Origin of the sequence: Listeria goaensis, assembly GCF_900186125.1 — a bacterium.
GTDB classification, from domain to species: domain Bacteria; phylum Bacillota; class Bacilli; order Lactobacillales; family Listeriaceae; genus Listeria; species Listeria goaensis.
Genome location: NZ_FYBQ01000002.1, coordinates 230,687 through 399,383, shown reverse-complemented (window position 1 = coordinate 399,383; position 168,697 = coordinate 230,687). Strand labels below are relative to the sequence as shown.

196 protein-coding genes, 1 tRNA gene and 1 other annotated feature (1 of these 198 only partly in view) are annotated in these 168,697 nt (G+C 38.8%); of the genes, 144 read left to right on the top strand and 53 right to left on the bottom strand.

The window, feature by feature from the left end:
• The 6 genes from CFT42_RS04620 to CFT42_RS04595 form a co-directional block, all read left to right on the top strand.
• Positions 1-505, top strand: a 505-nt coding sequence (locus tag CFT42_RS04620; RefSeq protein ID WP_244169926.1) for an HNH/ENDO VII family nuclease, incomplete at its 5' end; no start/stop codon positions are given.
• Between the two features lie 15 nt (positions 506-520).
• Entirely contained in the window at positions 521-1,087 is a 567-nt protein-coding gene (locus CFT42_RS04615) for a suppressor of fused domain protein (RefSeq protein ID WP_088809396.1), read from the top strand.
• 752 nt (positions 1,088-1,839) lie between these two features.
• Complete coding sequence (locus CFT42_RS04610) at positions 1,840-2,391, top strand: hypothetical protein (protein WP_088809395.1); 552 nt, start codon at positions 1,840-1,842, stop codon at positions 2,389-2,391.
• Positions 2,392-2,479: 88 nt separating this feature from the next.
• A complete protein-coding gene (locus CFT42_RS04605; RefSeq protein WP_088809394.1) occupies positions 2,480-2,779 on the top strand; it encodes a hypothetical protein in 300 nt (99 codons plus the stop codon).
• 275 nt (positions 2,780-3,054) lie between these two features.
• The gene (locus CFT42_RS04600; protein ID WP_088815502.1) at positions 3,055-3,414 is read left to right on the top strand and encodes a hypothetical protein; all 360 of its coding nucleotides are present in this window, start codon (positions 3,055-3,057) and stop codon (positions 3,412-3,414) included.
• A complete protein-coding gene (locus CFT42_RS04595; protein ID WP_088815501.1) occupies positions 3,411-3,758 on the top strand; it encodes a hypothetical protein in 348 nt (115 codons plus the stop codon). The genes CFT42_RS04600 and CFT42_RS04595 overlap by 4 nt, the downstream gene beginning before the upstream one ends.
• Before the next feature lie 330 nt (positions 3,759-4,088).
• Here CFT42_RS04595 and CFT42_RS04590 read toward each other — a convergent pair whose 3' ends face one another.
• The 3 genes from CFT42_RS04590 to CFT42_RS04580 form a co-directional block, all read right to left on the bottom strand.
• Complete coding sequence (locus tag CFT42_RS04590; RefSeq protein WP_088809391.1) at positions 4,089-4,487, bottom strand: hypothetical protein; 399 nt, start codon at positions 4,485-4,487, stop codon at positions 4,089-4,091.
• A 117-nt stretch (positions 4,488-4,604) separates the two neighbouring features.
• Positions 4,605-4,949: a magnetosome magnetite crystal formation protein family gene (locus CFT42_RS04585; RefSeq protein WP_088809390.1), complete on the bottom strand. Its 345-nt coding sequence runs from the start codon at positions 4,947-4,949 to the stop codon at positions 4,605-4,607.
• 107 nt (positions 4,950-5,056) lie between these two features.
• Positions 5,057-6,397, bottom strand: coding sequence for an MATE family efflux transporter (locus CFT42_RS04580; RefSeq protein WP_088809389.1), 1,341 nt, complete (start codon positions 6,395-6,397; stop codon positions 5,057-5,059).
• Between the two features lie 193 nt (positions 6,398-6,590).
• On the opposite strand from CFT42_RS04580, the gene CFT42_RS04575 reads away from it, so the two are divergent.
• The 5 genes from CFT42_RS04575 to CFT42_RS04555 all read left to right on the top strand — a co-directional run bounded on the left by CFT42_RS04575 (position 6,591) and on the right by CFT42_RS04555 (position 11,682).
• Entirely contained in the window at positions 6,591-7,082 is a 492-nt protein-coding gene (locus tag CFT42_RS04575) for a MarR family winged helix-turn-helix transcriptional regulator (RefSeq protein ID WP_088809388.1), read from the top strand.
• On the top strand, positions 7,066-8,790 hold the full coding sequence (locus CFT42_RS04570) for an ABC transporter ATP-binding protein (RefSeq protein ID WP_088809387.1): 1,725 nt from the start codon (positions 7,066-7,068) through the stop codon (positions 8,788-8,790). Before CFT42_RS04575 ends, CFT42_RS04570 begins: the two co-directional genes overlap by 17 nt.
• Complete coding sequence (locus CFT42_RS04565; protein WP_088809386.1) at positions 8,787-10,616, top strand: ABC transporter ATP-binding protein; 1,830 nt, start codon at positions 8,787-8,789, stop codon at positions 10,614-10,616. Before CFT42_RS04570 ends, CFT42_RS04565 begins: the two co-directional genes overlap by 4 nt.
• 178 nt (positions 10,617-10,794) lie before the next feature.
• The gene (locus CFT42_RS04560; RefSeq protein WP_088815500.1) at positions 10,795-11,076 is read left to right on the top strand and encodes a rhodanese-like domain-containing protein; all 282 of its coding nucleotides are present in this window, start codon (positions 10,795-10,797) and stop codon (positions 11,074-11,076) included.
• Positions 11,077-11,283: 207 nt separating this feature from the next.
• Positions 11,284-11,682: a peptidoglycan-binding domain-containing protein gene (locus tag CFT42_RS04555; RefSeq protein WP_088809384.1), complete on the top strand. Its 399-nt coding sequence runs from the start codon at positions 11,284-11,286 to the stop codon at positions 11,680-11,682.
• A 169-nt stretch (positions 11,683-11,851) separates the two neighbouring features.
• On the opposite strand, the gene CFT42_RS04550 is transcribed toward CFT42_RS04555, so the two are convergent.
• A complete protein-coding gene (locus tag CFT42_RS04550; RefSeq protein ID WP_088809383.1) occupies positions 11,852-12,478 on the bottom strand; it encodes an FMN-dependent NADH-azoreductase in 627 nt (208 codons plus the stop codon).
• Between the two features lie 153 nt (positions 12,479-12,631).
• Here CFT42_RS04550 and CFT42_RS04545 point away from each other — a divergent pair, with 153 nt between their 5' ends.
• Positions 12,632-13,789 (top strand): GNAT family N-acetyltransferase, encoded by a 1,158-nt coding sequence (locus CFT42_RS04545; RefSeq protein WP_088815499.1) that lies wholly within the window; start codon positions 12,632-12,634, stop codon positions 13,787-13,789.
• Positions 13,790-13,858: 69 nt separating this feature from the next.
• Here the strand turns inward: CFT42_RS04545 and CFT42_RS04540 are convergent, their stop codons facing one another.
• Complete coding sequence (locus CFT42_RS04540; protein WP_088809381.1) at positions 13,859-14,584, bottom strand: cyclic nucleotide-binding domain-containing protein; 726 nt, start codon at positions 14,582-14,584, stop codon at positions 13,859-13,861.
• Positions 14,585-14,905: 321 nt separating this feature from the next.
• Here CFT42_RS04540 and CFT42_RS04535 point away from each other — a divergent pair, with 321 nt between their 5' ends.
• The 7 genes from CFT42_RS04535 to CFT42_RS04505 all read left to right on the top strand — a co-directional run bounded on the left by CFT42_RS04535 (position 14,906) and on the right by CFT42_RS04505 (position 21,589).
• A complete protein-coding gene (locus CFT42_RS04535; protein ID WP_088815498.1) occupies positions 14,906-15,280 on the top strand; it encodes a pectate lyase-like adhesive domain-containing protein in 375 nt (124 codons plus the stop codon).
• The gene (locus tag CFT42_RS04530; RefSeq protein WP_088815497.1) at positions 15,281-17,866 is read left to right on the top strand and encodes a WxL domain-containing protein; all 2,586 of its coding nucleotides are present in this window, start codon (positions 15,281-15,283) and stop codon (positions 17,864-17,866) included.
• 15 nt (positions 17,867-17,881) lie between these two features.
• Positions 17,882-18,262, top strand: a complete 381-nt coding sequence (locus tag CFT42_RS04525; protein WP_088815496.1) for an LPXTG cell wall anchor domain-containing protein — start codon at positions 17,882-17,884, stop codon at positions 18,260-18,262.
• The gene (locus CFT42_RS04520) at positions 18,255-18,986 is read left to right on the top strand and encodes a WxL domain-containing protein (RefSeq protein ID WP_088809378.1); all 732 of its coding nucleotides are present in this window, start codon (positions 18,255-18,257) and stop codon (positions 18,984-18,986) included. Before CFT42_RS04525 ends, CFT42_RS04520 begins: the two co-directional genes overlap by 8 nt.
• A gap of 30 nt (positions 18,987-19,016) precedes the next feature.
• Entirely contained in the window at positions 19,017-19,718 is a 702-nt protein-coding gene (locus CFT42_RS04515) for a WxL domain-containing protein (RefSeq protein ID WP_088815495.1), read from the top strand.
• A gap of 69 nt (positions 19,719-19,787) precedes the next feature.
• Positions 19,788-20,507 carry a WxL domain-containing protein gene (locus CFT42_RS04510; protein WP_088815494.1) on the top strand — a complete coding sequence of 240 codons (720 nt, stop codon included), beginning with the start codon at positions 19,788-19,790 and terminating at the stop codon, positions 20,505-20,507.
• Between the two features lie 62 nt (positions 20,508-20,569).
• Complete coding sequence (locus CFT42_RS04505) at positions 20,570-21,589, top strand: WxLIP family cell surface protein (protein ID WP_088815493.1); 1,020 nt, start codon at positions 20,570-20,572, stop codon at positions 21,587-21,589.
• A 21-nt stretch (positions 21,590-21,610) separates the two neighbouring features.
• Here CFT42_RS04505 and CFT42_RS04500 read toward each other — a convergent pair whose 3' ends face one another.
• Together CFT42_RS04500 and CFT42_RS04495 are read right to left on the bottom strand one after the other, a co-directional pair.
• Positions 21,611-22,258: a FusB/FusC family EF-G-binding protein gene (locus CFT42_RS04500; protein ID WP_088809374.1), complete on the bottom strand. Its 648-nt coding sequence runs from the start codon at positions 22,256-22,258 to the stop codon at positions 21,611-21,613.
• Between the two features lie 89 nt (positions 22,259-22,347).
• Positions 22,348-22,605, bottom strand: coding sequence for a CD3324 family protein (locus CFT42_RS04495; RefSeq protein ID WP_088815492.1), 258 nt, complete (start codon positions 22,603-22,605; stop codon positions 22,348-22,350).
• Positions 22,606-22,837: 232 nt separating this feature from the next.
• On the opposite strand from CFT42_RS04495, the gene CFT42_RS04490 reads away from it, so the two are divergent.
• Positions 22,838-23,185: a helix-turn-helix domain-containing protein gene (locus tag CFT42_RS04490; protein WP_088809372.1), complete on the top strand. Its 348-nt coding sequence runs from the start codon at positions 22,838-22,840 to the stop codon at positions 23,183-23,185.
• Positions 23,186-23,292: 107 nt separating this feature from the next.
• Here CFT42_RS04490 and CFT42_RS04485 read toward each other — a convergent pair whose 3' ends face one another.
• The 5 genes from CFT42_RS04485 to CFT42_RS04465 all read right to left on the bottom strand — a co-directional run bounded on the left by CFT42_RS04485 (position 23,293) and on the right by CFT42_RS04465 (position 26,673).
• On the bottom strand, positions 23,293-23,733 hold the full coding sequence (locus CFT42_RS04485) for a competence protein ComK (protein ID WP_088815491.1): 441 nt from the start codon (positions 23,731-23,733) through the stop codon (positions 23,293-23,295).
• Positions 23,734-25,092 (bottom strand): recombinase family protein, encoded by a 1,359-nt coding sequence (locus CFT42_RS04480; RefSeq protein WP_088815490.1) that lies wholly within the window; start codon positions 25,090-25,092, stop codon positions 23,734-23,736.
• A gap of 66 nt (positions 25,093-25,158) precedes the next feature.
• Positions 25,159-25,875, bottom strand: coding sequence for a DUF4352 domain-containing protein (locus tag CFT42_RS04475; protein ID WP_208611150.1), 717 nt, complete (start codon positions 25,873-25,875; stop codon positions 25,159-25,161).
• A 74-nt stretch (positions 25,876-25,949) separates the two neighbouring features.
• Complete coding sequence (locus CFT42_RS04470) at positions 25,950-26,354, bottom strand: ImmA/IrrE family metallo-endopeptidase (RefSeq protein WP_088815489.1); 405 nt, start codon at positions 26,352-26,354, stop codon at positions 25,950-25,952.
• Between the two features lie 19 nt (positions 26,355-26,373).
• On the bottom strand, positions 26,374-26,673 hold the full coding sequence (locus CFT42_RS04465; protein ID WP_088815488.1) for a helix-turn-helix domain-containing protein: 300 nt from the start codon (positions 26,671-26,673) through the stop codon (positions 26,374-26,376).
• 464 nt (positions 26,674-27,137) lie between these two features.
• Here CFT42_RS04465 and CFT42_RS04460 point away from each other — a divergent pair, with 464 nt between their 5' ends.
• The gene (locus CFT42_RS04460) at positions 27,138-27,710 is read left to right on the top strand and encodes a sce7726 family protein (RefSeq protein WP_088815487.1); all 573 of its coding nucleotides are present in this window, start codon (positions 27,138-27,140) and stop codon (positions 27,708-27,710) included.
• Here CFT42_RS04460 and CFT42_RS04455 read toward each other — a convergent pair.
• On the bottom strand, positions 27,679-28,680 hold the full coding sequence (locus CFT42_RS04455; RefSeq protein ID WP_088815486.1) for a beta family protein: 1,002 nt from the start codon (positions 28,678-28,680) through the stop codon (positions 27,679-27,681). The two genes, CFT42_RS04460 and CFT42_RS04455, sit on opposite strands and share 32 nt — an antisense overlap.
• 210 nt (positions 28,681-28,890) lie before the next feature.
• Here CFT42_RS04455 and CFT42_RS15100 point away from each other — a divergent pair, with 210 nt between their 5' ends.
• Positions 28,891-28,986, top strand: coding sequence for a type I toxin-antitoxin system Fst family toxin (locus CFT42_RS15100; protein WP_117590147.1), 96 nt, complete (start codon positions 28,891-28,893; stop codon positions 28,984-28,986).
• 160 nt (positions 28,987-29,146) lie between these two features.
• Here the strand turns inward: CFT42_RS15100 and CFT42_RS04450 are convergent, their stop codons facing one another.
• Positions 29,147-29,470 carry a helix-turn-helix domain-containing protein gene (locus CFT42_RS04450; RefSeq protein ID WP_088815485.1) on the bottom strand — a complete coding sequence of 108 codons (324 nt, stop codon included), beginning with the start codon at positions 29,468-29,470 and terminating at the stop codon, positions 29,147-29,149.
• Positions 29,471-29,659: 189 nt separating this feature from the next.
• Between CFT42_RS04450 and CFT42_RS04445 the strand changes: the two genes are divergently transcribed.
• On the top strand, positions 29,660-29,902 hold the full coding sequence (locus tag CFT42_RS04445) for a helix-turn-helix transcriptional regulator (protein WP_088815484.1): 243 nt from the start codon (positions 29,660-29,662) through the stop codon (positions 29,900-29,902).
• Between the two features lie 242 nt (positions 29,903-30,144).
• Here the strand turns inward: CFT42_RS04445 and CFT42_RS04440 are convergent, their stop codons facing one another.
• From CFT42_RS04440 to CFT42_RS04430, 3 genes are read right to left on the bottom strand one after another with little or no spacing between them, the layout of a single operon-like run.
• Complete coding sequence (locus tag CFT42_RS04440) at positions 30,145-30,669, bottom strand: hypothetical protein (protein WP_088815483.1); 525 nt, start codon at positions 30,667-30,669, stop codon at positions 30,145-30,147.
• Entirely contained in the window at positions 30,666-30,899 is a 234-nt protein-coding gene (locus tag CFT42_RS15095; protein WP_088815482.1) for a helix-turn-helix domain-containing protein, read from the bottom strand. The genes CFT42_RS04440 and CFT42_RS15095 overlap by 4 nt, the downstream gene beginning before the upstream one ends.
• On the bottom strand, positions 30,896-31,129 hold the full coding sequence (locus tag CFT42_RS04430) for a helix-turn-helix domain-containing protein (RefSeq protein WP_088815481.1): 234 nt from the start codon (positions 31,127-31,129) through the stop codon (positions 30,896-30,898). The genes CFT42_RS15095 and CFT42_RS04430 overlap by 4 nt, the downstream gene beginning before the upstream one ends.
• Positions 31,130-31,267: 138 nt before the next feature.
• Between CFT42_RS04430 and CFT42_RS04425 the strand changes: the two genes are divergently transcribed.
• The 48 genes from CFT42_RS04425 (at position 31,268) to CFT42_RS04190 (ending at position 63,456) form a co-directional block, all read left to right on the top strand.
• Positions 31,268-31,483: a helix-turn-helix domain-containing protein gene (locus tag CFT42_RS04425; protein WP_244169925.1), complete on the top strand. Its 216-nt coding sequence runs from the start codon at positions 31,268-31,270 to the stop codon at positions 31,481-31,483.
• Between the two features lie 37 nt (positions 31,484-31,520).
• Positions 31,521-32,294, top strand: coding sequence for a Rha family transcriptional regulator (locus CFT42_RS04420; RefSeq protein ID WP_088815479.1), 774 nt, complete (start codon positions 31,521-31,523; stop codon positions 32,292-32,294).
• A 72-nt stretch (positions 32,295-32,366) separates the two neighbouring features.
• Entirely contained in the window at positions 32,367-32,897 is a 531-nt protein-coding gene (locus CFT42_RS04415) for a hypothetical protein (RefSeq protein WP_088815478.1), read from the top strand.
• Positions 32,898-32,911: 14 nt separating this feature from the next.
• Positions 32,912-33,181 (top strand): hypothetical protein, encoded by a 270-nt coding sequence (locus CFT42_RS04410; protein WP_088815477.1) that lies wholly within the window; start codon positions 32,912-32,914, stop codon positions 33,179-33,181.
• 181 nt (positions 33,182-33,362) lie between these two features.
• The gene (locus tag CFT42_RS14735) at positions 33,363-33,515 is read left to right on the top strand and encodes a hypothetical protein (RefSeq protein ID WP_159458145.1); all 153 of its coding nucleotides are present in this window, start codon (positions 33,363-33,365) and stop codon (positions 33,513-33,515) included.
• A gap of 102 nt (positions 33,516-33,617) precedes the next feature.
• Positions 33,618-33,848: a hypothetical protein gene (locus CFT42_RS04400; RefSeq protein WP_088815475.1), complete on the top strand. Its 231-nt coding sequence runs from the start codon at positions 33,618-33,620 to the stop codon at positions 33,846-33,848.
• 12 nt (positions 33,849-33,860) lie between these two features.
• Positions 33,861-34,538 (top strand): ERF family protein, encoded by a 678-nt coding sequence (locus tag CFT42_RS04395; RefSeq protein WP_088815474.1) that lies wholly within the window; start codon positions 33,861-33,863, stop codon positions 34,536-34,538.
• Positions 34,538-35,185 (top strand): putative HNHc nuclease, encoded by a 648-nt coding sequence (locus tag CFT42_RS04390; RefSeq protein ID WP_088815473.1) that lies wholly within the window; start codon positions 34,538-34,540, stop codon positions 35,183-35,185. Before CFT42_RS04395 ends, CFT42_RS04390 begins: the two co-directional genes overlap by 1 nt.
• Before the next feature lie 4 nt (positions 35,186-35,189).
• Positions 35,190-36,101 (top strand): DUF4373 domain-containing protein, encoded by a 912-nt coding sequence (locus CFT42_RS04385; RefSeq protein ID WP_088815472.1) that lies wholly within the window; start codon positions 35,190-35,192, stop codon positions 36,099-36,101.
• Positions 36,088-36,309, top strand: coding sequence for a hypothetical protein (locus CFT42_RS04380; protein WP_088815471.1), 222 nt, complete (start codon positions 36,088-36,090; stop codon positions 36,307-36,309). Before CFT42_RS04385 ends, CFT42_RS04380 begins: the two co-directional genes overlap by 14 nt.
• A 180-nt stretch (positions 36,310-36,489) precedes the next feature.
• Positions 36,490-36,681: a hypothetical protein gene (locus tag CFT42_RS04375; RefSeq protein WP_088815470.1), complete on the top strand. Its 192-nt coding sequence runs from the start codon at positions 36,490-36,492 to the stop codon at positions 36,679-36,681.
• Between the two features lie 20 nt (positions 36,682-36,701).
• Positions 36,702-36,998: a DUF1642 domain-containing protein gene (locus tag CFT42_RS15090; protein ID WP_088815469.1), complete on the top strand. Its 297-nt coding sequence runs from the start codon at positions 36,702-36,704 to the stop codon at positions 36,996-36,998.
• Between the two features lie 194 nt (positions 36,999-37,192).
• Positions 37,193-37,414 (top strand): hypothetical protein, encoded by a 222-nt coding sequence (locus CFT42_RS04360; protein ID WP_088815467.1) that lies wholly within the window; start codon positions 37,193-37,195, stop codon positions 37,412-37,414.
• Positions 37,415-37,619: 205 nt separating this feature from the next.
• Complete coding sequence (locus tag CFT42_RS04355; protein WP_088815466.1) at positions 37,620-37,874, top strand: hypothetical protein; 255 nt, start codon at positions 37,620-37,622, stop codon at positions 37,872-37,874.
• Positions 37,861-38,244, top strand: a complete 384-nt coding sequence (locus CFT42_RS04350; RefSeq protein WP_088815465.1) for a YopX family protein — start codon at positions 37,861-37,863, stop codon at positions 38,242-38,244. Before CFT42_RS04355 ends, CFT42_RS04350 begins: the two co-directional genes overlap by 14 nt.
• Positions 38,241-38,588, top strand: a complete 348-nt coding sequence (locus tag CFT42_RS04345; RefSeq protein ID WP_088815464.1) for a hypothetical protein — start codon at positions 38,241-38,243, stop codon at positions 38,586-38,588. Before CFT42_RS04350 ends, CFT42_RS04345 begins: the two co-directional genes overlap by 4 nt.
• Entirely contained in the window at positions 38,589-38,975 is a 387-nt protein-coding gene (locus tag CFT42_RS04340) for a DUF7448 domain-containing protein (RefSeq protein ID WP_088815463.1), read from the top strand. It begins immediately after the preceding gene.
• 2 nt (positions 38,976-38,977) lie between these two features.
• Positions 38,978-39,439: a WDGH domain-containing protein gene (locus tag CFT42_RS14935; RefSeq protein ID WP_244169924.1), complete on the top strand. Its 462-nt coding sequence runs from the start codon at positions 38,978-38,980 to the stop codon at positions 39,437-39,439.
• On the top strand, positions 39,436-39,591 hold the full coding sequence (locus CFT42_RS14820; RefSeq protein ID WP_167373839.1) for a DUF6906 family protein: 156 nt from the start codon (positions 39,436-39,438) through the stop codon (positions 39,589-39,591). Before CFT42_RS14935 ends, CFT42_RS14820 begins: the two co-directional genes overlap by 4 nt.
• Entirely contained in the window at positions 39,588-40,043 is a 456-nt protein-coding gene (gene ssb / locus CFT42_RS04330) for a single-stranded DNA-binding protein (RefSeq protein WP_088815462.1), read from the top strand. Before CFT42_RS14820 ends, ssb begins: the two co-directional genes overlap by 4 nt.
• 37 nt (positions 40,044-40,080) lie before the next feature.
• The gene (locus tag CFT42_RS04325; protein WP_088815461.1) at positions 40,081-40,308 is read left to right on the top strand and encodes a hypothetical protein; all 228 of its coding nucleotides are present in this window, start codon (positions 40,081-40,083) and stop codon (positions 40,306-40,308) included.
• Positions 40,309-40,411: 103 nt separating this feature from the next.
• A complete protein-coding gene (locus tag CFT42_RS04320; protein WP_088815460.1) occupies positions 40,412-40,570 on the top strand; it encodes a DUF3954 domain-containing protein in 159 nt (52 codons plus the stop codon).
• Between the two features lie 91 nt (positions 40,571-40,661).
• A complete protein-coding gene (locus tag CFT42_RS04315; protein WP_088815459.1) occupies positions 40,662-41,237 on the top strand; it encodes a sigma-70 family RNA polymerase sigma factor in 576 nt (191 codons plus the stop codon).
• Positions 41,238-41,357: 120 nt separating this feature from the next.
• A complete protein-coding gene (locus CFT42_RS15045) occupies positions 41,358-41,483 on the top strand; it encodes a hypothetical protein (protein WP_255378413.1) in 126 nt (41 codons plus the stop codon).
• Between the two features lie 230 nt (positions 41,484-41,713).
• On the top strand, positions 41,714-42,310 hold the full coding sequence (locus CFT42_RS04310) for a hypothetical protein (protein WP_088815458.1): 597 nt from the start codon (positions 41,714-41,716) through the stop codon (positions 42,308-42,310).
• A gap of 593 nt (positions 42,311-42,903) precedes the next feature.
• A complete protein-coding gene (locus tag CFT42_RS04300) occupies positions 42,904-43,677 on the top strand; it encodes a terminase small subunit (protein ID WP_088815456.1) in 774 nt (257 codons plus the stop codon).
• A complete protein-coding gene (locus CFT42_RS04295) occupies positions 43,670-44,938 on the top strand; it encodes a PBSX family phage terminase large subunit (protein ID WP_088815455.1) in 1,269 nt (422 codons plus the stop codon). Before CFT42_RS04300 ends, CFT42_RS04295 begins: the two co-directional genes overlap by 8 nt.
• 95 nt (positions 44,939-45,033) lie before the next feature.
• Positions 45,034-46,350: a phage portal protein gene (locus CFT42_RS04290; protein WP_208611149.1), complete on the top strand. Its 1,317-nt coding sequence runs from the start codon at positions 45,034-45,036 to the stop codon at positions 46,348-46,350.
• Positions 46,337-47,233: a minor capsid protein gene (locus CFT42_RS04285; RefSeq protein WP_088815453.1), complete on the top strand. Its 897-nt coding sequence runs from the start codon at positions 46,337-46,339 to the stop codon at positions 47,231-47,233. The genes CFT42_RS04290 and CFT42_RS04285 overlap by 14 nt, the downstream gene beginning before the upstream one ends.
• Before the next feature lie 96 nt (positions 47,234-47,329).
• Positions 47,330-47,947 (top strand): capsid assembly scaffolding protein Gp46 family protein, encoded by a 618-nt coding sequence (locus tag CFT42_RS04280; protein WP_088815452.1) that lies wholly within the window; start codon positions 47,330-47,332, stop codon positions 47,945-47,947.
• Between the two features lie 27 nt (positions 47,948-47,974).
• A complete protein-coding gene (locus tag CFT42_RS04275; protein WP_088815451.1) occupies positions 47,975-48,880 on the top strand; it encodes a hypothetical protein in 906 nt (301 codons plus the stop codon).
• A 32-nt stretch (positions 48,881-48,912) separates the two neighbouring features.
• The gene (locus CFT42_RS04270) at positions 48,913-49,098 is read left to right on the top strand and encodes a hypothetical protein (protein ID WP_088815450.1); all 186 of its coding nucleotides are present in this window, start codon (positions 48,913-48,915) and stop codon (positions 49,096-49,098) included.
• Positions 49,091-49,411 carry a phage head-tail connector protein gene (locus tag CFT42_RS04265; protein ID WP_088815449.1) on the top strand — a complete coding sequence of 107 codons (321 nt, stop codon included), beginning with the start codon at positions 49,091-49,093 and terminating at the stop codon, positions 49,409-49,411. The genes CFT42_RS04270 and CFT42_RS04265 overlap by 8 nt, the downstream gene beginning before the upstream one ends.
• Positions 49,412-49,414: 3 nt before the next feature.
• Positions 49,415-49,711: a hypothetical protein gene (locus CFT42_RS04260; RefSeq protein ID WP_088815448.1), complete on the top strand. Its 297-nt coding sequence runs from the start codon at positions 49,415-49,417 to the stop codon at positions 49,709-49,711.
• Position 49,712: 1 nt separating this feature from the next.
• Positions 49,713-50,039: an HK97-gp10 family putative phage morphogenesis protein gene (locus tag CFT42_RS04255; RefSeq protein ID WP_088815447.1), complete on the top strand. Its 327-nt coding sequence runs from the start codon at positions 49,713-49,715 to the stop codon at positions 50,037-50,039.
• A gap of 4 nt (positions 50,040-50,043) precedes the next feature.
• A complete protein-coding gene (locus tag CFT42_RS04250; protein ID WP_088815446.1) occupies positions 50,044-50,445 on the top strand; it encodes a hypothetical protein in 402 nt (133 codons plus the stop codon).
• Between the two features lie 17 nt (positions 50,446-50,462).
• On the top strand, positions 50,463-50,972 hold the full coding sequence (locus CFT42_RS04245) for a phage major tail protein, TP901-1 family (RefSeq protein ID WP_088815445.1): 510 nt from the start codon (positions 50,463-50,465) through the stop codon (positions 50,970-50,972).
• A gap of 30 nt (positions 50,973-51,002) precedes the next feature.
• The gene (locus tag CFT42_RS04240) at positions 51,003-51,374 is read left to right on the top strand and encodes a tail assembly chaperone (protein WP_088815444.1); all 372 of its coding nucleotides are present in this window, start codon (positions 51,003-51,005) and stop codon (positions 51,372-51,374) included.
• 38 nt (positions 51,375-51,412) lie between these two features.
• Positions 51,413-51,790: a hypothetical protein gene (locus tag CFT42_RS04235; RefSeq protein ID WP_088815443.1), complete on the top strand. Its 378-nt coding sequence runs from the start codon at positions 51,413-51,415 to the stop codon at positions 51,788-51,790.
• Entirely contained in the window at positions 51,791-54,952 is a 3,162-nt protein-coding gene (locus CFT42_RS04230) for a phage tail tape measure protein (protein WP_088815442.1), read from the top strand.
• The gene (locus CFT42_RS04225) at positions 54,952-55,788 is read left to right on the top strand and encodes a phage tail family protein (protein ID WP_088815441.1); all 837 of its coding nucleotides are present in this window, start codon (positions 54,952-54,954) and stop codon (positions 55,786-55,788) included. The genes CFT42_RS04230 and CFT42_RS04225 overlap by 1 nt, the downstream gene beginning before the upstream one ends.
• Before the next feature lie 15 nt (positions 55,789-55,803).
• On the top strand, positions 55,804-57,852 hold the full coding sequence (locus CFT42_RS04220) for a phage tail protein (protein ID WP_088815440.1): 2,049 nt from the start codon (positions 55,804-55,806) through the stop codon (positions 57,850-57,852).
• Positions 57,818-59,446 (top strand): BppU family phage baseplate upper protein, encoded by a 1,629-nt coding sequence (locus CFT42_RS04215; RefSeq protein ID WP_159458144.1) that lies wholly within the window; start codon positions 57,818-57,820, stop codon positions 59,444-59,446. The genes CFT42_RS04220 and CFT42_RS04215 overlap by 35 nt, the downstream gene beginning before the upstream one ends.
• A gap of 31 nt (positions 59,447-59,477) precedes the next feature.
• On the top strand, positions 59,478-59,855 hold the full coding sequence (locus CFT42_RS04210; protein ID WP_088815438.1) for a hypothetical protein: 378 nt from the start codon (positions 59,478-59,480) through the stop codon (positions 59,853-59,855).
• A gap of 22 nt (positions 59,856-59,877) precedes the next feature.
• Positions 59,878-60,171 carry a phage holin gene (locus CFT42_RS04205; RefSeq protein ID WP_088815437.1) on the top strand — a complete coding sequence of 98 codons (294 nt, stop codon included), beginning with the start codon at positions 59,878-59,880 and terminating at the stop codon, positions 60,169-60,171.
• Position 60,172: 1 nt separating this feature from the next.
• Positions 60,173-61,192 (top strand): GH25 family lysozyme, encoded by a 1,020-nt coding sequence (locus tag CFT42_RS04200; protein ID WP_088815436.1) that lies wholly within the window; start codon positions 60,173-60,175, stop codon positions 61,190-61,192.
• Positions 61,193-61,312: 120 nt separating this feature from the next.
• Positions 61,313-63,124 carry a TNT domain-containing protein gene (locus tag CFT42_RS14930; protein ID WP_244169923.1) on the top strand — a complete coding sequence of 604 codons (1,812 nt, stop codon included), beginning with the start codon at positions 61,313-61,315 and terminating at the stop codon, positions 63,122-63,124.
• 2 nt (positions 63,125-63,126) lie between these two features.
• Positions 63,127-63,456 carry an Imm59 family immunity protein gene (locus tag CFT42_RS04190; RefSeq protein WP_088815435.1) on the top strand — a complete coding sequence of 110 codons (330 nt, stop codon included), beginning with the start codon at positions 63,127-63,129 and terminating at the stop codon, positions 63,454-63,456.
• 81 nt (positions 63,457-63,537) lie between these two features.
• Here the strand turns inward: CFT42_RS04190 and CFT42_RS04185 are convergent, their stop codons facing one another.
• Entirely contained in the window at positions 63,538-63,756 is a 219-nt protein-coding gene (locus tag CFT42_RS04185; protein ID WP_088815511.1) for a competence protein ComK, read from the bottom strand.
• Positions 63,757-63,988: 232 nt separating this feature from the next.
• Between CFT42_RS04185 and CFT42_RS04180 the strand changes: the two genes are divergently transcribed.
• The 4 genes from CFT42_RS04180 to CFT42_RS04165 all read left to right on the top strand — a co-directional run bounded on the left by CFT42_RS04180 (position 63,989) and on the right by CFT42_RS04165 (position 71,950).
• A complete protein-coding gene (locus CFT42_RS04180; protein ID WP_088809370.1) occupies positions 63,989-64,225 on the top strand; it encodes an IDEAL domain-containing protein in 237 nt (78 codons plus the stop codon).
• Positions 64,226-64,373: 148 nt separating this feature from the next.
• Complete coding sequence (addB, locus tag CFT42_RS04175) at positions 64,374-67,853, top strand: helicase-exonuclease AddAB subunit AddB (protein ID WP_088815434.1); 3,480 nt, start codon at positions 64,374-64,376, stop codon at positions 67,851-67,853.
• Entirely contained in the window at positions 67,850-71,530 is a 3,681-nt protein-coding gene (gene addA, locus CFT42_RS04170) for a helicase-exonuclease AddAB subunit AddA (protein ID WP_088815433.1), read from the top strand. Before addB ends, addA begins: the two co-directional genes overlap by 4 nt.
• Before the next feature lie 57 nt (positions 71,531-71,587).
• A complete protein-coding gene (locus CFT42_RS04165; protein WP_088809367.1) occupies positions 71,588-71,950 on the top strand; it encodes a YisL family protein in 363 nt (120 codons plus the stop codon).
• Positions 71,951-71,998: 48 nt separating this feature from the next.
• Here CFT42_RS04165 and CFT42_RS04160 read toward each other — a convergent pair whose 3' ends face one another.
• A complete protein-coding gene (locus tag CFT42_RS04160; RefSeq protein ID WP_088809366.1) occupies positions 71,999-72,805 on the bottom strand; it encodes a Cof-type HAD-IIB family hydrolase in 807 nt (268 codons plus the stop codon).
• A gap of 135 nt (positions 72,806-72,940) precedes the next feature.
• Here CFT42_RS04160 and yjfP point away from each other — a divergent pair, with 135 nt between their 5' ends.
• Both yjfP and CFT42_RS04150 read left to right on the top strand, forming a co-directional pair.
• The gene (gene yjfP, locus CFT42_RS04155) at positions 72,941-73,693 is read left to right on the top strand and encodes an esterase (protein ID WP_088809365.1); all 753 of its coding nucleotides are present in this window, start codon (positions 72,941-72,943) and stop codon (positions 73,691-73,693) included.
• 74 nt (positions 73,694-73,767) lie between these two features.
• Complete coding sequence (locus tag CFT42_RS04150) at positions 73,768-74,076, top strand: metal-sulfur cluster assembly factor (protein ID WP_088809364.1); 309 nt, start codon at positions 73,768-73,770, stop codon at positions 74,074-74,076.
• Positions 74,077-74,117: 41 nt separating this feature from the next.
• On the opposite strand, the gene CFT42_RS04145 is transcribed toward CFT42_RS04150, so the two are convergent.
• On the bottom strand, positions 74,118-74,462 hold the full coding sequence (locus tag CFT42_RS04145) for a PTS lactose/cellobiose transporter subunit IIA (protein WP_088815432.1): 345 nt from the start codon (positions 74,460-74,462) through the stop codon (positions 74,118-74,120).
• A 130-nt stretch (positions 74,463-74,592) separates the two neighbouring features.
• On the opposite strand from CFT42_RS04145, the gene CFT42_RS04140 reads away from it, so the two are divergent.
• Complete coding sequence (locus CFT42_RS04140) at positions 74,593-74,784, top strand: bZIP transcription factor (RefSeq protein ID WP_088809362.1); 192 nt, start codon at positions 74,593-74,595, stop codon at positions 74,782-74,784.
• 456 nt (positions 74,785-75,240) lie between these two features.
• On the opposite strand, the gene CFT42_RS04130 is transcribed toward CFT42_RS04140, so the two are convergent.
• Together CFT42_RS04130 and CFT42_RS04125 are read right to left on the bottom strand one after the other, a co-directional pair.
• Complete coding sequence (locus CFT42_RS04130; RefSeq protein ID WP_088809361.1) at positions 75,241-75,507, bottom strand: hypothetical protein; 267 nt, start codon at positions 75,505-75,507, stop codon at positions 75,241-75,243.
• A gap of 108 nt (positions 75,508-75,615) precedes the next feature.
• The gene (locus tag CFT42_RS04125) at positions 75,616-76,908 is read right to left on the bottom strand and encodes an NCS2 family permease (RefSeq protein WP_088815431.1); all 1,293 of its coding nucleotides are present in this window, start codon (positions 76,906-76,908) and stop codon (positions 75,616-75,618) included.
• A gap of 174 nt (positions 76,909-77,082) precedes the next feature.
• Between CFT42_RS04125 and CFT42_RS04120 the strand changes: the two genes are divergently transcribed.
• Positions 77,083-77,724 carry an HAD family hydrolase gene (locus CFT42_RS04120; protein WP_088809359.1) on the top strand — a complete coding sequence of 214 codons (642 nt, stop codon included), beginning with the start codon at positions 77,083-77,085 and terminating at the stop codon, positions 77,722-77,724.
• Between the two features lie 45 nt (positions 77,725-77,769).
• On the opposite strand, the gene CFT42_RS04115 is transcribed toward CFT42_RS04120, so the two are convergent.
• From CFT42_RS04115 to CFT42_RS04105, 3 genes are all read right to left on the bottom strand, one after another.
• Positions 77,770-78,918, bottom strand: coding sequence for a pyridoxal phosphate-dependent aminotransferase (locus tag CFT42_RS04115; protein ID WP_088815430.1), 1,149 nt, complete (start codon positions 78,916-78,918; stop codon positions 77,770-77,772).
• 61 nt (positions 78,919-78,979) lie between these two features.
• The gene (locus CFT42_RS04110) at positions 78,980-79,705 is read right to left on the bottom strand and encodes an amino acid ABC transporter ATP-binding protein (RefSeq protein ID WP_088809357.1); all 726 of its coding nucleotides are present in this window, start codon (positions 79,703-79,705) and stop codon (positions 78,980-78,982) included.
• Positions 79,698-81,155 (bottom strand): ABC transporter substrate-binding protein/permease, encoded by a 1,458-nt coding sequence (locus CFT42_RS04105; protein ID WP_088815429.1) that lies wholly within the window; start codon positions 81,153-81,155, stop codon positions 79,698-79,700. Before CFT42_RS04105 ends, CFT42_RS04110 begins: the two co-directional genes overlap by 8 nt.
• A gap of 173 nt (positions 81,156-81,328) precedes the next feature.
• On the opposite strand from CFT42_RS04105, the gene CFT42_RS04100 reads away from it, so the two are divergent.
• The gene (locus CFT42_RS04100) at positions 81,329-81,655 is read left to right on the top strand and encodes a DUF3592 domain-containing protein (protein ID WP_088809355.1); all 327 of its coding nucleotides are present in this window, start codon (positions 81,329-81,331) and stop codon (positions 81,653-81,655) included.
• Positions 81,656-81,714: 59 nt separating this feature from the next.
• Here CFT42_RS04100 and CFT42_RS04095 read toward each other — a convergent pair whose 3' ends face one another.
• The 3 genes from CFT42_RS04095 to CFT42_RS04085 all read right to left on the bottom strand — a co-directional run bounded on the left by CFT42_RS04095 (position 81,715) and on the right by CFT42_RS04085 (position 83,940).
• Positions 81,715-82,221, bottom strand: a complete 507-nt coding sequence (locus CFT42_RS04095; protein ID WP_088809354.1) for a hypothetical protein — start codon at positions 82,219-82,221, stop codon at positions 81,715-81,717.
• An 88-nt stretch (positions 82,222-82,309) separates the two neighbouring features.
• Positions 82,310-83,308: an inorganic phosphate transporter gene (locus CFT42_RS04090; protein WP_088809353.1), complete on the bottom strand. Its 999-nt coding sequence runs from the start codon at positions 83,306-83,308 to the stop codon at positions 82,310-82,312.
• Between the two features lie 11 nt (positions 83,309-83,319).
• The gene (locus CFT42_RS04085; protein ID WP_088809352.1) at positions 83,320-83,940 is read right to left on the bottom strand and encodes a DUF47 domain-containing protein; all 621 of its coding nucleotides are present in this window, start codon (positions 83,938-83,940) and stop codon (positions 83,320-83,322) included.
• 429 nt (positions 83,941-84,369) lie between these two features.
• On the opposite strand from CFT42_RS04085, the gene CFT42_RS04080 reads away from it, so the two are divergent.
• Genes CFT42_RS04080 through CFT42_RS04070 form a run of 3 tightly spaced genes read left to right on the top strand, consistent with a single transcriptional unit; the run spans position 84,370 to position 86,290 of the window.
• Entirely contained in the window at positions 84,370-85,233 is an 864-nt protein-coding gene (locus CFT42_RS04080) for an aldo/keto reductase (RefSeq protein WP_088809458.1), read from the top strand.
• A complete protein-coding gene (locus CFT42_RS04075; protein WP_088815428.1) occupies positions 85,230-85,898 on the top strand; it encodes a DNA alkylation repair protein in 669 nt (222 codons plus the stop codon). The genes CFT42_RS04080 and CFT42_RS04075 overlap by 4 nt, the downstream gene beginning before the upstream one ends.
• Positions 85,895-86,290 (top strand): VOC family protein, encoded by a 396-nt coding sequence (locus CFT42_RS04070; RefSeq protein ID WP_088809350.1) that lies wholly within the window; start codon positions 85,895-85,897, stop codon positions 86,288-86,290. Before CFT42_RS04075 ends, CFT42_RS04070 begins: the two co-directional genes overlap by 4 nt.
• 8 nt (positions 86,291-86,298) lie before the next feature.
• Here CFT42_RS04070 and CFT42_RS04065 read toward each other — a convergent pair whose 3' ends face one another.
• From CFT42_RS04065 to CFT42_RS04050, 4 genes are all read right to left on the bottom strand, one after another.
• Entirely contained in the window at positions 86,299-87,150 is an 852-nt protein-coding gene (locus CFT42_RS04065) for an RluA family pseudouridine synthase (protein ID WP_088815427.1), read from the bottom strand.
• Between the two features lie 41 nt (positions 87,151-87,191).
• Positions 87,192-88,496 (bottom strand): hemolysin family protein, encoded by a 1,305-nt coding sequence (locus CFT42_RS04060; RefSeq protein ID WP_088809457.1) that lies wholly within the window; start codon positions 88,494-88,496, stop codon positions 87,192-87,194.
• A 220-nt stretch (positions 88,497-88,716) separates the two neighbouring features.
• Positions 88,717-89,589: a cation diffusion facilitator family transporter gene (locus CFT42_RS04055; protein WP_088815426.1), complete on the bottom strand. Its 873-nt coding sequence runs from the start codon at positions 89,587-89,589 to the stop codon at positions 88,717-88,719.
• A 50-nt stretch (positions 89,590-89,639) separates the two neighbouring features.
• On the bottom strand, positions 89,640-90,065 hold the full coding sequence (locus CFT42_RS04050) for a low molecular weight phosphatase family protein (protein WP_088809347.1): 426 nt from the start codon (positions 90,063-90,065) through the stop codon (positions 89,640-89,642).
• A 255-nt stretch (positions 90,066-90,320) separates the two neighbouring features.
• Here CFT42_RS04050 and CFT42_RS04045 point away from each other — a divergent pair, with 255 nt between their 5' ends.
• The 8 genes from CFT42_RS04045 (at position 90,321) to CFT42_RS04010 (ending at position 98,687) form a co-directional block, all read left to right on the top strand.
• Positions 90,321-92,462 (top strand): transglycosylase domain-containing protein, encoded by a 2,142-nt coding sequence (locus CFT42_RS04045; RefSeq protein ID WP_088809346.1) that lies wholly within the window; start codon positions 90,321-90,323, stop codon positions 92,460-92,462.
• A 289-nt stretch (positions 92,463-92,751) separates the two neighbouring features.
• On the top strand, positions 92,752-92,955 hold the full coding sequence (locus tag CFT42_RS04040; RefSeq protein ID WP_088809345.1) for a PLD nuclease N-terminal domain-containing protein: 204 nt from the start codon (positions 92,752-92,754) through the stop codon (positions 92,953-92,955).
• Positions 92,952-93,857, top strand: a complete 906-nt coding sequence (locus CFT42_RS04035; RefSeq protein WP_088809344.1) for an ABC transporter ATP-binding protein — start codon at positions 92,952-92,954, stop codon at positions 93,855-93,857. The genes CFT42_RS04040 and CFT42_RS04035 overlap by 4 nt, the downstream gene beginning before the upstream one ends.
• On the top strand, positions 93,854-94,642 hold the full coding sequence (locus CFT42_RS04030; protein ID WP_088815425.1) for an ABC transporter permease: 789 nt from the start codon (positions 93,854-93,856) through the stop codon (positions 94,640-94,642). The genes CFT42_RS04035 and CFT42_RS04030 overlap by 4 nt, the downstream gene beginning before the upstream one ends.
• A gap of 208 nt (positions 94,643-94,850) precedes the next feature.
• Positions 94,851-95,552 (top strand): PoNe immunity protein domain-containing protein, encoded by a 702-nt coding sequence (locus CFT42_RS04025; protein WP_159458143.1) that lies wholly within the window; start codon positions 94,851-94,853, stop codon positions 95,550-95,552.
• Between the two features lie 137 nt (positions 95,553-95,689).
• Positions 95,690-97,051 (top strand): class II fumarate hydratase, encoded by a 1,362-nt coding sequence (gene fumC, locus CFT42_RS04020; RefSeq protein WP_088815423.1) that lies wholly within the window; start codon positions 95,690-95,692, stop codon positions 97,049-97,051.
• Between the two features lie 88 nt (positions 97,052-97,139).
• Positions 97,140-98,273, top strand: a complete 1,134-nt coding sequence (locus CFT42_RS04015) for a DUF445 domain-containing protein (RefSeq protein WP_088809340.1) — start codon at positions 97,140-97,142, stop codon at positions 98,271-98,273.
• A gap of 63 nt (positions 98,274-98,336) precedes the next feature.
• Positions 98,337-98,687: a YlbF/YmcA family competence regulator gene (locus CFT42_RS04010; RefSeq protein WP_088809339.1), complete on the top strand. Its 351-nt coding sequence runs from the start codon at positions 98,337-98,339 to the stop codon at positions 98,685-98,687.
• A gap of 41 nt (positions 98,688-98,728) precedes the next feature.
• Here the strand turns inward: CFT42_RS04010 and CFT42_RS04005 are convergent, their stop codons facing one another.
• Positions 98,729-99,184, bottom strand: coding sequence for an NUDIX hydrolase (locus CFT42_RS04005; protein ID WP_088809338.1), 456 nt, complete (start codon positions 99,182-99,184; stop codon positions 98,729-98,731).
• A gap of 143 nt (positions 99,185-99,327) precedes the next feature.
• Between CFT42_RS04005 and CFT42_RS04000 the strand changes: the two genes are divergently transcribed.
• The 3 genes from CFT42_RS04000 to yhaM are packed head-to-tail and all read left to right on the top strand — an operon-like array spanning position 99,328 to position 104,236.
• Complete coding sequence (locus CFT42_RS04000; RefSeq protein ID WP_088815422.1) at positions 99,328-100,548, top strand: metallophosphoesterase family protein; 1,221 nt, start codon at positions 99,328-99,330, stop codon at positions 100,546-100,548.
• Positions 100,545-103,250: an ATP-binding protein gene (locus tag CFT42_RS03995; protein ID WP_088815421.1), complete on the top strand. Its 2,706-nt coding sequence runs from the start codon at positions 100,545-100,547 to the stop codon at positions 103,248-103,250. Before CFT42_RS04000 ends, CFT42_RS03995 begins: the two co-directional genes overlap by 4 nt.
• A 38-nt stretch (positions 103,251-103,288) precedes the next feature.
• A complete protein-coding gene (gene yhaM, locus CFT42_RS03990) occupies positions 103,289-104,236 on the top strand; it encodes a 3'-5' exoribonuclease YhaM (protein ID WP_088815420.1) in 948 nt (315 codons plus the stop codon).
• Positions 104,237-104,272: 36 nt separating this feature from the next.
• Here yhaM and CFT42_RS03985 read toward each other — a convergent pair whose 3' ends face one another.
• From CFT42_RS03985 to CFT42_RS03970, 4 genes are all read right to left on the bottom strand, one after another.
• Positions 104,273-105,151, bottom strand: coding sequence for a peptidylprolyl isomerase (locus tag CFT42_RS03985; RefSeq protein ID WP_088809456.1), 879 nt, complete (start codon positions 105,149-105,151; stop codon positions 104,273-104,275).
• Positions 105,152-105,283: 132 nt separating this feature from the next.
• Positions 105,284-105,823, bottom strand: coding sequence for a DUF3267 domain-containing protein (locus CFT42_RS03980; protein WP_088809334.1), 540 nt, complete (start codon positions 105,821-105,823; stop codon positions 105,284-105,286).
• A gap of 154 nt (positions 105,824-105,977) precedes the next feature.
• Positions 105,978-106,340, bottom strand: coding sequence for a YtxH domain-containing protein (locus CFT42_RS03975; RefSeq protein ID WP_088809333.1), 363 nt, complete (start codon positions 106,338-106,340; stop codon positions 105,978-105,980).
• Between the two features lie 34 nt (positions 106,341-106,374).
• Positions 106,375-106,803: an HIT family protein gene (locus tag CFT42_RS03970; RefSeq protein WP_088809332.1), complete on the bottom strand. Its 429-nt coding sequence runs from the start codon at positions 106,801-106,803 to the stop codon at positions 106,375-106,377.
• 180 nt (positions 106,804-106,983) lie between these two features.
• Between CFT42_RS03970 and CFT42_RS03965 the strand changes: the two genes are divergently transcribed.
• Both CFT42_RS03965 and CFT42_RS03960 read left to right on the top strand, forming a co-directional pair.
• Positions 106,984-107,736: an ABC transporter ATP-binding protein gene (locus CFT42_RS03965; protein ID WP_088815419.1), complete on the top strand. Its 753-nt coding sequence runs from the start codon at positions 106,984-106,986 to the stop codon at positions 107,734-107,736.
• Positions 107,720-108,943: an ABC transporter permease gene (locus CFT42_RS03960; protein WP_088815418.1), complete on the top strand. Its 1,224-nt coding sequence runs from the start codon at positions 107,720-107,722 to the stop codon at positions 108,941-108,943. The genes CFT42_RS03965 and CFT42_RS03960 overlap by 17 nt, the downstream gene beginning before the upstream one ends.
• Positions 108,944-109,106: 163 nt before the next feature.
• Here the strand turns inward: CFT42_RS03960 and CFT42_RS03955 are convergent, their stop codons facing one another.
• A complete protein-coding gene (locus tag CFT42_RS03955) occupies positions 109,107-109,610 on the bottom strand; it encodes an antibiotic biosynthesis monooxygenase family protein (protein ID WP_088809329.1) in 504 nt (167 codons plus the stop codon).
• Between the two features lie 162 nt (positions 109,611-109,772).
• Here CFT42_RS03955 and hemE point away from each other — a divergent pair, with 162 nt between their 5' ends.
• From hemE to gpmA, 7 genes are all read left to right on the top strand, one after another.
• The gene (gene hemE, locus CFT42_RS03950) at positions 109,773-110,834 is read left to right on the top strand and encodes a uroporphyrinogen decarboxylase (RefSeq protein WP_088815417.1); all 1,062 of its coding nucleotides are present in this window, start codon (positions 109,773-109,775) and stop codon (positions 110,832-110,834) included.
• A complete protein-coding gene (gene hemH / locus CFT42_RS03945; RefSeq protein WP_088809327.1) occupies positions 110,828-111,763 on the top strand; it encodes a ferrochelatase in 936 nt (311 codons plus the stop codon). Before hemE ends, hemH begins: the two co-directional genes overlap by 7 nt.
• A 143-nt stretch (positions 111,764-111,906) precedes the next feature.
• Positions 111,907-112,254, top strand: coding sequence for a hypothetical protein (locus CFT42_RS03940; RefSeq protein WP_088809326.1), 348 nt, complete (start codon positions 111,907-111,909; stop codon positions 112,252-112,254).
• A 166-nt stretch (positions 112,255-112,420) separates the two neighbouring features.
• Positions 112,421-113,209, top strand: a complete 789-nt coding sequence (locus CFT42_RS03935) for a GNAT family N-acetyltransferase (RefSeq protein WP_088809325.1) — start codon at positions 112,421-112,423, stop codon at positions 113,207-113,209.
• Between the two features lie 99 nt (positions 113,210-113,308).
• Positions 113,309-113,980 carry a Bax inhibitor-1/YccA family protein gene (locus CFT42_RS03930; protein WP_088809324.1) on the top strand — a complete coding sequence of 224 codons (672 nt, stop codon included), beginning with the start codon at positions 113,309-113,311 and terminating at the stop codon, positions 113,978-113,980.
• Positions 113,981-114,119: 139 nt separating this feature from the next.
• Entirely contained in the window at positions 114,120-116,720 is a 2,601-nt protein-coding gene (clpB, locus tag CFT42_RS03925; RefSeq protein ID WP_088809323.1) for an ATP-dependent chaperone ClpB, read from the top strand.
• 180 nt (positions 116,721-116,900) lie between these two features.
• Positions 116,901-117,590: a 2,3-diphosphoglycerate-dependent phosphoglycerate mutase gene (gene gpmA, locus CFT42_RS03920; protein WP_088809322.1), complete on the top strand. Its 690-nt coding sequence runs from the start codon at positions 116,901-116,903 to the stop codon at positions 117,588-117,590.
• Positions 117,591-117,620: 30 nt separating this feature from the next.
• Here the strand turns inward: gpmA and CFT42_RS03915 are convergent, their stop codons facing one another.
• On the bottom strand, positions 117,621-117,809 hold the full coding sequence (locus CFT42_RS03915; RefSeq protein ID WP_007474606.1) for a YjzD family protein: 189 nt from the start codon (positions 117,807-117,809) through the stop codon (positions 117,621-117,623).
• A gap of 286 nt (positions 117,810-118,095) precedes the next feature.
• Here CFT42_RS03915 and CFT42_RS03910 point away from each other — a divergent pair, with 286 nt between their 5' ends.
• The 6 genes from CFT42_RS03910 to CFT42_RS03885 all read left to right on the top strand — a co-directional run bounded on the left by CFT42_RS03910 (position 118,096) and on the right by CFT42_RS03885 (position 123,811).
• On the top strand, positions 118,096-119,187 hold the full coding sequence (locus tag CFT42_RS03910) for a glucosaminidase domain-containing protein (protein ID WP_088809321.1): 1,092 nt from the start codon (positions 118,096-118,098) through the stop codon (positions 119,185-119,187).
• Positions 119,188-119,307: 120 nt separating this feature from the next.
• Positions 119,308-120,261: a DUF4822 domain-containing protein gene (locus CFT42_RS03905; protein WP_088815416.1), complete on the top strand. Its 954-nt coding sequence runs from the start codon at positions 119,308-119,310 to the stop codon at positions 120,259-120,261.
• Positions 120,262-120,390: 129 nt separating this feature from the next.
• Entirely contained in the window at positions 120,391-121,332 is a 942-nt protein-coding gene (locus tag CFT42_RS03900) for a beta-ketoacyl-ACP synthase III (protein WP_088809319.1), read from the top strand.
• Between the two features lie 254 nt (positions 121,333-121,586).
• The gene (fabF, locus tag CFT42_RS03895; protein ID WP_088809318.1) at positions 121,587-122,828 is read left to right on the top strand and encodes a beta-ketoacyl-ACP synthase II; all 1,242 of its coding nucleotides are present in this window, start codon (positions 121,587-121,589) and stop codon (positions 122,826-122,828) included.
• A gap of 114 nt (positions 122,829-122,942) precedes the next feature.
• Positions 122,943-123,383 (top strand): MarR family winged helix-turn-helix transcriptional regulator, encoded by a 441-nt coding sequence (locus CFT42_RS03890; protein ID WP_088809317.1) that lies wholly within the window; start codon positions 122,943-122,945, stop codon positions 123,381-123,383.
• Between the two features lie 11 nt (positions 123,384-123,394).
• The gene (locus CFT42_RS03885; RefSeq protein ID WP_088815415.1) at positions 123,395-123,811 is read left to right on the top strand and encodes an organic hydroperoxide resistance protein; all 417 of its coding nucleotides are present in this window, start codon (positions 123,395-123,397) and stop codon (positions 123,809-123,811) included.
• A gap of 41 nt (positions 123,812-123,852) precedes the next feature.
• Here the strand turns inward: CFT42_RS03885 and trpS are convergent, their stop codons facing one another.
• A complete protein-coding gene (gene trpS, locus CFT42_RS03880; protein WP_088815414.1) occupies positions 123,853-124,845 on the bottom strand; it encodes a tryptophan--tRNA ligase in 993 nt (330 codons plus the stop codon).
• A 71-nt stretch (positions 124,846-124,916) separates the two neighbouring features.
• Positions 124,917-125,127: a binding site (T-box leader), on the bottom strand.
• Positions 125,128-125,173: 46 nt separating this feature from the next.
• Positions 125,174-125,521: a DUF3899 domain-containing protein gene (locus CFT42_RS03875; protein ID WP_088809314.1), complete on the bottom strand. Its 348-nt coding sequence runs from the start codon at positions 125,519-125,521 to the stop codon at positions 125,174-125,176.
• 636 nt (positions 125,522-126,157) lie between these two features.
• On the opposite strand from CFT42_RS03875, the gene CFT42_RS03870 reads away from it, so the two are divergent.
• The 11 genes from CFT42_RS03870 (at position 126,158) to CFT42_RS03820 (ending at position 139,773) form a co-directional block, all read left to right on the top strand.
• Positions 126,158-127,837, top strand: a complete 1,680-nt coding sequence (locus CFT42_RS03870; RefSeq protein WP_088809313.1) for a peptide ABC transporter substrate-binding protein — start codon at positions 126,158-126,160, stop codon at positions 127,835-127,837.
• A 237-nt stretch (positions 127,838-128,074) separates the two neighbouring features.
• Entirely contained in the window at positions 128,075-129,004 is a 930-nt protein-coding gene (gene opp3b / locus CFT42_RS03865; RefSeq protein ID WP_088809312.1) for an oligopeptide ABC transporter permease, read from the top strand.
• A complete protein-coding gene (gene opp3C, locus CFT42_RS03860) occupies positions 129,004-130,035 on the top strand; it encodes an oligopeptide ABC transporter permease (RefSeq protein WP_088809311.1) in 1,032 nt (343 codons plus the stop codon). The genes opp3b and opp3C overlap by 1 nt, the downstream gene beginning before the upstream one ends.
• Before the next feature lie 17 nt (positions 130,036-130,052).
• On the top strand, positions 130,053-131,132 hold the full coding sequence (locus tag CFT42_RS03855) for an ABC transporter ATP-binding protein (RefSeq protein WP_088809310.1): 1,080 nt from the start codon (positions 130,053-130,055) through the stop codon (positions 131,130-131,132).
• On the top strand, positions 131,125-132,081 hold the full coding sequence (locus CFT42_RS03850; RefSeq protein ID WP_240310315.1) for an ABC transporter ATP-binding protein: 957 nt from the start codon (positions 131,125-131,127) through the stop codon (positions 132,079-132,081). The genes CFT42_RS03855 and CFT42_RS03850 overlap by 8 nt, the downstream gene beginning before the upstream one ends.
• A 336-nt stretch (positions 132,082-132,417) precedes the next feature.
• Positions 132,418-132,813 (top strand): transcriptional regulator SpxA, encoded by a 396-nt coding sequence (gene spxA, locus CFT42_RS03845; protein ID WP_007474633.1) that lies wholly within the window; start codon positions 132,418-132,420, stop codon positions 132,811-132,813.
• Between the two features lie 190 nt (positions 132,814-133,003).
• Positions 133,004-133,660: an adaptor protein MecA gene (mecA, locus tag CFT42_RS03840; RefSeq protein WP_088809308.1), complete on the top strand. Its 657-nt coding sequence runs from the start codon at positions 133,004-133,006 to the stop codon at positions 133,658-133,660.
• A 122-nt stretch (positions 133,661-133,782) separates the two neighbouring features.
• Positions 133,783-134,886 (top strand): competence protein CoiA family protein, encoded by a 1,104-nt coding sequence (locus tag CFT42_RS03835; protein ID WP_088815413.1) that lies wholly within the window; start codon positions 133,783-133,785, stop codon positions 134,884-134,886.
• A gap of 75 nt (positions 134,887-134,961) precedes the next feature.
• Positions 134,962-136,776: an oligoendopeptidase F gene (gene pepF, locus CFT42_RS03830; protein ID WP_088815412.1), complete on the top strand. Its 1,815-nt coding sequence runs from the start codon at positions 134,962-134,964 to the stop codon at positions 136,774-136,776.
• Between the two features lie 846 nt (positions 136,777-137,622).
• Positions 137,623-139,440 (top strand): TNT domain-containing protein, encoded by a 1,818-nt coding sequence (locus CFT42_RS14925; protein ID WP_244169927.1) that lies wholly within the window; start codon positions 137,623-137,625, stop codon positions 139,438-139,440.
• Positions 139,441-139,443: 3 nt separating this feature from the next.
• Positions 139,444-139,773, top strand: coding sequence for an Imm59 family immunity protein (locus tag CFT42_RS03820; RefSeq protein WP_088815411.1), 330 nt, complete (start codon positions 139,444-139,446; stop codon positions 139,771-139,773).
• A gap of 189 nt (positions 139,774-139,962) precedes the next feature.
• Here CFT42_RS03820 and CFT42_RS03815 read toward each other — a convergent pair whose 3' ends face one another.
• Positions 139,963-140,298: a DUF898 family protein gene (locus CFT42_RS03815; protein WP_088809305.1), complete on the bottom strand. Its 336-nt coding sequence runs from the start codon at positions 140,296-140,298 to the stop codon at positions 139,963-139,965.
• Positions 140,299-140,488: 190 nt separating this feature from the next.
• On the opposite strand from CFT42_RS03815, the gene CFT42_RS03810 reads away from it, so the two are divergent.
• Positions 140,489-141,277, top strand: coding sequence for a Cof-type HAD-IIB family hydrolase (locus tag CFT42_RS03810; RefSeq protein ID WP_088815410.1), 789 nt, complete (start codon positions 140,489-140,491; stop codon positions 141,275-141,277).
• On the opposite strand, the gene CFT42_RS03805 is transcribed toward CFT42_RS03810, so the two are convergent.
• Entirely contained in the window at positions 141,274-141,573 is a 300-nt protein-coding gene (locus CFT42_RS03805; RefSeq protein WP_088815409.1) for an MGMT family protein, read from the bottom strand. The genes CFT42_RS03810 and CFT42_RS03805 overlap by 4 nt on opposite strands.
• 86 nt (positions 141,574-141,659) lie before the next feature.
• On the opposite strand from CFT42_RS03805, the gene CFT42_RS03800 reads away from it, so the two are divergent.
• Positions 141,660-142,694: a nucleoid-associated protein gene (locus CFT42_RS03800; RefSeq protein WP_088809302.1), complete on the top strand. Its 1,035-nt coding sequence runs from the start codon at positions 141,660-141,662 to the stop codon at positions 142,692-142,694.
• Between the two features lie 41 nt (positions 142,695-142,735).
• Here CFT42_RS03800 and gloA read toward each other — a convergent pair whose 3' ends face one another.
• Complete coding sequence (gene gloA, locus CFT42_RS03795) at positions 142,736-143,116, bottom strand: lactoylglutathione lyase (RefSeq protein ID WP_088809301.1); 381 nt, start codon at positions 143,114-143,116, stop codon at positions 142,736-142,738.
• Positions 143,117-143,250: 134 nt separating this feature from the next.
• On the opposite strand from gloA, the gene CFT42_RS03790 reads away from it, so the two are divergent.
• The 12 genes from CFT42_RS03790 (at position 143,251) to CFT42_RS03735 (ending at position 153,441) form a co-directional block, all read left to right on the top strand.
• The gene (locus CFT42_RS03790; protein ID WP_088815509.1) at positions 143,251-143,877 is read left to right on the top strand and encodes an MBL fold metallo-hydrolase; all 627 of its coding nucleotides are present in this window, start codon (positions 143,251-143,253) and stop codon (positions 143,875-143,877) included.
• A 12-nt stretch (positions 143,878-143,889) separates the two neighbouring features.
• The gene (locus tag CFT42_RS03785) at positions 143,890-144,141 is read left to right on the top strand and encodes a (4Fe-4S)-binding protein (protein WP_088809300.1); all 252 of its coding nucleotides are present in this window, start codon (positions 143,890-143,892) and stop codon (positions 144,139-144,141) included.
• 13 nt (positions 144,142-144,154) lie between these two features.
• Positions 144,155-144,436, top strand: coding sequence for a GNAT family N-acetyltransferase (locus CFT42_RS03780; RefSeq protein WP_088809299.1), 282 nt, complete (start codon positions 144,155-144,157; stop codon positions 144,434-144,436).
• Complete coding sequence (locus CFT42_RS03775; RefSeq protein ID WP_088809298.1) at positions 144,433-145,569, top strand: low temperature requirement protein A; 1,137 nt, start codon at positions 144,433-144,435, stop codon at positions 145,567-145,569. The genes CFT42_RS03780 and CFT42_RS03775 overlap by 4 nt, the downstream gene beginning before the upstream one ends.
• A 226-nt stretch (positions 145,570-145,795) precedes the next feature.
• Complete coding sequence (locus CFT42_RS03770; RefSeq protein WP_088815408.1) at positions 145,796-147,163, top strand: Nramp family divalent metal transporter; 1,368 nt, start codon at positions 145,796-145,798, stop codon at positions 147,161-147,163.
• Between the two features lie 61 nt (positions 147,164-147,224).
• Complete coding sequence (locus CFT42_RS03765) at positions 147,225-148,112, top strand: AraC family transcriptional regulator (protein WP_088809296.1); 888 nt, start codon at positions 147,225-147,227, stop codon at positions 148,110-148,112.
• Between the two features lie 62 nt (positions 148,113-148,174).
• Positions 148,175-149,245, top strand: a complete 1,071-nt coding sequence (locus CFT42_RS03760; RefSeq protein ID WP_088815407.1) for a Gfo/Idh/MocA family protein — start codon at positions 148,175-148,177, stop codon at positions 149,243-149,245.
• A gap of 16 nt (positions 149,246-149,261) precedes the next feature.
• The gene (locus tag CFT42_RS03755; protein WP_179946375.1) at positions 149,262-149,996 is read left to right on the top strand and encodes a sugar phosphate isomerase/epimerase family protein; all 735 of its coding nucleotides are present in this window, start codon (positions 149,262-149,264) and stop codon (positions 149,994-149,996) included.
• Positions 149,993-150,715, top strand: coding sequence for a ThuA domain-containing protein (locus tag CFT42_RS03750; RefSeq protein ID WP_088809293.1), 723 nt, complete (start codon positions 149,993-149,995; stop codon positions 150,713-150,715). Before CFT42_RS03755 ends, CFT42_RS03750 begins: the two co-directional genes overlap by 4 nt.
• Positions 150,716-150,721: 6 nt before the next feature.
• A complete protein-coding gene (locus CFT42_RS03745) occupies positions 150,722-151,690 on the top strand; it encodes a sugar phosphate isomerase/epimerase family protein (RefSeq protein WP_088809292.1) in 969 nt (322 codons plus the stop codon).
• On the top strand, positions 151,690-152,748 hold the full coding sequence (locus CFT42_RS03740) for a Gfo/Idh/MocA family protein (protein WP_088809291.1): 1,059 nt from the start codon (positions 151,690-151,692) through the stop codon (positions 152,746-152,748). The genes CFT42_RS03745 and CFT42_RS03740 overlap by 1 nt, the downstream gene beginning before the upstream one ends.
• Before the next feature lie 81 nt (positions 152,749-152,829).
• On the top strand, positions 152,830-153,441 hold the full coding sequence (locus CFT42_RS03735; RefSeq protein WP_341864827.1) for a DJ-1/PfpI family protein: 612 nt from the start codon (positions 152,830-152,832) through the stop codon (positions 153,439-153,441).
• Between the two features lie 36 nt (positions 153,442-153,477).
• Here CFT42_RS03735 and CFT42_RS03730 read toward each other — a convergent pair whose 3' ends face one another.
• Positions 153,478-153,999 carry a GNAT family N-acetyltransferase gene (locus CFT42_RS03730; protein ID WP_088809289.1) on the bottom strand — a complete coding sequence of 174 codons (522 nt, stop codon included), beginning with the start codon at positions 153,997-153,999 and terminating at the stop codon, positions 153,478-153,480.
• 63 nt (positions 154,000-154,062) lie between these two features.
• The gene (locus CFT42_RS03725; protein ID WP_088809288.1) at positions 154,063-154,479 is read right to left on the bottom strand and encodes a hypothetical protein; all 417 of its coding nucleotides are present in this window, start codon (positions 154,477-154,479) and stop codon (positions 154,063-154,065) included.
• A gap of 390 nt (positions 154,480-154,869) precedes the next feature.
• Here CFT42_RS03725 and CFT42_RS03720 point away from each other — a divergent pair, with 390 nt between their 5' ends.
• The 4 genes from CFT42_RS03720 (at position 154,870) to ahpF (ending at position 159,185) form a co-directional block, all read left to right on the top strand.
• Complete coding sequence (locus CFT42_RS03720; RefSeq protein WP_088815508.1) at positions 154,870-156,381, top strand: ABC-F family ATP-binding cassette domain-containing protein; 1,512 nt, start codon at positions 154,870-154,872, stop codon at positions 156,379-156,381.
• Between the two features lie 45 nt (positions 156,382-156,426).
• Positions 156,427-156,864 (top strand): SRPBCC domain-containing protein, encoded by a 438-nt coding sequence (locus tag CFT42_RS03715; protein WP_088809286.1) that lies wholly within the window; start codon positions 156,427-156,429, stop codon positions 156,862-156,864.
• 225 nt (positions 156,865-157,089) lie between these two features.
• The gene (ahpC, locus tag CFT42_RS03710; RefSeq protein WP_088809285.1) at positions 157,090-157,653 is read left to right on the top strand and encodes an alkyl hydroperoxide reductase subunit C; all 564 of its coding nucleotides are present in this window, start codon (positions 157,090-157,092) and stop codon (positions 157,651-157,653) included.
• Positions 157,654-157,655: 2 nt separating this feature from the next.
• Positions 157,656-159,185 (top strand): alkyl hydroperoxide reductase subunit F, encoded by a 1,530-nt coding sequence (gene ahpF / locus CFT42_RS03705; protein WP_088815406.1) that lies wholly within the window; start codon positions 157,656-157,658, stop codon positions 159,183-159,185.
• Positions 159,186-159,258: 73 nt separating this feature from the next.
• Here the strand turns inward: ahpF and CFT42_RS03700 are convergent, their stop codons facing one another.
• A complete protein-coding gene (locus CFT42_RS03700) occupies positions 159,259-159,546 on the bottom strand; it encodes a hypothetical protein (protein ID WP_088815405.1) in 288 nt (95 codons plus the stop codon).
• Positions 159,547-159,983: 437 nt separating this feature from the next.
• On the opposite strand from CFT42_RS03700, the gene CFT42_RS03695 reads away from it, so the two are divergent.
• A complete protein-coding gene (locus CFT42_RS03695; RefSeq protein WP_159458142.1) occupies positions 159,984-160,346 on the top strand; it encodes a hypothetical protein in 363 nt (120 codons plus the stop codon).
• A gap of 89 nt (positions 160,347-160,435) precedes the next feature.
• On the opposite strand, the gene CFT42_RS03690 is transcribed toward CFT42_RS03695, so the two are convergent.
• Positions 160,436-161,563: a hypothetical protein gene (locus CFT42_RS03690; RefSeq protein ID WP_088815403.1), complete on the bottom strand. Its 1,128-nt coding sequence runs from the start codon at positions 161,561-161,563 to the stop codon at positions 160,436-160,438.
• 1,191 nt (positions 161,564-162,754) lie between these two features.
• On the opposite strand from CFT42_RS03690, the gene CFT42_RS03685 reads away from it, so the two are divergent.
• Both CFT42_RS03685 and CFT42_RS03680 read left to right on the top strand, forming a co-directional pair.
• Positions 162,755-163,093 carry a nucleotide pyrophosphohydrolase gene (locus CFT42_RS03685; RefSeq protein ID WP_088815402.1) on the top strand — a complete coding sequence of 113 codons (339 nt, stop codon included), beginning with the start codon at positions 162,755-162,757 and terminating at the stop codon, positions 163,091-163,093.
• Positions 163,094-163,095: 2 nt separating this feature from the next.
• The gene (locus CFT42_RS03680; protein ID WP_088815401.1) at positions 163,096-164,853 is read left to right on the top strand and encodes a DUF2075 domain-containing protein; all 1,758 of its coding nucleotides are present in this window, start codon (positions 163,096-163,098) and stop codon (positions 164,851-164,853) included.
• On the opposite strand, the gene CFT42_RS03675 is transcribed toward CFT42_RS03680, so the two are convergent.
• The 5 genes from CFT42_RS03675 to CFT42_RS03655 form a co-directional block, all read right to left on the bottom strand.
• Positions 164,850-165,491, bottom strand: a complete 642-nt coding sequence (locus CFT42_RS03675) for a hypothetical protein (protein WP_088815400.1) — start codon at positions 165,489-165,491, stop codon at positions 164,850-164,852. The genes CFT42_RS03680 and CFT42_RS03675 overlap by 4 nt on opposite strands.
• Positions 165,492-165,544: 53 nt before the next feature.
• Positions 165,545-165,787, bottom strand: a complete 243-nt coding sequence (locus CFT42_RS03670; protein ID WP_088815399.1) for a hypothetical protein — start codon at positions 165,785-165,787, stop codon at positions 165,545-165,547.
• A gap of 3 nt (positions 165,788-165,790) precedes the next feature.
• Positions 165,791-166,030 (bottom strand): hypothetical protein, encoded by a 240-nt coding sequence (locus tag CFT42_RS03665; protein ID WP_088815398.1) that lies wholly within the window; start codon positions 166,028-166,030, stop codon positions 165,791-165,793.
• Between the two features lie 15 nt (positions 166,031-166,045).
• Positions 166,046-166,294 (bottom strand): hypothetical protein, encoded by a 249-nt coding sequence (locus CFT42_RS03660; protein WP_088815397.1) that lies wholly within the window; start codon positions 166,292-166,294, stop codon positions 166,046-166,048.
• 208 nt (positions 166,295-166,502) lie between these two features.
• Positions 166,503-166,593 (bottom strand) — tRNA-Ser (locus CFT42_RS03655).
• Positions 166,594-166,741: 148 nt separating this feature from the next.
• On the opposite strand from CFT42_RS03655, the gene CFT42_RS03650 reads away from it, so the two are divergent.
• The 3 genes from CFT42_RS03650 to CFT42_RS03640 form a co-directional block, all read left to right on the top strand.
• On the top strand, positions 166,742-167,656 hold the full coding sequence (locus tag CFT42_RS03650; protein ID WP_088815396.1) for an aldo/keto reductase: 915 nt from the start codon (positions 166,742-166,744) through the stop codon (positions 167,654-167,656).
• A gap of 57 nt (positions 167,657-167,713) precedes the next feature.
• A complete protein-coding gene (locus CFT42_RS03645) occupies positions 167,714-168,514 on the top strand; it encodes a hypothetical protein (RefSeq protein ID WP_088809281.1) in 801 nt (266 codons plus the stop codon).
• Between the two features lie 163 nt (positions 168,515-168,677).
• Positions 168,678-168,697, top strand: partial view of a heavy metal translocating P-type ATPase gene (locus tag CFT42_RS03640; protein WP_088815395.1) — the start only. The gene runs 1,921 nt beyond the window's last position; only the first 20 of its 1,941 coding nucleotides appear in the window; the start codon lies at positions 168,678-168,680; its stop codon lies off the right edge, out of view.

Here is a 168,697-nt window from a genome sequence, read left to right as displayed (position 1 = left end):
TGGCACGCTTCGGGCATCCGCGTATGTGGAATCGGTGAAAGGTACGCTGGATGAAAGTGGCCTGATGGACGTGGTAATGGGGCTAGGCTTGAGTACGGCGGCGATTCGGGGGAGTATGACGTATGAGGGAGCAGGTGGGACTACTTCAAAAATTGATGAAGTTACTCCTAGGATATTAACTGAAGCTGAAAAGAAAGCCTATAAAAGACCATCAGGGTATAGAAAAGGTGTAAGAGATGAAGTATGGAATAATGCTAAAAGTAGTGATGGAATTGTAAGAGATCCATTAACACAACAACCATTACATGTTGAGGAGCCATGGGATATGGGACATAAACCAGGGTATGAGTTTAAAAAGCATCAACAAAGTGCGGCAGACAGAGAAATTCCCAGGAAACAATTTCTTGACGAACATAATGACCCCTCTCATTATAGACCTGAGTTGCCTAGCTCTAACAGAGGACATGCTGGGGAAGACGTTACAAACAAATATTTTGGACCATAAGGAGAGTAAAAATAAATGAATAATGATAAACTCGTTGCACAAAGAATTTTGCAAGCTGTTGGAGGTAATCCTAAAGTAGTAGAGTATAGAGATAGAAATGAAAATTCGGCTATTGATATATTTATTGGTACTGATAGACCTTATGAAGAAATTACTACCTATTCAACAATTGGACTTTCAAATTATGGAATTGGTTTAAAATCCCCAAATAAAGAAATACGAGTAGAATTTGTTGGAGGGTGTGAATCAACATATGAAAAATTTGGAAATGTATTAAGTAGCTGTGCATTTAATATTATAAATGACCAATTTTCTTGTAAACCTGGAACAATATACCCTAATATTATTAGCGAATATTATGAAGAAACTTCTATGAAACATGTCCTTTTCACAAATCCATTTTTATGGGACGAGTTGGGATATATTGATACAGAAAATGTGCATATAACATGGTTAATGTTGGTTCCAATTTCAGATAAAGAGTTTGAATTTGTAAGAAATAACAGTGCAGAGGAGTTAGAGGATTTATTTGAAAAAAATGAAATAGATATTTTTGATTTAAATAGAGATTCTGTAATATAAAAAATAAAAAGACACTCAATCACAAGACGGGTAATCAGGTGGTTGAGTCTTGAATAGTAAGCAATACACTCGCTAATTGAGTTATCAATAGCTAACTGTAATTTCTGGAAGGAAACAAGTTCAATTAAATCGTTTCTTTTTTACTTTTAAATTTATTGTTAAAACAAGTAGCTAAAATAAGAAATATTATCAATAGGAGTTTCAAGTATGAAGATGATGCCACCAAAGCCTTAGCAACGAAAATAAAAAATTCCCCCTACTTATTTTAAATGAAGTAGCACTAGCAAATGGTGCTACTGTGAAAATTTTTGGAAGTAGGTTATAGGTAATTTTTCTCCTTCATCAGAAAAATGAAAGAACAAATTCAAATGTTAAAGCAAACGTTGGTCATGTTATGCTGAAAAGTCTCGAGGAACAAATCAAAGTCTAGCTATTTAGTGAGTTCCTCGGGCACCAACAAACAGACATGCCCAATAAAGAAAGTCAATAGCGACGTTAGGAGAGCCTAGCGGTCTATTGACTTTCTTTATAGTGTGTTACAGATTAGAAAACTCAGTTTTATCTATTTTTTCCACTTCCTTTTAAATTCCCCTTTTCCAGTCCGCATAAACTAGCAAATTACGCTGGAGTAGCACTCTTACAATTTGGGTCTGCTGGAAAGGAAAGTACTTAGACCCAAGTGATTACCAAATTATCACGAATGAGGAGTTAAACAAAAAATCACTGAATCGTGGAAAACCGGCACCTATTATATGGACGGCACGCAATACACAGGTATGGTTGGTGGCACGCTTCGGGCATCAACGTATGTGGAATCGGTGAAAGGTACGCTGGCTGAAAGTGGCCTGATGGACGTGGTGATGGGGCTAGGCTTGAGTACTGCGGCGATTCGGGGGAGTATGACGTATGAGAAAGCCAGTGGGGCTGATGTAACTTCAAAATACGATGATTTATATACTTATAAATATCATGGATATGACAATCCAGGACCATTGAATGAAGTTAGAGGACAACCAAATAAGAATTTTTATGGCGGCAGATATGATATGGAGGTTTTAAAAGAACCGAAAGTCTACTATAGAGGTGGAGATTCGACAAGTCCCTTAGGAAAGTGGTTCACAGAAACACCACCTAGTTCAGTAGCAGATGTTCGAATCAATTCGGCAGTAAAACCTCAATGGTTAGATAAAAATGGGGCATTAACGGGAACATCCACGATAGATACAGTTTATAAGGTTGAGATACCAGCTGGTACAGCAATTTACAAAGGACCAGTAGGGAATCTATCAAGGAGGCTTAAATAATAATCAAGTATTTATTCAAGAGCCATGGCTTTTAGACAAAGTAAATATTTTAGGGAAGCAACCATTAAAGTAGGATAGGGTGAGTTATTTGGAAACTGAACTTGAGATTAAAATTGTAGTACAACAATTATTACCGCTTTTAATAAAATATGATAATGGAAAAATCAAATATCAAATTCAGAAGTTAAAAGATATAAGTGAAATTTTAGATTCAGATATGAAGAGTTCGAAAAAAAAAGAACTATTAAAAGATATGTCGAAGAATATTTATCCTCCTCAAGGAGGATTAACTGATTTTTATGTTTGGGATAATGATAACTCAAAAAGAATAGAAATCAATCAGTCCATCAGTGCATTAAATGATAAACTTTGGAATTTAATAAAATAAAAAAGGCACTTTACTATCTGATTGGAGTCGAATAGTAAAGCCTTGACTAGTAAGCTGTAACTCACTAATCAAGTTGCCGATAGCTAACAAAAGCTAGCTGTATTCACTGTATAGAAGTCGCACTACCGAAAAAGATATGAGAAAACTAACTTTGTAGAGAGAGTAGCGTACTCATATCTTTTTAACTGTTTTTAAAAGTATAAAATCAGTGTGTTGCTTGGTATGAGAGACGGTTTGTTAAGTGGGCAGGAACATTACCTTAGGAATCAAGTAACATGGAATCGTGGAAAACCGGCACCGATTATATGGACGGCACGAAATACACAGGTATGGTTGGTGGCACGCTTCGGGCATCAGCGTATGTGGAATCGGTGAAAGGCACGCTGGATGAAAGTGGCTTGATGGACGTGGTGATGGGGCTAGGTTTAAGCACGACGTATAAGAAAGCGGGTATTCTCTACGAAAAAGGTGGGGGATTTAGTATGAATCCGCCAGCAGGAACTAGTGGAAGCTCGAGATATATTCAATATCACCCTGGTGGTGGTCATCATGGCGATTTACCATATTATAAAGTATCTTCTCCAGAACATGGAATTATTAGGATTTATACGAATGGAAAGGTTGTGAAAAAATGACTGGAGACGTAGAAAAATTGACAATATTATATGACAGAGTTATTGAGAATCTTCAAGAATTTTCAATGTCTGCAGAGAAACAAATAAAAAAATTAAAAGGTTTTTCGGTTGCTGATGAAATAGCTTCGGATTTTTCTGATATTACATTGAATTATGCAAAAGAATTATTTGAAAATGCTTGGATAACTAAAGAACAGTATCAGCAATTTTTAAGTATTGATGAAAAATTAGATGATATGAGCAAGGACAAAGCACTTTGGTGTGAAGAAGCACTTAAAGATGCTAGTGAGTGGAAAAAGTGTAGAGAAGCTGGAGCAGAACTGCTAACATCTTTGGGGCATTAAAAAATCAATGTTAAAAATTCAAAGAAACTTATTATAGTTTAAATATACTTTCAGTAAATTTAAAAGATGAATTTATGATATAAGTAAAAAAATATTTCTAAGTTTTTTAACAAGTTTAAAATCGCAAGGAATCAGTGTTTTTAAACAGATTCCTCGCGATTTTTTGTTTCAGGATTGTATTCTTTCATCTCAATATTATCACCATGATTTTTAATATCTAGCGTAGTTTCTATGATGTATCTTGTGTATTGAATAAACTGCTCTCTTTCTTATTTCGACATGTATGAAGCTTTACTAATGCTAAACTCTGGCGACACAACTTACCGTTTGCTACCCGTCAGACCGTTTTCCAGATGCACGCCCACTTAGAGCTTTTCCACCTCGAAAAACAAAGAAAATAACGCCAAGCACCGCGCTAATAATTCCGCCAAGTAAAGAAATACCAACAAGCACAATCGCTCCAGCAAGTTGCATAATTCCCAAAATAACAACAGCGGCAACTAAACCGTAAATAAAGCCGTAAAGAGCAAACCACCCTAAACTCACTTTTTGGCTAAAACCGTAAAAAATTTCAGCTATTGTACTGCCCACTAAAACGAGTGGGGCGGCAAAGAGAATTGCTGAAAAAATATCGGCCGTTGTAAGCGCGTCAAATAGGAGCGCCTCAATTCCAAGAACAGCCAAAATCCCTAAAATAAATACCGTTAAATAGGCGATGATAAAACGCAATTTGAACACTCCTTCCGTTAACAGTATATCATAAAATAAGTGTGAACTTTTTGTTTAAAATAAAAAGCACCTGCTTGATTCACCTTGAACGTTTCAGTGAATCAAACAAGCGTTTTTTTATTCCGTGAGAAAAGCATCTTCTTCTCGACCAACTAGCATGCGCACACCTTGAATGATGTTAAACAGGAACAAAGTGGCTGTTAAAATAACCAAGGTAACCACAACCCCAAAGGCAACAAAACCTACTGTATGTGAACTGTCCGTGCTGACGGCAACGAGTGAAAGAATGCAAAATGTTAGAAATACGCCAATTGTAGGCAATATATGTGTGAACAGGGCGACTTTAGAATGATGTTTAACATCGCGAGCCTCTCCAAAGACCCAAATGAATAAAGGGACTAATATCGGTGCAAATAAAATACTGAAATAACTAAGCGCATTGACAATTCTATGGTTATTCAATTTTGAACACCCTCCTTTAACTGATAACTTTATTATAAAGAAAGGAGAAAATGATAACCATCGAATGAAGTGACAATTTTAAGTTTTGGAATGACAGTTTTGTAAGTTTAGATAACAGATTTAAGCGTCCATACTTTACTGCGCCAGCGCCTGAACATCAGGAAGGAACGAATGCCTTCGTCAATAATATAGGCGATCCAAACGCCGACTAGTCCAAGTCCTGCTGTAATGCCAAGCACGTATGAAAACGGCAAGCTGACAATCCACATGACGATGATGCCAACAATAAATGGAAATTTAACGTCGCCAGTTGAATTTAAACTGCTAATAATAATGATGTTGGTTGCTCGGAAAAGCTCAAGCGCAATAGAAAGCAAGAATAAATTTTTCGTCATAGCAATCACGAGTTCATTGGACGTAAAGAGGCTCATAATTGGTTCGGCGAAAAGGTAAAGTAAAATACTGACGACGAGCGCGATAACTACGCCGATTTTCCAACTTTTTATACCTTGCTGATACGCCTTTTCAACTTCCTTTGCGCCAACTGCGCGGCCAATTAAAATTTGTGAAGCTTGACCAATCGCTATTGCAAAAAGCGCAACGAATTGACTGACGCTAGAGGCGTACACCTTGGTTGTAAGGGCTTCGGTGCCTAGAATGGCGATAATTGCTGTTATGACCAGCTGCGAGCCAGCGTAAGACATATTTTCGCCAGCTGAAGGAAGACCTAGTTTTAATATCGAATAAAGAAGTTTTTTGGAATAATGCTTTAGCTTCCCAAAAGTAAACGTGTAGCCGATATATTTTTTGAGCATGAAAATAGCCATAATCATACCGATGAAATTGGCGATGGCTGTAGCGATCCCAACTCCGGCGACACCTAAGTCTAAGTAAGCAAGTGGTCCGTAAAGGAATACATAGTTCCCGACAACATTAATGACACTAATTGTGATGGGGACAAGCATTGCTTGCCTCACGTAACCGTGGACACGGATAATCGGTAAAATGGACGAATGAATTGCGATGACAATAGAGCTGCCGCCAATAATTTCAAGAAAAGGTGAGCCAACACGAATAAGTTCTTCATCTAAACCGACAAGTCTAAGGAATGTATCGCTTGCAAATAAAAAGATAATACTCATAATAATTCCGATAATAAAAGCGACAATTAGGCCGTTAGTTATGACGCGTTCAATCATTTTATGGCGTTCGGCGCCAATCATTTGGGCAACTAAAATTTGCACACCGACACTGATAAAGCCGTACATAATAATGGAAATTACGAGAATTTGGCTGGCGACACCGGTTGCGGCAACAGCCTCATCTGAGTAATGCCCTAGCATGAAAACGTCAACATAATTTATCATGATGCGTAAAAATTGTTCAATAAAAATAGGCCACGCCAATGTAAAAAGACTCATTTTTGCGATATTTGTATGATCTGCCATGTGAAAACCCCCTTTTGATGTTTGTTTTTCCGGGCAAATGTGAATAATAAAAAAGTACGTGTACAACAAGGAACATTATAAGGGATTCAACCTTAAAAGTATAGGCTTTTTTAGGACTTCGCCTTTTTTAGTTGACTTTTAATTCAAACTAGATATAATTAGTTAGGTAAACTAATTAAAAGGAGGGGCATACATGTACCCGTCTGATGAAGATTTGGGGCAGTCAGTCATTAAAGCGTTCATGAATTTTAAGCGAGCTGAAATGTCGAGTTTCCACATGGAAGGCTACACGAAAGCTGAAACGCGTTTTATGTTTGTTCTTTTTCACGGGATTAAAATGAGTGATTCAGAGCTTGGCGTGCGCGTTTCCGAACTTGGCAAGCGACTGCGCATTTCGAAACCAAGTGTGACCCAGCAAATTAATGCGCTTGAAAAGAAAGGGCTCATTATCCGCACTCAAAATCCGACCGACAAACGCGCTGCTTATTTGAACTTTACTGAAAAAGGAAAAGCGCTGACAGAAAAAATGATTCAATCTTTTCATAAAAACTTCGAAGATATGCGCGATTTTCTCGGGGAAGAGGATATGCGCACACTCATTATGCTACTTGAAAAATTAACGGATTATTTGAACGAGAAGGCGAAACAAGAAGGAGGCGCAGTGCCAAATGATAAAACTTTTTAAGCGACTGAAGCCCTATTCATGGGGGATTATCGTTGTATTAGTTTTAACTTTTATCCAAGTTATTGGGCAGCTTTATTTGCCTACACTCATGTCAAACATCATTGATAAAGGTGTTGTGACGGGCGATAAGCCCTATATTTGGAAAACCGGTGGGCTAATGCTCTTACTTTCGGCTGGAGCAGTTGTTTTATCGGTTATTATCGTGTATATCGCATCACGTATTTCCATGGGCTTTGGACGTGATTTACGGGATAAAATCTTTACACAAGTTGAAAATTTCTCTTTGCAGGAATTTAACAAAGTGGGGACATCATCGCTTATTACGAGAACGACAAATGATGTTGTCCAAATTCAAAATGTACTTTATATGATGCTTAGAATGATGGTTATGGCGCCGATTATGCTTATCGGCGGGATTATTATGGCGGTTGGACGTGATGCAAAACTATCGTTAATTTTTGTGGTCGTTCTGCCAATCTTGCTATTACTTGTCGTGTTACTAGGCGGTAAAGCGATGCCGATGTTTAAAAAACTGCAAAAGAAAATGGATAAATTAAATCAAGTTATCCGTGAAGGCCTAACAGGTATCCGCGTTATTCGCGCTTTTAACCGCAATCAAGATGAATTAAATAAATTTGAAGAAGCGAATAATGATTATGCCATAACGGCAATTGGCGTAAACCGCCTGCTGTCGCTTATGAGCCCACTCATGATGCTCATTATGAATTTAACGTCCATCGCCATCATTTGGCTTGGGGCGCACTTCATTAGTGACGGTAACATGATGGTCGGCGACTTGATGGCTTTCATTCAATATGCCATGCAAATTATGATGAGCTTTATGATGCTTTCTGCTGTCTTCATTTTCATTCCGCGTGCTGGTGCTTCCGCAGAACGTATCAACGAAGTGCTTGATATGAGCGCAGAAATTTTAGACCCTGCTGCACCAAAAGCGGCTGACGGACGCGCAACGCTTGAATTCCAAAACGCATCTTTCCGTTATGAAGGCGCAGAAAAACCAGTTATTGCAGACATTAGCTTTAAGGCTAAAGCGGGTGAGACGATTGCCATAATTGGGAGTACAGGCGCTGGGAAATCCACATTAATTAATATGGTTCCCCGCTTCTATGACACCGAAAACGGCAGCATCCTAATGAACGGCGTCAATGTGCGCGACATGTCGCAAGAAGAATTGCGCGAAAAAATTGGGCTTGTGCCACAAAAAGCGGTTCTTTTCACGGGCGACATCGAATCAAATCTCCGCTACGGGAAAGAAGACGCCACGGAAGAAGAAATGTGGAAGGCTCTCGAAATCGCCCAAGCGAAAGACTTTGTCTCCAAATTACGAAAAGGTCTTCATTCGCGCGTTGAGCAAGGCGGAAACAATTTCTCCGGCGGGCAAAAGCAACGGCTTGCAATTGCGAGAGCGCTCATCCGGAAGCCAGAAATCTACATTTTCGACGACAGTTTCTCCGCACTCGATTTTAAAACAGATGCGAAGTTGCGCAGTGCGTTAAAAGAAGAAGTAGAAGATGCCATTATGATTATTGTGGCGCAGCGCATTACATCTGTTGTTGATGCAGATCAAATCATCGTTTTAAATGAAGGTAAAGTTGCCGGAATTGGTACGCATAATGAGCTAAAAGAATCCAATGAGATTTACCGCGAAATCATGCGTTCACAACTTTCAGAGGAGGAGATAGCATGAGTCCAGGACCAGGTCCAGGTGGAGGCTCTCACGGCGGAGCAATGGGTGTGAAATCGAAACCAAAAGACTTTAAAAATACATTATTCCGTTTGCTTGGCTATATGAAGCCCCGAACGGTAGCGATTTCAGTCGTCTTTATCTTTGCGATTCTCTCCACCATTTTTAATATTTTTAGCCCGAAAGAATTAGGGAAAGCAACAACTGAAATTTTCAAAGGCGTCATGAGCCCAGCTGGCATTAATGACGATAAAATTTTCAACATTCTATTCTTCGTGTTCCTCCTTTATGTCGGAAGTTCAGTCTTCAGCTTTGTTCAGCAATACGTGATGTCAAGTGTCGCGCAACGTACCGTATATGATATGCGTCGCGATTTAAAGGAAAAAATGGCACGTATGCCGCTCAAATATTACGATACCCGTTCTAACGGGGATATTTTAAGTCGCGCTGTCAACGATATGGACAACATCGCGAATACGCTCCAACAATCCTTGACGCAGGCCATAACGGCGATTGTTCAAATTGTCGGCGTACTCATTATGATGCTAACAATTAGTTGGCAGATGACCCTAATTGTTGTGGCGACTGTACCGCTAAGTATCATTATTGTAGGTATCATCGCGAGCAAGTCGCAGGCATTCTTCGCGGCGCAACAGCGCAATTTAGGGATTCTAAATGATACGGTCGAGGAAACTTACGGCGGTCAAACGATTGTGAAGGCGTTTGGTCAAGAGAAAAAAACGCTCGTCAAATTTGATGAAGTCAACGAAGACTACTACAAAGCGGCTAAAAAAGCCCAATTTATTTCGGGTATCATGATGCCGATGATGCAATTTGTAGGTAACTTAGGTTACGTAGCTGTCTGTGTTGGCGGTGGGATTTTTGTGACGAACGGCACCTTGCAAGTCGGTGATATTCAAGCCTTCACGCAATACGTGCAACTGTTCTCACAACCCATTTCTAGCGTAGCAAACATCGCGAATGTCATTCAATCAACCATTGCTTCTGCGGAACGTGTTTTTGAAATTATGGACGAAGAAGAAGAACAAGACATGATTCCGGAAACTGTTCCTACGATTAACGAAGAAAATGGTAAGATTGTTTTCGACCATGTAGAGTTTGGGTATTCGCCTGATAAACCGCTCATGCAGGACCTGAAAATTAACGTAAGCAAAGGGCAAATGGTAGCAATTGTTGGCCCAACTGGTGCAGGTAAAACAACGATTATCAACCTGCTCATGCGTTTTTACGATGTAGATAACGGCGCGATTCGCATCGACGGCGTAGACACGCGCGACATGACGAAAGACGAAGTCCGCGCGAAATTTGGAATGGTGTTGCAAGACACATGGCTCTTTAGCGGAACCATCGCTGAAAACATCGCTTATGGTCGGGAAGGTGCCACGATTGATGAAGTAGTCGGAGCTGCCAAAGCGGCGTATGCAGACGATTTCATTCGCCGCTTGCCAGACGGTTACGACACCGTTTTAAATGAAGAGGGGACCAATATTTCACAAGGGCAAAAACAACTACTAACGATTGCCCGCGCGATTTTATCCGACCCAAGCATTTTAATTCTAGACGAAGCAACGTCTAGCGTTGACACAAGAACCGAGCTAAACATTCAGCTCGCAATGGGGAACTTAATGGAAGGCCGAACAAGTTTTGTCATCGCCCACCGTTTATCCACTATCCGCGACGCCGACTTAATTCTTGTCATGAACCACGGTGATGTTATCGAACAAGGTACACACCAACAACTCCTTAGCGAAAACGGCTTTTACGCCGACCTATACAATAGCCAATTTACAGGTTCGCAAGCAGTGTAATAGTCAGAAAAACCGAATGATAAGTCATTCGGTTTTTCTGTGCTTAAAAAATAAAGTCACACCTTATTTTTTAGTTAAAATTTCTTTTGAGCAGTCTTCTTGAATGTTAGGAGAATTTTTCGTTATGATGAAGGTAACTTATTTCCCGGGAAATAAAAAAAGTTGAGGTGGAATAAAGATGTTTTTATCAATCACAACAAGTGAATTAGAAGGAAAACTAGATGTTTATGAAATACTAGACGTACGCAATGCAGATGATTTTAGTGCGCGACACATAGAAGGTGCAACGAATATCCCCATTTCCGAATTGGAAGAAAACGTAAACACGCTTTCCAAAGAAAAAGTATACGCAGTCATTTGCTATGCAGGTGGACGCTCTCAAAGAGCAACTGAATTTTTAGACAGCCAAGGCTTCCAAGTGACCAATGTAAGTGGCGGCATGAATGAGTGGTCAAAATAAAAAGCAGACGTTATAAAAACAGCTCTCGGTACTAATCCGAGAGCTGTTTATTTGGTTGTAAAAGGAAAGCGATTTAGCATAAGTGAATCAAATTGTGGAATATGGACATTATTAAAGGCCATATACATTAAGTTATGACAAAAAATACAAATTTTGAAAAGGCATTAAATGATACAATGAATAAGAATTAAAAAAGGAGGTAGGAAAATGAAGAAAATATGGATGGCAATTAGTTTCATTGGTATTCTATCATTTAGTTACGTGGGGATTACGATTATTGACTCGCCTAAAGTAGTTGAAGCAGCAGGATGTTCTGGGAATATTAAGCGAGATTTAGGTGCATCGTACTTTAATCAAAGCAAAGACAGCAGGTACTATAAAAAAGCCGTAAAAGTTATTCAAAATAACTATAATGCATGGCTGTTTAACACGCATTCCTACAGTTACTACAATAACCATAAACTTAATGTAGATGGCTACTTTGGCTCGAAAACAACGCAAGCAGTGAAAGTGTTTCAAAGTTATGTGAAAAAATATTGGGACAGAAATTTAGCTGTTGACGGATCAGTAGGACAGCATACGTGGCATTACTTATACTGGCAATAATAAATATTGACATACATAAAAACACGAACAACTCTTTTCTGTTTAAAATAAGGCTAGCGTGGTTAAAATTGTGAGAAAGACAGGAATCTTCCGGTGTTACCGATTAGCGTCTTAAAAAGTGAACCGCCCCCCAAATCTAACTTTTGGGGGGCGGTTCACTTTCTATTTTTTAAAATTGTTCAGCAAGCTTAATAGCTTCATCACGACCAGCTTGGATTAAATCTTTTGCTTGATCAGGACGAGCGTTGTGTCCTTCAACAACAACCATTTCCGTTTCCGTAACACCGAAGTGGCTTAAAATGTTTTTGACGTAGTTTAAGGACATTTCATAACTTTCTAGTGGACCGTCAGAATAAATGCCACCACGTGCATTAAGCAAAGCAACTTTTTTATCAGTTACTAAACCAACAGGACCTTCTGGCGTATATTTAAACGTCTTACCAGCTTGGTTTAAATAAAACAGGTAAGTTAAAAATTGCGCGGGAATACTGAAATTCCAAAGAGGGAAAGCCATAACGACTTTATCAGCTTTTAAAAATTGGTTTAAGTAGCCGTTTGCAATATCAGAAAGGCGTTTTTCGTCTTCTGTTAAAGGCTCGCCGGCAGCTTCTTTATGTAGCCCACTCATCATCACACCATCGTAGTAAGGCAGGTCTACTTCAAATAAATTAAGTTCAGTAACTTGGTCTCCGGGATGACTTTTTTTATACGCATCCAAAAATGTTTCATAAAGCGTCACGCTGACAGAACGCTCTGCAGGTAATCCATTCGCTTTAATAAATAATACGTTTGACATAAGATTGATTCCTCCAAATTTTTAATAATACTTATACAGTTTAGCTGAAAACCACACAAAATAGCAAGTTCTTAGCTTACAAAAAATTAGTAGCTTTTAAGAAGAATTCTAAATAGGAACATGATACACTAAAGGGGACAGGAGGGATTTAATTTGGAAATAAGAAAAATTGCGGAAGAAGAAATCCACCAAATTAAACGATTGCGAGATTATGCTTTTCGCACACCAGGCGGCGGTGGGGAGGAAGACTTTTTATTTTGGATGGAGCGGGCAACTAGGTTAGGGGCCTTTTCAGACGGAAAACTAAGCGCACAAGTGATGACGTATCCACTAGACGTATCGTTTTTAGGTCAGAAAATAAAAATGGGCGGTGTGGCTTATGTAGCTACATTTCCAGAAAATAGACGCAGTGGTTTTATTCGGGCACTCATGACAGCGTCGCTAAACGAGATGAAGGAATTAGGTCAGCTTGTCTCTTATTTACACCCTTTCGACATTCCTTTTTATCAAAAATTTGGGTTTGACCTTGTGGCAAATGAGGTTAGCGTGAGCCTAAAGCTGAAAAATCTGAAGCGGCGTTCGAGTGGTCGCGGCGAGATTGTGCGGACAAGTGCCAACCAGCCTGACTTTAGCGATGTGCGGGCGGTCTATGAAACGTATGCGACAAATCACCACGGCATGCTAGTTCGCGGTGACGACTGGTGGGGCAGACTTAGTCGGCGCGGCTATACGAATGAAGTGGCCTTATTTCGAGATGAGCAAAATGAACCGCGAGGCTACCTTCTATACGGATTCAAAGGATCAGAAATGCTTGTGCATGAACTGATTGCGCTTGATTTTGCTGCGGAATGTGAGCTGTGGGCATTTATTTCGAGCCATGATTCGATGTTTGAAACCGTCCAGGCGACGCATTTTGGGACGCCAGCTGAAGTGGCACTAGCGCTACCAAATGTGACGGGTCTTAAGATGGAAACGGAATTCAATTGGATGGCGCGCATTGTTGAGGTGGAGGCGTTTTTAAACGCAATTTCATTTCAAACGGCAGAAAAAGTCTATGTGGAAATCCAAAATGATGTCGCTGACTTCAATCATGGCATTTTTGAGATAGGTGACAAAATTCGGCGGGTCGAAAGTGCACCAAACGATTTGCTTTTACAAACAGATATAGGAACGTTTAGCCAAATGATGTTTGGCTTTATGCGCCCGAAAGAACTTGCCTATTACGGAAAAATGACGGCGAGTGATAAGGTGCTTGCGATTTTTGAAGCAGCAATTCCAAATGTGAAACCCCGATTTTATGATGGGTTTTAAAAAATAGAGACCATTTTGGTCTCTATTTTCCTATTAAGTCCGAAAAGATTTATTTCGGACTTTTTTTAATTACATAGAAGAAATAGCAATAGACGGGTCATAATAACTTGCCAAGCCTTCAATATCTTTAATAATAAATGGTTTAGAGCTAGATTCTAAAATACCCTCTTTTACGAAAAAATTAAGGTGTCCTGAAATGCTTGATTGAGCGCAGTTGCACAAAGAAGCTAAGACAGACTGGGAAATTGCTGCAGGGAGGTGAGAGGCGTTGCCTTGCTTCTCGCCAATATAAGTGGCTAAAATTTGCAAGTTAATCGCTAGCGTTTCAACAGGAGGTAATTTATTGACAGCTGTCATAAATGTTGAAAAAGAAAGAGCAGCTAAACCTAATTCGGCTAAAAAGTGGAAAAATTTAGGCTGAACGTAAAGGTGATCAACTAAGAAATCACGATTAATCTCATATACTGTCATTTCTGTAGCGGCTCGAACTCGGTAAGGTAACTTAACTTCGAACGTGAATAAATTTTTTAAGATGGGTTTAGCATGAAACAATGTCCAATCAGAATAAAAAGTAGTCACATGCGGTTTATCTTGATAAAAGACTTCAAAAAAAGCGAGACCCTTTTGAATAAGATAAATCGTGTGCTCTTGATCACTTTGGCTTGAGGTGATAATTTGATTCCTTTTTATATGAAGTTTTCGAATGTGACTATCGGATAGACTGGTATTTTGGTGCAAATAATCAAGTAGTTCTTTCATTGGCTTGGAAGTGGAGCCTTCTGAAATAAATTCCATACATTCCTCCAGAAAATTGATTTTATATATAGTATACGATTATACAATAATAAATATAACCGTTATAGTCAATTTGAACAAGAGAAAACGAATGAAAATCCCCTTTTTTTAGACACAAAATGTTCAAAAGTAACATTTATTTGTATAAATCGCAATAAATAAAGCGGTTTATTTTATTTTCAGACACAATTTGTTCACAATTATGTTGCGGAATTATCGCTGTAAATATTTCCAATGATTTTATCCTTGTATACTAAAAAGTATCAAAGGGAGTCAAACTTACCTTTTGATTCATTTCAAGAGTGAAAGAGGTGAGAAAATTTGAAAAAGGGATTTCGCATCATCACAACGATATTTCTTGTTGCGAGCTTAGCTATCATAATTCCACTACAAGGAAGTGGGGTTTTCGATAGGATGTTTCAAACGGTCAAAGCTGAAGCCGAAAATGTTGCGAATGTGACTACATATCAGGAACTTGAAACCGCAATGGGAAATCAAGCAATTACTGAAATAAATATTATGAATGATATTGAATTTACGAACTATCCATCAACAAGCGCGGGTGAAGTGAATGTAACAGTTCCAGCTCGGAGCATTACAATAAATGGTAACAATCATCATGTGGATTTTCGTAAGCGGGGTTACTTGATGAACTTTGGTTCGACAAAAATTAACATCACCCTTCAAAATATTTAGATGTATGGCCAAAACTACTGGGGACCATTCCGAATTTACGGAACGGCTGGTGTTGGTTCTACTTTTACTTTCGATAATATCGAATACACAGGGGCCCAACTAACCGCTTCCTATCAAGCAGATGTCATTGTAAAAGGAACAGTGAAGAATGCTTCTGTTAACTCGTATGTAAGTCCATTTAATGGAACCACTTACAATGCTTTAACAAACCAAACAAACCTTGAAGTGACGAACATCACCTTCACAAGCGGATCTAACTATACAGGAACAACAGAAAATGCCACAGTTTTAATGCTTGGAACTGGCGGGACTAAAGGAAACGCCGTGATTGAAGAAGGCGCTAAGCTTAACCTGACAGGAGGCGGCAACGGACTTAGTGGCGAAGGACAATGGACAACCATTCAACTAAATGGAAATTTTGAGATGCAAAGAAATTCCGAGGTTAACATTACGACGCCGAATGCCTCAACCCGTGGAGGGATTCAATTAGGTAACGACTCAAAACTACTCGTACAAGACGATGCAAAGCTAACGCTTAATATGGATGGTCCGTTTACTGACGCTTATAATAAAAATCCAATTAACGTAGGAACAAACGCTTCATTTGAAGTAGCAGACGGAGCAAGTCTCATCGTCAATGCAACGAGTCAAGGAACTGGAACTGGCGCTCTAGTTTATACGGGAACAAGTAGTCTATTTAAGATTGGCAAAAAATCAATTTTCAAATTAAAAGCCGACGGAACCGGAGCAAAAAACCTCATTCGTATCGGCGGAACATCCACTTTTAGTTTTGAAGATGCAGGGGAAGTTGACATTGATGCTTCCGCCAATACAAATGCCAATACACGCCCCATTTATATGGTGAGTGGAAGTTTCAAAGCATCCATTCAACGTGTAAAAGCATGGACGACAGCCGATGTCGCTGGCACACCAACGTATGATTGGTATCCGATGTACGACATGAACATCCCGTATGTCGGCGCCAATGTTCAAACGACACTAACTGGGAATAGCATTAGTCAAGAAACCCAAGATAATTTCATTTCGAACTACCGGACGCAAAACTTCAAGCGTGTATTATTTGAATATATTCCAGATGTTTCCGTCACCATAGATGCACTATCCGATAATAAAACGCAGGCAAATAGCCATACGATTATGGGAATTACAAACCCCAATGCGTGGGTCATGTTTTCCGGTGATTCAGCCATTCCAACAGGAACAATACCCGCGCAAGATAAAAGCGACACTAAGATGTACCATGTCAAAGCTGACGCTTCTGGAAATTACACGTATACACTTCCAGATGGGCAATTTTTCTCTGCAGGAAATACGGTTGTGGCCTATGCGTATTTAGACGGAAAAAACGCCACAACAAATACAGTTGTCTCGGATGAAACCCCGCCTGATAAGCCTGTTTTAAGCCCCATAAAAGATGTGGATGCATCCATTAAGGTGAAAGCCGAACCAAACGTGACAGTTACCATTTATGATTCATCGGATAATCGTATATTGGCAAGCGGGACATCGAATACAGAAGATTATGAAATTTCGATTCCGGCAGATAAGCGCCCGTTAGCACCGTATGTGTCTTACTATGCAACCGCGACTGATTCGGCAGGAAATATTAGTGAGCAGTCCAATTTTGAACTGGTAAGTGATACAACACCGCCAGAAGCAAATCCAATTACTCAAACCGTGCAACTTGGCGCGTCTTTTACAACAGATGCTAAAAGTCTTGTAGAAAATGTTTTTGATAATGCGGGTTTGGAGGATTTGACCTATACGATTATTTCAGAGCCAGACGTGAGCCGAATTGGTCATTCGACGGCTATTGTAAGGATTCAAGACCGTGCAGCGAACTATCGTGATTTTACAATTCCAGTTTTTGTGGAAGATGGTAGCACGAGTTCGAATAATGATGCGATGTTAACAAGTACTGATTTTACAATACTAGCACAAAGCGTACCTGCTACAGAAGCGGAATTAGATGAATTAATTGTAACGAACGGTCAAGTAAAAGCTTGGAAAAAGCCTTCTGGTGAAGATATTACAGATCAAGTTGTGATTGTAAACAGAGGCGGGCTATCAAGCACACCGGGTGAATATGATGTGAAAATTTCTGTTTTAGGTGTTGAACGGACAATCCACGTAACCGTTAAAGCAGGAACGCTAGAATTTAAAGAAATTCCAACTGACATTTCATTTGGCAACGTGACCATCAAATCGAAACCACAACTTGTTACTCCAAAAAATGATGTAAAGATTACGATTGAAGATTCACGAGCTACTCCTAAAGAATGGACGCTGATGGCACAACTTACGACGCCGCTTGCAACGGACAGCGGAGATGCGCTAAACAGTTTGGTTATTCGCACAAAACAAAATGGCGTAACCGACTATTTAGAGCTGACGGATCAAGGAACTACACCTGTATACACGAATAAATCAGCTACTACAGGTACAACGGTCATCGACTTAAATACGACGCAAGATGAGGGGATATTGCTTAATGTTTTACCTGGGCTGGCAAAAGCTAAAGCTTACTATACAAAAATTAGATGGACACTTCAAGACGCCCCTTGATGAAAGGAGAGAACGATGCGACGCATAATAAAATGGTCAAGTTATCTTCTGTTACTTTCTGTGTTACTCACAACGAATCCGCTTTTTACAAAGGCTCAAAACTATGATGTTGAAGTAGGGATTTCATTTAGTGGGCAATCGATTGAAAGTGAAACACCACATGGAAATTTCCCCGAAGGAGGCACGTCTAATTGGCAGACGCCAACGGATCAAGGTGGAACTAAGCCGAATCAATTGGAGCAAACGGCTTTAGGCAAGTTACCGACTACGGGGGACCAATTTTCAGTTTTCGGATTGATTATCGGTATGGAGTGTTTGGCGATTGGCTGTAGCTTATTTTTACTACAAAAAAGAAAAGAAGATAACGATTATGGGAGGAGTAAGAAATATGAATAAGGGAACGAAATGGCTAGTAGCGAGCGCGGTTTTAACGACTGCAATTTTTAGTGAAAGTATCCATGTTTTGGCGGTTGACGGGGGGAGTATAACGTCAGATGCAGACCTGACTTATGAAAAAAACACAAGTACGACAAACCCGATTGACCCGACTGAGCCAGGCAATGTTATCACACCTGACCCAGATAATCCGGGACAACCTGGGACTGCTGGGCCATTAAGTATTGATTTTGCTTCCAATTTACGTTTTGGTTTGCAAAAGATGTCGGGTAAACAAGAAACCTACTATGCTCATTTAACTAAAGTTGTTGAGACTGCAACTGGCGCTAAAAAAGAGGTGCCAAACTATGTGCAAGTAACGGATAACCGTGGCTCAAACGGCGGTTGGCACTTGACTGTGAAGCAAAATGGTCAACTTATGAACGGAGCGAACGCTTTAGAGGGAGCCCAAATTAGTTTGCTAAATAGCACGCTTGTCACTTTGCATGATGGAAATGTCCCAACGGCTAATACGCTTATAACGCTCGATCCCGTTTCTGGTGATGCAGTTGAAATTGTCAATGCACAAGCCGGAACTGGTAGTGGAACTTGGGCGAACTTGTTTGGTAAAGATGTATCCGAAGCGGCAACGAGTGTCAAATTAGTTGTGCCAGGAAAAACACAAAAAGTAGAAGGTCAATATAAAACGACTCTCACGTTTGAACTTGTAGATTCACCAGCGTGATATTTTATTTAAAAAAAGGAGAGATTTTTGATGGAGAAATTATTAAAAGTAGCAGCAATTAGCGTTATCGTAGCAGGAGGAGTAGGGTACGGGACAGAAGCCTTTGCGGCTGATGTAACGTCTAAAGGGGACATTACTTTTACTCAAAATACAGATCCAGGAAAACCAGAAGTTCCAGGAACAGGTGAAGAAATTGATCCAGGAACGCCAGCGCCAACTCCTGGGCCGCTAAGTATTAACTATGTTTCCAATATTCATTTCGCGGACCAAATGATTTCTGGTAACAACGAAGTTTATTATGCCAATCTAGATAAAGTAACGCTTTCCGCATCTAGTACAGAAGTGGAAGTACCAAACTTTGTGCAAGTATCCGACAACCGCGGCTCAAATGCAGGTTGGCACTTAACGGTAGAACAAGTAGGTCAATTTAAAAATGGCGCAAGCACACTAACAGGAGCAAAATTATCCTTCCAAAATGCAACGATGCAATCATCAAAAGCGACTGCAACAAACACACCGACAGCGTATTCATTTGAACTTGATCCAGCGGGCACTGCATCAGATGTTGTCGATGCAGCAGCAAATAAAGGAATGGGAACATGGTCAACATCATTCGGTGACGCGACTACAGCTGCGCAAAGTATCTCACTTTCCGTACCCGGCGACACAGCAAAAATCGTTGGGAAATATGAAGCTGAGTTAAAATGGACATTAACTGACACTCCTGCTTAAAACGGTCAAAAAGTCGCGCGGAAGACCCACTTTCGCGTGACGCCATTTTAAAGGAAGGGAGAAGCATAGATGTGTAAACTAAAATGGAGCACGAGTCTCCTTACCATACTTGTCGGCTGTATGACTTTTTCCGGCAACGCTTTCGCTGTAGGCACAGAAACAAATGCAGATGTCACGTTCCAAGCTGATGATACAGGAGTCACACCACCAATTGATCCAACCGATCCTGGAGCGGATGTGACACCAACAGAACCTGTAAATCCAACAAGTGGCGCGCTTCGCATTGATTTTGCTGCGGCATTAAATTTCGGTACACAAAAAATTTCTGGAGAAGCCAAGAACTATAACGCGCTTTATACAGAAGTAACAACCGCTTTAGGTGGAAAAAAATACGTACCAAACTTTGTGCAAGTAACAGATAATCGCGGCTCTAATTCTGGTTGGTCACTTTCGGTTTCGGGCACTGAATTTGTTTCAGCTAGCCATGCTGTTTTAGAAGGTGCTGCCCTTACAATGTCAGGGGTTCATCTCACCTCCACTATGGATTCTAAATTTACACCAAGCGTTGTTGCAACAGATGTAACTTTAAATGCGTCAGGTCAAAATTTAGTCACTGCTAGAGAAAATGAAGGCATGGCAACATGGGCAATCGCATTTGGTAACCTTTCAGGAGCGGATGAGTTGGCAACTAATCCTAACGTATCACTCCACATTCCTGCTGAGGCAAGGAAAATAGCAGGCGAAACATATACGTCAACGATAACATGGACCCTTGAAGCGACACCATAAACAGAAGGGGGAACGCAAAATCCCCCTTTTCCCAAAAGAAAGGGTGGCTAAGGAGTAAAAATATGAAAAAATTTTTAGCAAGCATTTTAATAAGCCTATTATGCCTAGGAATTTGGCTAGTTCCTTCTCATGCTGACGCCGCTTCGACGATGAACTTCTCAGTAACAGCCGTGATACCAGATAACCAAATCGATAAATCAAAAACATACTTCGATTTGAGAATGAAACCGGGTGAGACGCAAGCCCTCGAGGTCGTCGTAACAAACGGCCTAAATCACACCATCACAATTGAAAGCCATGCTAACACAGCCGTAACGAATGATAATGGGATTGTCGACTACAGCAATACGAAGCCCAATTTAGATAAGAGTTTGAAAACCCCATTTTCCGAAATTGCCAAAATGGACGAAGAAATAACAATCCCAGCAAATGGTACAAAAACTGTTAAAGTGAACGTAACCATGCCAAAAGAAGAATATGACGGACAAATTCTAGGTGGACTTCATTTTACTGAAAAACTAGATAAAGAATCGGAAACAGAAGAGGAAGGCGTACAAATTAAAAATTTATATGCCTATGTTATTGGCGTTTTACTGACAGAAAACGACACTGAAGTCAAGCCAGACATGCAACTAGGTGACATTAATCCAGCGCAAATTAATTACCGCAATGTGCTAAAAGCGAACTTGCAAAATACGCAGCCAGTAATTCTAACAGATTTAGAAGTAAAAGCGCGAGTTACTAAAAAAAGCCGCGATAAAACATTACATGAAACAAATAAAAAAAATATGCGTCTCGCTCCAAACTCTAACTTCAACTATGGTATAAATTGGGAAAATCAAGAGTTTAAAGCGGGCAAATACACCCTCCACATGACCGCTAAATCCAATGAAAACGAGTGGAAGTGGACAAAAGACTTTGAAATCAAAGGCGATGAAGCAAAAGCTTTGAACAATAAAGCAGTGGAACTAGAAAAAGACTATACAATGTGGCTCATTCTAGGCGCCGTCTTGTTAGGCATTATCTTGCTTATCCTTGTGTTCTTACTTGGCAAGCGTTCTAGTCGTAAAAAAGATAAGTAAAGCGAGCCTTTTTGGCTCGCTTTACTTATTTCCCCGAACATATTCAAATAAGAAATCTAATTTTTCAGTGTCCGTGATATGCGCATTGCAAGTTGCCTCATCTTGGCAAATATAGTTGCTAAGCGCTTTGTAATTATGATTTTTCGTATCCGTCTTAACATCTACTGTAAAAAGTCCAACAGCCCCCATATGGTGACAAAAATGACAAATTCCTTTTTGCGGGCTAGGTAGGAAACTTCCGGACAAGCCGCGCATTGTCCCGTCAATTTCACGAACAATAAATTTTTTCATACTTCCTTTATCGTACCAACTTAAATAAGTCAGGTGTGAAAAATCAGCAGGACTTAAATGAGGCGGATGAAGTTTCTTCGCTTTTTTAAACAGTTTTTTTAATTGCGCATCTGTAGTAGCGCGAAATGGAATGCAATAAGGCTCAAGCGAATCTTTAAAATGCGTATAATCCGACTCGTTTTTTATAGAAACAAGAGGTTTCAAAAGCTCTAATTGGTCTGTCATTAAAGAGTCAAATGCTTTTTCAGCTTTGTTTAGCGAGTAATATGCAAATTCTTGCTTTACTTTAATATCATTTACTCTTTGCTCTGCATCAAGAACATGTTTCGCTTGCCGTAAAATTTGATTTAACACGTGATTTTCGATAAATGCTTCCATATAAAATCACCTCCAATCCTTATTTTACAACGAAAGAACACTTAAAATATAGTCTAAGAACATTTTATAGTCAAATAAAGCAGCTGACTTTATTTTCGATAAACAATATTTTTGATAGTGCTTTCAGATAAAAAGTATTTTTCAGCAAGTTCTCGAATCGTAGAACTGCTCTCAAAATCCTTCTTTATCAGTGCATTTCGTTCTTTTAGCCGCAGTTTAATTCCAGACTCGCTTCCCCAAGCCTTTTTTGACCGTACAGGGATATAAAGAAATTCTCCATCTACATATTTTTGAATTTCAAGAATTAATTTTTCAGGTAATATATTTTCAACAGTTTGATACTTCATAAGGCTAGCTCCTTTATTATTTAATCCATAATAAGTAGCAAAGCCCAGTATTGGCGATTAAGAATAATCCATACAAAGAATCGCCATTTCAGGCTTTGCATGGAACAGCATTACATTAGCAGACATGCTGATCACCTCCTAAATTTAAAAATAATTTTATAAAAGTAGCTAACAAATGTCGAATTCTTTTTCTGACATTGCTATAATAGAAAGTAGAAAAGAGGTGGTTGAAGTGGATTTTGGTGAAAAGTTAATTAATCTACGAAAGAAAAATAGACTAACACAAAAAGAACTTGCTAAGAAAATTGGTGTGACACCTTCAACAATCAGTAAATATGAAAGCGCAACACATAAACCACCAATTTTTATTTTAGCCAAATTAGCAGAAACACTAGGGACAACCACAGAATTTTTGCTTGACGATGTAGCAGGTTTAAGAGAAAAAAATTCTGTCAATGCATTCCCGCTAATTGGAAATCCAGAACTAGAAAAATGGTATTTAGAACTACCATACTCGTTTTCTGAAAAAGATTTGCAGTTACTTAAAGATATTTCAAGTGCTATTGAAAACCAAAAATAACGATACATCGAGGTATTCAACATATAGTTGAATGCCTATTTAGTTTACCATATACATACTCGAACGATTATGTTATTGGTGGAGTTATTTAAAACTCCACTATTTTTTTACTCTATGAATGGATTATGCGGCCCATTTTTGGGCGATGTTTTGTACGATGTGAAAGGTTCAGCCACAATTCCAGATGGTGGAAAGAATGCATTATTATACGGGAATTGTGTTTCCATCATACGCATCTTCTGCGAGAACTTCATGTGTAACATAGATGTACGTGCAACTTGATTATTAAAAGAGGAAATCGAAACATCAATTTTAATCATTTCAAAATTAGAAAACTGTACAAGTGTCTGGTTATCTTTTGTCCCGTGGTATTCTTTAATATGTTGCGGAAAAACCCAAATGCAGTTTGGATTTGTTGGTGAAGCTGTCGGAAAAGTATACGTAAATGAAATAGGATCAATAATAATTGGCGGCTTATGAGTGATGCCTATTAGATGCTTAGTTCCTTCCCTCCTACCATTAAGAGTTCTCCATGAACTAAAATCCACCTAAAGCCACTTGATTTCTATATCTTCTTTATTTATTATAACCATATCTATTATAGCTCTCAATAGTTTTTGTTTGTCTTTAAAATCCAATTTTTTTATATCCTTGAATTTTGTTGCCTCCAATATTGATTTGAAATCTTCTCTCTGCATTTTTTCTTGTTGAACTTTTTTTTCGCTGAGAATGGTTGAAATTTGAGTATCAATTTTCAAAGTCATTGAGTCAAGTTCTTCTTTTTTGTAGTTGGAATTTAAATATAGTTCTAAAAGCCTTGCCTTTTTATTTTGCAAGTCATTTAGTTTATTTTGCAGTTTGATTAATTTATTTTCTTCTTGTTTTATTTTAGATGAACTCGAATATTTTGTGATTCGATTTAAAACTATTTCCTCAAGCTTATCTGCTCGAATGATAATATTTTCACAGTCGTCATATTGATATAGACGTCTTTTAGACTTACATTGATAATAACGATATTTCATTTTTTTACCTTTGTAAGAGGTTGACTTTGAAGTGTGAGAATAAGGCATACCACATTTTCCACAAACAACTAATCCACTTAGTAGCGATTGTGATTCTTGATTGACGTTTGGCAAGTCTGCCACTCTTTTAAAAATTTGCTGAACACGATTAAATTGCTCTTCTTTTATAATAGCCTCATGAATCCCTTTTTTATGAACTTTATCCGCATAACTAACATAACCAATGTAAATATCGTTTGTAAGTAAGTTTTTGTAACGTCTTCGATTAAACACCTCATACCCTAATTCCTTCATTCTTTTTTGAACTTGCAAAATGCTTTGCGTTTCTTCAAATAAATTATAAATAAGTTGTAAATGTTCAGCTTCCTCTTTGTTTATGAATAATTTAGTGTCAATAACGTCATAGCCAAATGTCCTTCCTCTAGCAGTAACAAGCGGAAGTCCATCCTCGATACGTTTAATTTTACCCATGACAAGCCTGTCCCTGATTGTTTCGCGTTCTAGCTGTGCAAAAACGGACAATATCCCAATCATTGCGCGCCCGAAAGGTGAACTAGTATCAAGTGTTTCAGAGAGACTCACAAACTCCACATCATTCTTTAAAAAGTATTCTTCGATTAGAAGAAGTGTGTCACGTTGTGAACGCGATAAGCGATCGAGACGATATACAACAACAGCATCTATTTTATCGAGCTTAGAAAGCATGTCTTGAAGTGCAGGACGGTTGATATTAGAGCCAGTAAAACCACCATCAATGAAAATATCGTATATATCCCAACCTTTTGACAAACATAAGGCTTTCAATTTTTCGGTTTGTGCCGATATAGAATAATTCTCGGTTTGCTCTTGAGTTGAAACACGTATATAAATAGCCGCTTTCATTTTACCCCTCCTAAATAGCACGTACGTTCTGTTCTTGGTTAAAAGAAAAAGCCTTTCAGCTCTTTCTTACTTCAAGTTAATATCGACTGTTTCGTCTCCCCAATAGCTTGTTTGATATTGTAATTTTAGTGATTTCGAATCTGTTTTGGATTGCCCAATAAGATTACCTGTTACACTTGCTCCAGGGTCTAAGTCTCCTGAGTTGAGAATTTCAATATCATCTTCAACAAGTAGCTCGTCAAGATCAGTTTTATTCCCATCATCGTTTAGCTTAAAATCATATGGATTATAGCTTTGAGATTCGTCTGTGTTGTTTGTAATAGTTAAGTTAATAATGATATATTGTTTCCCACTATCAGGAGTATCAATTTCGCTACCTTTGCTATAATTGACTGTATTTACTTTTAATTCATAACCGTTGTAGCTCACTGTGTCGCCGACTCCATATGTCTTTTCCAAAGTCTTGTCTTTAGATTTACTATCGCCCGAACTTGAAACGCTTGTTTTATTAGAATCTGAATCTACTTTTTCGGTTGCTGAATCTAGTGCATTTGCTCCGATATTAGTAAGTATAATAAGAATTATAATACCAACTACAGAAATAATTGTACCGGCAATCGCTAACCCTTTTGGACGTTTAAACAAGCCAATGACACAAAATACAATCCCCAATATCCATACTATCCAGCCTACTATAGGTATCCATCCTGTGAATAATCCAATCAAAGCTAAAATGAAACCTGCAGTTCCCAATCCGTTTTTAGTTCTTTTTATTTCATTCATTTTTATTCTCCCTTTGTGATTTATTTATAATGAATTCTCTAGCGAGAATTTATTATCTGTGTTGTTGGTGGTGGCTAGCCCGTTACAATTTTCCCGTATTTTTGCATGTAGTGATCACAGGCTTCTTTTAAAAATTCCTCTGTAATTCCAAGATGGTCAGCTACTTCATAGTAATTCCGCAAACCTTTTTGGTAGCAGTCTTCTAACAAAGAGCGAGGTACTAAATATTCATGCGCTTTACGTCTTGCAAAAAATTCTTGCTTTCGATTCGTTGTTTTGCTCACATCGAGTATATTTCCATTTGAATACAGTTTATGACTAATTTCTTCTATGATTGTACAGACTTCCTCCGCTTGTGTAAGTCCTTTTAAGATGTAAATGGTGTTCTCGATAAGCAAAGCCTTTGCTCCACATGGTAAGCTTTTTTCATAGATGATTTTTAAGTCAAGTTTATCTAGTAAATAGTTTGCATCGTTCATAAACTATCCCCCTATAACACTAAACATCTGACCCCTTTTCTATGAATGTTAATATTCTGTTTTTATCGGTGTTACTTAAACCGTTTTCAAATCGCAACAGCAAAATTTCAGTTTGTGTTTCGTTCTTCCTACCAAATAACTCATCAATAGACACATCCAGTGCATCAGCAATCCGTTCAATTTCTAAATGTTTAATCGGGCGCTGCCCATTTTCAATTTTGCTCATGGTGCTGTCATCTAGCTTAACCATTTCGGCAAAATCTTTTTGAGAGATGTTTCTTCGTCTACGTAACAGAGCAATTCGTTCATGAATGTTCATGCACCACCACCAGCCTTTACTAAAGTTCAAAAGTTATTGTAATACATTTAGACGATTCTCTAAAGCAGAAAGGGTTAATATTTCGAAAAAAGAGAATAATTGAAATGTTCAATTCTGAAATAGAAATAATATTGCATAGAGGCAAATAAAAAACCACATTCTCATCACCATAAATTCATTTTACTTTTTAATGATGTAGAATGCAGATTGAGGTTGCTACTTTCACAAGCGAACAAACGTTCCTGTTTTTATTATACTAGGATTAGAGTATAAATCAAGAAAAAAATAAGTCAGAAAGTTATTTGGAAAAATTAATATTAGGAGTTTGTTGGAAAATATCTAATACCTGTTCAATAAGAAAATACAATCTGTTGAGTTGAAAAATAGTGACCTGTATTTTAAACATGGTATAATTGCAGTAACTTACTTTAAAAATTGATGAATGATATAAAGGAGCTTTAATTATGTTAACTGATTCTATGATTAGAGATGAATTGATAAAAGTCATACGAAAAGAAAATGATAAGAAGCAATTCAGAGTCATTGAAGAATTAAGTATTTGTGACGGGGCAGCAAGAGCAGATGTTGCAGTTGTTAACGGTCTTTTACATGGGTATGAGATTAAAAGTGACCATGATACCTTAGAACGGTTACCTAATCAAATTGTAAATTACGAATTAACTTTTGAGAAGACCACGATTGTAGTTGGCAAGAAATTTGAAAGTAAAATTTTAGAAATTGTGCCCGTTAATTGGGGAGTTTCTGTTGCCTATCTTAATAAGTTTGGAGCAATTAGTATCAAAAAAATAAGAAGCGCTAAAAATAATAAAGCAGTTTCTACTGATAAGTTATTAGATTTACTTTGGAGCAAAGAAATCAAATTGTTATTGAAGGAAAATAAAATCAAAGGTTACTCAAATCTTCCCAAAAATGAGTTGGCAAGTTTGACGAAACAATGTGTACCCCGAAAAGAAATTTTGGAGTACACACGTAATATTTTAAAAACTAGAGTTGGCTGGAGAGCTGATTTACCATAAAAGTAATGTGATGATTTGTCCCATATGCTCGCCAAGAGGTAAGATTACCGCCTTTATTTACTTCATTATGAGCTATTTTATAAATCATGGAGTCTCCCCATGAATAATCGAAGCCCATATATAATGGATGAATACATAATTTTTTACAAGCTTCATTTATATTTTCAAAATTGAGGCCACCTTTTTTTATAGTTTCTCCTTTATATACTAGATACTCTGACTTTGTTGTATACCGTATATTAAAAGAGGGTTGCATACCTGGTACGAACTCAAAGTCAGAGCAGTGATTGATACAATAGTCAGAATAAATTATTTCTATGTCCTTCAGTTTTTTAGATAATCGATTAAAAAATTTAGATTCTAAACGATTAAGTAAAATAAATTCATGTTTATCAAAGCCTTGGAAGGATTTTGGAAAAGAGCATGAAGCAACAATTATCTTTTTAAATTTATTTAATGATGGTATTGTTTCAATAGCAGCTTTTGCTGTGTAGACACTATTATTTAAATTTTCTATTCTTAGCTCCTCTACATCGACTATTAAAAAGGTTTTTTCTGGTGGTATGGTTTCAAAAAAACTTTCTATTATATCTTCAAAGTCATCATCCATGACTTCATTTGTTGTCACTCTGAGAGCGTATTCATTTTTGCTTTGAGAAGCTAATTGTTTGCATATTTCATTAGAGTAATTTAAATGGAACACAGGAATTGAAAAATCTGTGTTTATTCTGTTGAAATCCTCAAAAAACTCTGTAACTGAAAATCTTTCTGCCTTACAATCAGTTGAAAAATCTAAGAAAAATTCTCTGTTTTTCCAATGGGTTGTTACGCAGGCCATAGACTTTTCCTTGCTTTTTACTGTGTCTAGTGGTAATTCAAATAGAGGGACAATCTGATCTTTTACCTCATCAGTTAGATGTAATAGTCCATCTTTTTCTCCTTGCTTAGCTTTTAGTATGGGTACATACATTTTAATTCCTCCTCTGATGCAATTTTATATTATCGCCTAAACGTTAATACCTACTTATGAATAATATTCAGCCTTTTTAGTGGGGAAGCCGGCAACAATTATTATTTTTGTAATTAATTGAACTACTATATTATTTTTTGATTTGCAAAAACAATATTATTATGCGTATACTATTTATTGGCAACTTGCCCCGTTAGGGGGTGTGTTTCGATGTATTCAATCTTTTCGTTAATTGTCGCACCAATTATCGTTGGTCTAGTACTTAAGCTAGTTTCTTTGTGGTTAGAGAAGAAAAGTGACAAGTAAGCAAGTTGCTCGCTAACCCACATGTTTGATTAAATCGAACAAAAAATAAACGCCAGTCTATCGCACTAGACTGGCGTTTTGTGTGTTTCGAATTCAATCTTTTCGTTTACAAAACCATTATAGCATAAAACGCTAGTCTATACCACTGCAAGTTATTAAATTACAGGTTATCCCTCTTAATCAAATATTCCGCATATCTCTCTAACTCTTCAATCTGCTCAGGTGTCATGTCCTTAGGAGCGTGCGCAGCGATCAAATAGCCGTCTTTGTTCTTTATCTCGACTCGTTCTGTTTCTCTGCCATGTAAGTAATCTAATGAAACATCAAAAAAATCTGCAAGTTTTATTTGTACGTCAGAGTCAGGAACGCGTCTGTTTTGTTCATATGATGCATACGATGTTCTCGCAACTCCAATTTTTTTAGAAACATCATCTTGAGTAAGCTTTCTTTCTTTGCGAAGTTTAACAAGTCTATCTCCAAACAAAACCGCCACCTCCTCGACATATCAATATCGACATGTCAATATCAATATATCAATATTACTATACATTAAGCGTAGTTAGTATGAAAAATATTAAAATGCGTCAAAAAGAGTAATTGTTTCTTGACAGTAGTCAAAATGCGTAGTAATATTAAAGTACGCAATATGACACAAAAAGAAAGGAGTGTTCTCATGCGCACATGGTTAAGGGAGCTAAGAGAGGAAAAAGGTCTAACTCAAGAATCATTAGCTATTAAGGCGGATATTGAGAGAACCACTTATTCATCAATTGAACAAGGGAGAAGAAATCCATCAGTTAGAAATGCTATGCGAATTGCGTCAAGTCTTGATTTTGATTGGGTAATTTTTTTTGATGAAGAACTACGCGAAATGACGCGCGAGGGGAGTGATAAAACTCATAAACAGCCAACATAGCAATAAAACACCTAACACCAAAACAGCATACAAGCTAATCCAGTAGCACTACATTAAATATTGATACGGATAGAAAAGGAGCTATATGTATGGATTCATTCCAAATTGTAGTAATTAGCACACTTGCATATTTAATCCGAAAGGTATCGAAAATAGACTATCCAATCAATAAATCTGAAAAAAAGTCGGATAGATTTTATGAGTATTTTTACGAGTTGTTGCAATTGATAATTATTATTGTTCTATTGCAATTGGAGATTATGCTCTTTAGCTATTTGAGTAATCTCGTTTTTTAATTTGTCTAGCTCATCGGCATTCGATACTTGCAATAAGCCAGAGCGCATTTCTTCTTCTTTTTGTTCAGAAATGTATGGTGCAATTATTGTTATGTTGTTATCTATTGTTTTACCAGCAGGAATAACAATTATTGAATACAGTATTGTTATTACGAACAAAAGGCTGAAAATAATCATCCCAGTAAAAACAAATGCTATCTTACCTTTGTAAGCACCTAGTTCTTTTAAATGGTATCCAAATTGAAGAGAAGCAATCGCATTGAATCCCAAAACAAAGAGTAGGAATAAAAACCAAACTACATGTGGGATATTAAATGATTTAATCCCCTCGTAGTAAAAATAGGAAAAGACATTGATTCCTATTTTCCAGTTAGAAAAAATTATATTGGCGAAATATCCGAACACAGCAACACCCGCTAGACCTAAAAACTTTAAAAAGCTGACGTAAAATATGTTTTCATCTTTCTTCATCTCTCCACCTCATTATAAGGCGGGAAGTCGAAGAACTCGTGGACGGATATTTCTAGGGCTTGGCAAATCAAGCGTATTGTATCGGCTTTAGGAACACCAGTAGGACGCGCTTCAAGCGAACTAAGTGTAGATTGTCTTAGTCCTGATAGTGTAGCAAGTCTGTTCATTGTTAAATTTCTTTCTCGTAACAGAAAGTAGAGACGTTCAAAAATTAATTCGTGGTCATTCATCTCTCCACCTCGTTGTACGGCGGGAAGTCGAGGAACTCGGTGACGGAGATGCGAAGAATGGGACAAATGCTAGTGATGATATCGAATTTTACAGATTTACCTTTTTTGTTAGCTAAATCATTTAATGTAGCGCCTGGTAACCCAGCGAGGGTTGCAAGTCTATTTATAGTTAAATTTTGTTGGTTGGCTAATGTAATCATTCTATCTGCAATTAAATCTACGTTATTCAAAATAATATCCTCCTTACGAAATACCGTTATAACTAGTGTAATCTACTTACTTGAAAAAGTTTCCGAAAACTTGTTGACATGTTCCGAGTTTTCGGATAAACTATAAATAAAGTTACGAAAAATCGTAATGTTTAGGAGGTGAGAAACTTGAAAGTCGGTCAGCGAATTAAAAAAATACGGCTCCAAAAAAACTTTAGCTTACAAGTATTAGGTGAAAAATCAGGGATTCCAGCATCAACGCTTAGCGACCTTGAAAACAATAAGTACTCCCCAACATTAGAAAAAGCCGATAAACTCGCCAAAGCGCTAGGGGTAACCGTAAACGATCTACTAAGTGATAGACAAACAACATAGCTATAAAACACTTAGCGACAAACAGGAGGTGTAAGGAATGAATGAATTAGTTATTATGAAAAATCAAGAAGCGGTTACAAGTAGTTTAAATGTGGCAGAAGGTTTTGAGAAGGAACACAAACATGTATTAAGGGATTTGGATAACCTAAAAGGGGTGGTCCAAAATTGGACAGACCTATTTCGCGAAGATATTTACACCCATCCTCAAAATAAACAACAATACAGAATCGTTTACATGAACCGTGACGGATTCACTTTACTTGCAATGGGTTTTACTGGAAAGAAAGCTCTTCAATTTAAGCTTAAGTATATTGAAGCTTTCAACAAAATGGAGCAACACATTAAAAAGCAACTTGATACTTCAAATTTAAGCCCTGAATTACAAATGTTTAACCAAATGTTTCTAGCAGTTGCAAACGCTGAAAGAGAAGCAAAAGAAGCGAAATCAGAAATCAATGATATGAAGATGATTTTCAGCGTGAACGCTAACGAGTGGAGAGATAAAGTTAAGACTATTTTGCGTAAGATAGCTAATAACTTTGGAGGAACTGAACCTTACAGGTCAGTTATTAATATGAGTTATGAAAGGTTTGAAAGTCGTGCTCATTGCGATTTAAATAGACGACTAGAGAACAGAAAAATAAAAATGTCTGCGAAGGGCATGAGCAAGACGAGTATTCAGAAGCTGAACAAATTGGATTGTATAGCGGAAGAAAAACGACTGATTGAAATTTATTTAACAGTTGTAAAAGAAATGGCTATTCAATTTGGAATTAGAACAGATAATATAGACCATTTAAAAGTTATTTGAACAGTTTAAAGATACTAATAAACCAAGTAGCACTACAATTTAATTTACTACACATAAAAAAAGGAGAAAGACATGCAAAAAGAAATCATCGCCACATCAGCAAACGTGGCATCAGAAATGCAAGAACTTAAAGGGAAGTATCAGCAAAAGGAGTTAGCAGGTATAGCACATGTTAGTAGACCTGCGATAGGTCATTACTCAACAGGCGAAAGGAATATGCCACGGGAGATTATGCAAGGTATTACCGAGAGCTTAGATGAAAATATTTTAGCTCGTAAGTTATTGGCGAAATTCTCGCCGTATGTAGTACCGTTTGCGGACGAGGTAAGTGGTCACCCGCTATGTTTCAAAACTCTAGCTACTAAAGAACAGCTGGAGGAAGACGAGAGCGCTAACAGGATAGCGCACTTGCTAGCAAAAGATATGAATCATTTGAAGCAAGGCGAGAGAAGAGAAATCAGGGAGTACGTTAACGAGTTATTAGATGAAGTGATGATAAAAAATAGCCTATTACCGTCAATATGCGACAGCTATAACTTTAATTTACCTGAAATGATTAGGTACAGGCAAAAGCACTGGAAAGAACTAGGATATTTAAAATGAAATGAGGTGTTAGCATGGCAAGGAAAAAAGCTACGGAAGTAAATAATCTAGATTTAAGTAATTATGAAATCGTAGATTATTTTGACCCTGAAACTGGTTACAGACCGAACGTTGATTTGAAAGTGGTTAATGACATATTCGACCGCGCACCAATGAAAGACAAACCAAGCGAACCGTTAACATTCCCAAACGATCAAAATATAATGCTTGAAAATGGAAGAATGAAGACGGTAATACCGATTGAAGAAATTAAGTCAAGCAAGAGAGAGGTTGAGACACAATGATTTTATTTTTACTTTTTGTTATTTCTATAGTAATCGTGTGCCAATTAACCGTGTTTTCTTACCAAAAAGCCATCGAAAAAGAGAAGGGCATAGAACGAGAGCGAAAACCATTTATTAACTATATTTTTACTAATGAGTATTTACAAGCGAGACACGAAAAGAAAATGAAGAAGGTGACAAAATGTTAAAAAAACTAGAACATTTCTTCTTTTATGAAGATGAAGAAACGGAATGGAGTGTTTCAGATATATGTATATCAATCGTGTTTGGGTGTGCTGTAGTGTTTGCGCTCATTCTATCATTGACAGTTTTAATTTTGAATTTTGCACAATAAAAAACACCACTCGGCAAAGTGGCGTTCAGGGAAAAATGCTTACAAACATACACAAATGTATTGTAGCATCAACTCCCAAAAAAGTAAATGGAGGGATAGTAGATGATAAATACTTCTGATTTAGAAGACGGAACGATGGAATCATTCGAAATAACGAATCTTAAGGAAACGGTTTTTGATCACACGAAAGAGCTAAGAGAATTCTACGAAGCATTAAAGAAACACGCTAAATCTTTAGGCGGCTCACAAGTGTACGAAGATTTACTTGAAGCGTATGAGGAAGTAGGCGAGCACGTCGCTGAGTTAAAAAAAGAAATACCAAGATATTGGTAGGAGGTATTTAAGATGGAAAAAAGTGAAGAAATTACAGAGATTGCTAAAAGTCTTTGCGAATTCAGGGAGAATTTAAAGCAACCGTTAAAGGATGCCAGCAACCCATTTTTCGAAAGTAAATATGTACCTCTTGAAAATATCGTAGAAGTCATAGACGATGCTTTAAAAGGTACAGGTCTGTCTTATACGCAACAAATTTCTAGTGATGAGCAAAGTGTTGCAGTATCCACACAATTGTGGCATGAAGAAGGCGAGTTCGTCTTTTATGACCCAATAAAATTGCCGGCAACAAAACGAGACGCTCAAGGATTTGGTTCTGCGGCAACATACGCTAGGCGCTATGCTCTATCTGCTGTTTTCGGAATCACGAGCGACCAAGATGATGATGGAAATACAGCTGTTGAAACGATGCCTAAAAAGATAGAAGCAAATGAAGTTCCAATTATAAATGGTTTAGTTAATAGTTTATCTGCGGAAATGAATTTAGATTTTAACACAACGTGGGAAACGCTTAAGAGAAAAACAAAAATACAAGTGGATTTAATTGAGAATCTAAATACAGAGCAATCTGGTCTAATAAAAAAATGTATAAACGATGTCCGTTCAGAGAACAAAAAGAAGCTGAAACAAACAAAAAAACCATCTGAACAATTACCAGAAGGAACAGAAAGACAAGGGAGTATGTTGTAATGGAATACGCCAAAGTGCTAAAAGCAAAAGATAATCGAATATTGCTCGAGCTAATAGACGATGAAATCAACGAGAATTATTTACAGCTTTTAGCTCGCGGCGGTGATAACTATGTCAAACTTCGTTTATTGGACAACCGAGGCATCACAGTCAAGCAAAGAAAGCTCTCATACGCTCTCATACGCGATATTGCGTTGTTCACTGGTGATGAACCAGAATGCGTAAAAGAATTCTTAAGATTTGATTATGAGGCTAAAACTGGCGAAATGTTTAGCCATGCTTCCGCTACGTGCAACGAAGCCACGGAATGGATCGCGTTCTTAATAAAATTCGTGCTTAAACACCGTATACTGCTGAAACAGCACTATGAGTACTTGCTCGAAAATAACGCATGGTTCTACTATTGCTTGATGTACGGACAGTGTTGCATTTGTCGCGATAAAAGCGACATAGCGCATGTTGAAGCAGTTGGAATGGGACGCAATCGAAATAAAATTAATCACGAGGAACATCGTTTTATGGCGCTATGCCGCAAACACCACACAGAACAGCACCAAATAGGACTAGAAACTTTCATGAAGTTGTATAAGGTTATTCCAGTGAAACTAGATAAAAAAGATTTAGAAAAACTAAATTTAAGGAAGTGATAGCGTGGCAAGGCCTAAAAAAGAAGGGCTGGATTACTTTCCTTTAGATGTTCATATTTTTGAAGACGAGAAAATAGAAGCAATTGCTGGGGAATTTGGTATTAAAGGTGAGCTAGCTGTCATCAAACTGTTATGTGCGGTATATGAAAAAGGATACTTCGCTGTATGGGATGAGCTGATGAAAGCAAAACTTTTAAAAAGATTGCCAGGTACCAGCAAAGAATTATTAGATCAGATTGTAAACCGCTTAGTTGTATGGGGGTTTTTTGACGAATCCCTGTTCAACTCGGCTAAGGTATTAACGAGTTCTAAAATTCAAGCGACATTTTCGGAAGCGACAAAAAGGCGAAAAACACGAAAACCGACACTTCACTGGATTAATGTAGACAATAACAACGAATTAAGGGAAGTTAATGTAAACATTAATCCCCAAAGTAAAGTAAAGGAAAGTAAAGTAAATAAAAGTAAAGTAAATAAAAGCGATAAGACTAATTTACAATCCGATTTTTCAAAGCTTTGGCAATTATACCCTCGCAAAGAACGCAAAGAAGACGCTTTTAAAGCATATCAAAAAGCTATAAAAGAGGGTGTGAGCAATAAAGAAATTCAGAACGGCATCATGGCATATAAACAACATTTACAAGCTAAGAATACAGAGCATCAATTTATCGCGCAAGGCGGAACATGGTTTTATCAACGCCGTTGGAATGATGAATATGATATGACGACAGAAACTAAAAATAATAATACATTTAGAAAAAACACGAAGCAAGAAGTACTCCCAGATTGGTTCAACAAAGAAGAGCAAGCAACTTCTCCGCAAAGCGAACGATCAAACGAAGAAAAAGCCGTTATTGCAGCTGAAGTTGAAAAAATCAAGAAAGAGTTAGGAGTGAAGAGAAATGCGGAATCTTGACAAAACTTACACCGTCAAGCTACGAGTGAAGTTTTTAAAACAAAAATTTAAATATTTTGAGTGCGATGTGGACGCTCAAAATTACAGGTCCGCTTTTGTAAAAGCGGAAAAAAAGGCGCGAAAACTTGGAGCAGTTCGCACAATGCGAATCGAAGCTAACTTAAAAGGCTATTTCTTCGAGCCGGACGGGACGGTAAGAAATCGATGAAAAAAGCTGAAATCATAAAAAAAGTACCTAACGCGCCGTTCGTAGTTGGCGAAAAATACGAAATTTATAAAGAGCGCGATAAAACGCAATGTGTTTTGGTTTATTTTAATGAAACTATGGTGTATCAAGTACCGCGAGAAACACTAATAATCTCAAATATATAAAAGGAGATGCTAGTAAATGCAAAAAGACGTGTTAACCAAACAAGATAAAACTCTTTTAGAACGTTTAGAAAAAAGAAATTACGATACACAACGTCAAGTTGCTAGTTTAGTGCATACAAATTATTTGACGCTCAAAGAAACAGATTCTATGTCAGATGCTTCTGTTGAAGAGGCATTCAACCAAATGCGTTCAGAATTACTAAGCTAAAGAGGAGTGAGTGAAATGGTATTTACTATCGCATTGCACCGTACGAACTTAGCGAATGGGTTCATGATAATAAACAAACAGCCCTCAAAGCGCTCCTAAACGGCTACGAAGTCGAGAAAGAGCCACTCTATCGGGTTATATTACCTTCTGTGATAAATCCTATTTTGCACCAGCGCATCGATAACAATAAGTTTGTATTTTTAGAAGAATACAAGGTGTTTGACGCAGGCTATAAATACAAATTCACCGAAACAGAAATAAAGGCTATCGATGAGGGGTATTGGCAGTTCGCGGTGCCAGTAGAGGAGGACGAGTGAATGGAAGAATGTATATATTGTACTGTCAGGCACCCCAAACACATACATGAATACATGATTAGCCCATTTGAGACATTTATTTACACCAAGGTTCACAGTGGACAATTGTGGGTGAGGACAAACGATGTGTTAGAAGGTGCAAAAATAAACTACTGCCCAATTTGTGGGAGAAAATTGGAGAAGGAGCGTGCGGAATGAAAGCCGAACTAAAAGAAGCGGCATATAAAATACACTATATACCATCTCATATTACACTAGAGTGCCCTTATTGCGAAGAAGAATTGGAATTTGAAGACGAAATTCAGTGGTCCAACTACAGATTGAGAACGGGCTGTGGAGGCTATTATGTAAATTGTACTGCGTGCAACAAAAAAATAGAATTGCGCGGTGCAAGCGCTGAAAACGTGACTGTATGAAATGTGAAATGGAGGAATTAGACAATGAAAATAGGCGATAGAGTGCGAGTGAATTACACTTCTCTCATGTTCCGCCGTGGCTAGTTTGGCGTGATTGAAAGAACCTGTAACAACGCGACATTTCTACCTAAAAATATGGTTTGGGTGAGATTTGAAATAGGTTATGCGTTCTTTGTATGGAAAGATGGATTGGAGGTTGTGGACAATGAGTAAAATAAGACCAAGCTGCAAAGCGTGTAAACTTGATATCACGTTTGATGACGAGATTGCTATTATCTATCAGGCTCCTAATTATGATAAGGTCGTTTATCACGTGGACTGTCTAGAAATGACCCCAGTTGAATTCTCATGTTTCACAAAAGATGAAGAGTACGTTGGTCAGGTAGAAGTAGCTGATATCATGGACGCTTTTATGCATTTTGACTTTGACGGGGAGGATTTAGAAAATGAGAGAGATTGAGTTTAGAGTTTGGCATGACGAATCTGGAACGTTACAAACAGTTAAAGAACTAACCTTTGACGACGGCGGTCATTTAGGTTACTTAGAAAGTCGAGACGAGCACGGGAAAGCGCACGGATTTTATCCTTGTATAGATAGCATCGAGTTGATGCAATACACAGGCTTGCACGACAAAAACGGCAAGAAGATTTTTGAAGGGGACATCGGTTGGGACGATTATAGTGAATGTTGGGGTGTTGTGATATTCGATGAAGGTAAATTTATATACGAGTGGGAAAACGTGGCTGAGGACTTATGGGAAGTGACAGACGATATCGAGATTAGGGGCAATAAATGGCAAAATCCAGAGTTGTTGGAGTCGAAAAGATGAAAGTACGTCAAACAATCATAAACGATTATGAGGCCGTGCATTATAAAGCGGATATGGTAACGGGGTGGGCGTATGCAGACATGCTGTACAGATTCGGAAGGGCTAAACCTACTCTCTATCCCAAGCGAAAAGGCGAAACAATCGATGAAGCTTACAAGCGAATTCGAAAAGAAGATGCACGCGGCGGAGCTAGTGATTTTAAAAAATACTATCAGCATGGAAATGAAGAAATCGTTATATCACCCAAACATGGAATGATTTACATTTTTAAAGACGGCGATATTCTAAAAGTCCGTAAAAAGGACTTGAAAGCCAATGATTATGAGATTTTGGAGGCGGAATAAATGGCATATGAAAAATTCGATAAATTAAAAGAAAATTTGTTGTACAAACGCATAGTGGAATGGACACCCGATAAACTAATTTTAGAGGACGGCACTAAGATTACAGTCGTGTGTAGCGAGTGGGATTGTTGCGCTTGTGCAGATGGGGAATTTACAAATGTGAAACTAGATGCAGCGATAACAGATATATCAGAGCCGCGTTTCACAGGTTCATACACTTCTCTTTTATCAGGAACTACTACTAATTGCGCTACCGTAACAATATATCACAACAATAATGTGGTCGCTAATGCAGAATGTTGGGCGGACAATGGCAATGGCGGTTATTATTACAGCGTCTGTTCTTTGTTAGTAAATGGTATACATTATAAAGTTGTGGAGGGATAATAATGGGAGGAGTACTCTTAGCCGTTCTAAATGCAATAGTTGCAGTCATTGCACTAACCTATATAGCGAAATATGTTAAAAGCGAAAAGGAGCGAAAAGAACAAGTGAATGAATCAACCGAATCAATAAACGAACAAATCGCCAACTTAGATGATAAATCAAATATTAGCGATGGATCACACACATTTGATGATTTGTATTTTCACAGAATGATTTTATTTTCAATCATTTGTAATCAGCATCCAGATTTGGCATTTAAATCGAAAGTCCATTTTGACGGTTCGAAATTCCATAATTATTTCATTTGCGGAATCAAAACACAAGAAGGGTGGTATACGTATCACTATCAGAACATATATTGGGACTATTTCAAAGTGCCCGAATTCGACAGAGCGCCTGAGTGGGACGGTCATACGTCTTATGAAATCACTCGATTATTGAGCTTGGAGGTGGAATCGGAATGAAACTCGGCAAAAAGCCCACTGTGGCACAGAGTCAATTTTTAGAACAAAATGGTCTAAATTGTAGCGAATGGCTTATCGTTAAGAATTTGAAAGACAAGATGTTTATTCAGCATCGAAAATCTGGAGCATCAAAAGAGGTTGATAAATCATGATGAACCGTGTCATTTTAGTAGGACGCTTGACGAAAGACCCAGAACTTAAATATACACCTTCTGGCGTTGCAGTCGCGACATTTACACTTGCAGTAAACCGCACATTTACAAACCAACAAGGGGAACGTGATGCAGATTTTATAAATATTGTTGTTTGGAGAAAACCCGCTGAAAACGTAGCGAATTTCCTAAAAAAAGGAAGTCTTGCTGGTATTGACGGTCGAGTTCAAACACGTAATTACGAAGGGCAAGACGGAAAGCGCGTCTATGTAACCGAAGTCGTTGCGGAAAGTGTACAGTTCTTAGAGCCGAAGAACGCACAAGGAGGCTTTTCTAGCGATTTTAAACAAAACCAAGGTGATTCATCAAACAAACAAGAAAAACATCAAAAACAAGCTTATTCTAGTGATTCTAAGCCGATTGATATTAGTGACGATGATTTACCGTTCTAAAGTTAGCAAGTTTATTTATTGAGAAAGGAGTTTCAAAATGAAAGAATCAAGCAAAAAAGAACTGTCTGAAACAGAAGAATATTTACTTATTAGCTTAAAAGAATTAGTTAGAAAGTATAAATTTGAAGTATTGCCAGCTCTGAATTATGCAAATAATGATGTTCAATTTTCAATTGCTTGGTGCCGCATCGAAAATAAAAACCTCGTCTTACAAAAATTAATAAAGTGGGTTAATGAACAGGAGGTTAATGAGTGCCGACTTTAATAAGTGATTTATTAAATAAGAAAGAGAAATAAAAAAAGCCAGAGCATGCGCCCCAGCCAAATAGGATTTGAACAAGTCTATTATAGCATGGGGGCGTTATGATTTGGAGAAAAAAGTTCAAAATGGCGTATATATTTACGTTGATGGAAAAGAAACTTTTATAGAGCCACCACGAAACGGCTTTGGCCAAACAACGATTGGTTGGAACAATGGAAAACCTACTACAGCAGAAAAGAAAGAAACCATAAAATTGCATAAATAAAAGTCTGGTCGAAAAAATCGAAGGACGTTAGAAGGCATACCCGCCGTTTCTAGCGTCCTTTTTATTTTACAAAGGAAAGGAATGTATTTGCATGAATAAATTAATTAATGAGTACAGAGGAGCTTTAGACGAAGCGAAACAGTATAAAGCTAATCTACTAAAAGTTAGAGATGCAAAAAAGCCATTACCTCCATCGCCCGGACAAAAAAAGATGAGAGATAGTCTTAGCGAAGATGCAACGTTGAGAATTGTAAACAGCATGATTGATAGCTTGGAGTACGCAATCGAATATATGAAGTTGGGGCATGAGCCTAATCCGCGTAGGGCAATTCACAGGCGTTCTGGAATTCAAAGAGAAGTATCTGTTACAAATGTTGAAATCATGCGACAATGGTTTACACAAGAACACGGTAATGCTTTTATGATTGAAGAAGATAAACCAGCAATAAGTGATTGGGATAAAATTAAAATTGAAGATGCTATGTCCACGATGTCAGATCAAGAGAAAAAAATTTTTTTGATGCATCACGAAAGTTGTATGTCCTATTCTCAAATTGCCGATGAATTAGAAATAAGCATTCGCTCCGTAAGAGTGTACTTGAAGCGCGGGAAAGAGAAAATTCAAAATCAGGTTGACCAAAGTCTATTTTGTATGGCGATTTGTTGAAATTTTTGTCGCACACCTGCCACCTATATACGAGAAGTAGTTTTAGCATATTTACATTATAAGCTATTTTCATGAAGCTTTTAGGTGGATTATGCTACATCATGTTAGGAGGGATGAAAAATGCTGAAACATCACATCACAAAGTACAGTGACGAAACAGGTAATCGCTATGCGGTATCATGGTTACAAGTGAATTTATTTGGAACATGTCACTGCTTAAGTCAAAAACGAATGGCTTTAAAATAAAAGGGGCAGACAATCGCCTGTTCCTTTCGTCAATCATTTAGTATACGTGGTTTTGTTTTAATGTGGGCAAGGTGGTAGAGTATCTGTTGTATCGTCTAATACCACTTTATGTCCGCATCCTATCCGCGCTGGATGTAAAACATGCACGCGGAAACTACCTTTTTCCTCCTGTTTATAGTTGAACAGGAGGTTTTTGCTTGGTATAGTAAAAATAAAAAGGGTGGTTTAGGATGCAAACATTTATTTTGATACTTATTTTAGCAGCGTTAACATTTATTGGATACTGGGCTAAGGGATTGCCGGAAATTTATAAAGCCATTACTGTGGAGGACAACAGAAAAGAAAACGAACTAGATATTCAAAGGGAATCTTTTTTTAGGGAACTACGGGGAGAAGAGTTGGCTAATATATTTGGAGATTGGGTTTCTGCTTTTACTGATATGGAGAAATTTACACAGAAGATGACTGGAAAAGAAGGCGTGAGATATTTGAGTGATATGCAGAAAAAAGCATTAATGTACGGCTCTCCTAAAACTGTTGCAATCTTAGCGATGATGTTCCAACATACATACGTGTCGGATAAGGTAGAGAACAAAATAAAAGTAAACTTTGGGAAAACTCAGGAAGAAAGCGCGGAAAATTATAAGTTGATGGTATATATAGCAAACTTAATAGCTAGCTTGAAGTTTGATTTTACAGGATATAAGATAGATCCGATAGATATAATTCGTGTTAAGATTAATGATTTCACTGAAAAAGAAGAGCTTTTTATTCAGATTCAAGAAGAAATCGTAAAGGCGCTTAAAAAAACAGGTTATGAAATATGAGGTGAGATGACGTGCTATTACTAATTGGATTAGGAGTAATACTTGGAAAGATTGTTGGGTTAATAAATATATCTTGGACACAATTAATAATAGCGGAGTTGGTATTACTAACTTGTTCAGTTATTGAAGTACGTCTAACATTGAGATGGATTAACAGGAAACATAGAAAACGTTAAATGAAGAGCTTGCATTCGCAAGGGTTTTTTAAGCATTGATTGGACTGTTACATCGATTAGTTTACAAATAGAACCTCCAACACCTCTCGAAGAAGTGTCCCACGGAAGGGCAATATAAATTTAGAAAGTCCTGTTCACACAGGGCTTTTTATTATGCAAGGAGATGATCGAAATGAACTTCGAACACATGATGCGTGCAGACTTTGAAAGTGGAATAGTCGCGTATCCGAAAATGGCGCTTGTCAAATGTGGTACGTGCTACGGCAAAGGAAAGATATTTAAAGCTAATACTTTATCATTACTAGAACTAGTGAAAAGCGATCGCATCACATGCAAAAAATGCAACGGATATGGATATGTGGAAGTGCCTGTTTAGCGCACGGTGAAATGATTGATAAGGAGGCGTGGTGATATGTAATGACAAAAAAGAAATTAACCACAGATGAAAAATATACTTTATTTGCTCAAAGCTATGTTACAAATGGCTTCAATGGCAAAAAAGCGGCTATTACTGCTGGTTATGCTGAAAAAAGCGCTGATGTTACAGCTTCAAAATTGCTAAGGAATACTAAGATACTTGAAAAAATAGACGCAGAAATGAAAATGCTCTCTAAACGTATGCAAGACGATGCTTCACTAATTTATTTTGAGTTATGGAATCAAGTAAGAATGATTGATGAAAAACTGGCGAAGCATGAAGAAGCATCGGAGCATTTAAGTATTACTGATGCAAGAACGGTGGTGATGAAGGCAGACATAACTAATCTAAAATCTAAGATTAGGCGCACTGAAAATAAACGAAACGCCATTGATGGCAGAAAAAGTGGCGGGATGAAAGAAAAAGGTGAACTAAAAAAGGAACTTGACGAAATGGAAATGGAGCTTGAAAATCTGCAAGAAGTATTAGGTGATTTAGACAGTTCCGTGGCAACTTCAAGACGTGATTTGCTTTGGCATCGGGATTGGAAAGAAATTATGTTGTTGCGCACGCAAATTTTACAAGACTTATTTGATCGTGCGGGGTACAAAGATATGAAAGATTTACAAGACAGACGTGTGAAGCTTTTAGATGCGCAAATTGAAAAGTTAAACGCTGAAACTATGAAAAATAATCTAGATGCAGAAGCGGAAGACGATGGTTTCATTGATGCTATTGATAACGCGATTGATGAGGTGTGGGAAAATGAATAAAACTATATTCAAATTTACTCCTTTTTCTCGTAAACAATTACAAGTGCTGACTTGGTGGCGTTATGAAGGTGCAAGAGATTATGAATCGATTATTTGTGATGGTTCAGTGCGTTCAGGCAAAACGTTAATTATGTCCCTCTCATTCGTTTTGTGGGCGATGCATAACTTCGAAACACAACAATTTGGAATGGCTGGCAAGACAATAGGGAGTTTTAGAAGAAATGTTGTGAGACCTCTTAAAGTGATGCTGGCAGGAAGAGGCTATAACGTTAAAGACCGCAGAACTGACAATCTTTTAGAAATAACTAAAAATGGTGTAACGAACTATTTCTTTGTTTTTGGTGGAAAAGATGAGGCTTCCCAAGACCTCGTGCAAGGTCTGACTTGCGCGGGTTTTTTCTTTGATGAAGTTGCGCTTATGCCACAATCTTTTGTAAACCAAGCAACCGCTCGTTGCTCGGTAGACGGTTCTAAATTATGGTTCAATATGAATCCTGATGGACCTTATCACTGGTATAAGCTTGAATGGATAGACAAGCTAAAAGAAAAGAATGCCCTCCATATCCATTTTACGATGGACGATAACCCTTCACTAAGCGACAGTGTCAAAGATAGATATAAACGCATGTATTCAGGCGTATTCTATCAGCGTTACATTCTAGGCTTGTGGGTGCTTTCTGAGGGCATTATTTATGATAACTTTGATAAAGATGCTATGACGCTTCAAATACCCGAAAATAAGACGTTCTCGCGTTATTATGTTTCATGCGACTACGGAACAATGAACCCCACTGTATTTCTGTTGTGGGGTCTTTCTAATGGTGTCTGGTACTGTATCAAAGAGTATTATTATTCTGGTCGTGACAGTAGTAAACAACAAGATGATCAAGAGTATGTATATGATTTGAAGAAGTTCGTAGGTGATTTAAAACCTAAAATCATTGTGGACCCTTCCGCCGCTTCATTTATAGCAGCACTAAAAAAAGCTGGTTTTACTGTTATCAAAGGTGTAAATGATGTGCTGAATGGTATTCGTGAAACGCAAACAGCGATGAACACAGGGAAAATAAAGTTTAATTCTAGTTGTAAGCATATGTTTAAAGAGTTCGCAAGTTATATTTGGGACAGCAAAGCAGAACAGCGTGGAGAAGATAAGCCGATAAAAGAACATGATCATGCGATGGACGCACTTCGGTATTTCGTTTACACCATTCTAGTGCGCAAAGCGAATGCAACAATTGTTAAAAATACGTTATTTTAAAGGGGGTTTTCATTATCGCAAACACAGGAATAAAGGTTGATGGGAAAGGTTCAATTCTTCAAGGAGATATATTTATTTTTCCTTCAGATGAAGAATTGACAAGTGAAGACTTAGAGGGTTTTGTTAAGGCACATCAAAGTTTAGTGCAATCTTATCAAAGTAAGTTAAATTTGTATCTTGGTAACCATGAAATATTAACTCAACAAGAAAAAGGCGGAAATCGTCCAGACAATCGAATAGTGGGGAATCTAGCACATTACAATATTGAAACATTTAACGGATTTTTTATGGGTATCCCTCCTAAAATTACACTAGATGAACAAGCGAATAATGAAGCTTTGCAATTATGGAATAGCATTAATTCTGTACAAGATAAATTAACTGAAATAAGTAAGCAATCGAGTATTTTCGGACGTTCGATTGCTTTTTTGTATCAGAATGAAGAATCTGAAACTTGCATAGCGTATAACTCACCTCTCGAGTCTTTTATGATTTATTCGGATTCTATTTCACGTGGTCCGCTTTATTTCATTCGCTACTTTTATAACGAAGATAACGAACTTGAAGGGCAATGTTATAGTGCGACAGAAATTAACTCATTTAACAGCGATTACACGCTTTCAAGCGAGGGTGTGAATGTTTATGGTGAGGTGCCCGCTGTTGAATTTTTCGATAATGAAGAAAGACAGGGGCTTAATGACAATGTTGCAACAATTATCAATGCTCACAACAAAGCGTTAAGTCAGAAAGCAAATCAAGTTGAGTACTTTGATAATGCTTATTTAAAAGTATTAGGTCTTGCGCTTGAAGAGAACGAGGACGGGACGCCGAAAGCGAATATTGATGGAAACCAAATGATATATTCAAGCGACCCAGATGCAAAAGATGCAGTGGTTGAATTCATCGAAAAACCAGATGGAGACACAATGCAAGAAAATTTATTAGATCGGTTGATGAATTTAAACTATCAAATCAGCATGATTGCAAATATTAACGATGAATCGTTTGCGGGTAACAGCTCAGGTGTTTCTCTTGAATATAAACTATTGCCAATGCGAAATTTAGCCGCAGTAAAGGAACGTAAATTTACACAATGTTTGCGGAAGTTATATAAAATTGTTTTTTCAGTTGGCGTAGTAACAAATTCACCTGATGCGTGGCAACAACTCAATTTTAAATTCTATCGTAATCTTCCAGTTAATGCTGCAGATGAAGCAGGCACAGCGCAAGCGCTAAACGGTATTGTTTCAAAAGAGACACAACTTTCTGTATTGTCATATGTCGATGACCCAAAAGCGGAAATTGAGCGAATGCGAAAAGAACAAAATGATGAGGTTGACAACGCTGTTAAAAATTCTCCTTCATCATACGATTTCGAGAAAACAAGCGGTGATATAGATGCCGAAGAATGAAGAATATTGGATTAAACGAGAAAAAAAGTGGATTGAACAAAATATTAAAAATGACCGTGCGTATGCTCGCCAACTTGAAAAGCGATGTCAAGAGCTAATCAAACAGCTTGAACTTGAAATCAACCAAAATTATATAAAATATGCTGACGCTACAGGTCTATCCATGCAAAAGGTTTTAAAAAAAGTTTCTAAAGCTGATATAGCATCTTTTGAAAGAATTGCAAAGCGAATGGTTAAAGATAAAGACTTTAGTAAATACGCAAATGCGCGCCTTAAATTGTACAACGCAACAATGCGAATCAATCGACTAGAGTATTTAAAAGCGAAAATAGGCATTGAATTAATCGAGTTCCACTTAAAAGAAGAAGCGGTTCTTAAACAATGGCTATCACAAAGTTACGTTGATGAGATGGAGCGCCAAGCTGGCATATTAGGACTTAACAAAAGTACTAGTATGCTTTCTAAATTAAATGCAGTTTTAAATGCAAGTTTTAACGGTGCGACATGGTCGGACCGTCTTTGGGTTAGCCAAGATGAATTAAAAGCACGTTTAGATGCTATTATAAGCCGCGCGATGGTTCAAGGAACAAATCCCAAAACATTAGCCAGAGAAATAATGAAAAATGTGCGTGAGGAAGTTTCAAATAAACGATATACGATTGAACGACTTCTTCGCACTGAAACGGCACGAGTGCAAACTGATGCACAAATAGGTAGCTTTAAGCGAAATGGATACACAAAAGTCATGTTTATTGCTGAGCCGACAGCATGCGAAAATTGCGCAGATATCGCAAGTGCTAACAACGGGATATACTCCCTTGAAAAAGCACCTAAGCCACCAATACACCCATGTTGTAGATGTAGTTTAGCGGCTTATGCGTGATTGCACGCCTTTTTCCGTGTGTTGCAGGCGTAAAAGAACAACCTGAGTAAATTAATAGCCTCCCAAGGCTTTAAATGCGTGAAAGGAGCGTTTTAAATGGCAGAAGAAATAAAAGAAGCTTTAGAAGATAATGAACAACAAGCGGCGGAAGAAAGTAACTCGGTTGATTCAAAAGTGCCGGCTGATGAACAACCGAAGCTTGAAGCTGATAAAGTTGTCGAAAAACTTCAGAAGCGAATTGGCAAAGAACAAGCTGATAAAAATGAATTTGCTGAGCAACTCAAACAAGCGCAGTCGCGTATTTCTGAACTCGAAAAACAAAAAGATGTCAAAGAACTATCTGTTGAAGATAAAGAAATGGCGGAACGTGCCGAGCAAGAAAAAGAAATCGAGCGGTTAAAAGCACAATTAGCAAGAGCGGAAACCGTGAAGCAAACTGATGCTGTATTTAAAGAAGCAGGCTTGTCCGTGACAGACGATGTTTTAAGCATGGTCGTTTCAAACGAGTCAGATATGACATATAAAAACGCTAAGGCTTTGATTGATTTTGCGAATCAAGTTCAAGAATCAGCAGTTCAAACTTTACTAAAAGGAAAAACACCAAGAAGTTCGGGGAAAACAACAAAAACGATGTCTAAAAAAGAAATCATGAATATTCCAGATGACTTCGAGAGAAAGAAAGCTATTGCTGAGAATATTAATTTATTCAAATAAATTTTTTAAAACGAAGGAGAATGTAAAATGGCAGAAGAAAATTTAATTAAAGTTCCTGATATGGGAGAGGTAGAAGCAATTGATTTTGTAAATAAATTTGGTACGAGCTTAGATAAGTTGAAAGCGGCGCTAGGTATTACACGTCCGCAGCCGTTAAAGCAGGGAAATAAAATCCAAATGTGGAAATTCACGGTTACTTTACCGACCGATGCAAATGCCGCACAAGGTATTGTAGCAGAAGGTGCAGATATTCCACTTACACATGTTGGACGTGTGAAGGACCGTGAAATTGAGGTAGGATTCAAAAAATATCGTAAATCTGTTTCCATCGAAGAAGTTCAACGTGTAGGTTATGACTTAGCGGCGAACCAAACGGATAGAAAAGTGTTGAACAAAATCCAAAAAGATGTGCGCACGGATTTCTTTAGTTTTTTAGCAACAGCTCCAACAGATTTAGGCACAGTTTCAGGCTTACAAGAAGCGTTTGGAAAGGCGTGGGGCAAACTTGGTGATTTATTCGATGATGAAGAAATTGGTGTAATTGTTTTCATTAACCCGCTCGATGCTGGAGATTATTTAGGTGATGCCGTGATTACTAATGGGGAAGCTGTTGGTTTTGGTCTAACTCTTCTAAAAGGTTTTACGAACGTTACGGTTATGATCAACAATTCAGTACCACAAGGCGCTGTATATGCAACTGTACAAGATAATATTAATCTTGCCTATATCGATGTAAACGGAGAAGCAAGTAAAATTTTCCACAATAAACAAGTTGTATCTGATGAGCTTGGACTGATTGGGCTTGTAAAAGATGATAATACAACAAATTTAACAGACCAATCCTCAATTTTTACAGGAATTACACTATTCCCAGAAGTGGTAGACGGCGTTGTTAAGGTAGCAATCGGAACTACTGAAACACCAGTAGCATAATAAACGAGATTCGAGATTAAGGAGGCGTGAACATGTATAAAGTAATTCAAGCTTTTTCTGATAAAAATGATAGTAAGTATATTTATGAAATTGGTGCAGAATACCCTCGTAAAGGTGCAAAGAAACCGACCAAAACTCGTTTGAATGAGCTTTTAGGCGATAAGAACGCCCTGAAATCGCCAATTATAGAAGAGCAAGCGGAAATTGATAATGAATGATATTGAAGTTTTAATTTCTGGAACATTTGAAGAGAAAATAGAAGTGATAAAACGAATGACGGAAGAGCGACTTCTTCAAAAAATTGAGGAGAGCACAGTTCCAGACCAGCTGAATTACATTGTAACGGAAGTTGCTATAAAACGGTTTAATCGCATTAAAAACGAGGGAATGACTGCATATTCTCAAGAAGGCGAATCAATAACGTTCAGCACAAGCGATTTTGATGAGTTTTCAGATGATATAAACCGCTATATTGACAAAAAAAACAAGTCAAAAAAAGCGGTTAAGTTTATTAATCCGTTCGGAGGGTGAAATATGCGTTTTGACACTGCTGTTGAATTTTGGGAAGAGGATAAGAAATATAATCCTGCAACACACGAATACGGTGCTGATAGACTTATTGAAAAGGTTTTTTGCAACGTTACAGATGTCGGAACAAATCGAACAAAAGAGCTTTTTGGAAGCTACAATCAAAATGTGAAAGTGGTTAGAATAGCAGGACAAAGAGCCCCTATTTTTGATTACTTGATGATTGATAAGAAAAAATATGAATTAAAAACTTCCCGTTTCCCTTTGAAAACAAGTGTTTTACTCGTTGGCGAGGTGAAATAAATTGAAATTAAACGGTATTCAAGGACTAGAAGCGGCGTTAAGAAAAGGTGTATCACATGAAGCTGTTAAGCGAGTTGTGAAACAAAAAGGTGCAGTGATGCAACAACGGGCAAAAAAATATGCACCGGTGGATACAAGTTTTTTGAAGAACCATATTTTTCTTGAGCTCGAGGAAAACGGCGAATCTGCTGTTGTTTCAAGTGATGCGGAATATGCTCCTTATCAAGAAAATGGTACGAGGTTTCAAGCTGGAACACCGCATGTTGGACCAGCTTTCAATGATACCAAAGGTGAGTTTGTAAAGGAATTAAAGGATTTAATGAGGTGAACAAATGACTATACCGATGATAGCACCTGAACAAGAATTGTTTGATGCTTTTTTTATTGCATTAGAAAAGGAAGGCTACCGAGTATTTGACTACTTGCCACCGAAAGAAACAAAATATCCCTTCGCAGTTGTTGGAAATACACAGTTAGTTGCAGAGGCAAACAAAAGTTACATTAGCGGAAATATTAATATTTTGCTTCACGCTTGGGGAGAGCAAAAGCAAAGAAAACAGGTGAGTGATATGCTTACCTGTTTTCTTATGGTTGCTAGAGAACTAAAACAAACGGACCATTATAAATTTCAAGCAGTTTTTAATTCGGCAAGTAGCCAAATGGTGGGTGACACTTCTGTCGCGGACACGTTTTTATGGCACGGGGTTTTTTCGATTGATATGAGATTAATTTAAGAATGGAGTAGATAAATATGGAATACACTGCAAAACAAGGTACAAATACATTTCTAGCTTTTCGATTGTTAAGTACAGCGGCAGAACAAACGGGAATTAAACTAGCGCTTCAAACTACGCATAATTTTACTCGCTCGCGCGATTCAGATTCAACAGCGACTAAAGACGGAAATGTCAACTCAACTTCACCTTTAACTGTTGAAGCGAGTGTGGAGAATATTCTTAGCGATGATCCGTTGAATGATTTACTAATTGAAGCGATTGAAAAAGATGAGATTGTGGAAATTTGGGAGATTGACCGTTCTAGCAAAACAACTGAGGGCAAGTATAAGGCTTGGTATTTCCAAGTAAATGTTACAAATATAGAAGAAGACCATGATGCTGATGGAAATTCGACAAATAAAGCAGACTTTAGCGTTATTGGAAGCGGAGCAAGAGGAGAGTTAACTCTTACTGCTGACCAAGAAGAAGAAGTAAGCTACGCTTTCCGCGATTTATCTGTGTATACAGAAGTACCAACAGCGTAACCTAAAAATTAAAAAATAAGGAGCAATAAAATGGAACTGAAAATTAATAATACGGTATATATGTTTAAATTTGGAATTGGCTTTGTTCGTGAACTCGACAAGAAATATTCAATTAATCAAAATGGGCTTAAATTTGGGTTTGGATTGAATGCAACATTACCGCTTTTACTTAGCAATGATGTGGTTATTCTTTCTGATATTTTGAAAAATGCAAACGCAACAGAAACGCCGAAAATTTCACAAAATGAGTTAGATTCTTACTTAGAATCTTGCGACAACATCGAAGAAGTGTTTGAAGGTGTTCTTAAAGAATTACGAGAATCTAACGTGTCAAAGTTAGCATTGAAGACAGCGGAAGAGAACCTTCAAACAGCGCAATTGAATCAAGCGGAGGAAGCCTAACCGATATAAGGGAAGAAAGCGAGCGAGTTTACCACGAAATGTTAGTAAATTCGCTTCGCTTTTTAGGTTTTCATGCTATCAACGAAATAAAACGAATGACGCAGGTTGAATATGAAATAAGAATGGAAGCATTCCGTTTGAAATCGCTTGATAAAGAGCGAGATTTGGCAATGTCAGCTTGGTTTAATCAAGTTGTAAAAGCGACTAAAGGCAAAACAGGAAAACCAGTGTATGAGAGGTTTTCGGATTTTTTCAATTACGAAAAAGAAGAAACTAAAATTAAGCAGTCTTTCAATCCTCAATACGTTCCATACAACGAAAAAGGTACAAAGAAACTACTTGAACAAGAAAGACTGAGGAAAATTAGAAATAATTTAGCAGAGTACAGGCAGAAAAAGCAGGAAGAGGTGAGGTGATTGGGGGAATCTTATTCTGTTACAGCGGTACTTAAAGCAGTTGATTCAAGTTTTAGCCCTGTTTTTAAAAACGCACAACGTACTGTTGAAGCTTTTAAAAAAGGAACAGAAACTAGCATGGGAGCAGTTGGGAAAACACTTGGAAATGTTGGAGGTAGCCTTACAAAAGGGGTTACACTACCGCTTATGGCAATGGGAGTGGTAGCGAGTAAAGTATCAATGGACTTTGGTGCGCAAATGTCGCGCGTTCAAGCGATTTCAGGTGCAACAGGTAAGGAGTTAGAAGCACTAAAAAAACAAGCTATTTCCTTAGGGGCTAAAACAGCTTTTAGCGCTAAAGAAGCAGCGGAAGGCATGGAGAATCTAGCAAGTGCAGGTATGAAGCCACAGCAAATTATGAAATCAATGCCAGGCGTTTTAGATTTAGCAGCTGTATCCGGTGGAAATGTTGCAAATGCGGCAGAAAACGCGGCTGTTGCGCTAAATGGATTTGGTCTAGAAGCGAGTAAATCGGGTCACGTAGCAGACGTTTTTGCACGTGCAGCGGCTGATACAAATGCAGAAGCAAACGATATGGGCGAGGCGTTAAAAATGGTAGCTCCTCAAGCGCATGGAGCAAGGCTATCACTTGAAGAAACAGCAGCAGCCATTGGTATGTTATCCGATGCAGGTGTAAAAGGGTCAATGGCGGGTTCGAACTTGGGTATGGCACTGACGAAAATTCAAAATCCCTCAAAAGCAGCGGCTGACGCAATGGCTCAAATCGGGTTCAATGCTTATGATAGCAAGGGGCGCATGAAGTCACTTTCTACACAAGTTCATGAACTGAAAGGCAAACTTTCTGGTATGACTGATGAACAAAAAGGCTATTACATTTCTCAAATGTATGGTGTTCAGGGTGGGCGCGCTATGAATATCCTCCTTAATGCGCAAAAAGGAAAGCTAGACAAGCTAACTAAAAGCCTTGAAAATTCAGATGGGTCAGCGGCTAAAATGGCTAAAACTATGCAAGATAATGCTAAATCTGCTATTGAGCAACTTGGAGGTTCATTAGAATCGGCGGCAATCACGATAGGGGATAAGTTAGCGCCAACAATTAGAAAAGTAGCAGATTTTATCGGGAAAATGGTCGATAAATTCACAAATGCGTCACCACAAGTTCAAAATTTTATCTTAACTTTGTTAGGGATTGCGGCGGCAGTTGGTCCAATCATGCTAATAACTGGAAAGCTTATGATGTTTACAGCAAATGTTAAGACGGCGGCAACAGCAATTGGATTGCTTGGTAATTCGGGCAAGTCCATTTCATTATTGAGTAAAGGATTTGGACTGTTAAAAAGTCCAATTTTTTTAGTTATAGCGGCAATTTCTTTATTAGTTGTTGGATTTGTTCAGCTTTATAAGCATTCAGAAACATTCAGAAACATTATAAAAACAGTTGGGGACGCGCTTAAGAAGGCGTTTTCAAATCCTGACGCACTAACATTTGGTCTTGCAGGTGGCATTACAGCTTTAATTGGTTTGTTTATGAAATTCGGTAAACAAATATTAGGTGCGTTGAATCCATTCAAAGCTTTTTCAAAAGTGGGTTCAAAAATGGAAGGGACTTTCTCTTCTCTAACTAAACCACTTTCATCATCAACAAAAAGCATGGGTGGGATGGGTACCTCACTTGTTAAAATTGGCGCTGTTATTGGACTAGTAACAGCGGGAATTGGTGTGTTTGCGGCTGGGATTGCTAGGCTTGCAGAGACTGGAACGAAGGGTATTGTTGCTGTCACAGCAGTTACTGTAGCGATTGCGGCACTGGCTGGTGTATTTGCCTTGCTGGGACCAGCCTTAACAGCTAACGCTTTAGGTATTGGTGTATTTGGTGCGGCAGTTGCTGCTATTGGTCTTTCGATTGCGGCGGCAAGCGCAGGACTTGCCATGTTAATAAATGCAATTGTAACACTTAGTGCACATATGACCGAAATAATTCCAACGCTGACAACTTTAGGTGTTGGGTTTGCGAATATGATTGTTGGATTTGTAAAAGTTATCAATGCGAACATGCCTTTGATTATCAATACATTTGTAAATATGGTGACTACTTTCTTGACTACTTTAGCAAATGCGATGCCTCAGCTCGTGCAGGCAGGGATCCAAATGATTCTTTCGATTCTTAGCGGAATTGCGGCAAATATGGGTAAAATTACTACAAAGGCTATAGAAATTGGTGTGAACTTTCTTAATGCGTTAATTAAGAAACTCCCTGCTTTAGTAGAGGCAGGCGTTAAATTTGTTGTGAGCGTTCTAAATGGAATTGCTAAAAATATCGACAAACTTGTAACAGCAGGCGCAAATTTAATTGCTAAATTTTTGAACGGTATTGCTAATAATTTAGGAAAGATTGTAAACGCAGGTGTGAATATCATTGTTAAATTTTTGAACGGTATTGCTAGGAAAATACCTGCAATTGTAAGCGCGGCAATGAATTTAGTTGATGCAATGGTTCGCGGGATTGTCCAAACTTCAGGGAGATTGCTTGATGCTGGTATAAATTTAGTAAACGGACTAGCCAACAAGATCAGTTCTAGGCAAGGAGCAATAAAATCAGCCGCTTTGAATCTACTTAAAGCGATTATAGGCGTTTTCGTCCCTGATTCTCTAGTAAATGCTGGTAAAGCAATTATTAATGGATTTTTAAAAGGATTGAAATCGGCGTTTGGCGGTGTTAAGAAATTTATTGGTGGAGTAGCAGATTGGATTAAAGACCATAAAGGACCTATAAGTTATGACAGAAAGTTGCTTATTCCAGCAGGAAACGCTATTATGCAAGGCTTAAATAAAGGATTGGAAAATGAATTTAAAAACGTCATGGGGACCGTCAAAAGCATGACAGGGTCAATTTTTGATGCTTTTTCTTCTCAATCTCAACTAGATTTCACTTCACTTTTTCCAGAAAACGGAAAAATAAAGGTCGAAACTGAACTATCAAGAACAGTTAACACAAATTCTAATGACATTGGAACTGGCACATATCCAAATGAATCAGATGAAAGACCTATCGTTGTTAATGTGCACCAAGATTGGACAGGGGACAAAGTGCGGACATGGCTTAAGCGTGAAGACGCAAAAGCTCGAGTGAAAATAAATACTATAAGAGGTGATGGACGTTGATGGATTTATTAATTAAAAACAAAAAAGAAACGGTTTTTTTATCAGATCTTCAAATAAAAGTTTTTAATATTGAAGTTTCATCACCCGAATTAGCAGTATCACAAAAAGATATTCGGGCAAGAAGCGGATTTGTAACAACAAATGTAAAAAGAGTTTCCAAAAAAATTAAAGTTAGTGCAGAAATAGAAGCAAATTCAAAAAGAGAAATGCAAGAAAAACGTGATAGGCTTTACGCTTTACTTTCAAGCGTAAAGCCTTTTCAAATAACAGAATATGATTTTGAGGGCTTTGGTCTATATTCTTTTCGAGATTTAACAATTTTAACAAATCGAGAATCAGAAAGAATGAAATATTCTTATCCGTATCACTATAAAGTGTATCTAGATTCAGTAATTAAACCAGAGTTAAAAAATGCTACAGAAAAGAAGCTTGTCTATAGAATAGAACTTTCGTTTACAACTAGTGATTTGCCATTTGGAGAATCAGACGAGAAAACAGCGCTTGTTCAACATGAAAAGTTTCAATATATGGGCACGGTTGCATGTAATCAGCTAGAATCACCTTTTACACTGAAAGCAACTGCTTTGAGCGATGGAACAAATGCAAATTTCACTGTAAATGATCGAACGTTAATATTTACTGGCGCTTATAAACAAGGTGATGTTTTTGAATTTAACGGTGTTTCAAATTTGCAGAATGCTATAAATATCAACGATAAAACAAACTATGAATATTTTGTTTTAGTTCCGTCATTTAATTATTTCAATACAGTAACAACAAATAAACTTGATGATTTCAAGCTAGAAGTTGTTAATTTCAAAGAATTATATGCGTAAAGGTGGTGGATATCATTGTATTCATTTTATGACCCTCTAGGAAAGAAAGAATATTTAGCACAAGCGGAGATTAACTTCACGCACAGCGTTAACGGAGAAAAATCCATTTCTGGGACAGTTGAATTAGATTCTAGTGTTATTGATAAAATTGATAAGCGTTGGTCACTAGTTTTTCAAAACGAAAAATATGTAATTACTATGACGTACCGTGAAGATGACGGCGAGACTGTCATATTAGAATTTGAAGCAATACATGAGTTTTTCGATGTGTTCAATAAGTCAGTTATTGATACTTCAACAACTGGATCACACCCGTACAAGTGGTATTTAGAACAGCTTTTTGCTGACACAGGTTATTCTTATTTACTTTACGTAGACGTTGAGGCATTGGACAAAGAAAACTGGGGCATGGACACAAAAATGAGTTTGTTTGCGGACATCATTAACGCGGGTGATGTTGAATATGAAGTTACTGATAAGGTTGTTCATATTTACGATAAAATCGGTTCTGATCTTTCGACAATTGTAAGAAAGGGTTTTAATTTACAAGATTTCGGAGTAGAAGCCGACTTTTCAAATTTCATTACTTACATGAAAGGATATGGAGATTACTTTGATGAAAACGACCAAACAAAGGGACGTTTGACGGTCGAATATACTTCGCCACTTGCAGCACAGTACGGCATTCTAGCAGGAAAGCCCTACTCCAACGAAAATTTTACGATCAAAGAAAACTTAGAAGCAAAAATAAAAGAACAGGTGGATAATTCGCTTTCTGTTAGTCTAAATTTAACGGTTGAGGACCTACAAGAGGCAGGATATCCATATGCAATGCCAAAATGTGGCGATTACATTACTGTTATAAATGAGCTAATGAATTTTCAGCAAAAAGTAAGAATCATAAGTGTTAAGTCTAGCTATGACATCGACAACACTAGAATTAGCATTGATGTGACTTGTGGCAGTCTGAACATGGCTGATAAGAATGAAGCCACAGACATTTCAAACGGAAATGCAATTGATGACATTATCAATGGGACGGGTAAAATTCCTCCTTCATGGCTAACAGATTTTATAGTTTCTGCTTCGGAGGCTTTAAATAATGCTAGAAGCGAGCTTAAATTTACTGAGCAAGGAATCGTAGCAATTGAAAAAAATAACGCTAACAACCTTGTCGTTTTAAATTCTTCTGGAATGGGTGTTTCGACAGATGGTGGGAAAACTTACGAAAGTGCAATAACTGCAGTGGGCATTAATGCCAAAGCAATTGTTGCAGATACTTTCAAAGGAGTACGTATAGAAGGAGCAGAAGGTTATTTTGATGTGATTTATTCAAGTTTTATGCCACCGTTGCCATTTCCGCAATATCGGCAGGAATTAAGCATTGGCTCAGGTAACGCATTTAGCCTGTCAGCTAAGAAAGATGACCAGCCTTATCCAGCCATGCAAATGCGATTAAATACCAGTGGCGATTTAGGGTTTGTAATTGAGGCTGTAAATGAATCTACAGGGGTTGTTGATCCTGATAGAGTTGTTAGGTTATCACCGTTTGCAGGCATTGAAACCCCGTTAATTCAAAGTTCTGGCTGGTGTAGCATCGGAGCAGATGCTGATGGGAAAGTAATGTCTATTGACCGTACGACATGGACAAGCGGAGGGGGTTCAATTCGTTATGTGCCGCATCGAGCGTTAACGTTTGAGTCTGCTTCTTCTGAAAAATATAAAACGAACATTCGAACTTTTAAATCGAAAACATTTGGGAAGTCAGCGACAGAGGTTATAAAAGAAACACACGTTTATACGTATACGATTGAAGCAGATGAAGCGGAAGAAAAGCGAATAGGTTTTATTGCGGAACAAGCATCAACTGAATTAACGAGCGAGGATAACAAATCAGTTGATCTATATAAATCTGTAGCGTGGCTGTATCAATATGCGAAAGAAAAAGAAAGTGAAAATCAAGCGTTGAAAGAAGAAGTTGGCGAGCTTAAAAAACTCGTTTTAAATTTGTCCGAAAGAGTTTCAAAACTTGAGGAGGGAGGCAATACGAATGGCATTACGTAAAATTGAAGTGACAATCGACATTAATAATAGAACGTGGAATCATGTGCCTATCGAGCTTGTGCAAGGGGATGATAATTCACTCGAACTTATTGTTAAAACGCAAGGGATAGAAGAATCACTTGAAGAAGCAACAATTACATTTTTCACACTGATAGCAAATACTAATAACTATGTATCAGATTCTACTATTAAACCAATTAATTTAGCAAATGGTGAATTTAGTTACACATTCCCCGCTCAAGCTACACAATTACCGGGATTATACGATACTGCAAGATTTATTATTACTAGAACTGGAGAAAATGGGGAAGAGCTATCAAGTATGTTGCGTTTTAGTTATACAGTAAAAGCGGATCCATCCCAAGGAGCAATAGCAGCAGAAAGCTGGATTAGTGATTTTCAAAATTTACAAAATGCTATCACTGGTATGCAAGATGAACTTGACTTAAATGACGCAAGACAAGACGAATTACAGCAATCTATGGATATTTTGAAAAATGAAATATCTCAAAGCGGTTATGTAAGCAAGCAAGGCGATAACATGACTGGAACAATTAATTTAGGCGCTCAAGAAGCGTTAAATGTTCAATTAGGAACAATTAGGCATTATGTTGGCACTGGGTTAACAGCGGGGACAGAAATTACTTTTATGATAGGTTATGATAGTTCAAATTTCGCTACTGAAAATACTCTCACGTTTGTCGTTGGTGGCGATTCAGTCGGCGATTCTCGTTATTCGATTTCAAGCTACAGTGATGGCTATGTGTACGGATATGCACCAGCAGACTTCATTTGGTGTAAATCGGTAGTAAATGGCGCGTCTAGAATAGGGAAAACTGTCACACCCAAAAATTTAATTTCGTTATCTCGCAATGGAATGAAGGGGCTTATTACTGTAAATGACTTTGACATTTATACAAAAGAAAATCAAGTTCAAGAGTATCTCTTGACTGATTCAGCAGGTAAGCTTTTGATTAAGCAACAAGTCGACTTTAACAATCTCGATGCAAGTATAACCTCAACGTTTCATGGATATGTGAATCTTTCTAAAAATGTTCCTTTTAATTTAAACGCAAATGGTTATTTAGACGTGCAGATGCATTCAAGTGGTTTTGCGAAAGCCACTTATCAAGCATATGATTCTAATGTTGTGATTTATAATCGACGCGAGGGCGACAGTTGGACTGGGTGGGAGATGCAACAAATTAATAACGCGCAATTTCAAGCTTTGCTAAACGACGCATTAACAGTTCAAACAGTGAGTTTAACTACTTTAAACGGATTTACTGCATTTATACCAGTAACAGCAAACTACACCAAGTTTGGAAACCGCTATCTCGTTCATATCTCTGGAATTGTTGGAGCGGGAACAAGCTCGGGAACAGGAGTGTGCGCAATAGTTCCCGATTATTTACAGCCAGACACAAGCTGGAATAAGGTATTTCCTGCGGCACAACAGTCCACTTCTGCATCTAATCAATCAAATGTATACTTGAGTGCGGCCGGTGAAATTAAAATCGTGGCAAGTGGTGCGCCAACGGTCAATGTCGGTTTAGACAGCATTTCATATTTCACAAAGGTGATAACGAATTGATGTTTATCTAATTGGGAAAGAGGTGGTGAAGATGAATCAAGAAGTAAAAATTTCTAATGCGGATTATCTCACTTTAAATAAGCGAATTCAAAGCAATGAAAAATGCGTGGAATCGCTAAAAGAAGACCTTCAGCAGTCCAATGCGGTTATAAGTAAAATGCAAGAAGAGTTTGAAGAGGTCAAACATAACCGCGTGTTAAACGAGGACACTCTTTCGCTCATGATGGAAAACGCCGTCCGCAACGGTCTTGGAGAGGTCTTGAAAGAAATAAAAGACCACGAAAAACAAATTCACGAGTTAAAAATAGATAAGTATAAAATGTCTTATCGCATCATTGTTTGGGGATTTAGCGTTGCGGGGGCGGTCGCTATAACTTATTTTGTCACTCGGTTTTTGCACGGATTATAAAATGTTAAGGAGTGTTTAAAAAATGAAAATCAATTGGAAAGTACGTTTCAAGAATAAAACATGGGTAGTGGCGATGATTGCCGCTATCTTTTTTGTTATTCAAGCGGGGCTATATGTATTCGGCATTACGTGGGATTATAACGAGCTCTTGCAACGTGTAGTTACAGTCGTTACTGGTCTGTTTGCTGTTTGGGGGCTTATTATTGACCCGACGACGGCAGGAAGCCCTGACAGCCCACAAGCCTTAGAATACGAAAAGCCACGATTAGATACCGAAAAGCTCGATAAAAAAAATCAAGCTAGGAAGGTGAGATAAAATGGCCAAAATATTAGACGTCTCCCATCACCAAATACCAAGTGATTTTGATTGGGCTAAATTAAAGCGGGAGATAGACGGGATTATTATCCGCGTACAGTTTGGGAGTAATCTGATGGATCGTCAGTATAAACATTTTGTCGCAAAAGCAAAACAATATAAAATTCCGTTTGGGGTCTATGCGTTCGGCATGTTCGTATCGGTCAATGACGCGAAAGTGGAAGCCCGCGACTTTTTAGCACGTAGCGATTCAGAAGCAAAATTCTTCGCGCTAGATGTTGAAAAAGAGAGCATACAAGCGTGCGGCAAGAAAAACCTTGCGGCTGCATCACAGGCTTTCCTTGATGTCCTAAAAGCGGCAGGAAAGCGTACAGGTTTTTATTATGAGCATAATATGATTGGGGCATATGGCTTGGAAAATGTAAAAGCTGATTTCACTTGGATTCCGAGATATGGGACAAATAACGGTACGAAACAAAGTCAATATAAACCAAAAGTCAAATGTGATTTGTGGCAATATACTAGTACAGGTATCGCAGGTAATGGTAAACCTGTCGACTTGTCAGACCTGAACAGCGACAAGCCTATCAGTTTCTTTTTTGGCAGTACTAGCAACGCAATCAGTGCAAAAGTGCAGGACGTTGCACCGCTGTTATTGAAGCCGCAATTTAAAGGGCAAACACCCATTAGATTATGGCGTACAGGAACGAGAATAAAAGTGTATCGACATTCCAAATACTGGTATAAAACGTATGTTAATGTCAACGGGAAAATGACGCTTGGCTACGTTTACCATAGTTTTCTAACTAAAGTAGGGAAGCCGAACAGAAAAGGGCAGATTAACGCAACTGTGAAAGCCTTCGCTATTTTTTGGGATAATGAAGAATTGAATGGCGGTCAAGTTTTGACATATAAACCCGGAGCGAAATTGAAGCATTATCCTACGAGAAACGGCTTGAAATCAGCGTATTTTTTAAAACAGAAAAAAGTATTTTACACAACGACTTATTGGCTTAAATAACCCTTCGCCTCGTCCTTATGGATGGGGCGTTTTTTTATGTATTTCTATTAAAAATTCACAAATCATCTGCATGCTATTTTTTTCTATGTTAAACTAGAAAGACAGGAGGTGAATTTTTTAATGAAAGATATACATTATCAGGAAGATGACTTTGAAAAAGCGAAAAAAAGCATCGGAGACCTCATCGGAAAGGGTGCTTGGGGAAAGGGCGCCATCGACTGTTTAAAAGATGCTTCTAAGAATTTAGAAGAAGTAGAAAAAGATATTCGTACATATGATTCAGACGGTGCCATTTCATTTCAACATACGAACCAAAAAGCCCAGTACCAAGAGCTTTTCGAAGATTTCGATGTCCTCTACCGCTTTTCCGACCAAATTGGCGAAATCGTCAAAAATACGATCGACCGCCCCTTTTATGAAAAGCTAGATGATTTTGTGGAAGGGATGCGCAACCTAGATGCCACCACTTTCACAACAGAAAACCGCATCGGCGCAACAAGAACAAGCATGGAATTTGTCAACAGCTCCACACAAAAACAAGTCGAAGTCCCGAAGAGCAAAGTGAGCCTCGACGATTTATTCAGCGGAAGCACGTTTTACGCCGACCAAATGAAAGCACAGTTTGACGCATGGAAAAAGACCCATCAAGAGAAAGACGTGAGCCGCCAAGATTTCCAAGCCGCCATGCTAAACTCTCGCGCTTTCAGCTATACATCCATCAAAGACGAACAACAGAAGCAAGAATTTTGGGTGAACATCGCCGCCACAGTGGTCATTATCGGGGTTGCCGTCTTCTGTCCTCCCGCCGGCCTTGCCTTAGGAGCCGTATACGGTAGCCTAGAAATGAGCACCGCAATCACTGGAAAAGACTGGGTAAGTGGCCGCGAGCTCGATGCCTCCGAACGCGCTATGCGCGGTAGTTTTGCCTTATTCGACGTCTTGCCCGGCGTAAAAGCCCTATCTGGCGGCGTACAAACCATGCGCTCGGGAAGCCGTTTAGCGAGCCTAAGCGATACATTCGTGCACGGAGTAAAAAGCGCCCCAACCCAACTCGGCGACATCACAAAAATCGGCCAAACCCAAATACGCACACGCATCAAGAGCCTAAAAAACGTCACCCAAGACGCCTTACAAATCGCCACCCAAAAAGGCATCCAAGGTTTAGACAAAGTGGGGCAAACTGCGACAACCATGAAAGGCTCCCTCAATTTGCCTCCAAGGCAAAACCTAGCCTTAGCCGGAATGGGCGGCATCCCAAACCAAGTCCCATCCCAAATCACACAAGGGACGGAAAACCTCAAAGACATCCTCCAGAAATTTGACGTGAACTTGAGTGGCAAAGGAAAGCAGGCGGATGGTATAATAAAAGAAACAAGTAAAGTGTTTGAGCCTGAAAAAGTGACATTGAAGAATGGAGAAACAGCTTATAAATCCTCACGTGGTGAACTTGTAAGGTCTCCTAATTTTCTAGATGAAGCTGGAAAAATAAAATGGCCTGATGCAGATGGATTTGTATGTGATAGTGCTGGGAATCCAATAAAGACCGATGCTAATTTGAAGGCAGGTCAGGTAATTGACAGGTATGGAGATTCAATAGGTAAATTTACAAGTCCAGTCAAGAATGGAAAGATACTTGATTATAATACAAGGGGTCTTCCTTATCATGAAAGTGTAAAGCCATATCATCAATATGAGGTTACAGCAGATATAAATTTAGAGAATGTAAATGAAGCTTTTAATAAATTGGATTTTGATACGCAAGAAGAACTAAGAAAGGTTATGGACGACTACGATTTAAGTTTTTCCGATATAGCTAATCCACAGCAAGGAGAGATTGCAGAAGTTTTTGGTGAAGGCGGAGGAATTCAGATTCAACTGGGAACTGTAGTTAAATGGTATGAAAAACTAGGTCTTTTAAAGGAGCTTAATTAATAATGGATAAAAATATTTCAAACTATAAAAAAATGATAGAAGACGAAATTGAGCTACTAGGTTACACAGATTTAAGATATTCACTTTTTGCAGGTAGAGACAATAATCGTGATGAGTTTCAATTAAGAATAGAATATCTAGATGATCATTTTGAAGTTTACATGACGGGCGAAAGAGCTTCTGTTTCTGGATCAAAAAAATACGATGAATTTTTTCAAGCGTATAAAGATTTTATGTATAGAATACAAAGTAGAGTGATAACAAATAGAAAAAGTGTTAGAAACAATGAACCTCCTGAATATCCTTCATTTTTATGGGATAAAAATATATAAAACAAAAGACCTCTTTGCTTCTAATGCAAAAAGGTCTTTTCATATTTCACTATTTTTAAATGCTAAATTTAAAATCACAGACTAAAATTTTAGTGTATCATGTTGTCTCCTACCATCATAATTCGCACCGAAAAACTTGCAACTGGTTTTAATTAACTCAAATGGGGTAAATTTAGAAATAGAGTCAGACCCAATTTCAATTACCCTCGAAAAAAGTGGACCTCCGGCCGAGTGTGGCAAAATAATCATCGTATGTGGATTCACCTCATAGATTTGTTTCTCTGCTTTCTTGTTTTCCATTTTCATACATCCCTTTCTCGTGATAGTCTTTTTTAATTATGTAAAGAAGTAGTTCACTTCAAAACACCAATGTTAAGGAGTTACTATTTTTTCGTAATTATAGCACAGAAAAAAACGGGAGTCAGTATATTTTGGGAAAGTAGAGTTTTGGAGCAGTACAATGATTTTTGAAGCCAAATTGTGAATTTTCGGAGTTGTTTTCGCCATATAGTAGTGAAAGGAGTGATTAGTCGTGGAAATGCGAGATTTTTCAAACTCATTAATGAATCAAGTTGGCATTTTAAAAGGAGAAAAAGAGTTAACAAACGTCTTTATTGAGTGCTACATGACAATGCTCCTAGATCAGAGGAAAGTAGAACAGTTGAAAAAAGAAGTCGATATTGCTCTCGATAAGAAGGACGAAAAAAGTTTTATAGAGCTTACAAATAAAATAAATGAAATTCAAAAGGAAATGCTAGCATTTCAGTGAATTTTATGAAAAACTAAGGTAAAGAAGAATTTGCCTTAGTTTTTTTATTGTAGCGCTTAAAATTTTATAAATGGACCTCAAAATAATACTAGACGAAGTTAGTATTTTTGGTTAAAATAAAACAAAACGTATGTTCGGTGGTGAGGCTATGAGTTTACAGTTTATATCTGGAAGGGCTGGAAGCGGAAAAACAACTTTTTTGATTGAGCAACTCAAAAAAAGAATGCTAGAAAATCCCAGTGAGAATCAAATTCTCATTGTGCCAGATCAAATGACATATCAAATGGAGCGATTTCTTTTTAAACAAACCGGATTTAAAGGGATGATGAATATTCAAGTTTACAGTTTCAGCCGAGTAGCGTGGCGAGTATTACAAGAAACTGGTGGACTTTCTCGAGTATTTTTGACCCATTCTGGTATGGAGATGCTTGTACGACAAGTTGTGCAAGAAGAAGCTGGTGAGTTGAGGCTGTTTGGGAAAGCTTCTTCTAAAAGAGGGTTTTACAAAGAATTAACTAGTTTGTTCCAAGAATTAAAGCAATACGAAGTAGAATTAGCTGAGCTAAAGCAACAGTCTGAAGAAGCAAATGATTTTGCGATGCGCGAAAAACTAGCAGATATTTCATTAATTTATGAGCGTTATCAAGAAAAATTATTCGGAAAATTTCTTGAAAATGAAGATTATTTACGTTTGTTAAATGAAAAAATGGACAAAAGTCCATATGCCCAAAATGCCTCTATCTATTTTGATGGCTTCGACTCTTTTTCAAAACAGGAAATTTCAGTGATTTCAAAATTTATGGAAGTTGCTAACCAAGTGCAAATTACTTTGACTACAAGTAAGGAAGCTGTCGCTGGACAATTAAATGATTTTGATATGTTTGAATTGACCCGAGAGTCCTTATTACAAATCAGAGAAGCAGCTAATAATTTAGGAATACATGAAAAATCACTTGTGTTTTTAAATACGAACAAGCGATTGCAACACCCAGATCTTACTCACCTTGAAGCAACTTGGGGACAAAGCAGGTCTGCAAAATATGAAGGAGAAATATCTGGAATCCGCCTTCATCAAGCGAATAATAGACATTCTGAGCTAGAAGGAATTGCCCGTGAGGTGAAACGCTTAGTTCGCGAGGAAAACTATCATTTTTCTGATTGCGCCATACTGGTTCGCAATATGGCTGATTATGAAGAAACCATTTCTTCCGTATTTCGCGCCCATAAGCTACCGTATTTTTGGGATAAAAAACGTTCTATGGCAAAACATCCTTTGATTGAGTTTATTCGTTCTAGTTTAGATGCACTAAAACTAAATTGGCAGTATGAAACGCTTTTTCAGACAGTTCGAACAGAGTTTTTCTTTCCAATTGAGAAAGATATTAGTATCTACCGGAAAAAAGTAGATTTATTTGAGAACTATTTATTAGAGAATGGTATTTTTAATCGCGGACGTTTTATGAAAAGCGATAAATGGACATATCGGCGAATTCGCGGCCTTGAAACGAATGTGCAGACTCAAACGGACGCTGAACTCGAAATCGAAGAACAAATCAATGAAGTCCGTAACCTTATTCAAATTCCACTTCTTTTTCTTGAAGATAAATTGCATTCAGCTAAGACAGGAAAAGAATATGCAGAAAGTCTATTTGCTTATTTAGAAAAGCTAAATGTGGCTGAACGTATTGAATTATGGCGTGCTCGTGCAGACGAGGAAGGACTACTTGAACTATCTCGTGAGCATGAACAAGCTTGGCATGCCGTTATCAATCTCCTCGATGAATTTGTGGAATTATTAGGAGATACCGTAATTTCGCTGGATGATTTTATTGAAATTATTCAGACAGGACTTGAGTCGATGGAATTTTCATTGCTTCCACCTTCTCTTGATCAATTCGTTGTCACGGACATGGAACATGCTCGTTTGTTAGAAGAAAAGATTGTTTTTGCAATAGGTCTTAATGATGGTGTGTTTCCGAAGAAAGTGGGCGATAAAGGCATTATCTCAGACGAAGAACGCGAAACCATGACAAATGATGGAATTGCTTTAAAACCAAGAAGCTATCAATCACTTATTCAAGAAGAGTTCATAGCTTATCGTGTATTTACAGCTGCAAGTGACCGGCTGTATTTAAGCTATCCAATTGCTGATTCAGAAGGGAAATTGCTTTCAGCTTCTAACTATGTACGTAAGATAAAAACGGTGTTTCCAACTTTAAATGAAGAGCTATATTTAAGTGATCCATCACTTTTATCAGAAAAAGAGCAAATGGAGTATATTGCGGGTGAGATGGATGCGCTAGGTTTTCTTACCGCTCAACTACAAATGTATAAGCAAGGATATAAGATTGCGCCAATCTGGTGGGATGTTTATAACATTTTTATTAAGAGTAAAAATAAACTAGCTTTACAAGTGCTTGCAAGTTTAAACTATCATAACGATACAACTAGATTGACCGAGGAGACAGCTACAGAATTGTTCGGTGATAAAATTCATGCCAGTGTTTCTCGTATGGAAAAATTTTTCAGTTGTGAGTTTCAACATTTTGCTCAGTATGGCTTGAAGCTTGAAGAAAGAAAAACATATCAATTACAAGCCGTTGATATGGGGGAAATCTTCCATGGGGCGATGGAGTGGATATCCGCTCAGCTAAAAGAACGCGGCATTGATTGGGGAGCTCTATCTGAAAATGATTGTTTGACTCTAGCTAATCAAGCGATGACTTATTTAGCGCCGAAACTGCAACATGAAATACTTCTTAGTACAAAAAGAATGGCGTATATTCAATATAAGTTGCTTCACATTATTTTACGTGCAACTAATGTGCTAAATGAACAAGCGAAACAAAGTACATTTCGTCCGCTTGGTTTAGAGGTTGATTTCGGTATTGGGAAAAGTATTCCCGCAATGAAGATTCCGTTAAAAGGCGAGCGTGAATTGTTCTTGCAAGGGCGCATCGACCGAATTGATTACGCTAGTGCAGATGAACGAAATTATCTCCGCATTATCGACTATAAATCTAGCGCACGAGATTTACAACTTCCCGAAATTTATTATGGACTTGCGCTCCAAATGCTAACTTACTTAGATATAGTCGTGACAAATGCTAAGAAATTAGTAGGAAATGATGCTGACCCAGCAGGTGTTCTTTATTTTCATATGCACAATAAGCTTGTCAGTGCCGATAGTCCATTAGATGATGAAATACTTGAAAAAGAGCTTCAGAAAAGTTTTAAGATGAAAGGAATTGTTTTAGGCGATCCTCTTGCTGTAACGCTTATGGATAACTCAATTAAAGACGGGGGAGCCTCCTTAATTGTTCCTGCCGAAATTAAAAAAGATAACACGCTTAGCGCAAGGTCAAAAACAGCTTCTAAAGAGGACTTTGATTCTATGCGGCATTTTGTTCGCCACAAATATCAGGAGGCTGGGAACAAAATTTTAGATGGGGAAGTAACAATCAATCCGTATCATTTAAAAGAAACAACGCCGTGTAACTTTTGTCCGTTTCGCTCAGTATGTCAATTTGATCCAGGTTCACAAAGTGACAAGTATCGCTATTTGGCGTCAGAAAAACCAGAAGTAATTATTCAGAAAATGAGAGAAGAAGGAGGGGAGAGTCAATGAATCAACTACCTGCTAAGCCAGAAAATGCAACATGGACTGATGAGCAGTGGCAAGCGATTCATGCGAGAGGTCAGAATATTCTAGTTGCGGCAGCGGCTGGTTCGGGGAAAACAGCTGTGTTAGTAAATAGAATTATCGAACGGCTTCAAGATGAAGAAAATCCGTGCAATGTGGACGAGTTACTGGTCGTTACATTTACGAATGCTTCGGCAGCTGAAATGAAACATCGCGTCGGACAAGCATTAGAGAATGCCCTGGTGCAAAAACCGGATTCACTACACTTGAAGAAACAACTGGCACTTTTAAATAATGCATCGATTCAAACACTCCATTCCTTTTGTTTAGATTTAATTCGCAAATATTATTATATTGCAAGTGTCGACCCGGATTTTAGGTTGATGGACAGCATTGAAAGTATGATGTTGCGAGATGAAGTTATAGATAAGTTACTAGAGGAAGAATATGCAAAGCCAAATAATGAAGCTTTTTTCCATCTCGTGGATAGTCTGACAGACGATCGGTCAGACCGAAATTTAACAGAAGTGGTTTCGAAGCTATATGACTTTTCGAGAGCGAATCCAAATCCAGAAAAGTGGTTAAAACAGCTCGTTGATTTTTATGAAACTAAGGATTTGCAAGGGATAAAGGATCTACCATTTTATGATGAAATCATGAATCAGATTCAATTGTCCATTCAACAAGCACTAGGTGCGCTTCAGCAAGGAATGAATATTGCCAAAATGGTCGATGGTCCAGAAAGCTACATAACAAATTTTACAGAAGATATCGCTGAGGTAGAAACGTTGACTGGACTTCTTGACGATGACTGGAACAAACTGCGCGAAGGTTTTTCTCAAGTCGTTTTCGGTCGTTTGAAGCCGCTTAAAAATAAAGAGGAAGTAGATGAACAGTTAGTAAAGCAAGCAAAAAAAGCTAGAGATCGTGCTAAGAAATATATTCAAGATGCAGCGACAGATTGGTTTAAACGTGAAGAACGAGCGTATTTAAGCGATTTAGAAAATATGAAGCCAGATGTTGCCACGCTTATTCAACTTGTTCAAAATTTCTCCGAACAGTTTTTTCGGGAAAAAGAAAGAAAAGGTGTGCTCGATTTTAATGACCTAGAGCATCTAACGCTTGCCATTTTATCAGAAAACGATTCGCCCTCATTTGTAGCAAAAGAGCTTCAAAGTCGCTATCATGAAGTGTTGATTGACGAATATCAAGATACTAATCTAGTCCAAGAAACTATTTTGCAATATGTGACTTATTCGGGCGAAGCGGATGGGAATTTATTTATGGTAGGCGATGTGAAGCAATCTATATACGGCTTCCGTCTTGCTGAACCTACACTGTTTATGTGGAAATATGAAAATTACCGACTAGACGGAAAAGATACTGGTTTACGTATTGATTTAGCTAAAAATTTTAGAAGTCGAGCAGAAGTTCTAAATGCGACTAACTTTATTTTTAAACAAATTATGGATAAAGAAGTCGGCGAAATTGCATATGATTCGGCAGCAGAACTTGTTCTTGGTGCTAGTTTCGAAGAACATAATAATACTGAAACAGAACTGATGGTAGTAGACATGAAGAAAAAGTCGCTCGATACAGAAGAGGGCTTATCAAAGGACGAATTACAAAAAAATCAGCTTGAAGCGAGAGCCATTGCCCAGAAAGTCAAAAAGATGATAGATGAAAAATATCCTGTTTTTGATAAATCAATGAAGCAATTTCGACCAATTCGCTACCAAGATGTTGTCATCTTATCAAGAGCGATGACTAGTGCGCCTGACATCGAGGAGGCTATGAGAGAGCAAGATATTCCTTTCTATGCATCTAGCCAACGTGGTTATTTTGAAGCGGTTGAAGTGGCCGTCATGATTTCGGTGCTTAAAATTATCGATAACCCTTATCAGGATATTCCGCTTGCCTCGGTTTTACGCTCACCGATTATCGGATTATCAGAAGAAGAGCTTGCCTCTGTCAGACTGGTTAACAATCGCAGCTATTTTTTCGATGCATTAGAAGAATATGCCAAACAACCAAACCAAACAGCAGAAAAGATAAGCTCTTTTTTAGAAAAACTAGTAAAATGGCGAGAACTTTCCATTCGTGAGAATCTAACAACGCTTATTTGGCAGATTTATGAAGAAACCGGCTTTTTTGAGTTTGTAGGTGGACTTCCAGGTGGCAAAGTGCGGCAAGCCAATTTACAAGCGCTATATGAGCGGGCGGGACAATACGAAAAGACAGCATTTCGTGGCTTATTTCGATTTGTTCGTTTCGTAGAACGTTTAGAACTGCGTGGCGATGATTTTGGTACAGCGAAGGTATTAGGCGAAAAAGAAGATGTTGTTCGTATGATGACCATTCATTCAAGCAAAGGCTTGGAATTTCCAGTTGTTATTCTAGCGGGAGTAGGACGCAAATTTAATATGCGTGATATTAATAGTAAAGTATTGCTTGATAAAGACTTTGGTTTTGCATCAAGTTATACGGACGTTCAGAAACGAATTACTTATCCGACAATTATGCAACAAGTTTTCCGTAAGAAAAAAATAAATGAAATGATTGCAGAAGAAATGCGCGTTCTATATGTCGCTATGACGAGAGCAGAAGAAAAATTAATTATTGTTGGGACGATTCCGGAATGGGAAGAAACATTAGAAAACGCGTTTCAAGTAGCGAAAATGACCGACTGGGTCTTGCCGCCGAGCATTAGAGTGCAGGCAAGAACTTATCTCGACTGGATAATTCAGACGCTAATTCGGCATCCTGATTTTGCGGAGCAGGTTAATAAAACAGCAGGCGTAACACTGCCAACAGATATGAAATTGCGTGTTACGATTATTGAGAAGGGAACTTTGACAGATGATTTTGTGAATGAACAAGCCCAGCCCTATTTGCGCTCATTAGAAACGCTTGAAGAAGTCCCGCTTTCTGGCGGAGCAGAAGGGCAAATTGCTGAGATTTTTTCCTTCAAATATGAGAAGCAAGCAGCAACTGAAATTCGCTCTAAACAGTCGGTTACAGAATTAAAAAGGCAGTTTCAAATTCAAGATAGTTTTAGTGATGACCGCTTTTTGAAAACGTTAAAACAAGCTTCGCTTAAGCGCCCCAAATTTATGCAGGAAAATAAATTAAGCAGTACGGAAATTGGGACGGCAATGCATACTGTCATGCAGGCGATATCGTTTGAAGCGATACCTGATGAGGCAGAATTAGATCAACTTTTAGATGAGATGGTGGCAGAGTACAAATTAACAGAAACAGAGAGTAGAGCAATTCGTAAGCAACAAATCCTTTCTTTTTTTCAAACAGCACTTGGTAAAAAAATGGTTGAAGGGGTGGATCAATTAGCTAAGGAGGTTCCATTTGTGTATCAGCTTCCTGCTAATCGGGTGTCTGAAGGTGCAGACGACGCGGACACCATTTTAATCCAAGGTGTAGTAGACTGTATGTTAATAGAGGATGATGGGATTATTTTGATTGATTTTAAGACGGATCGTACCGAGGGGAAATATGCGTCTAAGGAGCAAATGGAGAAAACCATGCATAGCCGTTATCATACGCAATTGGAATTGTACCGGGAGGCTGTACAAGCTATCATAGGCTTGCCGGTGAAGCAAGCCTCACTGTACTTCTTTGATTCGGGAGAAATACTGGATTTTTGAGGACCATAAGCGTTCATGCTATGATAGAAAATATAATAAAAGAGGAGAGGGATTTTTATGTGGGGATATTTACATTTAATATCGTGGGCGGCTATTTTTGTACTGACAATTGCGGCGTTTATCGCATATCCAAAGTCAGAAAAAAGCTTTACGATACTTGCGATGATTAATCGTGTTTTCTACTTGCTTGTTATTTTTAGTGGGATTATGATGATTCAATATAGTGTAGAGAAAGGTTGGCTCATTGCGATTTTTAAAATTTTAATGGGACTTCTTACAATTGGTGTGATTGAAATGTTACTTAGCTATCGAAAAAAACAAAAGCCGACAGGAATGTTTTTTATATTGTTTTTTGTGGCTGTCATTGTAACGGTATCTCTTGGGTTTTACCTATCAGGTGGAGCGCCTTTATTTAATTAAAAAAGGACTAATGGAGCTCCCTAAAAGAGTTTTCATCAGTCCAGCAGTTTATAAGATATTTTCTTCTAAATAAACAGCAATACCGTCTTCTTCGTTGGAAAGTGTGATGGTGTTGGCTACGTTTTTTGCAGATGGGACAGCGTTTCCCATCGCAACGCCAACGCCAGCATAGTCCAACATTTGTAAATCATTTGATTCATCGCCAAAAGCAATGATGTCTTTTTGAGAGATGCCAAGTGATTTTGCTGCTTTTTGGATTCCAACGGCTTTATGAATGCCGTATTTTACGATTTCAACAGCTGGCCAGCTCGCACCCCAAGTGTGATGAGAAATAACATCAGCCAATTGTTCATCAAGATGTTTGCTCATTAAAGCCAGTTCTTCATTTTTTCCAAAGAAAAGTAGTGAAGTTGCGTTGGCGTTAATTGCATTTCGTATATTTCCGATGATCATGTTGTTGACGCCTAAATGAAAGGTGTCGGGCACAGTGTCATCGCTACGCTCTAAAAAAACGCTATCTTGAACTTCAGCAGCAATATTAGCAAGGGGTAGTTGATAAGAGTAATCAAGTATATCTCTTACGATATTTAAGTCGATTGCTTCGTGGTAACCATCATGGAAATTGACGTCGAGTGGGTGATGCAAAACAGCACCGTTAAAATTAACAATAGGTGTTGTAAGTTCTAGTTCGCTATAATAGAAGCTGCTTAAACGGTAAGGGCGACCAGTTGCAATCATTACTTCGTGACCAAGGTTACGTGCTGATTCAAGAGCTACCTTTGTTCGTTTCGAGATAGTTTGGTCATCTTTTAAAGTTGTGCCATCTAAATCAAGTACAATTAATTTTTTATCCATAGTTAGCTCCTTTTAATTAAGTTGGCTATTTTTTGTTAGCATAATCTACTATCATGATAGACTGTAAAAGAATCTTTGTAAATGAAAGAACATTAATAATTGGTAAGAAAAACAAATAGAAATGAGGCCGTGCAATTGATTCAAGTATTTCATGAAAAAATAAAAGATATTCCAGTTTTACATATTGTTGGCGAAAAATATAGTGCAGAAAAGATTCGAACTGTAGTATTTTATCATGGATTTCAGTCCCAAAAAGAGCTGTACCTTCAGTATGGCTATTTTTTAGCTGAAAAAGGGATTCGAGTGATTTTGCCAGATGCGAAATTTCACGGAGAACGAAAAGGGAATATTAGCGAAGAAGAGCAAGCGATGTATTTTTGGGATGCTGTGCAGGCAAATATTGATGAACTAGGTGGAATTGTTGATGAGCTTGTTGAGAGAGGACTTACTAATAAGCAAGAAGTGGGCGTTGGCGGTGTATCCATGGGAGCGATTACTTCGCTTGGAATATTAGCCAAATATGACTGGATAAAAGTTGTTGTGAGCCTCATGGGAAGTGCTTATTATGGTCATTTTGCTAAAGCGCTTGTCAAGCAGTCCGTAGAGTACGGGTTGGAATTTCCTTTTGATGTTGAAAGTAGGATTGCGGCGCTGAATCCGTACGATTTAAGTGAGCAACTTGAAAAAATAGAGAACCGTCCACTGCTTTTATGGCACGGGAAAAAAGACGATGTCGTTCCGTTCGCTTATAGTGAAAAACTGTTCCAAACATTGGTGGAACAGCAATTAGATCAGAATGTAGAATTTATTGTTGATCAAAAAGCGAAACATAAAGTGAGCATTGAAGGAATTTTAGCTGGCGTGGCGTTTTTTGAGAAGCACCTCTAGAACAACGATAGTGAAAATGATTCTCATGTATGATACAATAATTTTACAAACAGCTAAAAGGAGGTTCGTACCTAGTGGATGAGGAACTAAAAGAAAATATTATGGGTGCACTTGAACAAGTGATTGACCCTGAACTTGGAATTGATATTGTCAATATTGGTTTAGTCTACGATGTAGATTTAGATGAAGACGGTTTATGTACGGTAACCATGACGTTAACGACGATGGGCTGCCCGCTTGCTGGCGTGCTGACAGATCAGGTTCACGCAGCGTTGAGTGATATCCCAGAAGTTAAAGATACGAATGTTGAAATCGTTTGGAATCCACCTTGGACAAAGGACCGGATGTCACGTTATGCTAAAATTGCACTCGGTATCCGTTAAATAAAAAAGTGAGAGCTAGCATCTACACAGGATGCTAGCTCTCACTTTTTTTCAAGTTGTTCAATTCGTTTAACGAGAGCGGCTTCACGTTCATAAACTTTTACAAGCTTTTTAGCGAGATTTAATTCGGTGTGCGCGGTCATTAAATGATCTTGACCATGAATTAATAAAAAACTAGGTGCGGTATTTTCAGTTTCTCTTTGTGAAACTAATTTAACTTGCCAACTGTGACCGCTTTGGTATTCAACTAAACCAGATTGTAGGTGTGCTTCTGCGGACGCAAAATCATATTTTTCGGCGGCATCAATTGCGTTAAAGGCTTCTTTTCGTGTGTTGCCACCATGAAAAATCATTTTAACAACGGCTTCCTCAGTTTTAATCCCCATAATCTCACCTCAACATATACTTTCTTTTTATTTTAGCAGAATAAAGCGAATAAATCAGCCTATAGATGGATTTAGTGAAGAGTTTTTTTGTTTATAATGAAAGTATCTAGTTAAGTAGGAGGGATTTTTCATGGAAGAGCGTTTATACGAGCTAGAAGATAAGGTTCAAGATTTAGAGCTTGAAATTTTTGAATTGAAAAAACAAGTCCATGAGCTGGAAAGTCATCCGAATGAAAGTAGGGGTTTGCTAGGCGGACAAGTGTGGGTTTTAATTCCCATTATAGCCATTATTGGCGGTGTTCTTATTACTATTTTGGATTGATGAAAAAATTTTGTAAAAAATATAAGGGTTTTTACTCGATTTTTTTGTCATTTTTAGATATTATGTATAAAGGTGCTATTTTTTTAAAAGAATTATTCTAATTGGTCACAAATTTTCCACAGTTTGTTCCCTTGCTTTTTTTGAGAAGAATAGTACAATATAAAGTATAGAGTTTTATCCTGATGAAAGCGAAATTGTATATTTTGTTTTCATGGGGATAAGACCCTATCATGGTTATAGTGGCTTTCGGTGTATCCATCTTCCAATAGATTAACGTTTGTTAATCGTCTGTTTTGACACCGAACCATTATTTGTTTTCATTCATCTCATTTGCCGTGTAGTTCTGTTTATGCCTCATCCCGTTATGCATAGACTGATGAACATGATGGCGACGCTGAATTTCTATTCAGCGTATTTTTTTTGCCATAAAAAAAGAAGAAGTATGACTTCCTCTCTTTAAAAATAATAGCTAATAATAAAACCAATGAAATTTGGGACTGCCGCAATGGCGAACATGATGCTCCACTGCATTTGTTTTTTTCGATTTGGATTGCCAGCGCGGCCACCTAAAGAGACGAAAGCAGAACAGAAAATAGAGGCGAACACGAGTAGCGCAGCGATAAATGAAAATAAGGTCGAAAGCGTGTAATTTGGTAAGATGAAGCTAGATAAAAAGATAAGAAATGCTAAACCGATGCCGGCTAAAAATGATTTTAAGTACAAAGTAGTCATCCTTTTCTAAATTAAGATTACTTTCTTTATAGCAAACGTAGCTTTTTTTGTCTAGTAAAAAAAGCCAAAAGTCTCGGAGGAAACTTCTGGCTTTTGGCATTAATGTGGTAAGAAGGCGACTAAAATGAAGAATAGTACGGCGATAACAATGAGGAATACGTTAAGCTCACGCCATTTACCAGTAAATATTTTTAGGATTGGATAAGAAATGAAACCAAACGCAAGTCCGATTGCAATGCTTGAAGTTAGTGGCATCGCTAGAATGACTAGGAATGCTGGGAATGCCTCGTCAAGCGTATCCCAATCAATTTCTCTAACAGCGCCAATCATCATGCTTCCAACGATGATAAGAGCGGGAGCTGTAATGGCTGAGATGCCGGAAACAGCGCCAACTAGTGGTGCGAAAAAGGCTGAGATGACGAACAGAATCGAAACCGTTAGCGTCGTCAAGCCGGTTCGTCCGCCAGTTGCCACACCTGCTGTGGACTCAATATAAGCGCTCGTAGGGGTTGTTCCAAAAACAGAGCCGACTGTAGTTGCGACCGCATCCGCCATTAGAGCTTGTTTGGCATTCGGCAATGATTCGCCTTTCATTAGGCCTGCTCGCTTGGCTACGCCAATCATTGTGCCAGTCGTATCGAAAATGGTAATAAGTAAAAATGATAAAATGACAGCGTATAAACTGTGTGTGATAACATCTGAAAATGCGTTAAGCGGGTTTGTAAATACAAATTCAGGCATTGGCGGCAATTTTACGAAGCCATCTGTGAATTTTAGTTCGCCGGTGAAAAAGGCGATGATACCTGTGGCAATCATACCGATGAATAAAGCGCCTTTTACATTTAGAGCCAGGAAGATTAACGTGATAAGTAGACCTGCAATGGCAAGCAGTGCTTCTGGCGAGTGTAGGTTTCCTAGGCCGACCAAGTTTGAATCGTTTTGTACGATGATGCCGGTCATTCGGAAGCCAAGAAATGCAATGAACAAGCCAATTCCGGCGGTGATACCAGCTTTTAGATTATGCGGAATAGCCGTGATGATTTTCTCCCGAAACGGTGTTAATGAGAGCAGTAAGAAAATAAGTCCCGCGACAAAAACGGCCGCGAAAGCTACTGAATAATCGAGTTTTTGAGTGGTGACAACAGTGACGAAATAAGCATTCATTCCGAGGCCAGGTGCGATAGCGATTGGGTAGTTGGCGAATAATGCCATCCATAGGGTACCTACAACAGCGGAAATGATTGTGGCCATAAACACTGTGTTAAACGGCACGCCTGCTGCAGATAAAATCGCTGGGTTCACGACGATAATGTATACCATCGTTAAGAAAGTTGTAAATCCGGAGATGATTTCTGTTCTAGCATCGGTTCCGTTTGCTTTTAATTGAAACATAAAATAGTGACACTCCCTTTAATTAATGTTATTTACGAACAATAACTATTACACATACAATAATATTCGTTTTTTAGTTAAAAAGCAAGTGCGGCTTGGCAATTTTTTCGCGCTACCGTCAAAAAGTGAATTATGATACAATGAAAAGGATTACAAAAAGAAGGAGGGCGCAATTTGAAGGCGATTATATTTGATTTTGATGGTACGATGATTGATACCGAAAATTTATGGCATGAAGAAACCATGCGCTATGTCAAAGAAAATTACGATATTACAATTCCTGCGCATATTTATCAAGCGATAATTGGAACATCAGAAGAACCATTACATGAATACTTATTGGAAAAAACAGCCGGGCGGTTTAATGTCGAAAAATTTACAGCCCATATTGCGGAACGTTTACACGGAGGTGTAGATGAATTAGAACTTCGGGAAGGCTTCCTACATATTTTTAATTACGCCGTTCAAAATAATTTTAAAATTGGCTTAGCAACCAGTTCTGGTCGCGATTGGGTCATTCCTGTTTTAGAAAAATTTGAGTTGTTGAAACATTTTTCTAGCATCCAAACAGCCGATGATGTTACAAACATAAAACCGCATCCTGAACTTTACATAAAGGCAATCGAAGAACTGGGGGCGGGAATTGAACGCACTTTTGCCGTTGAGGATTCCTTAAACGGTACGCTAGCCGCAAAAGAAGCCGGCATCCAAGTTATCGTTGTCCCAAATGAAGCAACAAGCGGCATCAAATTCCCCGCAGACGTCAAAATCTATCCCAACTTTGAAGCAATTCCATTAACAGAAGTATTCAAATAAGCCATACGCCAAGCGTATGGCTTATCTTTATCTAATTTTACAAATCTAAAATTCAAGCCCCGCCAGTCGGTCGAAAGCTTCTTCTAGTGTTTTTAAGTCTTGAGTTGCCGCTAGTCGGACATAATTGTCGCCGCCATCGCCAAATGCGCGTCCCGGGATAACGAGAACTTGCGTTTTTTTCAACAGATATTCACTAAAAGTTACAGAATCCATGCCTGTTTTCGTGATATTTAGAAAAGCGTAAATCGAACCTTTCACAGGATGAAGTGATAAATAGGGAATTTCTTTGACGCGTTTTGCGACGTATTCCAGGCGTTCCTGAAAGACTTTACTTACCTCTGGGATAAGTTCTTCCGCATGATTTAAAGCGTAAATAGCCGCACGCTGTGAAGGAGTTGGGGCAGAGTAGGTGATGCCCTCGTTTACAAGCTTGGCTGCCTCATTAATATAGCTCGGCGCAACCATGTAACCAAGCCGCCAGCCTGTCATCGCAAAGTTTTTCGACATGCTGCCGAACGTAATCGTGTTTTCCGGCGCAAGACGCGCCATCGGAATAAAAGGCTCATAAAAACTAAAACCGTCGTACACTTCGTCAGAAAGAATATAAAAATGATGTTTCTTAGCAAGCTCCGCGATTTTCTCAAGCGTTTCAAGTGAAAAAACCGCGCCAGTTGGATTGTTCGGCGAATTTAAAATAAGCGCCTTCGTTTTATCCGTGATGGCCGCCTTTAAAATGTCCGTATGAATCATAAAATCATCTTTTTCAAAAGTAGGAATGATGACCGGCACGCCACCAGCTGCCAAAACCTGATCTTTATACGGCGAAAAATAAGGTTCATGAATGATAACTTCGTCGCCTGGATTTATAATGACTTGTAGCGCCAAATACATGCCGTGCAAAGCGCCAACAGTTGCCCGAACTTGATTTCGCTCAAAAGAAAGTTCATATGTACGCTTGAAAAAATCACGAATGGCGTCAATCAACTCGACATCGCCGCCTGATTCCGTGTATTTCGTATGCCCCGCTGTAACGTCTTTGAAAGCCGCCTCAATGATTTTCTGATTCGTAATTAAATCCGGATCCCCAATGGAAAGGTCCAAAATGTTTGGCGTTGTTTTCGCAAGCGTCCCAATATCCGCTAAAATATTAACAGGCGTTTCCTGCCATTTCGCACTAATAAAACTTTTATCCATTATGTCATCTCCCTAACGAAAAAGGAACGCACGGAGCATCCCTTTTTCTTGTATTGTAGCATTAAGCTAAAACTTTTCCTAGAAAATCTTTCGTCCGTTCATTTTGCGGATTGCCGAAAATTTCTTCCGGTGTGCCCATTTCTTGAACAACACCAGCGTCCATAAAGACGACACGGTCAGCCACTTCACGAGCAAAGCCCATTTCATGTGTGACAACCACCATCGTCATGCCCTCTTTCGCAAGAGATTTCATGACGCTTAGCACCTCGCCGACCATTTCTGGATCAAGCGCGGAAGTAGGTTCATCAAACAGCATCACATCGGGATTCATCGCGAGCGCTCTAGCGATAGCCACACGTTGCTGTTGACCGCCAGATAAACTTGACGGATAACTTGATGCTTTTTCTGCTAACCCCACTTTGGTTAAAAGCTGAGTCGCGTGTGTTTTCGCTTTGTCGGCGTTCTCTTGCTTGACCTTCAGAGGAGCAAGCATTAAATTCTCAAGTACCGTTTTATGTGGAAATAAATTGAAGTTTTGAAAGACCATGCCCATTCTTTGGCGTAAGCTGTTGATATCCGTACCCTTGGCAAGCAAATTTTTGCCTTCGAATAAAATTTCACCGCTTGTCGGTGTTTCTAGTAAATTTAAACAGCGTAGGAAAGTACTTTTGCCGCTTCCAGAGGGGCCAATGACCACCACCACTTCTCCGGCTTGAATGTCTAAATCAATTCCTTTTAGAACCTCATTTTTCCCAAAATATTTGTGTAAATCATTGACTTTAATCACTTGTTTTCATTCTCCTTTCAGCAACGCCTAGCAGTCTTGATAAGCTGAACGTTAAAACAAAGTAGATGAGCGATGTGATGATAAGCGGAATAAATGGCTTGAAGCTTGCGCCTTGAACAACACCTGTCATAAACATCAGCTCGCTTACGCCGATGATGGAAACAACGGAAGATTCTTTAATAACTGTTACGAATTTATTTCCAAGCGCAGGGAGGATATTTTTAATCGCCTGCGGAAGAATGATGTAACGCATTGCTGCACCTTGTGTCATGCCAAGCGAGCGAGCCGCCTCCATCTGACCTTTATTCACGGCCGAAATACCAGCACGAATAATTTCTGCTACATATGCGGCGCTGTTTAAAGATAGCGCGATGCAACCTGATGCAAAAGCAGATAAATTCAGCCCGAAAACTTGTGTGCCGAAGAAAACGATGAAAATTTGCACGAGTAGTGGGGTACCACGAACAAATTCGATGTACCAAGTCGCCGGCCAGCGCAACCATCTTGTTTTCGCTAGTTTGAGGAGAGCAAGGAAAGCACCAAAGATAGCACCGAAAAACACGCCAATCGCAGCGAGCGCAATCGTATAAAGTGTTCCTTTTACAAAATAACTACCATACTGCTCAAAAAAACCACCTTTTTGGAACATTAGCTCATTCGCTTCTTTTTGATAGTCTTTCAAAAGCCCCTCATCTTTAATCGTTTTAATAGATGAGTTTACTTGATCTTTGAGCGAGGTTGCCCCTTTTTGCATCGCAATAGCTGTTTCTTTTTCGCCATTTACAAATGTAATATCAGAAATGGCAAGCGCCTTATCTTGACTAACATAAGCATCAGCAACAGGCCCCTCAAGCACAACACCGTCTACTTTATTACTCTTTAAGTTTAAAATCAGGTCAGGTACTTTTTGAAGTGAAACGACCGAAGATCCCGTCAGCTCGTTTTGAGCCAGCTCTTCCTGTGTCGTCTGCTTCTGCGCCCCAACTTTCTTGCCGTTAAAGTCTTGTGTGGACGTAAATTTATTTACATCCGATTTTCGAACAATCACTTTTTGTTGTACGGTCATATACGGATTCGAGAAATCGACTTCCTTTAAACGTTCTGGTGTAGGCGACATGCCTGAAATGATTAAATCAATTTTCCCGGTTTTTAAGGCGCCTAGGAGGCTATCAAAGCCCATCTCTTTAATATCAAGTTGAACATCCATATCGTCCGCAATTTTTTGCGCGATACTAATATCGAAACCAACCGTTTTATCTTTTCCGTTAATTGTTTGGTGGAATTCATAAGGTGGATAGTCAGCAGATAAGCCAACAACAAGCGTCCCTTTATCTTTAATTGCTTGCAAAGAATTGTCGGAAGCTGCATGTGCAGGAATGAAACTTGAAAAAATGAAAAGAAAAATAAGTCCAATAACTGCGAGCTTCTGCAAGATATTTTTCTGTGCCATGTGCATAACTCCTTTTTTGTATCATTGATGTAATAATAATACATCAATATGTTTAAATATGCAATGTTTTTTTGAAAATTTAGCACTTGAAACTTAAATTGCTATTTTACTACGGGTAAGGTATATTGAAAGCGATACAGAAGTTTTGTTGTAACATAAGGGAGCTTAGAACGATGAAGAAAAGATTTTTAAAGATTTTAATTATTTTTGGCATTGTATTGGTCATTCTTTGGCTATCAGGATTTCTTAAGATAATCTATGTGTATTTGAACAACACAGAAACGACAGCCGAAATTACTCAAGTGAAAAGAACGTTCGAAAAAACGAATTCTGGAAACGTTTATAAAATATATGTCACATATAAAACAGACAATCAGGAAGAAATTCAAACAAGTTTTAGGGAAACTGTTGATGTGTATGAAGCTGATTATTATTACGTTGGAAATACAATTTCAGTGCTCTATTCAAATTGGACACCGTCAGTTTGTTTAGGTCAATGAATGAGGAAGGAAAATGTTTTGCTCATAAAAAAACTATAGACAAGATTAGTTGTCTACAGTCAAAATTCTTCCTTCATCAATTTCTGGATAAAATATCCGAGGAAGAAAAAATTATCGGGGATATTCGTATTGTCGGATAAAAAGTCAAAAGTGACATCATTTTCATTTTCCGTAATGACTGCACTTTCTTGTCCGTGGAATAAAATAATAATCGGAGCATCCTTTTGCTTTTGAATAATCTCAATTGGAAACTCGCCGTCCGTAGAAATAATATGTAGGGGATAATTAGGAAGGTCTTTTTCTACAAAAGAAATGGCCTTTTTGTTTTGCTTATCATGATAGACGATAGAAGCTCCGTCTTTACCAAGCCAACCAATTTCGAGGGTAATCGAGCTGAGCTCTTGATCCATTGTAGATGTATAGGCGAAAATATCATGATTTTTAGAAAAAGCAATTTTGGAAGCAAGTTTGACAAGTTGCCCGATGCTTTCATCTTTTTCGTTTTTCACCTCAATGGGTCGATTTTTAGCGACATAAAGTGGCTTTTCATAATAAAACCTGGACATCAAAAAACTCCTTTCCTTATTTTGTATACGTATTCCCTTTTTTAAAACAAAAAAACCACTACCAGAAGCGGTAATGGTTTGAACAGTTTTATAAGAATAAACGTAAAATGAAAAAGGCTAGCGCTGCAATAACAGCGGAAATTGGGAGTGTGATAATCCAAGTAATAATCATACGTTGTGCGGTATCCCATTTGACCCCTTTTACGCGATGCGCGGTACCAACGCCAAGAATAGACGAGCTGATAACGTGCGTAGTGCTGACTGGTAAATGAATGAAAGTAGCGCCGAAAATAACGATAACAGAACCGAGGTCAGCTGCAACCCCGTTTACTGGCTTGATTTTCATAATTTTACCACCAACGGTTTTGATGATTTTCCAACCACCAATACTTGTTCCAACAGCCATGGCAACTGCACAGGCAACCTGTACCCATAATTGCACCTCATCATCGGATTGGAATCCATTTGCGATGAGCGCCATTGTAATAATACCCATTGATTTTTGTGCATCATTTGTTCCGTGCGTATAAGACTGGAGGGCTGCTGTTCCGACCTGAATCATTCGGAAGCGGCGATTTGTCGCGGCTAAATTTAAGTTTTTCAAGAAAATCTTAAATAAAGTGTAGAGCGTATACCCGACAGCAAAAGCTAGGAACGGAGAAGCGATAAGACCAATCAATATTTTGGAAAACCCACCGTATTCAATGGCAGAAAATCCTGCGGAAGCAATCGCAGCTCCTGCAATGGAACCGATTAAAGCATGCGAAGAACTACTTGGAATACCATAGTACCAAGTAAGTAGGTTCCAGAAGATAGCGGCTAAAAGTGCGGCTAAGATTACAATTTCGCCGTGCGGCACGCTAAATGGATCTACGATGTCTTTCGTAATCGTTTTGGCAACACCAGTAAAGGAGATTGCCCCGACAAAGTTCATAACAGCAGCTAAAACAATTGCATGTTTGGGCTTAAGAGCCTTTGTGGAAACACTCGTCGCAATGGCGTTGGCTGTATCATGAAACCCGTTAATCAGGTCAAATGCAAGCGCGGCCAGTACGATGACTACGGTAATTAGTAACATTCCTTCCATCTGGTTGCTCCTTACGCGTTTTTCATGACAATTGATTCAAGCGTGTTTGCAACGCTTTGACAGTTGTCAGCGATTTCTTCTAGGTTTTCATAAACTTCTTTTTTGCGGATGATTTTAACCGCATCGGTTTCTTCTTGGAAAAGCTTAATTAATGATTCGCGGTAAACTTCATCGCACTGAGACTCATAATCTTTAATTTGAATCGCAAGCTTGCGTACGTCTTTAAGTTTCTTATCGAAAACTAAATCTACTGCTTTTTCGATTTCAACCGTACTTTTTTGAATAGCTTCAATGAATTTAAGCATATAGTCGTCATAATGCGTGATTTGACAGATTTCAAGTGAAAAAGCTGTTTGCTCAAGGCCGTCCATAACATCGTCTAGACGATTGGTAAGCTCAAGCATATCTTCACGTTCGATTGGCGTGATAAAAGCATCGTTTAGTTCCATAATCATTTTATGGACCATTGTATCACCAGTTGTTTCATACTCTTTCATTTTATCTGAGAAAGTATGCAAGTCCTCCACTGAATTGATGTTGTAAGATGCAAAAAAGTTGGCGCCTTCATGCAAATTTACTGCAATATCATGAAGCAAAGATGCAAAACGGTCTTTTTTGTTTTTAAAAGCCATTTTTTTCAATTCCCCCGATCTTTTTAGTAAGTCATTTTGGTCATTTTAAGTTGCCCTTCAAGTTAGAACAGGAAGGGTTCTCTCTTTACAATTTGCTTACAAAAAAATAAAAAACTTTTACTTGAAATTTACCACATGTTAATACTAACATATTGATGCTCTAAATAGTAACTTTTTTTTAAGTATAAAGTTACATAAATCGGTCGTAAACGCTTCCATTGCCAAAAATAAAACGTTGCGTAGCTTTAACTAAGAAATAAATTTTTTTAAGTTCATTTCTTTCGGATGATTGCTGACACAAAATTAGCTCATGAAATTATCCTTTTTAGTGGGAAGAAAAGAATAATTTCGGTATACTGGGAGTATTATGTAGAATCTTTTTTGGATAGCTAAAGGAGGTTTGTCAAAGTGAAGACTTTAAAGGACAAAATGATGCTTACAAACGGGGAACAAATTCCATACATTGGCTTAGGTGTTTTTCAGATGAGCGAACCCAATTATATTATGCAAGCTGTTATGCAGGCAATTGAATGCGGCTACCGTTTATTTGATACGGCAGCTGTTTATAATAATGAGAAACAAGTTGGTAATGCGATTCATGCGTGTGACGTAGAACGAGACGAACTTTTTATTAGTTCGAAAATTTGGAATGGCAATCAAGGTTATGACGAAACACTTTTTGCGTTTGAACGCACACTTCAAAATTTAAAGCTGGACTATTTAGATTTATATTTAATTCATTGGCCGATTGCGGGGAAATATCTCGATACGTGGCGGGCTTTCGAACGCCTACTGCGCGAGGGGGCTGTGAAATCAATTGGGGTCGCGAATTTTAAACAGCATCACCTCGAAAAATTATTCCAAGTGGCACAAGAGAAACCCGTTTTAAACCAAGTGGAAACGCACCCGCTACTGCCGCAAAATGAGCTGCGCGAATTTTTGAAGAAACATGATATTGCGCATGCCGCATGGTCGCCGCTTGCGAAAGGGACGCTGATGCAGCATCCGGTTATTGTCGATATCGCGAAAAAGCACGGGGCGTTTGTGGATCAGGTGATTTTGCAGTGGCATTTAAATCGAGATACGATTATTATCCCGAAATCGATTACGTCAAGTAGAATACGTGAAAATGCCAATTTGGCGTATTTTAAATTGGACAATGAAGATATGCGGAAATTAAATAAGTTGGAAACGGGGACATATGTTGGTCCTGACCCGGACGACTTGGACTACTTTTTGAACAGTGTGGAGCGCGAGCGGGAATTCATTGAATCAGGAGATAAGGACGCATGAGCGACTTGCAAAAAATCAAAGACGCGTTACAAAAACTTGCCAATGCGGAGAATCAGCCCAAAATGGAAGCCTATATGAAAAATCAGTTCGCTTTTTTGGGGATAAAAGCTGGTCCGCGCAAGGAATTTGTACGCGACTATGTAAAGATAAACGGTGCTCCCGAAAATCTCGAATTGTTGGCAGAAAAACTATACCGCGAACCTTACCGGGAATACCAATACGTGGCGATTGATTTATTGATTCGCTACATGAAAAAAGTAGATGAAAATGTGATTTCTGTTTATGAGAAGCTCATTCAAGAAAAATCTTGGTGGGATACGGTTGATTTGCTAGCTAGCACGCTTGTTGGTCACTATTTTTTGAAATATCCCGAACAAATGGCGCCTTACAATCATAAATGGGTGACGGGCGACAACATGTGGCTTGTTAGAACCGCGATTTTATTTCAACTGAAGTATAAAGAAAAGACGAATGAAGCGATTCTTTTTGGAAATTGCGATCAGTGGCGTCATTCCAAGGAATTTTTTATTCAAAAAGCAATTGGCTGGGCGCTCCGCGAGTATGCCAAAACGGAACCTGACAAGGTGAAACAATATGTACTTCGTGCGAACCTTGCGCCGCTTAGTAAACGAGAAGCGCTGAAGCATTTTAAGGACACGCTATGAAGTTGCATCATGTGGAACTTTACGTGGGGGATTTAGAGGCGTCGCGGGAATTTTGGTCGTTTGTGTTGGAAAAACTTGGCTACTCGCTTTTTTCCCAGTGGGAGAAAGGTTTTAGCTACTCAGATTCAGATTGTTACATCGTCTTTGTGCAGGCGGAGGAGCCATTTTTGCCTTTTGGGTACCACAGGGCGCGAATTGGTTTAAATCACTTGGCGTTTTATGAGGCGTCGCGCGCAAAAATCGATGAATGGCGGTCAACTTTGCGTGAGCGCGGGGTAAAATTGCTTTACGATGAGCGTTATCCATATGCGGCAGGAGCCGATTATTACGCAGTCTTTTTTGAAGACCCAGACGGTATGAAAGTCGAGATAACAAATAGCGGTAGCCGGTGAGGCTACTGCTATTTGTATACCCAATCGCGCCCGGGGGACACTTCAAATGTCATTTTTTCTTCGGTGAACGGGTGGGTGAGGTGGAGCCGTTCGGCGTGCAGCAAGACACGTCTTGCGCGCTTTGAACCACCGTAAAGTGTGTCGCCAACAATTGGGTGGTGGATACTGGACGTGTGGACACGAATTTGATGGGTGCGGCCAGTTTTAAGCGTGCAGCGGACGAGCGTGACACCTGCTGTTTTGTCGGCGCTTAAAACGTGAATGTGCGTTTCGGCAGCTTGCCCGTTTGGACTCACACGTTTTTTGCCAGACTGGTGGCGGTCATTTCCGATGGGCTGGTTGATGATGCAGTCACCGTTTAAAACGCCGCCTAGGACAGCTAAATATTCACGTTTAATTTGCCGCATTTCGAGTTTATACGAAAGGGCAGCTAGGCTGAGCGAATGTTTCGCGAAAAGGATGAGCCCGGATGTCGTTTGATCGAGGCGATGGACAGGCAAAGCGGTGCCGCCACGCGTTTTATCCAAGTAGAATTGAACGTGATTTGCAAGCGTATCCGTTTCACTTGGCGCATTCGGATGAGTTTTCACGCCAGCCGCTTTGTTCACAACAAGCAGATGCGCATCTTCAAAGACCACATCAAGCGGTGCTTTAGTCGCATGAATCGGCTTGTCTTGCGTGGGCAAGGTCAAAATGCCGCCAGAAACGAGCGGTTTGTCGAAGTCTATCAAAACCCCATTAAGCAGCACATTTCCTGCCATACGCAACTCATGGCGCGCCTTTTTCCCAAGATGAAAAAGCTCTTTTAGCACTTCTGCAAGCGTCAGCCCGTCCCAGCTCGGCAAAATTTGAATTTCCACAGTAATCCCTCCTACAAAAGAAGAAAGAATAAGCACGTGGCCTATTCTTCCAGTTTTTTAAAGATTTCTAAGTACTCGATATGATGCGGTTCTGCCTCTTTTACGCGGAAAATAAATCCGCCATATTCAATTTCGTCTCCGACTTCGACTTCGTAGTTTTGCGTTAAGAACCAACCACCAATTGTGTCGACTTCATCTTCCGCGAGATCCGTACCTAAAATATTATTTACTTCGTCAATCAAGAGTTTTGCGTCCACGATAAAATGCCCATCTTTAATTTTTCTGATTTCTGGAATTTCATCTGCATCGAATTCATCGCGAATATCACCAACGATTTCCTCGACAATATCTTCTACCGTGACAAGGCCAGATGTGCCGCCGTACTCATCTAAAAGAATGGCAATATGTGAACGCTCTTTTTGCATGCGAATTAAAAGTTCCTTAATGGGAATCGTTTCAATAACACGAATAATTGGTTTTACAAACGGGTCAATTGGAAACGGCTTACTTGATTCATGTTCGACGTAAGCCGACAAGATTTCCTTCAAGTTTAAAACCCCGATAATATGATCTTTATCACCGTCAATGACAGGATAACGCGTGTAGCGCTCGTTTTTCATGATGTCAGAAAGACCAGAAATATCAGAGCCGGAATCAACGGTCACAATTTCCGTACGCGGAATCATAATTTCTTTTGCCATTCGTTCATCAAAATCGAAAATTTTATTTACATAACGAAATTCCGACTGGTTAATTTCGCCGCTCTTGTAGCTTTCGCCAACAATGATGCGCAGTTCTTCTTCCGTGTGGGCAATTTCATGCTCACTAGCTGGCTCCAAGCCAAACAATTTCGAGATTAGAACAGAAGATTCATTGAGCAACCAAATGAACGGGAACATGATTTTATAAAAATAATGTAGCGGTCTCGCAACTGTAAGTGCGACAGCTTCTGTTTTATCGATAGCGAGCGTTTTTGGTACAAGCTCCCCAACGACCACATGTAAAAAGGTGATGAATACAAAAGCAATCACAAAGGAAAGAATCGTTACAGCCGAACTCGGAATGGCAAGCATGTCGAAGAGTGGATGTAAGGCCGCCTCAACCGTAGATTCACCGAGCCAACCAAGACCTAGCGAACTAATCGTAATCCCAAGCTGGCAGGCAGATAAGTACGCATTTAAATGGTTATAAATGTATCGTGCCAGTTTAGCACGCTTGTTTCCTTCTGAAATAAGCTGGTCTAGCCTACTCGGTCGCATTTTCACAATTGCAAATTCTGTCGCCACGAAAAAGGCGGAAACTGCAATTAAAAATGCAATAATTAAAAACTTAATCGTTAATATCAATCGCATGCCATCTATAGAACACTATAAATGGCTAACACCTCCTATGGTATCTGTTTTTTTATGAAAGCAGGTGTGAGCTTAGTTCCCAAGAGGAAATACTAGAAGCATCGCCCTGCATAAATTGATTTAGTTTCTCTGCCCCATCGGTATATTCCCTCCCAACCTTAAAAAGCTATACATACTCAAATTATAATGGACTTTCCAAAAGAAAACAACGAATTTATTCTTTAGAAAAAGGCTCGATATGTACAAGCGTGTAAGCATTTGGAAATTCCGTACGAATCACGCTTTCGATGCGCTCGGTAATGGCGTGACTTTCGGTTACATTTAGCGCCGCATCAACCGAGATAGTTGCGTCAATCCAAATACGATTACCGTTAAAACGTGCTTTAATATCCTTCACCTCTTTGACATCGTCCACGCCCGCAATTAGCTTGTGGATTTCTTCCAGTTTGGAGACATCGAATCCGTCTGTCAAACTATGCGCGGCATCAAAGAAAATTTTGACGGCGGTGTAGCCGATGAGAACGCCGACAAGAAGGGCGGTGACCGCATCAAGCCACGGCACCCCAATGATGGCGCCTAAAATCCCAAGACAAGCCCCAAAGCTGACCCAAGCGTCGGAACGATTATCATATGCGGCAGCACGAATGGCTTGACTGTCGATTTTTTTCGAAAGCCGAATGTTAAAAAGATAAATGATATACATAAACACGCCAGAAAAGAAGGCTACAATGGCAGTGAGCATGCTCGGTGTGCCGTAATTTTTTTGAATTAAGTTGACGATGGATTCAAAGACAACTTGTAAGCTGACGAGTAGCATGATAAAAGAGGCAACTAGTGAGCTGATGGTTTCGGTTCGGCGATGGCCATAGGCGTGGTCTTTGTCCGGCGGAATACGCGAAATTCGAAGGCCAATTAATAGGGCGATAATGGCGATAACATCGGTTGTGTTGTTTAAGCCGTCTGCAAAAAGAGCGTCAGAATGCCCAATAAGTCCAACTGTTACTTTTAGCGCGGCGACAAAGATGTAGGCAAACATGCTTAGGAAAGCGGCTTTTTCTGCTTTTTTAATATCTTGATAGGCTTCCACTTTTCATTCCTCATTTCATTACAAAAATCTCTCCGAAAAAATTCGGAGAGCTAAACTTCTATAAAAGCTTTTTTTAATTGTTTTACCGAAAGTGCGATCGTGTCACACACTTCTTGGTAGTGCGCCCACTTTGCTGGTAATTCATTGATGTGTTCGGGGTCTTCAATATCCCAGTAAACGATTTTTTTGTTAAACGCATCTGGGAAATTCGGTGCTAATTCATTTGTAGAATCGTAAATCGTCACAATTAAATCTGCATCCTCAAGCAATTTTTGACTAGGCGTGTAAGAAAAACTGTTTGGAGCTTCCATTGAAAATTCATGAAGCACATCATTTACAAAAGAAGTTTCCCGCGCTTTTGACCAAGAGCCGCTGATGAAAGTGACATCACGAAGCGGTAGTTTCTTTGCCCAAGCAAGCGCAATGCTGCTACGAATATGCGATTGTGACAAAAAATAAATAAGCTTGTGAGTCATATTCCAAATCCTTTCTACATCAGTCTGAAAAATAATCTAGCAATATTGTAAAAGTACCCCTTTTTCGCGTTTAGAAACATGATTTATAGGAAAAGTTTTAGAGGAATTGTGACAATGTTATGGCAAGTGTTTACTTTGACTAAAAATAAGACTTAAGAAGGTAGAAAAAAATTCGGATTTAGCGTAAAATAATCATATTCCCGTGTATTTTTATATGTGCGGAGAAAACTAATTAGAGAAAGCTAGGAGATAAATTTGGAAAATTTTAAGCAGCTGATTGTGAAGTATTTCAAACAATTTTTCAGCTTTATCTGGAAATGGATTGGCATTGGATGGCGCAAATTTAGGCGCTTTTTGAGAAATCGTCATGTAATTAAAATTATTATTTTAGCAGTTTTATTAGCGGTATTAGGATTTATTGTATACTTGACGATTGTGGCCAAATCAGCAGATATTGACGCGCTTAAAAAGGGACTTGAAACAGCTACGATTATTTATGATAAGGACGGGGACAAAGCAGGGGAACTTTCGTCTACTGATGCGACGTTTGTTAAAATTGATAAAATTTCCCAAAACTTACAAGACGCAGTTGTTTCCATTGAAGATCGCAAATTTTATGAGCATAATGGTTTTGATATAAAAGGGATAATGCGTTCTGCAGCTGGACTCGTTTCAACTGGTGGGATAACCGGCGGAGGAAGTACGATTACGCAGCAGCTCGCTAAAAATGCTTTGCTAACCCAAGAACAGACGTTTACACGTAAAGCAAAAGAATTGTTTATGGCACGTGAAATTGAGCGGACATATTCGAAAGATGAGATTTTAGAGATGTACTTAAACCGTTCGTACTTTGGTAACGGTGAATGGGGTGTAGAAAACGCATCTAAAAAATACTTCGGCAAATCAGCGGCCGATTTAAACGTTCCAGAAGCCGCTACAATTGCGGGTTTACTTCAGGCGCCTAGTGCGTACGACCCTTACAAGCATTTAGACAAAGCAACGAACCGTAGAAATATGGTTTTAAAAGCGATGCAGGAAAATGGAAAAATTACAGAAGCGCAGTATAAAGAGTATAGCAACACGAAAATTGTGTTAACGAACAAGGCGCAAGACCCACTTGCGAATAAATATCCGTGGTATATTGATGCGGTCATTAATGAGGCGGTCAATGAAGCCGATGTGACGCAAGATGAAATCATGAAAAAAGGTTATAAAATCTACACGGAACTTGACCAAAACTATCAGACTTCGCTTGAAGGAACGTATAGCGATGACAGTTTATTCCCGAAAAATGCGGCAGACGGGACGCTTGTTCAATCTGGTGCGGTATTAATGGATCCAGCAACTGGCGGGATTCGGGCGTTAGTTGGCGGACGCGGAGAACATACTTTCCGAGGGTTTAACCGTGCAACGCAAATGAAAGCTCAACCAGGTTCCACAATGAAACCTTTAGCAGTGTATGTGCCAGCGCTTGAAGCAGGCTGGAAAGTAGACGACATGCTGCAAGATGAGAAGACAACGTATGAGGGCAACTATACCCCGACCAATGTTGGTGGCTACTATCAAGGTGAAGTGCCGATGTATGAGGCTGTCGCTAAATCGATTAATGCGCCTGCTGTGTGGCTTCTTGATCAAATAGGAATTAAAAAAGGTGTTAAATCTTCGAAGGAATTTGGTATTCCGCTTGAAGAAAGCGATGATACGCTCGGACTTGCGCTTGGTGGCTTAAGCAAAGGTGCTTCACCAGTTGATATGGCAACAGCTTACGCAACCTTTGCGAACAAGGGCGTTAAACCAGAAAAGGGCTACATCATTAGTAAGATTGTCGATCCTGCGGGTAACACAATCTATGAACATGTACCAGAAACAAAACGCATCATTTCGGAAAAAACTTCGAATTCAATGACCTCGATGCTTTTAGACGTTGTTAACACTGGAACAGGTACAAACGCTGCTGTTGCAGGATATGAAATGGCCGGGAAAACGGGGTCAACGCAAGTTCCGTTTGATGATACAAGTGGAACGAAAGACCAGTGGTTCGTCGGGTACACACCCGATTTAGTAGGCGCTGTTTGGATTGGCTTCGATAAAACGGATGAGGCGCACTACTTAAAAACAACTAGTTCGCAAGGCGTTGCTAATTTGGCACACTACGTCATGAAGAGCGGATTGCGCTATCAAACGCCGCAAGATTTTGATACGAAGAGTGCCGCACAAGAAACAAAAGCGAAGGAAAAAGAAGAAAAACAAAAAGCGGCAGAAAAAGATGATTTCTGGAATACCGTCAAAGAAAAAGCAAATGATGCTGGAGACGCCATCGAAAAAGGCGCTGACAAAGTCGTTGAATTCGGCGGGAAAGTCAAAGATGGCATCGGAGATTGGATTGGTTCGTGGTAATAAGCAATTGAGTTGGAGCATTTAGCTCCAACTCAGACTGATGACAAACAGCGATCTTCGTCGTTAAAGCCTCCGTTCCGCTCCTCGCGTACTCGAGTACGCTCCGGTGCGGTACTCGGCTTTGCCTAGAATCTCACCATTTGTCATCAGTCTGAATATAGTGGGATTACGTTTTGTTTTGTGTTTTTCTACAATCTGAGTTGGAGCATTTAGCGCCAACTTTTTTTATGTGATTGACTAGAAGTGTTATCTGTTATACAATATATATAACAGAAAAGGAGTGTTTAATATGGAATTTGCAGGAATTAATTGGGCCTTAATTTTACCTATCTTAATTTTAAATCTTGTTCTACTTATTACGGCGCTTGTCGACTTAATTAGACACTGGAATGTGCGCAAAAATGCCATCATTTGGCTTGTCGTTATTTGTTTTATTAATACAATTGGTCCAGTGATTTACTTTATTTTTGGAAGAAAAGAGGAGTTCAAATGACAGAGCTCCGCATTCAAAATTTGTCCAAGCGTTTTGGCGCGCAAAAAGCAGTTCAAAATGTGGATTTAGTTGTGCCAGACGGGGCGTGCCTCGCACTGATTGGCCCAAATGGTGCTGGGAAAACGACACTAATTAATATGCTGGTGCAAATTTTGAAACCAGATGGCGGTGAGATTTTGCTTGACGGGAAACCAATTCGGCATTTGAAAAATTTGATTGGCTACTTGCCGCAGTATCCGCATTTTTATGGTTGGATGACGGCGAAAGAATGCCTGAACTTTATGGGCAAGCTATCCAAAATGAATCAAGCCGATTTAAATGTGCGCATTCCGGAAGTTTTAGCGCTCGTCGGTTTGGAAAAAGAAGGAAACAAACGAATTAGTGGGTTTTCAGGCGGCATGCGTCAGCGTTTAGGCATAGCTCAAGCCATTTTGCATCGCCCGAAATTGCTTGTCATGGACGAGCCAGTCTCGGCACTGGATCCAATTGGACGTATGGAAGTCATTCGGTTGGTTGAGAAATTGAAATCGGAAACGACCATTTTGTTTTCAACGCACATTTTGGCGGATGCCGCTGAAATTTGTGACCATATTACGATGATCAAAAAAGGTGAAGTGGTACTTGATAAGCCGCTCGAAACGCTTTTAAAAGAAGCAAGCACAAATGTTTTTGAAGTGGAACTATTAGGCGAAAACGCAGCGTGGTATGCGGAAGTAAGCGAACACTCAAACATTTTGTTTTCCGAAAAAAAAGGCTCGGTTTACCGGTTTGAAGTGCAAAATAAAGCGGAAATGAGTGTTTTTTTGTTGCAGTCGCTTGCATCAGCGAATGTCGAAGTGGTGCGCTTTATGAATGTGCATGAAACGCTCGAACAAATTTTTATGAAGAAGGTGAGCGAATGAATGCATTACTTGTGAAAGAATGGCTCGAAATGAAACGCAACTTAAAGCTATTATGGTTGCCAATTGTTTTCGCGATTCTTGGCTTAACGCAGCCGCTTATTGTAAAATTCCTACCAGAAATTCTAAAAGCAGTCGGCGGCATTCAAAACGCAGATGCGCTCACACAAATGATGGGCCCCACGACGCCAGAAGTCATTTTAGGTCAAACGCTCGCTTCGCAATTCGACCAGCTCGGCATCATCATTTTTGCAGTCGCAGCGATGGGCACTATTTTGGCCGACAGAACAAGCGGCATGCTCGCTTTTATTATGACGCGTCCCGTTGAACTCAGTAGTTACATTGGCACGAAATGGCTTAGCCAGCTCGCAACCGCATTTTGCGCACTGCTGTTTGGCTACGCGCTATCCGCTTATTACACGATTCTTTTATTCGGTCATTTAAGTTTAAAACGAGTCATCATCGCCTTTTTGATTTATTTTGTCTGGTTTTGTTTCGTGGTCGGAATTGTCATCTTGGCCAGTGCCTTCTTCAAAAGCAGTGCCGCTGTAGCGAGTACCGCTGTCGTGCTCGCGATTGTTTTCACTGCGCTCAATGCGGTAGACTCAAAATGGCTAGCACTAAATCCAGCCTATTTAAGCAAAAACGCGGTCGAATTTTTAGCCAGTGGTAAGGTTTTAGAATGGTTTTACGTCTCTTTAGTCCTTACGGTGATTTATCTAGTCGCACTATTCGTTTTAACGCTTGTCGTGATGCGAAAAAAACCATTACAGGTTGAGAACCATTAAAAGAGCAAATAGATTCATAAAGAAACGCACTTTTCATTTGAAGAGTGCGTTTTTTAGCTGCAACTGATAAACAAGTTGTCCGTCGTAACTTAGACCGCAAATCGACTTTTATTGCCAGTTGATATAGAATCAAAATGTGGAACATAGGAAATGGTAAAAAAACTTTAGATTCTGTTAGGAAATGAATCAAGAAATAAAGGAGAGCATTATGCGAGATGAATTGAAAAGTAACACATATTTTAAAGAAAGATTGGCTTATTTAGATGAAAGTATTAATCAGTTTGAAGAGCTTTTAATTCAATACAAAGATTCAACAAATGTAAATTTTAGGAGTGCGTATCTCTCATTGTTAAACTATTATTCATCAAAAATTAATTGTTCATATTCTATTGGTGATCCGATAGAAATAATTAATAAATTGTTGCCAAGATATGTAAATTTAATTGAGAAAACATGGGATAAAGAAACTGGAAGTTATATACAATTACTTCAAGCTGTTTCACTTGGAATACTCTTAGAGGAGACTAAAGAGCTTGAAATATTGCAGCAGTTAGTACAAAGAGAAGGTTTTCATGATTTTCTGATTGATTATATGTTTCATAGTGTAGATAATTCATGGGTGAAAACTAATGAGCTTGCATTCACTAGACCATATGAAACTTTGAAAGCTGTGACGCAAGCTCACACAAAAGAGGTAGCGGAAACATTACTGAAGCAATATGTGGAAAAAGAATGGTATCAAGGTCATCGTGATGCTGGTTGGTATAATTCACATAAAAGCCCTCATGCTATCTATAACGGATATTGGAGTTATGAAAGTGGGGCAGTTGCTAAAATTATGCAACTTAATGATGCGGAATTTCAAACTATTAAATATTATCCTTATGATTTTGTACAATATGAACAATGAAGAGTCTGGAGCGTACTTAGCATTTGTTCCGTGAAAAAAATAGAGAAGCAAAAAGCCATCTTTAAAAACGGTTTTTTGCTTATTTTTATGACTCAGACTCTTTTTAAATATGCTATACTATTTTCGAGGTGAGGATTGTGGAGCGAATTGAAAAGGATTCATTTGGTGAGATTTCTGTTGATGCGAGTAAATTTTGGGGGGCACAAACTGAGCGGAGTCGGCAAAATTTTAAAATTGGTGAGCGACGAATGCCACTTGAAATTATTGATGCTTTTGCGTTTTTGAAAAAAGCTTGCGCAAATGTGAATGCTGCTGCTGGGAAGCTTGAAATGGAGAAAGCGCAAGCAATTGGCCGTGCCTGTGACCGCATTTTGAGCGGCGAACTAGACGAGCATTTTCCACTTGTTGTGTTCCAAACAGGGAGCGGCACGCAGACAAATATGAACGTGAATGAAGTGATTGCATTTGTTTCGGAGGAAAATGGAACAAAGGTGCATCCTAACGATGATGTGAACATGTCGCAAAGCTCAAACGATACGTTTCCGACCGCAATGCACATTGCTGCGTATAAGGTGATTCATCAAAATCTTTTGCCAGAACTCGATAAATTTCAAGCTATTTTAAAAGAAAAGAAAGAAGCTTATATGCAAGTCGTGAAAATCGGGCGGACGCATTTACAAGATGCAACGCCGCTTACGCTCGGACAAGAAATTAGTGGTTATGAGGCGATGATTAAAAATGCCAAACGTTTTATTGAGGAAAGTAGCGGTTCACTTCGCGCGCTGGCAATTGGTGGCACCGCCGTTGGAACCGGGATTAATGCATCGAAAGATTTCGGAGAACAAGTCGCAGCCGAGCTTGGCAAGATGACCGGCAATCCATTTGTGTCGGACGAAAATAAGTTTTTTGCGCTCTCAAGCCACAGCCCAATCAATTATGTGCATGGCGCCATTCGTGCTCTTGCGTCTGATCTCATGAAAATAGCAAACGACATTCGTTTTTTAGCCAGCGGACCAAGAAGTGGAATTGGCGAAATTAGCATTCCAGAAAACGAGCCCGGTAGCTCTATTATGCCGGGGAAAGTCAACCCGACGCAGTGTGAGGCGCTTACAATGGTTGCCGCACAAGTGATGGGCAATGATACAACAATCAATGTGGCGAGCAGCCAAGGGAACTTGGAATTAAACGTGTATAAGCCGGTCATTATCGACAACTTTTTAGAATCTGTACGTTTGCTGACAGATGGTATGAAATCGTTCCGTATCCACTGTTTAACGGGGCTTGTCGCCAATGAAGCTGTCATTCAAGAAAAACTCAAGAACTCGCTCATGCTCGTGACAGCCTTAAATCCACATATCGGCTACGAGAAAGCCGCAGAAATTGCGAAGGCGGCACATAAAAATGGCACGACATTACGCGAAGCCGCGGTCACTTCTGGCTACGTAACAGAAGAGCAGTTTGACGCTTTTATTGACCCGCTTAAAATGACGAACCTTTAATCATACTTTAGAATGAAATTCCCCGAGAAGCATTGTCGCTTGGGGAATTTTCGCGTATAATGAAACCACTCTAAAGGGTGGTGCAAAGATGCAAACTATAGTAACAATTGGGTTAATGGCGCTAATAGGTGGTTTTATTGGAGCGATGACGAATTTTATTGCGATTCGCATGCTTTTTAGACCATTTGAGGCGAAATATATCGGAAAATGGCGCGTGCCGTTTACACCGGGATTGATCCCTAAAAGACGGGACGAACTCGCGAAAAAAATAGGTGAAGTGATTGTCGAACACTTGCTCACTGGCGATATGATACAGCGCAAACTAGAAGATGAGGCACTTCAAAAGGAAGTTATTCTAACCGTACAACAATTATTTGAAGAAAAAATGGCGCTGCGGACGACACCAGAGGAACTCGCAGAACTCGCTGGATTTAAAGACGGGAAGGAAAGGCTCATTCACTGGGTTTCGGACAAAATCGAACAAGAGCTAACCCGCTTTTTGGAAGAAAAACAGGATGTGGCATTGCAGCAATTTGTTCCCGCCGAACTAAAAAACAGTGTAAAGAAACATTTGCCTGATATGACAAAAATAGGCACTGAACGCGTTCAAAGCTACATTTTAAGCGAAGCCGGCGCCGCACAAATTGCCGCTATGTTAAACAAGTTTTTCACCGAACATGGCAAAATGGGCAGCTTTGCGAAGCTCGTTTTAAATGTGGAATCCTTGACGGAAAAAGCGCAAAAAGAATTGGTGAAAATGCTTGCGCAACCTGAAACGGAACAAATGATTTTAAATTTATGTGAAACCGAACTCGACCATGTATTTTCACAAAAATTAAATGACATTTTGGCAGCGGATAAATGGCAGCAATTTACTCAGCAAATAAAACATGAAAGTGAGCAATTTTTACGTTCGGAGAAATGGTTGAATAAGCCACTTCAGGATAATTTGAGGAAATATGAAACGCATATTTCGGAGCATCTCATTCCGTATGCCACACTTCGCGTACTCGATTTTGTCGCAAGCCACAGTGCCGACATGATGAAGCGACTGGATATTTCAGGCCTTGTCGAAAAACAAATCGAGACATTTTCCCTAGAAGAGGTAGAAGCGATTGTAATCGATATTTCGGGACGCGAGCTAAAAATGATTACGTATCTCGGCGGTGTTTTAGGTGGTTTTATCGGAATTATTCAAGGAATTCTAGCGATTTGGGTGTGACAAGCGTTAAGACTTTTGTTATAGTTAGTTAAGAAGAAATAAACTATTTTGGAGGACTTACTAATGAGCGAAAATATTTATGATTTAGCACATGGTTTAGACAAAGGAATTCGTGAAACAAACGAATTTAAAAGCTTGCAAGAAGCATACAAAAATGTGAACGCAGACGAGGAAGCTAAAACAAAGTTCAATCGTTTTCGTGAAATTCAAGTTACGATTCAAGAAAAACAAATGACGGGTCAGCCGATTGATGATGAAACGGTTCAAACTGCACAAGAAGTTGCTGAGGATGTGCAACAAAACGAACTGATTATTGCTTTAATGGAAAAAGAACAAGCGATGAGCACGATCATTAACGATTTGAATCGCATTATCATGACACCACTACAAGATTTATACGAAGTACAACAATAAAAAAGAAACCGCGCCAAGTGTTTGGTGCGGTTTTCATCTATTTATAGGAACGACTGTGCTTCAAGTTCAAGAGCCAGTTCTTTAGCTTGGACTAAAATAGGGGACGCCGTCTGCGCGTTTATTTTTTCAAATGAGAGCAACTTATATTTCTGCGGCTCTTCTTTGACGCCCTCAAAAATAAGTGGCACTACAGTGTCTTTAGAAAAATTCAAATCGACTAAATAAAGCGCACAAATTTGGTGCAGCAGCCGTTTTCCGTCCATTTCATGACCGATTAAGAAATCAAATGTACCAAGTGTTCTTTTCGCTTCGGGGAAAACGCGATACATACTCAGGTGACGTTTTAGTGCGTCATCAAGCATTTCGTCCTCCAAAAGACTTCCACCCGGCAAATCATATTTTTGCTTAAACGGGCCATTCTCGCGCATAACGACCAGGATATGCTGTTCATGAATATATAAGCCATACGTGCAAAAAATACGGTTCCAGTTCCCCATATTATCAATCCCTTCCGTTAACAATCTATAGTTTATTGTAGCACAACTTTAGCTGATTAAAATAGGGCTCTGGCAGGACTTGCGAAAAAAAGTCATTCTCGGTATAATTAGAACATACATTCGTTTTTAGGAGGTGGATAAAAATGAAAGAAGTAAAATTTTTACATATTGCAGATTTGCATTTAGACAGTCCTTTTGTCGGTTTGAAGTCCCTTCCTAAGCCGATTTACGAACAAATTAAAGAAGCGAGCTATCGTTCATTTCAAGAAACAATCAGGCGGGCGGTAGCCGAACAAGTGGATTTTGTCCTAATTGCAGGCGATATTTATGATAAGGAAGACCGCAGTATTAAGGCGCAAGTTCAATTTTACAAAGAGATGAAACGGCTGGAAGAAGCCAAAATTGACGTGTTCCTTATTCACGGAAACCATGATTTTTTAGAAAAAGGAAAAGATTTAATTGCCTTGCCTGAAAATGTGCACACGTTTTTCGAGGAAGTAAGCGATATGGTTTGGCAAGATGGCGACAAAAAAGTAAAAATATACGGCTTTAGTTACCCAGCGCGGCATGTATTAGAAAATAAGACGGCTCTTTATCAAACAAGTGGCGATGCGGATTTTCATATTGCGATGTTACACGGGTCGGAGCTTACGAAATCGAGCGAGCACGATGTGTATGCACCGTTTCGTTTGGAAGAAATTACTCGAAAAGGATTTGACTACTGGGCGCTTGGGCACATTCATAAACGCGAGATTTTGTCTAAAAACCCAGGCGTATATTATCCGGGCGTTATTCAAGGCCGAAATCGGAAAGAAGCTGGCGAAAAAGGTGGCACAATTGTTACGTTAAACGAATTTGGCGTGCAATTTGATTTTTTTCAAACGGCACCAATTATTTGGGAACAAATTCGCCTAGAATTTAAGGAAGAGGTAACGAATAACAGCCTTTTTCGCAAATTAGAAGATGTTCTTTTGGAATTTGAAAATCGTGAGGCTTCTTATATTTTGGACATTGACGTCTCGATTAATCAAAACATTGCGCACGAAGAATGGCTGCCCATGTTGCAAGACGGTCGCGCTAATGAAACGCCTTTTGTATGGGTGAATCGTCTAAGCTTTATGACAAAAAAAGGTTTGTCTAAAGATTGGTTCCATGAAGGGATTTTGCAGGGTGAATTGACGCGTTCAGCGGCGGAGTTAAGCGAGGAAGAGGCTTTTTTCAAAAATGTTGAGCCGCTCTATTTTCATAATGGCATCAGAAAATTTTTGCCAGATATAACGGAAGATAAGCGTGCCCAAATTGTGTTACAGGCGACCAAAAAAGTAGATGAAATCCTAAATCAGGTGGAGGGAGAGCGCAAATGAAAATAACTGCCATTGCGATTTTAGGTTACGGAAAATGGTCGAATGTGACGTTTTCGGATTTAGCAGATTTCCAACTTGTTTACGGCGGCAACGAAGCTGGCAAGTCTACGATTATGGCTTTTATTCATAGCGTTTTATTTGGATTTCCGACAAAGCAAAGTTCGATTCCGCGTATGGAGCCAAAAAATAAAGGGCCATACGGTGGGAAATTAACGCTTGCTGACACGAAACTTGGCGTTGTCACGGTTGAACGGTTGCGCGGAAAAGCGACGGGGGACGTAACGGTTCAACTCGAAAACGGTGACGTGTTTGGCGAGGAGAAGCTAGCGGAGATTTTAGGCGAGATGGATCGTCAAACGTACGAAGCGATTTTTTCTTTTGATATTCACGGTTTGCAACACGTTCAGCAAATGAAACAAGCTGAGTTTGAAAAGCAGCTGCTAGTAGCGGGAACTGCCGGTTCGGATACGCTTTTACAGGCGCTTTTGCAACTTGAAAAGCAAATGGAACTCTTGTTTAAGCCAAATGGACGGAATCCGCAAATCAACCAAGCGATTCAAGCGACAAATAAAGTGCATGAATCCTATCTTTCGGCCAAGCAAAACAATGATAATTACGCCAAGCTACTTGCGAAATTGACAGAGCTAGACGATGCATCGGCGGAAAGATTTAACGAACGCAAAACGTTGACAGGCGAACTTTCAAAACTTGAATGGATGAAGGAAAAATGGCCGGTTTATACGGAGTGGCAATCCTTACAAGAGAAAATCAAACCGGCAGCAGATGAATTTCCAGTAGATGGAAATATTCGTTTAGAGCACTTTCTAAATCGGATACGCGAACGCGAAAATGAATTATTACAACTGAAAGTGCGTAAAAAAGTGCTGGAAGACAGCGGGATTCAAAACGGAGCGATTGCGGATAAATCACAAATTGGCCAGATTGAATCGCAACTTGAAATGTGGCCGATTTATCAGGAACGCAAAGCGGCATTTTTAGAGCTGCAATTTGAAGAGCGGAAACAATTGGAACAGGTGACAATGGAATTTGATGAGCTGCCACTTCATTGGACGGCTGAAACTGATCAAGAAGTAAAACAAATTAGTCGCGAGCAGGAAAAGCTGGACAATGATGTTAAAACGGAAGAATTAACACGCGCTTTTCTCCAAAAAGAAGAAGATGGTGTGCAAGAAGAAATTGATGCACTGGAAGAAGTAATGTGGCCGGCTGAAAAATGGAAAGAAAGCGCGAACCACAAAAATACGAACAAATGGCGTGAATTTTTGTGGCCGACTTCCATGATTTTGACACTGTTTTCTGTCGTGCTAGCCATGGTGTTTTCCTCGTTTTGGCTGTATGGACTGGCCGTTTTATTCGCTGCAAGCTCGCTTTTTTTCTATATGAAAAGGCCAGCGCAAAATGTGGAGGCGCAGTTCATTTATGAAGAGCAGAAAAAATACCGCAACAAATGGCAGCAATTGTATGTGAAAATGGACGGCATCGCCCATAAAAAAGCACAGAGCGAAATGATTCTTCAAGAAAAATCAGAGAAAAAAGCATATTTAGAACAAAAACAAGCTTTGCTCTATAAAAAATGGGATATGCCACCTAAAAATGATTTTTCAGTAGATATGGCCGAACTGAAAGCACAAATTGAATTGCAAAACAGATTAGTGGACATCAAACGCCAATTAGTCGAAAAAGAAAAATTCATCAAGGACTGGGAAGCTAATTTATTCGCCCTGCCTGGCGATGCGACCTCGCCTGAAGAGCGCGTAGCATATTTGCGGCAAAGCTTAATTTCATATCGGGAAAATCAAACGGATTTTGCGAAGCGTGAGGAAAAATTAGACCAGCTTGCAAACCAAATTGATTTGCTTGAACGTGATTTGCGGGACTTAAAACTGGAAAAAAGCAACTTGATGGCGCAAGCCGGCGCGCATTCAGAGGACGATTTTAGACAAAAGGGGCTTGAAGCGCAAGTGCATCAAGAGGCCAAAGCACGGTTACTGCTTTTAGAAGCCGAATTGCCGGCACGGGAAAATTTTGCGGGCTATGATGAACTTTCTAAGCTGAAGGAGCAAGAATTTTTGGTGAAGCAAAAAATCGCCAATTTAGAAGCAGAATCGCGCGAATTTGAGCGGCAACGTGCCGAATTGAAACACGAAATTGAACGACTTGAAGAAGGTGGTCTGTATGCAGAACAAAAACAGCTGTTTTATTTAGCGCAAACGGATTTAACGGAACTTGCGGAAGAGTGGTTTGTTTTAAAGACCGCGCATGAAGTGTTGAAGCAAACAGTTGTCCACTTACAAGAAGAAAAATTTCCGAAAGCTTTGCAATTTGCTTCGACTTATTTTGAAAAGTTAACGCACGAAAGATATAAGCGGATTTATTTTGAAAATAATCGCATACGTGTTGAAAATACTGAACAAGTGATGTTTTCGCCAGAAGAACTCAGTCAAGCGACAAAAGAGCAACTTTACTTATCACTACGTTTTGCTTTAGTTGAAACGATAGCTGATGAATATCCATTCCCTATTCTGATTGATGATGGCTTTGTTAATTTTGATCAGTCGCGTCTCGATTTAATGATGGAACTTCTGCGCTATAAAAAAACGAGCAATCAAGTTATTTTCTTTACGTGTCATGAGGAAACTAGCAAATATTTTTCACCTAACGATAGACTCATGCTATACTAAACATAAGAAAATGCATAGACGGAAAGTAGGCGAAATGATTGGAAAGAAAATTATTAGAATTTGATGTCGGCGAGAGCATAGAGTTGTTTTTACTCATAAAATCCAGTGTGAAAGGAACGGCAAGCAACGGGAAACCATTCCTGAGCCTTGTCTTGCAAGATAAATCTGGAGAACTTGAAGCAAAACTTTGGGATGTGTCAGAAAACGATGAAGCGGCTTATGCAGCAGAACATATCGTTCACATTGCAGGTGATATTCAAAATTATCGCGGAAGAAAGCAGCTCAAAATCCGTCAAATTCGTCAGGCGAGCCCTTTAGACAATGTGAGCGCAGGCGAATTTATGGAAACGGCCCCAGTTAATAAAGATGAAATGGCCGAAGAGATTACACAATATATTTTTGAAATGAAAAATGCCAATTTACAACGCATCACGCGTTCGCTTTTAAAAAAATATCAGGATAAGTTTTATGATTATCCTGCGGCGGTTCGACACCACCATGAGTTTGTATCAGGTTTAAGTTACCATGTCGTTTCCATGCTGAGACTCGCCAAATCCATTAGTGACCTTTATCCAAGTGTTAATCGCGATTTGCTTTATGCAGGAGTTATTTTACACGATTTGGGAAAAGTTATTGAATTGTCTGGGCCTGTTTCCACAACGTATACGATAGAAGGCAATTTGATTGGGCACATCTCGATTGTCGTAGAAGAAGTGAGTAAAATGGCTGAGGAATTGCATATTGACGGGGAAGAAGTAGTTGTTTTAAAACATATTCTACTTGCTCATCATGGTAAAGGGGAGTGGGGAAGCCCTAAGCCACCACTTGTCCGAGAAGCGGAAATTTTGCATCAAATTGATTTGATGGACGCTTCAATGAACATGATGGAGAAAGCACTACGCCATACAAAACCAGGAGAATTTTCAGAACGAATCTTCGGCTTGGATAACCGTGCTTTTTATCGTCCAACTTTCGATGATAAATAAAAAGGATAGCCTAATTTTAGGCTATCCTTTTTGCTTTTATTTTTTAGAGTCGTCGCTAGATTTAGAAGATGAATAATCTTTAAATGCATCTTTCAAATCTTTGTCTTCAATTTTCACATCAGCGTCTTTGTAAACATCTTTAAGCGCTTTTTGCATGTTTTCTTGGTTGATTTGAGAAGCTACATAAGCATCTTTTACTTGTTTCTTATCTTTTTCAAAAGTAGTTTTGCTTGCTGGTTCATCCATTTGGATAATGTGGTAACCATATTGAGTTTTTACAGGAGCACTGACGTCGCCTTTGTTTTTAAGAGCATAAGCTGCTTTTTCAAACGCAGGATCCATTTTTCCTGGACCGAATGGCTCAAGTTTACCGCCATTTTCTTTTGTTGCTGTATCAGTAGAGTATTCTTTTGCTAAGTCAGCGAATTTTGCACCGTCTTTAAGTTTTTTCTCTACTTCGTTTGCAGTTTTTTCATCACCAACAAGAATATGACTTACAGTAATATCTGGTTGCCAAGTTTTGTAGTATTCTTTTAGCGTTTTATCATCGGTTTTAATGTTTGCTTCAGTAGCTTTTGTTACAAGCATGTTGTACTTGATGTTTTCTTTGAAGCTTTCTTCAGTTAAACCGCTTTGCGCAAGAACTGTTGCAAATTGATCGCCATATTGATCTTTGTATTTTTGAACTTCAGCATCAACTTCTTTGTCCGTTACTTTATACTTATCTTCAAGAATTTTCTCGAAAGTAAGTTGTTGAACAATTTGATCGCCGTATTTATCTTTCATTGCTTCGTAAAGCTCATCTTTGGTAACGTCCCCGTTATCAGTTTTGACAACATCGCCGCCATTACCACAGGCTGTTAAACCGACTACTGCCATTGCAGAAACGATTCCTAATGTCATTTTCTTTTTGATTTTCATTAAACTAAACACTCTCCTTAGTTGATTGTAAATATCTCCTGTTTACGAATACTATCATAACACATTTTATTCCATAATTTATGAATATGTCAAAAATTTAATGGTATTCTCATGGAATTTTTGCACTTACTCAGCGATTAAAATAGAAAAGCCACGTTTTCCATCCTCAACATAGCAATTTTTCGGGCATTTGCGTATACGGTTGACGTGAATAAAGTCAGGACAACACATTCCAATATGGACCGATAGTAAAATGAGAAATACCGGTGAATTCCAAATCGGAATCAAAAGCGCAATGCCAAAAAAGATAAATAGAATGAAAAGAAACGGGAAAAGCAATGAAAAAATATATCGCTTTCGTGGAACAATTTGTTTAATACGAACATGAAGACAAGGTAGTATATAAAAATGCTTTTTAATACCAATTTGTAGTCCAGAGTGATAACGGAATAAAGCTACCACATGTAGCACCTTATGAATAGGATAAATGAAAACGAGTCCTAAAAAAGAAGCCAAGTTATACGTAGTATCAAAATTATCAAAAACTAAAAAATTGTGAACCAAAAATAACACGCAAAGTGCGATAAATGAAATGAACGCACTTTTTAAAATAACACGATTATATTCATCACGGCGCTCTGTGTTAACAGATTTAAAGCAGCGCATTTTAACGTCCTCCAGTATATTCATCTTCGTACATACCATAGTATTGTATGCTCTCCGGCTTCGTATTTCAAGTCTTTTTAGAAATTTGATGGAAGAATTATGACGAAAAATTGACAGAAAAATCCCTCTACCAAGTGATAGAGGGAGATAAACATTACTTTGTATCTTTTTTTAATGTTTTTTCTAAGTCAGAAATTGTTTTTTGCATATCTTTAATTTCATCTTTTAAACGTTTTTTCTCTGGTTCCATTTCTTCATTCCATTTTGAAACAGATTCCATAATATCACCTGAAACATCTTTTAAAAGCGCGCTTCCTTCCGTGCCTAAAACTTGGACGGACTGTATTAATTCATTCGCATTATACGCAAGCTCTTTTAAAATAACGGATGCTTCACCAGATTTTTCTACAATGTTTTGACGCAATTCGCGACCGGATTTTGGTGCAAATAAAATGGATGTCGCAGCACCGGTAACAGCTCCCGCGAGTATACCGAATATCAAAGATTTTTTATCCAAAATAATCACTCCTTAGCAAGTTAGGTACCCAAAACTATAAATTTATTAAAGCGCTAATTTTTTCGGCGCGTTCGAGAAATTCTTCCTGGGTATATGTATTTGAGTTCTCTTTCCATTTAAGACCGAAGTCATCATTATTTTTTGAATAACGTGGTATTAAATGTACGTGGCAATGAAAGACGGTTTGTGAAGCCACTTCTTCATTGTTATTTAAAATATTCAGTCCATCCGCATTGTAAACATTTTTTACAGCGTTTGCGATTTTAGGAATACGTCTGAAAAGTTGAGCAGCCGTATCTTCATCTAAATCAAGCATGTTGCGAGCATGTTTTTTCGGAACAACAAGCGTATGGCCTTTTGTCACTTGTCCTAAATCTAAAAAGGCATAAACGGCATCATCTTCATAGATTTTTGCAGAGGGAATATCCCCATTTATAATTTTGCAGAAAATACAATCTTCCACGTGCAATACCACCTTTCGTTAGTTAAATTGTTTCTACATACTAATTTACCATAAAAAAATCGGAAAAGCTTGTTTCAGGGCTAGATAATTATTGAGAAGTTTAGTTATAAATATGCTATTATTAAAAGTAAGCAAAAAATAGATTACAGACTGAGATTATTTAAGGAGGCTTCTAAAACAATGCCCTTACTTGAAGTAGAACACTTAACTGGTGGCTATACGAAACGACCAGTATTAAAAGATATTTCATTTGAAATTGAAGAAAAGCAAATTATTGGACTCATTGGATTAAACGGAGCGGGGAAGAGTACTACAATAAAGCATATCACCGGATTAATGCAACCCAAAATAGGACAAATTCGAATTAATGGTCACGAATTAACGGAAAATGTTGAAAAATATCGCTCACAGTTTTCCTATATTCCAGAAACGCCGATATTATATGAAGAATTAACTTTGCACGAACATTTAGAGCTTACAGCAATGGCTTATGGCCTGACGCAGGAAGAGTTTGAAGCGCGAATGACACCACTTTTAAAAGAATTTCGTTTAGAAAAAAAATTAAATTGGTTTCCGGCGCATTTTTCAAAAGGAATGAAACAAAAGGTGATGATTATGTCTGCTTTCCTAGTAGAGCCGAAACTATATATTATCGATGAACCATTTGTCGGTCTAGATCCGCTTGGAATCCAGTCTTTGCTCGGTTGGATTCGCGAAATGCGTGATAAAGGTGCGAGCATTTTAATGTCAACGCATATTTTGGCAACAGCCGAAAAGTATTGCGATAGTTTTATCATTCTTCATCACGGCGAAGTACGAGCAGAAGGGACGCTTCAGGAGTTGCAAGAACAATTTGGGATGAGCGGAGCATCTCTGGATGAAATCTATGTCCAATTAACAAAGGAAGAAGACAACAATGAAGAAGAAATTTGACAGCCTAGAACTTTTTCGCGAAAGATTTAGTTCTTATACAGATGAGTTAAATAAATATCTCCGTTATATGTTTAACGACCATCTGCTTTTCGTGTTAATCATTGGTATAGGAGCGGGTATTTTTTATTATGCTGATTGGGTGAAACATATCTCGCCTAGTTTTCCAGCAGTACCGCTCATGGTTGTATTATTAACATGCACAGTTTGTTTTGGTAGTATCGCTACGCTTTTAAAACGACCTGATGCTGTATATTTAATTGTTCAAGAAAAAGAAATGCATCGCTACTTTCAAAAAACAAAATGGACAACGGCTTTCATGCAAAGCTATCTATTTGCCATTGTCTTACTTGCTGCAATGCCAATGTATGTGGCGGTAACAGGCTATAGCTACACACGTTTTATGCCATTATTTATCATGATTCTCGGAATTAAATTTTGGAACACATATGTTCAATTTGAAGTGGCTAAGCTGGATAATCCTGACACCACATGGATGTTTTTCCGCGTTTTAATCAACGCATTTAGTTTATATGTGCTGCTAGCTTTTTCACTATTTTGGGCAATCCCGCTTGTCATCATCTTATTTGCAGGAAGTTTTTATTTTATCCGCTTAAAAGTAGTAGGAAAAACACTGCGCTGGGAGTATCTAATTGAAAAAGAAGAGGCGCGCATGAACCGCTTCTATCGCCTAGTCAACCTCTTTACAGATGTGCCGCATCTGAAAGGTACAGTCAGACGAAGAAGTTATTTGGATTTCTTATATAAACCGATTCCCTACGCGAAACGCAAAACATTCGCTTATTTATTCAGCAGGACTTTTGTAAGAACAAACGAATATATTGGATTGTACACGCGCCTAGTAGCAATCGCGCTATTGCTACTCATTTTCATTCAAGGCTTCTATATTAATATTATCGTTTCCTTACTTTTTCTATATTTAACTGGTTTTCAGTTTATTCCAATGCTCAAACATTTTGATGGACAAATGATGCTTCAACTTTATCCAATTCAAGATGCTTACCGAACACGAAGTTTCATTCACTTCGTCCGTATTTTGCTTGTCGCCCAAGCAGTTCTATTCGGAATTGTTGGAGTCGCTCAAAATGGCACAATTGGAGGATTAGTCATTTTAGGTGCAAATTTGGCCTTTGTTGCCATTTTTTCCTTCCTATACATTCCATTTCGCGTCAAGAAAATGTACGCATAAAGTAGCTTGTAGAAAAACGCTAAACTTAAGCAAAACATACCACGTATAATCAGACTGTTGACAAATGGTGAGATTTTAGGCAAAGCCGAGGCAAGAACTGTTTGTCATCAGTCTGATAAAGAAACGCGTTGTGAGCGGTCTGCTCACAACGCGTTTCTTTATTTTATTTCGAGTCATGCGAGAATTCAGGGAAATGATACGTATCAATATGTGAAAAACCAATTTGCGTATTATTATTTTCCATCACTTTAATTACTTGCGCATGATGAGGCGTTGTTTTCCACGCTTGGTAATACCGTTCAGAATCCCAAAACGTCAAAATTAAGTATTTGTTTTGCGTCACTGATTGTCCAAGCTGAACACATTGTAAGCCTGCCGTATCAGCTAAAATAGCAGCAATGTTTTGATACATCTTAAGAAAAATGGGAATCTCTTCATCACGTACCATGATATATTCAAAGGTTACAGAACCGAAACCTTTTATTTCACCGTAAGATTGCATTAAACGGTACGTGGAAGCCTCCTTTAAAACAGTAGGATTTTTTGATTCTTCAATTAAAACCGCATTACTATAATTTTGTAAAAGAATAAGTGGTTCATTTGGGTGGTCAGCCAGCACTTGCCGCAAATAGTGCTCCGTTCCAGATGTAATATAAATATTTTTCATGATCCTAACCAGCTTTCTGTTTTGAAATTATGTTGCTGAAATTCATTTTCCACCTTTAGAAAGTTTTAAACAAGCTTTAAGCAATTTGTTTGGTTTTAAACATGATTTTTAGTATTCTTGGGTGGGACTGTAAAATATTATATGCGAGGGGCAGACAACGGGATGAAAAAAATCGAGAATGACTTGTTTTTACGAGCTGCAAGAAAGGAAGCGGTTGATACGATACCAGTTTGGTATATGCGACAAGCTGGACGTTCTCAGCCGGAATATCGAAAACTAAAAGAAAAGTATTCGCTTTTTGAAATTACGCATAACCCAGAATTATGTGCGTATGTGACGCGTCTTCCTGTAGAAAATTATGGTGTAGATGCAGCAATTTTATATAAAGATATTATGACGCCACTCGTCGGAATGGGCGTCGAAGTTGAAATCAAAAGTGGGATTGGGCCTGTCATCCATAATCCGATTCGGACCATTCAAGATGTTGAAAAGCTAGACGTGCTTTCGCCGCAGACAGATGTACCTTATATTTTAGACACGATAAAGTTATTAACAGAGGAACAACTTACTGTGCCGCTCATTGGTTTTTCAGGCGCGCCGTTTACACTGGCAAGCTACATGGTAGAAGGTGGTCCTTCTAAAAGCTATCATAAAACGAAAAGTTTGATGTATCGTGAGCCAGCGCTCTGGTTTTTATTTATGGAGAAACTTGGAAAAATGACAGCAGACTATTTAATTGCCCAAATTGAAGCCGGAGCGAGTGCCGTCCAGATTTTCGATTCCTGGGTCGGGGCAGTCAGTCGGGCCGATTATGTGCAGTACATAAAACCGACGATGCAGGAAATCATTCGAACAGTGAAAGCGGTGCATCCAGATGTGCCAATCATTATGCAAGCGGTCGCTGCGGCACATCTTGTAGATGAATTTAACGATTTACAAGTAGATGTTGTTGGTGTTGATTGGCGTATGACGATACAAGAAGCACAAGAAAGGCTGTCGAATATGGCATTACAAGGGAACTTAGACCCTTCCATGCTTCTCGCAAAAGAAAAATGTTTTGAGCAAACGAATGAAATCCTCGTGCAAGGAACGAAAAAGCCGGGCTTCATTTTCAATCTGGGTCATGGTGTTTTCCCTGATGTTGAGCCCGAAATGTTGAAAGAATTGACGCGATTTATTCATGAACGTAGCAAAATTTTATTAGGGAGTGACAAAAAATCATGAAACAAGTTGGATTATTAGTGATGGCTTACGGAACACCTTATAAAGATGAAGATATCGAGCGTTATTACACAGATATTCGGCACGGAAGAAAGCCAACAGATGAGATGGTTTCGGACTTGCGCGGCAGATATCACGCAATCGGTGGCTTATCGCCGCTTGCCAAAATAACCGAGGAGCAAGCGTATGGTCTCGAACGGACGCTTAATGAGTTTCAAGAGGAAGTGCAGTTCAAAGCTTATATTGGATTAAAGCATATTGAGCCTTTCATCGAGGACGCTGTTTCAAAGATGCGTAAGGACGGAATTGATGAGGCGATATCAATTGTTTTAGCACCGCACTACTCGAGCTTTAGCGTCCGAGCGTACAATAAGCGCGCACAAGATGCAGCAGACAAGCTCGGCGGGCCGGTCATTAGAAACATTAACGACTGGTACACGGAACCGAAATTTATTCAAATGTGGGCGGACCGAATTAACGCCGCGACAAATGAAATCCCAAATAGCGAACTAGATGAAAGCATTCTAATTGTTTCCGCGCATAGCTTGCCTGAAAAAATTAAAGCGCACGGCGACCCGTATCCTGACCAATTAGCTGAAACTGCAAAATTACTTTTTGATAAAGTAAACGTACCGCATTACGCGCTAGGCTGGCAAAGCGAAGGAAAAACTGGCGAGCCATGGCTTGGGCCAGATGTGCAAGACTTAACGCGCGATTTATACAAGGAAAAAGCGTACAAACATTTCATTTACACACCAGTTGGCTTTGTTGCAGAGCACCTTGAAGTGCTTTACGACAATGATTATGAATGTAAAGTGGTGACAGACGAAGTAGGTGCGACTTATCATCGTCCACCAATGCCAAATGCGGATCCAGAGTTTTTAGAAGTCTTAAAAACGGTTGTTTGGAATAAATATAAAGCGAAATTCTGAGAGTGCACTTAGTGTGCTCTTTTTGTTTCTAAAAAATGAAAACGTTTTCGATTTTTTTACCATAATACTATAAACTTTTAATCGGATTCTCATTTTTATGGGGCATAATGAATTAAGGTTAAGGTTCATAGGAGGTTTAAATGATGAATAATACAAAAGAGAAAAAACGAATTGCTGATAATGTAGCGTTTTATATGACGATGAATGGATATACAAAACGAACTTTCGCGAAAGCAGTTGGCGTAAGTCAAAATACAATCACGGCAGTTATGACTGGAAAGATGAGGAATCAAAAGAAATTTGATAAATACATACACGACATGACCGAAAAACTTCAATTAGAAGTAAATTATTTTAAAAAAGATCAAGCGGAAATTGCGGCTGAACCAATTAAATTCCAAGACGAAAATAAACTTCATCTTGGCGATGAAAAATTCAACACCTTAAGTTTGATGCTGAAAATTGGCGAAATACATTACGAATGGGAATAAAATTGACAAGAGCTCCTTATTTCATTTGAGATAAGGGGTTTTTATTTGCTTTAAAATAATTGCTAGCACAGGGCTCTTTTATGTCCAACTTGTTGACTAATTTTCATTTATCAACTAAAATGAAAGCACTTTTTGATGAGCTATTTTGGATAGGGAGTGGAAGAACTTGATTAAAAAACTGACATCAGCAAATGAACAAGAACTGAACGAACTACTTAAACCAGAAGCACTTTTAAATTTGTTTATTTTAGGAGATATCGAAAATTTCGGCTATGATAATGATATTATTGACATTTGGGGCGAATACAATGAAGATTCTTCTGAATTAATTGCTTGTCTATTACGGTTTGAACGTAATTTCTTACCTTATTCAAAAACAGAAAACTTCAATGCGCAAGGTTTTGCGGAAATCATTAAAGGTTATGAAAATTTTAATATTAGCGGGATTCCGCGTGTGACGAAGCAATTTGAGAAGTATATTCCAGATTTAAACAAGAAGCGTCATGATTCTTTCTTTGGAAAATGCAATAATGCGAGCATGATGAATGCGAATCGTGAAGTGATTATCCGGTCGGCAAAAGCTGAAGATGTTGCGGAAATTATTACGATGCGCGCAGAGATTAAAGAATTTGGTGAACGCGTGGAAAATGAGGAGCTTGTTATTCGGCAATTAGAACAAGGATCGAAACGGATTTATTATATTGAACAAGATAATCGTGTTGTATCTGTTGTGGAATCGTCAGCAGAGAATTCTTTTTCAGCGATGATTACGGGTGTGGCAACACTTGATACATACAGAGGGAACGGATTTGCGAGTACACTGATGAAACGAATTTGTTGTGATTTACTTGCGGAAGGTAAAACGCCATGTTTATTTTATGATAATCCGGTTGCTGGAAAAATTTATCATAAAATTGGCTTTGAAGATGTGAGTGATTTTGCGCTTTACAGATAAGGGATAGTCCGATATGAAAACCATACGCAAGTCTGATAGGGATTCCTTTGGAAATATGCTATACTTTTTTTATGAGTTTAAAGACGGGAGAGATTTATGATGAGTGAAGTAAGACAAAATGAACGGATACACGCTGAAGAAGCGACTAATAAGCAAGTGATTATGCAAAAAACATTAAACTGGTTCGTGATTTCATTACTAGTTGCAACACTCGGGGCGGCAGTGGGGAACTCGCTTAATCCAGCTTGGTTTATCCCACTTGTTGTGTTAGAATTTGCGCTTTTAATTGCGGCCATTGTTGTTCGTAGGAAAAAAGAATTGAGTCGAACATGGGGCTTCCCAATTTTACTTGCTTTTGCCTTCGTAACAGGTCTGATGCTTGGCCCAACGTTAACGTATTATTTTAACGCCGGCGCAGGAACAGCCGTTTTACTTGCCTTTGTGACGGCATCGGTTACGTTCACAGTACTAGGCTTTGTCGGAGCAAAAATGAAAACTGACTTACACTTTTTAGGGAAAGCTTTGTTCGCGGGACTAATTATTTTAGTGCTATTCTCGCTTTTTGGATTGTTTATGCCGCTAGGCGGATTCTCAATGATTATTGCGGGAGCAGGAACATTAATTTTCTCGCTTTACATTTTGTTTGATTTCAACCAAATTATGAAACGAGACGTAACGCTTGATGATGTTCCAATGCTTGCACTTAGCTTATATTTAGATTTTCTAAATCTATTTCTATACTTGCTCCAATTGTTCACTGGACGCGATTAATAGTCAAAACTCATCGGGGGATATCTTCGGTGAGTTTTTTTGAAAAAAGTTATAATTTCATTGGACAAAGAAGGTCAAACGTCCTATAATATTATTAAGGTCAAATTTGGTCAAAGTGTATTTTAAAGGAGGCCATATGATGGAAATGCAAAAATTTACAACGCAAGTTCAGGAGACAATTGAGGAGGCGCAGAAATTGGCGCAAGGTGCTTTGCATCAGGCGATTGATGTGGTGCATATTTTTAAAGTGCTGCTAGATGAGAGCGACTTTACAAAACGTGTGTATGACATCGCGGAAGTCCGCGCGGACGCGCTTAACGAAACGCTTACGAATGCTTTAGACAAAATTCCTGTTGTAAGTGGAACGAACATTGAATACGGGAGTTCGATGACTCAAGAGCTTTATACGTTAATGATGGACGCTGAGAAAGAAGAAAAAGAGTTGAATGATGAATTTATTTCAACGGAACATTTACTTTTAGCGATAATGAATCAAAAGAAAACGGTTGTGGCGGAGGAAATTTTGTCACAAGGTAAAAATAAAAAAATGATTTTAGATGCGGTGATGCAAATTCGAGGAGGTAAGCGTGTGACCAGTCAAAATGCAGAAGAAAATTATGAGGCTTTAACGAAATACGGGCGGGATTTAGTTGCGGAAGTGCGCAGCGGGAAACTTGACCCGGTTATTGGGCGCGATACGGAAATTCGTAACGTGATTCGGATTTTATCGCGGAAAACGAAAAATAATCCGGTTCTAATTGGGGAACCAGGCGTTGGGAAAACGGCGATTGTGGAAGGACTTGCACAGCGAATTGTACGCAAAGATGTGCCAGAAGGCTTAAAAGATAAAACGATTATTTCGCTTGATTTAGGGGCGCTCATTGCTGGCGCGAAATACCGCGGGGAATTTGAGGAGCGTTTGAAGGCGGTTCTGCAAGAAGTGAAGGAATCAGAAGGGCAAGTCCTACTTTTCATTGATGAAATTCATACGATTGTTGGGGCCGGCAAAACGGACGGGGCGATGGATGCTGGGAATATGCTGAAACCGATGCTCGCGCGGGGCGAGCTCCACTGTATTGGCGCGACAACGCTTGATGAATATCGCCAGTACATCGAAAAAGATGCTGCACTAGAGCGCCGCTTTCAAAAAGTATTAGTTCCCGAACCGACTGTCGAGGATACGGTTTCGATTTTACGGGGGTTAAAGGAGCGATTTGAAATCCACCACGGGGTTAATATTCACGATAACGCGCTTGTAGCGGCCGCAACACTTTCGAACCGCTATATTACCGACCGCTTCTTGCCAGATAAGGCGATTGACCTGATTGACGAGGCGTGTGCGACAATTCGGGTGGAGATTGACTCGATGCCGAGTGAGCTTGACGAAGTGACACGTAAAGTGATGCAACTCGAAATTGAAGAGGCGGCTTTAAAAGAAGAAAAAGACCCAGCAAGTGTTAGACGCCTAGAAATGCTTCAAAAAGAATTAGCGGACTACAAAGAAGAAGCAAACAAAATGAAATCAAAGTGGGAATCTGAAAAAAGTGAGATTGGTAAAATTCGCGAAGTGCGTGAGCAAATTGATGCAGCTCGCCACGCGCTTGAAGAGGCTGAAAATAATTATGATTTAGCGAAGGCGGCGGAACTGCGTCACGGGAAGATTCCAGAACTCGAAAAAGAATTAGCGCAACTTGAAGCGGAAAATCATGCAAAGGCGCAAGATGAGGAGCGTTTACTTCAAGAAGAAGTGACGGAAAATGAAATTGCTGAAATTATTGGGCGCTGGACGGGTATTCCGGTGACAAAACTTGTTGAAGGCGAACGAGAGAAGCTATTAAAACTGGCGGACGCACTTCATGAAAAGGTGATTGGGCAAGACAATGCGGTCGATTTAGTCAGCGATGCAGTGCTTCGTGCGCGCGCTGGAATTAAAGATCCGAATCGTCCAATTGGTTCGTTTATTTTCTTAGGGCCGACGGGTGTTGGGAAGACGGAGCTTGCGAAAGCTTTGGCTTACAATATGTTTGATTCGGAAGAGCATATGATTCGGATTGATATGTCGGAATATATGGAGAAACATGCGGTTTCAAGGCTGGTCGGTGCGCCTCCTGGCTATGTTGGTTATGAGGAAGGCGGGCAATTGACGGAAGCTGTGCGGCGTAATCCGTATTCGATTGTATTGCTAGATGAAATCGAAAAGGCGCATCCAGATGTGTTCAATATTTTGCTACAAGTGCTAGACGATGGTCGCATTACAGATTCGCAAGGGAGACTTGTGGACTTCAAAAATACGGTCATCATTATGACGAGCAACATCGGTTCGACGATGCTACTTGAACGCACGGAAGATGGCGAAATTTCTGCTGAGCTCGAACAAGATGTGCAAAAGGTGCTGCAAGCGTCGTTCAAGCCGGAATTTTTAAATCGTGTAGATGACATTGTTTTATTCAAACCTCTTACGCTAGAAAATGTCAAAGGAATTGTGGAGAAACTGGTTGCCCAGTTACAGCTGCGGCTACAAGCGCAGGAAATTCACATTTCGATGACAGATGAAGCCAAACAATTTGTTGCCGAGGAGGCCTATGATCCAGTTTACGGTGCGCGACCACTAAAACGCTATTTAGTTCGCCATGTGGAAACCCCGCTTGCACGCGAAATTGTTTCTGGCGCAGTTATGCCGCATACAACTGTTGAAATTGGACTTGTGGACGGAGAATTTACATTTAATGTGACGGATTAGAAGTAGGAGCGGATTTCCGCTCCTACTTCTTTGCTATTTTTAGCAACTCACATCATAAAAAAACGAGGAGTCGCTTAGTTGAAAGGAGTAAGCCAACTGCTTTTAAGGTTTATTTTCTACTAAAAAAGGGAAAATTTTGGTGTTAAGGTGTATAGTAGGTGTAGAGAGGATGATGAAGTTATGAAATTAGTTTTAATCCGTCATGGTCAAAGTGAGTGGAATAAACTGAATTTGTTTACTGGTTGGCATGATGTGGACTTATCCGAAGAAGGCATTTTGGAAGCAAAAACTGCTGGAAAGCGCATTAAAGAAGCAGGTCTAGAATTTGATGTCGCCTTTACCTCCGTTTTAACGCGTGCGATTAAAACGCTCAATTTTGCTTTAGAGGAGTCAAATCAAATGTGGGTGCCCGTACATAAATCGTGGCGTTTAAATGAACGGCATTACGGGGCTTTACAAGGATTGAATAAACAAGAAACAGCCGATAAATATGGTGCCGACCAGGTGCAAAAATGGCGTCGCAGCTATGACACGTTGCCGCCGCTGTTAGAAGAAAATGACGAGCGCCAAGCTAAAAACGATCGCCGCTATCAACTTCTTGATACACATGCGATTCCTTCTGGGGAAAATTTGAAGGTTACGCTTGAACGGGTAATCCCGTACTGGATGGACACAATTGCGCCGGAAATTAAATCAGGAAATCGCGTTGTGATTGCTGCTCACGGAAACAGTTTGCGCGCACTCGTGAAATTCCTAGAAGGCATTAGCGATGATGACATTATGGAACTCGAAATCCCAACAGGCGTTCCGCTTGTTTATGAGCTGGATAATGAATTGCAACCGCTAAACAAATATTATCTCGACAAATAAAAAGAAGCGTCCCAAACGGGACGCTTCTTTTTATTTAATATCGTAAATTTCGCTATCTTTTGGCATAAGAAGTGGAATAACAAGTACGAAAAATGAAATCCCAACTGTCAAAATAAGTCCTCTAGTGAAATCGAATGGCACGTAAAGCATGGAAGAAAGTACGAATTCAGCCATCATCGAAAGGAAAAACACCCAAATGATTGTTACGATATAACGCATAGCGGACACCTCGATTCACATTATTACTTGGTTAATTTTAGCATAAAGAAACAAATTATTCCAGTTTTAGCAAAGACACAAATAAAAAGTGTCACTGGATTGTAACATTTAGCTGAAAAACAGTTAAAAGCGTGTGATAGCAATACTTTTTTTGTTGTGTATTCATGATGTGATAAAACTGTTATATTTTTCACATCTTTTTATAATAAACAGCTGTTAAACTAAGTTTTGCAATTGAGGTTTACAGCAAGACAACTTTAAAGAATAGGATGTGCAATAAAGAAAGATGAAAAAAATTAAACATGCTGTTATAGCGTCGGTTATTGCTACTTCTGCTTTACTGCCGTTTGCTACTGTACAAGCGGAAGCTGCTGATAAATCGGGTGTAACAGCGTCACTTCAAGGAATGACAGTTTCACAGCAACAATTTGTTCAAGATATAGCACCAAAAGCGCAAGAACTACAAAAAAAATATGGTGTGTTAACAAGCGTCACAATCGCCCAAGCTATCGTAGAATCGAATTGGGGAAACAGTGGATTATCCACGCAAGCGAATAATTTATTTGGGATTAAAGGTTCTTATAATGGTGATTCCATCACCATGCAAACAACAGAATATGCCGGGGATGAGGCCTATAAAACAGATGCGGCATTTCGTTCTTACCCGAGCAGAGCAGCCTCTGTAGAAGATCATACGATGTTATTTGTAAATGGAATCAGCAGCGATCCTTACCTCTATCATGATGTATTAAATGAAACAGATTATAAACAAGCTTCAAAAGCCATTCAAGAAGCTGGATATGCGACAGATCCAAACTATGCCAATACTTTAATCCAAACCATTGAACGCTATAATTTAACCGCATATGATGATATTTATGATTCGATTCAAAAATCAGAATACGTGCTCGCTTATGGAAAAATGGAAGATCCTAAAAACGCCGCTATTTGGACCTCCCCGTACGGGACAAAAGGAGCAAAAAAAGTAGCCAATGCTTCCGCTTATAAAGAGAAAAGTTTACGTTTAGGTAAGAAAGTAACAACTGAAAGTGGCGACTGGTATGAAATTTTTGAAAATGGCAAACGTCTTGGCTACGTGGACACAGATGTAGTAGAAATTTTCTATACGCCAAAAAATGAAGTGCAAAAAGAAATGAAAAAATATGTCGTTGAAAATGACCAAAAAATTTATACGTATCCAGTAGAAGACAGCTCACAAATAAAAGGTAATCTTAACGATTTAAAAGGTAAGAAAGTCACTATCGATAAACGCGCTGATGTCAACAATGAATATTGGTATCGCATCACTGACAAAGATGGTAAATCGGTCGGCTGGTCAAAAGCGCCTGGTTTTTCCGACAACAACCCTAATAAATAGATAGTTAAAAAAATCGCCTAGTGCGATTTTTTTGTTCATAAAAAGTTTATTTTTTCTTTAGTTGGAGTTTAGTTTCTTTCGGTAAGATGACGATAGAAATTAACAAAGGAGGAAAAAATAATGAATAAACAAGTAAAAATAATGGGGGCATTTCTGCTCGGCGGAGCGGTGTTATTCACAACAGCATACGGGCAAACTACTTACGGTGAGGCGAAAAATGTCGAAGCAAAGAAATATGAACAAAAGAAAAAGTATGTTTCTGGGGAAAAAGCAACGCAAATACTCGGGAGCATCAACTGGCAAGGCACGAAAGTTTATGATAAAAAGGGGAATGACCTGACAGCAGAAAATCAAAACTTTATCGGCTTAGCAAAATACGAGTCTGAAACTGGACGCTACGAGTTCTTTGATGCTAAAACCGGGGAGTCAAGAAATGATGCGGGAACTTTCTTTGTAACCAATGATGGTAAAAAACGCGTTTTAATTTCGGAAACGTTAAACTATCAAGCGGTTGTCGAGATGGAAAAAATCAATCGCGATATTTTCACTTATAAACGCATGGGAAAAGATAAAGCGGGCAAAGACGTAGAAGTATACGTGGAGCACATTCCGTATAAAGGCAAAGATTTACAATTTACACAGCCGGACAAACAATTGAATTCGCAAACTGGAAAAATTATGAAATATGTTGACGGAGATAAAATTTTAGGAAACCGGCTTTGGAATGGCACAAAAGTTTTAGATGAAAAAGGAAATGATGTGACGGCTCAAAATCGGAACTTCATTAGCTTAGCAAAATTTGATAGCAAGACGAATAAATATGAATTTTACAACTTGCAAACGGGTGAAAGTCGGATGGACTATGGCTACTTTGACGTTTTACATGGCAATAAAATTCGCGCGCACGTTTCAATTGGAACAAATAAATACGGCGCCGCACTTGAACTTACAGAACTAAATCCAAATAAATTTACGTATAAACGAATCGGCAAAGATGCAGCAGGAAATGATGTTGTTGTTTTTGTGGAACATGAGCCTTATAAAGGACAATTAAATCCGAAATTTAGTTTCTAATTTATTCCCCTAGTACAGTTTTTGTGCTGGGGGTTTTTTACATAAAAAAACAATAAAATTGCTAATCGGACTAATATCTGTTAAAATTAGCACCAGGTCATAAAGACAGCTTTATATGGAGGAGAAACAATGAACGCAGGTATTCTAGGAGTAGGGAAATATGTTCCTGAAAGAGTATTAACTAACTTTGATTTGGAAAAAATGATGGAAACATCTGACGAATGGATTCGCACGCGTACAGGAATTCAGGAAAGACGTATTGCGCGTGACGATGAATATACACATGACATGGCTTATGAGGCGGCCAAAAAAGCAATTGAAAATGCAGGGTTGACGCCTGAAGATATTGATTTATTTATTGTGGCAACGATAACCCAAGAAGCTACTTTTCCGTCCGTTGGGAATATTATTCAAGATCGTTTGGGGGCTAAAAACGCTGCAGCCATGGACTTAGAAGCAGCATGCTCCGGATTCACCTACGGCGTTGTGACAGCTTCTCAATTTATCCAAACAGGAGCTTACAAGCATGTTGTTGTTGTTGGGGTAGATAAGTTATCAAAAATTACCGATTGGGACGACAGAAGTACAGCTGTATTATTTGGTGATGGTGCTGGCGCAGTTGTGATGGGGCCAGTTTCTGAAGATAAAGGTTTGCTATCGTTTGTTTTAGGTTCTGATGGTTCAGGCGGTAAATATTTAAATTTAAAAGCAGAGAATAATAAAATGTATATGAATGGACGTGAAGTTTTCCGTTTTGCTGTGCGTAAAATGGGTGATGCGTCAATGCAAGTGTTAGAAAAAGCTGGTTTAGAGAAAGCGGACTTAGACTTGCTAATTCCTCATCAAGCAAATATTCGTATCATGGAAGCATCGCGTGAGCGTCTAGATTTACCAGAAGAAAAATTAATGAAGACAGTTCATAAATACGGCAATACATCATCATCGTCCATCGCACTTGCTTTAATCGATGCGGTCGAGGAAGGACGAGTAAAAGACGGCGACAACTTATTACTTGTTGGCTTCGGCGCAGGTTTAACTTGGGGAGCGCTAGTTCTCCGTTGGGGTAAATAAATGCTTTAATTTTTAGATGTTTGAGGTGTTTTTATGTATAGATAAAGACACCTTTCTTTCTTTTGTGGTATAATAAAATCGGCTTGAATTTTGCTTCAAACCAAGCTCTATTTATTTGTACAATAGCTGCCAAGTTGGCTATATGTTTTTGCTATATTTTTATTTATTATTTTGAAGCAACAAATATTAAGGATGACTCCTGTCAGTTGACAGAAGTTGTTTTTTCATGAGCCCAAAGACAAGGAGATGAGTACATGGAAAGAAGAAGAGTAGTCGTTACTGGTATTGGAGCAGTTACACCACTTGGAAATGATGCAGAAACTTCTTGGGAAAACGCGAAAAATGGTGTTAACGGTGTTAAAGAATTAACGCGTTTAAATCCTGATGATTTCCCAGTGAAAATTGCTGCTGAATTAAAGGACTTCGATGTTGAAAAATATATCGAGAAAAAAGAAGCTCGTAAGATGGATCGTTTCACTCACTATGCAATTGCAGGTGCAGAAATGGCATTAAACGACGCTGATTTTAAAATTGATGATTCCAATGCTGAGCGTGTAGGCGTTTGGATTGGTTCTGGTATCGGCGGAATGGAAACTTTTGAAACACAATATGATACGTATATTAATCGTGGTCTTCGCCGAGTTAGCCCATTCTTTGTTCCAATGATGATTCCAGACATGGCTTCTGGTCAAGTATCAATCCGTTTTGGTGCCAAAGGAATTAATACCGCAACGGTGACGGCTTGTGCAACAGGCACAAACTCAATTGGTGATGCTTTCAAAGTGATTGAACGTGGCGATGCCGACGTGATGATTACAGGTGGAAGTGAAGCACCAATTACAAAAATGGCGCTCGCTGGCTTTTGTGCTAATAAAGCTTTGTCGCTAAATCCAGACCCTGAAACAGCTTGCCGTCCATTTGATAAAGACCGCGATGGCTTTATTATCGGTGAAGGTGCAGGAATTGTTATTTTAGAAGAGTATGAACACGCTAAAGCACGTGGCGCTAAAATTTATGCAGAAGTTGTTGGCTACGGTTCAACAAGTGATGCGCATCATATTACAGCACCAGCTCCAAACGGCGAAGGTGCAGCACGTTCGATGAAACAAGCTTTAAACGATGCTGGATTAGAGCCGGAAAGTGTAGACTATATTAATGCACACGGAACAAGTACAGGTTATAACGATGAATTCGAAACAGCTGCAGTTAAAACGGTTTTTGGCGACCATGCTTATAAGTTAGCTGTTAGTTCAACAAAATCTATGACAGGGCACACATTAGGCGCATCTGGCGGAATTGAAGCCATTTTCTCTGTTCTAACGATTCGCGATAGTGTGATTCCACCAACGATCCATCTTGAAAATCCAGATGAGCTTTGCGATCTTGACTACGTGCCAAATGTTGCGCGGAAGCAAGATGTAAAAGTGGCAATGTCCAATTCATTTGGTTTCGGCGGACATAATGCGACGCTAGTATTTAAAAAATTTGAGGCGTGATGATAAAGGACTTGAACAATATTGTTCAAGTCCTTTTTTTTGAGCAAACAATTCGCTTTTTGTTAAAATATTGCTTACAATTAAATTGCGAACAATATAAAAGGAGATGATTTTATGGAAACAAATCATCGATTACTAGATGAGCAGCTATGTTTTGCAATTTATAACGTCCAGCGCAACTTCACAAAATACTACCGGAAAGCGCTCAGTCCCTTCCAGCTAACCTACCCACAGTACATCGTTTTGCTCGCCCTCTGGGAACAAGACGCACAGAGCGTAATGGAACTTGGCGCACAGCTAGATTTAGATAGCGGAACACTGACCCCTTTGCTTAAAAGAATGGAACAAGATGGGCTAGTCCTCCGGAACCGCAAGCAAAGCGACGAGCGTGTCGTCATCATCTCTTTGACGGAAAAGGGTAGCCAATTGGAAGGCGCAGTTATTGGCGCAGTGAATGCATGCATTCAGCAATTGTTTTCTGGGCAAGTTGGGCATACAAATTTACTTGCAGATGTGAAAAACTTGAATGAGACACTTAAAAGTTATTTAATTTAGGAGGAGAAAAAATGAAAAAATTATATGAAACAACGGTTATTAATACAGGTGGCAGAAGCGGGGAAGTGCATTCAGAGGACAATGTCTTTTTCTTTGATATTTCGGCGCCGAAGGAACTTGGTGGCGACGGAGGCGGTGGCACAAATCCAGAACAGCTATTTGCCGCCGGATATAGCTCTTGCTTTAATAGCGCGCTGGAACTTGTTATGGGAAAAGCAGGCGTAACAGGCAAAAGCGAAGTAACCGCAACAGTTTCCCTATATAGCGATCCAGAAGACAACGGATTTAAAGTTGGTGTGGATTTGGTAGCACATATCGACGGCGTGGACGAAGCGACTGCCAAAGAGTTGATTGAAAAAGCCCACCAAGTTTGTCCGTACAGCAAAGCAACACGCGGCAACATCGATGTTACGCTGCAAATTGTATAAGCAAGAAGCCAAAATCAAAAAATTGATTTTGGCTTCTTTTTTTAACGGCGTTTGCGGCCGAGTCCAATGGCATTTTCCATTTTTTTAAGGGTCTTATTAGCAACAAAACGGGCTTTTTCAGCACCTTCATCAAGAATTCTATCCAATTCATCAGATTGCAGAAAGTCTTCGTAGCGCGTTTGAATCGGCTCTAATTCCTGAACAACCAATTCGGCAAGGTCAGATTTAAAATCGCCATAGCCTTTCCCCGCGTATTTTTCTTCGATGGCAGAAACCATTTCGCCCGTTAAAGCAGAATAAATGGAGAGTAAGTTAGAAATACCAGGCTTACTTTCCTTGTCATATTGCACGACACCAGATGAATCGGTGACCGCACTCTTGATTTTCTTCCTAATCGTGCTTGGAGGATCTAACAAATAGATGGCACTTTTAATATTTTCATCGGATTTACTCATTTTTTTCGTTGGTTCCTGTAAAGACATCACGCGCGCGCCTTGTTTTGGAACGAAAATATCGGGCATTTTAAAGATTTCGTTATGTTTTTTGTTAAAGCGATCCGCTAAATCACGCGTTAATTCAATGTGCTGCTTTTGGTCGTCACCAACCGGAACAAGATCGGTTTGATAGAGTAAAATATCGGCAGCCATTAGCGGCGGATAAGTTAGTAGTCCTGCGCTGACACCAGCTTTCCCAGCAGACTTATCTTTAAATTGGGTCATTCGCTCCAGCTCGCCAATGTACACATTACATTGCAAAATCCATGCAGCTTGCGCGTGCGCCGGAACTTCTGATTGAATAAATAAGGTCGCTTTCTCTGGGTCTAAACCAACCGCTAAATACAGTGCGGCCAAGCTTCTAATTTGCTTTCTAAGTTTTAAGCGGTCTTGAGGCACCGTAATGGCGTGCTCGTCAACAATACAGTAGTAGCAGTCATATTCGTCTTGGAAGCTACCAAACTGTTTTAATGCGCCGATATAATTCCCAAGTGTTAAATCACCACTCGGTTGAATACCAGAAAAAATAACTTTTTTCATCCTGTTTTCCTCCTAAAATTAATATGCGATCGAGAGAACATAAAAACCGCCCGTCTCTAGCAAAAAATTCTGCTAGGGACGAACGGTTTGTCCGCGGTACCACCCTAATTGCTTTAAAAAGCACTCATAAGATAACGGTCTTAAGCCGCCACTTGCTACTAAAAGTTCACAAGCAGTTCTCGGGAAGCCCATTCCATTTTGTTCTATACTTGTTTCCACCAAACACAAGCTCTCTATAAATAGTTTACACAAAATGTACTATTTTCCCTCTAACGCATCAGTTATAGTAATGACATTTTACCAAGAAATGGAATAAGCTGTCAAACTCTTACATATAATAAAACAGCATAACAAGAAAACTTGAAGCAAGCACAATGAGAGAACTAATCAAAATATCGAGATACGGAATGCCGACAAGTTCCGAGAGCATCATATCCGAAAACTCGTTATCTTCTTCGCCTTTAAATTTCCGGGACACTTTACGAAAACCGTCGTGTACGCGGTCAAGAAAGCCAGAGCGCATAATATAAACGATAAGACCTATTATGAAGACGCTAAAACCAACATAAAAGGAAAGGTCAATATACTGCAGGAGCGTAAAATGTTGCTGAAAAAGCATTATAATTAGAATAAGAACTTCTTGAATAACCGTATAGATGATTAATCGTTTTAACAAATGCATGTCACCTCGCGTTTTTGATTCTTGTATTACTTTAGCATAAAAAAAGAAGGTAGACGAATTTTAATTGTTTAGCAGATATGACGACAGATTATTCGGACAATTGTAGATATTTAGTAATAAATGAGTGAGTGACTGGCTTTCTGATGATGTAATGAAATGTTACAATTTTTTATTTTGAAAAATCCCATTATATCAACCTTTTTATTAATGATTCATAAATTAAATTTATTTTTTAGTCTTTTTATATAGACAAGAGCAAAAAAAAAGTATATAAATAAATATAATCCTAAAATTATTCGGGATTAACATCACTTTTTGTTAGTATTTTAGTTTTGCTTGTTTTTTGATAGACAAATTCCGAATTCAAGGCAAAAGTAGTTTGACTAAACTAGATTTATTTTCTGAAAACTTAATCAATGGTGTTTCGTCTTTCAAATCAATGTACTAAACGTATGTATTATTTGTCAGACTTTTCATATTCTTTAGCCATTGTGAGAATTTTTTTGAAATTTATCACTTTTAGCCTTGATTTGAAATATTTGGTTAAATCAATTTACAAAGCTTAAAAAACTGAGGTATAATAACAAGTGAAACAATTTTTCAGAAAAATAAAAAAGGGAGGTATATTTAGTGAAAAAATCTAAATTATTTTTAGCTCTTGGATTGACACTTGTACTGAGCTTAGTCTTAGTAGCATGTGGAGGAGGAAATGATTCTTCGTCCGACGATAAAAAAGGCTCAGGTGATGGTAAAGCATCAGGGGAACAAGTTCTTAACTTGTCAGAATCAGCATTAATTCCTTCTGCTGATAGTTCAAAAGCAGATGACCAAGTTGGTTTAAATGTACTTAACCAAACAAATGAAGGTCTATATGCGCTTGACAAAGATGGTATTCCTGCAATTGCTGGAGCCGCTGAAGAACCAAAAGTTAGTGATGACAAAACAGTCTATACCTTCAAATTACGTGACGATGCAAAATGGTCTAACGGTGACCCTGTTACAGCCAAAGATTATGTCTTTGCTTGGCAACGTGCGGTTAACCCAGACACAGCTGCAACGTATTCTTACTTATTCTCCGCTATCAAAAATGGTGAAGAAATTGTAGCAGGTAAGATGAAACCTGAAGAATTAGGGATTAAAGCAGTAGATGATAAAACTCTTGAAATTACATTATCTAAACCAGCTGCTTACATTAATTCATTATTCGCATTCCCAACATTCTTCCCATTAAATGAGAAGTTTGTAACGGAAAAAGGCGAAAAATATGCTCAAAACAGTGATAATATTTTATATAACGGTCCTTTCGTATTGAAAGATTGGACAGGAACGAATAAAAAATGGACTTACGTTAAAAACGATAACTACTGGGATAGAGACGCTGTGAAATTGAAACAAATCAATGTTCAAGTTGTTCAAGACGCAGGAACTAACTTAAATCTTTATAACACTGGTAAAATTGACCGCGCGCTTCTAAGTGCTGAATATTCTGCCCAAAATAAAGATAATAAAGACTACACTGTAGTTAATGATTCTTCAACTTTCTACATTAAATTTAACCAAGAACGCAAAGGGAAGAAAACTCCACTTGCAAATAAAAACATTCGTAAAGCAATTGCACTTGCAATTGATAAAGAAGCGTATGTAAATACTGTACTTCAAAATGGTTCTAAACCAGCTAACAACTTAGTGCCACCAGATTTCACATTTGATCCAGGTAACAAAGAAGACTATGTGAAAGAATCTGGCGCACACTTAGAATACAATAAAGAAGAAGCTCAAAAAGCTTGGAAACAAGGTTTGAAAGAGCTAGGAGTAAGTAACCTTACTTTAGAATTTACAAGTGATGATACTGAAAATGCTAAAAAATCTTCTGAATTTATTCAAAACCAATTAGAAACTAACCTTGATGGTTTGAAAGTGAACCTTAAAAATGTACCATTCAAGATTCGCTTGCAAAACGACCAAAACCAAGATTATGATGTTTCTATGAGTGGTTGGGGTCCTGACTATCAAGATCCATCTACTTTCTTAGATTTATTCCAAACAGGTGGCGCTCAAAACAGAATGAGCTACTCTAATCCTGATTATGATAAAATCTTAGAAGATGCAGCTGTGACTTATGCGGCTGAACCACAAAAACGTTGGGATGAAATGGTTAAAGCAGAGCAAATCTTGCTTACAGATGATGTAGCGATTTCGCCACTTTACCACCGTTCAAATGCATACTTGCAACAATCTTATATTAAGGATTTACAAAAAAATCCATTTGGTCCTGACTATACGTACAAAAATACGTATTTGACTAAATAAGTTTTTAAGAAATGCTTGACTTGAGAGAGAGTATATTTCGATATACTCTCTCATTTTGCTGATGTTTTGCGAGATGCAACAAAACGCTTTAACGTCATATTTAAATTTGGAAAAAGTAGGTTTTGAGAAAATTATTTGATTAACATATGTAATGAAATAAAATAAAGGCTCTAAGCATATGGCGAATTTTTGAAAACCTTTAACACATAAAAATAAATTTGGGAGGTGTAGAGATAGATGGCAAAATATACGTTAAAACGCGTTTTCTACATGTTAATAACACTCTTCATTATTGCTTCGGTTACATTCTTCCTAATGAAGCTTTTGCCGGGTACACCGTATCGTAATCAGGAAAAACTATCTGATGAGCAAATTCATATTATGAATGAGAAATACGGTTTAAATGATCCGGTGCCTGTTCAATATTTTAATTATATGACAGGTTTAGTAAAAGGGGATTTAGGGGTATCTTTCCAACTTGACAATCGTCCTGTATCTGAAATTCTAGGCGCGCTTATTGGTCCATCCATCACACTCGCACTAGAAGCAATGGTTTTTGGTCTTTTCTTTGGTATTATTTTAGGAGTTATCGCCGCCATGTATCAGAATAGGTGGCCTGACTATACCAGTACCTTCATTGCGATACTAGGAAAATCGATTCCTTCTTTCGTCTTCGCTACAGTCCTGCAATACTGGATTGGAGCAAAATTACAATGGTTGCCTGTAGCTGGGTGGGGGACTTTTGCAGAATCTATTTTACCAGCATTTGCGCTTGCAATGTTTCCACTTGCAACAGCAGCACGTTTCATGAGAACTGAATTAATTGATGTATTTGCATCTGACTATATTTTGCTTGCCAAAGCAAAAGGGAACAGTCGACCTGAAATAGCAGTGAAACATGCTATTCGAAATGCACTTATTCCGCTTATTACTGTTATAGGACCATTGTCTGTTGCGCTGATGACAGGTTCACTTGTAATTGAAAATATTTATGGGATTCCTGGGATTGGTAGCCAATTTGTAATGTCTATACAAACGAATGATTATCCGGTAATTATGGGAACTACTTTACTATTTGCTGTGATGTTAATACTAGTCATTCTTATTGTAGATATTTTATATGGACTAATTGATCCTCGAATTCGTGTGTCTGGAGGGAAAAAATAATGGCAGAAAAAATTGCAAAAGAAATGTTCCAGCCAGTGCAAATTAAAGATGCTGAAGCAGAAAAAATTTCACGCCCAAGTTTGACTTTCCTTCAAGACTCATGGATACGCGTACGGAAAAATAAAGCTGCTTTAGTTTCAATCATAGTATTAGGGGTTATCGTTTTGATGGCTATTTTTGGGCAATATATGTCACCAAATCTAGGTCCTAAAAATAGTGTTAACTACCAAAATAATCAATATGCAAGTTTACCTCCGAAAGTACCTGGTTTTGAGAATATGCCTTTTTGGAATGGTAAACAGAATATTGGTGGTACAGAAGTAGATGTTTATCAACAAAAAAATGTTGAAGAAGGCACATACTATTGGTTAGGAAGTGATACATTAGGTCGTGACCAATTTGCTCGTATTTGGGCTGGGACACGAGTTTCACTTATTATTGCTGTTGTTGCGGCACTATGTGACTTGGTTGTCGGCGTTGCATACGGACTTATTTCCGGGTATAAAGGTGGCAGAGTTGATAGTATCATGCAAAGAATACTGGAAGTACTCTCCGCTATTCCTAATTTAGTGGTTGTTATTTTGATGATTTTAGTACTGAAAGCTGGTATGGTTTCAATAATTATCGCCATTGCGATGACGAGTTGGATAACGATGGCCAGGGTTGTTAGGGGACAAGTTTTAAAACTGAAAGACCAAGAATTTGTTCTGGCATCCTTAACTCTAGGTGAATCTGTTCCTAAGATTCTAAGCAAGCATCTTTTACCTAACGTAGCAGGTGTTGTTATCATTAACGTTATGTTTAGTATTCCAAGTGCGATATTCTTTGAAGCTTTCTTAAGTTTTATCGGTTTAGGTTTACCTGCGCCGACAGCTTCACTTGGAACATTAATTAATGACGGGTATAAAACCCTTCAAGTATTGCCGTATATGGTTTTATATCCATCGATTGTATTATGTATTATTATGATTGCATTTAACTTAGTAGCTGACGGACTTCGCGATGCGTTCGATCCGAAAATGCGGGACTAAAGGAGAGGTGAGGAAAAATGGAAAAACTATTAGAAGTTAAAGATTTACACATTTCCTTCCACACTTATGCCGGCGAAGTCCAAGCCATTCGTGGAGTGAATTTTGATCTTCATAAAGGTGAAACTCTTGCTATTGTGGGAGAATCAGGTTCTGGGAAATCAGTTACGACAAAAGCAGTTATGAGGTTGCTTCCTGAAAGTAACTCTAGCATAAAATCCGGTCAAATTTTATTTGATGGGAAGGACTTGGCGACAGCGTCTGAAAAGCAAATGCAAAAGATTCGTGGTAAAGATATCTCGATGATTTTCCAAGATCCGATGACGTCGCTTAATCCAACAATGCCGATTTGGAAGCAAATTGCGGAACCGCTTATTAAGCATCAGAAAATTAGTAAGACAGAAGCGCGTAAAACGGCACTTCGCTTACTTCAACTGGTAGGAATTCCAAACGCTGAGGAACGCGTTAAGCAGTATCCGCACCAATTTTCCGGAGGGATGCGCCAACGTGTTGTTATTGCCATTTCACTCGCGTGTAACCCGCAGATTTTAATCGCGGATGAGCCTACGACAGCACTAGACGTAACAATCCAAGCTCAAATTTTAGACCTAATGAAAGATCTTCAACAAAAAATTGATACATCTATCATTTTCATTACGCATGACCTTGGTGTAGTAGCGAATGTGGCGGATAGAGTTGCTGTTATGTATGCAGGGAAAATTGTTGAAATTGGGACGGTAGATGAAATTTTCTATAACCCGCAACACCCGTATACATGGGGCTTGATTAGTTCAATGCCAACGCTTGATACAGATGATGAGGAATTATATGTTATTCCGGGAACTCCTCCTGATTTATTAAAACCGCCAAAAGGTGATGCGTTCGCTGCGCGTAACCAATATGCGATGGCGATAGATTTGGAAGAGCAACCGCCGATGTTTAAAGTATCCGATACGCATTATGCGGCGACTTGGTTACTTCATCCGGATGCGCCTGAAGTAACGCCTCCAGATGCTGTATTAAGACGTCAAGAACAATTTGCGAAGGAACATCCTGGTATGCAAGCTGTTCATGCGAAGGGGGTCGAACAAGGTGAGTGAACGCGAAAAATTACTTGAAATCCACAATTTAAAACAATACTTCAATGAAGGCAAAGCGAATGAAGTTCGTGCTGTGGACGATATTTCTTTTGATATTTATAAAGGTGAAACACTGGGCCTTGTAGGTGAATCAGGCTGTGGGAAATCAACGACTGGTCGTACCATTATTCGTTTGTATGACGCAACAGGTGGCGAAGTTTTATACAACGGTAAAAATGTTCATGCAAAAAAATCTCGTAAAGAGATGCATGAATTTCGTCGTAAAATGCAAATGATTTTCCAAGATCCTTATGCGTCTTTAAATCCGCGTATGAAAGTGCGTGATATTATTGCAGAGGGAATTAATATTCATGATCTTGCAAGTTCTCCAGCTGACGCTGATGAACAAGTTTATAAGTTGCTTGAAACAGTTGGTTTGAGCAAAGAACATGCTGGCCGTTATCCACATGAGTTCTCAGGTGGACAAAGACAACGTATTGGAATTGCTCGAGCACTTGCTGTTCAACCAGAATTTATCATTGCAGATGAACCGATTTCAGCACTTGATGTTTCTATTCAAGCTCAAGTGGTCAATCTTTTGAAGGAATTGCAAAAAGATAAGGGACTAACGTATCTCTTTATTGCACATGACCTTTCAATGGTAAAATATATTAGTGATCGTATTGGTGTCATGTATTTTGGGAAATTAGTTGAGTTAGCTCCAGCTAATGATTTGTACCGTGCACCGCTACATCCTTATACGGAGTCGCTTTTATCTGCTATTCCACTTCCAGACCCGAATTATGAACGTACTCGTGTGCGTAAAGCATATGATCCAACGATGCATAATTATAAAGACGGTGAAGAATTGAAAATGCGTGAAGTTGCTGAGGGACATTTTGTTTATTGTTCGGAAGCGGAACTTGAGTCTTATAAAGAGAAGCATGCTAGCTTGATAGCTAGTGTATAAATAAGTAAAAGAGTTCTAGCATTTTGCTAGAATTCTTTTGTTTAATGAGAAATATTGATAGTGAATTCTCATTGAATTTTAATAAATCTGAGGAAATTTTCATGTGATTCTAGTTTAAACCAAGTATAGTAAGGGTACATACTAAGAGCGACTTACTAAAAAACATTTCTACATATTTGTTATAATTTTTTCGAAAATAGTATATAGAATTTCACAAGTTTAGTGTATAATGGAAATGTAAGTTCTTATATTGCTATTTTCAAAATAGAGAAATGAATTAGCGATTCGTTTGTGAATGAAACAAAATTAAAACCGATTAAGGAGTGTGAATGTCTAATGGTAACGTTATACACTTCACCTAGTTGCACATCTTGCCGTAAAGCACGTGCATGGTTAGAAGAACATGAAATCCCTTATAAAGAAAGAAATATTTTTTCTGAACCACTGAGTTTAGATGAAATAAAAGAAATCCTCCGTATGACGGAAGATGGAACAGATGAAATTATTTCAACACGTTCTAAAACATTCCAGAAACTAAACGTTGACTTGGACAGTTTACCTCTACAAGAGTTGTTTGAGTTAATTCAAAAGAATCCGGGTTTGCTTAGACGCCCGATTATTATTGATGAGAAGCGTTTACAAGTTGGTTACAATGAAGATGAAATTCGTCGTTTTTTACCAAGAAAAGTAAGAACTTATCAACTTCGAGAAGCACAAAAAATGGTTAACTAAACTGATTATATTAGGGTTGTTGAATGAATTTTTGTTCAGCAACTTTTTTTCTTGCTTATTTTTGGATTTTCGGCTAATATTATAAGACTACCAGTAAATAATGGTGGTATAAAATGCAGTTTTGAGCTAAAATATAAGTAAAGTAGTACCCTTCATTGTCAATGACTAATTTGGAAGGGAGAGTGTGACGATGGAAATTGAACGAATTAACGAAGATACAATCAAGTTTTATATTTCTTATCTTGATTTAGAAGAGCGTGGTTTTAATCAGGAAGATGTCTGGTATGACCGTGAGAAAAGTGAAGAACTTTTCTGGGAAATGATGGACGAGCTGAAATATGAAGAAGAGTTCTCTCCGGAAGGTCCGCTCTGGATTCAAGTACAAGCGCTAAAACATGGCTTAGAAGTATTTGTTACAAAAGCAAGTATTTCTGGTAAAGGTGAGGGAAATTTAAACCTCAGTGTAACACAGGGCGATGAATTGGCGGAAGAACGAATTGAAAAAATGCTGGAGGAAAATTTTAATCCAGTTAAAAAGGATAATTCAAATACTGAAGATACGTTAGAGTTTATTTTAGAATTTAATGATTTTGAAGATTTGATTACAATGAGCCAAGCAACTGGGCTTGAACATGTAACGACAAAATTATTTTCATACAAGGACAACTATTATTTGTATGTTGAGTTTCCTGAAGTAGAAATTAACGAAAAAAACATTGACAATGTTGTAAGTATTTTACTTGAGTATGGTTTGGAATCAAGCTTGACAGGTTATATTCTTGAAGAATATGGCAATCTAGTCTTGGATACGCCTGCTTTAGAACAAATTAAGAAACATTTTAATTAGAAACGATGAAAGACTTATTTCCGCTGATTGTGGAATAGGTCTTTTTTTATGCAAGAATTTTTTTGATTAAAGAAGGATTTTGAGATTACACGGCGAATTTAAAATATAAAAGAGGTGCATCTATGTTTACTGCTCAAACTGAAACTGGTAAAGTCATTACAGTTACAAAGACCAATCGAGATTTATTAGAAAAGAATAAAATGCGTTACGTATGTTGTTGCTGCCAAGAAGAAGTTATTTTAAAAAATGGCGATATTAAAGTACCACATTTTGCTCATAAAAAAGGTGGCAAGTGCAAGACTGCTTCTGAGGGCGAATCAGCTAAGCATTTGAAGGCTAAAGAGCTACTATTAGGTTGGCTCACTGCCCAAGCTTTTCAAGTGGATTTAGAACATTATTTCTCGGAGATTAAGCGGCAAGCAGATTTATTTGTTGAGGGAAATATTGTGCTCGAGTATCAATGTTCAACAATACCAATTAAAGAAATGATTGAACGAACGGAAAACTACTTATCTCTTAGTTTAAAGCCCTACTGGATATTAGGACAAGAATTAACAATGCGCGGGGGCAAGTATTTGTTTTCAGCTTTTCAGTTAGCTTTTTTGCTAAAAGATAAAGATTTAGGCTACTACTTATTTTGTTTTCATCCAGAAGAAAAGTGTTTTGAGTTAATTTATCATATTCATCATTATGTGGGGAAATATTTTTTTGCTTCATCGATGAAGTTACCACTTTCTATTTCACTCGAAGAAATGCAAGCTAAAATAGCGAGAATTCGTTTTAAAAGTTTATACATTAAACGCAACCGTAAAATGGAACGGGAGCATTTAAGTTATTTCTACGCAAAGTATAAAAGTAAGAGTATGTTTTCAAAGCAGCTGTATCAATCAGGCTATGCCATTTTGAATCTACCATCAGAAATTGGTGTTCAGTTGTCACGGCAGTTTCTGACCCACACACCAGCATTAGAATGGCAGTTCTTGCTATGGGAAAATTTCTTTAAGCTACTTGAAGTGGGTGATACTTTTAGTAAAGAGCATATCGTACAATATTTCAGAAAGTATGTTGTTGGAATTAAAATGATTTTCCTGCCACTTAATGAATGTCATTTGCTACTTGAGGAATACTTGCTTTTCTTAGAGAGTGAGGGTGTTTTGGTGGAATATATTGCGGGACGTTTCCGCATAAAACGGCAGATTATTTATATCGAAAAGTTGTTTAGATAAAGAGTTGTGATTTTTTGCAATTTATGAATTCTTGGCTCATAATAAAAGAAATATGACTTTGGGGGTTATGGATTTATGGTGGAAAATAAAATCAAAACAATTCCTGCAAGAAACGAAGTGCCTGAACATTTAACATGGGACTTAACGACTATTTTTGAAAGTGATGAGGCATGGGAAAACGGTTTTAAAGAGGTGCAGCAGTTAAGCGAGAAGAGTGCTGCTTATAAAGGAACGCTAGGCGAAAGCGCGAAACATTTGCTTCGTGCATTGCAATTTAGAGATGATTTATTAAATAAATTAGAAAATGTGTATGTGTATGCGCATTTGAAGTTAGATCAAGATACGGCGGATGCAAAATATCAAGGTTTAAATAGCCGTGCGGGAAGCTTAATTACACAAGTTATCTCGGGGATATCCTATTTTGATCCGGAGATTTTAGCGATAAATGAGGACGTATTAGCTTCTTATTTGAAAGAAAATGAAGACTTAAAACTCTATAAACATCTGCTAGATGATTTGAATTTAAGTCGTCCTTATATTTTGTCGGAGAAAGAGGAAGCCATTTTAGCAAGTGCTGGTGAAGTACTGGGAAGCCCGTCTAGAACATTTAATACATTAAATAATGCTGATTTGAAATTTCCAACGATAGAGGGTGAAGATGGAAACAAAATTGAAATCACGCATGGTCAATATGGTAAGCTTTTAGAAAGTGGAAACCGCCGCGTTCGCCAAGAAGCCTTTTTGGGTATGTATTCGGTTTATGAAGGCTTAAAGAATACCCTTGCAACGACACTTAGTGGACAAGTGAAGAAATCTAATTTTTATGCGAAAACAAGAGGATATAAATCGGCCAGAGAAGCGGCTTTGTCTTCAAATCACATTCCAGAATCGGTCTATGACTCACTTGTTGAAACAGTTAATGCACATTTGCCTTTATTACATCGTTATGTCGCTCTTCGCAAAGAACTTTTAGGCTTAGATGAATTGCATATGTATGATATGTATACACCGCTATCAAATGATGTGAACCTTGAGTTTACGTATGAGAATGCCAAGGATATTGTCTTAAATGGCTTGCTTCCATTAGGCGCGGAGTATCAAGAAATTCTAAAAGAAGCTTTTGATAAACGCTGGATTGACGTTGTTGAAAATAAAGGGAAACGGAGCGGGGCATATTCGTCAGGTGCGTATAGTACAAGCCCATATATATTGATGAATTGGCAAGATACAATTGACAACGTATTTACACTTGCGCATGAATTAGGGCATAGTGTGCATAGTTATTATACGCGGAAAAATCAGCCATACGTATATGGGGATTATTCTATTTTCTTAGCGGAAGTTGCTTCGACAACAAATGAAAATCTACTAACAGATTATTTATTGAAGAAGTATGAAGATAAAAAAGTTAGAGCCTATTTGTTAAATCATTACTTAGATGGTTTTAAAGGAACGGTTTTCCGGCAAACGCAATTTGCTGAGTTTGAGCATCTGATTCATCAAGCTGATCAAGAAGGCGAGGCTCTTACAGCGGAATATTTAACAGAAAACTATTTTAGAATTAATAAGAATTATTATGGGTCTGATGCCATGAAGTACGATGATGAAATTGGTTATGAATGGTCTAGAATTCCACATTTCTATATGAACTATTATGTTTTCCAATATGCAACTGGGTTTTCTGCTGCTTCTGCACTTAGCGCGAAAATTTTGAATGAAGGAGAGAAAGCTGTTCAGGATTATGTGCAATTCTTAAAGGCTGGGAGCTCAGATTTCCCAATTGAGGTATTAAAACGCGCTGGTGTGGATATGACAACACCAAAACCTGTTGAAGATGCGCTAAAGGTCTTTGAAGAAAAGCTAAATGAATTAGAATCATTAACAAAATAAATTTGTGAAATATTGGGTTTGTGAAAAATTTTCTCGAGAAACTTATAAAAAGAAGCTTTGCTATTTGAGAAAGCTTCTTTTTGTTATAGTTTTTACGTGTTAGATTAAAACAGTTAAGAGTATTGTTAAGAACAAGTCGCTAGAGGTGTTACATCGCCTGGAAATTGCCTGTGTGTGTATTATTTTTTAATAGTAATAATTAGATGGGAATGAATTTAAAATAAAAAGTTTGTGAAGTGTTGAATTAATTGAAAGAATGTGATATATTTATACAGTGAAATATATCACAAACAAATACCCCCTTTATTTGATTGTGTGAATTTCTCCTTTTGATTGCGCTGAAAGGAGCTGTGCCCATTGAGGTACAGCTTTTTTCGTTATTTGGTGTTTTTTCCTTTTAAGAGCCGAAAACCGATTCAACTACGAGGAAACAGAGACTAAGATAAAAGTGTACAAATACAATGCATATTGATGTCGGGCTTACGTTGATGGAAAAGAAGACTTTATTTATCAAAGCTTCTTAAAAACTCTAAGCAAACCTGATAACAAAGGGCTCATCTCTTCTACAGTAATTTTATTTGCTGTTTTTTTGGATAATCAGGATTTAAGAGGCCGACAGATTTGACTTATAAGTCTGAAACAAAATTTAAACAGTATCCTGAAAAAAGTGGGCTCAAATTACGAAATAAAAGAAAGTATCTTGCTCACCAAACTAGTGGATGAAATAAAGTTTTGGGGATATGTTTTTGTATACGTTTCGATAAAAAAACCACAAAATGTCCACATATTCATTTCTTTCTTATGCTAAACTGGAAGAGAAACTAAATAGGTAGGTGAATGCATTTGGTGAAAGATGTTCATTATCAGGAGGATGATTTTGAAAAAGCAGAAAAAAGCATCGGAAACCTAATAGGTAAAGGTGCTTGGGGAAAGGGTGCTATAGACAGTTTAAAAGGTGTTTCCAAGAACTTAGAAGAAGTGGAAATAGATATCGCTAGATTAGACGCAGATGGTGCTATTCCTTTTTCTCACACAGATAACAAACATAAGCTTCAAGAACTCTATGAAGATTTTGAGGTCTTACATGACTTTGCGGGAGAAGTGGGGGGAATTGTGAATGACAAGATTGACCAACCTTTTTACGAGGTATTAGATGAATTTGTGGAAGGTATGCGGGATTTAGATGCTTCTAAAGTTACAACCAAAAACCGAATAGGCTCGACTAAAACCGTCACAACATATGCAAATAGTTACACGCAAGAACAAATGGAGGTCCCCAAAAAAGAAGTTAGTTTAGATGACTTGTTTAGTGGGGATAATGATTATGCTAATCAAATGAAGCTTCAGTACGAAGAATGGAAAAGGCAGAATAAAGATCAAGATGTGAGCCAAAAAGAGTTCAGAAGTGCTATGTTAAACTCACGAGCCTTTGAGTATACCTCCATCAAAGATGAGCAACAGAAAAAAGAATTCTGGGTGAACGTGATTGCCACCGTTGTTATTGTGGGAGTAGCTGTTTTATGCCCGTATACACTTGTTATTGCGGGGATAGGTCTAGCTTATGGAGGATTAGAAGCAAGTGCGGCTATTCGTGGCAAAGACTGGTTAACAGGGCGCGAACTGGATACATCAGAAAGAGTGATACGTGGAGCATTTTCGATTTTGGATATTGTACCGGGGGTGAAAGCTTTTTCGGGCGGAACGCAAGTCATTCGATCAGGCACAAAACTAGCTGATTTAAGCGATAACCTTTTGCAGGGGGTTAAAAGTGTTCCATCCAAGGTAGATGACTTGATCAATCTTGGACAGAAAAGCGCTTTAACTCGAATAAACAGTTTAAAAGTGACTGTAAAGGAAGGCATACATACAAGAGTTGAAAAAGCTACAAGGGTTCTTGATGAAGTCGGAAAAGTAGCCGATAATTTAAAAAATAACTTGAATTTAAATCCAAGGCGCCAACTAGCTGCAGATGGTCTTGGAGCTGCTCCGCTGGGTGGGTCATCTAGAGTAAGCAATGCCACAGAGAAGATGAAAGAGGTTTTACAAAAGTATGATCTGAATTTGAATAGTGGCGGACGTCAGGTAGATGATATAATCAAAGGAACAAACAAAGTGTTTGAACCTAAAAAAGTGGTATTGAAAAATGGAGAAACCGCCTATAAATCTACACATGGCGAACTTGTTCGTTCTCCCGATTGTTTGAATAAGGAAGGGGAAATAAAATGGCCTGATGCAGACGGGTTTGTATGTGACAGTGCTGGAAAACCTAGTACTATAGATGCAAATTTGAAGAAGGGGCAAGTTATTGATAGATATGGAGATCCATTTGGTAAATTCACTAGTCCAGTTGAAGACGGAAGAATTTTAGAATATGATACAAGAGGACTTCCTTACCCTGAAAGTGTGAAGCCGTATCATCAATATGAAGTCATAAAAGATATAAATTTAGAAAATGTTAAGGAAGCTTTTAATGGCTTGAACATGGGAGAACAAAGGAATCTTCTAGATTCCATGAAAGACTATAAATTTACTTTTAAAGATATAGCTAATCCGCAACAAGGGACAATAGCTGAAGTATTTGGAGCAGGTGGAGGAACTCAAATCCAACTAGGTACAGTCGTAGACTGGTATGAAAAATTAGGGTTACTGAAGGAGGTTAAATAAATCATGAACGATGAACTAAAAGAAATTAAAAATTTATTGGAAGATGATATTCGTTTATTGGGTTATGAAAAATTGAGATATTCAATTTTTGAGGGATCAGAAAATGGTAGAGAAGAATATCAACTTAGAATGGAAAAAAGTGAAAATACTTATGATGTTTATATGACTGCTGACCGAGCTAGTGTAATGGGAAAGTATAAATTTGAGAGCCCATTTGATGCAATGGATAAATTTTTAGATATTATGCAGAGTAGAGTTTTAACAAATCGTAGAAAAGTTAGAGATGGTGAACCTCCTGAATACCCATGTCCTTTATGGGATAAAGCAAAATAAACTATAAAGCCCTGATAAAAAGTCGGAATTTTTGTCGCCTTAATTTATTTACCGGTTATTAATAATTATTGCGATTGGAATGAATAAAACAGTGATTATACCTTTTAGCTTTTTAATCAATATTTGATTGCGCTGAAAGGAGCCGTGGACCAAGTCCACGGCTTTTTTCGTTTGTTTGCTGCTGGAATTCTAGTTTTTGAACGTGGTGTTTTTTACTTTCCAGTCTTCTAGTTTGATAAATAACCAGAAACTATAAATTCCAAAAGTGATGATTGTCAAGAGCAACCACTTTATCCAATTGCCGAACAGTCCAACTGCTGAGCCGTTGAATTGTAGTCTTTTCCCTTCCACAACTGTGTGATTTATTTTCCAGCCGTAGACCATGCATAGAGCCCACGGGAAGCAAATTCCAATCGTGCATACTGTGACTAGAGCGCCTAGTATACTCCAACCAATATACTGTAATAGCCCGCCGTCGAAGAATGAGGATCTACCATTCTTTGTTTCTAAGATAGTTTCTGACATGAGTTTTCCTCCTGAAATATAAGTAATACTACAGACTTTTTTAGATTGTGTCGCAGTAATTTTAATTATACTAGTTTGGATTCGATTTGCAAATATTTATTAATAATGCACTTGAAGAATATTTTTTATAAACAGTTGACATGAAATGCATTTCATTTGGTATAGTGGAGATGAGGAAAGGTGTGTTGGAATGATTAAATTAGTGGCAGTAGATATGGATGGGACTTTTTTGGATGATAAGAAGAACTATGATAGGGAATGGTTTTTGGATATTTATGGGCGTATGAGGCGCGTAGGAGCGGAATTTGTTGTTGCGAGTGGCAACCAGTATGTCCAATTAGCTACATTTTTTGAAGAGATAAAAGAGGAGATTACATTCGTTTCGGATAACGGGGCGTATGTGCGGAAAGGCGACGAGGATATTTTTGCGGGCATTTTTGATAAGCGTGCTTTTACTGAGATTACGGCAGTTCTGCGTGAGAAAACGGATTTTGAGACCATTATTTGTGGGAAGAAAGGCGCGTATGTACTGGAGACGGTGTCGGAAGAATTTTGTGATTTTGTGAAATTTTATTGCCCGGTTTTAATAAAAGTGGCTGACTTTTCGGAGATTGATGATGTGGTGTTTAAATTTGCGCTTTCTTGCAAGGAGGAGGAAACATACCGCTTGCTGGACGAGTTAAGTGGTTCGATTAGTCATTTGGCGACGCCTGTTAGTAGTGGGCATGGTAGTATTGATTTGATTCAGCCGGGTTATCATAAAGGGCATGCGATTGAGATTTTGATGGAGAAATGGGGCATTTCTAAAGACGAAGTGATGACTTTTGGAGATGGTGGCAATGATTTAGAGATGCTTAGGCTCGCGGAATTTAGTTTTGCGATGGAGAATGCGCCTGATTATGTGAAAAAAGCAGCTCGTTTTGAGGCGAAATCAAATAATGATTCGGGTGTGTTAGTTGAGCTGGATAAGCGCTTCTAGCCTTGCCAGAAACATTGTTTTAAATTGACGCAACCATTCTTTTTAAAGGGGACGTTTTCTTGATGTAGTAATGTTGTTTGTTCGGACCAGCCGGGAACGGTGCGTCCGGATGAGTTCACAACGCGATGACAAGGCATGTTAAGTGTGCGGTCGGTATGTTTTAGGACGTTGCCGACTAGGCGGGCGTTTTTAGGATGGTGAATCATATAGGCGATTTGGCCGTATGTGGTTACTTTGCCTTCTGGGATTCGCTGGATGACGGAATAGACGCTGTTGATAAATGCTTGAGTGGCCATTTGAAAAACTCCTTTTTAGTTTAGTATAGCAAATTTTTGGATTGTCAGGTATGCTAATAGTTGGAAAGATTGGAGTGACGAATTAGATGGTGGATTTTACATATGCGAAAGTGAAGCAGCTCGTAGTTCATTTTGTGGGGAATAAAGCGCAGGAGGAAGGCTATGAGGTGTCAAAAAATTGTTTGACGGATATTTCGGAAGATTTGAACCGGACGCTTGTTTCGATTTTTTGTGATGGTTTTCAAAATGATGATTTTTTTCATTTTACGCATGAAACGAGTTTGGATTTCAATGAGGTTTATACATATTCTAATAATATTTTTGCTGATAATACGCATTTTTTAGAGGATACAGAGCAAATTTTAAAGCATTTATATAGTGAATCGACACATCCGAATATTAAAAGTGGTGATGTGTGGATTTTTGAATTGGAAGGCTGCGTTGTGGATGGGAATTTCACGAATGCAATTGGGATTTTTAAAGTGGAAAATAAAGAAGTATATGTTAAAAATGATTTTAATGGGGAAAAATTCACGATTAGTTATGATTCAGGGGTGACGGGTACTGATTTAGATAAAGGGTGCTTTATTTTTAATGATGCACTTGAAGATGGAGGCAAAGTGCTGGTGCTCAGTCGGCTTTCGAAAAATGACTCGATATATTGGAAGGACCGCTTTTTAGCGATTGAAAAAACTGCGGATGAAAAATTTTATACAGAGAGCTTTGTTAATATTTGTACGGACTATATTAAGCAAAAAGAGGAGTCGCTGATGGAGAAGGCGAGTTTTGTGAAGGCGACGAGCGAGTATATGCAGTCGTCAGAAATGCTTGATATTGATGCGTTTACGGAGAAAACGATTGAGAGTCCGGTGCAACAGGCGGAATTTAAGACGATTGTGGAGAACTTTGAGCAGGAAAATAATTTTCGTTTGCCGAAGGAATTTCAGGTGGACGAGGAAAAAGCGGAGAAGCTTTCTAAAAAAGTGAGAAAAACGCTTAAATTGGGGCGAAATATTACGCTTACGGTTAAGGATTTGGAAAACTTGAACGAAGATGATTTTGTGCAAGGGTATGATCAGGAACGTGGACGGAAGTATATGATTGTTTATTTTGATGAGTAAAAAAGCCAAGCATGTTGTGAACGCATGCTTGGCTTTTATTTTTAGCGATTTTGAATAACTTCTGTTTTGTAGCCGTCTGGGTCGGTGATGAAGTAATAAGTTGGATCGCTACCTGGAAGACCTTTTAAGTCTGTAACGGTGTAGCCCGCTTGGACGTGTTTTTGGTGAGAGGCTTTCAAGTCGTCTACACCAACAGCTAGGTGGCCATAGCCGTCGCCAATATTATAAGGTTCCTTTTTATCATAATTATAAGTGAGTTCAAGTTCGAATCCACCCTCCTCGAAAGCGAGATATACGAGCGTGAATTCGTGTTCTGGAAAGTCTTTGCGGCGTGTTTCTTTTAATGCAAAAGCGTTCGTGTAAAAATCAAGGGATTTGTCTAAGTGTTGGACGCGGATGCATGTATGTAGCATATTTGCCATTTTATTTCCTCCTCTTTTGGTTCTTGTTTTATTTTAGTATAGCGGTCTATGAATTTCAACCTCGAGGACTCGCGTTGTTTGGATTCGTGCGTTATAATGAAGCTAGAAATTATAATGAAGGTGTGGGTGTTTGCATGCTAAAAGTAAAGCATATTGTGACAGGGCCAGTGGAAGAAAATACGTATGTGGTTCATGACGGGAAGTCGCTTCTGGTCATTGATCCGGGAAGTGAGCCGGAGCGAATCATTGAGATGATTGAAGGGACAGGTGCAAAGCCAGTGGCGATTTTGCTGACGCATACGCATTATGACCATATTGGTGCGTTAGACGCGATTCGCGACCACTACGAGATTCCTGTTTACGTGAGTCCGCTTGAAGAGGAATGGCTTGGGAATCCGGAGCATAATGGTTCGATTATGTTAAGAGATTACGGATTTGCTTTGATTAAAGCGCGTCCCGCGGAATTTGAACTGGAGATGCGAGATTATGATTTTTCTGGTATCAAATTTAAAGTCGTACCGACGCCAGGGCATTCCATTGGGAGTGTGAGTTTTATTTTCGGTGATTTTGCCGTAGTTGGTGACGCTTTATTTAAAGGCAGCATTGGGCGGACAGACCTTTATACGGGTGACACGGAGATGCTTCTTAGTAGTATTCAAACTGAGCTATTTACTTTGCCTGATGAAACGATTATTTACCCGGGGCACCGAGAGTCTTCTACGATAGGTTTTGAAAAAGTGACAAATCCATATTTTAATTAGGAGGAATGCTTGATGAATGAACAAGAATTACTCGAAAAGGGCTACCGTAAGTATGACGGGGAAAAAGTAGATGTGTTTTTCAATACGTCAATTTGTGCACACTCGGGAAATTGTGTGCGCGGGAATGGTGAGCTGTTTAATTTGGACCGGAAACCATGGATTTTACCAGATAATGTTGCGCCAGAAGAGGTTGTTCGCGTCATTGATACGTGCCCGAGTGGGGCGCTGAAGTACATTGTTCATACGACTGAAAATGAAAAGTAGGGAGAGATGTGTGATGGAATTCAAAAATGGTGAGAACCGAATTTATGCACTTGATGATAACGGAGAAGAAGTAGGCGAGATTACATTTACAGATGCAGGTGAAACGATGTTTATCATTGATCATACTGGTGTGGATGATAAGATGCGTGGCCAAGGAATTGCTAGCCAATTAGTGGCGCACGCTGTCGAAAAGGCAAGACGGGAAAATAAAAAAGTGATTCCGCTTTGTCCGTTTGCTAAAGCTGAGTTTGCACGTAAGAAGGAGTACCAAGAAGTGGAAGCGAACCGTAAATGAATGTTTTAGACTTGAAGAAAGAGCGAAAAGTTTCCTGGCTTGAGCTCTTTTTCGATTTAGTCTTCGTAACTGCGGTGTCGAGCACGACGCATTTATTGCTTGAAGTTGACGAGCATCCGGGGAAAGTTGCTGTTTATTTTGGCGAATATTTGCTGATGGTGACGCCGATGTTTTGGGCATGGATTGGTCAGACGATGTTTTTCAATCGCTACGGGGAACAAGTGAAAAGACCCGAGATGTTTATGTTGAGCCAGATGTTCTTCCTCATTTTGATGACGGCGAGTTTTGATTTGAACTTTAACAATACATTTTATACGTTTATCATTGGGTATGCGGGGATTCGGCTGATTACGGTTTTACAATATTTTATTGTGAGCAAAAGGCTTTTGGCGGATGCTAGGCGTGTTTCGAAGTTGCTCGGAACGATTTTTCTAATAGGCATTCTCATTTCGCTAAGTTCGATGTTTTTTGCTAGCCCAATTCGTTATTTTGTCATGTATGTGGGGATTTCATTTGATATTATTATGCCGATTGTGCTCACACGTCGCCTAAAAAAAGTACCCGTGGATTTCTCGCACTTGGCGGAGCGCTTTGGATTGTTTGTCATTATTACTTTTGGGGAAAGTATCGTTGCGATTACCAGCCTTTTAGTTGGGCATACAGAAAATTTATACATGTTACTTTATACGATATTAAGTTTCGGTCTAATTGCCACGCTTTTCGTGTCTTACTTCCACAGTTTTGAACATGCTTTAGACAATGAAAAGGAAACAAACGGGCAAGTTTTACTTTACGGGCATTATTTTATAATCGTTTCCATCATGATTCTTGCCGCAAATATTCATTTGCTCTTTGCTGGGCATCTTGAAAAGAACATTCTACTGCTGTTTAGTTATGGTGCGGTCGCCGTATTTTTTATTGCGAAACAAATTGTGTTTGGGTTTCATCAAAAAGCGGAAATCGAATTTTCTTTTTGGAAAGACACCATGCTAGTGCTGCTTCTAATCGCCGCGTTTTTAATCAACCAATTGACGACCTTACCTGTTGTAGCGAGCTTCGTTTCGCTGTGGCTTATTGCGCTTCTCGATTTGGCGCTGCAATTTAGGAAGACGCGGAGGGTGCGCGGGAAGTGAATTTATTTGAAAATAGGTGGGCACTGGTGGTTGCTTATCTGACTGGATAAATGCTTCTTTTGTGGAAATGGAATTAGATAAAAAAGATTGCTATCAATGTGATAGTGAGAGTCGACTCATCTTTATGGGGGCGGCTCTTTTTTTACAAAACTCGATATTTTCCTATTGACAAAAATGTTTCCTTGATGCAAAATATATTTATTAGAAATAGAGAGAAGGCAGGCATATGGAGTCAGAGGAGCTTATCATAAATAAAAAAAAGAAAAAGGGAGCGTGGATTCAAGACGCGCACAATGTTAGTTTGGAAGAAGTGCATAGCACGGTTCGGATCCCTAAAAATGCTGGTTTTATGAAAAAATTGTTGGCGTTTATGGGGCCAGGATCGCTTGTTGCGGTTGGTTACGTGGATCCGGGGAACTGGGCGACATCAATTGCTGGGGGCGCGAGATTTGGCTATACGTTGCTTAGTGTCGTTTTAATTTCCAACTTAATTGCGATGCTTTTGCAAAGTTTGTCGGCGAAGCTTGGAATTGTGACGGGAATGGATCTCGCGCAGGCAACTCGGGCTGCTGTTGGGAAAAAAACGGCGGTGGTGCTGTGGATTTTGACGGAGCTTGCTATTATTGCAACGGATATTGCGGAGGTCATTGGCTCTGCCATTGCGCTGAATTTATTGTTTGGTATCCCGCTGCTTTTAGGGGTGGCGATTACGACGCTCGACGTCTTGCTGCTTTTACTTTTACAGAAAAAAGGGTTTCGTATTATTGAATCCATCGTCATTGTTTTAATGACAACCATTCTTTTAATATTTGGGTTTGAGGTTGTGGTTTCGCACCCGAACGTGGCGGAGCTTATGAAAGGCTATATTCCGCAAAAAGAAATTGCGACAAACCCTGCGATGCTTTTCATTGCGCTTGGCATACTTGGGGCGACAGTGATGCCGCACAATTTGTATTTACACTCGTCACTTGTGCAGACGAGGCGCTACGACCGGACACGAGATGGGAAGAAGGAAGCGGTCAAATTCGCGAAGATTGACTCCACTTTTTCCCTAACCGTAGCTTTTGTTATTAATTCTATGATTTTGATTCTCGGCGCCGCGGCATTTCACGGTACGGGGCTGAATGTGACGGAGATTGAGGGGGCGTATAATCTGCTCGGTCCGACGCTTGGCATGGGGATTGCGAGCACGCTTTTTGCTGTGGCACTTCTTCTTTCTGGGCAAAATTCGACCATTACGGGTACTTTAAGCGGTCAAATCGTCATGGAGGGTTTTATTCACCTTTGTATGAAACCGTGGCTACGGCGTGTGATTACGAGGCTTCTTGCGGTCATTCCTGTGTTTATCGTGACGCTTCTAGCGGGCGAAAAAGGAACGGGTTCGCTGCTGCTTTGGAGTCAGGTTATTCTTAGCCTGCAATTGCCGTTTGCGGTTGTACCACTCGTTTTGTTTACGAGCAGCAAACAAAAAATGGGTGAGTTTGCGAATAGCCGCTTAGTGAAAATCACCGCCTGGTGCGCAACAATTGTGATTGTGGCGCTGAATATTTTCTTACTTAGTTATATCGTTATGACGGGTCAAGATTTAGGGTAACACACGGCGGGGGATTTATAGTAAAATGGATGAGAAGCCTAAGGAAAAAGGAGCATATACGATGGGCAATTATCTTGAAATCCCGAATTTGGACAAAAATTTTCCGTTTCGTACATTTACAAATGATGGCGAAGTGCTTGTGTATCCTCATTGGCATAAAGAAATCGAAATCATTTATGTGCTTCGTGGCAGTTTGAATTTAGGTGTGAACGATGTGCCGATTCAGATGAATGCGGGAGAAATTCAAATCATTAATGGCGGCGATGTACATTATTTTCTTGGTTCCCCGAACAGCGAGCGAATCGTGATTCAATTTGATTTGGCGTTTTTCCAACAAGATAAGAAGTCAGATGAGCAAGCCGATTTACGGCGTTTGTTTCAAACATGCGTAAGCTCAAGCAGGCACTGGGACGATCCGATTCGTTCGAAGATGCGCGAACTGATTTTGGCGATTCACGAAGAAGAGCAAAAGCAGAAAGACGGATTTGAATATGCGACAAAGGCCAAAATGTTGGAGATGCTCGTTTTGCTATACCGCGAAGTGCCAAAAAATGAAGCTATTCCAGATAACTTGTTTCAAGGCGAGGCCGTTTTGAAATCGCAGGAAACGTTAGAGATGCTTGATGAAATTTTTTCTTATATTGAACAGCGCTACAAAGAGCCAATTGCTTTACAGGAAATGGCTGATTTGACTGGCTTTAGCACGTATTACTTCACAAAGTTTTTTAAACGCAACACGGGTATGACTTTTGTTACCTTTTTAAATGATTATCGTTTAAATAAAGCAAAATGGATTTTAATAAATGAAGCCTATCCAATTACGGAAGTTGCGGAAATGACGGGCTTTAGTAGTGTCAAAACGTTCCACCATGCTTTTAAGCGAGCGATGGGAATTGCGCCACTTAAATTCAGGAAGACAATATACGAGAAGAATCGGACAATAAAGTAGGAAGAATTTCTCTCATTTGTTTTGTATGATAAGGCTATACAAAACGAATGGGGGATTTTTTTATGAAGATTGGAATTATCGGTTGTGGTGGTATTGCAAACGGAAAACATATGCCTAGTTTGGCGCAAGTTGAAGGTGTGGAAATGGTCGCTTTTTGCGATATTATTCGAGAACGTGCAGTGGCGGCAAAACGTGATTTTGGGACAGAAAATGCAAGCGTATACACGAACTTCAAAGAACTGTTAACGGATAAAAGTATTGATGTGATTCATGTTTGTACGCCGAATATTTCGCATGCCGAAATTACAATTGCGGCGTTACATGCGGATAAACATGTGATGTGTGAAAAACCGATGGCGAAAACGGCTAAGGAAGCTCAGGCGATGATTGATGCGGCAAAGGAAACAGGGAAGAAATTAACCATTGGGTATCAAAATCGTTTCCGCAAAGATTCTCGTTATTTACATACGGTTTGCGCGGACGGGGAACTGGGCGATATTTATTATGCGAAGGCGAAAGCAATTCGTAGACGTGCTGTACCGACATGGGGCGTATTTTTAGACGAGGAAGCTCAAGGCGGCGGCCCGCTGATTGATATTGGCACACATGCGCTTGATTTAACATTATGGATGATGGATAACTATAAGCCGAAATATGTAGTTGGAAATAGCTACCATAAACTTTCAGGGACGGAAAATGCGGCCAATGCTTGGGGTTCTTGGGATCCAGCTAAATTTACTGTGGAAGATTCGGCGTTTGGTTTTATTACGATGGAGAACGGCGCAACAATTGTGCTTGAAGCGAGCTGGGCGCTGAATACGCTAGACGTTGGGGAAGCGAAAACGGTGCTTTCAGGGACACTAGGCGGTGCGGATATGGAAGATGGCCTACGAATTAATGGTGAGGCGCACGGTTTAACATATGAGAAAAAAATTGACCTTGAAACTGGTGGCGTGGATTTCTATGATGGAACGGGTGAGGATCCAGCTGTTCTTGAAGCACAAGCTTGGATTGAGGCACTTCGGGAGGGTCGCGATCCAGTCGTTAGGCCAGAGCAGGCACTAGTTGTGACACAAATTCTAGAAGGCATTTATGAATCGGCAAAAACTGGAAAACCGGTATTTTTTAATTAGAAAGTAGGGGGTTTTGATGAAACAAAAAATCGGACTGCAAATGTGGAGTGTGAAGGAAGATGCAGAACGCGATTTTTTTGGAACACTTGAAAAAATTGCGGAAATGGGCTACGACGGCGTTGAATTTGCGGGTTATTACGGCGTGAGTGCGGCGGATTTGAAGGCGAAGCTCGCGGAACTTAATCTTACGGTAGCAGGTTCGCACATTCCGCTTGAACGCTTGCTTGGCAACATTCGTGAAGTGATTGACTACGAAAAAACGCTTGGTAATAAACATATCGTTTGTCCATATGCGGATTTTAAATCGGCTGAAGCGTGGGCGGAACTGGCTGAACAGTTTGAACAAATTGCGCAAGTCGCGACACAGGCGGGCATGACGTTTAGCTATCACAACCATGCACATGAATTTCGAATGATTGACGGCCAATATATTTTAGACTTTTTGCTCGAAAAAGCGCCACATATTTCGCTCGAACTGGACACGTATTGGGCGGAATTTGCGGGTGTGTCGGCGCCCGATTACATGGAAAAATACAAAACCAGAATGTCGCTTGTGCATTTGAAAGACCGTTTAGGCGACGAAAGCACTGAAATCGGAAATGGCGATTTAAATATCCAAAGTTTTGTTGATGCGGCACGTAAAAATGGCACGGAATGGCTTATTGTGGAACAGGAAGCGTTTCAGAAATTCGAGCCGCTTGAGAGCATTGAAACGGGCTTTCGTAGCCTAGAAGGGATGGTAGCAAAATGACACAAGTCACAGTTTGGAATGAGTTTCGCCATGAGAAAGAAAGCGAGGTCGTGAAAAGCATTTATCCGGATGGGATTCATGGTCAGATAGCGTCATTTCTAAAGGCGGCGGGCTTCGATACGCAGACGGCCACGCTTGATGAGCCTGAACACGGTCTTACGGAAGACGTTTTAAACAAAACCGATTGTTTGATTTGGTGGGGGCATATGGCGCATGGCGAGGTATCGGAAGAAATTGTTTCGCGTGTACAAAAGCATGTTCTCCGTGGTATGGGACTTGTTGTGCTTCACTCGGGGCACATGTCGAAAATTTTTATGCGTCTTATGGGCACAAGTTGCGATTTGAAGTGGCGTGAGGCGGACGAGCGCGAGCGGCTTTTTGTGGTCGATCCGAGTCACCCGATTGCAGAAGGCATTCCAGAATCGTTTGAGCTTGAAAAAGAAGAAATGTACGGCGAGCATTTTGATATTCCAGCGCCTGATGAAACGGTGTTCTTAAGTTGGTTTGAAGGCGGAAATGTATTCCGGAGCGGAATTACGTATAAACGCGGCAACGGGCGAATTTTTTACTTCCAACCAGGCCACGAATCCTACCCAACTTATCACCATGAATGGGTGCAAAAGGTGATTGTAAACGGGGTTAAATGGTGTTCGGAAAATCGCAAGACGTATCCAGAGTATGGGAATCAGCAACCATTTTATACAATTGGAAAGGAGTAATGAGCGATGAAATTAGGAGTTTTTACGCCGCTATTTGCGGATTTAAGTTTAGAGGAAATGCTAGATAAGGCGAAAGAAAGCGGGCTTGACGCGGTGGAAATTGGAACGGGAGGAAATCCTGGGAATCATCACTGCCCAACTGATGAGCTTTTGGAAAGTGCTGCTGCGCGCGAGGCGTATCTTGCGAAATTTCAAGAGCGCGGGATTCAAATTAGTGCGCTAAGCTGTCATGATAATCCGATTTCGCCTGTTAAAGAGGAACGCGAGGCGGCGGATCTGATTTTGCGGAAAACAATTAGGTTGGCGGCACTTTTAGGCGTTCCGGTTGTCAATACGTTTTCGGGGACTGCGGGGGATTCAGACGAAGCGAAGGCGCCAAACTGGCCTGTCATTCCTTGGCCGACGGTTTATAGCGACATGAAAACGTGGCAGTGGGAAACGAAACTCATCCCGTATTGGAAAGAAATTGGCAAATTGGCGGAGGAGCATGGCATCAAAATTGGTATCGAGCTACACGGCGGCTTCCTTTGCCACACACCTTACACAATTTTAAAATTACGGGAAGAAACGAGCGATGCAATTGGGGTCAATCTTGACCCAAGTCATCTTTGGTGGCAGGGGATTGATCCGGTTGGCGCAATTAAAATTTTAGGCGAAGCCGGTGCGATTCATCATTTCCATGCGAAAGACACCTATTTAGACCAAGATAATATTAATATGTATGGCCTTACAGATATGCAACCTTATGGGGAAGTAAAAACGCGTGCGTGGACATTCCGTTCAGTGGGGTGTGGTCATAGCCTCGCAGAATGGTCTGATATGATGAGTGCGCTTCGTACGTACGGCTATGATTATGTTGTGAGTATTGAGCATGAAGATCCGCTCATGTCGATTGACGAAGGTTTCAAGCGCGCGGTAACGAATTTGCGTTCGATTTTGATTCGTGATACGCCGCAAGATATGTGGTGGGCATAATGGAAAAGGTGAATTTAGTTATTGTTGGTTTCGGTGGCATGGGGACGTACCATGTGGAGCTTGCTAAAATGAGCGACCATGTTGTTCCTGTTGGGGCTTATGATATTGATGAAAATGTGCACGAAAAAATTCGTGAAAAAGGCTTGCGCGTTTATCGGAGCTATCAGGAAGTTTTGGCTGACGAGTCGGTTCATGCGGTTTTAATTGCGACACCAAATGATGTGCATAAAAAGCTAGTCATTCGCGCGTTAGAGTCTGGCAAGCACGTTTTATGTGAAAAGCCGGTTACGCTAAATAGCGAGGAGCTAAAAGAAATTTTAGCGGTGGCAAAGAAGACTGGGCGGACGTTTATGGTGCATCAAAATCGGCGCTGGGATCAGGATTTCTTGATCATAAAACGCATGCTTCAGGAGAAAGCAATTGGCGATGTATTTCGAATTGAATCGCGCGTGCAAGGGGCAAATGGTATTCCGGGTGACTGGCGTCATTTGAAAGCGCAAGGTGGCGGCATGGTACTTGACTGGGGCGTTCATTTGCTCGATCAGCTGCTATTTATGGTTGATTCGCGCATCAAGAGTGTGTCTGCGAACCTAAGCTTTATTTTAGGAGATGAAGTGGACGATGGTTTTACGAGTTTAATTTCGTTTGAAAATGGTGTGACGGCGCATATTGAAGTGGGGACGACGAACTTTATTAAGCTACCACGCTGGTATGTCCTCGGCACGAACGGAACGGCGGTCATTCGCGACTGGGATATGAGCGGGGAGATGGTAATTGCAACGGAAAATCTGCATAATTCCGAGCCGACACCGATTCAAGCAGGGCAAGGCCTAACCAAAACGATGGCGCCACCTTCCGAAGAGGCGACGGAAACCGTTTCGCTGCCGGCACCACTTGAAATGGAAACGAGCCTGTATAACAATTTTGCGGACGTCATTTTAAATCAGGCAGAACCAATTATTAAAAATGCAGAAGTTTACCGCGTATTGATTTTAATCGAAGCGATTTTTAAAGCCGCAGAAGAAAATAAAATTATTGAAAACTTTGATATCGTTTAAAAAAACGCCACGGTGGAACATTACTAAAAACAGCTTGATTTCTTAAAAGCAGGAATCAGGCTGTTTTTTTTAGAAAAAGGAGTGGTAGTCTTGGAAAAAGTACTATTTGTGTTGCTCGACGAATTTGCCGATTGGGAAATTGCCTCCCTTGCAGCGGCTATCAATGAAACACCAGAAAATGGCGAGGAAAAGCGTTATTTAGTAGAAACCGTGTCCCTTTCAAAAGAACCTATTAAGTCCATTGGCGGAATTACGGTGCTGCCCGACTACGCGCTAAATGAAGTCCCAACAGATTTTGTGGCACTCATTTTGATTGGCGGAAATTCATGGCGCAAAAAAGAAAGCGAAGATGTTATGGAACTCGTGCACTATGCAATTAAGCGCAACGCCGTCTTAGGTGCGATTTGTGATGCGGCTTATTTCATTGGCTCGCATGGCGTTCTAAATGAAGTGCAACATACAGCGAATTATTTAGAGGAGTTGCGGGAAGTGCCCGTTTATAAAGGCGAAAAACACTTTGAAGAAAAGCAAGCCGTTCGAGATGGCTTAATCGTTACAGCGAATGGTTCCGCCATTTTTGAGTTTGCGAAGGAAGTTATGCTTGCGATGGAAGCCTTCCCGAAAGAGGAAATTTTGGAATGGTATGATTTCTTTAAACTAGGCTATTACGAGGCGAAAAAGAAAGGCAAATGACAAACGGCGAATATGGCCGTTTGTCATTTGCCTCGTTTAAATATCTTCCGGATTAAGAATGGAAAGCGTCATATGATCTTCCCATTTTCCGTTAATTTTAACATTTTTCCGTGCAATACCTTCTTTTTCAAAGCCAGCTTTTTCTAAAACACGCATGCTCCGAATATTGTGCGGCATGACACCAGCCTCAAGACGGTGCAATTTTAGCTCAGAAAAGGCGATTTCAACAACTTGTTTGACCGCTTCAGTCATATAACCACGGCCATTCATTTCTTTATCTAAAAAGTAACCAATCCAAGCGCTTTGCAAACTATGGCGCAGTACACCAGTGAGCGCGATAAGACCGATGATAGTTTGATCATCTTCAATTAGATACGAATAAGCTTGATCTTTTTCGCGGTCTGACATGGCTTGCATGATGCGTCTTTTTTGTCCAGCAAGCGTATAAAATTCTTCATTTCTTAGCCCTGTGTAGTTTTGGAAAAATTCCCGGTTGCGCAGTTCGAGCGCAAGTAAGTCCTCTGCATCAGACAGTCCCATTTGTCGTATGTGCATCATAAAGCCCCCCAAAAAACGTTTAACTATTTTTAGTATACACGAGTTGGAAAGGTCAGGCGACTTTTAACGCGTTAAAACCATTTCAATGTCATGCAAGTACTTGACCTGCCCTTGTTCTAAGTTTAAAGCAAGCCGGGAGATAACGCCTAGTAGGTCGTTGTTCATTCGAATTTTCTCCGTAATAATGACGCGCGTTTGGTTGTCCTTCGCCGTCTTATATTCCTCCCAAATGTAGCCGCTAAAAAAGCGATGTTTAATTTTATAAACGCGATATTTAGTAGGTTGTTCATCAATGATATGGAATTCCAGTTTTTGCCCGTTCGGATAAAATTCAGTTATTTTATTTGAGGAAGGTTCAGTTTCTACACGTATAATATCTGTCCGCCAAGATACATTACTACGATTGGCTAATAGTTCCCAAACTCTGTCAATAGGGGCAGAAACAATACGTTCAGCTACAGATTTTTCATAGAGCCACATAAAAATTCCCCTTTCTTTCTAATTAACGTTCTTATACCTTTTTTCGGTTTGTTTAAAACGCATTTGACAGAAATTAAAATATGGTTTATTCTGCTAATGAACAGGAAGTGTTGAAATTGAGATTAATTGTACCGTTAGTAGAAAAGATTTCCTCTGCACAACTGAATGCGACAAGGCATTGTGTAGAGGCTAATAAATTCGAAATTCCTTGTCGGTAAAAGCCGCAAATTGAGGTAGTTTATTTGTGTTGCATTTTTACCGACAGTGACTGAAATTTATTTAAAAGGCCAAAGACAAGTGCGCTTGTCTTTGGCCTTTTGTTTTGATAGGAAACAGGAGGCGAACGGAACGCTTCCTGTTTTTTTATTTTGTTCGAAAGAGGAGATTGAAATGAGTATTTTAGAAGTGAGAAATTTAACGCAAAGTTTTCCAGATCGCTTACTGTATAAAGAAGCGGAATTTAGTATTTACAAAGGAGAACATGTTGGTGTCGTAGGTCAAAACGGCGCAGGCAAAAGCACGCTTTTACAAATTCTACTTGGACAGCTTTTGCCAGATAATGGTGTCATCAAGTGGCAACAAGGCTTACAAATTGGGCATTTAGACCAATATGCGGAAGTGGACGGCGATCACGACATCGAAGCTTATTTGAAGCTTGCCTTTGCGGATTTCTTTCATAAAGAAGAAAAAATGAATGAGCTGTACGCGACTGGTGATGCAGAAGCAATTGAAATGGCAGCGAAAATCCAAGAAACACTACTCCAAATGGATTTTTACGGGATTGACCGAAAAATTGCGGAAGTGACTCGGGGGCTAGGGATTGATGCGTTTTTAGGGCAGCAAGTGAAAAGTTTAAGCGGCGGTCAACGCGCCAAGGTGATTTTGGCGAAGCTACTACTCGAAGCGCCAGATGTTCTGATTTTAGATGAACCGACGAACTTTTTAGATGAATTCCATATTAAGTGGCTTTCAGGCGTATTGCAATCTGCGGAAGGTGCGTTTATTGTGGTATCGCATGACCAGGCGTTCTTAGAGGCAGTGACGACGCATATTTTAGATGTTGAATTTGGGACGATTAAAAAGTATACGGGAAACTATCAAGCATTTTTAGGACAAAAAGCGCATTTACAGGAAGCCTATACGCGTGAATATACGAAACAGCAAAGGAAAATTTCGGAAACGGAAGCGTATATTCGGAAAAACAAGGCGGGTGTTCATTCAAAATTGGCGCGGGGGAGGCAAAAACAATTGAATCGGCTGGAACGGATTGCCCCTCCGACGTTCCACGAAAAACCTCGCTTTATTTTTAAAGAAAAAACGGGCGTAGTTAGTGGCGAAAGCCTAGTCGTATCAAAACTTTTAGTTGGCTATCAAAAAGCGCTTTTGCCCGAGCTTGATTTCTACGTGCATGCCGGCGAAAAGCTTGTGATTACAGGGTTCAACGGCATAGGGAAGTCCACGCTTTTGAAAACGATCCTTGGCAAAATTCAAGCCCTTTCTGGAAAAGCTGTTTTTGCTAAAAACGTGCGTATTGGTTACTTTGAGCAAGACCTCGTTTTCCAAGCACCAGAAATGACGCCCCTCGCCTACATTAAAAACAAGTTTCCTGAAAAGGGGACAAAAGAAGTTCGGCAAATTTTAGCGCGTAGCGGCATCCGTGCCGAGTTTGTGGAACGCCCAATTGCTACACTGAGCGGCGGCGAACAGTCCAAGCTAAAACTAACAGAGCTCCTTCTTCTTGAAACGAACTTTTTGATTTTAGATGAGCCGACCAATCATTTGGATGCACTTGCGAAAGCAGCGCTTAGGAAGGCACTTCAAACGTACAAAGGAAGCTTACTTTTAGTATCGCATGAAGCCGATTTCTATAAAAATCTAGCAGAACGCGAATTAAAGTTGTGAGGACAAACAGTTTTTACTACAATAGAAGAAAAGGGGGAGAAGCTTATGCAAACGAATGTGAGTTTACTAATTAAGAAACCTGTAGCGGTCGTTTTTGAAGCATTTATTGAACCAGACGTGACAACCAAGTTTTGGTTTACCAAAAGTTCCGGTAAGTTAGTTGTTGGTCAAAAAGTAACGTGGGACTGGGAAATGTATGGTGTCTCGGATGAAATTTTAGTTTTAGAAATTATCCCAAATGAGCGTATTCACGTCCGCCATGCGAATGCAAAAGAAACGATTTGGAAGTTTGAGGCGTATTCAGAAACTGAAACTATCGTTAAAATCCAAAATGGTGAATTTGATGAACTGAGTGAGATTATTGATGCAACGGAAGGCTACACGCTCGTATTAAGTGGACTTAAAGCCTATTTAGAGCAGGGCGTCTTGTTAAATTTAATAGAAGATAAGCATCCTAACGCAAGAGTGGATAGAGAAAAATAGAGAGCTAATTGATAAAATGAAAAAAATATCACAAATTTGGCTTTAGATTTCACAAACTGAACATGGCTTTGTATCAGGTTTTCATGCTGATGTTAAGCTTTGAATGTTCAGTTTGTATTTATTTTTAGTTTATAAATATTATAATTTACTGTTGACATCTTCCTAAAATCAGATGATAATTTAAAAGTGAGCAATCACGAATTAAAGCTTTTAGGAGGAATTTACATGTCATTAATTGGAAAAGAAATAGAGGAATTTACGGCGAAAGCATTCCACCAAGGTGAATTTATTGATGTATCATCTGAAAACTTTAAAGGAAAATGGAGTGTAGTTTGCTTTTATCCAGCAGATTTCACATTTGTTTGCCCGACAGAGCTTGAGGATTTGCAAGACCAATATAAAACGCTTCAAGATTTAGATGTAGAAGTTTATTCTGTTTCTACAGATACGCACTTTACACATAAAGCATGGCACGATTCTTCAGATGCCATCGGTAAAATCGAGTACATAATGATTGGCGATCCGTCACACACTATTTCAAATATTTTCGATGTGCTGGACGAAGAAGAAGGCTTAGCAAATCGCGGAACATTTATTATTGATCCAGACGGAGTTGTTCAAGCTGTAGAAATTAACGCAGATGGTATTGGTCGCGACGCTAGTACTTTAATCGATAAAATTCGCGCAGGTCAGTACGTGCGGAATAATCCAGGCGAAGTTTGCCCAGCGAAATGGAAAGAAGGCGCTGAAACGCTTAAACCGAGCCTTGACCTTGTAGGGAAAATCTAAAGATGCCTTTAGAAAAAGAAATCAAAGAACAGCTAGCGGGTTATCTGGAATTACTTGAGCAAGATATTGTCTTAAAGTTAAGTGTCGCAGCAGATGAAAACTCCGAGAAGCTGGCAGAATTTGTAACAGAAATTGCCGAGATGTCGCCTAAAATCCACATGGAAAAAGCGAGCCTTGCGAAAACGCCTAGCTTTAGCGTCGAACGCGTTAATGAAGATATGGGCATTGTTTTTGCAGGCATTCCACTCGGGCACGAATTCACTTCATTCGTTTTAGCGATTTTACAAGTGAGCGGCCGGGCACCGAAAGTGGACGAGAAAATCATTCGGCAAATCAAAAAAATTAGTGGAACGTTCCACTTCGAATCTTACGTTAGCCTAACATGTCACAACTGCCCGGACGTCGTTCAGGCACTCAACATCATGAGCATTTTAAACCCAAATATTAGCCATACGATGGTTGAAGGCGGTATGTTTAAAGCGGAAGTCGAAGTGAAAAACATTATGGCTGTTCCGACAGTTTTTGCAAACGGTGAGCCATTTGGAAATGGCCGCATGACAATCGAACAAATCGTAACTAAAATTGCTGGTGCAGCTGACGCGTCGGAGTTTGAAACAAAAGAACCGTTTGATGTCCTCGTCATTGGTGGCGGGCCGGCTGGCGCTAGCGCGGCGATTTACGCGGCTAGAAAAGGTATTCGAACGGGTATCGTAGCTGAAACTTTTGGTGGCCAAGTTTTAGAGACTTTAGGCATCGAAAATGTGATTGGAACGAAATATACGGAAGGTCCGAAGCTGATGGCGCAAGTGGAGGAGCATGTGAACGAGTATGATGTTGACGTGATGAAATCCGTTCGTGTAGCAAGCCTTTCGAAAAATGAACAAGTGGAAGTAACGCTTGAAAATGGCGCCGTATTGACGAGTAAAACCGCAATTATTTCAACGGGTGCTAGATGGCGTAATATTGGGGTTCCTGGCGAACAAGAGTTTAAAAACAAAGGTGTTGCGTATTGTCCGCACTGCGATGGCCCTCTTTTTGAAGGGAAAAAAGTCGTCGTTGTGGGCGGCGGTAATTCTGGAATTGAAGCCGCGATTGATCTCGCAGGAATCGTCAAACATGTGACGGTGCTCGAATTTATGCCAGAATTAAAAGCAGACCAAGTGTTACAAAAACGCCTATACTCTTTACCAAATGTAACGGTGCTGAAAAACGTTCAAACGAAAGAAATTACGGGTGACAGCAAAGTAAATGGCGTAACATACGTGGACCGCGAAACAAATGAAGAAACGCATATTGATGTGGAAGGCGTCTTCATTTTAATAGGTCTGGCACCAAACACAGAATGGCTAGAAGGCACTGTGGAGCGCACGAAAATGGGCGAAATTATAGTAGATAAACACGGCGCGACAAATGTGCCAGGCGTGTTTGCTGCTGGGGATTGTACGGATAGTGCTTATAAACAAATTATCATTTCGATGGGATCAGGTGCAACAGCTGCGCTGGGCGCGTTTGATTATATGATTCGGAATTAAAGATGAAAACCTCTCTAGTGACGCGAAATCACTGGAGAGGTTTTTATATACATGAAACTTATTGTAAGGCAAATTAATAACAAATATGCAGGGTTCCAGAGTAATAATTAACAGTACCAGTTCCAGTAACATAATAAGAAGTTCTGTTTAAATAGCCTACATACAAAAAACCATTACGATAAACGGAATGATAAACTCTTGATGGACCATATCCGGCTACAACAGTTCGTGTTGTTTTTGCTGTGATTGTACTGAACGGTGCTGCCTCAGCTGTTGTTGGAGGCGAAGAAACATTCATTACACCAAAAAAACCAAGTGACAGAACAAGTGATAAGCTAGCTTTGACTAAAATATTTTTCATTCTTAATCCCACCTTTTTTATTTTTTCAATATCGTGTTGTGAAGCACGGATTGAACGTTAGAATAAATCTATCATTTTTTGGAACTGAAAAAATAGAGGGTTATAAAATACTGAAAAATTAGTGTATTAACATTTTATGTGAATATTATAACAAACTAACCAATAGAAAGCAAGCGTTTTCAGATTGGGAGGAAACAGACTGCGAATTATTTATGTTGGCAGCCCCTTGTACATATATTTAAATATCTTCTGTCATTAATTATGTTGGGATGTAGCTTATTTTATTTAAAACAAAAAGCCTTGAAAAATCAAGGCTTTTTACGCAAACGGAGAAACGGGGATTCGAACCACTCGAAACTGCAAAGGATTTTGTGAAAAACATTATCGACACCATTAAAGGATTTTTCAATTTCAATATCTCTTGGCCTCATATTCCGATGCCGAGCTTTGATATTTCACCGCGAGGGTGGAAAGTTGGCGATTTATTGAAAGGTGAAATTCCAACGCTAGATATCGATTGGCACGCTCAAGGTGGTATCTTCACCCAACCAACTATCTTCGGAGCCTCAGGAGGTCGTCTACAGGGAGCAGGAGAAGCAGGAACCGAGGCGGCACTTCCGCTTAAGGAAAAGACACTGGGTGCAATTGGTCGCGGTATTGCGGCTACGATGAATGGAAATACCGAGGTACATGTACATGTTGATACGTTGATGGCGGATAACATGGCAAGTATTGACAGATTAAATAAACAAATCCAAATTGGCGCTATGAAAGCCAAAAATTCATTGGGACAGAGGTGATATAAGAAAAGAGTTTCCAGTTTATTGTTGGAAACTCTTTTTTCATGATTTTGGTGTTATACATCCTTTGTTTGTTAGACATGATAGGGTTATAAAGCAGTTTGAGAAGGGTTAGTTAATCTACCATCGGTTAAAGTTGCATCATCTTCTTTTGATGAAGTTGATAAAGAAAAATTATCTTGTTTATTTAGACTATCATTTTTATGAGGAGAGGGCTCGATTTTTAAACTTTTTATGGCATTGATGTCCAATTCTGAAAGGTTAGGTTTTTTATAATTTTCAAGTAAGGTACTGCTTTTATTCGTTACTCTGGTAAGTTCTTGTCTTTTAAATAGATTATCGATGTCTTTAGATTCACCGTCTTTTTTTAAGTTGTTATTCATAACCTCTTTTGTTTCAAGGTCTTTTTTGGAATGTTCAATTTCTAATCTTTTCAGCTCTCTATCTAATCTTCCTTCTCCAAAAAAATAAGGAACGATGCCTTGGAATTTAACAGACTTAGCATCAACTTTTCCAAAGAAAAAACTTGCTACTGCGACTATTTCTGGCCAGTGTTGTAAAGTTGATTCTAGAAAAGCTATACCGGGTGATTGTACATTTATTTTTATATCAATGTGTTTGCTCTTTTCTAAAGCTATATTTTTAATTGCAGAATGTAAATAAAACCATGTATCATTATTGACATTCTTGGTTGTTGTTATATAAATTGAAGAGTTTATATTTTTCTTATATGTATAGATTGGCGCAATCAATGGGATGATTAAATTTGCACTGGATGTCAAATCAAATAATGATTGATGTGCGGAAAGAAGCCAGTATAATTTTTCAGAGAGATTTTTTCGTTTGACTTCTTTAATCCATATAACTTTTCGCCGCTTGTAAAAATCACATATTTTATACTTGTTATTGATTTTACTTTGGGCTATAAAAGAATCATTAACTTCAAGTACATCACTATATATAATCCCGATTGCAAAGAAATCAGAGCGTTTTCCTGGAACTATGACAAAATCACCTATAGACATATTATGAATGAAATTATATAGTTTATTAGCTGTCAGAGTACATTGTTGTTTTGTAAAATCGGGATACACTTGATTTACAGCAATTTTATACCATTCAGAGTTTATTATATTAGGATTTGTTGTGCTTTTCTGGGTATGATTATTTACTTTTTTGTTAGAACTTGGCTCCGCTTCGGAAGGTTTATTTGTCAATTCAATTTCTGATAATTTATGTGTCTTATGAACTTGAATTGGAACAGACTTTTCAGGAGTGTTGATATTGTTTTTTTTCTTAAAATCCTCAAGAAAAGTGAGTGTAAGTCTGTTGTCAGAAATTGCGATAAAATCATTCTGAATAAAATCCTCATAATATGCGCCACCTTGAGCCCTTATAAACCAGTATTGTCAGATACTTCTAAAACATTAATTGATTCATTGTTTTGTTGTTTCATAATATCATCCCTTTTTAACTAAAAAAATACAGTGTGAATTTTGAAAAAACAAGAGAACGTATATTCTTGAAAAAGAACAGGATAAAAATTCAAGGTCGAGATATAATTAAAATAAAAATTATTGGTTAGTGATAAAAATAAAAACCCCTTATCCTTTTTGGTTAAGAGGTTTTTATTTTATACACCTAGCTCGTCTTTAAGAGCGTCAGTTAAAGTTTGGTAGAAGTTGATATTCTCATCTTCTACCATGTCAGCCAGTCATTCCGGAATAGTTAAGTTCTTTCTGATTGTTTTGGAATGGTATTTTCTTCTGTAAGCCGCTAAATCCAGCTCAAGTAATGCTACATTTGAGTTGGGATATCTTGCTTTGATATCTTCAATAGAACTTAAATTAGGGGAGCTTTTTGTAATCTTCTAAGCTAAATCCCGGTATTCACTTTATCTTGAAGAAGATTAATTATTTGCTTTGTAGTTTGTATTGTAACACGGGGCCTCTTTCCAATTATCGTACTAGATACATTTAATGCATATGAGACAATTAATTTATTTTAGTTACCCAACTAATGCAGATATTAAATTATCGACAGTAATTTTGATTGCATATATTAGAATATCGACAAAAACTAGATTTTGAATTATGCTAGACATAGAATAAGACTTAAGTTTTAGAGTAATGGTTGTTACACTTAAGTTTAAATTTTAGAATTACAGTTGTAATTAAATAAATTAATTATGAGAGGATGAAATTTTTGGATGAGGTGAAAAAATTGATGTAGTTCGGGAATATCTGATTATACTGAGAGGAACAAGTTTGATTTTTTGTAAAAACATCCATTCCTCGAAATTATTAAAAAGTAAAGAGAGAGGGAGCTTTACTTTATATGCTATGGAATGCAAATAGGATTTATATAATTTAACTTTCGAAATTAAGAGAACACGAGGTGCATATGAAATGAACAAATCTATGGTGAAAATAAATCAATTTAGGGATGAAAGGGATTGGAGGAAATTTCACAATGAAAAGGATTTAGCTATCTCTATTTCTTTAGAAGCTAATGAACTATTAGAGTTATTTCAATGGAAAACAACAGATGAGGCGAAACAACAAATGGAACAATTAAAAGAGGAATTAGCTGATGTTTTGATATACTCCTACATGATGGCTGACAATTTAAAATTAAATATTGATGAAATTATTGCTGAAAAGTTGGTTAAAAATGCGAGTAAATATCCAATTTCTAAAAGTTATGGTGAAAAAAAGAAATATAATCAATTAGATGAGTTAGATTAATTATGGCTAAATATAACTATATAGAAATAAATTTAAAGGATGGCAAATTAGAGAATTTTCTTGAACTACGTAAATCTGAACAAAATGTTTTGAAATCCGGTAATGTTATCTATATCTATAGAAGCACAAAGTCAAAGCAGATGTACATTGGTCAAACAAAGCACTTTACAACTAGAAATAAACAGCATTATAGTTGTAAAGAAGGAAAATTTAGTAAGGCACATTTTGACAAAGTCATTGTGCTATTATCTTATTACTTTAATGGCTCGGCGCTTGATGACGTGGAGAACCAGCTGATTATTTATTTTCTTGCAGATAATCCGAATACTAGAAAACAAATGATTCAATACGATAATATTGAAATCATTAATAAAACAAAAGGAAATAGTACATCCGAATACAAAGAACGAGAAAAAATAGCCTCAGAAGTCATTTTACCTTTTTGGGAAGAGCTATATGCTAAACACTGGGTACAAGTGCCAACTTTAGAGGAGTTGCGGAATAAAGTGTTGGTGAAATACAGTCCTATCAAGGAATTAACAACCCAGCAAATGGAACTTATTGATGAAATTGAAGCTAATTCTCACAAAAGTTATGTTATAAATGGTGATGCAGGAACAGGGAAAACAGTATTATTGACGCACCTAGTGGCGAAGTTGGCCTCTGAAAAGAAAACTCAACGGATTGCGGTTGTGTTGCAACCAAATTGGATTAAAACAGCTAAAGAAATTTTTAGTGTATATGGATATAAAAATTCCAATTTAGAGCTGACAACATCTACTAAACTAATTAATTCAGGTGAGCACTACGATGTCGTCATTGTCGATGAGTCACATAAACTATCTAGAAAATTTGCTAAGCAGATGGCTACTTTCAACAATGTATACAGAGGGAAATTTAGCCAAGATAATAATCATTTAGAGTCTATTAAAAAGATAGGTCAACAAATTATCTTGATGTATGATGTTTTACAAGCTATTCGCCCAGCTAATATCACTAGAGCACAATTTTTAGAGGCAACAGAGGGATTTGAAAAAAGGTATCTAACAACGCAATTTAGAATTCAGACCTCAGGAGAGAAAAGTTACACATCCGATGATTTTATAAATGGAATCAAATTTTTATTATATAAAGACACCGGACTGCTGAGCCAAACGAACTTCGACCCTAATTTTAATAGAGCTGTATTTCAGGACAACACATCTGATGCATACTTTGGCTATTTTGAAGAAGAACCATTGCGTAATCTGATTGACTGGATAGAAGAAGATAGAAACTTTAATCCTGAACATATAAATCGAGTTTTAGCAGGACTTGTTGAGCCATGGAAGCAGTCAGACGGTAAAGAGTCGTCAATTACTCACTGGCATGAAGGTGACATTAAGCGAAGATGGAATTCAACTCAAGAAAATTGGGTTTATTCAGATGAGGAGGATGCTGAAGACCAAATTGGGTCGGTATTTGCGGTACAAGGAGTCGATTTGAATAAATGTGGCGTTTTGATTGGAAATGATATTCAAGTGGATGAAAATGGATACTTGTACGGTGAACCTAATCATTTCTTCAATGTAAATGGCAAGTTCTCTGACAAAGAAAAAAGTCCTGAATATGCGAAAGAGTTCACTTTGTTTGTGCTAAATATTTATTATATTTTAATGACTCGAGGAATTGATGGAATTCGACTTGGTTTTTGGAAAAATAATGAGTTTAAAAAATATATAAAGGATACGCTAGAATTGAGTAAACACCCCTCAGCCTAATCGCTGGGGGCATTTTTAATTAAATTAATGATATATTGCTCGGTAAGCTTTCTTTGTCTATTACCTACAAACCAGTTTATGGTTGGGGATGCAAAAAGTAGAAATAGGATATATAATATGCCAAACATTTCTACAGGAGATTCACTAAAGTATCCTGAAATGGAGCTTCCCACTAATCCCAATAAAAATGATGATAAAATAGGTGCAAGCACAGGAAGGGGAGCATTGTTCTTAGCTTCAAAATAACTTAAAAGTAAGTATCTTTCTTCTGGGTTTAATTTAAATACACTTTTTTTGATTTTTTGAAGCTTACTATAGGTACTACGTTTTTTATATGAGTTTTTACTATCAAGTTCAAACGCTTGAATTTCAAAAGTAATTATTTTTTCAATACCCTCTTTTAAATATTTTGAGGAATATTGATAGGTTGGAGCAAGCATTAATCCAAGCATCAAGACTGTAATGATAAATACATAAATTGTACTAATGAGATAGAAAGCACTAAAAAAAGAACTTTCAGGAAGAAATTTTAAAGAAAAAACAGAAATAATATATAAGACTGTAATACTTAAAGACAACATTACAGAATACCTTATTTTACTATAAAGCTTTGTGAACCATTTTTTAATAAAATTCATTGTTTGCTCCCTTTTATATAATTGTCAATGCTGTGTAAGTTAGTTGCTAGCAATTAAAGTGTTTTATAAACAAATTTTTTCAATAACCACTCGTTTGCTTTAGCGGCATCAAATACCCAAGGTTCACGGTGAGATTTATTTGCCCAGTTGCTAAAGTCTGCTAGCTCTGGACAGTCATAAATGTTATCCTGCCACCAACGATAAGTTCTTGGACTAGCTTGCGCAAATTCTTCTAATGACCATGTACCATATAAGAAATTTTTAGGGACATACTTGTTTTTAATTGGTCTTGCCATTTTTTATTCACCTTCTTCTTCATTATTTCCAAAATTAACTTTCAACCATTCATTAGCTTTAAACGCGTCAAATGCGGCTAGTTTAGAAGTGCTGGTATAGTATCCCAGATTACTGAATTCTAAAATCTCAATATAACTATAAATATTCTCATGCCACCATTCTATTGGATATGGGCTAGCATTAGCAAAATCACTCATTGTCCAAACTCCAAAAACTTCTGGATACCTAGAAGGTCTTCCCATATTAATCACCCCTGCTTAGCATCTTTTATATACAAAATAATCCAATAGCCATTCATTTGCCTTCACGGCATCGAATGCCCAATTTTCACAATAGGATTTAGTTGCCCAATTGCTAAAATCAGCTAAAGCTGGGTAGTTTTTAATGTGTTCTAACCACCATCCGTATGTCCTTGGGCTAGCTTCTGCGAATTCCTTTAATGTCCAAACGCCATAAAGCATAGGTTTATCATAATTTCTATTAGCATTTTTTATTGGTCTTGCCATACTACTTCACCCTCTTTCCAAATAAAATAGTACTCCATAATGAAGTACTTTAAAATTAACCCATAAAATTGTCTTGGTCAAAAATTAAATGCCATATTAAATGCCATTTGGTTGATTTTATTTGAAAATGAATCAATTTAGAAAAAACAAAAAACCTTGATTTACCAAGGTTTTTGACAGTGTTTGACACTGAACGTGTGTCTATAAACGGAGAAACGGGGATTCGAACCCCGGCGCGAGTTAGACCCGCCTAACAGATTTCGAGTCTGTCCCCTTCAGCCGGACTTGGGTATTTCTCCACGACAAAAGTTATTGTATAATAAAACAGCTTAAAAAGCAACAGCCACTTGTTTAAAATAGGGGATTTGGTGAGTTTTTTAATTAAAAGATGATATCGTTTTCATGAAATGGTAAAATGAAAGTATCTTAATTAAAGAGGTGGAAATAGTGGAACAGTTAAAACTTGGTGGCAAACTTTCTGCGCCTAGCATTGCAATTGGCTGTATGCGTATGGCTGATTTATCGGTTGAAAAAGCAGAGAAAGTGATTCAGACTTCTCTTGAAAATGGCTTGAATTTTTTTGATCACGCGGATATTTATGGCGGTGGGAAATCGGAAGAAATTTTTGCAGAAGCGATTCAAAAGGCTTCTGTACCGCGCGAAAAACTTATTTTGCAATCGAAATGTGGGATTCGAAATGGCTTCTTTGATTTTTCGAAGGAACATATTATAAACTCAGTTGAGGGGATTTTAAAACGGTTGCGTACGGAGTATTTGGATGTCCTGTTACTACATCGTCCGGATACGCTTGTTCAACCAGAAGAAGTAGCGGAAGCTTTCTTTGAACTTGAAAAGAGTGGGAAAGTGCGTCATTTTGGTGTGAGTAATCAGAATCCGCTTCAAATTGAGCTTTTGAAGAAATCTGTGGAGCAGGATTTGCTTGTGAATCAGCTGCAGTTTAGCATTATGCACACAGGCATGATTGATGCAGGGCTAAATGTGAATATGACGGTTGATGCTGGAGTTGTGCGCGATAGCGGGATTTTGGATTACAGCCGTTTAAATGATATGACAATTCAGGCCTGGTCGCCGTTCCAATACGGCTTTTTTGAAGGTGTGTTTTTGGATAACCCGAAATTTCCGGAATTAAATCAAGCAGTCAATCAATTGGCGGAGAAATATCAAGTTTCGAACTCAGCAATTGCGGTGGCTTGGATATTACGCCATCCGGCTAAAATTCAAACGGTGCTTGGAACGATGAACCCGGAACGTATTGCAGGAATTCGCAAAGGCGCTGACATTGAGTTGACGCGTGAAGAATGGTATGAAATTTACCGTGCAGCTGGAAATGTGTTGCCGTAAAGAAAACTGGAAAGGCGTAGAAGATTTTTTCTATGCCTTTTTTTAAAGGGGAATGGTATGAAATTTGAATTATGGAATGAACATACATTTTATTCGCGAGTGAACGAAGCAAAAATTTATGCGGCGATGGCTGACTTAGAAAGCGGCTATTGCCGAGTGCTGGTGCTAGAATCCACGCCTAGTTTAGCGGGGAGCTCCTATATTCAAGCGATGAAGGAAAAAGATAGTTATACGGTTGAAATCCGTTTTGAGAACGGTGATGAGTCGTTCAAACAGTTACAAAGAAAAATGGTGGATGTTGAAGAACTTACCAATCTTTTTCAAGCCTATGCAAATGGAATTCCGCCAAACATCGAGGGGTGGAAAGACATCACGGAACTTGTTGCTTGGTATTTTGATGATGCCGAAACAGGTGTCACGCGCGAAACCTCGCACCCTTATTTTCGACAAGCTTTCCTAGCCGATATTTATTACGACATTAGTCAAGAGGAGGCCCCCTTTGGAAACGATACAGGTGCTGATACGCTCGCTTTTTTAGAAGAACTAATTGAAGCGGATGAGCTGGAAGATTTAGATGCTTACCCGAAAGAGTTAATCGAAGAGAACTGGGAAATGCACTTTTTTCCTGCAAGTGAAAACCTTTCGGAGGAAATAAAGCAAACGTATAAAACAGAAATCTATCAATCCTACCAAGTCATCATCGCAACTGGTTTTTCCTCGATTAAAATCACTGGCGAAATTTCTGAAGAGCTCAAACAGGAAACCGTGCTTGCGCTTCAAAAGTTAGCGGATATGACAAATAAATCCATTTATGAACAACAGGCAACAGCGATGGAAAAGTTTTCGCTAAATTCGTGAATTTATTGCCAGTTCCATTGAATTACCTTGCTAAATTTAGTATAATAAAGGTGAAAAAATAATATAAATTTAATGTAAATCTGTTTCTCACGCTAGTGGGAGCAGATTTTCGTGTTTTTTAGGGGAACGAAAATGATTCTCAAATAGAAAGGATGGGGAAAACATGCAAAAAATAAGAGAAAA

What these genes read in the sequence shown, in the direction of transcription:
- CFT42_RS04615 (WP_088809396.1), top strand. Translation starts at nt 521, where the DNA reads ATGAATAATGATAAACTCGTTGCACAAAGAATTTTGCAAGCTGTTGGA.
- CFT42_RS04610 (WP_088809395.1), top strand. Translation starts at nt 1,840, where the DNA reads ATGGACGGCACGCAATACACAGGTATGGTTGGTGGCACGCTTCGGGCA.
- CFT42_RS04600 (WP_088815502.1), top strand. Translation starts at nt 3,055, where the DNA reads ATGGAATCGTGGAAAACCGGCACCGATTATATGGACGGCACGAAATAC.
- CFT42_RS04595 (WP_088815501.1), top strand. Translation starts at nt 3,411, where the DNA reads ATGACTGGAGACGTAGAAAAATTGACAATATTATATGACAGAGTTATT.
- CFT42_RS04580 (WP_088809389.1), bottom strand. Translation starts at nt 6,397, where the DNA reads ATGGCAGATCATACAAATATCGCAAAAATGAGTCTTTTTACATTGGCG.
- CFT42_RS04575 (WP_088809388.1), top strand. Translation starts at nt 6,591, where the DNA reads ATGTACCCGTCTGATGAAGATTTGGGGCAGTCAGTCATTAAAGCGTTC.
- CFT42_RS04570 (WP_088809387.1), top strand. Translation starts at nt 7,066, where the DNA reads ATGATAAAACTTTTTAAGCGACTGAAGCCCTATTCATGGGGGATTATC.
- CFT42_RS04565 (WP_088809386.1), top strand. Translation starts at nt 8,787, where the DNA reads ATGAGTCCAGGACCAGGTCCAGGTGGAGGCTCTCACGGCGGAGCAATG.
- CFT42_RS04560 (WP_088815500.1), top strand. Translation starts at nt 10,795, where the DNA reads ATGTTTTTATCAATCACAACAAGTGAATTAGAAGGAAAACTAGATGTT.
- CFT42_RS04555 (WP_088809384.1), top strand. Translation starts at nt 11,284, where the DNA reads ATGAAGAAAATATGGATGGCAATTAGTTTCATTGGTATTCTATCATTT.
- CFT42_RS04550 (WP_088809383.1), bottom strand. Translation starts at nt 12,478, where the DNA reads ATGTCAAACGTATTATTTATTAAAGCGAATGGATTACCTGCAGAGCGT.
- CFT42_RS04540 (WP_088809381.1), bottom strand. Translation starts at nt 14,584, where the DNA reads ATGGAATTTATTTCAGAAGGCTCCACTTCCAAGCCAATGAAAGAACTA.
- CFT42_RS04530 (WP_088815497.1), top strand. Translation starts at nt 15,281, where the DNA reads ATGTATGGCCAAAACTACTGGGGACCATTCCGAATTTACGGAACGGCT.
- CFT42_RS04525 (WP_088815496.1), top strand. Translation starts at nt 17,882, where the DNA reads ATGCGACGCATAATAAAATGGTCAAGTTATCTTCTGTTACTTTCTGTG.
- CFT42_RS04520 (WP_088809378.1), top strand. Translation starts at nt 18,255, where the DNA reads ATGAATAAGGGAACGAAATGGCTAGTAGCGAGCGCGGTTTTAACGACT.
- CFT42_RS04515 (WP_088815495.1), top strand. Translation starts at nt 19,017, where the DNA reads ATGGAGAAATTATTAAAAGTAGCAGCAATTAGCGTTATCGTAGCAGGA.
- CFT42_RS04510 (WP_088815494.1), top strand. Translation starts at nt 19,788, where the DNA reads ATGTGTAAACTAAAATGGAGCACGAGTCTCCTTACCATACTTGTCGGC.
- CFT42_RS04505 (WP_088815493.1), top strand. Translation starts at nt 20,570, where the DNA reads ATGAAAAAATTTTTAGCAAGCATTTTAATAAGCCTATTATGCCTAGGA.
- CFT42_RS04500 (WP_088809374.1), bottom strand. Translation starts at nt 22,258, where the DNA reads ATGGAAGCATTTATCGAAAATCACGTGTTAAATCAAATTTTACGGCAA.
- CFT42_RS04495 (WP_088815492.1), bottom strand. Translation starts at nt 22,605, where the DNA reads ATGAAGTATCAAACTGTTGAAAATATATTACCTGAAAAATTAATTCTT.
- CFT42_RS04480 (WP_088815490.1), bottom strand. Translation starts at nt 25,092, where the DNA reads ATGAAAGCGGCTATTTATATACGTGTTTCAACTCAAGAGCAAACCGAG.
- CFT42_RS04475 (WP_208611150.1), bottom strand. Translation starts at nt 25,875, where the DNA reads ATGAATGAAATAAAAAGAACTAAAAACGGATTGGGAACTGCAGGTTTC.
- CFT42_RS04470 (WP_088815489.1), bottom strand. Translation starts at nt 26,354, where the DNA reads ATGAACGATGCAAACTATTTACTAGATAAACTTGACTTAAAAATCATC.
- CFT42_RS04465 (WP_088815488.1), bottom strand. Translation starts at nt 26,673, where the DNA reads ATGAACATTCATGAACGAATTGCTCTGTTACGTAGACGAAGAAACATC.
- CFT42_RS04460 (WP_088815487.1), top strand. Translation starts at nt 27,138, where the DNA reads ATGTTAACTGATTCTATGATTAGAGATGAATTGATAAAAGTCATACGA.
- CFT42_RS04455 (WP_088815486.1), bottom strand. Translation starts at nt 28,680, where the DNA reads ATGTATGTACCCATACTAAAAGCTAAGCAAGGAGAAAAAGATGGACTA.
- CFT42_RS15100 (WP_117590147.1), top strand. Translation starts at nt 28,891, where the DNA reads ATGTATTCAATCTTTTCGTTAATTGTCGCACCAATTATCGTTGGTCTA.
- CFT42_RS04445 (WP_088815484.1), top strand. Translation starts at nt 29,660, where the DNA reads ATGCGCACATGGTTAAGGGAGCTAAGAGAGGAAAAAGGTCTAACTCAA.
- CFT42_RS04440 (WP_088815483.1), bottom strand. Translation starts at nt 30,669, where the DNA reads ATGAAGAAAGATGAAAACATATTTTACGTCAGCTTTTTAAAGTTTTTA.
- CFT42_RS15095 (WP_088815482.1), bottom strand. Translation starts at nt 30,899, where the DNA reads ATGAATGACCACGAATTAATTTTTGAACGTCTCTACTTTCTGTTACGA.
- CFT42_RS04420 (WP_088815479.1), top strand. Translation starts at nt 31,521, where the DNA reads ATGAATGAATTAGTTATTATGAAAAATCAAGAAGCGGTTACAAGTAGT.
- CFT42_RS04415 (WP_088815478.1), top strand. Translation starts at nt 32,367, where the DNA reads ATGCAAAAAGAAATCATCGCCACATCAGCAAACGTGGCATCAGAAATG.
- CFT42_RS04410 (WP_088815477.1), top strand. Translation starts at nt 32,912, where the DNA reads ATGGCAAGGAAAAAAGCTACGGAAGTAAATAATCTAGATTTAAGTAAT.
- CFT42_RS14735 (WP_159458145.1), top strand. Translation starts at nt 33,363, where the DNA reads ATGTTAAAAAAACTAGAACATTTCTTCTTTTATGAAGATGAAGAAACG.
- CFT42_RS04400 (WP_088815475.1), top strand. Translation starts at nt 33,618, where the DNA reads ATGATAAATACTTCTGATTTAGAAGACGGAACGATGGAATCATTCGAA.
- CFT42_RS04395 (WP_088815474.1), top strand. Translation starts at nt 33,861, where the DNA reads ATGGAAAAAAGTGAAGAAATTACAGAGATTGCTAAAAGTCTTTGCGAA.
- CFT42_RS04390 (WP_088815473.1), top strand. Translation starts at nt 34,538, where the DNA reads ATGGAATACGCCAAAGTGCTAAAAGCAAAAGATAATCGAATATTGCTC.
- CFT42_RS04380 (WP_088815471.1), top strand. Translation starts at nt 36,088, where the DNA reads ATGCGGAATCTTGACAAAACTTACACCGTCAAGCTACGAGTGAAGTTT.
- CFT42_RS04375 (WP_088815470.1), top strand. Translation starts at nt 36,490, where the DNA reads ATGCAAAAAGACGTGTTAACCAAACAAGATAAAACTCTTTTAGAACGT.
- CFT42_RS04360 (WP_088815467.1), top strand. Translation starts at nt 37,193, where the DNA reads ATGAAAGCCGAACTAAAAGAAGCGGCATATAAAATACACTATATACCA.
- CFT42_RS04355 (WP_088815466.1), top strand. Translation starts at nt 37,620, where the DNA reads ATGAGTAAAATAAGACCAAGCTGCAAAGCGTGTAAACTTGATATCACG.
- CFT42_RS04350 (WP_088815465.1), top strand. Translation starts at nt 37,861, where the DNA reads ATGAGAGAGATTGAGTTTAGAGTTTGGCATGACGAATCTGGAACGTTA.
- CFT42_RS04345 (WP_088815464.1), top strand. Translation starts at nt 38,241, where the DNA reads ATGAAAGTACGTCAAACAATCATAAACGATTATGAGGCCGTGCATTAT.
- CFT42_RS04340 (WP_088815463.1), top strand. Translation starts at nt 38,589, where the DNA reads ATGGCATATGAAAAATTCGATAAATTAAAAGAAAATTTGTTGTACAAA.
- CFT42_RS14935 (WP_244169924.1), top strand. Translation starts at nt 38,978, where the DNA reads ATGGGAGGAGTACTCTTAGCCGTTCTAAATGCAATAGTTGCAGTCATT.
- CFT42_RS14820 (WP_167373839.1), top strand. Translation starts at nt 39,436, where the DNA reads ATGAAACTCGGCAAAAAGCCCACTGTGGCACAGAGTCAATTTTTAGAA.
- ssb (WP_088815462.1), top strand. Translation starts at nt 39,588, where the DNA reads ATGATGAACCGTGTCATTTTAGTAGGACGCTTGACGAAAGACCCAGAA.
- CFT42_RS04325 (WP_088815461.1), top strand. Translation starts at nt 40,081, where the DNA reads ATGAAAGAATCAAGCAAAAAAGAACTGTCTGAAACAGAAGAATATTTA.
- CFT42_RS04315 (WP_088815459.1), top strand. Translation starts at nt 40,662, where the DNA reads ATGAATAAATTAATTAATGAGTACAGAGGAGCTTTAGACGAAGCGAAA.
- CFT42_RS15045 (WP_255378413.1), top strand. Translation starts at nt 41,358, where the DNA reads ATGCTGAAACATCACATCACAAAGTACAGTGACGAAACAGGTAATCGC.
- CFT42_RS04310 (WP_088815458.1), top strand. Translation starts at nt 41,714, where the DNA reads ATGCAAACATTTATTTTGATACTTATTTTAGCAGCGTTAACATTTATT.
- CFT42_RS04300 (WP_088815456.1), top strand. Translation starts at nt 42,904, where the DNA reads ATGACAAAAAAGAAATTAACCACAGATGAAAAATATACTTTATTTGCT.
- CFT42_RS04295 (WP_088815455.1), top strand. Translation starts at nt 43,670, where the DNA reads ATGAATAAAACTATATTCAAATTTACTCCTTTTTCTCGTAAACAATTA.
- CFT42_RS04285 (WP_088815453.1), top strand. Translation starts at nt 46,337, where the DNA reads ATGCCGAAGAATGAAGAATATTGGATTAAACGAGAAAAAAAGTGGATT.
- CFT42_RS04280 (WP_088815452.1), top strand. Translation starts at nt 47,330, where the DNA reads ATGGCAGAAGAAATAAAAGAAGCTTTAGAAGATAATGAACAACAAGCG.
- CFT42_RS04275 (WP_088815451.1), top strand. Translation starts at nt 47,975, where the DNA reads ATGGCAGAAGAAAATTTAATTAAAGTTCCTGATATGGGAGAGGTAGAA.
- CFT42_RS04270 (WP_088815450.1), top strand. Translation starts at nt 48,913, where the DNA reads ATGTATAAAGTAATTCAAGCTTTTTCTGATAAAAATGATAGTAAGTAT.
- CFT42_RS04265 (WP_088815449.1), top strand. Translation starts at nt 49,091, where the DNA reads ATGAATGATATTGAAGTTTTAATTTCTGGAACATTTGAAGAGAAAATA.
- CFT42_RS04260 (WP_088815448.1), top strand. Translation starts at nt 49,415, where the DNA reads ATGCGTTTTGACACTGCTGTTGAATTTTGGGAAGAGGATAAGAAATAT.
- CFT42_RS04250 (WP_088815446.1), top strand. Translation starts at nt 50,044, where the DNA reads ATGACTATACCGATGATAGCACCTGAACAAGAATTGTTTGATGCTTTT.
- CFT42_RS04245 (WP_088815445.1), top strand. Translation starts at nt 50,463, where the DNA reads ATGGAATACACTGCAAAACAAGGTACAAATACATTTCTAGCTTTTCGA.
- CFT42_RS04240 (WP_088815444.1), top strand. Translation starts at nt 51,003, where the DNA reads ATGGAACTGAAAATTAATAATACGGTATATATGTTTAAATTTGGAATT.
- CFT42_RS04235 (WP_088815443.1), top strand. Translation starts at nt 51,413, where the DNA reads ATGTTAGTAAATTCGCTTCGCTTTTTAGGTTTTCATGCTATCAACGAA.
- CFT42_RS04225 (WP_088815441.1), top strand. Translation starts at nt 54,952, where the DNA reads ATGGATTTATTAATTAAAAACAAAAAAGAAACGGTTTTTTTATCAGAT.
- CFT42_RS04210 (WP_088815438.1), top strand. Translation starts at nt 59,478, where the DNA reads ATGAATCAAGAAGTAAAAATTTCTAATGCGGATTATCTCACTTTAAAT.
- CFT42_RS04205 (WP_088815437.1), top strand. Translation starts at nt 59,878, where the DNA reads ATGAAAATCAATTGGAAAGTACGTTTCAAGAATAAAACATGGGTAGTG.
- CFT42_RS04200 (WP_088815436.1), top strand. Translation starts at nt 60,173, where the DNA reads ATGGCCAAAATATTAGACGTCTCCCATCACCAAATACCAAGTGATTTT.
- CFT42_RS14930 (WP_244169923.1), top strand. Translation starts at nt 61,313, where the DNA reads ATGAAAGATATACATTATCAGGAAGATGACTTTGAAAAAGCGAAAAAA.
- CFT42_RS04190 (WP_088815435.1), top strand. Translation starts at nt 63,127, where the DNA reads ATGGATAAAAATATTTCAAACTATAAAAAAATGATAGAAGACGAAATT.
- CFT42_RS04185 (WP_088815511.1), bottom strand. Translation starts at nt 63,756, where the DNA reads ATGGAAAACAAGAAAGCAGAGAAACAAATCTATGAGGTGAATCCACAT.
- addB (WP_088815434.1), top strand. Translation starts at nt 64,374, where the DNA reads ATGAGTTTACAGTTTATATCTGGAAGGGCTGGAAGCGGAAAAACAACT.
- addA (WP_088815433.1), top strand. Translation starts at nt 67,850, where the DNA reads ATGAATCAACTACCTGCTAAGCCAGAAAATGCAACATGGACTGATGAG.
- CFT42_RS04165 (WP_088809367.1), top strand. Translation starts at nt 71,588, where the DNA reads ATGTGGGGATATTTACATTTAATATCGTGGGCGGCTATTTTTGTACTG.
- CFT42_RS04160 (WP_088809366.1), bottom strand. Translation starts at nt 72,805, where the DNA reads ATGGATAAAAAATTAATTGTACTTGATTTAGATGGCACAACTTTAAAA.
- CFT42_RS04145 (WP_088815432.1), bottom strand. Translation starts at nt 74,462, where the DNA reads ATGGGGATTAAAACTGAGGAAGCCGTTGTTAAAATGATTTTTCATGGT.
- CFT42_RS04140 (WP_088809362.1), top strand. Translation starts at nt 74,593, where the DNA reads ATGGAAGAGCGTTTATACGAGCTAGAAGATAAGGTTCAAGATTTAGAG.
- CFT42_RS04125 (WP_088815431.1), bottom strand. Translation starts at nt 76,908, where the DNA reads ATGTTTCAATTAAAAGCAAACGGAACCGATGCTAGAACAGAAATCATC.
- CFT42_RS04115 (WP_088815430.1), bottom strand. Translation starts at nt 78,918, where the DNA reads ATGGATAAAAGTTTTATTAGTGCGAAATGGCAGGAAACGCCTGTTAAT.
- CFT42_RS04105 (WP_088815429.1), bottom strand. Translation starts at nt 81,155, where the DNA reads ATGGCACAGAAAAATATCTTGCAGAAGCTCGCAGTTATTGGACTTATT.
- CFT42_RS04100 (WP_088809355.1), top strand. Translation starts at nt 81,329, where the DNA reads ATGAAGAAAAGATTTTTAAAGATTTTAATTATTTTTGGCATTGTATTG.
- CFT42_RS04095 (WP_088809354.1), bottom strand. Translation starts at nt 82,221, where the DNA reads ATGTCCAGGTTTTATTATGAAAAGCCACTTTATGTCGCTAAAAATCGA.
- CFT42_RS04090 (WP_088809353.1), bottom strand. Translation starts at nt 83,308, where the DNA reads ATGGAAGGAATGTTACTAATTACCGTAGTCATCGTACTGGCCGCGCTT.
- CFT42_RS04085 (WP_088809352.1), bottom strand. Translation starts at nt 83,940, where the DNA reads ATGGCTTTTAAAAACAAAAAAGACCGTTTTGCATCTTTGCTTCATGAT.
- CFT42_RS04080 (WP_088809458.1), top strand. Translation starts at nt 84,370, where the DNA reads ATGATGCTTACAAACGGGGAACAAATTCCATACATTGGCTTAGGTGTT.
- CFT42_RS04075 (WP_088815428.1), top strand. Translation starts at nt 85,230, where the DNA reads ATGAGCGACTTGCAAAAAATCAAAGACGCGTTACAAAAACTTGCCAAT.
- CFT42_RS04070 (WP_088809350.1), top strand. Translation starts at nt 85,895, where the DNA reads ATGAAGTTGCATCATGTGGAACTTTACGTGGGGGATTTAGAGGCGTCG.
- CFT42_RS04050 (WP_088809347.1), bottom strand. Translation starts at nt 90,065, where the DNA reads ATGACTCACAAGCTTATTTATTTTTTGTCACAATCGCATATTCGTAGC.
- CFT42_RS04040 (WP_088809345.1), top strand. Translation starts at nt 92,752, where the DNA reads ATGGAATTTGCAGGAATTAATTGGGCCTTAATTTTACCTATCTTAATT.
- CFT42_RS04035 (WP_088809344.1), top strand. Translation starts at nt 92,952, where the DNA reads ATGACAGAGCTCCGCATTCAAAATTTGTCCAAGCGTTTTGGCGCGCAA.
- CFT42_RS04030 (WP_088815425.1), top strand. Translation starts at nt 93,854, where the DNA reads ATGAATGCATTACTTGTGAAAGAATGGCTCGAAATGAAACGCAACTTA.
- CFT42_RS04025 (WP_159458143.1), top strand. Translation starts at nt 94,851, where the DNA reads ATGCGAGATGAATTGAAAAGTAACACATATTTTAAAGAAAGATTGGCT.
- CFT42_RS04015 (WP_088809340.1), top strand. Translation starts at nt 97,140, where the DNA reads ATGCAAACTATAGTAACAATTGGGTTAATGGCGCTAATAGGTGGTTTT.
- CFT42_RS04010 (WP_088809339.1), top strand. Translation starts at nt 98,337, where the DNA reads ATGAGCGAAAATATTTATGATTTAGCACATGGTTTAGACAAAGGAATT.
- CFT42_RS04005 (WP_088809338.1), bottom strand. Translation starts at nt 99,184, where the DNA reads ATGGGGAACTGGAACCGTATTTTTTGCACGTATGGCTTATATATTCAT.
- CFT42_RS04000 (WP_088815422.1), top strand. Translation starts at nt 99,328, where the DNA reads ATGAAAGAAGTAAAATTTTTACATATTGCAGATTTGCATTTAGACAGT.
- CFT42_RS03995 (WP_088815421.1), top strand. Translation starts at nt 100,545, where the DNA reads ATGAAAATAACTGCCATTGCGATTTTAGGTTACGGAAAATGGTCGAAT.
- CFT42_RS03980 (WP_088809334.1), bottom strand. Translation starts at nt 105,823, where the DNA reads ATGCGCTGCTTTAAATCTGTTAACACAGAGCGCCGTGATGAATATAAT.
- CFT42_RS03965 (WP_088815419.1), top strand. Translation starts at nt 106,984, where the DNA reads ATGCCCTTACTTGAAGTAGAACACTTAACTGGTGGCTATACGAAACGA.
- CFT42_RS03960 (WP_088815418.1), top strand. Translation starts at nt 107,720, where the DNA reads ATGAAGAAGAAATTTGACAGCCTAGAACTTTTTCGCGAAAGATTTAGT.
- CFT42_RS03955 (WP_088809329.1), bottom strand. Translation starts at nt 109,610, where the DNA reads ATGAAAAATATTTATATTACATCTGGAACGGAGCACTATTTGCGGCAA.
- hemE (WP_088815417.1), top strand. Translation starts at nt 109,773, where the DNA reads ATGAAAAAAATCGAGAATGACTTGTTTTTACGAGCTGCAAGAAAGGAA.
- CFT42_RS03940 (WP_088809326.1), top strand. Translation starts at nt 111,907, where the DNA reads ATGAATAATACAAAAGAGAAAAAACGAATTGCTGATAATGTAGCGTTT.
- CFT42_RS03930 (WP_088809324.1), top strand. Translation starts at nt 113,309, where the DNA reads ATGAGTGAAGTAAGACAAAATGAACGGATACACGCTGAAGAAGCGACT.
- clpB (WP_088809323.1), top strand. Translation starts at nt 114,120, where the DNA reads ATGGAAATGCAAAAATTTACAACGCAAGTTCAGGAGACAATTGAGGAG.
- gpmA (WP_088809322.1), top strand. Translation starts at nt 116,901, where the DNA reads ATGAAATTAGTTTTAATCCGTCATGGTCAAAGTGAGTGGAATAAACTG.
- CFT42_RS03915 (WP_007474606.1), bottom strand. Translation starts at nt 117,809, where the DNA reads ATGCGTTATATCGTAACAATCATTTGGGTGTTTTTCCTTTCGATGATG.
- CFT42_RS03910 (WP_088809321.1), top strand. Translation starts at nt 118,096, where the DNA reads ATGAAAAAAATTAAACATGCTGTTATAGCGTCGGTTATTGCTACTTCT.
- CFT42_RS03905 (WP_088815416.1), top strand. Translation starts at nt 119,308, where the DNA reads ATGAATAAACAAGTAAAAATAATGGGGGCATTTCTGCTCGGCGGAGCG.
- CFT42_RS03900 (WP_088809319.1), top strand. Translation starts at nt 120,391, where the DNA reads ATGAACGCAGGTATTCTAGGAGTAGGGAAATATGTTCCTGAAAGAGTA.
- fabF (WP_088809318.1), top strand. Translation starts at nt 121,587, where the DNA reads ATGGAAAGAAGAAGAGTAGTCGTTACTGGTATTGGAGCAGTTACACCA.
- CFT42_RS03890 (WP_088809317.1), top strand. Translation starts at nt 122,943, where the DNA reads ATGGAAACAAATCATCGATTACTAGATGAGCAGCTATGTTTTGCAATT.
- CFT42_RS03885 (WP_088815415.1), top strand. Translation starts at nt 123,395, where the DNA reads ATGAAAAAATTATATGAAACAACGGTTATTAATACAGGTGGCAGAAGC.
- trpS (WP_088815414.1), bottom strand. Translation starts at nt 124,845, where the DNA reads ATGAAAAAAGTTATTTTTTCTGGTATTCAACCGAGTGGTGATTTAACA.
- opp3b (WP_088809312.1), top strand. Translation starts at nt 128,075, where the DNA reads ATGGCAAAATATACGTTAAAACGCGTTTTCTACATGTTAATAACACTC.
- opp3C (WP_088809311.1), top strand. Translation starts at nt 129,004, where the DNA reads ATGGCAGAAAAAATTGCAAAAGAAATGTTCCAGCCAGTGCAAATTAAA.
- CFT42_RS03855 (WP_088809310.1), top strand. Translation starts at nt 130,053, where the DNA reads ATGGAAAAACTATTAGAAGTTAAAGATTTACACATTTCCTTCCACACT.
- spxA (WP_007474633.1), top strand. Translation starts at nt 132,418, where the DNA reads ATGGTAACGTTATACACTTCACCTAGTTGCACATCTTGCCGTAAAGCA.
- mecA (WP_088809308.1), top strand. Translation starts at nt 133,004, where the DNA reads ATGGAAATTGAACGAATTAACGAAGATACAATCAAGTTTTATATTTCT.
- CFT42_RS03835 (WP_088815413.1), top strand. Translation starts at nt 133,783, where the DNA reads ATGTTTACTGCTCAAACTGAAACTGGTAAAGTCATTACAGTTACAAAG.
- pepF (WP_088815412.1), top strand. Translation starts at nt 134,962, where the DNA reads ATGGTGGAAAATAAAATCAAAACAATTCCTGCAAGAAACGAAGTGCCT.
- CFT42_RS03820 (WP_088815411.1), top strand. Translation starts at nt 139,444, where the DNA reads ATGAACGATGAACTAAAAGAAATTAAAAATTTATTGGAAGATGATATT.
- CFT42_RS03815 (WP_088809305.1), bottom strand. Translation starts at nt 140,298, where the DNA reads ATGTCAGAAACTATCTTAGAAACAAAGAATGGTAGATCCTCATTCTTC.
- CFT42_RS03810 (WP_088815410.1), top strand. Translation starts at nt 140,489, where the DNA reads ATGATTAAATTAGTGGCAGTAGATATGGATGGGACTTTTTTGGATGAT.
- CFT42_RS03805 (WP_088815409.1), bottom strand. Translation starts at nt 141,573, where the DNA reads ATGGCCACTCAAGCATTTATCAACAGCGTCTATTCCGTCATCCAGCGA.
- CFT42_RS03800 (WP_088809302.1), top strand. Translation starts at nt 141,660, where the DNA reads ATGGTGGATTTTACATATGCGAAAGTGAAGCAGCTCGTAGTTCATTTT.
- gloA (WP_088809301.1), bottom strand. Translation starts at nt 143,116, where the DNA reads ATGGCAAATATGCTACATACATGCATCCGCGTCCAACACTTAGACAAA.
- CFT42_RS03790 (WP_088815509.1), top strand. Translation starts at nt 143,251, where the DNA reads ATGCTAAAAGTAAAGCATATTGTGACAGGGCCAGTGGAAGAAAATACG.
- CFT42_RS03785 (WP_088809300.1), top strand. Translation starts at nt 143,890, where the DNA reads ATGAATGAACAAGAATTACTCGAAAAGGGCTACCGTAAGTATGACGGG.
- CFT42_RS03780 (WP_088809299.1), top strand. Translation starts at nt 144,155, where the DNA reads ATGGAATTCAAAAATGGTGAGAACCGAATTTATGCACTTGATGATAAC.
- CFT42_RS03775 (WP_088809298.1), top strand. Translation starts at nt 144,433, where the DNA reads ATGAATGTTTTAGACTTGAAGAAAGAGCGAAAAGTTTCCTGGCTTGAG.
- CFT42_RS03770 (WP_088815408.1), top strand. Translation starts at nt 145,796, where the DNA reads ATGGAGTCAGAGGAGCTTATCATAAATAAAAAAAAGAAAAAGGGAGCG.
- CFT42_RS03765 (WP_088809296.1), top strand. Translation starts at nt 147,225, where the DNA reads ATGGGCAATTATCTTGAAATCCCGAATTTGGACAAAAATTTTCCGTTT.
- CFT42_RS03760 (WP_088815407.1), top strand. Translation starts at nt 148,175, where the DNA reads ATGAAGATTGGAATTATCGGTTGTGGTGGTATTGCAAACGGAAAACAT.
- CFT42_RS03755 (WP_179946375.1), top strand. Translation starts at nt 149,262, where the DNA reads ATGAAACAAAAAATCGGACTGCAAATGTGGAGTGTGAAGGAAGATGCA.
- CFT42_RS03750 (WP_088809293.1), top strand. Translation starts at nt 149,993, where the DNA reads ATGACACAAGTCACAGTTTGGAATGAGTTTCGCCATGAGAAAGAAAGC.
- CFT42_RS03745 (WP_088809292.1), top strand. Translation starts at nt 150,722, where the DNA reads ATGAAATTAGGAGTTTTTACGCCGCTATTTGCGGATTTAAGTTTAGAG.
- CFT42_RS03740 (WP_088809291.1), top strand. Translation starts at nt 151,690, where the DNA reads ATGGAAAAGGTGAATTTAGTTATTGTTGGTTTCGGTGGCATGGGGACG.
- CFT42_RS03730 (WP_088809289.1), bottom strand. Translation starts at nt 153,999, where the DNA reads ATGATGCACATACGACAAATGGGACTGTCTGATGCAGAGGACTTACTT.
- CFT42_RS03725 (WP_088809288.1), bottom strand. Translation starts at nt 154,479, where the DNA reads ATGTGGCTCTATGAAAAATCTGTAGCTGAACGTATTGTTTCTGCCCCT.
- CFT42_RS03720 (WP_088815508.1), top strand. Translation starts at nt 154,870, where the DNA reads ATGAGTATTTTAGAAGTGAGAAATTTAACGCAAAGTTTTCCAGATCGC.
- CFT42_RS03715 (WP_088809286.1), top strand. Translation starts at nt 156,427, where the DNA reads ATGCAAACGAATGTGAGTTTACTAATTAAGAAACCTGTAGCGGTCGTT.
- ahpC (WP_088809285.1), top strand. Translation starts at nt 157,090, where the DNA reads ATGTCATTAATTGGAAAAGAAATAGAGGAATTTACGGCGAAAGCATTC.
- ahpF (WP_088815406.1), top strand. Translation starts at nt 157,656, where the DNA reads ATGCCTTTAGAAAAAGAAATCAAAGAACAGCTAGCGGGTTATCTGGAA.
- CFT42_RS03700 (WP_088815405.1), bottom strand. Translation starts at nt 159,546, where the DNA reads ATGAAAAATATTTTAGTCAAAGCTAGCTTATCACTTGTTCTGTCACTT.
- CFT42_RS03695 (WP_159458142.1), top strand. Translation starts at nt 159,984, where the DNA reads ATGCCGAGCTTTGATATTTCACCGCGAGGGTGGAAAGTTGGCGATTTA.
- CFT42_RS03685 (WP_088815402.1), top strand. Translation starts at nt 162,755, where the DNA reads ATGAACAAATCTATGGTGAAAATAAATCAATTTAGGGATGAAAGGGAT.
- CFT42_RS03680 (WP_088815401.1), top strand. Translation starts at nt 163,096, where the DNA reads ATGGCTAAATATAACTATATAGAAATAAATTTAAAGGATGGCAAATTA.
- CFT42_RS03675 (WP_088815400.1), bottom strand. Translation starts at nt 165,491, where the DNA reads ATGAATTTTATTAAAAAATGGTTCACAAAGCTTTATAGTAAAATAAGG.
- CFT42_RS03670 (WP_088815399.1), bottom strand. Translation starts at nt 165,787, where the DNA reads ATGGCAAGACCAATTAAAAACAAGTATGTCCCTAAAAATTTCTTATAT.
- CFT42_RS03665 (WP_088815398.1), bottom strand. Translation starts at nt 166,030, where the DNA reads ATGGGAAGACCTTCTAGGTATCCAGAAGTTTTTGGAGTTTGGACAATG.
- CFT42_RS03660 (WP_088815397.1), bottom strand. Translation starts at nt 166,294, where the DNA reads ATGGCAAGACCAATAAAAAATGCTAATAGAAATTATGATAAACCTATG.
- CFT42_RS03645 (WP_088809281.1), top strand. Translation starts at nt 167,714, where the DNA reads ATGAAATTTGAATTATGGAATGAACATACATTTTATTCGCGAGTGAAC.